This window comes from Curtobacterium sp. L6-1 (assembly GCF_018885305.1).
Taxonomy (GTDB): Bacteria; Actinomycetota; Actinomycetes; order Actinomycetales; family Microbacteriaceae; genus Curtobacterium; species Curtobacterium aetherium.
Genome location: NZ_CP076544.1, coordinates 1,095,761 through 1,326,446, shown reverse-complemented (window position 1 = coordinate 1,326,446; position 230,686 = coordinate 1,095,761). Strand labels below are relative to the sequence as shown.

The following is a 230,686-nucleotide window of genomic DNA, read 5'->3' as shown; positions in this document are numbered from 1 at the left end:
GGGAAGGCGACCGACAGCCGGTAGAGGCGGTGCCCGGTCTCCGGCGTCGGGTCGCGGAGCAGGCGCACCACGAGGACACCGGCGATGAGCAGGTTGACGGCCGCCACGGGCACGCTCACCACGGCGAACAGCGCCGTGGAGACGATCCACCAGGCGCCGCTCCACAGGGCCGTCCCGCGCGCACCGAGCCGGACCGCGGTGGTGGTGATGCCGGCGTCCCGGTCCTCCACGATGTCCTGGACCGCGTCGAACGCGTGCTTGGCCACGCTCCACGCCATCAGACCGAGGGCGGCGGGCCAGACCGGCGGCACCGAGAGGGCCGCGGGGACGATGGCCAGCGGCAGCGCGTAGGCCGCGTTGCTCAGCGAGTCGACGAAGGGCCGTGCCTTGAAGCGCAGCGGCGGGGCGGAGTAGAAGACGAAGACGCCGGCGTAGAGCAGGATCGCGGCGTTCGCGAGCGGCGGCAGCGTCAGCAGGAAGACGACGAGGAACGGGACGTTGACGACCGCGACGGCCCAGGCGATGAGCCGCACCTCCGACTGCCGGATCCGGGCGCCCTCGATGGAGCCCTTGCGGGGGTTGGTCGCGTCCGTGTCCTGGTCGTAGATGTCGTTGACGCCGTAGATGAGCAGGTTGAACGGCAAGGTCAGCCACAGGATGACCGGCAGGGCCCGCAGGTCGAACAGCGCGCCGGTGAGCCACACGGCGACGAGCCCGGAGCCGATGGTGTTGATCCACAGCACCGGGCGCGAGATGTGCACGAGGCGGCGCACGGCCACGCCGATCTCCGACGGTGCTGTGCGCGACACCCGCTCGCTGCCGTCGGTCACGCGCCCGAGCGTACCCGGCACACCTCGACGTCGGTCCACCGCGGCCCGGCCACACTGGGCGGATGCGCATGATGCTCCTCACCGCCGGCACCCGGGGCGACGTGGAGCCCTTCGCCGCCCTCGCGCGACACGCCGCGTCCCGCGGACACGAGGTCCGGCTGGCACTGCCCGACGACGCGCACGCACCCGAGGGGGTGGACACCGTGCCGCTCGGTCTCGACGTGCGGCGGGTGCTCGCCCCGGCCGGTCGCAACCCGTGGGCGCTCGCACACCACCTGCACGCCGAGGTCCGGCCCGGGATGCGGCGGATGCTCGCCAGCGCGGTGCGTGAGACGGTCGCCTTCGAGCCCGACGTGGTGGTGCACCACCCGCTGGTCCTCAGCGCCCCGATGGTGGCGGACGCGCTCGGCGTGCCCCGGGTGCTGGCGGAGTTCGCGCCGGTGGCCACCCCGAGCGAGCGGTTCCCCGCGGCCGGCGGTCCCACGGCCACGCGTGACCTCGGCGGGGGCAACCGGGTCACCTACCGGGTGCCGCGCGCCGTCGCACGCCTCTTCGACGGTGACGTGGCCCGCGCCGCCGCCGAGCTGCCGAGCGGTCGTCGGCCCAGCCGGCGGTCGCCCTCGCGCGCCACGCTCATGGCCGTGAGCCCCGAGCTGCTGCCCCGGCCCGACGACTGGCCGGACCGGGTCCACCAGACGGGCGCCTGGTACGAGGAGGGGCCGACCGCGTCCCCGGGGCCGATCGTCGACGACTTCGTGCGCGCCGGACCGTTCGTCGTCGCCTCGTTCGGCTCGATGGCGACCGGGGACCCGTCGGCACGGGGGAGCGCGATCGTCACCGCCGCCCGCTCCCACGGCCTCCGTGTCCTGCTCGTCACCGGGTGGGGCGGGCTCGTGCTGCCGGCGGAGTGCCGCGGTCCCGACGTGCTGGCGGTGCGGTCGGTGCCGTTCGACGCGGTGCTGCCGGCCGCGACGCTCGCCGTGCACCACGGCGGGGCCGGGACCTCGCACGCGGTCGCCCGAGCCGGCGTGCCCGCGGTCGTCGTGCCGGTCACCGCCGACCAGCCGTTCTGGGCCGCCCAGCTGCACCGACGGGGGATCGCCGCCGCCCCGGTCCCGCTGCGCCACCTGACGGCCGACACCCTCGTGCCCGCGGTGCGCGACGCCCTCGACCGCCGGGAGCGGGCAGCCGAGGTAGGCGGGCGCATGCGGCGGGAGCACGGGGTGCAGCGGGCGCTCGAAGTGCTCGAAGCCCTCTGAGCCGGGGCCCGAGCCGGGTCCTGAGCCGGGGACCCGCGCCTGGGACCCGCGCACGGTGCCCGCGCACTGCGGGGGTCTGTGCCGGTGCCGGTGCCGGTGCCGGGTCGTACTGCGGGTCAGTCCGCCGTGTCGTCGAGGACCGCCGCCACCGCTTCGACCTCGACCAACTGGTCGTCGTACCCGAGCACGGTCACGCCGAGCAGGGTGCTCGGCACGTCGTGCTCGCCGAACGCGTCGCGGACGACCTCCCACGCGCGCACCAGGTCGGCCTGCCGCGACGACGCCACGAGCACGCGGGTACTGACGACGTCCCGCATCCGAGCACCCGCGTCCGGGAGCGCCTGCCGCAGGTTCGCGACGCACTGCGCCGCCTGGGCCGCGTGGTCGCCCGGTGCGACGGTCGCCCCCGAGGCGTCGATCGGACACGAGCCGGCGAGGAACACCAGTCGCGTGCCGGCCGGGACGGTCGCGGCGTACGCGTACTCCGCCGTCGGGCTCAACGAGGGGGAGCGGACGAGCCGCACCGCCGTCGGGCGTCCGTCCGGCACGGTCACTCGAACATCTCCGCGAGCATCGCCGACGCGTCGCCGTCCACCACGTGGGCTGACCGCTGCTCCGGCCAGCGCAGCACCCCGTCGTCCGGCCAGCAGGGCACGACGTGCAGGTGCAGGTGCGGCACGCTCTGCCCCGCGTCCGCCCCGGTCGCGCTGAGCACGACAACACCGGTCGCGCCGAGCGCACCCCGCATCGCCCGGCCGACCCGCTGCGCGAGCAGGGTCGTCGCGCGGAGCGCGTCCGGGGACGCGTCCAGGAGGCCCGTAGCGTGCTCCCGCGGGACGACCAGCGTGTGCCCCGGGGCGAGGACCGACTCCGGCAGCGGCCGGAACGCGACCGCGTCCGGCTCCCGCTCGATCCACGTGACGTCGGGGTCGTCCGTCGCGATGAGCCGGCAGAAGACGCAGTCCTCCGCGGTCCGGTCCGTCACGCGCGCCCGGTCCGTCACGCGCGTCCGGCCCGGTGTGCGCGGAGGGCCTCGACGACGAGCGCGTGGTCGTCGTGCATCTCCAGCCCGCTGACACCGACGGCACCGACGAGCAGCCCGCGGACGAGCAGCGGGAAACCACCGCCCGCCGCCTGGTACTGCCGGGGATCGAGGGCCGCTGCCTCGTCGAAGGTCGACCCGCCCGCCTCGTACTGCGTGCGGACGGCGAGGGTCGAGTGCGCGAAGTGCCGCACCACCCGGAACTTCCGGTCCAGCCAGGCATCGTTCACCGCGCCGGACCCGGGCGTCGCCGCGTGGAAGACCCGCTGCTCACCGAACGACACCGCGAAGCCCACGCCGAGCCCCCGCTCCAGCGCCGTCCGACGGATCCACGACCCGACCGCCCACGCGTCGTCGAGGTCGAACACGTCGTGGTCGAGTTCGCGCTCCTCGGCGAGCAGCACGGCGAGCTTCGCGTCGGTGTCGAGCGCACGGTACCGCCCTCCCGACGCGTCGGACGGTGCGGTGGGACCGGGTGCTCCGGGGTTCTCGGACATGGTGCTCCTCACGGGGACGGCGGTGTCGCTCGTCACGGTAGCGCGATCCTCGTAGGGTGAGCGCGTGGAGTTCCCGGGGGAGGCGGACGGCGCGCGCGACGCGTCGCCCTCCCCGGGGTCACCCCGGGGCACGCAGGACCAGCAGGACCACACGCCCCGAGAGGCTCGGCGCGCTCCGCGCGCGCTCCCTCACGGAGGCACCGACAGGTCCCCCGGGAACCCCACGCCCCTCGACGTGGTCGCCACGGCGCTCGCCGACGCGTTCCTCGCCGCCGAGGGGTGGGACACAGCGCACCTGACGGCCGCGGGCCTCGACGTCGTCGGGCCGGAGCGCGCCTACGTGGGACTCGCGGTCCGGGCCGCCCTCGAGACGTACCCCCGGCCTCCCGTCGGAGCACCGCGGCAACTGGCGGCCGTCGTCGCCCGCGCACCCGCCCTGGCGCGCCTCCACCACCGTCGGGCGGACCGACGTCCCGTCCGGGTGCTGCAGCGGCGCGCGGTGCCGGTCCGCGCGGTCCCCACCGTGTCGAGCCGCCTGCTCGTCGACACCCTGCCCGAGCTGGCACGGGAGCTCGACCTGACCGTCGGGCACCTGCTCTGGCTCGCCGACACCCGCGGGTGGAACCGACGACCGGGAGCGTCGAGCCCGCTGCACCACCACCGGCACGAGTGGGTCCGCCGCCCCGGCAGGACTCCCCGCCTGCTCGAGAAGCCCATGGACCTGCTGCGACGGACCCAGCGGACGCTCCTCGACGAGCTCCTCGTGCACCTGCCCGTCCACGACGCGGCACACGGCTTCGTCGCCGGCCGCAGCGTCGTCACCGGCGCCGCCGCGCACACGGGTCAGGAGGTCGTCGTCACCGCCGACCTCACCACGTTCTTCGCGTCGGTCCGGGCCCCTTCCGTGTACGGCGTCCTCCGGTCCGCCGGGTACGCCGAACCGCTCGCCCACGTCCTCACCGGCCTCTGCACCCACAGCGTCCCCGTCCACGTCCTCCGCGCGATGCCGGACGGCGGCAGCCTGGACGACCGCGCCGCTCTCCGGCGAGCACTCGCCGACGCGCACCTGCCGCAGGGCGCACCGTCGTCCCCGGCGCTCGCGAACACGGTGCTCCGACACCTCGACGCCCGCCTGGCCGGGTGGGCCGCCGCGTCCGGGGCGGTCTACACCCGGTACGCCGACGACCTCACCTTCAGCGGCGGGACGGCACTCGCCGGTCGGGTGGACGCGTTCCTCCGCGGCGTCGACCGCATCGTGACCGACCAGGGCCACCGCCTCAACCCCGCCAAGACGCGGGTGCGCCGACGCGGGGTCCGACAGTCGGTCACCGGCGTGGTGGTGAACGAGCGGACGTCCCCCGGCCGCCGCGAGGTCGACCGCCTGCACGCCGTCCTGCACAACTGCGTGGAGCACGGGCCGGCGTCCCAGGACCGTGCCGGCCACGCGGACTTCCGGGCACACCTGCTCGGACGGATCGGGTGGGTCGAACAGGTGCACCCGGGCCGGGCACGCCGGCTGCACGAGGAGTTCGCGCGCATCAGGTGGTGACGGGCCACCGTCGGTCCGGAACGCCGCTGGCACGCCGACGGGAGGCGCGTGACGGCCGGTGTCCTGCCTCCCGTCCGACGCCACCGCCAGCGGATCACGACCGCGTCACGCCGACCGACCAGCTCCTGGCGGTGGCGGAGCACGGCCTCCAGGAGTTCACGGACGAGGTGATGCGACACGTCGACGAGTCCGAGGAGCGGCGGGTCGGGTGCTCCGCGCGTAGGTGCGGACGCTCTGCGGTGGCAGCGAGCGGGCCATGGCGTTCTTCTCGCCGACCGCGCTGTGGGGGAGCCTGATGGGTCTTCCGGGCATGGAGCGGGTGATCGCCGCCGACGCGGCGCACTGGCGCACCGTGTTCGCGCAGGACGGGCTGCCGGAGGACCGGGCCCTCGTGTTCCGGCACGCGGCGGAGGGCCTGGCGAACGCGGCGTCCGTCGCGCGCTACCTGGACGACCGGGAGCTGGCCGTCGCGCGGACGGCGCTCCTGGCCCTGGCCGGGCCGGCGTGACACATGGAGGTCGTTGGGGGCTCGGGACCGAGCACGGGATGGGGCTCGGGCGCGCAAACGCCCTCGTGGCGTACGTGCGCACCGCGCTCGCCTGGACAGCCCTCCGGCAGGCGAGCGGCCCGTCCCTCGGTCGAGCAGCCCGCTCGTCAGCCGAGCACGGACCGCAGGCGGGGCAGCGTGTCCGCGTCCTCGTGCGCTCCGCCGCCGTCGTGGCCGTTGTACTCCCAGACGGTGATCTCCTTCGGGCCGGCCCAGGCGTTGTGGGCGGCGTAGACCGTCGACGGCGGGCAGATCGGGTCCATCAGCGCCACCGAGAACCACGCCGGCGCCGTCGCACGCGCCGCGTGCAGCACCCCGTCGAAGTACGCCAGCGTGCGGAACACCCGCTCCGTCGCGGTCCGGTGCGTCGCCAGGTAGTCGACGACCTCGTGGTACGGGTACGCGTCCGTGATCGTCGTGGCGTGCCGCTGGTCGCACAGGAACGGCACCCGCGGGAACACCCCGGCCAGGCCCTCGACGAGACCGGCCACCGCGATCGCCATGCCGCCGCCCTGGCTGCCGCCGAGCACCGCCACCCGGGTGCCGTCCACCAGGTCGACGGCCCGCACGGCGTCCACGGCGCGGACCGCGTCGGTGGTCAGTCGCCGGTAGTAGTACGTCTCCGGCGACTCGATGCCGCGCGTCATCACGCCCGGGATCGCCGGGCCGCTGCCGTCCGGGTCCGGGGTGTCACCGGTCGCCCACCCCGACCCCTGGCCGCGCGTGTCCATGAGCAGGTGCGCGTACCCGGCCGATGCCCAGAGCAGCCGCTCGGTCGGCAGGCCGCGTCCGCCGCCGTACCCGAGGTACTCGACGACCGCGGGGACCGGTGCACCCGGTGCGGTGCCGGCCGGGACGGTGAGCCACGCCGCGATGCGCTGCCCATCCCACCCGGCGAAGGTCACGTCGTAGGTGTCGACCGTCGTCAGGCCGGTGTCGACCGGGGTCAGCCGGACGTCGACCTCGTGCTGGCGGGCTGCCTCGAGGGTGCGCCGCCAGAAGTCGTCGAAGTCGTCCGGTTCGGCGACGCTGCCGCGGTACGAGGTGAGTTCGGGGCCGGTGATGTCGGTGTACACGCTTCCGACCCTGGCACGCCACGGTCCGTGCCGGAAGGGCGGACACCGATGCGCGCGGCCCGTAGTCTGTTGAGAACCGATCTCACAACGGAAGGAACGGACCATGACGGACACCGACGGCACCGAGCACGACGAGCACCGCATCGCGGAGCACGGCGTCGAGGAGCACGACCACGCGGTCGAGGGCGACGAGCACGAGACCGTCCAGCACGGCGACCACGTCGACCACGTCCACGACGGCCACCGGCACGCGCGGCACGACGACCACTACGACGAGCACTGACCGACCGTCGAGTGCGGCACCGTCGGCGACGTCCGACGGTGCCGCACCCGGCCACGGGCCTCCCGTCGGTCTCGGTGCGTCCGGTGCACGCCACTGCACAGGAGGCGTCGTCGGCGTCGTCAGTCTGGTCGAACTGGTTGACGCGGTTGACACTCCGGCGTAGCGTCGGGTTGACACGGTTGCAGGAGGAGGCGCGATGACACCGGGACAGCGAGGCGCGGGGACGATGCGCGTCCGATCGGACGGAGACGGCATCGGGACCGCGGGACCGACCGACGGGCCACCGCGCGACGGCCTGGGCCCCGTCGAGACCGCACTCGTCACGGCACTGGCCGACCGGCTGCGCGACGGCAGGCACGGCGCGCTCCCGGTCGACGCCGACGTCGACGCGATGGCCGACCGGATGGTCGCCGCGCTGCCGACGGTGAAGCACGAGGCCGACGCCCTCATCGGCCCCTTCCACGACACGGCCTCCGTCGCCGCGTGGCGGGGGGTCACCCGGCAGGCGATCGCGAAGGCGAGCACCAAGGGCGACCTGCTCGGCCTGAAGATCGGCGACGGCAGCCGGATCTTCCCCTCGTTCCAGTTCGGACCGTCCGGCGCACCGCTCCCGCACCTGCGCGAGGTCCTCGCGCTGCTCGACCCGGACCGCATCGACCCGTGGGGCAGCGCGCTCTGGTTGAACACCGTCGCGGACGTCTTCGGCGGCACGACCGCGGCCGAGGCGCTGCGCGAAGGGCGGACCACGGTCGTGCTCGACGCCGCTCGTCGCGCGGAGCACGCCTGGTTGGCCGACGCGTGACGGGAGCGGTCGACCCGGCCCACCGCACCGACGTCGCGCAGCAGGGGCCGCCGGACGGCCTCGACCTCGCCGGGTTCCCGGCGGTGGAGTCCCGCGGTACGACCTTCTACCGTGCGAAGCGCCACGACCGCGGGGCCTGGTGGTTCGCCTCGACACCGGCCGGTGCGGACGGTGTCGACGGCGGCCGCTTCGACCTGGCCGAACCCCGTGGCACCTGCTACTGGGCGGACTCGGTGGAGGTCGCCGTGCGGGAGCGCCTGGCCCACCACACGCTGCACACGAACACCGTGTTCGCTGGCCGGGCCCGCGAGATGGTCGTCGTGGCCGCCCGGGCCTCCCGCGGTCGCCGCTTCGCCGACGTCACCGACCCGGCCGCGGTCCGCTCCGGCGTCGGAGCCGAGCTGCAGACGATGGGGGACTACCGCGTGCCCCAGGCATGGGCACGGGCCTTCGACGCGGTCGGGTTCGCCGGTGTGCGGTACAGCACGCGGTTCACGAGCGCCTCGGCAGCCAACGCGTGGGCCGTCTTCGGCAGCGCCGGGGTCCCGCGCCGGCCACGGCCGGAGCGCGTGCACCGGGACGGCATCACCGCATGCCGGGAGTCCGGCATCCGGGTGCTCGAGGACGGGTCCTCCGCAGGACCCGAGCGCTTCACGATCGTCGCGCCGCCGCGCTGAGCCGCCCGGCGCCCCGCCAGCGACGCAGCGCCGTCGCTCCGCCGCCGGCAACAGCGCCGCCGCCCCGCCGCCGGCGAGACAGCGCCGCCGCACCCCCGCGGAGGCGTCGGTGGGTGTCGGTGGCTCGTCCTACCGTGCGCTCGTGGCAGAACCAGTCGATGCGTGGTGGCGCCGCCGGCAGTGGTCGCGCGGCGTGCCGGTGCCGTACGCCGTGGGGGAGTTCCGCGCCGAGTGGGCGTCGTGGCCCGTCCTCGTCCGGCAGTACCACCCGGAGTGGAACGCGGGCGTCGTCCTCACCCAGGTCCCCCCGGCCGCCGAGGTCCTGCTGACGTGGGAGTGCGACGTCGGCCACGTGTTCGTCGCCACCCCGGCCGAGCAGCGGTCCCGACCCGGCCGGGAGCGCCGCCGCTCGGTGTGGTGCCCGGAGTGCGCGGTCCTCGCGCAGCCGCAGCGCTGGCCGGTCCTGCCCGAGGACTGGCCGGTCGGCGTCCCGGTGCCGCAGCGCGCCGTCCGGTCCGCCGGTCGGCAGACGCTTCCGGCGGCACTCGCCCGCGGTGCCGGACGCGGGCGCAGCGCCCGGGCCTCGGCACGGAGCGCCACCACAGCGCCGGGCACGGCGACACCGCGGGGCACCGCCGCACCCCGGGGCACCGCCGCACCCCGGGGCACGGTGGCACCCCGCACGAGCGCAGCACGGACCACCGCACCACGGACGATCTGCCCGAAGACGCCGAAGCTCCCGTCGGGGGAGTCCTTCGTCAGCCGGTGTGCGCCCGCGCCGGCCTCCGCGGTCGAGGCCGAGCTCCGCTCCGCCCTCCGCGCACGACTGGACGTCACGTTCGACCACACTGCGATCCGGCTCGACCGGCCCTTCCACGAGCACCTCGAGGTCTGGCCGGACATCGTGCTGCCCGAGCTCCGCGTCGCGATCGAGTACGACTCCACCGGCCGGCACGGACTCGAACACGTCGGCTCCCGCGAGGAGTCCGACCGCCGGAAGGACCGCGCCACCCGGGCCGTCGGGTGGGAGGTCGTCCGCATCCGCACCGGTCGCCTGCCCGCGCTCGGGCCGTGGGACCTGCAGGTGTCCGGGGTGTCCGGCCGGACCGTCGACCGCCTCGTCGACGTCCTGCGCGAGATCCGCGGGCCGCTGTTCGTGGACGCCTACCGCCGCTGACCGCCCACGGCGCCGCACCGTCGGCACAGCAGTGTCTGCGCCACACCGTCACCCCCCTCGGAGCGTCGCCCCCCGGAGCGTCAGCCCGGAGCGTCACCCCCGGAGGGCCAGCGCCTCGCTCATCCACCGGGTGTGCAGCGCCCAGGGATCGGGCACGCCCGCCGCGACGACGGCCACGTGGGCGAGGAGCGCCGGAGTCACACGGAACCACTCGGTGCCCGGGTACCGCGACGCCGCGAACTGCGCGTGCCGCCGCCGTTCGAGCGTCCGGTCGCCCCGCTCGAACCCGAGCACGTCCTGGTGCGCGATCCGCCCGAGCCGCTGCCGCGGGTTCGCCGTCGTGCCGATCTTGACCCGGTCACCCGTCGCGTCGGTCATGCGCAGGTAGTAGACGACGTCGACACGCGGCGCGCCGAGCTCGCCGTCCGGCACGTCCCCGAACCGCCACTCGCACACGGCGCACACCGCGCCGGACGGGAAGCGGACACCGATCCGCCCGCCGCACACGATGCACGGGCCGGGCAGGACGTCCTCGGCCCCGACGTGCTCCGCCGCGAACTCGGCCGCGAGCGTGACGTGGCCCGCGCACAGCGGCACGGGCGCACCGGGAGCGGCGGCGTGCGCGCACCCGGGGGCACAGCACGGTGTGACGACTGCGGACCGGACCATGCGCCGGACGCTACCGGCGCCCACCGACGTGCGGGCGGGCCTCCCGTCCGGTCGTCAGTCCTCGAAGACCGCGCCGACGGGCTCGCGCTTCTCCTCCTGGAACCGGTCCTCGGCCCGGCCGAGCGCCCAGTAGGCCGACAACGACAGGTCCGCCTTCGCCAGCCCCCAGTCGTCCTGGAGGAGTCGGCGGATGGCCTTGACGGCCGCCCGCTCGCCGTGCGCGAAGACCCGTACCGGGGTGGAGGCCCGCGGCAGCTCCCGGGTCGCCGCCAGCAGCAGGGTGCCCGGCTCGGCCCCCGCCGCGTCGCGGTGCAGCCAGCGCAGCACGACGCCCGCCGGGTGCACGAGCGGCTGTTCGTCGGCCGGCCCGGCGACCTCGACGAGGGCGACGCCCGTCGCGTCCGGCCCCATGGCCTCGAGGGCGGCACCGATCGCCGGCAGGGCGCTGTCGTCGCCGAGCAGCACGTGCGTGACGTCCGGGTCGGTCGGGGGCGCGTACCCGCCGCCCGGGCCGGAGAGGGCGATGCGGTCCCCGGGCCGTGCGGCGGCGGCCCAGGGTCCGGCCAGGCCGTCGGTGCCGTGCACGACGAAGTCGATCGCGATCGTGCGGGCGACGGGGTCCACCGCGCGCACGGTGTAGGTGCGGCGCGAGGGCAGCTCAGCCTTCGGCAGCGTCGCACGCAGGGCGTCGAGGTCGTACGGGGGCTCCAGGCCGGACCCGGGCGCGGGGAGCAGGAGCTTGACGTACTTGTCGGTCATCGCGAGCTTCTCGGGGTCGGCGCCGTCGACGAACGCGTCGTAGCCGGGGCCGCCCAGGTGGACGCGGACCATGTGCGGGGTGCGGCGTTCGGTGCGCTCGACGACCAGGACGTGCTGGGTGCGCTTCGGCTTCGGGCTCATCGGGGACGAGCCTCCTTTCACGTGATCTCGCTGTGTCGTGGCGCCGGATGGTGACGGCGGACACCTGGTGAGGTTAGCCTCACCTCATGAGCACCAACGTCGTCCCGTTCTCCGAGGCCCTCCGGGTCCGGACCCGGCGCTCGCACGGTGACTCCGCGGGGAACGGCTTCATGCACGACCTCGTCGAGGGGCGCTGCGACGTCGCGGACTACGCGGCCCTGCTCGGGCAGTACGCCTTCGTGTACGACGCCCTCGAACGAGCCGCCGAGCGGATGGCCGACCACCCGGTCGCCGCTCCGTTCGTGACCAGCCGGTTGACGCGCATGCCCGGCATCCGGGCGGACCTCGAGTACCTCATCGGGCCGGACTGGCAGGAGCTCGTGACCCCGCTGCCCGCGACGACGGCGTACGTCCGCCGGCTGAACGAGGTCGCGGCGACGTGGCCGGGCGGCTTCGTCGCGCACCACTACACGCGCTACCTCGGCGACCTGACCGGCGGGCACGCCCTCGGCCGGTTGCTCGCCGACCAGTTCGGCTTCGAGACGAACGGCGTCCTGCTCTGGATCTTCGACCAGGTCGCGGACCCGGCGGCCTTCACCGACACGTACCGTGCCGAGCTCGACGCGGCACCGTGGACCGAGGACGAGCGTGAGCGCGTCATCTGCGAGGTCGAACTGGCCTACCGGCTCGACGCGGGACTGCTCGCGGCCGTGGACGGCACCCGGATGCCGGACGTCCGCACGTCCCTGGCCGACCCGGCCTGACCCCACCGGGCGTCGGAGGCCGTCCGGACGGTCGTCGTCACGTGCCCGCCGCGCCCGCTACGCTGCTGCACGCCGGGACAGCCCGGACCGACCCGGGAAGGACGAGATGACGGCGATCGACGGTTCGACGCGCTTCGGACGCGCGCGTGACGACGTCAGCGGAGCGGTCGACAGCGACCTCCGCGCTGACGTGCGGTACCTCGGCAACCTGCTCGGGCGGGTGCTCCGCGAGAGCGGTGGCGACGACCTGCTGCGCGACGTGGAGTCGCTGCGCTCGGCCGTCATCGACGCCTACGAGGGCACGCACGCCGACGGGGCAGCCCGTGCCGAGGCCGTCGTCGCCGGGTTCTCCGCCGAGCGTGCGGAAGAGGTCGCCCGGGCCTTCACGTCCTACTTCCACCTCGTCAACCTGGCCGAGGAGCACCACCGCGTGCGGGTCCTCCGGCAGCGCGGCGACGATGGCGGGCAGCCGGGCGACTCGTTCCCCGCGACGTTCGTCGAGCTCGTCGAGCAGGTGGGCGCCGACGAGGCCGCCGCACGGCTCGAGGGGCTGCGGTTCCACCCGGTCCTCACGGCACACCCGACCGAGGCCCGGCGGCGCGCGGTGACCACCGGCGTCCGGCGCATCACCGACCTCATCGACGAGCGCGACCGCACGAAGAACGCGACCGCGCGCGCCGAGAACGAGCGTCGCCTGCTCGAGGAGATCGCGACGCTCCTGCGCACCTCGCCGCTCCGCACCACCCGGCCGACCCCGCTCGACGAGGTCCGGACCGCGATGAGCGTCTTCGACCAGACCCTCTTCGAGATCGTGCCGCAGGTGTACCGCCTGCTCGACGACCGTCTGCAGGGCGACGACGCCGGCCGGGCCCCGGTGCAGGCGCCCGCGTTCGTGCGCTTCGGCACCTGGATCGGCGGCGACCGCGACGGCAACCCGCACGTCACCGCCGACGTCACCCGGCAGGCCGCCGAGATCGCGGCGGAGCACATCCTGCTCGGACTGACCCGCGCGACGACCCGGATCGGCAGCGCCCTGACGCTCGACGCCGACCACACCCCCGCGGACGCCGGCCTCACCGCCCTCGTCGCCGCGCAGGAGTCGCTCGACCCCGACGTGGCCGAGCGCATCGGCATCCGCGCACCGAACGAGACGCACCGTCGCGCACTGCTCTTCATCGCCGCGCGCATCGAGGCCACCCGTCGCGACGACCGCCCGCTCGCGTACCGCGGCCCGGAGGAGCTCCTCGCCGACCTGCGCGTCGTGCAGACCTCGCTCACCGCGGCCGGTGCGGCCCGTGCTGCCAACGGCGAGCTCCAGAACCTCGTCTGGCAGGTCGAGACCTTCGGCTTCCACCTGGCCGAGCTCGAGATCCGGCAGCACTCGCAGGTGCACCGCACCGCCCTCGCCGAGGTCCGGGCGGGTGGTCCGCGCAGCGCGATGACGGACGAGGTGCTCGCCGTCTTCCGCACCATCGCAGACCTGCAGCGCCGCTACGGCGTGCGGTCGGCCAGCCGCTACATCGTCTCGTTCACGCAGTCCGCCGAGGACCTCGCGAACGTCCACGAACTCGCCGTGGCCGCGCTCGGATCGGTCGAGGCCGCACCGGTGCTCGACGTGATCCCGCTGTTCGAGACCTTCGCCGACCTGCACGCGAGCGTCGACATCCTCGACGAGGCCGTCCGCACCGAGGCCTTCCAGCGCCGCCTCGCCGCGACCGGGCGCCGGCTCGAGGTCATGCTCGGCTACTCGGACTCGTCGAAGGACGTCGGCCCGGTGTCCGCGAACCTCGCGCTCTACGACGCCCAGGCCCGGATCGCGGCGTGGGCGACGACCAACGAGGTCGAGTTGACGCTGTTCCACGGCCGCGGGGGCTCCCTCGGCCGGGGCGGTGGCCCGGCCAACGAAGCCGTCCTCGCGCAGCCGCCGGGATCGATCGACGGCCGGCTCAAGCTCACCGAGCAGGGCGAGGTCATCTTCGCGCAGTACGGCGACCAGGACATCGCGGCCCGGCACCTCGAGCAGATGGCGTCGGCCACGCTCTTCGCGTCCTCGCCGTCGAACGAGGCCCGCACGGCCGCCGCTGCGGAGCGGTTCGCCGACCTGGCGCAGCAGCTCGACGACGTGTCCCGCGCAGCCTTCTACGACCTCGTCAAGGCGGACGGCTTCGCCCCGTGGTTCGCCCGGGTCACCCCGATGGAGGAGCTCGGTCTGCTGCCGCTCGGGTCCCGCCCGGCCCGCCGCGGGCTGAGCGTCGAGTCGCTCGAGGACCTCCGCGCGATCCCGTGGGTGTTCTCGTGGACCCAGGCGCGGATCAACCTGGCCGGGTGGTACGGACTCGGCTCCGCGATCGAGGCCGTCGGTGACCTCGAGCTGCTGCGCACCGCCGCCGCCGAGTGGCCGCTGTTCGCCGCGCTGATCAAGAACGTCGAGATGTCGCTCGCCAAGACCGACGGGCAGATCGCGCGCCGGTACCTCGAGCTCGCCGACCGCACCGACCTCGGCCAGAAGGTCCTCGCCGAGATGGACCGGACGCGCGAGTGGGTCCTGCGGATCAGCGGCGCCGAGGACGTGCTCGAGGACCGGCCGGTGCTCGCCCGAGCGGTCCGGCTGCGTTCCCCGTACGTCGACGCCCTGTCCCACCTGCAGCTCCGGGCGCTCCGCTCGATCCGCACCTCGGGCAGCACGGACACCACCGACGCCGACCACCGGTTGCTGCTGCTGACCGTGAACGGCATCGCCGCGGGGCTCCAGAACACCGGGTGACCCCCGGACCGGGGTGCCGGACGTCAGCGCGTCCTGCACCACCGGTCACCAAGGATCGGTAGCCTCTGACGGAGGCACGCGCACGCTCTCGAGGAGGCCCCGCACACCATGGACATCGTCGTACACGAAGCCGGCACCGAAGCGGCGGTGCTCGAGTGCTCGGGCCGCCTCAACATGGTGTCGGCCCCGGCCTTCCGCGAGACGGTCGCGTCGGTCATCGAAGGCGGACGACCCCGTGTCGCCGTCGAGCTCTCCCGGGTCGAGTTCCTCGACTCGTCCGGCCTCGGTGCGCTCGTCGGCGCACTGAAGACCGCTCGGCAGGCCGGCGGTGACCTCCGGATCGCAGCGCCGTCCGAGCAGGTCGCGATGGTGCTGAAGCTGTCGAACATCGACAAGATCCTCCGCAGCTACGCCGACGGCGACGAAGCCGTCCGCGAATGGGTCTGACCGGGGCCGTCGTGGGCGAGCACCGGCTGGACTTCGCGTCGCCGCCCGACGACGTCTCCTCGGTCCACGACTTCCTCAGCGACGTCTGGACGGCGGAACCCGCCGTCACCGTCGAGGACCGCATGGCCCTCGAACTCGCGATCATCGAGCTCGCGTCCAACGTCATCGAGCACGCCACCGCCGGCGTGCCCCTGACCTGCTCGCTGACGCTCGCGGTCGCACCTGACGGCCTGGAGGCACGGATCACCGACGACGGTCGGCCCGCGACGGTCGACGTGGCCGGTGCCACCCTGCCGGACGAACTGGCCGAGAGCGGTCGCGGTCTCGCCCTGGTGCAGATGGTGGTCGACGAACTGCGCTACGACCGGCTCGGCGACGAGAACCGGTGGACGGTCCGGAAGGCCACCCGCGGCGACTGAGCCGGTTCCCGCAGCCGGTCCATCCGGATTCATAGACCCCTCGGACCGCGTGCCACCATTCCCCTGATGACCACCCCGACCGACCCCCGGACCGTCTTCGAGACGTCCGGCTCCGACCTCGACGCCGCCCGCGCGGTGTTCGAGGAAGCGTACGACGGCGACGGGTTCCTGCCCGAGCGGTCGGCGCGGTCGTTCGACTACCGCTTCCGGTCCGTCGGCGACCCGTCGATGTCCTTCCGGTCGACCCGCTTCGATGCCCGGATGACGGGAACGGTCGACACCCCGGACGAGTTCTCGGTGACCTGGGTTTCCGATGGCGGCGGCGTGCTCGACGTCGGTCGTGACGAGGTCGCACTCGTCCCGGGCCGCCCGGTCGTGTTCCCCTCGGGTCGCCCCTTCCGCTTCGACCTGGCCGACGTCCGCCAGAGCCTGGTGCAGCTCGACCGGGTCTTCCTCGAGCGGGTCGCGGCCGAGGCGTACGGCACCGAACCCGGCACCCTCGTGTTCGACCACACCGTGGCCCCGAGCACGCCGGCCCTCCGCGCGTGGAACCACGCGGTGCAGGAGTCGGCGCGGGTGGTGCTCGGGTCCACCCCGGTGTCCACGCTCGCCCTCGCCGAGACCGCCCGGCGCACCGCCCTGGCCGTGCTGAGCACGTTCGCGCACCGCATCGTCGCGCCCGAGGTCCCCGTCCCGGCCGGTGCGACGGGCCGCGTCCGGCAAGCCGTCGAGTACATGCACGCGGCGGCGAACACGCCGATCACCACGACCGACGTCGCCGAGCACGTCGGGCTGAGCATCCGCGGCTTGCAGCAGGCGTTCCAACGGCAGCTCGGGACGGCGCCGAACGCGATGCTGCGGGGGATCCGACTCGACCGTGTCCGGGACGAACTCCGCGCCGGGACGCCGAACGACACCACGGTGGCGAGCGTGGCCGTGCGGTGGGGCTTCGCGCACCTCGGTCGCTTCTCGGCGGCGTACACGCGGCGCTTCGGCGAGTACCCCCGCGACACCCTGCGCAGCTAGCCGGACCCTCGCCCGGGACGGGGTGGGACACTCGACGGCGACGGCGCCGGACCCTCGCCCGGAACGAGTCCGGAACGAGTCCGGAACGAGGCCGGAACGAGGCCGAGCCCAGCCCGCCGGGCTCGGTCAACGACGACCACCGAGCGGCCGACACGCCGCTCACCTCCGGCGCGACATGCCACCGGATCGCGCGACACTCCGCGGATGTCCGACGCGTACGGGCGCGCGATATTCATACTCCTCACATGGAGACGCAGTCCGGTGCACGCACCCCCCTCGTGGACCCCTTCGGTCGGGAACTCGAGGAGTGGCTGCGCGATGCCCCGGCGACGCGCACGCCGTACGTCGCGGACCTCGTCGTGCCCCCGGTCACCGGACCGGTCCGTCGCCCCGTGCTCCCGTCGGTCGAGGCACCCGCCGCAGCGGCGCCCGCCGACGCGACGCCCATCGACACGCCCGCCGACGCATCGCCCGTCGTGCCCGGTCCCGCCGCGGACGCAGAGACGGACACTTCCGCAACGGCGACCGCGACGGCACCCGAGTCGACGCCCGGCGACGAGCGCGCCTTCCGCCGTGACCGCGCGCGCCACGTCGCCGTCTGCGCCCCGTCCTTCCCCGAGCCGCCCGAGCGCATCGCCCTCCGGTTCGACGACCTCGCCGTCGCGCTCGACCCGGCCAGCGGTCGCACCACGATCGAGCGCATCGACCTGCTCGAGGACGAGGTCCGCGTCCGGGACGAGGACCTCGCCCGCCTGGCCGCCTGGGAAGCCGTGGTCGCCGACGTCTCGAGCGCCGAGGTCGAGGGTGCCCGCGCCTTCGCCCGCGAGGTGTTCGCCGACCTGCTCGCCGACGCCGCCCGCGAGGCCGACCGCCGCGAGCGTGCCGCCGTCCGCCGTGCAGCCACCTCGCCGATGTCGCTCGGCGCGGTCTGCCCGGCCGTCCCCGAGCCGCACCGCGCGGTCGCCGAACCGGTCGCCCTCGAGCTGCCGCACGATTTCCTCCCGTCGGACACCGACCGCTCCGGCGCCGACCGTCCCAGTGACGGCGGCACGCGGTCCCGGCGGACCGTCGCCGCCGCGGCGACCACCGTCCGCGACGCGACCACGGACGCACCGGACGTGCCCGCGCGCCCGGTGTCGGGCCTCCTGTCCGTCGCGCCCGTCTCGCCGCCGCTCGCGGCGTCCGGCCGACCGACGCCGCTGGTGCAGCCGGCCACCGGCCCCACGGTCATCGACCGCGAGGCCTTTGCCGCGGTCCTCCGCGCCCACACCGGGGAGTCGCCGGTGGTCTCGGTGAGCGTCCCTGCGGCCGCGCCGCTGCCGGTCGTCACCGTCGACGAGACCCCGACGTCGGCCGACGAGCCGACGCGCGCCGACGCCGGCCAGGAGGCCCGTGCGGACGCCACCGACGCCGCACGGCCCGGCTGGTGGTCGCGTCTCGTCGCCCGGCTCCTGCACCTCGTCGGCCGTCGCTGACCGCCGGTCGGGGCCGCGCCGCTCGGTACACTGACGGGATGCCGACGCTCCGAGAACTGCAGTCCGTCGTCGAGTCCCTGTGGCCGGCGGCCGGGGCGGAGTCCTGGGACGCCGTCGGGCTCGTCTCCGGTGACCCGGACGCCGTCGTCGAGCACGTGCACCTCGCGGTCGACGCCGTCCCGGACACCGCGCGCGAAGCCGTCGCCCTCGGTGCCGACCTGCTCGTCACGCACCACCCGCTGCTCCTGCGGGGGGTGACGACCATCGACGAGTCCACCTACAAGGGCAGCGTGCTGGCCACCCTCGTCCGCGGTGGGTGCGCGCTCCTCGCCGCGCACACGAACGCCGACGTCGTGACGACCGGCACCTCCGCCGTGCTCGCCGACCGCATCGGGCTCGTCGACCAGCGGCCGCTCGAACCCGCGGCCGACGGTGCGACCGGCATCGGTCGTGTCGGGGTGCTCACCGAGCCGACGTCCCTCGGTGCCCTCGCGCGGCGCATCGTGGACGTCCTGCCCGCGACGGCGACCGGGGTCCGGGTGTCGGGGGAGTACGACCGGCCCGTTCGCACCGTCGCCCTGTGCGCCGGTGCCGGGGACGCGTACCTGGGCAACGCCGCCGTGCGGGGAGCCGACGTGTACGTCACGAGCGACCTCCGCCACCACCCGGCCTCCGAGTTCCGGGAGCAGGCGATGGTGTCCGACGGCCCGGCGCTCGTCGACACGTCGCACTGGGCCACCGAGTGGCTCTGGCTCGACGTCGCCGCCGACCAGCTCCGCACCGCCGCCGGGGTCCGCGTGACCGTCAGCGACCTCCGAACCGACCCGTGGGACTTCGCCGTCCTGCCATCCGCACCCAACGAAGGAGCCTGACCATGAAGGCATCACCCGAGGACCAGGCCACCCTGCTCGACCTCCAGCGGCTCGACAACGACATCACGCGCCTGGCGCACCGGATCAGCTCGCTGCAGAAGGGCGAGCACCTGACCGAGCTCGGCACGCGTGCCGTGGCGCTCCGGGCGCAGCTCGTCGCGGCCACGGGTGAGGTCGAGGATGCCGAGCGCGACCTCGCCCGTCTCGAGTCCGACACCGCGACCGCGCAGGCCCGGGTCGACCGCGACACCACGCTGCTGCAGAACGTCGGCAACGCGAAGGACGCCGCCGGGCTGCAGAACGAACTCGACTCGCTGAACCGCCGCATCGGTGACCTCGAGACGCAGGAGCTCGAGGTGATGGAGTCGCTCGACCGCTTCCGCGCCCGGGTCGGCGACATCGAGTCGCAGCTCGCCGAACTCGACGGGGAGCGCGGACGGCTCATGGGGGTCCGCGACGACGGCATCGCCCGCTTCGAGAAGGACCGCGTCGCCGCGGAGCAGGCGCGTGCCGACGTCGCCGCTGCGGTGCCGGCCGACCTGCTCGCGCTCTACGAACGGCAGCGCGCCCGCTACGGCTTCGGTGCGTCGCTCCTGCAGGGTGGCGTGTCCACGGCGTCGGGCGTCACGCTGACGAACTCCGACCTCGCGGCGATCCGCGCTGCGGCGCCGGACGACGTCGTGCTCTGCCCGGACAGCGACGCCATCCTGGTCCGCACGGCGGAGTCCGGCCTCTAGCGCGGACCCCACCACGCACGCACGACAGCCCGGCACCTCGCGGTGCCGGGCTGTCGTGCGTGCACGGTCCTGAGGCGAACGGGCCGGCCGTACGCCGGGTTCTGTCCCGCGGCTCGCGCCGCGGTGACGGCCATCTCTCTCGGACCGACGTTGCCGTCGGCCTCCAGCGGTCTACCCGAGGACTCAGCGAGCAGCTTCGACATCCTCTGTCTGACCTTGCTCCGGGCGAGGTTTACCGAGCGGATCCGGTCACCCGGACCCCTGGTGGTCTCTTACACCACCGTTTCACCCTTACCGACGTCGCCGCCGGCGGTCTGTTCTCTGTGGCACTGTCTCGCGGATTGCTCCGGGTGGGTGTTACCCACCGCCCTGCTCTGTGGAGCCCGGACGTTCCTCGGCACTCCCGGGGGAGTGACGCGACCGTCTCACCGACCCGTTCGCTCCGACGAGTGTAGCGGGCCGCCGAGCGGCGGTCGCCCGGCTAGCGGGTGCTGCGCGCGGCGAGGGTCGCGGCACCGATGATGCCCGCGTTGTTCCGGAGCGTCGCCGGGATGATCTCCGCCTGCAGGTCGAGCAGCGGCAGGAACTCCTCGTGCTGCTTCGACACGCCGCCACCGACGACGATGAGCTCGGGGGAGAGCAGGGCCTCGAGGCGCGAGTAGTACTTCTGCAGGCGCTTCGCCCAGTGCTTCCAGGTCAGGTCGTCCCGCTCCTTGGCGGCGAACGACGCCTTCGTCTCGTAGTCGACGCCCTCGATCTCGAGGTGGCCGAGCTCGGCGTTGACGATGAGCACGCCGTCGTTGATGAGCGCGGTGCCGATGCCGGTGCCGAGCGTCGTCATGATGACCAGGCCGTCGCGGCCCTTCGCCGCGCCGAACTGCTGCTCGGCGAAACCGGCGGCGTCGGCGTCGTTCACGAAGTGGATGGAGCGGCCGAGTTCCTTCTCGAAGAGCGACTCGGCCTCGAACCCGATCCACTTCTTCGACACGTTCGCCGCCGACATGGTCTTGCCGTCGCGGACGATCGCCGGGAAGCAGACCCCGACCGCGACGTCGGACGCGGGCGAGAGGTCGTCGAGGATCGACTTCGCCACGTCGACGATGTCGTGCGGCTTGCCGCCCTCGGGGGTCGCCTTCTTGATGCGGTCGGTGGTGAGCTGCCCGGACTCGGTGTCCACGATCGCGCCCTTGATGCCTGTTCCGCCGATGTCGACGCCGACTGCGAGTGAGGTCATGGGGAGCGGTGCCTTCCGTTGGTCGTGCTGCGGGGGTGGTGTGGTCAGGAGACGGTGAGGAGTTCGGTGCCGCGTTCGGTCACCAGGAGGGTGTGCTCGAACTGCGCGGTCCACGACTTGTCGCGCGTGGTGACGGTCCAGTCGTCGGCCCAGATGTCGGCCTCGACGCGGCCGAGGGTGAGCATCGGCTCGATCGTGAAGACCATGCCGGGCTCGATGACGGTGTCGTGGCGGACGTCGTCGACGTGCGGGATGATGAGCCCGGAGTGGAATGCCCGACCGACGCCGTGTCCGGTGTAGTCGCGCACGACGCCGTAGCCGAAACGCTTGGCGTAGGACTCGATGGCCCGTCCGATCACGTTCACCTGACGGCCGGGGGCGACGGCGCGGATGCCGCGGTGCATGGCCTCCTCCGTCCGGGTGACGAGGTCCTGGACCTCCTGCGAGGCCGAGCCGACCACGAAGGTGCGGTTCGTGTCGCCGTGCATCCCGTCCTTGTACGCGGTGATGTCGATGTTGACGATGTCGCCGTCCTGCAGCACGGTGTCGTCCGGGATGCCGTGGCAGATGACCTCGTTGAGCGAGGAGCACAGCGATTTCGGGTAGCCGCGGTAGCCGAGCGTGGACGGGTAGGCACCGTGGGCGACGACGTACTCGTGGCCGATCCGGTCGAGTTCGTCGGTCGTGACGCCGGGACGGATGGCCTCCCCGACGGCGTCGATGGCGCGGGAGGCGATGCGGCCCGCGGCACGGATGCGCTCGACCTCGTCCGGGGTGTAGGTGTCCCCGAGGCCGTGCTCGTGCGGTTCGACCTTGCCGACGTACTCGGGACGCTCGATGTCCCTGGGCACGGCCCGCTGCGGTGCGATCCGGCCGGCGGTCAGGTGTCCGTGTTCGTCCCGGGGCATGCCGACCACTCTAGCGGCGTGTCGGAGCGGGCCGTCCGCCCTGCATGCCCGCGGGTACCGCTGCCCGCTCGTCCGGACCGCCGTCCGCCCGGTGCGCCCCGCGGGTACCGTCGAGCCCATGAGCGACGAACGCATCGAATCCCAGTGGTGGTACAACGACAAGACCGGTGTGGTCGAGCAGGGGCTCAAGTCCCCGAACCGGCACCACATCGGCCCGTTCGCGAACCGTGACGAGGCCGCGCACGCCCTCGACCGCATCCGGGCCAACAACGAGCGTGCGGACGCGGCCGACGGCGACGCCTGACCCTCAGCCCGTCGCGGTGCCGGTGGTGTCAGCCGGCGGTTCGGGCTCGGTGCGGAACCCGATTAGCTTGTGCGTGCCGTCGCAGTAGGGCTTGAGCACGGACTTCCCGCACCGGCACAGCGCCACCGTGCGCCGTCGGCGGGGGAGTTCCTGCCCGTCCGGACCGAGCACGGCGACGTCGCCGCGGAGCAGGAACGGGCCGTCCGGGTAGGCGACGATGGACGGCTCGTCGTCCCGCTCACGCGACATCGCCGACACCGCCCGTCGTGGCGGGGACGGGCACCGCACCGGCAGCAGCGCCGTCGCCGTCGATCGGTCGGCGGAGCGAGCTGCGCCCGGCCTCCCAGCTCGACAGCAGCTGCGCCCCGGCCATCCCCTCGACGGTCAGGCAGGCGGCCGCGCCGAACATGACGTCGTCGAGCAGCGTCGGGTCCGCCTCGACCAGGCCGCCGGCGAGGTCCCGGCCGGCGATCTGCTCGTGCACCGCGTCGGCCTCGACGTGCTCGTCGAAGTACCAGGTGGCGTCCTCGTCGAAGCCGTGCCGGCGGAAGCCGTCGCCGTACAGCTTGCTCGGGATCGACGACGTCATCTCGAACGCGGCGAGGTGCCCGACGATCGCGCCGCGGAGCCGACGGTGCAGCCCGAACATGCTCATCATGTTGAGCGCGCCGAGGGTGATCGCGGGCAGGTGGTCGACGTAGGCGCCGTACGCGTCGTCGAGCCCCGCTGCCCGGAGGGTGCGCGCGAAGATCGCCGAGTGCATGCGCTTCGGGCGTCCGCCGCCGTACTCGTCTGACTGGATCTCCACGAGCGCTGCCTTCGCGCGGCCGGACAGCCGGGGGATCGCCCAGCTGTGCGGGTCGGCCTCCTTCAGCGTGTATGCAGTCTTCTGCACGAGGAACTCGCGGATCTGCTCACGGTCGGCCTTCCGTGCCACCCAGCGCGAGACGCTCGGCCCGCTGTCCGCCGCGGTCAGCGCGAAGAGGGCTGCCGAGACCGCCTCCGCCGTGGGCTCCGGCCGTTCCGGCACCGGCACCACGGTGCGCACTGCGGCCTCGAGGGCCGTCTCGAGCACGGCGCGCGTCGCGAGCAGTGTCGTGTCCCACTCGAGGCGGTCGTCGACGCCGATGACCCCGCCGTAGTGGAGCTCGTACAGGACGAAGAGCGCGAGCTGGAGGTCGTCGTCGTGCAGGACGTCGGACGACGCGGCGACGGCAGCGGCCGCGGTGGTCGGCAACGACTCCCCGGGTGCGCCACCGAGCAGCGCGTCGAGGACGGCAGCGCTCAGCGGGCCGCGGGCCTCCGGAGTCGGCATGGGGGTCTGGGTGAGGACTTCGGCGGCGTCGAGGACGGCCATGACGGGGCTCCTTCGCGGATCGGTACCGGTCGATACTCCCCGGTACCCCTGACAACCGGCCGCGCAGCGCTCCGACCGCGCGCGTCCCGCCCACGACCGGCGACTCGGGCACTAGCCTGTGTGCACGGTCGCGATGCGGCCTCCGGCGAGCCGCGACGCGGCCCGGCGAACACGGAAAGGTCGTGCATGGACAAGCAGACGGACTTCGTGCTCCGCACCATCGAGGAGCGCGGGATCAAGTTCATCCGGCTCTGGTTCACCGACGTGATCGGGACGCTCAAGTCGGTCGCCATCGCACCGGCCGAGGTCGAGGGCGCGTTCGCCGAGGGCATCGGCTTCGACGGTTCGGCGATCGAGGGGCTCTCCCGGTCGTACGAGGCCGACGTGCTCGCGCACCCGGACCCCTCCACGTTCCAGATCCTGCCGTGGCGCGGCGAGGTGGACCCGACCGCGCGGATGTTCTGCGACATCACGACCCCGGACGGGCAGCCCGCCGTGGCCGACCCGCGCAACGTCCTCAAGCGGACGCTGGCGAAGGCGAGCGACCGCGGCTTCACGTTCTACACACACCCCGAGATCGAGTTCTACCTCCTGAAGAGCCGCGAGTGGAAGGACGGCGGCCCGCAGCCCGTCGACCAGGCCGGCTACTTCGACAACGTCCCCGGCGGCAGCGCACACGACTTCCGTCGGCGCTCGGTCCGCATGCTCGAGGACCTCGGCATCTCGGTGGAGTTCAGCCACCACGAGGCCGGCCCCGGCCAGAACGAGATCGACCTCCGCTACGCCGACGCCCTCACCATGGCGGACAACATCATGACCTTCCGCACGGTCGTGAAGGAGGTGGCGATCGAGCAGGGTGTCTACGCGACCTTCATGCCGAAGCCGCTCTCCGGCCAGCCGGGCTCGGGCATGCACACGCACGTCTCGCTCTTCGAGGGCGACCAGAACGCGTTCTACGAGCCCGGCGGCGAGTACCAGCTCTCGCCGACCGCCAAGCAGTTCATCGCCGGCGTGCTCAAGCACGCGCCGGAGATCACTGCGGTGACGAACCAGTTCGTCAACTCGTACAAGCGCCTGTGGGGCGGTGACGAGGCTCCGTCCTTCGTGACGTGGGGCCACAACAACCGGTCCGCGCTCGTCCGCGTGCCGCTCTACAAGCCGAACAAGGGCCAGTCGGCACGCATCGAGTACCGCGGGATCGACTCCGCCGCGAACCCGTACCTGGCGTACTCGCTGCTCCTCGCGGCCGGCCTCAAGGGCATCGAGGAGGGCTACGAGCTCCCCGCCGAGGCCGAGGACAACGTCTGGAGCCTGTCCGACTCCGAGCGGAAGGCCCTGGGCTACAGCCAGCTCCCCGCGAGCCTCGACCACGCGCTGTCGCTCATGGAGGACTCCGAGCTCGTCGCGGAGACCCTCGGTGAACAGGTCTTCAACTTCGTCCTGCTCAACAAGCGCCAGGAGTGGAAGCGGTACCGCGACCAGGTGACGCCGTTCGAGCTGGACACGAACCTCGGCATGCTCTGACGCGTCGTCGGGACACCACGGGAGCGGACGCGAGATGACCAGCAGGACAGCGACGTCCCGTTCCCAACTGGCGCGGCTCGGCTTCGCCGACCTGTCCGGCACACTCGAGCGCATCGCCGGCCTGGAGGCGCGCCCCGCGTCCGACCCGCGGGTCCCGATCGCGGACGCCGAGTCGGTCTGGGCCGCCACCGCGGACCCGGACGGTGCGTTGCTCGCCCTCGAACGGCTCGTCGAGTCCGCGCCCGACCAGCTGCGTCCGGTCCTGGCCGACCCCGCGGCGACCGAGCGCCTGGTCCGGTTGCTCGGCGCCTCGATCGGCCTGGGCGAGTTCCTGCAGCGCCGGCCGGAGGAACTCGCGCTCCTGCTCGACCCGGTCGCACCACCGTGGTCGCAGGAGCGGTACACGGCGTCGCTGACCGAGGCCGTCGACGACACCACGGGGGAGACCGCCCGCCGTCGCCTCCGCGTCCGCTACCGACGCCACCTCGCGCAGATCGCGCTGTTCGACGTCCTGCACACGACCCCGACCGAGGCGTTCCCCGCCGTCGCCGCGGGTCTGGCCGACCTGGCCGGTGCTGCGCTCGACGTCGCGGTCCTGGTGGCCCGGCGCGAGGTGCCGTTCCCCGCGGCCGACGTCGCGGCGACCCCGCTCGCGGTGATCGCGATGGGCAAGGCCGGTGCCCGCGAGCTGAACTACGTGAGCGACGTCGACGTCATCTTCGTGACCGAACCGACGGAGCCGCCGGCCGGTGAGGACGGTCCGTCGATCAGCACCGACCGGGCCGTGCTCATCGCGACCCGCCTGGCCATCGCGGCGACCCACGTCATCACCGACCTCGCCGCCGAACCCGCCCTGTGGGAGGTCGACGCGAACCTCCGACCCGAGGGCAAGGACGGCGCCCTCGTCCGCACGCTCGAGTCCCACGTGGCGTACTACGAGCGCTGGGCGAAGGGGTGGGAGTTCCAGGCGCTGCTCAAGGCGCGGGCGATCGCGGGGTCCGTCGACCTCGGGGAGCGCTACGTCGCCGCCGTGGCTCCGTTCGTCTGGGAGTCGTCGAAGCGCCCCGGGTTCGTCGAGTCGGTGCAGCGCATGCGGGAGCGCGTGACGGCACACATCCCGGACGCGCAGGTCGACCGGCAGCTCAAGCTCGGGCCGGGCGGACTGCGCGACGTCGAGTTCACGGTCCAGCTCCTGCAGCTCGTGCACGGCCGCGACGACGCCTCGGTGCGGGTGCGGTCGACGCTCGAGGCCATGGACGCCCTCGCCGCCGCCGGGTACGTCGGCCGCCCCGAGGCCGCGCGCTTCGGGCCCGACTACGCCCTGCTGCGGGTGCTCGAGCACCACATCCAGCTCCGGCGGTTGCAGCGGACCCACCTGATGCCGTCCGACGAGGACGAACTGCGGGTCCTGGCACGCTCGACCCGCCTGGCGTCCTCGGCCTCCGGACTGCAGGACCGCTGGCGCTCCGTGAAGCTCGAGGTGCGCGGCCTGCACGAGCGGCTGTTCTACCGGCCGATGCTCTCGGCCGTCGCGGCGACCGACGGCGAGATCGTCCTGACGAGCGGACAGGTGCGCGACCGGCTCACCGCGATCGGGTTCCTCGACCCGGACGGCGCGGTGACCCACATCCGCGCGCTCACCCAGGGCACGTCCCGGCGTGCGGCGATCCAGCGCAACCTGCTGCCGGTGCTGCTCCGCTGGATGGCCGAGGGGCCGGCGCCGGACCGTGCGCTGCTCGCCTTCCGCCGCCTGAGCGACACGCTGGGGGAGTCGAGCTGGTTCCTCCGGATGCTGCGCGACTCGTCCGGTGCCGCGCACAGCCTGACCACCGTCCTCTCCGAGTCCGCGTTCCTCTCCGGGCTGCTCGAGCGGTTCCCGGAGGCGGTCGCCTGGCTCGACGAACCCGAGACCCTGCTGCGGCCCCGCCCCCTGCCGGCCCTGCTCGCCGAGACCGGTGCGACGACCGCGCGGCACGGGGACGCGGTGGACACGGCGGCCGCCCTGCTCCGGGGCGTCCGACGCCGCGAGACACTCCGCCTCGGCATGGCCGCCGTGCTCGGGTACCTCGACGTCGACGGGCTCGGCCCGGCGCTCACGGACGTCACCGAGGCGACGCTGAGCGGCGCCCTCGACCTGGCACGCCGGGACGCCCCCTCGGGCCTGGAGTTCGGCGTCGTCGCGATGGGACGGTACGGCGGCCGCGAGCTCGGCTTCGGCTCGGACGCCGACGTGCTCTTCGTCTACCGGTCGACCACCGTGCCGAACGAGGTCGCCTCGCGCGCCGCGCAGGTCGTCGTGCGCGAGCTGAACCGCCTGACCGAGGACGCCCTGCACCCGTTCGACCTGGACATCGACCTGCGTCCGGAAGGCAAGAACGGCCCGGTGGTGCGGTCCCTCGACTCGTACGCGGCCTACTACGCCCGCTGGTCGCTCACGTGGGAGGCGCAGGCGCTCCTCCGTGCCCGCGGCGCCGTGGGGGACCAGCAGCTGCTCCGCGACTTCGAGCACCTGGCCGACCGGACCCGCTACCCCGAGGCGATCGAGGAGCGCGAGGTCCGCGAGGTCCGGCGCATCAAGGCCCGGGTCGAGTCGGAGCGCCTGCCGCGGGGCGCCGACCCCGCCCGGCACCTCAAGCTCGGCCGCGGGTCGTTGAGCGACGTCGAGTGGTTCGTGCAGCTCCTGCAGCTGCAGCACGGACGCGCGCAGCCGACCCTGCGGACGACCTCCACGCTCGAGGCGCTGCAGGCCGCGACCGACGCCGGCTGGGTCGGTGCCGAGGACGCCGAGCGGCTCGCCGCGGCGTGGCGGTTCGCCTCGCGGACGCGGAGCGCCCTCGTGCTCTGGTCGGGCCGGACGACCGACGTGCTGCCCGTCGAGCGCACGCAGCTCGAGGGCATCGCCCGGTTGCTCGAGTACCCGCCGGGCTCCGCGTCGCAGCTCGAGGAGGACTACCTCGCGGTCACCCGACGCGCACGGCAGGTCTTCGAGCGCGAGTTCTACGGCGCCTGAGCCGAGCGCGACACGCCCGGACGGCGCCGTTCGCGTGCCGTCGACGGAGCATGTCGACGATGATCTCCGACGGGTGTCGAACGTCCCCCGTTCACATCGCTCGCGTACCCCGGTCGGTTCCGTAGCGGTACGAGTCTCCGGCGCCGTCCCGAGTTCCCGACCGACGGTCGCTGTTCGGCGCGCCGAATCCGGTCGTCCCGCCCCGAAGGCCTGCTGACCGGGGGTTCCCTGCGGAGCGGTGACGCGCCTCCCGGCCGTCCCCGTGGTCGTCGGTCGTCGTCCCGGCCGTCGGACCGGTCCACCCAACTGCTGACAGCACCAGGGAGGACAGGGCGCTGTCCGACGCCGCGCGGACCACGGTGTACCCCGTCGACGGTGCTGGTCACCCCCGCCCGGGGGCCACGTTGCGCGGCGAGTCTGCGATCTGTCTGAATGAGCACACCCGAACCGACCCCGATTTCCCGATGGCGTGGAATCTCCCCTCGAACGTTGAAGCAGGGATCGATGTTCACCTTCATCCTCCAAGTCCGGCAGATGGTCGACGGGCACCCCGAGTTCTACCTGTTCACCGTGTACTCACTGGTGATCTGGCTGCTCTGGTTGCTCAAGGTCGTGCTGTCCGCGCGCTACCGCCCCTTCACCGGCACGTACACCGGGACGACGAGCGTCGTCGTCCCCGTCGTGGACGAGCCGCTCGACCTGTTCCGGGACGTCATCGGCCGCATGGTCGACCAGCAGCCCGGCGAGATCATCGTCGTCATCAACGGCGCCCGGAACACGGCACTCGAAGCGGTCTGCGAGGAGTTCGCACCCCTCGTCCGCTGGGCCCACACGCCGATCCCCGGCAAGCGGAACGCCGTGAAGGTGGGCACCGAGATGTCCACCGGCGACATCACGGTCCTCGTCGACTCTGACACCGTGTGGACGCCCGGGACGCTCGTCGAGCTGCTCAAGCCGTTTGCCGACGAGTCCGTCGGCGGCGTCACCACCCGGCAGCGCATCCTCGAGCCGAACCGCTCGTGGATCACCCGCTGGGCGGACTGGCTGGAGAACTCGCGCGCGCTGTACTCGATGCCCGCGCAGAGCGTCCTCGGTCAGATCGGCTGCCTGCCCGGGCGGACCATCGCGTTCCGGCGGAGCATCCTCGTCCGCGTCATGGACCGCTTCATGCACGAGGAGTTCATGGGCGTCTTCCTCGAGGTGTCCGACGACCGGACGCTGACGAACCTGACGCTCAAGGAGGGCTACCGGACCGTCTACCAGTACACGTCGCTCGTGTACACGGACGCACCGCTGCAGGTGAAGAAGCTGTTCAAGCAGCAGCTCCGCTGGGCCCGCGGCTCGCAGTACAACACGCTGCGGATGCTCCCGTGGATGTTCGGCCACGCGCCGGTCCTCGCGCTGTTCTTCCTGACCGACATCATCCTGCCGTTCATGCTGTTCGGCGTGATCGCGGGCTGGGTCTACCGGGCGCTCACCGGCCAGGGGCAGAACCTGTACGAGGGGATCCTGCACCAGTACGGCTTCTCGACGGGCTTCGTGTACGTCGCGGCCCTCATGGTGGTCTCCAGCGTGCTGAGCATGGCGATCCGGCAGATGCGGCACCTCGCCGAGAAGCCGTCCGACTTCTTCCGACTGCCGATGTTCATCATCGTCTCGACGTTCTTCCTCATGCCGATCCGCCTCATCGGGTTCTTCCGGTTGGCGCACGCCAGTGGGTGGGGCACCCGTGCCGGTGCCTACGCCGGCGGTCCGGTCGAGGAGGACCCGGCGCACCCCGTCACCGTCGCGGCCGTCCCGGTCAGCCCGGTCGACCACGGCGCGCAGCCCGCTCCCGTCGGCAGCACCGACGACCAGGCGGCCGTCGACCGCGCGTTCGACGAGATCTTCGGGACGGAGGCGACCACCGCCTCCACGGCGACCGCCGTCGCCACCCGGCGTGACGTCGTCACCGCGACCGGGACGGACCCGACCCGGTCGGCCCTGACCCCGACGGCCCTGACCCGGTCGACCCCGTCGGCGAAGCCGACCCGCGCCCGCCGACTCAACCCCTACGCATCGATCCCGTACGTCATCGGGATCGCGGTCTTCGCACTGGAGGCGTTCCTCATTGTCTGATCCTTCCCGCCCCACGAGCACCTGGTGGGCTCCCTCCACCCGGCACGCCAAGCGCACCGCCGCGGGGATGGCCGCGATCGTCGCGGTCCTCGCCCTCATCACCTGGTCGGTCTGGATCTCGCCCTCCGGCCCGGTCTCCACCGCGGTCAGTCGCGCCCTCGGCGTCCCCACCAAGCAGGAGCCGACGGCCGACGCGAAGGCCCTGCAGGCGAAGCTCGCCGACGCACAGCAGCGGATCTGGACGCTCGAGGGGAAGCTGCAGAGCACCTCCGCGCAGTCCGGCTCCCGCAGCGACCAGGTCACGCAGCTCAAGGCGCAGATCGCCGACCTGCGCTCGCAGCTCGGCTCGGCGCGGTCCGGGTCCGGCACCACCACGGCCTCCGGGCACGGCAGCGGGCAGGGCGGTGTCGGCTCGGGAGGCGCGTCCGGCTCCGGCGGGTCCGGTCGCGCTGGCGGCTCCGACGGTCACGGCGGACCGGGCGGGTCCGGCGGATCCGGCGGATCGGGCGGATCGGGCGGCAGTGGCGGAACCGGCGCGACGCCGGGCCACGGCGGCGGGCCGACCGTCGTCCCCGGCACCGGCGGTCCGTCCACCGACCCGGACCCGGCAGCCCCCGTCGACGTCCCGACCAAGTCCGAGGTCCTCGCGCAGCAGTCCCGCTGGTACGGCCTGTACACGGCGCAGTCGCCCTTCAACTGGGCCGAGTACGACGACGTGTCTCAGCAGGTCGGGCGGGCCACGAACATGGTCGGCTTCTTCCAGGGCTTCGACCAGGACTTCAACGCCAACGCCGTCCAGCGCGCCTGGACGAACGGTCGCGTCCCCCTCATGACGTGGGAGACCCGACCCGCCAAGACCGGCAACGACCAGAAGTACGTCGCCGGCTACACCAACAGCGACATCACCGGCGGGGCGTTCGACGCCTACCTGACGAAGTACGCCGAGGACCTCGTGGCGAACGGTCAACCGCTCGTCATCCGCCTCGACCACGAGATGAACGGGTCCTGGTACAACTGGTCCGACGGTTCCGCGCAGCAGAACAACCCGGGGTCCTTCGTCGCCATGTGGCAGCACGTGCACGACGTCTTCGACCAGGCCGGCGCGAGCGACTACGTCATCTGGGACTGGGCCCCGACGCGCATCGACGCCCTGGGCAACCCGAAGTACCAGACCGTCGACTACATGCGGGCGTACTACCCGGGCGACGACTACGTCGACTGGGTCGGCATGAGCGGCTACTACCGCAAGGCCGAGGAAGCGCCGACGTTCGACACCACGTTCGGCCGGACGCTCGAGCAGATCCGGCAGATCGCCCCGGACAAGCGGATCCTGCTCAGCGAGATCGGCGCGACCGAGACCGGCGGCGCCGTCACCGACGGGCAGAAGGCGCAGTGGATCACCTCGCTCTTCGACGCCCTCGCCGACCCGGCCAACGCCGACGTCATCGGGTTCGCGTACTTCAGCGAGACCGCCACCACCATCGTCGACGGGGTCCGCACCACGAACGACTGGCGACTCAACTCCCGCGCCGACAGCATGGCGGCGTTCGTCGCCGGCATCGGCCGCACCGACACCGACTACGACCTGCAGGAGGTCAAGCAGTGACCGCACCGACGACGCCGACCGATTCGGCAGACACCCGCCCCGCACCCGTCATCAGCGTCATCGGCACCGGGTACCTCGGCGCCACCCACGCTGCCGCCATGGCCGAGATGGGCTTCGAGACCATCGGCGTGGACGTCGACCCCGCCAAGCTCGCCGCCCTGTCCGCCGGTGAGGTGCCGTTCTACGAGCCCGGCCTGCCCGAGCTCATCACGAAGCACGTCGCCAGCGGGAAGCTCCGGTTCACCGCGGACATCGCATCAGCCGTGGCCGCCGCGGACGTCCACTTCGTCTGCGTCGGCACCCCGCAGCGGGCCGGGTCGCACGCGGCGAACCTGTCCTACGTCGAGAGCGCCACCCGCGGCGTCGCCGAGCACCTCACCCACCCGGGCCTCATCGTCGGCAAGTCGACGGTCCCGGTCGGGACGGCCGCTCGACTCCGCGGCATCGTCGCCGAGTTCACCCCGGCCGGCATCGACGCGGAACTCGTCTGGAACCCGGAGTTCCTCCGCGAGGGCAAGGCCGTCGAGGACACCCTGCACCCGGACCGCCTGGTCTGGGGTGGGGCATCGCCCGCCGCGGACGCCGTCATCCGCGAGGTCTACGCCGCCCCGATCGCCGAGGGCACCCCGGTCATCACGACCGACCTGGCCACCGCCGAACTCGTGAAGGTCAGCGCCAACGCGTTCCTCGCGACGAAGATCTCGTTCATCAACGCGATCTCCGAGATGTGCACCATCGCCGGGGCCGACGTGTCGACGCTCGCCGATGCACTCGGGCACGACGTCCGGATCGGGCGGAAGTTCCTCAACGCCGGGCTCGGGTTCGGCGGCGGCTGCCTGCCGAAGGACATCCGCGCCCTCATGCACCGCGCGAACGAGCTCGGCGCCGGCCGCGTGGTGGGCCTCATGCAGCAGGTGGACGAGATCAACATGGGCCAGCGGCAGCGGGTCATCGACATGGCGATCGAGTCGGCCGGGGGATCGGTCCTCAACCGCCGGATCGCCGTCGTCGGAGCCGCGTTCAAGCCGCTCACCGACGACGTGCGTGACTCGCCCGCGCTGAACGTCGCCGCGGCGCTGCACCTCCGCGGTGCCCAGGTGACCCTCTGGGACCCCGAGGCGATGGAGACCGCCCGCCGCTCGTTCCCCACCCTTACGTACGCCGAGTCCATGACGGGGGCGATCGAGGGCGCGGACCTCGTGCTCGTGCTCACCGAGTGGGACGAGGTCGTCGCGGCGGACCCCGCTGCCCTCGCGGCCGTCGTCGGGCAGCGGGTCGTCATCGACGCCCGCAACTGCCTGCCGGTCGACCGGTGGGTCGCGGCGGGGTGGACGGTGCGGTCGCTCGGGCGGCCGAGTCCGGCCGTGGTGCCGGCAGCGAGCGTCGCCGCGGGTGCGACCGACGCGTTGGCTGCAGCGCGGTAGGCGGCGGCGTCGCTTGTGGGGCCCGTGCCGTGCCGGCGCGGGCCCCGTTCGTGTGCGCGTGTTGCGCTTCCGTCGTGTGCGCGTGCTGCGCTTCCCCGTCGGTGTCCCCGCCAGCCCCGCCCGCCGGTTCGGTGCGGGCTCGCCCACGCGGCGCGGGCCCGCGGCTCGGCGCGGACGCCGGTGTGGGGCGCGAAAGCGACGGATCGCCGTGCCGCCCCCGCCTCGATCTGTCGCTTTCGCGTCGGGGACCGGGGGCGACCGCCTGGAGGAGCGGCGCCGGTCTGGCGGACCGGTGCCGGGCCTCCAGGCTGGTGCGCCGTGCGCGGCGGGTACGAGGAAGGGCCCCGCACCTGACGGTGCGGGGCCCTTCCGGGTGAGCGGACTCAGACGCCGAAGTACAGCTCGTACTCGAACGGGTGGGGACGCTGGGCGAGGGGGAGGATCTCCTTCTCGCGCTTGTAGTCGATCCAGGTCTGGATGAGGTCCTCGGTGAAGACGTTGCCCTTCGTGAGGAACTCGTGGTCCGCCTCGAGCGCGTCGAGCGCCTGCGACAGGCCGGCCGGCACCTGGGGGATGTTCTTGGCCTCCTCCGGCGGGAGCTCGTAGAGGTCCTTGTCGACCGGCTCGTGCGGCTCGATGCGGTTCTGGATACCGTCGAGGCCGGCCATCAGCTGCGCGGCGAACGCGAGGTACGGGTTGCCGGAGGCGTCGGGCGCGCGGAACTCGATGCGCTTGGCCTTCGGGTTCGTGCCCGTGATCGGGATGCGGATCGCTGCCGAACGGTTGCCCGCCGAGTAGACGAGGTTGACGGGGGCCTCGAAGCCCGGGACCAGGCGGTGGTACGAGTTCACCGTCGGGTTGGTGAAGGCGAGGAGGGCCGGCGCGTGGCGGAGGATGCCGCCGATGTACCAGCGGGCCAGGTCGGAAAGGCCGCCGTAGCCGTTCTCGTCGTAGAACAGCGGGCTGCCGTCGGACCAGAGCGACTGGTGGGTGTGCATGCCCGAGCCGTTGTCACCGAAGAGCGGCTTCGGCATGAAGGTGGCGACCTTGCCCCACTGCTCGGCCGTGTTCTTGACGATGTACTTGAACTTGAGGATGTCGTCGGCAGCGTGGACCAGCGTGTCGAACTTGTAGTTGATCTCCTGCTGGCCGCCGGTGCCCACCTCGTGGTGTGCGCGCTCGAGCTCGAGGCCGGCGTCGATCAGCTTGAGCGAGATGTCGTCGCGGAGGTCGGCCGTCTTGTCGACCGGCGACACCGGGAAGTAGCCGCCCTTGTACGGGGTCTTGTTGGCGAGGTTGCCGCCCTCTTCTTCGCGGCCGGTGTTCCAGGCGCCCTCTTCGGAGTCCACCGAGAAGAACGACTCGTTCTGCGTGACCGAGTAGCGGACGTCGTCGAAGATGTAGAACTCGGCCTCGGGCGCGAAGAACGCGGTGTCGGCGATGCCGGTCGAGGCCAGGTACTTCTCGGCCTTCTTCGCCACCTGGCGCGGGTCACGGCCGTAGATCTCGCCGTTGCGGGGGTTGTAAATGTCGAACACCATGATCAGCGTGCGCTCCGCGCGGAACGGGTCCACGTACGCCGTCGTCACGTCGGGGATGAGCTGCATGTCCGACTCGTGGATCGACGCGAAGCCGCGGATCGAGGAGCCGTCGAAGAGCTGACCGACGGCGAAGAAGTCCTCGTCGACCGTTGATGCGGGGATGTTGAAGTGCTGCTGGACCCCGGGGAGGTCCGTGAACCGGATGTCGAGGAACTTGACGTCCGTGTCCTTGATGAAGGCGAGCACCTCGGAGGAATCACTGAACATGCGAGTCGGTCTCCTGTGGGGTTGGGTGGTGTCGAGGGAACCAGGAGGCACCCTCCGACGAGGCTAGAGACACCGAGTTTCCCGGACGTGACTGCGTTGTTTCCAGCGTGTTACGTGGCGGGGGAGCGCCTACGCTGGGGACATGGCCCGCTCCACTCCGCCCTCCTCGTCCGCGCCCGGTTCCGGACGGACCGAGTGGCCCGGCAAGATCCTGGGCCTGCCGGAGTCCGGGCCGCGCAGCATGGGCAGTTTCGGGCGGCGGCTGCTTGGGCTGCTCATCGACTGGGCGTTGGCCTCGCTCGTCTCGCTGGTCATCGGCACGTACGGGGCCGCGGGCAACTTCGTGACGCTCGGCATCTTCGCCGCGCTGCAGGTCGTGTTCATCGCGCTGCTGTCCGGGTCGTTCGGGCACGTCTGCGTCGGGCTCCGGGTCGTGCCGATCCGAGGCGGGTACGTGGGTGTGTGGCGTCCGGCGGTGCGGACGGTCCTGCTGTGCCTCGTGATCCCGGCGCTGATCCACGCGAAGGACGGTCGCCCGCTTCACGACGCTGCGGCGGAGACGGTGCTCGTCCGCCGCTGAGCGCGGGCGCGGCGGCTGGCGAGGGCGACGCGGCGGCGCGGTCCGGCGGCTGCGAGGTCGCACGACGCGCTGTCGGTGCTGCGCCGAGGTCGCACTACGCGCCGTCGGTGCCGCGCCGAGGTTGCACGGACTGTCACTCCTGTGCGCCCGCGGCGGCACCTCGTGCGACTTCGACCAGGTAGGCCCGCAGGAACCCCGGCGGCCCGTACTCGCTGCTCTGCGCTCCTGGGCCGGGAGGCGGCGCCGAGGTCGCACGAACTGCCGCAAGGGCTGCGCCTGGATCGCACGAACTGGCGCTACCGGACGGGTACGGCGGCACTTCGTGCGACGTCGGCGGAGCGACACCCACCCAGAGCCGCCTGCGGTTAAGTGCCCGAGGCTGGCCGCCGCCGGGGCCCCGAGGACGCGCCGTCCGCACTCCCTGAGGTCGCACGACATGCCGCCGGCCCTTCGTCGAGGTCGCACGAACTGCCGCCGCCGAGCGCCCCGGACGGCACTTCGTGCGACCTCGACCCGCGCGGGCGCCCGACGCCCGACCGCGGCCGCCCGACGCCAGACGCCCGACCGCGGCCGCCCGACGCCCGACCCCGGCCGCCCGAGACCGGACACCGCACCCGACTGCCCGGACCCGGCGGCACCCGGACCAGCACGACGCCCCCGACCCGGCAGGGTCGAGGGCGTCGGCACGCGCCACACCGGCGCGGAACGAGATCAGGTCAGCGCGGTCGTCCAGCGCGGACACGCGTCGGGTCGATGCCCTTCGGGATGGCCGCGGCCGGGCCGTGCGTGAGCGAGTCGAGACGGTTGGACACCGCGAGCACCTCGTTGCGGTTCAGCGCCTTCTTGTGCTTGTTCATCGCCTTCGGCAGCTTGTGCAGCGTGACCTGACCGTCGCCGTCACCCACGTTCACGACGTGGATCGGGACGTTCGGGACGATGCGTGCGACCTTGCGGCGCTCCTCTTCAACCTGACGGGTCAGGTTGGTGACCTGCCCCTCGGTGATGAGGATGACACCCGGCGTCCCGACGGCCCGGTAGACCGCCGACTGCGAGCGGCCGTGCACCGCGACGGGCATCTCGCTCGACCGCCACTGTCGACGCAGCGAGTTGGACAGCACGGCGCCGACGGCACCCGGCTGGCCTTCGATCTGCGAGTAGGCGGCACGCTCGGCGAGACGGCCGAGGACGATGAGGAACAGCAGCACACCGAGCAGCACGCCGGCGATGATCCACAGCGTGATCCCGAGCCAGTTCTGCCCCGGCAGGAGCAGCGCCAACAGGACGCCCACCACGACGGGGCCGAGGAACGCGAGGGCGAACCACCAGACGGATCCGGGGTCGGCCCGACGGGTCATCGTGAACACCTGGTACATCTGCTTGAGACGACCGGGCTCCTTCGCCGGGGTGCTGGAGGAACTGCTGCGTGCCATGCCGTCAAGGATACGGCCTGGCACGCAGATCGCAGACCGCGCCTCCCAGGCTGTGGGCGAACACCGGTTGTCCACAGTGCTGGTCGTCCAGCCGGTAGGTCCGCCTCGCCTCCGCCACGCTGGTCGCCATGGAACCGTGGGAGCAACTCGACCTCTGCTGGCGCAGCACCGTGGACGCGCGTGACTTCGCAGCGTGGCTGGCCGACCGGTGCGCGGTGACGCACGACCACCTCGTCGGTGTCGCCGAGGTCGGGCGCGACGAGACCGGGGCAGTCGTCGCACGGGCTGCAGGGTCGGTGGGCCTGCCGCTGCCCGATGCACTCGACCGGATCGGCACCCCGACGGTGGGCGTCGCGGTCACGCTGACGTTGCCCCTGCTCGAGGTGGCGCTCCTCGCCGATGCCGGCGCGCTGCTGCTCGGGACCGCCCGTGTCGAGGACGTCCTGGTCGACGACGCGGGCGCCGTGGTGCTCGTCGACCGCCCACCGGGCACGATCGGCGCCGCTCCGACAGGCTCGGTCGCCGGGGTCCAGGCGCTGGTGTCGGCGGTGCGCGCCGTCTGGGACCGCGTGGACCCGCGGGAGCACGCGTGCGCCGACGTCGACGCGCTGTGCTCCGCCGCGCGGTCGGAGGGCGGGGCGGCGCTCGTCGACCTCGAGCGTGCCGTCCGGGTCGCCGCGCCGCCACGTCCCGTGCGGTGGGATCCGGTGCCGTTCGACCACGCGTTCGTGCTCTCGGCGGGTCCTGTCGGTGCTGCGCCCGGTGCCCGGACCGGTGCCGGGGCTCCGGTAGGCCAGGACGACCTGCTCACGCGGGTGACCGCGATCTGCCGCGACGTCCTGACCTCGGGCATCCCGATCGGCGGTCGACGGTTCGGTGTCCGACCGGTCGTCACGGCGGTCGTCCTCGCCTCGGGACTCGTCGTCGCAGGCGTGACGGCGCTCGGAGCGCGGCCACCGCCCAGAGCCCGGCCACCATCCGGAGTGCGGCTGCCACCCGGAGTGCGGCCGCCAGCCGGAGCGCGACCACGCCGGATCATCAGGACGAGCCGAGGGGGCCGCCGGGACGCGCCGTCAGGCCGCCTGGCTCGTCCGCCCGGGTACGACGACGGCCCCGCCTCCAACCGGGGGAGACGGGGCCGTCGAGGTGATCAGTCATGCCTGACCCGCAGCGGGACCGGTCAGCGACCGTGTCGCGGGTGTGAGCGATCAGTACCCGAGGTTCGGGCCGAAGTTGCCCTCTTCGAGGCGGTTCTTCACGGCCACCAGGTACCGGGACGCGTCCGCGCCGTCGATGATCCGGTGGTCGTACGAGAGTGCCAGGTAGACGAACGAACGGATCGCGATCGCCTCCTGCCCGTCGACCTTCACGACCGCCGGACGCTTCGTCACGATGCCCGTGCCGAGGATCGCCGACTGCGGCAGGAAGACCACCGGGGTGTCGAACAGCGCGCCGCGCGAACCGGTGTTCGTCAGCGTGAAGGTGCCACCGGCCAGCTCGTCGGGCTTGAGCTGGTTGTTGCGGGTGCGCTCCGCCAGGTCGGCGATGGCCTTCGAGAACTGGGCGAGGTCGAGCGACGCTGCGTCCTTGATGACCGGGGTGAGCAGGCCGCGCTCGGTGTCCACCGCGATGGAGACGTTCTCGGTCTCCGGGTAGACGATCTCCTCGCCGTCGACGGTCGAGTTGATCTTCGGGTGGGCCTTGAGCGCCTCGGACGCCGCGAGGGCGAAGAACGGCATGAAGGAGAGCTTCGAGCCGGTCTTCTCGAGGAACTCGGCCTTGTGCGCGTCGCGGAACTGCGCGACCTTCGTCACGTCGACCTCGACCACGCTGGTGAGCTGCGCGGTCGACGTCATCGACTGCACGGCACGCTCGGCGACGACCTTGCGCAGGCGGGTCATCTTCTCGCGGGTACCGCGCAGCGGCGAGACCTCGGCGACGAAGGGACCGGTCTGTGCCGGAGCCGACGACCCGGACGCCGCCGGGGTGGCTGCCGCTGCGGAGGCCGCGGCGAGCACGTCCTCCTTGCGGATGCGACCGCCGACACCGGTGCCGGTGATGGTCGACAGGTCGACGCCCTGCTCGTTCGCCAGCTTGCGGACGAGCGGCGTGACGTAGCCCGAGGCGGCACCATTGGTGCTGGGGTTCGGGACCTCGGCCGACGGGGTCGATGCCGGGGCGGCAGCAGCCGGAGCCGCGGCAGCGGGGGCCGGAGCGGCCTTCGCCGGGGCCGGGACCGCTGCCGGCGGGGCGGCGGCGGGCGGCGGGACCGGCGCGGCCTGCGGAACGGGCGAGACCGCCGGCGGAGCCGACGGGGCCTGCGGGGCCGCGGGCTGAGTCTGACCGGACGGGGTCGGCTCGGGCTCGGTGGGCTCCGGGGCCTTGGCCTCGGTGTCCTGCTCGGTGCTCGGCGCGGTCTCCGGCTCGGTGTCCTCGGCGGCGGCCTCGGTCGAGCTGTCGGTCGACTCGGAACCGCCCTGGTCGGAGGAGTCGCCCCCGCCCGAGCCGTCACCGATCTTGACCAGCGGGGTGCCGACCTCGACGGTCTCGTCCTCCTGGACGAGGATCTCCTCGATGACGCCGGCGACCGGCGACGGGATCTCGGTGTCGACCTTGTCGGTGGAGACCTCGAGCAGCGGCTCGTCGACCTCGATCCGGTCACCGACGTTCTTCAGCCATCGGGTGACCGTACCCTCGGTGACGCTCTCCCCGAGCGCCGGGAGGTTGACGGATTCGCTCATCGGGTGGACTCCTCTTCGCAGGCGTGGTTCTTGGTGGTGGTGTTCGTGGGGTGCACGGCCGTGGTGCTCACAGCGCGTGCAGGGGCTTGCCCGCGAGGTGCAGGAACGCTTCGCCGAGGGCTTCGTTCTGCGTGGGGTGTGCGTGCACGAGCGGCGCGACGTCCTCCGGGTGTGCTTCCCAGTTCACGGCGAGCTGGGCTTCACCGATGAGCTCGCCGACGCGGGCGCCGATCATGCTGATGCCGACGACGGGGCCGTCGACGACCCGGACGACCTTGACCGCACCGGACGTGCCGATGATGTGGCTCTTGCCGTTGCCGGCGAGGTTGTACTCGTAGAAGTCGACCTTGTCGGCGCCGTACTGCTCCTCGGCCTTCGCCTGGGAGAGACCGACGGAGGCGACCTCGGGGTCGGAGTACGTGACCTTCGGGATGTTCGTGTCCGAGATGACGACGGGGTTCAGGCCCGCGATCTCCTCGGCGACGAAGATGCCCTGCTGGAAGCCGCGGTGTGCGAGCTGCAGGCCCGGGACGATGTCGCCGACGGCGTACACGTTCGGGAGGTTCGTGGCGAGGCGCTCGTTCGTGGTGACGAACCCGCGGTCCATCGCGACGCCGACCTCGTCGTAGCCGACGTTCTGGGTGACCGGACCACGGCCGACGGCGACCAGGAGGACGTCGCCCTCGTAGGTCTTGCCGTCCTCGAGGGTCACGACCACGCCGTTCTCGTGCTGCTCGACGCCCTGGAAGCGCACACCGAGCGAGAACTCGATGCCGCGCTTTCGGAAGGCACGCTCGAGCTGCTTCGACATCGACTCGTCCTCGGCGGGGATGAGGTGGGGGAGGCCCTCGACGATGGTGACCTCGGCGCCGAAGGACTTCCAGACGCTCGCGAACTCGACGCCGATCACGCCGCCACCGAGGACGACGACCTTGTTCGGGACGTAGTCCATGCGGAGCGCGGTCTCGGACGTGATGACCCGGCCGCCGATCTCGAGACCCGGAAGGGACTTCGAGTAGGAACCGGTGGCGAGCACGACGTTGCGCCCGGTCACGGTCTGGTCGCCGACCTGGACGGTGTTCTGCGAGGTCAACCGACCCCAGCCCTCGACGACGGTGACGCCGCGGGCCTTGATCAGGCCCTGCAGGCCCTTGTACTTCGAGTTGATGACGCCCTGCTGGTACTCGATGACCTTCGGGACGTCGACACCGGCGAACTCGGCGATGACGCCGTACTTCTCGGCGTCACGGGCTCCGTCGGCGATCTCGGCCGAGTGCAGGAGCGCCTTCGTCGGGATGCAGCCGCGGTGCAGACACGTCCCTCCGAGCTTGTCTCCCTCGATGAGCGCGACGCTCATGCCGAGCTCAGCGGCTCGGAGCGCGGCGGCGTAGCCACCGCTGCCGCCACCGAGGACCACGACGTCGTAAGTCTGTTCCGTCACCTGGTGCAACTCCCTCGTGCGTGTCGGGGGCGGCTTCGTGTCTCTTGGACGCCGTCCCGGTGGACACCGCGCGGCGGCGTCCGGCGGTCGGACCGTCTGTACCGGTCCCGTCCCGTCAGTTCCGGCGGGGGAGCGCGCGGACGCGGCGGCCCCGCCGGAACCAAACCTACTACTTGGACTGCAGGTCTTCTGCGAGTGCGACCAGGGTCCGGACCATCACGCCCGTCGCACCCTTGCCGAGCCATCCGTATCCCGCGCCGCGGTTCTCGGACGGGCCGGCGATGTCGAGGTGCGCCCACGGGATCGTCGTGCCCTCGGCGTTCTGTCCGACGAACCGCTCGAGGAACTTCGCGGCGAGCAGCATGCCGCCCGCGGTCTGGCCGACGGTGGCGTTGACCATGTCGGCCACGTCGCTCGCCAGGCGCCCGTCGAGCTCCTCGGGCATCGGCATCGGCCAGATCGGCTCGGCCACGGCGTCGGCGAGGGAACGGACCGTCGCGACGAGGTCGTCGCTGCCCATCAGGCCGGTCGTGCGGTCCCCGAGCGCGACCATCTGCGCACCGGTGAGGGTGGCGATGTCGACGATGGCGTCCGGGTGCTCGAGCGAGGCCGCGGCCATGCCGTCGCCCAGGACGAGTCGGCCCTCGGCGTCGGTGTTCGTGACCTCGACGGTCTTGCCGTTCTTCAGGGTGAGGACGTCGCCGGGGCGGATGGCCGACCCGGACGGCATGTTCTCGGCGAGGCAGAGCCAGGCCGTGACCTTGGTGTCGAGGCCGAGGCGGGCGGCGGCGACCGTCGTGGCGAGCACCGTCGCGGCGCCGGTCATGTCGGTCTTCATGCCGAGCATCGACGCGGCGGGCTTCAGCGAGAGGCCGCCGGAGTCGAACGTGATGCCCTTGCCGACGAGGGCGAGGTGCTTGGTCGCACCGGCCGGGTCGTACCGGACGACGACGAGCCGCGGCGGACGCTCGGACCCGCGGCCGACACCGGCGATGCCACCGAAGCCCTGGGCCTCCAGTTCGGTCTCGTCGAGGACCTCGACGGTCAGGGGGAGGCCCTCGGCCAGGGAGGTCGCGACGTCCGCGACGTCCGCTGGGCCGAGGTCGCCGGCGGCGGTGTTGACGAGGTCGCGCACGAGCGCGGCGGCCTCGGCGACGACGGCCGGTCGGACGGCGGCGTCGGCCGGGACCGAGGCGGGCGCAACGACCGTGACGTGCTGGTCGCCCCGCGCGGGGCCGGTCGTCCCGACGCCCTTGTGGCGGGTGAAGGCGTAGGAGCCGAGCGCGGCGCCCTCGAGGGCGGCCGCGACGGTGTCGTCGTCCTCGGTCGGCAGGGCGAGGGCGACGGAAGCGACGTTCGGCAGCTGGCGGAGAGCGCTGCCCGCCGCGGAACGCACGGCGGCGGCGCCGGTCGCACCGCCGAGCCCGACGAGCGCGATGCCGGCGGCGGCGACGCCGACGGCGGACCCGCCGGGGATGCGGACCAGCTGGTCCTTGGCGCCGGTCGCGCCGATCGCGGTCAGGTCGAGGTCCGCGAGCCCGGCGACGGGCCCTGCTGCGCTGGGGGCGATGGTGGCGGCGCGGCCGTCGGTGCCCGGGCGCACGCCCAGGACGAGGACGTCGGCGTCGACGGAGTCGGGTGAGGAGGAAGTGGTGGAGAGCGTCGGTCGGACCATGAGCCGAGCCTACCGACGGGTTGTTCGCTGTCGGCGTGGCCAGGGGTCCCGGTGGGCGTCGGCGCCCCCGCCTAGCATTGGTTGGGTGAACCACCCCGAGGACCTCTACACGCTCGACGGCTCGGCCCCGACGGTCCCGGCTGGGTTGCACCTGGTCGCCGCCCTGACCGGCTTCGCCGACGCGGGCTCCGCCGTGGCGCAGATCACGTCGTCGATCACCGGTGCGCTCGAGACCCGGCTCGTCGCCGAGTTCGACCCGGACGTGCTGCTCGACTGGCGTGCCCGCCGCCCGGTGATCACGTTCGAGCACGACCACATCACCGCGGTCGAACCGCCGCGCCTGACCCTGCACCTGGTGCGCGACGAGCTCGGCCAGCAGTTCCTGTTCCTGTCCGGCTACGAGCCCGACTTCCAGTGGAACCGGTTCGTGCGCGCCGTCGTCGACCTCGCCGAGGACCTGCAGGTCATCGACACGACGTGGGTGCAGGCGATCCCGATGCCCGTGCCGCACACGCGAGCGATCGGCGTCACGGTCTCCGGAACCCGCGCCGACCTGGTCGAGTCGATGAGCGTCTGGAAGCCCGAGACGCAGGCGCCGGCGAACGTCCTGCACCTGGTGGAACACCGCCTCGCCGAACTGGGCGAGCAGGTGACCGGGCTCGTGCTCCTCGTCCCGCACTACCTCGCCGACACCGAGTACCCGGACGCCGCGGTCGCCGCGCTGTCCGGCATCTCGGCCGCGACCGGCCTCATCTTCCCCACCGACGCGCTGCGCGAGGACGGCCGGGAGTTCCTGTCCCGGGTCGACGAGCAGGTCGCCGGGAACCCCGAGCTCCAGCGCCTGGTCGGCACGCTCGAGCAGCGGCACGACACGTACATGGAGGGCAACCCGGTGGCCTCGCCGCTGACGGGTGCCGACGGCCAGGTGCCCACCGCGGACGCGATCGCCGCGGAGCTCGAGCGGTTCCTCGCCGACCGCCGCTCCGCCACCGACGAGGACTGAGCACTCCCGCCACCGGCCGGGAGGCACGCCCACCGGCCGCCACGTCGCCTCCCGGCCGCGGGCCCGGTCTCCACACCCCGCCCTGCCGACGTGCCCCGTCCACAGCGGCGGTCGTCCGGGACGGAGGGCCCCGGCCCGCTCGCTAGCCTGGACGGGTGAACTCCCGCCGCGCCTTCGTCGTCTGGGGCGTCGCCGTGCTGGCGTACGTCCTGGCGGTCATGCAGCGCTCGTCCCTCGGTGTCTCCGGGGTCGACGCCCAGGACCGCTTCGCCGTGACCGCCGCCGTCCTGTCCACGCTGGCCGTGGTGCAGATCGCGGTCTACGCCGGACTGCAGATCCCCGTCGGAATCGCCCTCGACCGGGTCGGCCCACGCAAGCTCGTGCTCCTCGGGGCGCTGCTGCTGACGGTCGGGCAGGCGGTGGTCGCCCTGTCCCCGACGATCGGACCGGCGATCGTCGGCCGGGTGCTGGTCGGGGCCGGCGACGCGATGACCTTCATCTCGGTGATGCGGCTGCTGCCGATGTGGTTCAGCGGCTCCCTCCTGCCGCAGATCTCGCAGTGGACGGGCAACCTCGGGCAGATCGGGCAGATCGCGTCGGCCTTCCCGTTCGCGCTGCTGCTGCACACCGTCGGCTGGGACGCGGCGTTCGGCGTCGCGGCGATCGCCAGCGCAGTCGGGCTCGTCCTGGCGGTGGTGTTCGTCCGCGCGGGTCCCGTGGCGGTGCGGACCGACACGATCCCCGTCCCGCACTCGTGGCGCGCGGCCTTCGGCACCTTCGGTCACGCGCTCCGCCGCCCCGGCACGCAGCTCGGGTTCTGGTCGCACTACGTCACGCAGTCCTCGGGCACGGTGTTCAGCCTGCTGTGGGGCGTCCCGATGCTCCGCGGGCTCGGGTACTCCGCGACCGAGGCGGCGTCCTTCCTGACCGTCATCGTGGTCGTCGGCTTCGTCGCGGGTCCGGTGCTCGGACTGCTCTGCGCCCGGTTCCCGATGCGGCGGTCGAACCTGGTGCTCGGCATCGTCACCGCGCTGGGTGTGGTCTGGACCGCGGTGCTGCTCTGGCCCGGCCAGCCGCCGACGTGGCTGCTCGTCCTGCTCGTCGTGGCGATGGGTGTCGGCGGACCCGGCTCGCTGATCGGCTTCGACTTCGCGCGGTCCTTCAACCCGGTGGGCTCGCTCGGCTCGGCGAACGGCGTGGTCAACGTCGGCGGGTTCCTCGCGGCCTTCGTCATGATGTTCGCGATCGGGTCCCTGCTCGACGTGCTCGCCTCGGCCTCGGGCACGTCGACCTTCGCGTGGCAGAACTTCCGCGTCGCCATGACGGTGCAGTACGTCGTGGTCGGGTTCGGTGTGGTGATGCTGTTGCTCGCCCGCCGTCGGACACGTGCCCGGCTGCACGCCGAGGACGGAATACGGGTGGGTCCGCTCTGGGTTGCACTCGTTGCACGCTTGCGGAACGGTCGCGTGCAATAATGACCACGGACCCTTTCTGGTTCCCCGCGTCCGACGTCGGGGGACTTGACATGGGTCCTAGTGCTGCCCGGAACGGTAGGACCAGACGACGTGGGGGACTGCGGCGGTGGCCCTGGGCGGCGAGGGAAGGCCACGACCCCAGGAACGTGGCACGACGAGGAAGGTGATCGCATGGCTGCCCGGAGCACGACGGTCGATCCCACGAAGGACACCACGCCCGACGTCGTGGCGGAAGACGCCACGGAGACGGAGGGCACGGTCGCGCCGAAGAAGCGCGCCACCAGGACCACCACCGCCGCCAAGAAGGCCGCCCCGAAGAAGGCGGCCCCCAAGAAGGCCGCCGGCAAGAAGGCGACCGCCGCTGCCGACGACGAGGACGGCGACGCCGACGACGAGACGCCGGTCGAGGTCACCGACGACGCCGCCGAGTCGACCGACGACGCCAGCGACGACACCGAGGACGACTCGGCCGCGAAGCCCGCGACCGAGGCGGCCGCGGTGGCCGCCGGCGCGCTGGTCATCTCGCAGACCGACGACGACGAAGCGCCGGTCTACTCGACGACCATCACGGGCGCCACGGCCGACCCGGTGAAGGACTACCTCAAGCAGATCGGCAAGGTCGCGCTGCTCAACGCCGAGCAGGAGGTCGAGCTCGCGATGCGCATCGAGGCCGGCCTGTTCGCCGAGGACAAGCTGCAGCACTCGACCGGTCTCACGAAGCCCGCCGAGCGCGAGCTGCGCTGGGTCGCACGTGACGGTCAGCGTGCGAAGTCGCACCTGCTCGGCGCGAACCTCCGTCTGGTCGTCTCGCTCGCCAAGCGCTACACCGGTCGCGGCATGCAGTTCCTCGACCTCATCCAGGAGGGCAACCTGGGCCTGATCCGTGCGGTCGAGAAGTTCGACTACACGAAGGGCTTCAAGTTCTCGACCTACGCGACGTGGTGGATCCGCCAGGCCATCACCCGCGCCATGGCCGACCAGGCCCGCACCATCCGCATCCCGGTGCACATGGTCGAGGTCATCAACAAGCTCGCTCGTGTCCAGCGGCAGATGCTGCAGGACCTCGGCCGCGAACCCACCCCGGAAGAGCTCGCCCGCGAGCTCGACATGACGCCCGAGAAGGTCGTCGAGGTGCAGAAGTACGGCCGCGAGCCGATCTCGCTGCACACCCCGCTCGGCGAGGACGGCGACTCCGAGTTCGGTGACCTCATCGAGGACACCGAGGCGGTCGTCCCGGCCGACGCGGTGGGCTTCACGATGCTGCAGAAGCAGCTCGAGAGCCTGCTCGACTCCCTGTCCGAGCGCGAGGCCGGGGTCATCCGGATGCGTTTCGGCCTGGGCGACGGCCAGCCGAAGACCCTCGACCAGATCGGCGACACGTTCGGCGTCACGCGCGAGCGCATCCGTCAGATCGAGTCCAAGACGATGGCGAAGCTCCGCCACCCGTCCCGGTCGCAGTCGCTCCGCGACTACCTCGAGTAGGCCGGACGTGCGTTTCGCGATCCCGATCCTGGTCGGGCGGATCCTCCGCGCCCTCGCCCGTGCGAGGGGCGGCGGCTCCGCCTACCCGGGCTACGTCGTCCTCAAGCTCGTCCCGGACTTCCTGCAGCACGTCACGCGCCAGTTCCCGAACGGCGTCGTGTTCGTGCTCGGCTCGAACGGCAAGTCAACGACGACGCACATGATCTCGGAGATCGTGCGGGCGCACGGTCTGCGGGTGTTCACGAACCCGTCGGGCGCGAACCTGCCGCAGGGCATCGCCTCGGCGCTGCTGTCCGAGGTCTCGCTGACCGGCAAGCTGAAGGCCGACATCGGCATCCTCGAGGTCGACGAGGCGTTCGCGGTCGAGCTCGCCGGCATCCTGTCGCCGTCCACGGTGACGATGCTCAACGTGCAGGTCGACCAGCTCTACCGCTTCTTCGAGACCGAGCGCGTCGCGACCATGATGCTCGACACGGCGGCGCTGTCGTCGGCGAACGTCGTCACCAACCACGACGACCAGTTCCTCGACGCCTACGCGGCCGTCGACGGACAGCGGGTCCTGCGCTTCGGCGCGAGCACCGAGGTCGTGGCGGCGGCGCCGAACGGGCTGCAGAACGCCGACGACTTCGTGGCCGGGGCCGACCGGGCCGAGACGTCCGCCGACGCCGAGGTGACTGCGTTCTCCGGTGACGGCGCGACGATCGCCTTCGCCGGCACCGAGATCCCCGTCCGTCTGCCGGCCCGGGGGCTGCACTACGCGGTCGACGCTGCTGCCGCGGCCGCGACGGCCAGCGCTGCGCTGGGCGACCAGTTCCGGGCGTCCGCCGTGACGAAGGCGTTCGAGCGCATGAAGCCGGCCTACGGGCGAGGCGAGCGCCTCCCGATCGCGGGGGAGTCCGCCGAGTTCACGATGTTCAAGAACGCCGCGAGCCTGCAGCTCAACCTCGACGCCCTGCCGGCGCACCCGGAGCAGGTCCTCATGGCGATCGACGAGGGCACGCCGGACATCTCGTGGATCTACGACATCGACTTCTCGAAGCTCGACCACGTGGACGTCGTCTCCGGTGACAAGGCCTGGCAGATCGCGATCGCGCTCGAGCACGCCGGTGTCCGCATCGGCCGGGTCGAACCGGACGTCGAGTCGGCGATCCGGCACATGCAGGGCCTCGGCGCGACGACGACCGGCACGAAGAACTTCATCGTCAACTACGAGATCATGATGATCGCCCGGAAGGCCCTGGGGCACCCGGACATGGAGAAGACCGCATGACGGCCGATCGCCTGACCATCCTGCACGTCTACCCGCGCCAGATGGGCGTCTCGGGGGACCGCGGCAACGTCGCAGCCCTCGTCCGGCGTGCCGAGGCCGCGGACATCGCGACCGAGGTCGTCGAGTACGCGCCGGGCGACGTCCTGCCCACGACCGCCGACGTCGTCCTGGTCGGCAACGGTCCGCTCAGCGCGATGCGCTCGCTCGGCCCGGACGTCGCCCGCATCGGCGCTCCGCTGCGCGAGTTCGCGGTCGCCGGGATCCCGGTCGTCGCGGTCGGCGGCGGCTTCGACCTCGCCACGAAGCAGGTCGTCCCCACCGAGGGTGCTCCCATCGACGGCTTCGGCGTGTTCGACGCCCGAGCCGTCCGTGGCGCCGAGCGACGGGTCAACTACTTCGTCCTCGAGACCCGGTACCCGCTGCTCCCCGGAGCGTCGACCCGTCTCGCGGGCTTCGAGGACCACGCGGCCCGCATCGAGCTCGGCGAGGGCGTGCAGCCCTTCGCGGACGTCGTCTCCGGCGGCGGGAACCAGGCTGGTGCGCCGGTCGAGGGTGCGGTCTCCGGGACGTCCTTCGGGACGCACACCCAGGGGCCGATCCTGCCGCTCAACCCGCAGCTGACCGATGCCGTCCTCGCCGCGGCGACCGGACGCGTCGGCCGCGACTACACGCCGGATGCCGAGCGCACGGCGACCATCGACCGCTACGCCCGCGAGGCGCGCGCGACGATCGACCGCTACGTCGACAAGGCGTTCAAGCGCATCGCCTGAGCACCACCACCGCGGTCCAGCCCGCGACAGACCGGAGGCCCGGTGTCGGTTCCGAGAACCGACACCGGGCCTCCGGTGTGTCTGCTGCTGTGTCGTCCTACTTGGACTCGTGGAGTCGCGACGACTCGTCGTGCCACTCGAGCGCGGTGGCGGCGAGCTTGTCCTTGAACTCAGCGCCGTGGTGGGCGCAGAACAGGAGTTCACCACTGGCCATGGTGGCGCGGATGTAGGCCTGCGCACCGCAGCTGTCGCAGCGGTCGGCTGCGGTGAGCTGGTGGTCGTTGAGTTCGTCGACGGAGAGGTCCTGCACGGTCTGGGTCATTGCTGTGCTCCTCACGGATCGCAGTACGGTGCGGTGAATGCACCCATTCCAACACGTCTTGCCTGGATGCCCCGCATCCTGACCGGCTCGTTCGCTCAGCGCGGAGCGGTTGTCCCCTGGCCGAGGCGCACCGCGCGATCGGCCCGGTCCTGTCGGTGCGGATCGGTACGCTCATCAGGTGAGCTCCGACTACTCCGCACGGCATCTCTCCGTCCTCGAAGGACTCGAGGCGGTCCGGAAGCGTCCCGGCATGTACATCGGCTCGACGGACTCCCGTGGCCTCATGCACTGCCTGTGGGAGGTCATCGACAACTCCGTCGACGAAGCCCTCGCCGGGCACGGTGACGAGATCGGTGTGACGCTGCACGCCGACGGATCGGTCGAGGTCTCCGACGTCGCCCGTGGCATCCCGGTCGACGTCGAGCCGAAGACCGGACTCACCGGTGTCGAGGTCGTGTTCACCAAGCTCCACGCTGGCGGCAAGTTCGGGTCGGGGTCGTACGCGGCCTCCGGTGGTCTGCACGGTGTCGGGGCCTCGGTCGTGAACGCCCTGTCGGAGCGCCTCGACGTGCAGGTCGACCGGGGCGGCAAGACGTACGTGATGTCCTTCCACCGCGGGGAGCCCGGCGTCTTCGACGACAGCCAGGGGATCGGCCCCGACGCCCCCTTCGCACCGTTCACCTCGGGCAGCGAGCTCCGCGTGGCAGGCAAGGTGAAGAAGGGCGTGACCGGCACCCGGGTGCGCTACTGGGCTGACCGACAGATCTTCACGAAGGACGCCGCGTTCAGCACCGGCGACCTCGTCAACCGCGCCCGCCAGACCGCCTTCCTGGTGCCGGGACTCGGCCTCACCATCACCGACGCCCGTCCCGCGTCCATCGCCGCCGCGGCCGAGCGTGCGGCGCTGGCCGCCCCGGCACCCGGAGCCGCCGACGACGCGGGCGAGGACGGCGCCGCGGTGGTCCGGCACGTCGAGCAGGGCCCGGTGGTCGAGCGTTTCCGGTACGAGGGCGGCATCGGCGAGTTCGTCGAGCACCTCTCGGTCGACGGCGCCGTCACCGACGTGTGGCGCATCCAGGGTTCCGGCACGTTCAAGGAGACCGTGCCGATGCTCGACGACAAGGGGCACATGGTGTCCACCGAGGTCGAGCGCTCCTGCGAGGTCGACGTGGCCCTGCGCTGGGGTGACGGCTACGAGACGGCGTTCCGCAGCTTCGTGAACATCATCGCGACGCCCAAGGGCGGGACGCACCAGGCGGGCTTCGAGTCCGGCCTGGTGAAGGCGGTCCGGGCGCAGGTCGAGGCCAACGCCCGCAAGTTGAAGGTCGGGCAGGACAAGCTCGAGAAGGACGACGTGCTCGCCGGTCTGACGGCGGTGCTCACGGTCCGCCTGCCGGAGCCGCAGTTCGAGGGGCAGACGAAGGAGATCCTCGGCACGCCCGCGGTCCGCCGGATCGTCGACTCGGTCGTCGCGAAGCGGATGACGGAGATCCTGACCTCCACGCAGCGGACCGAGAAGGCGCAGGCGGCCCTGCTGCTCGAGAAGGTCGTCTCCGAGATGAAGACCCGCATCTCCGCCCGGGCCCACAAGGAGACGCAGCGCCGGAAGAACGCGCTCGAGAACTCCTCGCTGCCGACCAAGCTCGCCGACTGCCGGTCGAACGACGTCGAGGGCACCGAGCTCTTCATCGTCGAGGGCGACTCGGCCCTGGGCACCGCGAAGCTCGCCCGCAACAGCGAGTACCAGGCGCTGCTGCCCATCCGCGGCAAGATCCTCAACGTGCAGAAGGCGTCCGTGTCGGACATGCTCTCGAACGCCGAGTGCGCCTCGATCATCCAGGTCATCGGCGCCGGCTCCGGCCGCACGTTCGAGCTCGACCAGGCCCGCTACGGCAAGGTCATCATCATGTCGGACGCCGACGTCGACGGTGCCCACATCCGCACGCTGCTGCTGACGCTGTTCTTCCGGTACATGCGGCCGATGATCGAGCAGGGCCGGGTGTTCGCCGCCGTGCCGCCGCTGCACCGGGTCGTCGTGGTGAACCGCGGGAAGCCGAACGACACGCTCTACACGTACTCCGAGCAGGAACTCACGACCCTGCTGAAGAAGCTCGAGCGCTCGAACAAGAAGTACCTCGAGCCGATCCAGCGCTACAAGGGCCTGGGGGAGATGGATGCCGACCAGCTCGCCGAGACGACGATGGACCGTGCGCACCGGACCCTCCGCCGCGTCAACGTGTCCGACGCGGAGTCCGCGGCGAAGGTGTTCGAGCTCCTCATGGGCAACGACGTCGCTCCGCGCAAGGAGTTCATCCTGGCCGGCGAGGGTCTGGACCGCGAGCGCATCGACGCCTGAGCCGCCGGGGCGTCCGACCTGACGGACGGGAGGCGCGGTGCGGACCCGCACCGCGCCTCCCGTCCGTCGCCGGCGTGCGCTCGCGACGACGACGGCGTCCCCGCAGGGCGGCCCAGGCGGACCGGGGCGCGGGGCGACCCGCGGCTCAGACCTCGCCGCGCGTCCCGTCGACCGCCGCCGCGCTGCCGCCGATCGTGACGACCTCGGCGTCGAGCGGGCTGCCCGAGCCGTCGCGTTTCGACAACCAGTCGGGCAACGTGCGCGCCGCTCCGTCCGCGCCGACCGCGTGCGGTGGTGCCACACCGGCCCACGCCACGGTCAGCCCGTCCTCGCCCTTCAGGAACGCGTGCGCCCGGACCCCCTGGGTGCCGCGGCCCTTCGCCGGGAACTCGGTGAGCGCGGACACCTTGGCCCGGCCCGCGTCGGTCCCGGGGAGCGCCGTCGAGGTCGTCGACACGGTCGCGACGACGGAGTCCTCGGTCAGGGCGACCGAGCCGAACCAGACCACGGAGGCGCCCGCGCCGAGGGAGACCCCGGCGACACCGCCGGCCGGCAGCCCCTGCGGGCGCACGGCGGCGGCCGGGAAACGGAGCAGCTGCGCGTTCGAGGTGATGAACACGAGGTCGTCCGACTCGGGTGCCTGGGTGGCACCGACGACACGGTCGCCGGGCTTCAGGCCGATGGCGGGGAAGTCGGGCTTCTCGGGCCAGGCGGCCGGGACGACGCGCTTCACGACGCCCTGCGCGGTGCCGATGGCGACGGAGTCCGCCACCGAGCCGTCCAGCGACACCAGGGCCACGACGACCTCGTTCTTCGGGACGCCGAGGTAGTCGGTGACGCGGACCCCGGCGTCGAGCCGGACCGATGCCGGTGGGACGGCCGGCACGTCGACGGGGGAGAACCGGACGATCCGCCCCGTGGAGGTGAGCGCCCCGACCTGCCCGCGGACCGTGCTCACGACGGTGGAGCGGACGGCGTCGTGCTTCGAGCGCTTCGGCACGTGCACGATCCCGGACTCGGCGGCGGGGATGTCGACGCGGACCAGTCGCCCGGTGGTGGACAGCAGCACACGGCACGGCGCATCCGCGACCTGCAGCGACTCGGGGTCGACCGCGGCCTTGCGACCACCGCGGACCGGGGCGTCGGCCTCGGTGAGGAGCGTGCGGCGGGGCGTGGCGAAGCGGTCGGACACCTCGCTGAGTTCGGTCGCGACCTGGGCACGGAGCCGGTCGTCGGACGCCAGCAGTTCCTCGAGCGAGGCGATGTCGGCGAGCAGCTGGTCGCGTTCGCCCTCGAGCTCCATGCGCGAGAACTTCGTCAGGCGACGCAGGCGCAGCTCGAGGATGTACTCGGCCTGCACCTCGGACAGGTCGAAGACGTCACGCAGACGGGAGCGCGCGGCCTCGGAGTCGTCCGACGTGCGGATGACCTGGATGACCTCGTCGATGTCGAGGATCGCGATGAGCAGCCCCTCGACCAGGTGCAGCCGTTCGCGGCGCCGGGCCAGCCGGTACTCCGAGCGCCGCGTGACGACCGACAGGCGGTGCCGCACGTACACGTCGAGCAGGTCGCGCAGGCCGAGGGTCCGCGGTGAGCCGTCGACGAGCGCGACGTTGTTGATGCCGAAGTTCTCCTCGAGCGGAGTGTGCTTGTACAGCTGCTCGAGCACGGCGGTCGGGTTGAAGCCGGACTTGATGCCGATCACCAGGCGCAGGCCGTGGTTGCGGTCGGTGAGGTCGTTGACGTCCGAGATGCCGACGAGCTTCTTCGCCTGCACCCCGTCCTTGATCTTCTCGATGACCCGCTCGGGGCCGACGAGGTACGGCAGCTCGGTGACGACCAGGCCGGTCTTGCGGGGCGAGATGTTCTCGACCGAGACCTTGGCCCGCGTGCGGAAGGTTCCGCGCCCCGTGGCGTAGGCGTCGCGCACGCCGGAGAGCCCGACGATGGTGCCACCGGAGGGCAGGTCCGGTCCGGGGACGAACTCCATGAGCTCGTCGAGGGTCGCCCGGGGGTGCATCAGCAGGTGCTTGGCGGCCTCGACCACCTCGCCCAGGTTGTGCGGCGCCATGTTCGTCGCCATGCCGACAGCGATGCCCGAGGCGCCGTTCACCAGGAGGTTCGGGAACGCCGCCGGCAGGACGCTCGGCTGCATGATCTGGTTGTCGTAGTTCGGGACGAAGTCGACGACGTCCTCGCCCAGACCCTCGGTCATCGCCATCGAGGGCTCGGCCAGCCGGGCCTCGGTGTACCGGGCCGCTGCGGGTCCGTCGTCGAGCGAGCCGAAGTTGCCGTGGCCGTCGACGAGCGGGACGCGCATCGTGAACGGCTGCGCGAGCCGCACCAGGGCGTCGTAGATCGCGCCGTCGCCGTGCGGGTGCAGCTTGCCCATCACCTCGCCGGTGACGCGCGCGCTCTTCACGTGCCCACGGTCCGGGCGCAGGCCCATCTCCGCCATCTGGTACAGGATCCGTCGCTGGACCGGCTTGAGTCCGTCGCGGGCGTCCGGGAGGGCGCGGGAGTAGATCACCGAGTACGCGTACTCGAGGAAGGAGCCCTGCATCTCCTCGGAGACGTCGACGTCCTCGATCCGCTCACCGTCGGGGAGTCCGACGACGTCCGTGCGTGCCATGGCACCTTCCTGCCGACCCAGTTCGATCTGGAAGACTCTGGGGGTGGGAACAAGCGTACCGACGGCCCCCGACGGCGCCGTGAACCTCGCCGACGTGCTGCCGAGTTGCCTCGTCGCGCTGGGCGCCGCCGACGATGCCTGGCTGCGCGACCGCGGCCTGGAGGCCCGGATCACCCTCCGCCCCGCCCGTTCCGCGGTCGTGGTGCTGGTCGACGGCCTCGGGGCCAACGCCCTCGCCGCACGGGCCGGGCACGCCCGCTTCCTGACGGCCACGAAGAAGCGGCTGCGGAGCGGCTTCCCGACCACGACCGCGGCGGCCCTCAGCACCCTGACGACGGGTCGCTCACCGGGCACCCACGGCGTCGTCGGCTACAGCGCGTGGGTCCCGGACGAGTCGCGCGTGGTGAACCTGCTCAGCGGCTGGGACACCGAGGTGCCAACGGGCTGGCTCCGGTCGGGCACGGTGTTCACCACAGCCCGGGAGCTCGGCGTCGACCCGGTCGTGGTCGCACCGGGGCGGTACCGGTCCTCGGGCATGACGGCGAACGTCCTCGGTGGCGCGCGCTTCGTCGCCGGCGACGACGTCCGCGCACGGGTCGACGCCGCCGTCGACGCGACGGCCTCGGGGCAGCAGCTCGTGTACCTGTACATCCCGGAGCTCGACTCGATCGCGCACAAGCACGGGTGGCAGTCGGACCGGTGGACGGCCGCGCTCGAGCTGGTCGACGGCGAACTCGCCCGTCTCGCGGCCCGGCTCGCCCCCGATGTCGGCGTGCTCGTGACAGCCGACCACGGGATCCTCGACGTCCCGCCGGAGTCGAACGTGGCGATGGACCCGGACCTGCTCGTCGACGTGGTCGGGATCGCGGGTGACCCGCGCTGCTGCCAGCTGACCGTGGCGCCGGGCACCGACGTCCCCGCCCTGGTCGAGGCGTTCCGCAGCTCGCTGGGCAAGCGTGCCGTCGTGGCGAGCCGGGCCGAGGCGGTCGCCGCCGGGTGGTTCGGCACCGTGACCGACGAGGTGCTGCCGCGGATCGGCGACGTGCTCGTCGTCGCCCGCGGCTCGTGGGCGTTCAACGACGACCGGGGCGTTGCCGCGGGCTCGCAGCCGGGCCGGATGGTCGGTCAGCACGGCGCCATGAGCGACGACGAGCTCCTCGTGCCGCTGCGCCTGGCCGGGGCGTTCTCCTAGGACCCGAGGGCACCGGCCGTCGCCCACCGGACGACGGGAGGCCCGCCCCACGGACGTGGGACGGGCCTCCCGTCAGGCGGACGGAGCGGACTCAGACGGTGTCGTCGTCAGGACGGGTGCCGAAGACGATCTCGTCCCAGCTGGGCATCGCGCGGCGGTTGCGCTTGCGGCGGTCCTGGCGGCCGTCGGCCTCCGGGGCGGAGGCGGGACGCGCCTCCGGCTGCGGTGCGGTGTCCGAGTCGTCCTGGCCGTGCAGCGGGATGTCGACGACGCTCACGGACGAGCCGCGCGGTGCGTCCTGCTGCTCGGGGAACGACGCGGCCTCCCGCTCTCCGCGGCGACGGCGGAGGGCCTCGAGCAGGTCGGCGGTCTCGTTGCCGGGGGCGCGCTCCTCGACGTAGGCGGTGCCGATGCGGGGGAGCGGCGGACGGAGCGGGGCGCGGTCGGTGCTCTCCGGGGCGGCGGGCTCGTCCTCGGCCACGGGCTCCGCGACCTGGAACGCACCCGAGTCGAAGCGGGTGCCGTCGTCGTCCTGGCGCTCGTACTCGACGGCGCGGAGGCGCGGGGCGATGCCCTCGTCCTCGGTGTGCGACAGGCGGTGCGCGTCACCGTTGTCCGGCACGAGGGTCGCGGTCTTCGGGTCGAAGCGCCACTGGGCGTCGTGCTCGACCTCGGCCGCGGTGTAGCGGACCTGCACCTGCCAGCCGTTCTCGACGTGCTTCCAGCTCGACCACGTGATGTCGGTCGCGTCGCCGGCCTCGAGACGTGCGGTGATCGCCTCGCCGAAGGTGTCGGGCGAGGCGTCGTCGACCGGCGTCACGCTGACGCGACGGGCGGCGTCGAGGATGAACGAGCGCTCGGCGAGGACCGGGCCCTCGAAGCGTCGGACGTAGTCGACCTCGACCCCGAGCGCCGAAGCGACGTCTGCCGCGTCCGCACCGCTGCGGATGCGCGCCTGGACGTCCTTGGGGGAGACCCGCTTCTGCGGTCCCGAGTCGGGGTTCGCCTGCCGGACCTGACCCGGGAGCGACGCCGTCACCGGCAACCGGAACTCGGTCCCGCCGTCGGTCGCCAGGAGGAGTGACCCGGATTCGACTCCGATGACTCTCACGTCTTGCATGGTTCCGCCTTCCGCTGCCTGCGTACGGTCGTGCGTCGTACCCGAGGAGTATGCAGGCCGTCCGGGCACTTTCCGGGGAGGCGCACGGCGTGCCGCGCGCAGGTCGTCGACTCCGGGAATGCGCACGGTGCACGGCGGGTTGCAGGGCCAGAACGCGCCACTCGACCGCCCGGTTTGCACTCGGACCGGCCGTGGTGCAAACTGTCGCCGCCGATTCCGGCGACGACCCTCTCGATACGAGAAATGGATGGGCATGGCCACCGATTACGACGCCCCTCGGAAGACCGACGACAACTCTGACTCGGAGTCGATCGAGGCCCTCAAGGAGCGCGTTCCCGACAAGATGTCGGGGGTCGTCGACGACGATTCCGACAACCCTGGCAGTTTCGAGCTCGCGGGTCAGGACCTCAGCGACGTCGACCTCGACGTCGTCGTGCTGCCCCCGCAGGTCGACGAGTTCACTTGTGTGGAGTGCTTCCTCGTGAAGCACCGCTCGCAGCTCGACCACGAGACGAAGCTCGGCCCCGTGTGCATGGAGTGCGCCGCACTCTGAGCGCACGCTGCCGAGCGTGAGGACGGCCCGCATCCTGTCGGATGCGGGCCGTCCTGCGTGTGCGGGGCTGCCCGCCAGCGCACCGGTGTCGTTGCCGGGGCTCGCCCGGCCGTCAGCGCTCGGCGGCGGTCGCCGTCCCGGCGCTCGTGGCGCCGGTGGTCAGGGCCCGCGTGACCGCCTCCGGGTCGCGCACGCTGACCAGCCAGTACGGCGTCGGGTCGGCGGCGTCGCGCACCTCGACCTTCACCACGCCGTGCACGTACCCGCGGAAGAGCGTCCACGCGCGGGCGTCGAGCTCCGGGCCGCGCTGGCTCGTCGCCGCCGTGCCCGTGTAGCCCGCGACCTCGCCGACCGCCGTCCGGGGCAGGTGCGCACGGCCGGCGCGGAACTCGGTGTCGGTCACCTCGACCACGGGTGCGAGGACCCACAGGAGGACGAGCACGGCCAGTTCCATGCCGATCGCGACGACGACGCCGGCCGTCACGCTGATCGGGAGGAACACGAGCAGGCTCGCGGGGATGACGAGCGCCGTCGCCAGGTACAGGGCCGGCGGCGCCCACAGTCGTTCGCGGTACACGGTCACCCCTCCATTCGACCATGCATCGCTGCGTGCTCCGGTCCAGGTCACGGATCGGTCACGGTCTGCACTACCCTCGTCTCGTGACCGATGCAGTCGAGGTGCTCTGGACCGGGGATGCCGCTCCCGTCTTCGCGAAACCCGGGGACGCCGGGGCCGACCTGACCTCCGCCGAGGCCGTCGTCCTCGCGCCCGGGCAGCGCCGCCTGGTCGGGACCGGGCTCGCCGTCGCCCTCCCCGCGGGCCACGTCGGGTTCGTCGTGCCTCGGAGCGGCCTCGCCGCGAAGCACGGCATCACCATCGTGAACGCCCCCGGCACCATCGACTCCGGCTACCGCGGCGAGCTCAAGGTCGCGCTCCTCAACACGGACACCACCGAGCCGTACGCGGTGCAGGTCGGCGACCGCATCGCACAGCTCGTCGTCCTGCCGGTGCCGCCGGTGACCTTCACGCGTGTCACCGAGTTGCCGGACAGCGTCCGCGGCCAGGACGGCTTCGGCTCGTCGGGCTACCGTGACGACGAGGGCGGGCACCCGGCCACCTACGGGGCGGGCGACGCGCGTCGCGACGAGCACACGCCCGCCGACGGACACACCACCGGACAGGACGGCGCGGCGACGCCCGTCTACGTGCACGAGCAGGGTCGAGAAGGGACGCGGTCATGAGGATCGGACGACGCAAGCGCGACGAGGTCGAGGTCGCCGAGGCCGTGGTGGACGACGTCGAGGTCGGCGGTCCCACGCCGGAGATCGAACTCGCCGACGACGCCGACGCGGGTCTCGACGAGGTGCTCGCGACGGAGTCGACCGACAAGTCGGCCCCGGCGGACCGCAGCGACAACGGCCCCCTCGACGAAACCGAGGCGAACCTGGTCCGTCCGTACGTCGACCTCGGCGGCGTGAAGATCCTGCCGCGCGAGGGCCTGCACCTCCGCCTCGAGGTCGAGGAGGACTCCAAGCGGGTCGTCGCCGTCGGCCTGGACTTCGACGAGTCCACCCTGCAGGTGCAGCCGTTCGCCGCGCCGCGGTCGACCGGCCTGTGGCACGAGATCCGCGCGCAGATCGCCGAGCAGATCGAGCAGCAGGGCGGCGTCGTGACCGAGGTCGACGGACCGTTCGGCCCCGAGCTCCGCGCGCAGGTCCCCGTCGTGGGCGGCGCCGGTGTCACCGACGGCGTGCGTGCCGCCCGCTTCGTGGGCGTCGACGGGCCGCGCTGGTTCCTCCGCGGTGTGATCGCCGGCAAGGCCGCCGACCAACCGGACGACTCCGCCGACATCGAGGAGCTGTTCCGCAGCGTCGTCGTGGTGCGCGGCACGACGCCGATGCCGCCGCGCGACCTCATCCCGCTGCACATGCCGAAGACGACCCCGTCGGCCGTCTGACCCGGCCGTCGGCCGCACGACCCTGCCTGGAGGCCCGGTGACCGACCACGACGACCGCGCACGACCCGACCGGGTCGCGCCCGACGGCGACCCGTACGCCGAGGAGCGGGCCGAGCCGCTGTCGCTGCAGGCGCAGCTCCGCGACGCTGTGCGGAACGCCGGCATCGGGCAGGTCGCGCCCGGCGAGGCCCCGTCCGGCAAGGCCCTGCTGACCGCGGTCGGCGGCGTCCGCGGGCTCGCCGAGTCCGTGCTGCCGGGGTTCGCGTTCCTCATCGTGTACGCCGTCACGAAGGAGGTCGTGCCGAGCGTCGTCGTCCCGGTGGCGATCGGCCTCGTCTTCGTGGTGCTGCGCCTGGTGCAGCGGCAGTCGATCATGATGTCCTTCGCGGGCATCTTCGGCGTCGCGATCTCGGCGGGCCTGGCGCTGCTGACCGGTCGTGCGGAGAGCAACTTCATCCCCGGCATCGTCATCAACGCGGTGTTCCTGGCCGTCATCCTGGTGACGCTGGCGATCCGCCGTCCGCTCATCGGCCTGGTCGTGGGCCTGCTGGTGCCCGGCGACGAGGACGGGCGCGACTGGCGTGACGACGCGGCGAAGCGCCGGGTCCTGACGGTCGCGACCTGGATGTGGGCCGGGCTCTTCGCCTTCCGGCTCGCCTTCGAGATCCCGCTCTGGTTGACGGCGCAGGTCGAACTGCTCGCCGGCATCAAGCTCATCACCGGGGTGCCGCTCTACGCCGCGCTGCTCTGGGTCACGTGGCTGCTCGTCCGGACCGTCTTCGTCCGGGACGAGCCAGCCGCGGTGTAGAGTTGTCTCGACGTCAAGACACTTTCCTGCGGGCACGACGGAGTCCCCGGGTTTAGGTTCACCTTGCTGGTGGGACGTCCCGCGGCCCGCGAGGATGAGGGCACACCGATCAACAGGGAGGCGGCACAGTGGCTGCAGTCAACAGCTTCGGCTCGAAGGACACGCTCTCGGTTGGGGGTGTCGACTACGCGATCCACCGGATCGACCGGGTGCCCGGTCACGAGAAGCTGCCCTACAGCCTCAAGGTGCTGCTCGAGAACCTCCTCCGCACCGAGGACGGCGCAAACGTCACCGAGGGCCAGATCCGCGCCCTCGGCTCCTGGCGCCCCGAGGCCGACCCGGACACCGAGATCCAGTTCTCCCCGGCCCGGGTGGTCATGCAGGACTTCACCGGTGTCCCGTGCATCGTCGACCTCGCCACCATGCGCGAGGCCATGGCGGAGATCGGCGGCGACCCGAACAAGATCAACCCGCTGTCGCCCGCCGAGATGGTCATCGACCACTCGGTCATCGCGGACCTGTTCGGCAGCACCGACGCCCTGCAGCGCAACACCGACCTCGAGTACGAGCGGAACGGGGAGCGCTACCAGTTCCTCCGCTGGGGCCAGACCGCGTTCGAGGACTTCAAGGTCGTCCCGCCGGGCACCGGCATCGTCCACCAGGTCAACATCGAGTACCTGGCGAAGGTCACGTACACGCGCGAGTTCGACGGCGAGCTGTACGCGTACCCGGACACCCTCGTCGGCACCGACTCGCACACCACGATGGTGAACGGTCTCGGCGTGCTCGGCTGGGGCGTCGGCGGCATCGAGGCCGAGGCCGCGATGCTCGGCCAGCCCGTGTCGATGCTCATCCCGAAGGTCGTCGGCTTCAAGCTCTCGGGGGAGATCCCCGCCGGCGTGACCGCGACCGACGTGGTGCTCACGATCACCGAGCAGCTCCGGAAGCACGGCGTCGTCGGCAAGTTCGTCGAGTTCTACGGCGAGGGCGTCGGCGCGGTGCCGCTCGCGAACCGCGCGACCATCGGCAACATGAGCCCGGAGTTCGGTTCGACGGCGGCGATCTTCCCGGTCGACGACGTCACGCTCGACTACCTGCGCCTGACCGGCCGCGACGAGGCGCAGATCGCCCTGGTCGAGGCCTACTCGAAGACGCAGGGCCTCTGGCACGATGCGTCCGTCGAGCCCGCGTACTCGGAGTACCTCGAGCTCGACCTGTCGACGGTCGTCCCCTCGATCTCCGGCCCGAAGCGCCCGCAGGACCGCATCGTCCTGTCCGAGGCGAAGGACCAGTTCGAGGTCGACCTCGCCAACTACGCGAGCATCGACCACACCGAGGAGGACAAGGCCGTCGCGGACACCTTCCCGGCCTCCGACCCGGTGGCCGCGGCCCCGGGCGACGAGCACGCGGTCGACGACCTGCAGGACGCTCCGGCGTCCGAGGTCCCGGCCCACGCCTCCAGTGCGCCCGGCACGGTCTCGAAGCCGACATCGGTGGCGATCGCCGACGGCGACCCCTTCACCATCGACCACGGTGCCGTCGCCATCGCCGCGATCACCTCGTGCACGAACACGTCGAACCCGTCCGTGATGATGGCCGCTGGCATCCTCGCCCGCAACGCGGCGAAGAAGGGCCTCAAGGCCAAGCCGTGGGTCAAGACCACGCTCGCGCCGGGCTCGAAGGTCGTCACCGACTACTACGAGAAGGCCGGTCTGACGACCTACCTCGAGGACCTCGGCTTCTACACGGTCGGCTACGGCTGCACCACGTGCATCGGCAACTCGGGCCCGCTGCCCGAGGAGATCTCGCAGGCCGTGCAGGACAACGACCTCGCCGTCACCGCGGTGCTCTCGGGCAACCGCAACTTCGAGGGCCGCATCAACCCCGACGTGAAGATGAACTACCTGGCCTCGCCGCCGCTGGTCATCGCCTACGCCCTCGCCGGCTCGATGCACTTCGACTTCGACACCGACGCCCTGGGCAAGGACCAGGACGGCAACGACGTCTTCCTGCAGGACATCTGGCCCGACACGGCCGAGGTCCAGCAGGTCATCGACTCGTCGATCGACACCGACATGTTCACCCACGAGTACGGCTCCGTGTTCGAGGGCGACGACCGCTGGAAGAACCTGCCGACGCCGACCGGCGACACGTTCGAGTGGGACAGCGAGTCCACCTACGTGCGGAAGCCCCCGTACTTCGAGGGCATGACGATGCAGCCGGACGCGGTCTCGGACATCTCCGGCGCCCGGGTGCTCGCGAAGCTCGGTGACTCGGTCACGACCGACCACATCTCGCCGGCCGGGTCCATCAAGGCCGACAGCCCCGCGGGCAAGTACCTCGCCGACCACGGCATCGACCGCAAGGACTTCAACTCCTACGGCTCGCGTCGCGGCAACCACGAGGTCATGATCCGCGGCACGTTCGCGAACATCCGACTCCGCAACCAGCTGCTCGACGGCGTGGAGGGCGGCTACACCCGCGACTTCACGACGCCGGACGGCGCCCAGTCCTTCATCTACGACGCGTCCGAGCACTACCAGGCGCAGGGCACGCCGCTCGTCGTCCTGGGCGGCAAGGAGTACGGCTCCGGCTCGTCGCGTGACTGGGCGGCGAAGGGCACGAGCCTGCTCGGCGTCCGCGCGGTGATCACCGAGAGCTTCGAGCGCATCCACCGGTCGAACCTCATCGGCATGGGTGTCGTGCCGCTGCAGTTCCCCGAGGGTGAGTCGATCGAGTCCCTGGGTCTCGACGGCACCGAGGTCGTCTCGATCTCGGGCCTGACCGCGCTGAACGCCGGCGTCACGCCCAAGACCGTGCACGTCACGGCCGAGCCGAGCGAGCACTCGCCCGCCGGCAAGCAGACGGTGGAGTTCGACGCGGTCGTCCGCATCGACACACCGGGCGAGGCCGACTACTACCGCAACGGCGGCATCCTGCAGTACGTGCTGCGCTCGCTCGTCTGACCCGACCCGACGTACGAACAGAGCGGCTCCCCGCAGCGGTCCTCCGCTGCGGGGAGCCGCTCTGCGTGCGCCTCGCGGACGGTCGGGAGGCCCGTTGCGGGCCCGCACCGCGCCTCCCGTCCGCTGTCGGGTCGCGCGCATAGAGTGAGCCGACAGCAGCACGAAAGGAGCGCTCGTGAGCCTGCTCGCCAGCATCACGTCGCCGCGCGACCTGAAGCGTCTCTCCGACGCGCAGATGACCGACCTCGCCGCGGAGATCCGCGCGTTCCTGGTCGCCGAGGTCGCCAAGACCGGGGGGCACCTCGGGCCGAACCTCGGCGTCGTCGAGCTGACGCTCGCGATGCACCGGGTGTTCGAGTCGCCGCACGACCCGTTCGTCTTCGACACCGGCCACCAGTCCTACGTGCACAAGCTCGTCACTGGTCGGCAGGACTTCTCGCGGCTGCGGGAGCGCGGTGGCATCGCGGGCTACCCGCAGCGCAGTGAGTCCGAGCACGACATCGTCGAGTCGTCTCACGCCTCCTCGTCGTTGTCCTGGGCGGACGGCATCTCCCGCGCGTTCCAGCAGACCGGGCAGTCGGACCGCACGGTCGTGGCAGTCGTCGGCGACGGTGCCCTCACGGGCGGGATGACGTGGGAGGCACTCAACAACATCTCGGACCAGAACGACCGCCGGCTCGTCATCGTCGTGAACGACAACGGTCGCTCGTACGCCCCGACCATCGGCGGCATGGCGCGCTTCCTCAGCTCGGTGCGGACCCGCCGCGAGTACCGCACCCTGTACGAGAAGAGCCGCGCCGCCGCCGACGTGTTCGGCGCGCCCGGGCGTGCGGTCTACCGAGGACTGCGCGGCGGCCTGCACGGATTCCTCTCGCGGTTCACGAACAACGAGGCGCTCTACTCGAACCTCGACATCAAGTACGTGGGCCCCGTCGACGGGCACGACCAGCAGGCGATGGAGGCGGCGCTCCGGCAGGCGAAGGGCTACGGCTCGCCCGTCATCGTGCACGCGATCACCGAGAAGGGCCACGGGTTCGAGCCGGCCCTGCGTGACCAGGCCGACCAGTTCCACGCCGTCGGGCACATCGACCCCGAGACGGGCGAGTCGCTCGACGTGTCGTCCGGGCCGTCGTGGACCTCCGTCTTCGCCGCGACGCTGGCCGAGGTCGGGCACGAGGACCCCCGCATCGTCGCCATCACGGCCGCCATGCTCCGTCCCACCGGGCTGCACCTGTTCCAGCAGGCGCACCCCGACCGGGTGATCGACGTCGGCATCGCCGAGCAGCACGCCGTGACGACCGCGGCGGGGCTGGCGTACGGCGGACTGCACCCCGTGGTCGCGCTCTACGCCACGTTCCTCAACCGGGCGTTCGACCAGGTGCTCATGGACGTGGCCCTGCACCGCGCCGGCGTGACGTTCGTGCTCGACCGTGCGGGCATCACCGGCCCGGACGGCCCGTCGCACCACGGAATGTGGGACCTGGCGTTGCTGCAGGTGGTCCCCGGCATCCGCATCGCCGCACCGCGTGACGCCGTCACGCTGCGCGAGGAGTTCCGGGAGGCCGTGGCCGTCGACGACGCCCCGACCGTCCTCCGGTGGTCCAAGGGGCAGATCGGCCAGGACATCCCGGCGCTGCGGCGGCTCGACGACGGCGTGGACGTGCTGCACGACCCGGCGTCCGGCGACCAGGACGTGCTCGTCGTCGCGGTCGGGTCGATGGTGCCGACCGCGCTCGAGGCCGCGGCACTGCTCGAGGCGCAGGGCATCGGCGTCACCGTCGTCGACCCGCGTTGGGTGGTGCCGATCCCGGCGTCGCTCATCGACCTGTCCCGCGACCACCGGCTCGTCATCACGATCGAGGACGGCGTGCGCGTGGGTGGCGTCGGGACCCGGCTGCGGCAGGACCTCCGCGCTGCCGGGGTCGACACCGGGGTCAACGAGCTCGGGCTGCCGGACGCGTTCATCGACCATGCAAGCCGGGGTCAGATCCTCGCCGATGCCGGGCTCACGGCGCAGGCCATCGCCCGCGACGTCATCGACCAGGTCGTCGGCACGAAGGTGCCCCAGGCGAAGCCGGCGCGGTCCCGCGAGTCTGCGGAGCGCTGAAGCGCGCGGCGGCGGGGCGGGGCCCGCTGCCGCGGGGTTGCGCCCGCTGACGGACAATGCGCCCCGTCCGAACGGGGCGCGTTGTCCGTCGCGGGGCGCGGCGCGCGACCGCACCATCGCGTGAGCGGGGCGGCGGCACGCGGCCTCGCGTCAGCGCGCCTCGGGGCGCCGCTGCCGAGGGGTCGCGCCCGCTGACGGACAATGCGCCCCGTTAGAGCGGGGCGCGTTGTTCGTTGCGGGGCGCGTTGTTCGTTGCGGGGCGCGGCGCGCCCGCGGCGCGCGAGCGCACCGCCGCGCGAGCGGCGCGCGGCGCCAGGGGGCGGGGCGGAGCAGTGCCGCCGCCGAGGGGTTGCGCCCGCTGACGAGCAACGCGCCCCGTCGGAACGGGGCGCGTTGCTCGTTGCGGGGCGCGGCGCGCGAGCGGACCGGCGCGCGGGCCGCGTCAGCGGGTGGCGGGGCCGACGATCGGCGGGACGTGGAACGTGCCGCCGAAGACGCGCTCGGAAGCTCCGCTGCGGTCGAGGTACGGGCTGATGCCGCCGGCCTGGAACGGGTAGCCCGCGCCGAGGATGAGGCCGAGGTCGATCTCCTCGACGTGCTGCACGACCCCGTCCTCGAGCATGCGGTGCACCTCGTCGGCCAGGGCGTCCTCGAACCGGCGCTGCATCTCGGCAGCGTCGACCGGTTTCGCGTCCTTCTTCGACGGCGCGACGAGCTTCACGGCGGCGGGGTCGTACCCCGTGGCGTTGCCCTTCTTGTCGCGGGTCAGGATCGTGCCGTGCTCAGCGATCCGCTTCAGCCCGTCGCCGGGGTAGAAGCGCTCCGGCCAGGCGGCGTGGTGCGAGTCGAGCACGTGCGCGCCGACCGGGAGGCCGACGAGTTCGAGCAGTTCGAACGGCGACATCGGCAGCCCCAGGGGTGCGGCTCCGTGGGCGACGGTCTCGAACGAGGTGCCCTCCTCGACGCCGCGCATCGCCTCGCCGAGCACCCGCGCGAGCACCCGGTTGACGACGAAGCCCGGCTGGTCCGCGGTGACGATCGCGGTCTTCTTCAGGGTCTTCGCGACCGCGAGGGCCGTGGCGAGTGCCTCGTCCGAGGTCTTCGCCGCCCGCACCACCTCGAGCAGCGGCATGACCGCGACCGGGTTGAAGAAGTGGAAGCCGACCAGGCGCTCCGGGTGCTCGAGCACCGACGCCATCTCGTCGACGGACAGCGACGAGGTGTTCGTCGCCAGGATCGCGTCGGGAGCGATGACCTGCTCGATCTTCCGGAAGACGTCCTGCTTGACGCCCATCTCCTCGAAGACGGCCTCGATCACCCAGTCGGCGTCGGCGAACGCGTCGTAGGACACCGAGCCGGAGACGAGCGCGGTGATGCGGTTCGCGTCGTCGGGCGAGATGCGCCCCTTCTCGAGGAGCTTCGCGACCTCGCCGGCGATCCGAGCGACACCCGCGTCGACACGCTCCTGCGACACGTCGGTGATGACGACCGGGACGCCGAGGCGACGGGCGAAGAGCAGCGCGAACTGCGACGCCATGAGTCCGGCCCCGAGGACGCCGACCTTGGTGATCTTCTTCGAGTCGACCCCCTCGGGGGCACCGACCGGTCGCTTCGCCCGCTTCTGCACGAGGTCGAACGCGTACATCGACGCCGCGAACTGGTCACCGGCGAGCAGGTCGGCGAGGGCGTCGTCCTCCCCGGCGAACCGCTCGTCGAGCGAGCCCGACTTCGCGGTCGCGACGAGGTCCAGCGCCCGGAACGGCGACTTCGGGACGGTGCCGATCTTCGACGCGACCTGGCCGCGGGCGACCTTGACGACCGTGCCCCAGGCCGCCTTCTCGAGCATGCCGGGCTCGTTCTGCCGCGTGACCTTGGTCTTGCCGGACACGACGCCGTCGGCCCAGGCGACCGCGGACGGCAGGAACGTCACCGACGGGATGAGCGCGTCGCCGATGCCGAGATCGACGGCGGCCTTGCCGTCCATCAGACGGTTGTTCTTCAGCGGGTTCTCGACGATGACCCGCAGGGCCTTCTCCGGACCGATCAGGCGGGGGAGCAGCGTCGCCCCACCCCAGCCGGGGATGATGCCGAGGAAGACCTCGGGCAGGCCGATACCCTGTGCTGCCGACGAGAACACGCGGTAGGTGCAGTGCAGCGCCACCTCGAGCCCGCCGCCGAGCGCGATGCCGTTGACGAACGCGAACGACGGGACACCGAGCTCGCTGAACTTCCGGAGCGTGGCGTGGCCGAGGACACCGAGTTCGTGGGCGACGTCGCGCGAGGGCAGCGCTGCCGCCTGCGAGAGGTCGGCGCCCGCCGCGAAGCAGTACTCCTTGCCGGTGATCGCGACGGCCTGGACTGTGCCGGCGGTGGCCTCGGCACGCAGCCCGTCGAGCACGTCCGACAGCTCACGCATCGTACGCGGGCCGAGCGTCGACGGGCGCTTGTAGTCCTTGCCGTTGTCGAGCGTGATGAGCGCGAGCGTGCCGCCGGAGGGCAGCGCCACGTGCTTGACGTAGGAGTGGGTGACGACCTCGTCCTCGCTCAGGGCGGTCAGCTGGTCGATCAGGGTGGTGGTCATGGTCAGGCCGCCTTCCGTGCCGCGCTCTTGCTGAAGTTCGGGTTCTCCCAGATGACGGTGCCGCCCTGGCCGAGTCCGATGCACATCGTCGTGATGCCGTACTTGACGTCCGGACGCTCGGCGAACTGCGCCGCGAGCTGGGTCATCAGGCGGACGCCACTCGAGGCGAGCGGGTGCCCGACGGCGATCGCTCCGCCCCAGGCGTTGACGTTCGGGGAGTCCTGCGCGATGCCGTAGTTGTCGAGGAAGGCAAGCACCTGCACGGCGAACGCCTCGTTGATCTCGAACAGGCCGATGTCGTCGATGGACAGCCCGGCCTTCCGCAGTGCCTTGTCGGTGGCCGGGACCGGGCCGACGCCCATGACCTCGGGCTCGACCCCGGCGAACGCGAAGGAGACCATGCGCATCTTCGTCGGCAGCCCGTGCTCCGCCGCTCCGGCGGAGGAGGCGAGCAGGCTCATCGTCGCGCCGTCGTTCAGGCCCGCCGCGTTGCCGGCGGTGACCCGCCCGTGGGGCCGGAACGGCGTCTTGAGCGCGGCCAGGGCCTCCAGGGTGGTACCGGGGCGGGGGGGCTCGTCCGTCGAGACGATGTCCCAGCCCTGCCCGGTGTTGACCTCGACCGGGATGACGTCGGGCTGCAGCTTGCCGGCGCCCCAGGCGGCGGCGTAGCGCTGCTGGGACTGCACGGCGAAGGCGTCGGTGCGGTCCTTCGTGATGGCGGGGAAGCGGTCGTGCAGGCGCTCGGCGGTGTTGCCCATCACGAGCGCGTCGGGGGCGACCATGCGCTCCGCGACGAAGCGGGGGTTCGGGTCGGCGTTGAAGCCCATCGGGTGGCGGCCCATGTGCTCGACCCCGCCGGCGATGGCGACGTCGGCGGCGCCGAACGCGATTGCTCCCGCGAGGGTCGTCACGCTCGTCATCGCACCCGCGCACATGCGGTCGATCGCGTAGCCGGGGACGGACTTCGGCAGACCGGCGAGCATCCCGACCGTGCGGCCGAGGGTCAGGCCCTGGTCGCCCTGCTGGGTGGTCGCGGCGACCGCGACGTCGTCGACGGCGGCACCGTCGAGGGAGCTGTTCCGGTCGAGCAGCCCGCGCATCGCGTGGACCGCGAGGTCGTCGGCGCGGGTCTTCCAGAACACCCCCTTCTCACCGGCGCGGCCGAACGGTGTACGGACACCGTCCACGAACACGACGTCTGATGTCTTCGGCAATGCGAGCCTCCAGATCCACATCGATCGGGCCGGGGACTCCTGTCGCCCCGACCTGGCCGGGCTGCGCCCGGCGACGGTCCGACGCTAGTACCCGTGGCTGAGCGCAGGCACGTCGGTTGGGCGGTTCCTACGAGCGGGCGGTGTCCGGCGTCGCGTCGACCTGTCCGGGTGCGACAACACCGTCGGCACCGGCACCGGCACCGGCACCGGCACCGGCACCGGCAGGATCAGCGCCGGAGGCAGGGGCAGGGGCAGGGGCAGCGGCGGGGGCCGTTGCCGCGACGACCGCGGCCGCCGGGTCCTCGACCGACCGGTCGGCGGCGACCTCGAACGCGTGCGCGATGATCGACGCCGTCTCCTCCACCTGCCAGGGGCGGGCGTCGTGCGACGCGAGCGTCGCGCCCACGGTCTCCGTGGCCACCGTCCTCGGCGGGTTCCACGACACCAGCCGGAGGGTCTCCGGCGTGAGCAGGTTCTCGAGGGGCAGGTCGAGCTCGGCGGCGCGCGCGGTCACGGCGGCTCGGGCGGCCCGGTACCGGCGGTCCGCGGCTGGGTTGCGGTCGGCCCACGCGCGGGGCGGCGGGAGGCTCGGCTCACCCCCGCCACGCAGGCGCGGCAGGTCCTCGGTGGAGCGGCCCTCCTCGACGGCGGCCCACCAGCGGTCGAGCTCCGAGCGACTGGCCCGGCCCGTGAACGTCTTCAGCGCACCGAGCTCGGCACGCGAGGTCGGGGCGGCAGCGGCGGCGGCGACGATCGCGGCGTCCGGGATGGTCCGGCCCGGGGCGATGTCGGTCTCCTGCGCGTAGGCGTCCCGCGCCTGCCAGAGCGACCGTGCGATCGCGAGGGCGCGGGCACCGCGGAGGGCGTTCATGCCGGACAGACGGCGCCACGGCTCGGCACGCGGCGGCTTCGGGGCGCGGGCGAGGACGGCGGCGAACTCCTCCTCGGCGATGCGTCCCTTGCCGGCGTTCTCGAGGACGTCGGCAAGGGAGTCGCGGAGGTCGGGGAGCAGTTCGACGTCGAGGGCGGCGTAGACGAGCCAGGCCTGGGGGAGCGGACGGGTCGACCAGTCGGCGGCGGAGTGCGCCTTCGCGAGCGTGATGCCGAGCAGCTGCTCGACGACCGCGCCGAGCCCCACGCGGGGGAAGCCGGCGATCCGTGCGCCGAGTTCGGTGTCGAAGATGCGGGTCGGCACGAGTCCGACCTCGCGGAGGCACGGCAGGTCCTGCGACGCGGCGTGGAACACCCACTCCTCGTCGAGGATCGCGGCCTGCAGGTCGCTGAAGTCTCCGATCGCGATCGGGTCGAACAGGAACGAGCCCGAGCCGCGGCGGAACACCTGGATCAGGTACGCCCGCTGGGAGTAGCGGTAACCGCTCGCGCGTTCGGCGTCGACGGCGACCGGACCGGTGCCGCCGGCGATGCGTGCCACGGCGTCGAGGTACTCCTCGCGGCTCTCGATGACGTGGACGGCGGCGTGCGCATCCTCGTAGGCGGGATCGGCGTCAGTCACGGGCGAGCCTCCGGGGGGCCAGGAGCGAGACACCGTCCGAGGTCGGGGGGAGTCCGGCGAGCATCGCCACGATCTCCTCCCACGCCTGCACGTGCGGCGTCAGGTCGTCGTCGAGGGGCGTCCACGACGCCCGCAGTTCCAGTTGGGCACCGTCGCCCTGTGCCGCGAGTTCGCCGTACCCGCGCGAGATGATCTTCGTCGCCGTGCCGGAGGCGTTGTGGTACCCGGCCCCGTGCGCGTCGAGGGCGTCGACGAGCCAGCTCCAGGTGACGTCGGCGACGAACTCGTCGACGCCGATCTCCGGCTCGAGCGGGGCCTGCGCGAAGGTGACGATGCGGTACGCGCCACCCCACCCCTCCGGCTCCGCGGGGTCGTGCAGGGCGATGAAGCGTCCGGTGCCGAGGTCCGAGTCCACGCCGTGCACGACGCCGGACACGTCCGCCGCGAGGGCGATCGAGTACGGGGCGATGCGGCTCGGCGAGGGGATCTCGGTGACCGTCGTCTCGGTGCGGGTCCTGCCCGTCGACACGAACGAGCGGAGACGCGCGAACGCCTCCGGTTCGGCGTCGGGGACTCGGGATTCGGGCACGGATGCAGACTAGGCTCCGGACCGAGCACCGGTGCGGGCGGCACGCCGTCCGTCGCGCAGTCGTGCTGCCCGCAGTCGTCCTCTGCCTGGAGGCCCGCATGCCCCGCCGTCCCGCCGCCGTCCGTCCCGCACGTCGGTCACGGCCGGGGCCCGCTGGACGGACGGCGCGCTCGGCCGGCTTCCTGGCCCTGGGCGCCGGCGTCACCGCCGCCGCCTTCGGCGTCGCGGTCGTCGCCGGCTCCGTCGTGGCCGTCGCCCGCGCCGTCGTCACCCCGGACCGCAAGCGCACCGAGCGGGTCCCGATCACCGCGGTCGACCTGGAGTCCCGGACCGTCACCCTGGGCCGCAGTCCCGACACGGAGCTCCAGGGCCGGTACAGCCTGTGGTTCGGCGGAGCGACCGGGCACGTGCGAGTCGGCGAGGTGCTTGCCGTGACCGACACCACGGTCACCCGGCGGATCATCGCGGTGGACGCCGGCGACCCGACCGTCGCACGGCGCGGACGCTGGGGCGGCTGGTTCTACCTGACCCCGGGGGAGCTCGGCGTCCCGGTCGAGGACGTCGACGTGCAGACCCCGAACGGCCCCGCGCCCGCCTGGGTCGTCCGTGCCGAGGACCCGGCCGCGCCCTGGGCCGTCCTGGTGCACGGTCGCGGCGTCACCCGCGCCGAGACGATCCGCGCCGTGCCGGTGTTCCGGGCTGCCGGGTACTCCGTCCTGCTGGTGTCGTGGCGGAACGACGGTGTCGCGCCCGCGAGCGCCGACGGCCGGTACGGCCTCGGGTCGACCGAGTGGGAGGACGTCGACGCCGGCCTGGACTGGGTCGCCCAGCAGGGTGCCACGAGTGTCGTGCTCATGGGCTGGTCGATGGGCGGCGCCGTCGTCCTGCAGACCCTGGTGCGCTCGACGCTGGCACACCTGGTCTCCGGGATCGTGCTGGACTCGGCCGTCGTCGACTGGAACGCCGTCCTCAAGTCGCAGAGCCGTGCGCTCCGGCTGCCCAGGCCGGTCCGCAAGGTGGCGCAGTGGGTCCTCCGCACCCCGGTCCTCCACCGGATCGCCGGACTCGACCAACCGATCGACCTCCGCGAACTCGACATGGTCGCCCGCGCCGACGAACTCCACGTCCCGATCCTGCTGCTGCACAGCGACGACGACGGGTTCGTCCCCTCGTCAGCGGCGCAGGCCCTCGCCGCGGCACGACCGGACCTGGTGCAGCTCGAGGTCGCCCACGTCGCCCGGCACACGAAGCTCTGGAACCACGATGCGGACTGGTTCGACGCGCGGATCCTGGCGTGGCTCACCGAGGTGGTGGCGGCCGACGCGCGGTGACGTGCGTGCGGTGACCGACGTCGGACGGGAGGCGCGGTGCCAGCGGTGACGCGCCTCCCGTCTGACGGGTGGTCACGACCCGCCGTCGGTGGCGGCCTGTCCGGCTTCAGCGCGTGCCCGGATCAGCGCGCGGGGAAGAGGTCGACGGAGCGCGGGGTCGAGCGGTAGCGGAGGTGCTCGAAGTCCGGGTGCCAGTCGACGAGGCCGACCACTGCGCGGACGGCGATGTCGATGAAGTACGGCGACACGACGACACGGCGGGGGATCGTCGTCGCCTCGATCTCGGTCGCGGGCCGGGAACGCGACCCGGAGAAGTCGGTGACGTGCACGCCGTCGAGGTCGGTGCCCCAGGTGTACGCGGGCAGCAGCCGGGCGGTGTCCGGGGCGACGGTGCCGACGACCTCCCACATGCCCGGCTGGAACCGTGCCGGCAGGGTCAGCCCGGCCACCACCGGCTGCGTGGCGAGCACGACGAGCGGGTCGGCCGGGCGGGGGAGGTCCTCGGGGCGCTGGAAGACCGCGACGTACACCGCGTCGTGCAGCGTCGCGAGGACGTGCCCGAGCAGCACGCGGCCGCCGCCGTCCGGGATGAAGAAGACGTCACCGGGCTCGGCGGTGAACGGCTGGCGGCTGAGTGGAACCAGCTCGTCGGCGGGCGTCCCGGCGGTTCCGGACTCGGAGTGCGACGACGACCGAGGCGGGACACCCTCGGCGGGGGACGGCCGCGTCATCGTCACGCCCGCGTGGCGGAGTCGGTCCAGACGGTCGTCGAGGTCGCGACCTGGGTTGCCACGATCGATCATCTCGATCGTGAACACCTTCTCCGGGTCGGCCCGGGTCTCGGCCAGCAGCTGCGCGAAGAGCTGCTGCTCACTGTTGGTCTGGTGGAACTCGGAGCCCGATGGCTGGTCCTTCTTGCGCTTGCCGAACACGTCGTCCGTTCCCCTCGTCCGATGACGTCCTTCATCGTGGCACGACTCGTCAGTCGGACGTCGGTGGTGGCCCGAAGACCGCCAGGCCGCCGCCGGGCAGGGCGATGAGCGTCCGGCGCTCCGGTCCGCCGCCGTGGTGGTGCCAGGACTCGTACGAGTCGTCGGACCAGGCCTCGAGGACGGTCCCGGATGCGAAGTGGAGCCGGAGGTCGGCGCCGTCGAGTGTCGCGTTCGTGACCGTGTCGCCGTGCAGGGCCAGGACGGGTGCGAGCGACGTCGGGTCCATCGGGTCAACGAGCCGGCGTACCCCGTCCGGACCGGTGATCGCGAACTCGGCCTCGAACTGCATCGTCGTGCCGTTCGAGAAACCGATGGTGGTCTGGAAGGTGACGGTCAGGACGTCCACGCGGGCGGCGGCGAACTCGAGAACGGGATCGTCGGTCATGGTGCCTCCTCCGTCGGTCGGATGGGCGATCTGGTGCTCACCGAACGGTCGTACGCCGTCGCGGAGAGGAAACCCCGGTCGGCAGCACGGAGGAGGACGGTGACGATCTCCGGCCCGGACTCGACCTGGCACACGAGCACGAGTGCGTCCCCGAGCGGCCAGAGCGGTTCGACCAGTGGCAGCAGGTTGGGTTCGTCCTGCGCGTAGCTCCGCCGGACGGCCTCGGCGAAGGATCGTGCCGACACGTCGTAGGTGAGGACCTCGGCAGCGTCGGCGACAGCGGACAACACCTCGTGCACTCGGCCCGGGATGACCGGATCGGACGACGGGATGAGTCGGCGCAGATCGTTGACCGACATGACGTCCGTCATGACGGCGTCCCTCCGGGAAGTGTGCGGGCGACGACCTCGCCACCGGTCAGGACATCGATGTCCAGGCGCGCTCGTCCTGGTTCGGACCAGTGCCACGACGGCCGGTCGCGGTGCGACCACCCCTCCAGCAACGCACCCGATGCGAAGCGGACGGCGATCCGGGCGCCGGTGACGGTGCCGCGTTCCACCACCTTCGTGTGGAGGGCGAGGAGCGGCAGGAGCGAGGGCGGGTCGCCGGGCTCCATGAAGGTGTGCGTGCCGTCCGTCTCGGTCAGCGAGAAGGCGGTCTCGAACCGGAGGGTCGCTCCGCTGGAGAAGCGGACGGTGACGGCGGTGTCGATCGTGACGGCGTCGACCGTGTCGCCGGCGACGTGCAGGCGGACGGGGCCGATCGCGGTATTCCTCATGGTGTCTCTCCCGTCGGCCGCTCCCGGCCGTCGCGGTGCTCCTGTGCGCGGCGCTGCTCGTCGGCGATCTCCTCGTCGCGGCTCCCGATGCTGGACACGGGAACGCCGGGTCCGAGGAACAGGTCGAACTCCCAGGAGCTCCCGATCACCGAACGATCCAGGGTGACGGTGACCGTCGTGCTGTCGAAGAAGTCGATGCGGATCACTGCCTGCGAGGCGTCGGTCGTGGTGCTGTTGATCGGAGAGCCGAAGAACTCGCCATCGATCATCTGGTGGTTGTACCGGACGAAGCGCCGCATGTCGTCGTCGGTGATCCACAGTCCGGCGCCGCTGCTGTCGCGAACCTTCTGCTCCCACTCGAGGACGTTGATGTCCGAGTCCGGCAGCACCACCATGTTCAGATCGGTGACGAGCCAGCGCAGCGGAGGGATGGTCATCCCGTTGACGATGTTGCGGAACGTCAGAACGCCCATTGGTTGCGAGCCGATCAGACAGTGGTAGGTGACGAATTCCGGCTCCGACCGCCGGGTGGCCGGGCGGCCTGATCTCCTGCGGAACGACATGATCCTCACTCACTCACTCACTCACTCACTCGCACGGATCGCTCCTTACTGCCTCGTAGAGCGGTTCGCGAGTCTGCGGGAGCTTGCCAGACAACTCGATCACTTCGTCGAGGAGCGCGGGCGAGCGTTCGTCTCGTGGGCGTGCGCGTCGGCCTCGGTCTTGTAGATCTCGCCCCATGCGATGCTCGGAGGCATGGCATGGACAGGCAGATCGACGTCAGGGAGACAGATCTGCACGAAGTGCGGGAAGGTGGGGAAGGTCCAGAGGTCTTCGTCTCCGAACCGACTCCAGAGCAACAGCTCTCCGATGCCGAGTGGGTGGCCGAGTTCCTGTCCGTTCAGCGGCGGATCGCAACTGACCATCAGTGCATGGTGACCGTTCGGGAGCTCGATCGGTCGTTCCACTTCGCACCGGAAGACAGACGAGAACAGCTTGCTGTCCATGGACGAGAGAAAGAAGACTTCTTGCATGTCAGAACTCCGGGTTGATGCCGCTGACGCGATCGAGCTCGATCGCGCCCTTCTTGATGCCGTTCAAGTGATGTACTCGTCAAGTCCGCCTCGGTTGCCGTCCAGGGAAAGCGCTGCCCTCGTCTCGCCACCGCGCTGGGGTGTTCTCGATCCAGTCGAAGACGACCACGGGTCTTCCTCCAGGCGTCGTGTGGCCGGCGGGACATGGCCGTCGTCGGTGTTCCTTCCCCGAAGATCGAAGTGAACCGGTCTTGCACTCCGACTCGATCCAGGTCGAGAATGACCGTCCACCATGCTCCGTCCACCACATCGATGACGATGACGGCTTTGTCGAGCTGACCCACATCTGCTTCCTCGAAGCCGATGAACTCGCCCTCGATGAACTGCACCGTGGCCGCAACGAGACGAGTGAACGTGGCGGGGTCGAGGACCGGATTCGGAAGACTTCGCCTGCCGGAAACTCGTTCGAGTTCGCGAATCTCCAATCCAGAACCAGGGGAGACGTTGACGAACATATCCTCTGCTGTCCAGTGAAGCTCGGGCAGGTACAGAGACTCCAGAATGTCGTCGAGTTCGACATACACGTCTTCATTCCGAACCAAGTCAAGAGTGAAAAGGCGCAGCATACGGGACCCTCGATCAGGTGCTCGGCCCTTCGGGTGACACATCGCCGCGGAGGAGATCAGAGCCGTGCGTCTCGAAGTGTTCGGGAAGCTCAGCGAGTTCCTCTGGCCACTCTTGCAAGAGACGTTTGATGTCCTCGACGATCCACATGGGAACAGTGAGGTTGCGCTCCGCGATGATCCCTGCTGCGATACTCAGGCCGATAGGGGCTTCGTTGCATTCAACGAGATCGCGCACATCTTCCAGCGCTTGAACTCCGAGCCGATCCTCGAGTTCGCTGATGATGCGGAGTGCCTGACTTCGGTAATCGCCACGGTCGTTCATCGTGAGTTCTTCGATGTGTTGGTAGGGAATCCGGACACCGGCCGGGATGGTCCGGCCGCTCACCGTCACGGCGTCGGCCTGGCGGTGCGGCTCGGGCTCCGGCTCCGGTGGCTTCGGGTCGTCGTCGGCGCCGAACCACGTCCCGACCTCGTGGGTCGCGGCGACGAAGAGGTTGGCCGATGATCGCGCTCGCGAGCCCCGTCGCAGCGGACTTCAGTCCGTCGGCATCTCCGTAGGAGTACCCCGTCGGGTCGTTGCCGTGGATCTTCCCCATGTCGTCCCGTTCCCCTCGTCGGTTGACGGGCCCATCCTGCCACCTGCACCGGTCGTTCCACCGGGATGTCGTGTCCACACGGCGGGAAGACGACGGACGGGAGGCACGGTGCCAGCTGGCACCGTGCCTCCCGTCCGTCGGCAGGTCGCGATCAGGCGACCCGGATCAGGCGGACGCGACCGCCGCCTGCACCTGCCGCTGCACCCGCCCGAGCATCCCGACCATGCCGCGGATCCGCAGCGGGCTGACGGCCTCGTTCAGCCCGAGCGTCAGCGGGTAGTCCGCCGGCACGGCGAGCACCTGCTCGACGCTGAGGCCCGAGAGCCCCTGCGCCAGGATCGACGCGAAGCCGCGCGTGGTCGGTGCCTCGCGCGGAGCGGTGGCGTGCATGCGGACGACGTCCGGGGCATCGCCGTCCTCGCCCACCGTGACCGTGATGAAGACCGGGGACTGGCACTCCTCGACCCGCTCGAGCTCGTCCTCGTGGCCCTGCAGTCGCCCGGGCAGCGCGGGGAGTTCGTCGGAGAACTCGAGGAGCAGCTGCAGGCGGTCCTGCTGGGACAGCTCGAGGAAGTCGTCGCGGATCTCGGCGAGGGGTTGGGGGAGTACGTCGTTCATCGGGAGGGAACGGTACCCGGTTCGGTGCCGGTGACGATCGGGACGCGCACCGCGCTGCCCCACTCGGTCCAGGAGCCGTCGTAGTTCTTGACGTCCTCGACGCCGAGCAGGTGCTGCAGGACGAACCACGTGTGGCTCGACCGCTCGCCGATGCGGCAGTAGGCGATGACCTCGTCCGCGTCGCCGATGCCCGCGCCCTCGCGGTACACGGCGTCGAGCTCCTCGCGCGACCGGAACGTGCCGTCGGCCGCGGCCGCGGACTTCCAGGGGATGTTGACGGCGGTCGGGATGTGTCCGGCGCGGAGCGCACCTTCCTCCGGGTAGTCCGGCGCGGTGGTGCGGTCACCGGAGTACTCGGGGGCGCTGCGGACGTCGACGAGCGGCTTGCCCAGGTGCGCGAGGACGTCCTCCTTGAAGGCGCGGACGGTGGTGTCGTCGCGCTCGACCACGGGGTACTCGACGGGCGTGATCACGGTCCGGTCGGTGGTCATCGCACGGCCCTCGGCGATCCACTTCGCCCGGCCGCCGTCGAGCAGGCGGACGTCCTCGTGCCCGAAGAGCGTGAAGACCCAGAGGGCGTAGGCGGCCCACCAGTTGTCCTTGTCGCCGTGGATGACGACGGTGGTGTCGCGGCCGATGCCCTTGCCACCGACGAGCCGGGCGAAGGCCTCACCGTCGATGTAGTCGCGCTGCACCGGGTCGTTGAGGTCGGTGTGCCAGTCGATCTTCACCGACCCCGGGACGTGCCCGGTCTCGTAGAGCAGGACGTCCTCGTCCGACTCGACCACGACGAGCTCCGGCGACCCCACCCCGGCGTCGAGTTGCTCCTGCAGCCACTCGGTGGAGACCAGGCGCTCGGGGTGCGCGTAGGAACGGAACTTCTCGGACGGGTCGACCGGTGCGGTCATCGGGGGTGCCTCCTGGGGATCGGTGGCGCGCGGACTAGGATCGGTCCTTGCGCGTCACCCCCAACGGTACGCGGAAGCACCGTGTCGCAGCCGTGACGTGACATCAGACGACAGGCCGACGGAAGGTCCCGCACCGTGCCAGAACCGCGCCCCGCGCCGGACCACCTCGTCGACCGCGACCCCCAGGTCACCCCGCAGCAGATGGCCGCCGCACTCGTGCCGCCGCCCCAGTTCAGCGCGGCGTCGTTCGCGTCCTACCGCCCGGACCCCGAGTACCCGTCGCAGGCCGCGGTGCGGGACGCCGTCGAGGCGTTCGTGACGACGACTCCCGAGCCGGCGAAGCGCGGGCTGTTCGGCCGGAAGCGCAAGGAGCCCGAGGTCCCGGCGAAGTCCGGTGTGTACCTGGACGGCGGGTTCGGCGTCGGCAAGACCCACCTGCTCGCCGCGGCGTACCACGCGGCCACCGGACGCAAGACGTTCGGCACCTTCATCGAGTACACCGCGCTCGTCGGCGCACTCGGCTTCCAGGGCACCGTCGACCTGCTCCGCGGGACCGCGCTCGTCTGCATCGACGAGTTCGAACTCGACGACCCGGGCGACACGATGGTGATGACCCGGCTCATCAAGGAGCTGTCCGAGACCGGCACCCGCTTCGCCGCCACGTCGAACACGCCGCCCGGCGCGCTCGGCGAGGGGCGCTTCGCCGCGCAGGACTTCCTCCGCGAGATCCAGGCCATGTCCGACCGGTTCGACACCATGCGCATCGACGGCCTCGACTTCCGCCGTCGCGCCGTCGACGAGTCCGCCTCGGTCGTCGACGACGTCCCGGGCGCGCTGGCGGCCCTGGCCGCGTCGACCCCGTCCGGGACGGGAGGCCCGGCCCGCGTCACGCAGGACGACTTCCGGTCCGTCGTCGCCCACCTGGCGTCGGTGCACCCCTCGAGGTACGTCGCGCTCGTCGACGGCCTCGACGCCGTGGGACTCACCGACGTGCAGGCGTTCACCGACCAGACCGACGCCCTCCGCTGGGTGGCGCTCGTCGACCGGCTCTACGACGCTCAGGTGCGGATCGTCGCCTCCGGCATCCCGCTCGACACGGTCTACCCCGACGTGATGCTCGGGGGCGGGTACCGCAAGAAGTACCTGCGTGCGGCCAGCCGTGTCGTGGCGCTGACCCGCGTCGACGACGCCCCACGCGCCTCCTGACCGGGTCCGCACGCCGCTGATGGACGCTGTCCGGGGCGGCGAAACACAGCGTTCACAGAACGCCGCGTGACGTTACCTCCCTGAAACAGTCGGTGCCCTCCGGCGAAACACGCCGTCGCCAGACTCGGTCGCACCCGAGGCGGACGGAGAGCCGCACAGCTCACGAGAGGTGCACACATGCTTGATCAGGGCAACACGACGTTCGTGTTGGTCATGGCGGCGCTGGTGTTGTTCATGACACCCGGCCTGGCCTTCTTCTACGGCGGTCTGGTGAAGGCGAAGTCCGTCATCAGCATGATGATGATGTCGTTCGGGGCGATCGCCCTCGTGAGCGTCCTCTGGGTGCTGTACGGCTACGCCATCGCCTTCGCGAACCACGGCGACCACACGGCCGTGTCCGGCGTCGTCGGGTTCTTCAGCATCGACTGGAACCTGCTCGGCCTCGGCCAGGCGTTCGAGGAGGCCAAGGCGTCCACGATCGACGCGGCCTACCCGTCGATGGCCTTCGTCGGCTTCCAGGCCACCTTCGCGATCATCACGGTCGCCCTCATCTCCGGTGCCATCGCCGACCGCGCCAAGTTCGGCGCGTGGATGGTCTTCGCCGGGGTCTGGGTCACCGTCGTCTACTTCCCGGTCGCCTCCTGGGTATTCAACCTGACCTCCGGCTGGGCCGCCACGTGGGGCGTCATCGACTTCGCCGGTGGCACCGCGGTGCACATCAACGCCGGTGCCGCGGGCCTCGCCCTGGCGCTCGTGCTCGGCAAGCGCGTCGGGTTCGCCAAGGGTGCGCACAAGCCGCACAACCCGCCCTTCGTCCTCCTCGGTGCCGCGATCCTCTGGTTCGGTTGGTTCGGGTTCAACGCCGGGTCCGAGGGTGCTGCGGACGGCATCGCCGCGATCGCCTGGGTGAACACGCTCGCCGCGCCGGCCGCCGCGATCCTCGGGTGGCTGCTCATCGAGAAGCTCAAGGACGGCAAGGCCACCTCCGTCGGTGCCGCCTCGGGTGCCGTCACCGGGCTCGTCGCGATCACCCCGGCCTGCGCCGCGCTGACGCCCGGATGGGGCATCGTGCTCGGCTTCCTCGCCGGCATCGTCTGCTGCTTCGCCATCGACTGGAAGTACCGCCTGGGCTTCGACGACTCGCTCGACGTGGTCGGCGTCCACCTGGTCGGCGGTGTCTTCGGCACGCTGTTCCTCGGCTTCTTCGCCAACGACACCGGCCTGATCTACTCCGGCTCGTTCGAGCAGCTCGGCAAGCAGGCCGCCGCAGCACTGGCCGTCGGCGCGTACTCGTTCGTGCTCGCCTTCGTGATCGGCTTCATCATCGAGAAGACGATCGGCTTTCGCGTCAAGACCGAGGACGAGGTCGCCGGCATCGACACCGCGGTCCACGGCGAGGAGGGCTACGTCCTCTACGACGAGGAGGACAAGAGCCCGGTCGGCGCGCGCTGACCCGCTCCCTCTCCACGACGACGGCCCCCGCTCATCCGAGCGGGGGCCGTCGTCGTGCACGTCTGCGGGGGTCAGGTCACCAGGCGTAGTCCTCCGGTGACGTGCGGTGCCCGGGGAACAGCTCGTCGAGCCGGTCGAGCGACGCCTGGTCGAGGCGGACGTCGACGGCACGGACCGCGGACTCCCACTGCTCCATCGTGCGCGGGCCGGTGATCGGCGCGGTGACGCCCGGCTGGTGCAGGAGCCACGCCAACGCGAGCTCGCCCGGCGTGTGCCCGAGCTCCTTCGCGAAGGCCTCGTAGGCGGTCAGCTGGTCACGGTGGGCGTCGACGTACTCGGCGCTCCGCCCGGACAGCCGGCGCGACCCGTTCTCCGTCTTCTCGATGACGCCGCCGAGCAGACCACCCTGCAGCGGTGACCAGGGGATGACCCCGAGGCCGTAGTGCTGCGCAGCCGGCAGGACCTCGCGCTCCACGTCCCGCACGACCAGGTTGTAGATCGACTGCTCGCTGACGAGCCCGAGGAAGTTGCGGTGCCGTGCCGCCTCCTGCGCCTGGGCGATGTGCCACCCGGCGAAGTTCGACGACCCGACGTAGAGCACCTTGCCCTGGCCGACCGCTATCTCCATCGCTTGCCAGATCTCGTCCCACGGCGTCGCACGGTCGACGTGGTGCATCTGGTAGAGGTCGACGTGGTCGGTCTGCAGTCGACGGAGGCTCTCGTCGAGCGAGCGTCGGATGTTCAGGGCGCTGAGCTTCTCGCCGTTCGGCCAGCCGGTCATGTCGCCGTAGACCTTGGTGGCGAGCACCGTCTTGTCGCGCCGGCCGCCGCCCTTCGCGAACCAGCGCCCGATGATCTCCTCGGTGGCGCCCTTGCCCACCGAGCCGCCGTACGCGTTGGCGGTGTCGAAGAAGTTCACGCCGAGCTCGTGCGCCCGGTCCATGATCGCGTGCGAGTCGTCCTCGCTGGTCTCCGGTCCGAAGTTCATGGTGCCGAGCACTGCCCGTGACACCGACAGCCCTGTCCGTCCGAGATGTGTGTAATCCATTGCCCAGGTCTACGCCCCGCGCCCGTCGCACTGCCAGGCCCCGGGAGTACCGGTGGAGGTCGGACGACCACGCGCGCACCACGACCACGCGCCACATCACGAAGGAGCAGCCATGCCCGCCGACGACGACCTCCCCAGCACCCTGCAGCGGTCCCCGGAGCACGCCCAGGACGTCTACCGTGCCGCGAAGCGGTCCGCCGAGGCCGAGTACGGCGACGGACAGCGCGCCGGCCGCACCGCGTGGGCCGCCGTGAAGCACGAGTACGAGAAGGTCGGCGACCACTGGGAGGAGAAGGCCTCCTCCGGTCCGTCCGACTCCGGCGCCGCCGGCACACGCGGCTCCGGCACGACCGAGGAGGGCGTCGACGCGAACGCCTCGAAGGCACACCTGCTCGACCTCGCGAAGCGCCTGGACGTCAGCGGCCGCTCCCGGATGACGAAGGACGAGCTCGTCGAGGCGATCAAGAAGGCGAACCGACGGGCGACGGCAGCTGCGCGCGACTGATGTCGTCCACCCGAGCGGGCCGCATGCCGACCCGGGTATGCGGCGACGGACGACAGGCGTAGCGTTCCGGATGTGAACATCCCAGCACTCCGCGGCAGCCGGATCACCGGGTTCGGCCACCACCAGCCCGACCGGATCCTCACCAACGACGAACTGTCGACGATGGTCGACACGAACGACGAGTGGATCACGACCCGCACCGGCATCAGGACCCGCCACATCGCCGGCCCCGACGACAGCGTCACGTCGATGGCGACCGAGGCGGCGCGCAACGCCCTCGCCGACGCCGGCGTCGCCCCGACCGACGTGGACCTCGTCGTCGTGGCCTCGACCACGCACCGCGACCGCTCCCCGTACACGGCCGGTCGGGTCGCGGCCGCGCTCGGCATGACGAACGGTCCGGCGCCCGTCGACATCAACACCGCCTGCAGTGGCTTCGAGTACGCGATGGCGATCGCGGACCAGGCGATCCGCACCGCGGCGGCCGACACGGCCGTCGTCATCGGCTCCGAGACGCTCTCACGCATCGCCGACTGGACCGACCGCTCGACGTGCGTCCTGGTCGGCGACGGAGCGGGAGCCGCCGTCCTCCAGGCCACCGACGAGCCGCAGATCGGCCCGGTCTCGTGGGGGAGCGTCCCGCACCTGCAGGACGCCGTCCGCGTCACGCACGACCCCGAGATCTTCCAGCAGGAGGGGCGGTCGATCTACCGGTGGGCGATCACCGAGGCCGAGGGACACGCCCGCGCGGTCGTCGAACGGGCCGGCCTGGCCCTCGACGACATCGGCGTGTTCGCGTTCCACCAGGCGAACCTGCGCATCATCGAACCCCTCGTCACGGCCCTCGGCGGCGAGGGCAAGTACGTCGTCCGCGACGTCGTCGAGTCCGGCAACACCTCGGCGGCGAGCGTCCCGCTCGGGCTGTCGAAGGCCTGGCACCGGGGGGAACTGCCCGAGGGCGTCCCGGCACTGCTCTTCGGCTTCGGCGGCGGCTTCGCCCACGCGGGCCAGGTCGTCACCACGCCGGTCCGCAGGCACTGACTGACGGCACGGACGGCACTGGCGGCGCTGACGGCACGGTGGCCGCGGCCGCTGCTGCCGCCGCATCCGCCGGTCACCGGACCGGTCCACGGACGGACGGGAGGCCCGCCACCAGCTGGTGGCGGGCCTCCCGTCCGTCGGCGGCGCAGTCCGCGTCAGTGGCCGCGACCGCGGTCCAGGGCGCGCTGCTGCCGCTTGCTCAGCGGCTTCGCGTCCGTCGCCCCGACACCGTCCCGGGGCGGGAGCACGACGGTGAAGTGCACGGGTGGCGGCCCGAACGCACTGCGGGAGGACTGGACGACCTTCCGGCCGAGCGCGTGGTTGCCGAGACCGCCGACCACCGCGCCGATGCCGAACGGGATCGCACGACCGAGCACCGACGTGCCCTGCCGGGTGAGGAAGCGCTTGATGAACGCGCTCCGGAGCTTGCCGCCGATCCCGCTGACGGCCTGCTTCGGCAGCGACGACGTGACGAGCTCGCCCCAGAACGCCGTGCGTCCCGGACCGCCCTTGGCCTGCCCGGCGAGCTGCTTGACGAGCTGCGTGCCCGGCGCCCCGAGCATCATCGCCATGACCAGGGCGCGGGCGCGCTCCGGGTCCTCGACGGTGATGCCGTGCACCTCGGTGACGGACTGGGCGAAGAGCGCGCTGGCCTCGAGGAAGCCGACGGTCTCGGCGCCGCTCAGACCGAGGCTCGCGATCATGCCGACGCCCGGGATCACGGCGCTGGCACCGACCGCGGCGCCACCGGAGGTCACGGCGGTCAGGTACTGCCGCTCGAGGATCTCGATGACCTGGGCGGGGGAGGCGTCGGGGTGCCGACGACGGACACGGGCTACGTGGGCGACGACGACCGGACGCTGCACCGAGATCGCGCGGTCGAGCCAGCCGTTCCACGCCGGAGCGTCGGGCTGCACGTGCTGCCCGTGTTCGGTCGGGGTGGCCTGGACGGGTGCGGGGGGCATCGGCACGAGCGGGTCGTGGTCCTTGGGGGTGCGGGACATACCGCCGACGCTACGCGTGCGGCGCCCGGCACGGCTGGGACCGGCCGTTCTGCGGAGGGTCGGTCGCGTCCGGCGGTCAGCCCCGCGCGCGGTCGGTCAGCTCCGCGCGAGCTCGGCGCGGAGGGGCAGGTCCTGGTCCTCGAGGATGAACTGCGCCCCGACGCCGGTGCGGGCGTTCACGACGACCGGGGCGAGCAGGTTCACGGTCGTGCCGCCGGCGTCCGGGTTCGCGACGACGAGCAGCATGGCCTCCTCGGCGCGCACCAGCCCGATGCGCTCGGCCTGCTCGTCGGAGAGCTCCGGCGCGTAGTCGGGCAGGTGCACGGCAGCGTCGAGCAGGTACAGCCGCGGGTCCTCGACCCCGGAGTCCGTGGTGCCCGCGCCGAGCAGGGCGAACAGGCCGTCGGCACCGTCCACGGGCTCGAGCGTGAACGACCGCAGCGGCTCGAGGCCGAACGGGGCGACGGTGAAGGCGAGGTCGATGCTCATCGGAGGTAGTCCATCAGGGTCGGCTGCAGGACCTTCGCGGTGACGGCGAGGGCTGCCTGGTAGTTGGTGCTCTGGAGTTGCAGGTCGAGGACGGCCTGGGCGAGCGCCTTGTCCTCGACGCCGGACCGTCGGCCCTCGAGCGTGGTGGACAGCGTCTTCAGCGAGTCCTGCGCCGCGAGTGCCGCCGAGTGCCGGACGCCGACGTCGGCCTGGGCGCTGCGGACGGCTGCCTGGGCGGCGTCGACCTGGTTCAGTCGTGCGTTCACGTTGGTGCCTGCCTGCAGGTCGGAGACGATGCCGTCGAGGAGCGCGAAGACCGAGGTGCCGCCCGTGCCGAACACGGCGCTGCCGTCGGTGTCGACGCGGACCTGGTCGCCGTCGCCGATCGTGCGGGTGACGCTCGGGGCCGAGGAGCCCGCCCAGGTGGTGTCGGGCGCGTACGCGGCGGCTGCCGGGGAGGACCCGGCGAACACCGACCGGGTGCCGTACTTCGTGTTGGCGGTGCTGAGCAGGTCGGCCTTGAGCCCCTGCAGCTCCTTGACGATCGCGTCGCGGGCGGTGTCGTTCATGGTGCCGTCGTTCGCGGCCTGCACGGTGAGGTCACGGACCTTCCCGAGCACCTTCCCGACGTCGGCGAGGGCGCTGTCGGTCGTGGCGAGCCAGCCCGCGGCGTCGTCGGCGTTGCGGGCGTGCTGTGCGGCCTGCGCCTGCTCCTTGCGGACCTGCATGGCGGTCGCGGTGCCCGCCGGGTCGTCCGAGGGCTTCCGGATCGCCTTGAGCGTCGTCGCCTGGTCGGTGAGGTCCGCGAGCTTCGCGGCGCCGGCCTGCAGGCGGGCCTGCGCGGTGGCCATGGTCATCTGGGTGGTCACACGGCTGATCACGGTCAGCTCCTCCCGACGAGGCCGAGGCGGTTGATGATGGTGTCGAGCATCTCGTCGACGGCGGTCAGGACGCGCGCGGCACCCTGGTAGGCGTGCTGGTAGGCGAGCAGCGAGACGTTCTCCTCGTCCATCGACACCCCGGCGCTCGACTGCTGCTGGGAGCGCGCGTTGGTCAGGGCGAGACCGGTGAGCGTCGCCTCCGACGTGGCTGTCCGGGAGGCGCTGCCCACGCCCGTCACGAAGGTCGCCCAGGTCGCGTCCGGGCCCCCGGCACGGCTGCCGACCGCGGCGATCGCCGAGAGGGCGGAGGCGTCGAACTGGCCGGCCGCGTTCCGGGTCGCGAGCCCGCTCGCGTCGGTCGGGACGACGGACAGGCCCTGGGCGGCGGGGACACCGGCGGCGAGGGCGAAGAACGGCGTGCCGGTCGCACCACTCGGCGTCGTGCCGGCGGCGTGCAGGGTGTTCACGGCGGTCGCCAGGTCGGTCGCGACCCGGTCGTGGGCCGCGGCCGCCTCGGCGAGGGCGCCGCCGGTGCGGGAGGCGTTCGCCGGGGCGAGCAGGGACAGTCCGCCGGCGATCGATCCGCCGTCGAGGCCGACCGCACCGGCCGAGCCGTCGGTCCAGCGGAGCATCGGGGCGTCGGTCGTGCTGCCGGCGAGCATGGGGGCCCCGCCGAGGGCGACCGTGCGCGCCGTGGTGCCCTGCACGAGCGGGTTGCCGCCGAGGACCACGTCGACCGTGCCGTCGCCGTTGTCGCGGACGTTCGCACCGGTGAGCGTCGCGATCCGTTCGGTGAGCTGGTCGCGCTGGTCGAGGAGTTCGTTCGCGGTGCCCCCCGAGGCCACCGCGGTGCGGATCTGGCCGTTGAGGTCGGCGACCTGCTTCGCCGCGTCGTTCAGCTGGTCGACCTGGGTGCCGAGGGTCGTGCGGGTCGCGGACCACTGCGCCTCGATCGACCGCGACCCGGCGGACAGCGCCGTCGCGACGGTCTTCGCCGCACCGAGGAGGGCACTCGCGGCGCCCGGGTCGTCGATGTGCGTGGCCGCGTCGGCGGCGGCTGACCAGAAGGCATCGAGCTTCGCGGCGAGGCCGTCGGCGCCGGGCTCGTGCAGCCCGGTCTCGAGCTGGTCGAGACCGGTCGCACGGGTGTCGGCGTACGCGGCGGCCCCGGCGGAGAACCGGACGCGGGTGTCGAGCGTCGCCGAGGCCAGGCGGGCGATGGCGTCGACCGAGACGCCCTGCCCGGCGAGCGCTGCGGTGCCCCGGACGAAGCCGGTCTGTGCGGGGGCGCCGACCTCGGTCTGGACGATGCGCTGCCGGGTGTAGCCGGTCGTGCCGGCGTTCGCGATGTTCTGGCCGGTGACGTCCAGGCCGGCGCGGGCGGCGGCGAGTCCGGAGTAGGCGGTCTGCAGGGACCCGAAGGTGCTCACCACGGTCAGAGGTTCCCGTCGAACAGGCGTGCGCCGTCCGGGTTCGAGCCCGATGAGCCGGTGGCGTCGTAGGTGTCGGCGTCGGTGACGGTCCCGGCGAGGGTCTCCTGCGTGGCGGAGGCGGCGATGCGGAGGAAGCGGTCGTTCTCGTCGCGCAGCGAGCCGATGCGGGTGGTCAGCTCGAGCATCGCGGCGAGGTGGGACGCCAGGATCTCGCCCCACGGACCGGACGGTGCGGCGGCGACGACGTCGCGCAGGGGAGCGTCGGAGGGCACGCCCCACTCCTCGGCGACGGCGGCGCTCTGGGCGCTGCGCTCGAGGCCGGTGGAGCGGAGCCGGTCGAGGACCTGCTCGACCTCGCGGCTGGCGTGCGAGATCCAGCGGGAGCGTCCGGCGGCGAGGAGGAGCTGCTCCTCCTCGAGCTTGAACGTGAGCAGTTCGAGCAGTTCTCGTTCGCGCCACAGGACGGCGGACAGGTCGTTCACGCTCATCAGCTCCCTCCGGGTCCGGGTGACCGCCGACTGCGGTCTCCAGGAGTTATCGGCGGCAGCGGTCCCGGCGTAAGCACGGCTCCGGGTGTCCTCCCATCGGGGGACAATCGCTCCCCTGGTCCTCCGAAGAGCGGACGGGCCGGAGCCGTACCCACCCCCGCACTGGGTACGGACAGAGGGTCGTCCGGCACCCAGGCAGCCGATAGGTTCGAGAACAGCACCGGGGGACAACCCCCGGCTCGCGTCCTCGGGCGCGGGTGCACCGCCGGGACGGACCCCGGCGGTTCTTCGACGTACTCCGGCGGTCCCGACGCCGGTGATCGTCATGCCCACGGACGGGTCAGTCGAACCAGGACGACCAGGGGAACCACATGGACCGGACCGCACGCAACGCGATGATCGTCGAGCACCTGCCGCTCGTCGGCTACATCGTCGCCGAGACCTGCGCACGCGCCACCCACCTCAGCCGCGACGACCTCGCCCAGGTGGGCTCGGTCGCCCTCGTGCAGGCTGCCGACGCGTTCGACCCGACCCTCGGTGTGCCGTTCGGTGCCTACGCCCGCACCCGGATCACCGGTGCGATCGCCGACGACCTGCGCGCCGGCGACTGGGCCAGCCGCGGCACCCGGAAGCGCATCCGCGAGACCCTCGCCACGCAGGAGGCCCTGTCCGCCGGGCTCGGCCGCACCGTGACCCCGCAGGAGATCGCCGACGCGATGGGTGTCGACCGCCAGACCGCGGTCGACGCCCTCACCGACGCCGCGCGCACCGTCACCCCGATCGACGAGACCGTGCACGACATCGTCGCCGCGGACCTGCCACTGCCGGGCGAGGACCTGCTCGAGATCGAGAAGCGCCGCTACCTGCGCGCCGCCGTGCTCGCCCTGCCGGACCGGATGCGCCTGATCGTCGAGGCCGTGTACTTCGGCGACCGCACCGTCACGGACGTCGCCGCCGAGCTCGGCATCACGCACTCCGCCGTCTCGCAGCAGCGCTCCGAGGCGATGCGCCTGCTCCGCGACGGGCTCGCCGCGCACTACGGCGACGGCGGTGTCACCCCGGAGCCCGCGTCCCGCACCACCGCGGCCCGCCGCAGTGCGTACCTCGCCCGCGTCGCGACGAACGCCACCGCCGGGGTCGCCCGCGCGGTGTTCGACGCGTCCGCTCCGACCGCCGTGGCGGCCGGCTAGACCTCGGCGCGGATGAATTCCGCGCCGACACCTAACGACCTCGGCGGACCTGCCGAGAGTCACGGATGTCAGCCCATGGACGGGCAGACACCACCACCCAAGGATTCACGGAGGAAACCACCATGGGTATGTCCATCAACACCAACCTCTCGGCACTCAACACGTACCGGAACCTCAACGCGACGCAGAACGACCTGTCGAAGTCCCTCGAGAAGCTCTCGAGCGGCCTCCGCATCAACCGTGCTGCCGACGACGCTGCCGGTCTGTCGATCTCCGAGGGACTGAAGTCCCAGGTCGGTGGCCTCACGGTCGCCGCCCGCAACGCGCAGGACGGCATCTCCGTCGTGCAGACCGCTGAAGGTGGCCTCACCGAGACCCACTCGATCCTCCAGCGCATGCGCGACCTCGCTGTCCAGGCGGGCAACGACTCGAACAACGCCACGTCGCGCCAGGCGATCACGACCGAGGTCGGGCAGCTCCAGAAGGAGCTCGGCCGCATCGCCACGTCGACCAACTTCAACGGCACCTCGCTGCTCAACAGCAACGACACCCTGAAGTTCCAGGTCGGCGCGAACGCCGGTCAGGACAGCCAGATCGCGGTCGACCTGTCTGGTGCGAACGTCTCGAAGATCGCGACCGCGCTCACGACGGCCTCGAACACCGGCGGAGCGCAGTTCACGGTCTCCGACGTCGCCGACCTGTCGAACCAGTCGCTGACGTTCAAGTCCTCGAAGGGTGACGCGGGCGAGACGGTCGACACGGCCGTCACCACCGCGCAGCTCCACGGTTCGGCGAAGACGGCACCGGCCACCGGTTACAACGACTTCGCGACCATCGATGAGTTCGTGTCGGCGCTCAACAGCGACACGAACTTCTCGGGCAGCTACACGGCGTCGACTGTACGCGATGCGAACGGAGCCGCCACCGGCTTCGTTGTGAACGCGAACAACGGCGGCACGGTGGACTTCGCCACGAGCCCGCTCGCTTCGGACAACGCCGCGACCACGCCGACTTCGGTGCTCGCCGGGACGTCGGCATCGGGCGGTGCCAGCATCGGCATCAAGTTCGACACGGCCGACCACGCCCAGCAGGCGATCAAGACGATCGACGAGCAGATCGCCAAGGTCTCCTCGGCCCGCTCCAACCTCGGTGCGATCCAGAACCGCTTCGACCACGCCATCAACGTGACGAACGTGGCCAAGGAGAACCTCACCGCGGCGAAGTCCCGCATCACCGACGTCGACATGGCGGAGGAGATGGTCAAGTACACGCGCGACAACATCCTCAGCCAGGCCGGCACGTCGATGCTCGCGCAGGCGAACCAGAGCACGCAGGGTGTCCTGTCGCTGCTCCGCTAGTCGCATCGGTCGCCACCGCCGAGGAGCCGTTCGGGTGCTCCTCGGTGGTGGCGCCCACCCCTCCGGACTGACCGCGGTCGGTCCGCCCTCATCTCGATCCGTCGACCGCCGGGGAGCCCGCGATGTCCGCCACGTCCGCCACGAGCACCTCGCTCGCGATCGACGGTCTGGTCTCCGGGCTCAAGACCTCGGACCTCATCAACTCGCTGATGAGCATCGAGCAGGTCCCGCAGACCCTGCTCAAGTCGAAGGTCACCACCACCAACTCGTTCATCTCGTCGCTGCAGACGATCAACGGGCTGGTGCAGTCCCTCGCGACGAAGGCCTCGGCTGCCGCGAAGACGAACTCGCTCGACGTGTACTCCGCGTCGTCGAGCGCCACGAACGCCACGGTCTCGACGAGCGCCTCGGCCACGCCGGGTTCCGTCTCGTTCACCGTCGGGCAGACCGCCGCCGCACAGGTGGGCGTCACCGCCGCGATGTCGTCCTGGGGGGACACCGCGTCGCCGCTGACGTTCACCAAGCCCGACGGCACGAGCACGACGGTGACGCCGAAGTCGGGGTCGCTCGACGACACGGTCACGGCGATCAACGGCTCCGCCGCCGGTGTCACGGCGACGAAGGTCGCCGCCGGCACCGACGCGTCCGGCACGAAGCTGTACCGGTTGCAGCTGACGAGCACCGCGACGGGAGCCGCGAACGGCTTCACCCTGCACCGGGGGACCGCCGCGGACGTCGCCGCGGGCACCGCCACCGACGTGCTCGCCGAGCCCGGTGCCGCCGTGGTGACCAGGGCAGCGGACGCCTCGGTCACGCTCTGGGCGGGCACCGCCGCCGCACAGACCGTCACGAGCGCGACGAACGCCTTCAGCGACCTGCTGCCGGGGGTGAACGTCACCGTCTCGAAGGCGTCGACGGACCCGGTCACGATCACGGTGGCGAGGGACACCTCGAAGGCGCAGGCCGTCGCCTCCGGGCTGGTCGACGCCCTCAACGCCGTCACGTCCTACTACGCGTCGAACACCGGCGTCACGAGCACGACGAGCCCGACGAGCGGTACGACGAGCACCACGGCCGGGGTCCTGCTCGGCGACGGCACCACCCGTGACGCCGTCCAGCGCCTGACGAGCGCGATGTCGACCCCGGTGAACGGGAAGTCGCCGTCGTCGATCGGCATCGTCATCTCGAAGGACGGGGACTTCGACTTCGACGCGGCAGCGTTCCAGAAGGCCCTCGCCGCCGACCCCGCGGGGACGCAGGCGATCCTGTCCGGCGTCGCCACGACCGTGTCCGCCGCGGCGACCGCTGCGAGCGACAAGTACACCGGCTCCATCACCACCGCGATCACGGGCAAGCAGTCCGTGGTCAAGGACCTCAACACGCAGATCGACTCGTGGACCGACCGACTGACGATGCGCCGCGCGACGCTGCAGACGCAGTACGCCGCGCTCGAGACCAGCCTCAGCAAGCTGCAGTCGCAGTCGAGCTGGCTGGCCGGGCAGCTCTCGTCGATGTCCGGCAACTGAGCCGCAGGAGAACCGACATGAACGCCTACGACCTCAGCGGTGCCGCCGCCTTCCGCCAGGCTGCGCAGCCCCGGTCGATGACCGAGCAGCGTCGCGCCCAGTACACGAACGAGGCCGTCCTGTCGGCCACGCCCGCGCAGCTCGTCACGATGCTCTACGACCGGCTGCTGCTCGACCTGCACCGCGCCGAGACCGCCCAGGTCGCCGCCGACTGGGACGCCGCCCGCGACCAGCTCCTGCACGCGCAGGCCATCGTCGGCGAGCTGTCCTCGACGCTGAAGATCGACGTGTGGGACGGCGGCGAGGGCCTGCTCGCCGTCTACAACTACGCGTCCACGTCGCTCATCACCGCGAACGTGCACCGGGACGTGCAGGCCACGCGCGACTGCATCCGCATCCTCGACCCGCTGCGCCAGGCCTGGCACGACGCCGCTGCCTCGCTCCCGGCGACCCCGGCCGCGCCCCAGCACACCGTCGGCGGAGCCCTCGGTGTCGCCTGACGCCGAGGCGACCTCGGAGCGCACCGACACGCTCGACGCCGCAGCCAGCGCCGGCGCCGACACCACCTCCGATACGGAGGCCCGGGCACGCTGGGAGGCCGTGCTCGCCACCCTCGAGGCGACCCTCGACCAGGACGCCACACCCACCCCCACCGCCGAGGACGCGGCCCCCTGGACCGGACCGGCCGGGCTGGGACCGATCCCGCGCGACCTGGTGGGCCGCGCCTCCCGGCTGCTCGCCGCGCAGCGCGACCGCATCGCGGTCGTCGAGGAGGCCCGCCGCAGCACCCTCGACCACCTCGGCGCGCTCCGCGCGGTCGACGCCACGCGCGTCCCGTCCGGCTCCGTGTACCTCGACGCCAGCGCCTGACGCACCTCTCGGCCCCCCGTTCGGGGCGACGGCTTACACCCCGCTGCGGCACCGCCGATAGGCCCAGCTGAGCACGGATCGCTCGACACCCGGCCACGGATCGGCCACCACCGCTTCGGCGACGTCACCCCGACGACGCCTGACGAGGGGACCCCTCCGTGTTCGATTCCGTGACGTCGGCTGCGTTGCAGAGCGCGCTCGACGGCCTGTCGATGCGCCAGCGCGTCATCGCGGATAACATCGCCAACATCAACACCACGAACTTCCGGGCCGGCAAGGTTCAGTTCGAGGACGCGCTCGCGAAGAGCATCGTCGACGGGAACGGCCGCACCACGCCGACCGTCGCCCGCAGCCTCGAGCCGACGAACACGAACGGCAACAACGTCAACCTCGACGAGGAGACGCTGTCCAACGTCGACACGGTGCTCCGCTACCAGTTCGCGACGCAGGCGATGAACTCCGAGCTCACCAGCGTCCGTGCGGCGATGCGGACCAACTCGTGACGACCTTCGACGCGATCGGCATCGCGAGCACCGGCATGACCGTGCACCGGAAGTGGCTCGACGCGATCTCCGACAACATCGCCAACGTCAACACCGTCCGCTCGATGGACGACTCCGCCTTCCAGGCCCGCTACGTCGAGGTCCAGGAGGGCAACGGCGTCTCCGGCGCCTACGTGAAGGGCGCCGCGTTCGGCAGCGCCGCCGGCCGCGTGACGTACGACCCGGACAACCCGCTCGCGAACGACGAGGGCTACGTCCGCATGCCGGACATCGACCTCGGCACGCAGATGGCGGACCTCATCATGGCCCAGCGCGGCTACCAGGCGAACGCCGCCGTGGTCGACCGCGCCAAGACCGCCTACGAGGCGGCACTGCAGATCGGGAAGAACTGATGCCCATCGACGGCGTGAACGGTGTCACCACCAACGCGATGACCAACGCCCTGACCAGCGTCTCCGGCACGAGCAGCGACCGCGGGGCCTCCGCGGTGTCCGGCTCGGGCGGTGACGGGTTCGCCGCGAGCCTCGGCAACGCGGTCGACGGCCTCCAGCAGCTGCAGAGCGACTCGAAGACGCTCGCGCTCAAGGCGGTCACCGGCAACCTCGACGACATCCACGACGCCACCATCGCGTCCACCCGTGCGCAGGTCACCCTCGAGCTCGTCGCCGCCGTCCGCAACAAGGGCGTCGACGCGTTCAACGAGATCATGCGGATGCAGGCCTGATGCCCGCCGGGATGCAGAGCGTGCTCGGCCGTCTGGGCGGGTACGTCAAGGGCTTCACCGCGGCGCAGCGGACCATCGCGATCATCGGTGTCGCCGCGCTCGTCCTCGGCGGGATCGCCCTCGCCTCGTGGCTGGGCAAGCCGTCCTACGCGCCGCTGTTCACCGGCCTGGCCGCGGCGGACGCCAGCTCGATCACCGACCAGCTCACCACCGACGGCGTCCCGTACCAGCTGACCGACGGCGGTGCGACGATCCTCGTCCCGCAGGCGAAGGTGTACGGCGAACGGCTCAAGGCCGCGTCGAACGGTCTGCCGTCCTCGAACGAAGGCGGCTACTCGCTGCTCGACACGATGGGCGTGACGAGCTCGGAGTTCCAGCAGGACGTGACGTACAAGCGGGCGATCGAGGGCGAGCTCGCCAAGACGATCTCGGCGATGGACGGCGTGCAGACCGCGAGCGTGCAGCTGGCGATCCCGAAGAAGTCCGTGTTCGTGTCCGAGGAGAAGGACCCGACCGCGTCGGTGTTCATCGCCACGAAGAACGGCGCCCAGCTCGGCACCGACCAGGTCCAGGCGATCGTGCACCTCACCAGCGCCGCGGTCGAGGGCATGCAGCCGACCGACGTCTCCGTCGTCGACCAGAAGGGGCAGACGCTCTCCGCCGTCGGCACCGGCGCGACCGGCTCGGGCACCGACCAGGCCGCCGACTACGACGCCGCGACGAGCAAGAAGATCCAGGACCTGCTCGACACGACCCTCGGCGCCGGCAACGCGAGCGTCGTCGTCGCGGCCACGATGAGCGACAACTCGGGCACCCGCACGACCGAGTCGTACACGACGCCGACGACCGGGCCGGTGGCGCTCAACGAGTCCTCGACGAAGGAGCAGTACGGCGCCGGCGGCAAGGGCGCGGGCACGAACGCGACCGGTGTCCTCGGGCCGGACAACATCGCCGTCCCGAACGGCACCGCGGCGAACGGGGCGAACGGCACCGACGGCGGCTACGAGAACGAGTCCGCGACGAAGAACAACGCCGTCGACAAGACCACCGAGACCACCCAGATCCCGGCCGGCGCGATGGACCGCCAGACCATCTCGGTCGCGCTGAACTCAAAGGCCACGTCGGTGCAGAGCGCGAACCTGCAGAGCATCAACGACCTCGTCGCGAACGCCGCCGGTGTCGACACCGCCCGCGGCGACCAGGTGAAGGTCGCGATGATGGACTTCGACACGAGCGCCGCCGACGACGCGGCGAAGGCCCTCGAGGCGCAGCAGCAGGCGGACCAGCAGGAGGCGCTCTGGTCGGCCGTCCGCACGGCGGGCATCGTCGTCGGGATCGTCCTGGCCCTCGTCGCCCTGATGGTGTTCCTCGCCCGCCGCAGCCGTCGACAGCAGCGCGAGCAGGTCGACATCGGCGAGCTCGACGCGTTCGGCGACGCCTTCCAGCTGCCGCTCGCCGTCGAACCGGCCGACCACCGCTCCGGTATCGAGCCCGGGGACGCCCCGACGGTGGCGCTGCAGGCCCTGCCGGTAGAGGACTCCCCGACGGAGGTCCTCACCACCGACGAGATCACGGCCGAGCGTCGTCGGCAGGACATCGCCGCCCTCGCCGAGCGCGACCCGAAGCGCACGGCCGAGCTCCTCCGCGGGCTGCTCGACGACCGGGCGTCGGTGTGAGCGCCCTCGTCCCCGCGCCCGGCACCGACCGTCCCCTGACCGGCGCGCAGAAGGTCGCGCTCATCCTCATGCAGATGGAGACCGAGCGCGCCGCCGAGGTGATGAAGCAGTTCTCCGAGCTCGAGGCCGAGGAGATCTCCGCCGAGATCGTCCGGATGCGCCGCGTCGACGACGAGACCGTCGACCGCACGCTCGGCGAGTTCCACCGGCTCACCCGCACCGGCCGCACCTCGCGGCGGGGTGGCAAGGAGACCGCGCTCGGCCTGCTCGAGGCGTCCTTCGGCGCCGAACGGGCCGCGGGCGTCATGGACCGTCTGGCGTCGAACCTGGCCGGCCAGTCCTTCGAGTTCCTCGACGACGCCGAGCCCGGGCAGGTGATCGCCCTGCTCGAGGGCGAGCTGCCCCAGACCATCGCGCTCGTGCTCGCGCACCTCAAGCCCGCCCAGGCCAGTGCCGTGCTCGCCGGCGTCGACGAGCGCGTCCGCACCGACGTCGCGCAGGCGTTCGCCACGATGGGCACCGCGACCCCCGAGGCCGTCGGCATCGTCGCCGGCGTGCTGCGCTCGCGCGCCGGCGCCGTCGTCTCGCCCCGCGAGAGCGTCGAGGTCGTCGGCGGCATCGCGCCGCTGGTCGAGATCATCAACCGCTCGGACGTCGCGACCGAGAAGGCCGTGCTCGACGGCCTGGAGGCGCGTGACCCGGAACTCGCCGAGGACATCCGTTCGCGGATGCTCACCTTCGAGGACATCGTGAAGCTGGAGTCGCGCGACATCCAGCAGGTGCTCCGCGGCATCGACTCGAAGATCCTCGCCACCGCCATGAAGGGCGCCTCGGTCGCGGTCGTCGAGACGATCCGCGCGAACGTGTCCGAGCGCAACCGCGAACTCCTGGACGACGAGCTCCAGTCGATGGGGCCGGTCCGGGTGTCGCAGGTCGAGGAGGCCCGCGCCGAGGTCGTCCGCTCGGTCCGCGAACTCGAGGCCCAGGGCGTCATCACCGTCCACCGCGCCGAGGAGGACGAGCTCGTTGACTGACCGCTTCGCCCCGGTCGCGTTCCCGGTCATCACGGACGCCGCCCTCACCCGTCGTGCCGCCAGCGCCGACGTCCGCGGGCACGCCGCCGGGTACGCCGCCGGACTCCGGGCCGCGCAGGTGGAGACCGACGCGCTCCGGGTCCGGATGGACGCCGAGCACGCGGCCCGGCTCGCCGCGCTCGACGCCGTCGTCGCCGACCGCGTCGCCGTCCTCGACCGCGCCGCCGCGGCGCTGCAGGCCCGCGTCGCGCCGGTGCTCGCCGCCGCTGAGGAGTCGCTCGCCAGCGCGGCCGTCGACCTGGCGGAGGCCGTCGTCGGTGCCGCGGTGCGGGCCTCCCGTCCGACCGGCGACGACGTGGACGCGACCGGTCGTCGTGCCGCGTCCGCCGAGGAGACCCTGCGTCGTGCGCTGGAGGTGGCCGCGGCTCCCGTCGTGACTGCGGTCCGCCTCAGCCCCGCCGACGCGGCCGCGCTCGACGGACTGTCGCTGCCTGTCCCGGTCGTCGCCGACCCGTCGCTCCGCGACGGGGATGCCGTCGTCGACCTGCCCGACGGCCTGCTCGACGCCCGCGTCGATGCGGCCCTCGACCGTGCGCGGACCGCCCTGGGCGGCGTCCGGTGAGCGGGTCCGGCGTGCTCGAACTGCTCCGCCCGCGCGGCCTCGACGAGGCGCTGCGTGCCGCCCGGCCGCAGCGGGTCGGCACCGTGACGAGTGCCGTCGGCCTGGGCCTGACCGTCGCCGGGCTGGACGCCAGCGTCGGCGAGGTCCTGACCGTCGGTGCCGAGGGCGCCGGGCAGACCGCCGTCGAGGTCGTCGCGACCGACGCCTCCGGGGTCCGCTGCATGCCGCTCGGACGGCTCACCGGCGTCACCGCGGGCACCCCCGTCCGGTCCACCGGCGGGCCGGTGCTCGTCCCGACGGGCACCGGGCTGTTCGGCCGCGTGCTCGACGGGCTCGGTCGCCCGATCGACGACCGGGGTCCGCTCGCCGCCGACGACTGGGTGCCGCTCGACCACGACACCCCGAACGCGATGGCGCGGACTCGCATCGACACCCCGCTGCAGCTCGGCGTGCGCGTGCTCGACACCCTGACGACCGTCGGCCGTGGCCAGCGCATGGGGCTCTTCGCGGGCTCCGGCGTCGGCAAGTCCTCGCTGCTGTCGATGATCGCGCGGGGGAGCGACGCGGCCGTGACCGTGATCGCCCTCGTCGGGGAGCGCGGCCGCGAGGTGCGCGAGTTCCTCGAGGACGACCTGGGACCGGAGGGCCTGGCCCGGTCGATCGTCGTCGTGTCGACGTCGGACGAACCGGCGCTGATGCGGATGCGCGCGGCGTTCGTCGCGACCCGCATCGCCGAGTCCTTCCGCGACGCCGGCCAGGACGTCGTGCTCATGATGGACTCGCTCACCCGCGTGGCCATGGCGCAGCGCGAGATCGGCCTGTCCGTCGGCGAACCCCCGGCCACCCGGGGCTACCCGCCGTCGACGTTCTCGGTGCTCGCCGGGCTGCTCGAGCGCGCCGGCACCGACCGGGTCGGCAGCGTCACCGGGCTCTACACCGTGCTCGTCGACGGCGACGACCACAACGAGCCGATCGCGGACGCCGCCCGGAGCATCCTGGACGGGCACGTCGTGCTCGACCGGAAGCTCGCGGTCACCGGACACTTCCCGTCCGTCGACGCCCTCGGCTCGATCTCGCGCGTCGCCTCGAAGGTCACCACGACCGAGCAGCGGTCCGTCGCGACCGCGCTCCGGAAGGTGATGGCGGCCCGCCGCAGCGCGCAGGACCTGCTCGACGTCGGCGCCTACCAGCGCGGCACGAACCCGCTCGTCGACGCCGCCGTGGACCACCAGGACGCGATCGACGCCTTCCTGCGCCAGGGCATGGACGACCAGGTCACCGCCGCGGGCTCGTGGGAGCGGCTGGCGGGTCTCGTCCGCACCCTCGGTCTGCCGGGAGGTGCGTGATGCAGCGCCGCTTCCCGCTCGCCGGACTCCTGCGCCTCCGGCACGCCGAACAGGACCGGGCCGCAGCGACCCTCGCGGACGCGAACGGCCGCGTGCGCGACGCCGCCGACGCCCGGATGGCCGCCCGCCGCACGCTCGCGGACGAGGCGCAGACGATCTCCGACGCGGCCACGCTCAGTGCGGTCGCCTCGGCCCGGGCCGCGACGCGCGGGATGCTCGAGGAGCTCGACGCCGTCGTCCGCTCCCGGCGCGCCGACGCCGACCGGGCGCAGGACACCTACAACGCCGCACGCCGGTCGGCACTCGGGCTCGAGAAGCTCGAGGGGCAGCACACCACCCGTGTCGCCGCCGAGGACCTGCGCGCCGAACAGAACGCACTCGACGAGATCGCCACTCGTCGCCGCACCGAGGGGGGACACCGATGAGCATCGACGCCGTGCTCTCGCGGATCAGCGAGATCCGCAGCCAGATCGAGACGCTGCAGGGCGGCACCTCGCGTCCGGCCGGTGGATCGGCCTCCGCTGCGGCCGCGTCGTCCTCGGCCTTCGCGGACGCCCTCGCGACGGCGAACGGCACCGCGGGCGGTGCCACGTCCGGCGGCGCCGCCCCGAGCGCCGCGGCGTCCGGCAGCCCCGCCGTGGCCGCCACCGCAGCCCCGGCAACCTCCGTCGACGCCGGCCGCGGCACCGTCGCGACCGGCAGCGGTGCCACCGGGGACGACGTCGTCGCGGCCGCGAAGCAGTACCTCGGCGTGCCGTACGTGTTCGGCGGCGAGACCCGCGCCGGCATGGACTGCTCCGGCCTGGTGCAGACCGTCTTCAAGGACCTCGGCGTCAGCATGCCGCGCGTCGTGCCCGACCAGGCCGACATGGGCGTCGCCGTGCCGTCCCTGGCGCAGGCGCAGCCCGGCGACCTCATCATCCCGAAGGGCGAGGGCCACGTCGTCATCTACGTCGGCGACGGCAAGGTGCTGCACGCACCCCGCCCCGGCAAGGACGTCCGGATCGTCGACAACTGGTACTCGGACGCCGACATCGCCACCATCCGCCGCATCGTGCCCTCCGCTCAGGAGGCTGCAGCCGCCTCCGCGACGTCGGCCACCCGGTCCGTCGGTGCAGCCGGCAGCACGGCCGCGACGGACCTGCAGACCGCCGCGCTCAAGTCGCTGCTCGCCGCCGGGAGCGCCGCGTGACCGCCGTGACGGCGTCGCCGTCCCGGACCGCCGGGACCGAGGCGGCGCGGAACGCACCGTCGGGCACCGGGTCGTTGGCCGACCTGGCCGCGCGTCGGTCGGGTGCGGCGTTCGACGTCACCCTGTCTGCGGTCGGAGCCCGTGCCGAGCGCGATCGGGGACCGGCGGCGGAGGACCGGGCCGGCCTCGGGGCCGCTCGTGCCCTCGAGACCCGTCGCGAGGCCGCGCGCCACGCCGATGCCCGACGTGACGCCGACCGTGCCGCGACGGCGGGTCGACAGCACGCCGGGTCGACGGGCGAGCGCACGGAGGACCGCGCGTCCGGTGCGCCGTCGACCGCGGCACTGCTCGCCGGCATGCCGACCGAGCGGAGCAGCCGCGCCGCCGGGCACGTCCGGTCCGCCCGCGCTGGCGACGGGACGGGGAGCGCCGACGCCGTCCGGTCCGGCGACGCCGCCCGCCCTGCCGACACCGCCCGGTCGAGCGACGCCGCTCGGTCGAGCGACGCCGCCCGGTCGGCGGACCCCTCCGGACGCCCAGGCGACGTCGCGGGCGCGGTCCGTCCGACGTCGCCGGACGCCGCCGCGGGGTCGCCCGCCGCCGCGGGGTCGCCGGACGCCGCCGATCAGCCGACGCCGACCGCCCCCGCGGACACCGCGGGCTCGGGTGCGCTCTCCGCCGCCGCCGCCGTCGCGCCGGCAACCGCGCCGACGGTCGCGTCGACGCCGGTCGGCGCCGCCACGGTCCCGACCGGTGCGACCACCGGGGGAGTCCTCGGCGCGCCGGAGACCGCACCGACCCTCGCGGGCACCACCGCGGTCCCCGACCCGTCCGTGACGACCGGCGACGCCGGGACGACGACCGCCGGCACGACGGACGTCGGCACCACGTCCCTCGGGTCGGACACCGACGGCAGCGCCGCAGCGACCCCGACGACTTCGACCGACGCCGTCGGCGCGACCGCTCCGGCGAACACGCTGCCGGCGTCCGGCGTTCCGGTCCCGGGCACCGTCGCGACGGACGCCGCCGCGACCGCGGAGACGCCCGCCGCCGCGACCGCCGCCGCAGCGACCACGGCCGCCACCTCGACGAACCCCGTCGCCTCGGCCGGCTCCACGGCCCCGGGCACCCCCACCGTCCCGGTCTCCGCGTCGGCGGACACGACCGCGGCCGCCCAGGCGACGGCCGCGGCACCCCGCGGCTCCGCAGAGAGCCCCGCGGTCCGCACGACGTCCGCCGGTGCCCCGGGCACGGCGCCCGCCCCGACCGGCCCCGCGTCGGCGGCGACCGTCGTCGACCAGGGCGGGACGAGCCTCCAGACCGGACCCGGCGGGACGCCCGTCGTCCTGACGGTCCCCGCGACCACCGGCCCGGCCCAGGCCCCGACGGCGACCGCCACCACGCCCGGTGCGACCGCACCCGCTGCGGCCCCGCAGCCGCTGACCCAGCAACTCGCGCGGCCCCTGTTCACGCTCGCGCACGCCGGACCCGGCGAGCACGTCGTGACGGTGCAGCTCGCCCCCGAGGCCCTCGGCCCCGTCACCGTCCGTGCGCACGTCACCGGCCACGGTATGCACGTCGAGCTGTTCGCCGCCTCGGACGCCGGACGGGACGCCGTGCGCCAGATCCTGCCGGACCTTCGACGCGACTCGGGCGCCACCCTCGACCTGTCCAACCAGAACCAGCCGGACACGGACCATCGTGACAGCCGGTCCGACACGTCCCGCCGCGGCGACCGTGCCGACGGCACCACGACCGCCGGCCGGGAGGCGCGCCCCGCCTCCGCCGCCTCCCTCCCGTCCGCCCCGACCACCGTCCGCACCGCGGGACTCGACGTCCTCGCCTGACCGGCCACCACGACAAGGAACGCAACCATGCCACTCGACGGGATCTCCGGCTCCCTGGACGCTGCCGCACAGGCCGCCGCCCTCGCCGCCAACCCGACGTCCTCGCGGTCCCAGACGATGGACTCCGAGGTCTTCATGAAGCTCCTCGTGACGCAGCTCCGCAACCAGGACCCGTCGTCGCCGATGGACACGAACCAGATGATCGGCCAGCAGACGCAGCTCGCGATGATGGAGCAGATCACCAACCAGACCACGACGGCCAACGAGGGGTTCTCCCTGCAGATGCGGATGGCCGCCGCGAACCTCGTCGGGAAGCAGGTCAGCTACACCGACGCCGCCTCGGGCAAGGCGGTCACCGGAGCCGCGACCGCGGTGTCCTACGCCGAGAGCGTGCCGACCGTGACCGTCAACGGGAAGGAGGTCGATCTCGACGTGATCTCCGGTATCTCCACGACCTCCGGTTCCTGACCTCCTCCCACCCACTGCTTCCTCCTCCACCTCGTCCACGAAGGGACGCACCATGCTCCGCTCGCTCTACTCCGGGATCTCCGGCCTCCGCTCCCACCAGGAGATGCTCGACGTCACGGGCAACAACATCGCCAACGTGAACACCGCTGGCTTCAAGTCGTCGACCACGGTGTTCCAGGACACGCTGTCGCAGATGACGCAGGGCGCCGGCGGCCCGCAGACCGGCATCGGCGGCACGAACCCGGCACAGATCGGCCTCGGCGTGCAGGTCGCCGGCGTCTCGACGAACTTCGCCCAGGGCTCGGCGCAGGCCACGGGCAAGGCCACCGACCTGATGATCTCCGGCGACGGCTTCTTCGTCACCCGCCTGGGCAACGACACGGTCTACAGCCGCGCGGGCGCGTTCGACTTCGACGCCGACGGGCGCCTGGTCAGCGCCGACGGCAAAATCGTCCAGGGCTACTCGGCCACGAACGGCGTCGTCAACGACGGCGGCCGGATGACCGACATCACCCTGCCGCTGCAGGCCGCCGCACCGGCCACCGCGACGAGCACCGCGGGCGTCACCGGCAACCTGCCGTCGGACACCGCCGTCGGTGAGACCCTGAATCGCGACGCCACCGTCTTCGACCAGTACGGCACGAAGCACACGCTGTCGCTCGCGTACACGAAGACCGCCGCCGGCTGGTCCGTGGCCGCCTCGAACGGGCAGGGCCAGTCCGCCACCGGCACGATCGCCTTCGGTACCGACGGCAAGATCACCCGCGGCGCCACGCTGCAGGTCGGCGGCATCGCGGTCGACATGACGCAGCTGACCGGCTTCGCGGCGCTGAACACCGCCGCGATCTCGTCGCAGAACGGGCACGAGGCCGGGTCGCTGAAGAGCTACTCGATCTCGAAGGACGGCACCGTCATGGGCACGTTCTCGAACGGCTCCTCGCTGGCCGTCGGACGCATCGCCCTCGCGACCTTCGCCAACCCGGCCGGTCTCGAGAAGACCGGGGCGTCCGGCTACCGCGCGACCGCGAACTCCGGTGCGGCGATGGTAGGCGTCCCGGGGTCCGCGGGTGTCGGGTCGCTCGCGGCCGGCGCGCTCGAGATGTCGAACGTCGACCTGTCGCAGGAGTTCACGAACCTGATCGTCGCGCAGCGTGGCTTCCAGGCGAACGCCCGCATCATCACCACGTCGGACGAGGTGCTGCAGGAGCTCACGAACCTCAAGCGCTGATCCCGGCGCACCGCACGAACGACGGACCCCCGGCTCTCCGTGAGGAGAGCCGGGGGTCCGTCGTGTGCTGCGGGGATCAGGAGCGGTCGTCGTCCTGACGGTCGTCGCGGTGCACGCCGGCCTTCGCGAGGCCGCGGCTGACGATGTAGGCCGCCGTCACGATCGCGACGTAGAGCCAGGCGTGGTCGGCGCCGAAACGCTGTCCGTCGTCGCCGTCGTCGGTGACCGCTGCCGCCACGAGGATGGCGATCGAGACGACCAGCCAGACGTAGAACTCGGTGGTCTTCAGCGCCGACTTGGTCTCGGACCAGACGGTGCGGTGCGTGTCGTTCGGGCGGTTGGTGCGGGGTGCGTTGCTCAAGGAGACTGCTTTCGTTGTCACGAGGACGTCTGCCCTCGTGACGACCACGTTCCTCGGCCGCACATGTCGGTCCGCACGCATCCGCGTCGAGGGGACAAGTGGGCCGTGGTGGCGGTGCCGGTGCGTCAGGTGATCCGGAGGTCCGACCGCAGCGGGCAGCTGCACGTCCGACGCCTGGTTCGGTAGCTCCTGCGCCGGTACGCCCGGACGACGCAGCAGCGCCTCAGCGACGTGGCCGCCGCGGTCGCCCGGATCGAACTGCCCCTCGAGCAGCTGCGTCCCGAGACATCCCGCTGACCCGCGCGGCCGGGCGGAGGTCAGACCGCTGCCGGGAGCTCCAGCCCCTGTAGTTCGCGGAGCACCGAGTTGAGGTGCCACTGGTCGCGGAACAGTCCGTACCGGTCGCGGTCGGTCGTGACGATCTCCATGTCCCGCCGCTTCTCGAGGATCGCGAAGTCGGAGTCGGTGACCGTCCGCACCATGGTCCACGGCAGCGGTTCCACCCGGACGGCGGTCCCGAACTCGGCGAGCAGACGCGTGGTGAGCACCTCGAGCTGCAGGGACCCGACGACGCCGACCATCGGAGCCTGCGCGGTCCGACGCTCGGAGTGCAGCAGCTGGACGACGCCCTCGCCGGCGAGCTGCTGCATGCCCTTCCGGAACTTCTTCGCCGTGCTCGGGTCGGTCGGCGACACCGTCGCGAACATCTCGGGCGCGAAGCGGGGGAGCGGCTCGAACTCCACGGCTTCCTCGCTGAACAGCGTGTCCCCGGGGTGCAGCATCGTCGCGTTGACGAGGCCGACGACGTCCCCGGGCCAGGCGACGTCCACGGTGTCGCGCTCGCGACCGAAGACACTGAGCGCGTGCTTGGTGTTGAAGCGCCGACCGGACTGGGCGTGCGTGAGCATCATGCCGCGGTCGAAACGTCCGGAGCAGATGCGGACGAAGGCGACCTGGTCGTGGTGCGACGGGTCCATGTTCGCCTGCACCTTGAAGACCTGCGCCGCGAACGGCTCGGTCACCGGGCGGGCGGCACCGTCCTCGGTCCGGCGGGGCAGGGCAGCCGGTGCGGCGTCACGGAGGAACCGCAGCAGATCGACCGTGCCGAGGTGCTTCGTCGCGACGCCGAAGAAGACCGGCATGCTGGTGCGCTCGTGGAAGTCGTCCTGGTCGGGCAGCCCGCGCACCTCGCGGGTGAGCTCGACCTCCTCGAGGGCGGTCTGCCAGTCGGCGCCGAACAGCTCGGCGGCCTCGCTCGCCGACCGCTCCGTGGCGACCGGCAGGTGGCCGCCACCGGTCGAGGCGTACGTGGTGAGTGTGCCGGTCGCGGTGTCGACGAGGCCCTGCAGGTTGCCGGCCTCGCCCACCGGCCAGGTCACCGGTGTCGGCGCGCGGCCGGTGCGCTCCTCGAGTTCGTCGAGCAGGTCGAGCGCCTCGCGACCGGGGCGGTCCCACTTGTTGACGACGGCGATGACCGGGATGTCGCGGGTGCGGCACACCTCGAACAGGCGGATGGTCTGCGCCTCCATGCCCTTCGCGGCGTCGATGAGCATGACGGCGCAGTCGACGGCGGCCAGGGCACGGTAGGTGTCCTCGGAGAAGTCGGCGTGACCGGGCGTGTCCACCACGTTGATCAGGGTCCCGCCGGCGTCGAGCTGGACGACCGCCGAGCTGATCGAGATGCCGCGACTGCGTTCGATCTCCATCCAGTCGGAGACGGTCGCACGACGGGTCGCCTTGCCCTTGACGGCTCCGGCTTCGTCGATCGCGTCGGCCGCGAGCGTCAGCGACTCCGTCAGGGTCGACTTGCCGGCGTCGGGGTGCGCGATGACGGCGACGGTGCGGCGGCGGTGGGCTTCGTGCTCGATGACGCCGGCGGCAGCCGCGTCGGTCACGGACGCGCCGGTCACGCGGCGCTCCGCCCACGGCGTCGACCGGCGGCGTGATCTGGGCGTTCCGACATCTGCACCCCACGACGATACCGACTGCCCCGGACAGACGACGAACCGGTGCGCCGGTCCCCGCGCCGGTCCGCGCGTCGGCGCCGGCGGACCGAGCCGAGGACGGCCGGGGCGACCGAGGGGCGCCCGGGGTGACCGGGGGACGGACGGGAGGCGCGGTGCGGGCTGCTGACGCGCCTCCCGTCCGACGTCGGCCGGCCCCGGTGCGCCTCGGCGCAGCGGTGCGGTCCGGTGCGCAGCGGTGCGGTCCGGTGCGCAGGCGGGCGTCGACCCCGGCGCCGTGCCGAGTGCGGAGCGCGCCGGAGACCCCTAGTCGTCCCGCTTCGCGCAGGTGACCGTGTCCGCGCTCTGCCCGGAGACCGACGGGGGCAGCTGCGCAGCCGACGCCGACCGACCCGGCGTCGCCGACGGTGTGCCCGGTGTGCTCGGGACCGCACCGCTCGGCGTCGGGCTGCTCGGCGCCGCCGACGGCGTGGAGCCACCCGGTGTCGGGGCCGTGGAGGCGTCAGGGTCACGGACCGCCGACCGTCCGAGGCTGTCCGGCGCGAGCTGCACCGGTTCGTCCGCCTGCAGTGCCGCGGTGAGGGTCTCGGCGGGGCCCTCGTCGACCAGGACCCTGCCCGCGTCCGCCGGGTCGTCCACGACCGGGAACTGCAGGAACACCATGTTGGACAGGCCCACGGTGTTCACCGCCAGGGCGAGGCGCGCCAGCGTGGCCGCGTCGGTGAGCGAGTCCGACAGGGTCATGTTGCGGAACGCGGTGTTCGCCAGGCGCAGCACCTTCGCCGGGTTGGTGAGCGTGCCGGCCGAGACGGTCTGGCGTGCGAGTGCCGACATGAAGGTCTGCTGGTTGCTGATGCGACCGAGGTCGCTGCGGTCGCCCACCCCGTGGCGCGACCGGAGGAACGCGGCGGCCTCGGCGCCCTCGAGCTCGCGGTTGCCCGCCTCGAGGTCGAGTGCCGGCGTGACGTCGTGGTCGTGGATCGGCGTGGCGAGGCACACCGTGACACCGCCGACCGCGGTCGCCATCGCCACGACGCCGTCGAACGTGATCGTGCCCGCGTAGTCGATCTGCAGCCCGGTGAGCTTCCCGATCGTCGCGGCGACGCACGCGAGGCCGTGCTTCTCGCCGCCGCGGGCGAGTGCGGTGTTGAGCATCGCAGCCGACGACGCCGGCGTGACCGTCCCGGCGTCGTTCGTGCACGCCGGGATCGGCAGGACCAGGTCGCGGGGGAAGCTGATGACCGACATGTTCGTGTGGTCGGCGGAGATGTGCACGAGGATGTTCGTGTCGTTGTTGCCGGCGCCCGAGCTCGCCCGGCGGTTCGCCGCGTCGTCGAACCCGGCCCCCTGCCCGTCGCGGGTGTCGGTCGCGACGAGCAGCATGTTCACCTCGCCGGACTGGGCCGTCAGCTGGGGGACCGCGCGAGCCGTGCTGCCGGGCATCGCGAGGGAGACCGACGGCTGCGCGTTGCCCAGGACCTGCCACGTCGCGATCGCGGCGACCGAGCTCGTGCCGACCAGCACGACCGCGGCGGCGATGGCCGTCACGGCGAGCAGCGGGCGGACCGGCCCTCGTCGTCGCAGGCGTCCGTGGCGGACGCCCGGGGTGGTCGTCCGGCGAGCGGTGTCGTCCGCGGCGGGCGGCCGGATCGGCTGCCCCGGTGCGTCCGTCGCGTCGGTGCCGCTCGTCGTGCCGGTGCCGCTCGTCGTGCCGGTGCCGCTCGTCGTGTCGGGCCCGTCCGTCGTGTCGGGCCCGTCCGTCGTGTCCGGGCGCTCGTGCTCGTCCGGGCCGTGCGTGGTGTCCGGCACTCGTCCCCCTCGTGTGGTGCGGGGCGGTTCCCCGGTCCGGTCATCCTGCCCGACGTCACGGCCTCCGAGGTGCAGCCGCTCCTGAGAATCCGTCAGTGCGAGCCTGTGGACTCACGCCGCCGTGGCCGCGTGCCCGGGCTCGCGGAGCGCCGGGCAGTGCTCCGGCGTGGGGTGTTCGGAGATGTCGATGACCTCGTCCAGGCGGTCCCGCGCGGCGGTGAGCTCGGCGAGCTGCGCCGTGATCCGGTCGCGCTCCTGCACGAGCAGCGCGAAGGACTCCGGCGTCGCCCGACCCGCGTCGACGCAGGGCAGCAGCTGCACGATCGTCCGGCTCGGCAGTCCCGCGGCGAACAGCTGCTGCACCAGGCGCACCCGGTCGACGGCGGCCTCGTCGTACACGCGCTGCCCGCTCGCAGTGCGGGTCGCGGCGAGCATGCCCTGCTCCTCGTAGTAGCGGAGCGAGCGGACGCTCACCCCGGTCCTCGCAGCGAGGTCGCCGATGCGCATGTCGTCTCCGTCCCGGGCTTGCCCCTGACACTGATGTGAGGTCGTAGCGTACCCGAGCCGCAGCGGGACGGACCCGCGCGGCGGGAGGACACCATGGACATCACCGGATCGATCGCCCTCGTCACCGGGTCGAACCGCGGCATCGGACGCGGCTTCGTCGAACAGCTCCTGGAACGCGGCGCGGCGAAGGTCTACGCCACCGCACGCCGTCCCGAGCTCGTCGACGTGCCCGGGGTCGAGGTGCTGCCCCTCGACATCACCGACGCGGCGTCGGTCGCGGCTGCGGCGGCCGCGGCACCCGACGTCACGCTGCTCGTCAACAACGCCGGCATCTCGACCTCGGGCTCGCTCCTGACCGACGACCTGACGAGTGCCCGCCGCGCGGTCGACACGCACCTGTGGGGCACGCTCGAGATGGTGCGTGCCTTCGCCCCGGCCATCGAGCGGAACGGCGGCGGCACGATCGTCAACGTGCTGTCCGCCCTGTCCTGGTTCGCCGCACCCGGTGCCGGTGGGTACGCGGCGGCGAAGGCGGCCGAGTGGAACATGACCAATGCGGTGCGCCTCGAACTCGCGGACCGGGGCGTGGTGGTGCAGGGCCTGCACCTGGGCGCGGCCGACACCGACATGATGGCGGACTACGACGGACCGATGACGGCGCCGTCCGAGGTCGCCCGGATCGCCCTGGACGGGGTCGAGCGGGGTGCCGCCGAGGTCCTGGTCGACGACTGGAGCCGCATGGTCAAGGCGTCGCTCGCGGGCGAGCCGGAGGCGCTGTACCGCCAGTTCGCCTGACCCGCCGCCCGCCCGCACTCGCGCCGAGGCCCGTCGCACGGCCCCGGCGCCGTCCCGGACTCGCGCTGGGCGACACCGCGCGGCCCTGCCGCCGCGAGTGGTGTCGCTCAGCGCGAGCCTCGCGGGGCGCAGGCCCCCCCCGTGCGGGAGGATGGACCCGTGGACGGACGAGGACAGCAGCCCCGATGGCGGACGACGTGGTCGATGGTGCAGGTCGGCGTGCTGACCGCGGCCGTCGTCGGGTGCATCGTGCTCCTGCTCACGGGGGACGGCACGCTCGACCGGGTGTACGCCGTCGCGCTCGTGTTCTTCGGACTGGCGCTCCTGGGCCACGTGACCTTCCTCGTCATCACGAAGCGGGCCGAACGCGGCCGTTGACCGCGCTGGACGGCGCCGCCGAACGCGCCGATCGCGTCCGCTGACCGCGCTGCACGGAACCTCCGAACCCGCCGACCGCGTTCGCTGACCGCGCTGGACGGAACCGCCGAACCCGCCGGACGGAACCGCCGAACCCGCCGGACGCCCACGCTGAGCGGATCAGACGAACGCATGCACATCGGCATGCTGGGAGGCTGAGCACCTCATGGAACTCATCGCGCCCGAACTCGTCGTCGTGCTCGTGGTCGCGATCGCGGTCGCCACGGCCGTCTCGAACCGCCTGCGCGTCGCGCCCCCGGTCCTCCTGCTCGCCTTCGGGGTGGCGATCGCCTTCATCCCCGTGTTCGGCAGGCTCGAGCTGCCCGCCGACGCGGTGCTGCTGCTGTTCCTGCCGGCGCTGCTGTACTGGGAGAGCCTGACGATCTCGCTCCGGGAGATCCGCGCAAACCTCCGCGGGATCGTCCTGATGGGCACGCTCCTCGTCGTGATCACCGCCGGCGGGGTGGCGACGGTGCTGCACCTGCTCGGCATGCCGTGGGGTCCCGCGTGGATCCTGGGCGCCGCGGTCGCCCCCACCGACGCCACCGCGGTCGGGGCGCTGACCCGGTCGCTCCCGCGGCGGAACACGACGGTGCTCCGGGCGGAGTCGCTCGTGAACGACGGCACCACGCTCGTCATCTACGGCATCGCGGTCGCGGTGACGGCAGGGGAGCAGGAGCTCACGTTCGGCAACGTCACCGGCATGCTCCTGCTGTCGTACGTCGGCGGGATCGCCGCCGGACTCCTGGCCTCGTGGCTCGGCATGCTCGTGCTCCGCCGGATCGACGCGGTCGTCCTCGAGAACCTGTTGACGCTGCTCGTGCCGTTCGCGGCCTTCCTGCTGGCCGAGGCGGTGGGTGCGTCCGGTGTGCTCGCGGTCGTCGTCGCCGGCCTCGTCGTCAGCCAGGTCGCCCCGAAGCTCGACCGCGCCGAGACCCGGCAGCAGGTGCGCTCGTTCTGGTCCTTCGCGACGTTCCTGCTCAACGGCGCGCTGTTCGTCCTGGTCGGCATCGAGGCGACGATCGCCGTCCGCGAGCTGGCCGGCCGCGAGATCGCGCTCGGCCTCGGGTTGATCGGCGTCGTCTCGGTCGTCGTCGTCGTCCTGCGGTTCGCGTTCCTCAACCTCACCTGGGGTGCGGTGCGGCTCGTCACCCTCCGGACGGGAGGCTCGCCCCGCGAAGGACACCGCGACCGGTTGGTCAGTGGGCTGACCGGGTTCCGCGGCGCCGTCTCGCTCGCCGCCGCCGTGGCCGTCCCGCGGGTGGTCGAGAGCGGCGGCGCGTTCCCGGACCGCGACCTCATCGTGTTCGTCACGGCGGGCGTCGTCGTGGTGACCATCGTCGGCCAGTCGCTCGTGCTCCCCGCGGTCGTCCGCTGGGCGGCGTTCGACGGCAGCAACGAGGTCCTCGAGGAGCGCCGGTCCGCCGAGCGCGCCGCCATCGAGGAGGCACTGGACGCCCTGCCCCGCCTGGCCCGCAGGACCGGGGCCGACCGTGAGGTCGTGGACCGGATCCGGCAGGACTACGAGGGACACCTCGCGCTCGTCGAGGCCGAGGAGAGCGACGACGACGACCACCCGCTCCTGCAGCAGCGTGGTGCGGCGGTCGAGCTCGAACTCGCCCTCGTGCGCCTCAAGGCGGCGACGGTCCTGCGGCTGCGCGACCAGGGGGAGATCGACGACCTCGTGCTCCGGCAGGTCCGCGCCGAGTACGACGCCGAGGAGACCCGGCTGCTCCGCCTCGACCAGCGCGAGTGACCGAGCTGGCCCGACCAGCCCGGCCGGCCCGACCAGCCCGGCCGGCCCGACCAGCCCGCCCGGCCCGACCGGTCCGACGAGCCCGACGGCCGGACCAGCCCGACCGGCCGGACCAGCCCGTCCGGCCCGACGTCCGACCGCCCGACCCCGGTCAGGCCGACCGCACCCGCAGCCGCGCCCGCCGCACCCACGCCCGCCACGGCAGCGAGGACCCGAGGGCCAGGCCGATCACGACCGTGCCGAACCACCCGACCAACGCGCCCGGGATCGGCACGAGCAGGCTCGTCCAGAGCAGCACCGACAGCACGCCGAGCACGTACGCCGCCCCGGCCTTGAGGTAGCGGAGCCGCTTCAGCCCCGCGGCCTCGTCGAGGTGCGAGGTCAGCCGTGCGAGGAACAGCGCCCCGACACCGATCGCCGCCGCACCCACCGCGGCCTGTCCGAGCGCGCCGAGGCCGTCCGCGCCGAACACACCGGCCCCGGAGAGCGAGTACACGCCGTCGAGGATCTCGAACAGCATGAAGACGACGAGCCCACGCTCGAACACCACCGTCGACGCGTACACGTGGACCCGCCACGCGCCCGGTCCGGTCCCGATCGAGGCGGTGTCCGTGCCCGTCGCACCACCGCCGTGCAGCGCCCACGCGGCCAGGCGCTTCGACCCGAGGTAGGCGCCGACACCGGCCGCGCCCCCGACCAGCACCGGCAGCACGGCGGCCCCGGACCAGCGGTCCGCGGCCCCGACGAGGACCGTGGTGAGCACGACGCCGGCGGTGGCGGTGGCCAGCGACCAGACGCGCGGCCGCGCGACGGCGGCGAGTCGGGCCTCCAGGCGGCCGAGCCAGGACCGACGGGACGCACGGTCGGTGTTGAACAGGTACTCCGCGAACACCAGCCAGATGAACGCGGCGCCGAAGGCGGCGAGTCCGGGACGGACCTCCTGCAGGTGCGCGGCGAACGCGCCGGGCGCGGAGACCGCCTCGCCGACGGTCGCCGTCGGGTCCTCGGCGGAGCCCAAGACGACGGCGACCGGCGGGAGCACGAGGCGCATCGCGAGCACACCGGCGACGATCCCGAGCGACAGGAACAGTCGCCGGGCGGGGGAGTGCAGCCGCCCGGCGATGCCCGCCATCGGGACGGACGAGTCGGCCGCCATCGCGATCTCGAGCAGGGCGAGCGCCACGAAGGCGAGCGCTGCGGCGGGGCCGAGCACCAGCCACGCGAGCGCGGCGGCGGTGACGGTGAGGAGCAGGGGGACGGTCAGCAGTGATCTGGCCATCGCCCCATGGAGCGCTCCCGACCTCCGTGGCGGCTGCGCTGGGCCTGGGCGGCGGCCGGGAGGACCGGGGCGGCTCCCTGGGTCGGGTGACGGCCCGTCCCCCCTTGCGTGGACCGGCCCGGCACGCCCGGTTCAGTGCAGCGCGCCGTCGCGGAGCGTCAGGACCCGGTCGGCGGACGCCAGCGCGGCGGGGTCGTGGGCGGCGTGCACGACGACCGCGCCACGCCCGGCCTCGGCGGCGAGCGCGTCGAGGACCAACCCGAGCGACCGCGCGTCCACGCCGGCGGTGGGCTCGTCGACGAGCAGCACGGGAGCGCGCTGGGCGAGGCCGGTGGCGACGAGGGCGCGCTGGCGTTGGCCGCCGGACAGTTCGGCGAGGGGGCGGTCGGCCAGGTCCTCGAGGTCGAGGCGCGCGAGCTGCTCGGCCACGAGCCTCCGGTCCGCGGGGCGCAGGGGACGCCACCACGGCAGCGATCCCCAGCGGCCCATCGCGACGGCGGCGCGCACGGTGAGCGGCGGCCCCGGGCTCGCGACCGTCTGGGCGACGTGCGCGACCGAGCGCGGTGCCACGCCGCTGACGGTGCCCTCGGCGGCGAGCAACACGCCGGCGACGGTCTCGAGCAGCGTCGACTTGCCGGAGCCGTTCGCGCCCGCGACGACCGTCACCGACCCGGGTTCGAAGGCGGCGTCGGCACGGTGCAGGACGGTGCGCTGCCCGCGCCGGACGGTCACGGCACGGAGGCGGACGGGCTGCTGCTGGACCGGGGACGACACCTGTGGAGGCTATCAGTAACAAGAATCGTTTTCATGTAGCGTTCGGGACCGTGACCTGGCTGACCGACCCCTTCTCCGTCGACTTCATGCTCCGAGCGCTGGCCGCCGGAGCGACGGCCGCCGTGCTGTGCGCCGTCGTCGGCACCTGGGTGCTCGTGCGCGGGATGGCCTTCCTCGGCGAGGCGCTCGCGCACGGCATGCTGCCCGGGGTCGCGGTCGCCACGCTCACCGGCGTGCCCGCGGTCCTCGGCGCCGCGGTGAGCGCCGGCGTCATGGTGTTCGGCGTGCAGGCGCTGCGGCGGCGCGGCGGATTGTCGTACGACACCGCGATCGGACTGCTCTTCGTCGGGATGCTCGCGCTCGGTGTGATCATCGTCTCCGGGTCGCGGTCGTTCGCCACCGACGTGACCGCGATCCTGTTCGGCGACGTCCTCGCGGTGACCCCGGTGGACCTCGGCACGCTCGCCGTCGCGGCCGGGGTGGCCCTGGTCGTCGCCTGGCTCTTCCACCGTCCGTTCACCGCCGCGGCCCTCGACCCCCGCAAGGCGACGACGCTCGGGCTGCGACCGCGCCTGGCCGAGGTCGTCCTGGTCGCCCTCGTGACGCTCGCCGTCGTCGCGTCCTACCGCGCGGTGGGCACGCTGCTCGTCGTCGGTCTGCTGCTCGCACCGGCCGCCGCCGCCCGCGCCTGGACCCGCGGGACGTTCCCGACGATGGTCCTCGGCGCGGGCCTCGGCGTCGCCGCGGTGACGACCGGCCTCCTCGTCTCCTGGCACGCCGGAACGGCCGCCGGGGCGAGCATCGCGCTCGTCGCGATCCTCGCCGTCGCCCTCTCGCACGGTCTGCGCCGTGCCGTCCTGCTCCTCGCCCACCACCCCCGGAAGGAACCATGCACCACCTCCGCACCCGACCAGTCCCGATCGTCGTCCCGGCGGCCCTCGGAGTCGCTGCCGCACTCGTCCTGACCGCCTGCTCGCCGGACGGCGCGGGCTCCTCGACGCCCTCGGGCGCCGCGTCCTCCGCGGCCGCGAAGCCGCACGGGTACGTCGAGGGCGCGTCCGAGGCGTCCGAACCGCAGCTGCGCCTGCTCCTCGCCGACACCGACGGCGGGGTCGCGCTGCACGACCTGCTCGCGGGGTCGACCGAGCGCCTGGACGACGTCCCCGCACCCGAGCACAGCGCCACCGACGGACGCTTCCTCGCCACGAGCGACGGGGAGCGGACCACGATCGTCGACGGCGGCTCGTGGACCGTCGACCACGGCGACCACACCCACTACTACGACGCCGCCGCCCGCGTGGTCGGCGCGCTGGACGGCGGCGGACCGGTGTCCATCGCCTCGTCCGAGAAGACGACGACGCTCGCCTGGTCCGGGTCCTCGACGGCCGTCGCGCTCGACCGCGACGCCCTCGGGCAGGGCGAGGTCCGCGAGACCGCACGCGTGACGGACGCCGGCGTGCTGCTGCCGCTCGGCTCGCTGCTCGTGGCCGGCGACACCCGTGCCGACCGCGTCGTGGTCCTCGACGCCGCGGGGGAGCCGACGGGCGTGACGGCCGCGTGTGCCGACCCCGCCGGCGGCATCGTCACCCGGGTGGGAGCCGTGGTCGGGTGTGCCGACGGCGCGGTCCTCGTCACCGAGCCCTCCGACGGCGGCGACCCGGTCGCCGAGACGATCGACGCGCCCGCGGGCCACCCCCGTGCCACCGCGTTCGCGAACCGGTCGGGCAGGCCGACCGTGGCGGCCCTGTCCGGCGACACCGGCTACTGGCTGCTCGACACCCGGAAGCGAACCTGGGAGCACGTGCCGACCGAGCGGCCGCTCCAGCAGGTCGTCGCGGTCGACGACGACGACGAGCACGTCGTCGCGCTCGACGCCGACGGCCGGGTGCTCGTCCGGTCGGGCGACGACGCTCCGGTGACGACCGAGCCGCTCGTGGCGGGGGCGGACCGCGCGACGCTGCAGCTCGACGCACAGCGGGCCTACCTGTCCGACCCGGACGACTCCGTGGTGCACGAGGTCGACTTCGCCGACGACGCCCGCGTGGCGCGCTCGATCGACGTCCCGGTCCGCCCCGACGTGCTCGCCGAGGTCGGCCGGTGACCCGCGGACAGCACGCGAGCAGCGGGTGGCGCTCGACCCGCGGGCAGCACGCGAGCAGCGGGCGGCGCGCGACCCGGGCCCGGCGCCTCGTCGCCGTCACGGCCGTCGTGGCCGCGGCCGTGGGGCTCACCGGCTGCAGTGCCGCCGGCGCCGACGACCGCCCGCTCGTCGCCGTGACGACGAACATCCTCGGGGACGTGGTCGAGCAGGTGGTGGGGGACAGCGCGGACGTCATGGTCCTCATGCCGCCGGGGGCCGACCCGCACTCGTTCGAGGTCTCCGCGCAGGAGGCGGCGCGACTGCGGTCCGCCGACCTCGTCGTCGAGAACGGCCTCGGGCTCGAGGAGGGCGTCGCCCGGCACGTCGAGGCAGCGGCCGCCGACGGTGTCCGGGTGTTCACCGCCGGTGACGCCGTCGACGTCCTGGAGTGGACGAGCGAGGACGCCAGCGGTGCGGACCCGCACTTCTGGACGGACCCGACCCGGATGACCGCGGTCGTCGACGCCCTCGGTGTGGAGCTGCACGAGGTCCCCGGGCTCGACGACGACGCGCTCGACACCGCACTCGGCGACTACCGGGACGAACTCGCCGCCCTCGACGTGGACATGACCGAGGCGTTCGCCGCGCTGCCCGAGGACCGCCGCGCCCTCGTGACGAACCACCACGTGTTCGGGTACCTGGCCGACCGGTTCGACTTCCGCGTCGTCGGCGCGGTGATCCCGAGCGGGACGACCCTGGCGTCGCCGAGTGCGGCGGACCTCCGTGACCTCGCCTCGGCGATCGAGGAGGCCGACGTGCCGACCATCTTCGTCGACGCCTCCCAGCCCGCCCGGTTGGCCGAGGTGCTCGCGGACGAGGTCGACGTGCACGTGAAGATCCGCTCCCTGGCCACCGAATCGCTCACGCCCGAGGGCGAGGGTGCCGCCACCTACCTCGAGATGATGCGGTCGAACACCGACGCGATCGTCGACGGCCTGTCGATTGGTAATTGAGAATGAGAATCAATACAGTCTCACCCATGACGAAGAAGACACTCCTCGCCCCGGCCGTGCTGCTCGGCACGTCCGCCCTCCTCCTCACCGGCTGCGCGAGCTCCGGGTCACCCGCCGCGAGCAGCGACGGCCCCTCGGCGTCGAGCGCCGCCGCGGCCGACACCGGCCACCGCATCACGCTGACGCACGACGGCGGCCTGCTCGTCCTCGACCAGGACCTCCAGGTCGTCGGGGAGCACCGCATCGACGGCTTCACCCGAGTCAACCCGGCCGGTGACGACCGCCACGTGATGGTCACCGTCCCCGAGGGCTTCCGCGTCCTCGACACCGCGGCCGGCACCTCCGGGAAGTCGGCGCTCACCGACGTGACCTTCCCTGCCGACACCGGCGGCCACGTCGTCGTGCACGGCGACCGCACCGCGCTCTTCGCGGACGGCTCGGGCGACGTCACGACGTTCGACACCGCCGCGCTGACGAGCGCCGTCGGCTCGGGCGAGCTGCCCGAGGTCGACACGACCGAGTCCGAGGAGGCGCACCACGGCGTCGCGATCGAGCTCGAGGACGGCACCCTCCTCACCACCATCGGTACCGAGGAGTCGCGCTCCGGCGTCCGGGCGCTCGACGCCTCCGGCGAGGAGACCGCCCGCTCCGAGGAGTGCCCCGACGTGCACGGCGAGGGAGCGGTGGCCGACGAGGTCGCCGTCTTCGGCTGCACCGACGGCGCGCTCGTGTACCGCGACGGTGCCTTCGAGAAGATCGACGCGCCGACCGACTACGGCCGCACCGGCAACCTCTTCACCACCGAGTCCTCGAGCATCGCGGTCGGCGACTACAACGACGACCCGGACTCCGAGGGCTACCTGCTCGACCAGATCGCCCTGATCGACGCCGCGTCCGGCGAGTACCGCGTCGCCGACATGCCGGACGGGGCCGGCTTCACGTTCCGTGACCTCGCGCGCGGCCCCGGCGACTCGGCCGTCGCCCTCGGCAGCGACGGCGCCCTGCACGTCTTCGACGAGGAGACCGGCGAGCCGCTCGAGACCTTCCCGGTCATCGACGAATGGGAGGGCCCGGCCGAGTGGCAGGACGCCCACCCGGCACTCAAGGTCGTCGACGACGTCGCGTACGTGACGGACCCGTCGGAGCGCACGGTCACCGCCGTCGACCTCACCACCGGTGACGTCGTCGCGACCAGCGACCGCCTGCCCGGCGTCCCGAACGAGATCGCGGTCGTCTGACCAGCGCGTCCCGACGACGGACGGGAGGCCCGTGACCAGCCGGTCACGGGCCTCCCGTCCGTCGGTCGCACCGGCCCGTCGGCCACGGCGCCGCACGACGGCTGCTTACGGACCGGCGCGACGCGCCGATAGTGCGCACTGACCACCCACGGACGGGCGGTCGAACACCTGCCCCACGGACGGCGGCGGGTCGATCGAGAACCAGGACGGGCCATGATCGTCGTCACACGACTGAACGGCAGCGGATTCGCTGTCAACCCCGATCTCGTGGAGCGCATCCAGGAGACGCCGGACACGACGCTCATCATGGTCGACGGGGCGAAGTACATCGTCCGCGAGTCCCTGGCCGAGGTCATCGAGCGGATCGCCGCGTACCGCGCCCGCATCGTCAGCATGGCCTACGGCACCGACCTGCCGTCGGCGCGCGACCTCGGTGCGACCGGCCCCCAGCCGACACTCGCCCCCGTCGCACCCCTCCGCACGCAGGACGGGGGTCGCTGACGTGGACATCGCGACCATCATCGGGATCCTCCTGGCCTTCGGCGCCCTCTTCGGCATGGTGCAGATGGAGCACGTCGAGCTCGGCGGCCTGTTCCTGCCCGCGCCGATGCTCCTCGTGTTCGGCGCCACCATCGGCTGCGGCATCGCGAGCACGACGCTGAAGGACGCCCTCGCCGCGTTCAAGGCCGTCCCGACCGCGTTCACCGGCAAGGTCACCCCGCCGCAGGCCGTCATCGACGACGTCGTCGGCCTCGCCGAGACCGCCCGCGCCAACGGCCTGCTCGCCCTCGAGCAGGAGGCCGACAAGCACGACGACCCCTTCATGAAGAAGGCGCTGCAGAACATCGCCGACGGCACCGACGGGGACGAGCTGCGGATCCTGCTCGAGGACGAGATCGAGTCGAACGCGGCACCGATGCGGAGCGCCAGCGCGTTCTTCATGGGCCTCGGCGGGTTCGCGCCCACCGTCGGCATCATCGGCACCGTCGTGTCGCTCACCCACGTGCTCGCGAACCTCGGCAAGCCCGACGAGCTCGGACCGCTCATCGCCAGTGCGTTCGTCGCGACGCTCTGGGGTCTGCTCACCGCCAACTTCATGTGGCTGCCGATCGGCGGCAAGCTCCGCAAGCTCGCACAGCTCGAGTCGGACCGGCAGACGCTGCTCATGGAGGGCCTCCTCGCCGTGCAGGCCGGCAGCCAGCCGCGGCTGCTCGGCGAGCGCCTCACCGCGATGGTGCCGCCGAGCGCCCGCGGCGCCTCGGGCAAGGCCGGCAAGGCGACGGCCGGAGCCGACGACCAGCAGCTGGCGGCCTGACCGTGAGCGCCAACCCCCGCGGTCGCGGTCGCGGCCGGAAGAAGGGCGGCCACGACGAGGCCGAGCACCCCGACGAGCGCTGGATGGCCTCGTACATGGACATGATCACGGTGCTCATGTGCATGTTCCTCGTGCTGTTCGCCATGTCGACGGTGGACCAGGAGAAGTACATCGCGCTGAAGAACTCGCTCGCCACCGGGTTCGGCGAGGTGAAGTCGCAGAAGGTCGACACCGCCTCGGGCACGGTCGTGACGAAGGACCAGGTCGAGGACGGCTCCGGCTACTCCACCGACAAGGCGCAGGCCGACCACTCCACCGCGGCCTCGGGCACGGCCGACACGAACGTCGACCCCGCGTCCACCGTCGTGCCGAAGACCGCCACGAAGGACGACCTCGCGGCCGCGAAGGCGGAGCTCGAGGACCTGCGGGCGATCGAGCAGGCGATCTCGGGCAACCTCCGCAAGGCCGGGCAGAGCGCGAACGTCCAGTTCCGCGTCGACGCCCGCGGGCTCACCGTGCGGCTCGTCGGCAGCGACACGTACTTCGGCACGAACAGCGCCGACCTGTCCGACCAGGCCGAACGGATCATGGACGCGATCGCCCCGGTCCTCCGCGGCGCGCACCACGACGTCAGCATCGAGGGGCACGCGGACAGCCGGCACTCGACCGCCCCGTACGCCACGAACTGGGAGCTCAGCGCCGCCCGCGCGACCGGGGTCCTCCGCGACCTGGTCGAACGCGGCGGGATGCCGGCCGACCACGTGCAGTCGGTCGGCTTCGGGTCGAGCCGGCCGCTCGCGAAGGGCAGCACCGACGCGGACCTCGCCCTCAACCGACGCGTCGACATCGTGGTCCTGTCGAACGCCGACCAGGACGTCAGCGCCCTCATGCCGGCCCTCGCGGCGGCGCAGGACGGGGCCCGCTCCGGGTAGCGGGACGCCGCCCCAGAAGAGGGGCCAGAGCTGACGGTCGCCCGACGGCGGCCGAGAGTGCGCTTCGTGACCGAGACCCTGACCGCGCCCGAGGTGTACGACTTCGCGCGCCCGTCGACGCTCGCACGCGAGCACGCCCGGGTCCTCGAACTCGCCTTCGAGACGTTCGCGCGCCAGTGGGGCACGCAGCTGACCGCCAAGGTCCGCGTGCTCAGCCAGGTCACGTGCGAGCAGGTCGCGATGATGACGTACGACGAGTACGCCGCCTCGCTGCCCGCCCTGACCGGCATGGTGCTCCTGCCGATCGAGGACGTCCCGGCGAAGGGCGTCCTGCAGGTGCCGCTCGACGCCGCCCTGACCTGGGTCTCGCACTCCCTCGGTGCCTCGAAGCCGCTGCCGACGCCCGAGCGCACCTTCACCCCGATCGAGCAGGCCCTCGTGCGCCGCCTGGTCGAGGACGCGCTCGACGACCTCCGCTACTCCCTCGGCGGGCTCCTCGACCGGACCGTCGCCACGGGAGCGTTCCAGTTCAACAGCCAGTTCGCCCAGGCCGCGCAGAAGTCCGACCTGATGATCGTCGCCTCGTTCGAGATCCGGGTGGGGGACCGCGTCGCCGACAGCACGCTCGCGCTCCCCGCCGAGGCCGTCCTGCCGCAGCTCGTCGACCGCCCCGCCGACGTCTCGACCGCCGACGCGAAGGCGCTCCTCGACGCGCAGCTCGCGTCCGTGCCGGTCGGCGTCTCCCTGCGCTTCGCCCCGGCGACCGTGCTGCCCGCGCAGGTCCTCGGCCTCGCCGTCGGCGACGTCCTGCCGCTGCCGCACCCCCAGCACCGCCCGCTCACCATCTCCGTCGACGGTGAACCCGTCGGCACCGCCGCCGTCGGCGCGAACGGCTCGCGGCTCGCGGGCGTCGTCGTCACCACCACCGCATCGGAGCCGTCCGCATGACCGCCGTCACCTCCGCGCTGCACACGACCGCCGCCGAGGCGCTCGCCAGCGCACTGCCCACTCCCGTGCCGCTCGTCGCGTCGGTGCAGCCGGGAGGCCCGACCCCCGACCTGCAAGCGCGCGCGGCCGACGCCGTGGTCGCCTCGTTCGTCGGTGGCGTGTCCGCGGACGTCGCGGTGGTGCTCGTCGACCTGGCCGGCATCACCGCCGCGGGCGGCGTCGACTCCGGGCTCGTGTCGGTCGCCGACGTGCTCCGGCCGTCGCTCGAGGCCGCCGTCGCGCCCTTCGGCGCGGGCGTGCTCGGCGAGGGCCGTCGCGAGTCCGCCGTCGCCCTGGTCGCCGACCCCGAGACCGTCGTCTTCGCCCTCACCGGTGCCGGCCAGCCCGCCGGGTGGGTGGCCGTCCGCATCCGCGAGAACGGCACGGTCGCCGAGCCGGTCGCCAGCGCACCCGTCCTGTCCGCGGGCAACCTCGGTCGCATCAACAGCGTCGAGATGACCCTGACCGTCGAGATCGGCCGCACCCGGATGTCGGTGAGGGACGTGCTCGGCATGGAGCCCGGCGCCGTCGTCGAGCTCGACCGCTCCGCCGGCGCCCCCGCCGACGTGCTCCTCAACGGCCGCCTCATCGCGCACGGCGAGGTCGTCGTCGTCGACCAGGACTACGCCGTCCGCATCACGAAGATCCTCGACGTCGCCGAGACGGTCTGACCCGTGGACACGCTCGTCATCGCGCTCCGCGTCGCGCTCTCCCTCGGCGTGGTGCTCGCCCTCATGTGGGTGCTGCACCGTCGCATGCAGAAGGGGCAGTTCGGCGCGGGTCGTGCGCGCGGGCGCCGTGCCGCGTCGGTCGAGGTCGTCGCCCGACAGGGGATCGGGGGCAAGGCGAGCGTCGTCGTGGTCGACGTCGACGGGGAACGACTCGTCCTCGGCGTCGCCGAACAGGGCGTCACCCTGCTCACCAGTCGCGAGGCACCCGCGCCGGACCTCGCGATCGTCACCGCGCCGGTGGCGCTGCCGACGGCGGACGCGTTCCGTGCGGAACTGGACCGACAGGACCAGGCCGCCCCGGGCCTCCCGACCGTCGCCGCGACCCCGCAGGACACCGGCTCCGCCGCGGCGCCGCTGTCCCTGCGGCCGCGCGGCCGTCGTGCGCAGCGCGACGAGACGAAGCGCACCGTCGTGCCGACCGCCCAGCAGCTGCAGGGTTCCGTCCTGTCGGCGGACACCTGGCGGCAGGCCGCCTCGGCGCTCCGCTCGCGGCGGACCGGGTGAGCGCGGCCCGCACCGGCCGGATCCTGTTGCTCCTCCTGCTGGGGGTGACGGTGGTCGCCGGGTTCCTCATGCTCACGACGACCGGCGCCCACGCGGCCGGCGTCGTCCAGCCGACCGCACCCGCCGCCCCGACCGCCCCGACCGCCCCGGCGACCTCCGGCACCGGTGGCTTCAGCGTCGACGTGAACGGGCCCGACGGCACGCCCTCGTCGGCCGTCGTCACACTCATCGGTATCACGCTGCTCAGTGTCGCGCCGGCCCTGCTGCTCATGATGACGTCGTTCACGAAGATCTTCGTCGTCCTCGCCATGACCCGGAACGCGCTCGGGCTGCAGTCGATCCCGCCGAACCAGGTGATCGCCGGGCTCGCGCTGTTCCTGTCGCTGTTCGTGATGGCACCGGTGATCGGCCACGTCAACGACGACGCCCTGCAGCCGTACCTGGCCGGACACCTCGACTTCACCCAGGCCGTCGAGGTCGCGACGAAGCCGATCCGGACGTTCATGCTGCACCAGACCCGGGACGAGGACGTCGCCCTCATCACGCGGGCCGCCGGTCAGGACAACCCGCGGTCGATGGCCGACGTGCCGATGACCACCGTCATCCCGGCGTTCATCATCTCGGAACTGCGCAGCGCGTTCATCATCGGGTTCGTCATCTTCATCCCGTTCCTCGTCATCGACCTCGTCGTGTCCGCGGCCCTCATGTCGATGGGCATGATGATGCTCCCGCCGGTGATGATCTCGCTGCCGTTCAAGATCCTGCTGTTCGTCCTGGTCGACGGGTGGGGCCTCATCATCACGTCGCTCATCGAGAGCTACCACGTTGTCTAGCGTCGCCGCCGAGCGGTCCGGGAGGTCCTCGTGAACCAGCAGGCCGTCATCGACCTCACGCTCCAGGCGCTCCTCGTCGCGGGGAAGCTCGCCGCGCCCGTCCTCGTCACCTCGCTCGTCGTCGGGTTCGCGATCTCGCTGTTCCAGTCCGTGACGCAGATCCAGGAGGTCACGCTCTCGTTCGTCCCGAAGGCCCTCGCGGTCGCCGTCGCCCTGGTGGTCTGCGGCAACTGGATGATCTCCGAGATGGTCGCGTTCACGCACGTGGCGTTCGACATGATCCCGAAGCTGCTCGGGAGCGGGTGATGGAGCTCGTCCTCGACGCGGCCCGGCTCGAGGGCACGATGCTCGCCGGCGTCCGACTCGTCGCGTTCCTCGTCGTCGCCCCGCCGTTCTCGTACAAGGCGTTCCCCGGCGTCGTGAAGGTCATCCTCGGCCTGGGGCTCGCGATCGGCATCGCCCCGCGGGTCACGGTCGGCTACGAGCAGCTCGACACGGCCGCGTTCCTCGTCGCCCTCGTCACCCAGCTGCTCGTCGGGCTCGTCCTGGGCTTCATGGTCTTCCTGGTCTTCGCCGCCGTGCAGTCCGCCGGAGCGCTCGTCGACCTGTTCGGCGGGTTCACGCTCGCGCAGGCGTACGACCCGCAGTCGCAGGTGAACGGCGCCCAGTTCACCCGGCTGTTCCAGATGGCCTCGCTCGCGCTGCTGTTCGCCTCGGGCGGGTACCAGCTCATCATCGGCGGGCTCGTCCGCTCGTTCGACGGCGTGCCGCTCGTGGACGGCCGCTTCCCGATCGACGGGGTCGCTCCGATGCTCGTCGCCGCGTTCGGCCAGATGTTCCTCGCCGCGCTGCAGATCGCCGGCCCGCTCGTCGTCGTGCTGTTCCTCGCCGACGTCGGCCTCGGGCTGCTCACCCGCGTCGCACCGGCGTTGAACGCCTTCCAGATGGGCTTCCCGATCAAGATCGGTCTCACCGTCCTGTTCGCCGGCGCGCTGTTCATGGCGCTGCCGAGCGTCGTGTCGTCCCTCACCGGCGACGCCGTCCAGGCCATCACGGGCAGGGGGTGACGACGTGTCGGACAGCGGAGAACGCTCCGAACAGGCGTCCCAGAAGCGGATGCGCGAGGTCCACCGCAAGGGCCAGCTCGGTCGCTCGCAGGACCTCAGCGCGTGGATCGGCATCGCGGTCGCGGCGCTGATGATCCCGTCGACGATCGGGCACGCCTCGGCGGCCGGGCAGCAGCAGCTGCACGCGGTCACCCTCGTGATCGCGGACCCGAGCATCGGCACCATGCGACACGTGCTCGACGACGCCCTCGCCTCGGTCGGCACCACGGTCGGTCCGATGCTCGGCGTCGTCGCGGTCGCGGTCCTCGCCGTGTCGGTGGCGCAGGGCGGTGTGCACATCAAGAAGCTGACGCCCGAGCCGGAGCACTTCGACCCGATCGCCGGCGTCAAGCGGGTGTTCGGCACGCAGGCGCTCTGGAATGGTGTGAAGGCGCTGCTCAAGACCGCGGTCGTGGGCCTCGTGCTCTGGTTCGCGGTCCAGGGACTCGTCCCCGTCCTCATGTCGAGCGGGTCGCTCCCGCTGACGAGCGTCCTCGAGGCGGCGGGCGAGGGCGCGGGCACGCTCCTCCGGGCCGCGGTCGCCGCGGGTCTCGTGCTCGCCGCCCTCGACGTGTTCGTCGTGATCCGGCGGAACCGGAAGCGCACCATGATGACCAAGCGCGAGGTCAAGGACGAGAACAAGCAGGCCGAGGGCGACCCGCTCGTGAAGTCGCAGCGCCGCTCCCGCCAGCTCGCCGCCAGCCGCAACCGCATGATCGCCGCGATCGGGACCGCCGACGTCGTGATGACGAACCCGACGCACTACGCCGTCGCCGTCCGCTACGAAGCCGGCAAGAGCGCGCCCCGGGTCGTCGCGAAGGGCGCCGGCCCCGTCGCCGACGCGATCCGGCAGAAGGCGACCGAGGAACGCGTCCCGATGGTGCAGGACGTCCCGCTCACCCGCGCCCTGCACGCCGCGTGCGAGCTCGGCCAGGAGATCCCGGTCGACCTCTACACGCCGGTCGCCCGCGTCCTGTCCTTCGTCATGACGCTCGCCGCCCACGGCGCCACGTCCGGCACCCACACGCCGCCCCGTCCCACCACCCCGGAGGAGGTCGCCACCGTGCTCGACCCGACCACGCTCAGCGGCGACGTCCGCCCCCGGAAGCTCCGGACCCCGCGCACCGTCACCGACCACACTCCCGGAGAGGCCCTCCCCGCATGAAGCGCGCCGACCTGCCGAAGTTCGCCGTCCCGGTGCTCATCGTCGGCATCATCCTGCTGTTGATCCTGCCGGTGCCGCCGTTCCTGCTGGACGTCCTCATCATCTGCAACATCCTGCTGGCGCTGGTGATCCTGCTCACGACGCTGTTCGTCAAGAAGCCGCTCGACTTCTCGGTGTTCCCGTCGCTGCTGCTCGTCGCGACGCTGTTCCGCCTCGGCCTCAACGTCGCTTCGACCCGGCTCGTGCTCGCGCAGGGCTTCGCCGGTGACGTCATCCAGGCGTTCGGCCACGTCGCCGTCGCCGGCTCGGTGATCATCGGCGCGGTGATCTTCCTCATCCTCGTGGTGATCCAGTTCGTGGTCGTCACGAAGGGCGCCGAGCGCGTCGCCGAGGTGGGCGCGCGCTTCACCCTCGACGCGATGCCCGGCAAGCAGATGGCGATCGACGCCGACCTCAACGCCGGTCTCATCACGGACGTGCAGGCGAAGGAGCGGCGTGCTGCGGTGTCCGCCGAGGCCGACTTCTACGGCGCGATGGACGGTGCGTCGAAGTTCGTCAAGGGCGACGCGATCGCCGGCATCCTGATCCTCGTCATCAACCTGGTGGGCGGCATCGCGATCGGCATGCTGCAGAACGGGATGACGATCACGGACGCGCTGTCCCACTACGGCATCCTCACCATCGGCGACGGCCTGGTGTCGCAGATCCCCGCGCTCCTGATGGCCGTGTCGACCGGCATGATCGTCACCCGCTCCGGCGCCGAGTCCGACATCGGCACCTCGGCCTCCGACCAGCTGTCGCAGTCCCGTGTCGCCCTGATGATCGCCGGCGCCGCGGCCATCGCGATGGGGTTCATCCCCGGCATGCCGATCCTGCCGTTCCTGCTCATCGGAACGACGCTGCTCGTGACCGGGTGGCGGATCGGCCAGAACGCCAAGCGTGCCGCCGCCACGGCTGCGGAGCAGCAGGCACTGGAGGCCGCCGCACCGCCGAGCGACACCCCGGAGGACCTCCTCGAGCAGATGCGCGTGCACGCGCTCGAGATCCTGCTCGCACCGGACCTGGTCGACATGGTCTCCGGCTCGTCCGACGACCTGCTCGGCCGCGTCCGGGCGCTCCGCCGCAAGATCGCGATCGACATGGGCATCGTCGTGCCGCCGGTCCGCACCCGGGACAGCATCGACCTGCCGCCCTCGACCTACGCCATCCGCATCGCCGGGGTCGAGGCCGGCCGCGGCACCGCCCCCGCCCGGAGCGTCCTGGCCCTCGGTGAGCAGCTCGACGGCCTGCCGGGCGACCCGACCGTCGAGCCGGTGTTCGGTCTCGCCGGCAAGTGGGTGCCCGCCGAGCTCCGGCACGCGGCCGAGATGACCGGCGCGACCGTCATCGACCGTGTCTCCGTGCTCGTCACGCACCTGCAGGCCGTGATCGGCGACAACGCCGCCCGCCTGCTCACCCGCGAGGACGTCAAGGTCCTGGCTGAGGGCGTCAAGCAGGTCAACCCCGCCGCCGTCGAGGAGCTCGTGCCGGGCATGCTCTCGATGGCCGAACTGCAGCGCGTCCTGCAGGGCCTGCTCGCCGAGCGCGTCCCGATCAACGACCTCGGCCGGATCTGCGAGGCGCTCACCCTGCGCGCGAAGGTATCGACCGACCCCGAGGGGCTCGTCGAGGCGGCCCGTGCGGCACTCGGTCCGGCGCTGGCCGCACGCCACCTGGACGGCACGGTGCTCCGGGTCATCATGATCGACCCCGTGCTCGAGCAGGCCATGCTCGAGGGGCTCCGCCCGTCGGAGCAGGGCACCCAGATCCTGCTCGACGCGCACCGCATCGAACAGGTCCTCGGCTCCGTGCGGGACTCGGTCCGTGCCGTCGAGGAGCAGGGGCTGTCCGCCGTGCTCGTCTGCGCCCCGCAGCTCCGACCGGCCGTGCACCGGATGGTGTCGGCGCAGGCGAACGGTCTGCCGGTGCTGTCGTACCAGGAGGCCACGGCCGCGGGCTCCACCATCGAGACCGTGGGAGTGGTCCGTGCCGCCGATCCGATCGCAGCGTAGCGGCGCGACGCTCGACGAGGTCCGCGCCGCCGTCCTCGCCGAGTTCGGCCCCGGCGCACGCATCGTCTCCGCCGAACGCGTCACCAGCGGTGGGGTCGCCGGGCTGTTCCGGAAGGCCCACGTCGAGGCCGTCGTCGAGGTCCCCGACCCGCTCGACCCGCCGACCGCCCGGGTCGCCATCGCCTCGTCCCCGGCCAAGCGGGTCGGGATCGCGGCGCTCCTCGCCGACGCCGAGGCCGCGGAGGCCCGCATCGCCGAATCGGACGGCACCGCGACCACCCGCGCGGACGCCTTCGCCTCGGTGCTGGACGGGTTCGCCGCCGACGGGCTGGCCCCGCCGCGCCGGGCCGGCGGTCCTCCTGCGGCGGCCGAGCCGGGCCTCCCGGACGGTGTCGTCGTGACGGGTCCCGTCGACGTGCCCGCTGCGGCGGGGCCGGGAGGCCCGACCAGCGACCCGTGGGCGGACCTGCGGGCCGAGCTGGTCGCCCCCGGCACCACGCCCGCCCTGCCCGCCGCTGCCGCACGCCCGTCGCGACCCACGCCCCCCGCCGTCCGCTCGGCCGACGGGGACCTCGTGCTGCTCGTCGGCCGGCCCACCGACGTCGACGCCGCCGCCGGGGTCTTCGCGAACCGGCACGGGCTACGGGCGACGTCCGCCTCCGACCGACGCAGCGGCATCCTCGCCCGCGCGGACGCGGTGCGGGACGGGGTCGCGCTCCTCGCCGTCGCGGCCTGGACGGACGCGGCGACCACGACCTCCCTCGCACCCGACCAGGTCTGGGTCGTCCTCGACGTCGGGCGCAAGCACGACGACGCCGTCGCGATGACCGCCGCGGTGGCCGAGGCCGGGGTGCCGATCGCCGGTGTCCTGGCGATCGGGGCCGAGGAGACCGCCTCGCCCGACACGGTGCACCTGCTCGGGTTGCCGGTGCGGACGCTCTGACCGCCCGTCGCTCCCGGTGCGGCCGCACGGAGTCGGTAGGCTGGCCCGGTGCTGGTACTCACGCGGAAGGTCGGCGAGCGGATCCTCATCGGTGACGACATCGTCATCACGGTGCTCGACTCCCGCGGCGACGGCGTGCGGATCGGCATCGACGCGCCCCGCGGCGTGAAGATCCAGCGCGAAGAGGTCGTCCGTGCCGTGGCCGAGGCGAACGTCGCCGCTGCCGCGGGTGCCGACGAGGACGCCGAGGCGCGCCTGCGTGCGGCGCTCGGCGCGCCGCGACCGCCCGCGAACTGACACACGGGCGGCCACGGACACGCCGGGAGCGCGCCACCCCTACGGCCGGGGCTTCTTCTCCTGCTCGGGGAGCCGGCCGGCGGCACGCTCGGCCGCGTACCACGCGCGGGCCTCGTCCTGCCGGGCCAGCTCGTCGCCGGCGGCGATGGGGGAGCGGACGTGCGCGGGCTCGTAGCCGAACGACTCGATCAGCTGCGGCACGACCGGACGCAGCCGCGCCACGAGCCGGTCGACGTAGGCCGAGACCGCCCGCGCACGCTGGGCCGAGAGCCGCCCGTGCAGCAGGTGCCAGTCGAGGTGCTGCTCGACCAGCCCGAGGGCGAACAGGTCACGCAGCCACACCAGCACCGTGCGGGTGTCGCCCGGCGGCACGTCCGCGATCGCGTCGGTGAACGCCTCCCACTGCATGAGCTCGGCGTGCGCCTTGGACGCCTCGATGAGCTCGTGCTGCGACCGGTTCAGCAGGACCGCGGCGCGTGCCCGGTCCTTCCCCGCGGTGCGCAGCCGCATCCCGATCTCGGTGACCATCGTCTCGACACGCCCGGTGAGCAGTGCCCGCTGCGTCTCGGTGTCGCGCAGGTCGGCGACCGATGCCGCGAGCGACCCGCGGTCGGACACGGCCTGACCCAGCCGTCGGAGACCGGCGGCGTCGGCGAGCTTCGACCCGACCTGCGCCGCGACGAACTTCGCCGTCGAGGCCGCGTCGCGCGGCGCCGCCCTGCGGAAGTCGGTGAGCAGGCGCTTGCCCACGAGCTGGAGGAGCACCGTGTTGTCGCCCTCGAAGGTCACGTAGACGTCGAGGTCGGCACGGAGGCCCGTGATCCGGTTCTCCGCGAGGAACCCCGCGCCGCCGGTCGCCTCCCGGCACTCCTGCAGCGTGTCGAGGGCGGACCACGTCGACATGGCCTTGAACGCCGCCGCCTGGGTCTCGAGGTCCTCGCGGCGCTCCGGGGTGTCGCGACGGCCGCTGAACACGTCGTCGAACGTCTGCAGCAGCTTCTCGTGCGCGAACGACTGCGCGAACACGGTCGCCAGGCGGGGGATGAGCCGGCGCTGGTGGCGGCCGTAGTCGAGCAGCACGCCCTCCTGGCCGTCCCCGGTCGGGAACTGGCGGCGCTGCATCGCGTAGGTGAGGGCGATCTGCAGGCCGATCTTCTGCGCGACGACCGCGGCGCCGTCGAGGGACACCCGGCCCTGCACGAGCGTGCCGAGCATGGTGAAGAACCGACGTCCGGGGGAGTCGATGGGCGAGGAGTACGTGCCGTCCTCAGCGACGTCGCCGTAGCGGTTGAGCAGGTTCGTACGGGGGACCCGGACGTGGTCGAACCAGAGTCGTCCGTTGTCGATGCCGTTCAGGCCGCCCTTGACGCCGTCGTCCTCGCCGCCGACCCCGGGCAGGAACGCGCCCTCGTCGTCGCGGAGCGGGACGTAGAAGGCGTGCACGCCGTGGTCGACGCCCGGGTGACGAGCTTGGCGAACACGACGGCCGCCTTGCCGTGCAGTGCGGCGTTGCCGATGTAGTCCTTCCACGCGCCGCGGAACGGCGTGTGCACGACGAACTCCTGCGTCTCCGGGTCGTAGGTCGCGCTCGTGGCGATGTTCTGCACGTCGGACCCGTGACCGGTCTCGGTCATCGCGAAGCAGCCCGGGACGTCGAAGGCGATGATGCCGGGCAGGAACTCGCGGTGGTTCCGCTCGGTGCCCAGGTGGTGCACGGCGGAGCCGAACAGGCCCCACTGCACCCCGGCCTTGATCTGCAGCGACGGGTCGGCGACGGTGAGCTCCTCGAACGCCGCGAGGTTGCCGCCGTGGTTGTCCTGGCCGCCGAACTCGGGCGGGTACGGGCGCTGGATCGCGCCGGCGTCGACGAGCACCTGGAGCTGCTCGAGCGCGCGGGCCCGGTGCTCGGCGATCGGCTGTCCCTCGATCTTGTGCAGCGCGGGGTCCCGGACCAGACGGCGCGAGATGCGGCGGTCCTCGGCCCAGCGGCCGAGCAGGTGCTCGGCGAGCATCTCGACGTCGATCCGGACGTCGGTGTCGGTGCTGCCGACGGGCGTCCCGACGGCGGGGTCGCCGGTCGCGTCGGCCTTCGGCGCGCTGACGCCGCCGGTGCTCGTGCGCGTGCTGCTGCCTCCGGGACGGGTGCTGCTGTCGCTGCTGGTGCGGGCTGGTGCGGTGTCGACCATCGGGTGCCTCCTGGACTGCACTGTCGCGGACCTGCCGCGGTTCCGGCGGTCCGACCACCCCAGCGTAGGCACGTGTGTTGCGTACGGCACGACAGCCGTGCATGACCACAAGCGGGGCTCGCACGGTCGCCGGGGTGTTCGTGGGAACCCTCCAAGATCCGACCGGGTCCTTCGGCGAGACCCTCGCGACGATTGTGTGCCACCCCGCACACGCGGGCACACTGGCCGGCATGTCGAGTACCACCGGACCAGAGAAGCGCGCGACCGGACGGACGTTCTTCGGGCAACCGTTCGAGCTGTCCACACCCTTCGCCGTGGAGCTCTGGGAGCGCTTCTCGTTCTACGGCATGCAGGGCATCGTCCTCATCTACATGTACTACTCGCTGACGCGCGGTGGGCTCGGCATCGACGAGGGGGTCGCGACCGGCATCATGGGCGCCTACGGCGGGTCGGTGTACCTCTTCACCATCCTCGGCGCCTGGACGGCCGACCGGCTGATCGGTGCCGACCGCACCCTGTTCGGCAGCGCGATCGTCGTCATGCTCGGCCACATCGCGCTCGCCCTCATCCCGGGCGTCGCGGGCGTCGGGGTCGGCCTCGTCCTCATCGCGCTCGGCTCCGGCGGGCTCAAGGCCACCGCGACGACGATCGTCGGGTCCCTGTACGAGCGTGACGACCCCCGCCGGGACGCCGGATTCTCGCTCTACTACCTCGGCGTGAACCTCGGCGCCTTCGCGGGTCCGATCCTCACCGGGCTGCTGCAGTCGCGGCTCGGCTTCCACTTCGGGTTCGGGCTCGCCGCCGTCGGCATGGCCGCCGGTCTCGTGCAGTACGCGATCCGGCGTCGGAACCTGCCCGACGCCGTCCAGCACGTCGCCAACCCGCTGCCGCGACGCCGGTACCCCCTCGTGGCCGTCCTCGCGGTCGTCGCCCTCGTCGTCGTCGTGGTCGCGGTGCTCACCGGTCTCCTCACCGTCACCACGCTGCCGCTCGTGGTCGTCGTCGTGGTGGTCGTCGCGACGGTCGCGTACTTCGTCGTGATCCTCGGCAGCGGTCTGACGGCGGACGAGCGGTCGCGGGTGTTCGCCTTCATCCCGCTGTTCGTCGGCAGCGCGGTGTTCTGGTCGCTGTACCAGCAGCAGTTCACCGTCGTGACGATCTACGCCGACCAGCGCCTGGACCGCGACCTGTTCGGGTTCGAGATGCCCGTGTCGTGGGTGCAGTCGATCAACCCGATCATGATCATCGTGCTGTCGGGTGTGTTCGCCGCCGTCTGGACCCGCCTGGGCGACCGGCAGCCGAGCACCCCGACGAAGTTCGCGCTCGGCACCGGGATCATGGGCGTCGCGTTCCTGCTCTTCCTGCCCTTCACCGGCACCGGGGAGAACGGCACGCCGGTCATCGCGCTCGTGGGCATCCTGTTCGTCTTCACGATCGCGGAGCTCCTGCTCTCTCCGACCGGTCAGTCCGTCGCGACGAAGCTCGCACCGCCGAAGTTCCAGACGCAGATGGTCGCGCTGTTCTTCCTGTCGGTGTCGCTCGGCACCGCGATGACGGGCGTGCTGTCCGCCTTCTACGATCCGCGTGCCGAGGCGCCCTACTTCACCGTGCTCGGACTCGTGGCCGTGGTGGTCGGCGTCGTGCTGCTGGTGCTCGCGAAGCCGGTGCTGCGCCTGATGCGCGGCATCCGGTAGGACGGGCGCGGCCTGCGGGAGGACGGTCCTGCGCCCCGGCCCGACCGGTCCGGCATCCGGCAGGACGAGCGCGGCCTCCGTCGGGGCGCACGCGCGATCCGGTAGCCTGGACGCAGCCACACCGGCCCCGGACCACGAGGAGTCACCCCCATGCTCGAGCTCATCGCAGGCATCATCATCGGCATCGGCGTCCTCGGCGGCGTGGGCACCTGCATGGCGGCCGCCGCCATGATGAAGGCCGGCTCGGAAGAGTACTGAGCGGTCAGGACGCCCCGGCGTCCACCGTGACGGTCTCCGGGTCCACCGGCACCGGCACCAACTGACGACTCTGGACGGTCGCGCGCTCGAACGGGCCGCGGCCGTCCGTCGTGTACGCGGGCTCGTCGAACTCGACGACCCAGGCCACGCGCACACCGGCGCCGGCGTACCCAGCCAGCTGCGCGCCTCCTGGAGCGACGATGAGCCCGATCGGCTCGTCCGCCCACTGGTCGCCCCGGTCCGACGCGACCACCCGGACGACGGCACCGATGCCGAGGACGGGGAGGTCGGCGGCGGCCACATCGTCGGGGCCGGTGGGGCGGGGCTCTCGTCGTCCGAACACGCGTCGACCCTACCGCGCTGCTCAGCCGGACAGCCTGACGGGCGAACCGCCGGGCCGAGCAGCCGCCCGGCCGTCCAGCCGGACGGGCGGACCGCCCGGCCCGACAGCCGGACGGCGGCCCGCCTCAGGCGCTCCGGCGGATCTCCGTCACCGAGGAGTACCCCGTGTCCGGGTGCTTGCGCATCGACAGCAGCCGCTCCATCGACGGTTCGAGCGCCGTCACCTTGTCGAGCGGCGCACTCACCACGAGCTGGAACCCGAGCCGCAGCCACGCCGTCACCGCACGTCCCGCGAACTCCGAGTCGGCCTTGATGAACGCCTCGTCGAGGAACACCGGGGCGAAGCGCGGCCGGGGCCGGGTCTCGTCACCGAGCTGGTAGCGCAGGGCGGCGCCGACGATGAACGCCACGAGTTCCTGCGTCTCACCGCCGGACTTGTCGCCGAGGGACGAGTACACGCCGAGGTCGTTGCCCTCGACGTCGTACCGCACGGCCGTGATCTCCATGTGCCGGCGGACGTCGAGCACGGCGTCGCGCTGGGTGGTGCGGCCGCGGGGCGCCTCCGGGTCGGGACGGATGACGGCCATGAACCGCCGCAGCCGGCGGAAGCGCGTCTCGAGCACGTCGTCGGTCAGCTCGGCGTCGACCGAGGCGGACAGCGCACGGAGCTCCTTGCGGAACTGCGTGACGTCCTCGCGGGTGACCCGACGGATGACGATCTTGAGGCGGTCCCGGTTCGCGCCGAAGGGCAGGTCGCGCAGGATCTCGTTGACCGGTTCGAGCCGCTCCTCGATCTCGACGACGGCTCGGTCGAACGCACCGGACAGCGGGACGAGGTCCTCGCCGCTCCACTGCGACAGCCGACGACGCCACTCGCTGCGTCGGGCGTGGAGGCCCGTGGCGACGATCTGGTCGAGGATCGCCCGGTAGTCGGGGTACGACGCCACCCCGGTGCCGAGGTTCGGGTCCGGCCACGCGTCCTGGTACCGCTCGAACGTGGTGGTGAGAGCGGTCGAGGCGGTCGCGGCACCGTCGAGCGCCTGCGACAGTCGCTCCTCGAGCCGGCGACGGAGGCGCTTGGTCGCGTCGTCGAAGCCGTCCACCCCGTCGGGGGCGCCGACCTCGTCGAAGGCCTCGGCGAGCAGGCGCTCCTGCTGTTCGTCCGGTAGGCGTTCCGGGGCGTCGGCGAAGCGCTCGAGGATCTCGGCGGCGGCGTCCTGCCCGTCGACCAGGACCGCGTGCCGCTCCTCGAGCCGCGTGACGCCGAGGCGTGCGGCGGATCGCCGGTCGGCGGCTTCGTCCAGCGCGGCGCGCAGCCGGGCGACCGACTCGCGCAGCGTGCGCAGCCCGTCGTCGGCGGCGAGCAGGGCGTGCCGCTCCTCCTCCAGGCGGGCGAGGGCGGCGTCGGCGCCGGACACGTCGACCGCGTCCCACGTGACGTCCACGCGGTGCTGGTGCGCTGCCCGGAGCACGTCGAGCGCGGCCAGGTCCTGCGCGACGTCGGTGCGCCGCGCCTCCAGGGCGGTGAGGTCCGCCGCGATCTCGGCGAGCTCGGTCTCGACCGACCGCACGCGCGACTCGTTCGTGAAGCCGATGACGTTCGCCTGCCGGCGGTCGCCGTGTGCGCCGCGGCGGCCGTCGCGGAGCTGGCCGGAGACGGTGACGCGCCGGCCGCCGCCGCCCAGGTCGGCGGCGTCCGTGACGCACCGCGCGTCGATCCGGTCGGACTCGATGCGTTCGCGCACCCACGTGCTGAACGGCGACGCCTTGATGGCGAGCTTGCCGGAGACCATCGCGTGGTCGCCGGGCAGGTCCAGGTGCGGACCGAGCGGGACGCCCTCGAACTGCACGCGCACGGGCAGCCGGAGGCCGTCGATCGCGGCGCTGAAGTCGTCGAGGCGGTCCTCGTCGACGAGCAGGGTGCGCGCCACGGGGGCGAGCACCGACTCGATCGCGGTCCGCCACTGCTCCTCGGCCGGTAGCACGTCGAGCAACTCGGCGACGAACGGGACGTCGGCGGGGTCCAGGCCGGCGGCACGGGCCATCGCGACCCGGGCCTCGTGCATGGGCAGGGGCATCGCGCCCTGCCGGTGCTCGAGCGAGCGTCGCTCCTGCCGCAGGGTGCGCTCCCGGTCGAGGAGCGGGAACTCCTCGCGGGTCAGCGCGTCGCGGCGGGCGTCGAGCTCGTCACGCTTCGTGGCGTAGGTGCCGAGGAACTCGTGGCTCGCCCGCTGCGCCTCGGTGAACGCGGTCTCGGTGGTGACGGGGTCGCCGAGCGGTGCGGTGCGCTCGTCGAAGACCTCGCGGGTGCGGGCGACGGCGGCGCGCTCCCGTGTCCCTCGGTCGATGCGGTCCTCGAGTTGCGCCAGGGCGTTGCCGCCGGAGTCGCGCAACCGGGCCTCGGCCTCGCGGAGCTCGACCTCCACCGCGGCGTGGCGCGCCGACGCGGCCTCCACCTCGGCGCGGGTGGCGGTGCGCTCCCGGGTGTTCCGTTCGACCTCGAGGTCGAGCAGCTCCCGCTTGCGGCTCGCGGTCCAGTGCGCGAACGGCGACACGTCGGCCCCGGTCGCGATGCCGTCGAGCGCTGCCGCGGCTGCGCGCGACCGTTCGATCTCGTCGTGCAGGGCGGCGATGGGGGAGAGGATGCGGACCTTGCGCTCCTCGGTGTCCATCGCCTCGTACGCCTCGTCGAGGGCCGCGAAGTGCGCGAGGGCACGGTCGGCGGCTTCGTACGTGCCGGGGGTCTCGAGCACGAGCGACTTGTAGAGCGCGTCGACGGTCGGCATGTGCTGCCCGGCCTGGATGCGCGCGAGCAGGCGCATCGCCCGGTTGCCGCCACCGGAGTCGCCGATGCCCAGCCGGGTCTGCAGCGTGTACGCGAGCTCCTGGTAGGTGTCGCGGATGACGAGCCCGGGCACGCGACCGGTCAGCTCGAGGTGCGCGAACCGTCCCGGCACGAAGTCCTCGAGGCGACGGAGGTCGAACACGTCGTCGACGGTCGCCATGGTCATCTGGATGTCGGCGACACCGCGGGCACGACGCGGCACGATGTACGCACGCAGCACGGTGAAGCGCCGCTCGTCGTCGTTGCGGAAGGTCACCGCGACGGCACCCCAGGTGGTCTGCTCGTCGCCGCGGAGCGTCACGTCGCGCAGCGCGCCGGTCTCCGGGTCGCGTCGGGTGTCGACCTTGCCGCGCAGGTACGTCAGCAGGTTGCGCTGGTCGGCGCTGCGGGCCCGTCCGGTGGTCGCGTCGTTCGAGGCGCCGTTGAACGGCACGTCCGACGGCATCATCACGGCCAGGTAGGCGTCCATCAGGGTCGACTTGCCGGTGCCGGACGCGCCCGAGATGAGGGTCGCCGTGCCCGACAGCTCCACCTGGCGGTGGCCCTGGAAGCCGCCCCAGTTCACGACCTGCATCGACTCGGCACGCCACTGCGCGACGGTGTCGAACAGGGCCGGGATGCCGGTGGTGTCGACGTCGACGGTGCTCACGCGCGGTCCTCCTCGTTGTCGTCCGCCTCGGCGTCCGCGTCGGTCTCCGGGTCGCCGGCATCGGCCGGGAGGCCCGTCCCGGCCCCGTCGGTCGGCTCGCCGCCGCCGCTGGTCGCGTTCCGCAGCCAGGTGTCGAGCTCCACGAGGCGCTCCAGGGGGAGCAGGACCTCGACGACGCTCGCGACCCGGAAGCGGTCGGGGTCGGTGGTCTTCAGCAGGACCCTGGCCGTGACGAGTCGCTCGACGGCCTTGGCGACGCGGGCCTCGTCGCGGGTGCGGTCGGTCGCCGTCGCCGGGCGGAAGCCGGACACGTGCCCGAGGATCTCGGACCGGTCGACGACGACCTGGTCGGGCCCTGGTCGGGCGTCGGCGCGCAACCGCATCCGCAGGTAGACGAGGATGATCGTCTCCTCACGCGTGTACGGGGCGTCGCGGAGCAGCGTCGGGAACCCGCGGCGGGTGCTCTCCGACCGGGCCTGGCGCTTGAAGGCGACCTCGCGGTCCCGGTCCACGTGCAGCTCGAGGAACAGGTCGTTCAGCCGCGACCGCAGCTGGTGCTCGGCGTCGAGGACGGCTCGCCACTCGTCGGTGTGGGTCCGCGCGCTGACGTAGGGGTGCCGGAGGAGCGCCACGAGGGCGCGGCGCTGGGGCTCGTCGAGGCGGCCCTCGTCGCCCTCGAACAGGGCGAAGGTGCTCTCGTCGCGTTCGTCGAGCTCGTCGTGGGGCGCCGGGTCGGGCACGCCGGAGGCGTCCGGGAAGGCGACCTCGTCGTCGACGGGTGCGGGCGTCGTGTCGCTCACCGTGCCTCCTGGCCGGGGTCGTCGTCGTTGGGGGTCCGGGCGTCGACCGAGTCCGGCAGGGCGGCGGTCGGCATGTGGAAGGTGACGGGTTCGCCGTCCGGTCGCACGGTGTGGTGCGGTGCTTCGGTGGTCGCGAGCTCGAAGTCCTCGTGCCCGGTGAGCAGGTGTGCAAGACCGAAGAGCTCGACGGGTCGGCGTTGCTCGGCGGGCAACTCGTGGAAGGCGTCGACGCTCGACCCGGCGGCCGACCCGTGGAGCACGGAGCGGAGCTCGGCGAGGAGCGGACCGCCGTGCCGCCGGAGCGAGTCGACGTCGATCTCCTCGAAGACGTCGTCGTCCGGCTCCTCGATGGGCGGCGGGACGGACTCGGCGTCCGGGTCGTAGAACTTCTCGCGCAGCGTGCCGATCGTCGCGGACGGCGGCAGGAGGCCGAGCGGCACCCGGTCCCGCGCGGAACCGGTGTCCATCCACGCCGCGAGCCCCCGGTTGACCGAGCGGAGCACGGCGTCGAGCTCGCGGTCGCGGACGACGTCGTGGGCGACGATCTGGTCGCGGAGGGTGGCGGTGAGCATCCGCCGCTGGGCGAGGACGTCCTCGATGCCCTGGCGCAGGATGCCGACCGTTCCGCGGAAGGTCCGGCGTTCGGTCGGGCTGAGGGAGTCCGCGAACGGGTGCTCGAGGATCGTCGTGATGTCGTCACGCAGCCGGAGCAGCAGGGCGTCGTCGCGCAGGAGCTCGAACGCACCCTGGAACGCGCGGCCCTCGGGCGTGGACTCCATGAGGTTGTCGGTGCGTGCCAGGTAGTCGTCGAGGATCTCGCCGATCGGACGGACCTCGTCGCGGAAGTCCTCGACGATCTCGCGGTGCATCGTGGCGACGGCCTCCTCCACGCGCTTGAAGTCGCTCGGCAGCTGGCGGATGAGGTCGGTGATGTTCGCGTAACCGTCGCGCATCCGGTCGGCGTCGACCGTGACGACCTCGTCGCCGCTGGCCAGACGCTCGCGTTCGGCCTGCAGTTCGGCGATCTGGGCGTCGAGGCGACGGACCTGGGTGTCGCGGTCGGGTTCGGCGCGGGCGGCCCACCGGTGGACCGCGTCGACGATCATCGCGAGCCGGCTCTCACTGATCAGGGCGCGCTCGGAGGAGAGCGCGTCGATGAGGCTCAGCGCCTCCAACGCGTGGCTCGTCAGGCTGTACTGCTCGTCGCCGTCGGGGGAGTTCGAGCGGACGAGCCACTGTGCGGCCACCCACTCGCGGCACAGCGAGCGACCGTTCGGACGGGCGGCTTCCCCGGACGACGGCTCGACGGCGGGGGAGTCGCTCGCCGGGACGCGGGCACCGGTCGCCTGCAGCCGTGCGACGTGCTCCTCGACCTGCAGGTGCATCCGGTCCGCGGGCACGTACTGCACGTCGCGGTCGAACACCGTGCGGAACACCGAGACGACCGCCGCGCTCGTCGGCCGGGACATGAGACGGAGCGTCGGACGGTCGAGCACCTGGCGGACCCTGGCGAACTCGAGGTCGACGTCGGTCATGCTGCCCTTGCTACGGTCGTACGGAGGGTGGTGATGGGGCGGGGCCCGGGACACGAAGAGCCCGACGCGTGCTGCGCCGGGCTCTCGTTGATGGGGTGGGCGATACCAGACTCGAACTGATGACCTCTTCGGTGTGAACGAAGCGCGCTACCAACTGCGCCAATCGCCCCCTGCACTTGCGTGCGGATCGATAGTAGCGGATGTCAGGCGATGGTCCGAACCCGAGCGCCGGTCGCGCGCGTCGCAGGGGCCCCCGGAGACCGGGGGCGCGCTCGAGACGGGCCGGAGGCGGGCACGGACGGCCGGTCCCGACCCCCGCCGATCCGCATGAACACGGGGGACACGCCCGGTGAACGAAGACGGTTTTGGAGAAACAGTGGGGACTGGGTACAGTTTACGAGTCGCCGCGAGAGCGGGTCGGACGAAAACGATGTGACTCCGGTCAGATCATGCGGATGTGGCGCAGTGGTAGCGCATCACCTTGCCAAGGTGAGGGTCGCGAGTTCGAATCTCGTCATCCGCTCGAGGTGCCTGTCTTCTCCGGAAGGCAGCAACTCTCCAGAAGAGGTATCCCACCGATCGGGTACTACGCCAGACGTGGACCTTGATGGTGGGGTGGCCGAGAGGCGAGGCAGCGGCCTGCAAAGCCGTCCACGCGGGTTCGAATCCCGTCCCCACCTCCAGTCCGCTCCGGCGGATGCATCTGGGCGATTGGCGCAGCGGTAGCGCGCTTCCCTGACACGGAAGAGGTCACTGGTTCGATCCCAGTATCGCCCACCGAACGAAAACCCCCGGGGATCCCGGGGGTTTTTCGCGTCTATGCGGCCACGTCCTCTGTGGGGTCGCGCGGTGGTCGCCGCGCACGGCATGATCGTTCCGTGCATCACTCCCGCCGCCGTTCAGTTGCCGCGCTCGTCGCCGTCGTCGCAGGCACGGTTGCCCTCACCGGTTGCAGCAGCCACGAGGACGCCGTGCCAGAGGACCACGGACAGCAGTGGATGTCGCAGATGTCGGCGGATCTCGCCGGCGACTTCGGCGGAGGAGGGGGCCGGCTCACCTTGGGTGACGACACCCCCGGGAAGGCAACTGCCAGCATCGCGTTGGAGCAGGACCTCGAAGGCCCGTACGACGTCCTCGCGGTGTGCCGGTCCACGAAGACCGTCCACCTCTCCGTCCGCGCGTTCACCACCTCACCAGACGGGAGCGGCGCATCACTCGACGCTGAGGAGGGCCTCGGTGCAGCGGACATCCACTGCGGCGCGACCACCCGTGTCCCCATCGACGTGCCGAAGGGCCGAGACGGCATCGCCATCGACGCTTCGACCAGCGACCGCTCCGGAAGAGCCCTGTTCGACTCGTTCATCGTCGCCCGAGGGGACAAGGCGTAGCGCGCAGGATCTCCAGCGGGCGGCGGACAGCGGCTACCGGACGGTCAAGAGGCAAGCGAGAGGGAAGCGGTGCGGAAGGTGTGGCCAGCGGCCGTGGTGCTCGCCGCGGCGACACTGCTGACGGCGACGGGCTGCTCGTCGTCGTTCTTCGAACCGATGGCGGATCCAGTCGGAGCGTGGACGCTCTCACCGGATGGCGGCAGCACCATCGTGATGCGGGATGACCACACCTTCACCGCTGAGGGCGTCCCGCAGGGCCTCGCTTGCGCGCGGGTTCCCGTCATGGTCATCCCAGCCGGGTGCAGCACCGGCAGCCTGCCGGTGGACTTCTCCGGCTCGTGGGATCTCGAGGAGGGGAACACCCTCGTGGTCGTCTTCGAGACCGACGACAGACGGGTGATGAGCGGCGTCCGCAGCGGGAAGACCCTCGGCTTCTGGGTCGGCGACCGAGAACGACCCGACCCGACGTACGAGTACATCCACGACCGAGCCGCGAGCAGCCCGACCACATCGAGCAGTGACCGCGGCGGCCGACACCACGGCGGGTCACGGACTGCTGTGGGGAGTGGGTCGGTGGAGGCAGTGGTGGCACCGGCACGGACCACCGCGACCGTCGCAGTGGCGGTGGCCGCGACGAGCAGGACGCCGGCGACGAGGGTGGCACCGTCGGGCTGCACGACGGACTGGCCCCGGAGCGCCTGCCAGAGGGTGATCCCGCCGACACCGCCGCACGCTGCCGCACCGTCCAGGACCATGCGCGCGCGGACGTGATCGGAACGGAGTGCGGCCACCCGCCGGGCCAGGAGTTCCGTCGTGAGGGCGAGCAGCGGGAGGAGCTGCAGTGCGTGCATCCCGAGGAAGTGCGGCACGCGCAGGTCACCGGCCACGGTGCTCCACCCGGGGCCGGGCAGGCCAGGGCCGCCGTCCGGCGCCCCGACCGTGTGGGCGCCGACGATGCCCCGGTAGTCGGCAAGCTGCGCCCCCGTCGGCCCGACCATGAGGAAGCCCGTCGACATCCCGACGAGGGCGAGCACGACCCCCGCCCGAACGGCGGCGCGCCTCGCCCGGTCGCCGAGCGGTGCCCGGAAGAGGAACACCGCCACCACCGGGGTGGCTGTCCACACCACGCCGATCGACGCCGCCATCACGACGTAGACCGTCGAACTCGTCGTGTCGGTGAAGTTGCAGTGGCTCGAGGTGTCGCGCGCGAGGCCGACACCGTTGCGGCGCACAGCTGCCCGGGACCGCGTTCCTCGCCCACGTCCCGGTCCTGACGCAGTACCGTGCCCGACGAGGAGGAACCATGCAGCAGACTCCGGCACCTGCGTCCTCTCCGCGCTCCGCCAGGCAGCCCGATGCGGACGGGCTCGACCACACCAGGGACGCACAGGAGGCGGTGGTCGCCGAGCGGGTCGACGCACCCTGGTTGCCGCCCGGCGGGCGGGCGCTGGTGGTCCGCGGCGGCCGAGCGCCCGCTCCGATGTGCCTGGTGCGGCTCCTGCTCCGCCGCGACGACCGGGTCTTCTGCGTCCCGCGCGACGGAGCGGGCAAGCTCGACCTCCCGACCCGAGCGGTCGCGGTCGGCGATCCCGGCGGCGCGTCGACGCTGGCCGAGCTGGTCGCCGTCGTGACGGGGGCACCCCGGGAGGCGCACTACGTCGGCGCGGTCCGCAACGTCGTGGACGTGGGAGCCAGCGACTACCCCTGGCCGGCACCGCTCGCCAACTTCGGCGTGTGGTCGGTGGGCGGAGCGCCGGTGGTCCGGGGTGACTGGGTCGGCGTCGACGCGGCGACGAGCCTGCTGCGGGACCGGCACTGGTTCCCGCTCCTGCACGGGTCCGCGTCGGCGACCCCCTGACCGGACCGACGGGACCGACCGGACCGACGGTCCGAACCACACCGACGGGCGGGCGTCGGTGGTCGATAGGGGAGAGCAGAGCTCGTGACGTCCGGTACGACAGGGCGTCGGAGTGGTCCCCGAACCGAGGAGCACCGTCTTGTCGCGATCATCGCTGTCCCGCCGCTTCCTCCCGGTCGCCGTCGTGCTCGCGCTCGTCGCGACGGGCACCACGTCGGCGCCGGCCGAGGCCGCTCCCGCTCCGCGGGTCAGCGTGACCTGGAAGAACACGAACTCCTGGAAGACCGGGTTCCGGTCGTCGATCAGCGTGAAGAACGGCTCGGCGACGACGTGGCGGGGCTGGCGGATCACGTTCGCCTACGCCTCCCGACCGCGCGTGTACCGGGACGTCCGCAAGGTCTCGAGCACGACGGGGTCCTTCACCGTCGCGGGTGTGACCGGCCGGACCGACGTGCGGGCCGGTGCGACCACGTCCTTCCGGATCGACTCGCGGAAGGTCGCGGGAGCCCGGATGGTCCCGACCTCGTGCACGGTCGTCGGGTCCTCGCTGCCGTGTTCCCTGAACGGCGGGCGCGCGACCCCGGGCACCCCGTCGACGACGACGCCCAGGCCCAGCCCCACCGCGAAGCCGACGCCCACGCCGACGCCGAGCCCCACAGCGAAGCCGACGCCGACCCCGACCCCGTCCGCCCCCTCCGCCCCGACGACCGGCCGCGACGGCACGGTCTCGGTCGGCTGGTTGAACAACGCGTCGTGGTCGACCGGCACCCAGTCCTCCGTCAGCGTCACGAACGGCACGACGCTCCGGCTCGACCCCTGGCGCATCCGCTTCACCTACGCCGGCACCGTCGACGCGATGTGGGACGCGGTGGTCGCTCCCGCCGCCGACGGCTTCACCGCGTCCGCGCCGAGCTACGGCACCGCCCTCGACGCCGGGGCCGCGACCGCGTTCGGGTTGACCTCGCGCACGCCTGGAGGCGCGGGGCTCGTCCCGACTGCCTGCACCGTCCTCGACGTGCCGGCCGGGCACGACGTCGGCTGCCGGGTGACCGGTGGCCCCACCGGGGGACCGGCACCGTCGGACCCCGCGCCGACCCCGATCGCCGTGCCGGCGCCGCTCACCGGCCCGCGCGTCGCCGACACCCTGGTCGCGCCGTACGTCGACCTCGGGCTCTGGCCGACCGCCGACCTGACCACCTTCGCCCAGCGCACCGGGATGCGGGCGTTCACCCTGGCGTTCGTCGTGTCCGACAACGGCGGCAGCGCGTGCACACCGGCGTGGGCGGGCTTCGACGCGTACCGGATCGGCGGACCGCAGGACTTCCACGCGAACATCAGCGCGTTCCAGGCGACGGGCGGACAGGTCGTCGTGTCCTTCGGCGGCGCCGTGAACAGCGAGCTCGCCCTGAAGTGCACCGACCCCGTGCGGCTGCAGGCGGCCTACCAGCAGGTCGTCGACCGGTTCGGCGTCGACCGCATCGACCTGGACATCGAGGGCTCATCGCTCGGCAACACGGCGGCGAACCAGCGGCGGGCGACGGCGATCGCCGCGGTCGTCCGGGCGCAGGCGGCGAAGGGTCGCCACCTCGACGTGTCGCTCACCCTGCCGGTCATGCCCACGGGGCTGCTGCCCGAGGGCGTCGCCGCGGTGCGTGGGCTCGCACAGGCCGGCGTGCGACCGGTCGCGGTGAACGTGATGGCGATGGACTACGGACAGGGTGCGCAGCCGATGGGGGAGGCAGCGCAGGCCGCCGCCCTCGCGACCGCCGAGCAGCTGGCGACGATCCCGGCCTACGCGGGGCTCTCGGCGCGGGAGCGCCTGGGCCGCGTCGGCATCACCCCGATGGTCGGGCTCAACGACACCGGCGAGGTGTTCACCCGGGCCGACGCCGAGCACCTGGCCGCCTGGTCGGTGGCGAACGGCGTCGAGGTCCTCTCCTACTGGGAGGCCACGCGCGACCAGCCCTGCAACCCGTCGATCGGCGCCTACATGTGCTCCGGCGTGGCCGAGGCGCCCTGGTCCTTCGCGCACGCCGTCGTCACCGGCGCGACCCGCTGACCGCCGGCCGGCAGGCGCCCGGGCCGCCGCTCAGCCCTGGCGGCGGAGCGTCGCCACCCCGTCGTGCAGCGGCTGGGTCTCCCACGCGGCAGTGACGGCGCCCGTGGCCAGGTCAGCCCGCACGTGCAGCAGGTGCGGGGTGTCGACGAAGCGGACGTCGACCGCCACCGCGTCACCCGTGCGCGCACCGCTCGCGGCGGTCGCACCTGCGACGAGCCACACGCCCTCACCGACCGGCGCGGTCACCTCGCCGGACGCGTCGACCAGGGTGACCACCCACCGACGGTCCGCGTCCTGGGACAGGTGCACCGCCTCCAGGCCGGAGTCGCCGCCGACCGGGACCGGCGAGGACGGCGCGACCGCGGGGAGGCTGCCGAGCGGCCCGCCGGTGAGCGGCGGCAGGGCGAGGGCGGCCAGCCGGTCGCGGAGTGCGTCGTCGGCGTCCGCCGAGCCGTCGCGGCCGACCGCGGGCAGGAGGTGCGCCCACACGGCGTCGAGGACGGCCTGCATGTCGAGGCTCTGGCCGGTGACGGCCACGACGACGTCGTGCTCGGGGAGCACCACGCAGAACTGCCCGTACGCACCGTCGCCCCGGAAACCGCGGCGGGCCATCCAGAACTGGAAGCCGTATCCCTGTGACCAGTCGGGGTTCGTCTCGTCCGGGTTGGCGACCTGGACGCTGGTTGCCTGCTCGACCCAGTCCTCGTCGAGGATCCGCTCGCCGTCCCACACCCCGCGCTGCAGGTACAGCTGGCCGAGCGCGGCGATCGCGTCCGTCGTCGTGTACCCGCCGCTGTAGCCGAGCTCGGCGCCGGATTCGTCCCGACGCCAGGTGAAGTCGTCGATGCCCAGTGGCGCGAAGAGCCGCGGGCGCAGGAACTCCAGCAGCGAGCCGCCGCTGACCCGCCGGACGATCTCGCCGAGCGTGTAGGTGCACGGCTGGTTGTAGGCGAACACGCTGCCGGGCTCCTCGTCGGGCGGGAGGAGCAGGAACCCGCGCACGGTGTTCGTCGGGTCGATCGCCTCGGCACGGTCGATCGTCTCGGTGCGGTGTCCGCTCGCCATCGCGAGGAGGTGTCGCACCCGCATCCGCCGCGTTCGGGCGTCGGTGACCTCGGAGTCGAGTTCGGGGAAGTGGCTGATCACCGTCGCGTCGAGGTCGACCAGGCCGGCGCGGACCGCGATGCCCACGGCCGCCGCGGTGAAGCTCTTGCTGAGCGAGTACAGCAGGTGCGGACGGTCCGGGGTGAACGGCGCCCACCACCCCTCGGCGGCGACCGCGCCGTGCCGCAGGACGACCAGGCTGTGCGGCTCCACGAGCGGTGTCTGCTCGAGGGCGGTCGCGAGCCGGTCGACACCGGCCGCGTCGATGCCGAGGGCGGACGGGGAACTGCGTCGGAACGTCGTCGTCACGCGTCCGACCCTAGCCCGGCGGCCGGTCCCGGCGCGCGGCGCGCCCGACACGCGGACGGGAGGCCCGGTTCCGGCGACAGGTCGGGTACAGTGGACGACGTTGGTCACCCCGGTGGTCAGCGTGCGGATGTGGCGCAGTGGTAGCGCATCACCTTGCCAAGGTGAGGGTCGCGAGTTCGAATCTCGTCATCCGCTCGGAACACACGGAACCCCTCGGCCTCATGGTCGGGGGGTTCTGTCGTTCCGGGCGGGGTTCTGTCGTTCCGGGCGGGTGCTCGGACCGGACGCACCGGCAGGCGCAGGGTTCGGGTCCCCGCGCCCACCGGCGCGGAGGCGTCGTCGCCTCCGGTGTGGCCCCCGGATGGGTGGTCCGGTCGCGGGCCCGGGGACGTCTTCGGAGCAGGAGCGCCGCGGGGTGGGTCCGGAGTCGGACGATGCGGTTTCCCGCACGCTTCCGTCCGTCAGGGCGTGTCGACTCGCACCGCGACCGCCGACACGGTGGCTCGGTCGCTGACGACCGCCCTGGTGCCCGGCAGACCGACCCGGTGACCGTCGCAGGCGTCGACGACCGTCGTCACGCGCCGCCGAACCGCTCCGCACGCACCTCGGTGGTGTCGTGTCCGAGCTCGCCGAGCCAGCGCAGGACCTGCTCGACGAAGGGGGTGGACCCGCAGACGTACAGGCGCGCACCGGCCTCCGGCGGCAGGACCGCCGCAGCGAGGCGGTCGCGGGTCAGGCGGCCGGCCGGGGTCGCGGCGCCCTCGGGAGCGCGGCGGCTGTGCACGACCTCGAGGTCGAACGGAGCCCGGTCGGCCGTCGCCAGGGCCGCGTCGAGCTCCCGACGGAAGAAGACGTCCTCCGGGGTCCGGACGGCGTAGAGCAGGCGGAAGGGCGTGGGGTCCTCGGCCTCGGCGTGCGCGGTCACCATCGGCAGGAGCGGCACGATGCCCGATCCCCCCGCGATGAGCTGCACCGGACGGGTGTCGGTGTAGGGATGCCAGACGAACCAGCCGCCGAGCGGGCCGTGCACCTCGAGCGCGTCCCCGACCTCGACGGCGTCGACGAGGAACGGGGACACCTCGCCGTCCTCCACCCGGTCGACGGCGAGCGTGACGCGCGTGCCGTCGCCGGACGAGGCGATCGAGTACGAGCGGGTCGCCTGGTAGCCGTCCTCCGCGGTCAGCCGCAGGTCGAGGTGCTGCCCGGGGTCGTTGCCGGGCCACGTCGGCACGTCGAGCACGAGCCGACGGGCGTTCGGGGTCTCCGGGGCGAGCGCAGCGACCGTGGCGGGGTGCCAGGCCGGGCGGCGGAGCGGCCGGGCCGGCGCGGCGGACGCGGGGCGGGCCTCCGGGCCGGACCGGTCGGTGGTCGGCAGGGTCACCAGTACCGCTCTTCCTTCCACGGGTCGCCGTGCATGTTGTAGCCGGCGTTCTCCCAGAAGCCCGGCTCGTCCTCGGCGTGCATGACGATGCCGCGGACCCACTTCGCGCTCTTCCAGAAGTACAGGTGCGGCACGAGCAGCCGGGCCGGACCACCGTGCTCGGGGGTGAGGGGCTCGCCGTCGGCCTCGAAGGCGATCCACGCCTGGCCCTCGAGCAGCTCGTCGAGCGGCACGTTCGTCGTGTAGCCGCCGAAGCTGTGCACCATGCAGAAGTCGAGCGAGGTCTCGACCTCGGCGAACAGCTTGTCGAGCGGCACGCCGCGCCAGCCCATGCCGAGCTTCGTCCAGTGCGTCACGCAGTGGATGTCGACCGTGACGTCCTCGAGCCCGAGCGCACGGACCTCGTCCCACGTCCACGAGTGCAGGCCGGACTCGGTCTGGATCGAGAAGCTCCACTCGGACGGCTCGATCTCCGGGGTCGCCCCGGCGGAGAGCACCGGCCAGTCCTGCACGAGGGTCTGGCCCGGCGGGATCCGGCTGTCGTCGGCGTCGCGGCGGCGTCCGCCGAACCCGCGCGTGAAGGTGGCCATCGCGTCCTCGTTCCCTCGTCGTGGCAGGCGTCGTCCCGGCCCGCTCGTTCCGATCCTGCACCACGGCAGGGGTCTTGTCAGCCATCGCGCGGGACGGGTCCGGCGTCGGAGCGCGCGCGCCGCCCCGCCGTGGTCGGTACCGCTACGGGTGCTGCTGCACGCGGCCGTCGTGCTGCTCGCGCTCGTGCGCGAACACGACGTCCGGGGCGTCCACCGAGCGGTCCGTCACCGTGGTCGGCGCCTCGAGGTGCACGGCGCCGGACGGGACGATGCCCGCCCCGCCGAAGCGCTCCATGACCCGCCACTGGGCGACGACGTCCTCGCCCGCATGACCGTTCGGCAGCGATGCCCAGAACCCGAAGCCGCCGACGGTCTCCAGCGCGGCACGGTCGTACATGGCGCACGCGCCGATCCACGCCACGCGGTAGGGCAGCCAGCCGCCGGGCTCGACCTCGAGGTCGGCGGCGACGTGCGCCAGGTTCGCAGCGTTGTGCAGGGACCACCGGTCGAAGCCCGGGGAGCCGCGACGGACGACCTCGGGGACGACGGGGCCGTCCCACAGCTCGAACGGGGCGGTCTCGTGCGGCCGGCGGTCCTGCAGGTACGACAGGCCCTGGACGGCGCTGCCGACGAAGCCGGTGTCGAGCGACCGCAGCGCGTCGAGCATCCGGTGCAGCGACCCGTTCTCGAGCCACACGTCGTCGTCCAGGAAGAGCACGGCGTCGGCGGTGGCGTGGTCGAGCAGGAACTGCCGGTGCTCGGCCAGGCCGCGCCGTTCCGGGTGGGTGAGCAGCGTGACGGGACGGCCCTGCGCCTCCAGGACGCGCACCATGGCGGCGACCGCCGGCCGCAGGGCGACGTCGCCGGTCTCCGACTGGTCGCTGAGGACCAGGCGGAACGCGACCTCGGTCTGCGCAGCCAGGCCCGCCAGCGTCGCGGCGAGCTCGGCCGTCCGGCCGACGGTCGGGATGAGGACGTCGACGTCGACCGGGGCGTCCGCGACCACGGTCGACCCGGAGGCGCGGCCCCACTCGCCGGACCAGCGTGCGCCCGCGGTCATGCGTCCCCGGGCACGACGGCCGGGCCCGCGGGTGCGGTGCCGGCCGGGCCGGTGTCGGCGGGCGCGCGGCCGGTCGTGCCGGCGCCGGCGGCGGTCTCACGGATGCGTCGGACGACGGCGCTCGTGGAGTGCTCGGCGACGTAGTCGACCATGACGACCTCGCCGCCGTGGGCGCGGACGACCTCGGTCTCGCTGAGCATCTCGGGGGAGTAGTCCCCGCCCTTGACGTAGACGTCCGGCCGGATCCGCTCGATGAGGGGGATGGGGGTGTCCGTCGCGAACACCGTCACCAGGTCGACGCACGCCAGGGCAGCGAGGACGCCGGCCCGGTCCTCCGCGGTGTTGATCGGTCGCTCCGGGCCCTTGAGCCGGCGGACCGAGTCGTCGTCGTTCAACGCGACGACGAGCAGGTCACCCAGTTCGCTCGCCTGCCGCAGGTACGTCGTGTGGCCACGGTGCACCACGTCGAAGCAGCCGTTCGTGAACACGATGCGGCGTCCGGCGCGACGGGCCTCGTCGACCGCGTCGGCCAGCTCGTCGTGGTCGACCACGGTCTCGGCCGGCGCGGACACCGACGCCACGAGCGCGTCGGCGGTGCACACCGACGTGCCGGCCTCGCGCACCACGACGTCGGCTGCTGCCTGGGCGAACGAGACGGCCTCGCGGACCGGGGTGCCGACCGCCAGGGCGACCGAGGCCGCCGCGCAGAACGTGTCGCCGGCACCGGACGCCTGCTGCTCGGACGCCGGGGTGGCCCGGGTGCGGTGCACGTCGACCGCGGACGACGACGACTCGAGGAGCACGGTGCCGTTGCGGTCCAGGGTCACGACGGCGTTCCGGGCACCGGTGACGGCGAGGACCTCGTCACGTGCGGCGACGACGGTCGCGGCCCGGTCGGCGCCCTGCCCCAGGTCGCGGCCGAGCAACCCGGCCGTCTCGCCCGCGTTCGGGGTGACGAGGTCGGGGTGCAGTGCGCTCCATCGGCCGAGGTCGTGCGCGTCCACGACGACCGTCGTCGGTCGGTCACGTTCGAGGACGGGCACGATCGCGGTGGCGTCGACGCCGAGGTCGTAGTCGCACACCACGACGGTGTCGGCGCGCTCGGCGGTGTCGCCGGGCGCAGCGGCCCGCGCGTCGGCGGGGACGGTGCCGGCGACGGCCGCTGCCGTCGCCTCGGCGAGCAGGGCGGTGTCGTCGGCGCTCGGGGCGGCGGCGAGGTCGTCGACGCGCACGACGACGCGGTCACCGCCGACGATGCGGTCCTTGCACGTGGTCGTCGCGCCGGGCACGGCGACGAGCCAGCGGGTGTCGACGCCCGCCGCGTCGAGGCGGTCGCGGAGGACGCGACCGGTCTCGTCGTCGCCGACGAGCGCGACCATCCGGACGCGCGCACCCAGGGCCCGGGCGTTCACGGCGGTGTTGGCCGCGCCTCCCGGGACGGCGATCGTCTCGGTGACCCGCACGACGGGGGCGGGCGCCTCGCGCGAGACGCGCTCTGCAGCGCCGACCGTCCAGCGGTCGAGGATGACGTCGCCGACCACGACGACGACGGGCTGCCCGGCGGCGACCTCGTCGACGACCCGGCGGACGGAGCGGACGTCGGCGCTCATCGGACGTCCTGGGCCGTCGCGGTGTCGGTGTCGTGGCTCCCGGCGGTCGCGGGGTCGACCGTCGTCGCGCCGGCCGGGGCCGTGGTGGTCGTCCGGCGCGGGGCGGCCTCGAGGTGGACGACGGTGGTGGTCGTCATCTCGTCGAGCAGGTGCGGGCCGTACCCGAAGCCGGAGCCGGAGGCGCCGCGGGGCTCGGCGCTGCCACCCGGGGCCCCACCGAAGACGGCGTTGATCTTCACGGTGCCGACGGGGAGCTCCGCGGCGGCACGGAGCGCGGTCGCGGTGTCGCCGGTCAGGACGGTGGCGGCCAGGCCGTAGCGGTCCTCGGCGGCCAGGCGGAGCCCCTCCTCGAGGTCCTCGACGATGCGCAGCGGCGCGATCGGCCCGAACGTCTCCTCGGTGAGGACGAGCATGTCGTCCGTGCAGTCGGCCAGGACGGTCGCCGGGTAGAACGTGCCGGCGCCCTCGGGGACGCTGCCGCCGGTGAGCACTCGGGCACCCGACGCGACGGCCTGGTCGACGTGCTGCTGCACGGTCGCGCGGAGCCGCTCGTCGACGAGCGGTCCGAAGTCGGCGGCGGCCGAGGCGGTCTTCCGCTCGGCGGCACTGACCAGGGCCGCGGTGAACTCGTCGGCGATGTCGCGGTGCACGTACACCCGCTCGACGCTCGTGCAGATCTGGCCGGTGTTCGCGAAGGACCCGAGCGCGACCTGGTCGGCGGCCCACACCGGGTCCACGTCGGCGTCGACCACCGCGGCGTCGTTGCCGCCGTTCTCACGGATCACGTGGGCTCGGGTGCGCAGGGCGGCCTCGGCGAGGCGGTCGCCCGTGGCCGTGGAGCCGACGTGCGCGTACACGGCGATGCCGTCCTCGGCCAGGAGTTGCTCGCCCGTGGTCGCGTCGCCGTCGACGCCGACCAGCACGCCCTCGGGCAGCTCGGCGGCGAGCAGGCGGTTGAGCAGGGCGATCGTGCCGGGGCTGCGCTCACTGCCCTTGTGCACGACCGTGTTGCCGGCGACGATCGCCGCCCCGAGGATGCCGCAGGCGACCGCGACCGGGTCGTTCCAGGGGGTCAGTGCGAGCACGACGCCGCGGGGGTGCGGGACGGCGAAGTCGGCGGCGCCGTGGTTGCCTCGCAGCGCCTCGCCGCGGTGCAGCGGGCCGAGTTCGGCGTACTGGACGAGGGTGTTGATGCCCGCCTCGACACCGCCGAGCGCGTCGCCCGGGACCTTGCCCGTCTCGCGGGTGTTCATCGCCGCGAGGTCCTCGGCGTGGTCGCGCAGCCGCTCGGCCGCCGCACGGAGGATCGCGCCGCGCTCGCCCGGGGCGGTGCGGGCCCACCCGGTCGCTGCCGCCCGTGCACGCGCGACGGCGTCACGCACCTCGTCCGCCGTGCTGCGACGGGTCTCCGAGGCCACCGCACCGGTCACGGGGTCGAGCACCGTGATCGTGTCCGCGGACGACTCGTCCGACGACGGAGCGGAGGTGGTGGGGGCGTCGAGCGTCATGTGCGTCCTCTCGTGGTGGACCGGTCCCGTGGGGACCGGGCCTCCTACGCTGCACTGCTCCTGCTGTGTGTGCCCACGGATCGGTCCAGCGTGTCCACGGGACGCAGCTGCGGGCCGTCCCGGGCGTGGATCGGTAGGAACGAAGGGACGAGGACGGACTGTCCGACCACGTCGGAGACCAGGAGGACGACGGGCGTGGTGCAGATCGGACGTGGCGGCGAGCGGTTCGAGGGGGTCCGCGAGATCGCGGTGCTCCGCGGCGGAGGGCTCGGCGACCTGATGTTCGCGATGCCGGCGATCGAGGCCCTGGCCGCCGCCTACCCGGAGGCGCGGCTCACCCTGCTCGGCACGCCCATGGCCGCCGCACTGCTCGACGGACGCTCCGACGCGGTGCACGCCGTCGAGGAGCTCCCGGTGTCGCCGGGCGTCCGCGACGGTGGCGAGGGTGCCCCGGACGTGGACGACTTCTTCGCGCGGCTGCACGGGCGGTTCGACCTCGCGGTCCAGCTGCACGGTGGAGGCCGCAACTCGAACCCGTTCCTGCTGCGCCTCGGTGCCGCGCACTCGGTCGGCACCGCCACCGAGGACGCCACCACCACCGAGCGCTGGGTCCGCTACGTGTACTACCAGCACGAGGTCCTGCGGGCGCTCGAGGTCGTCGGACTCGCCGGCGCCGAACCCGTCACGCTCGACCCCCGCCTCACCGTCAGCGACGAGGAACGTGCCGCCGTCCGGGCCCGGCTCGGGGTCCGCGGGCGCCTCGTCGCCATGCACCCAGGTGCGACCGACCCCCGCCGTCGCTGGAGCCCGGAGCGCTTCGCCGCCGTCGCGATCGCGCGGCTCGAGGCCGGCGACGACGTCGTGCTCGTCGGCGACGACTCGGACCGGCCGGCCGCCACGAGCATCCGGGCGTCGGTCGCCGAGGCCGTCGGTCCCTCGGTCGCCGGACGCCTCCACGACCTCACCGGGACCCTGCCGCTGCGCGAACTGCCCGCCGTGCTCGGGGCCGCGGACGTCATGGTCGGCGACGACTCCGGCCCGCGCCACCTCGCCGTCGCCGTCGGCACGCCCACCGTCGGCGTGTTCTGGTTCGGCAACGTCATCAACGCGGGCCCGCTCGACCGAGGACGGCACCGGGTCCTGATGAGCTTCGTCACGCGCTGCCCGGTGTGCGGTGTCGACGTCACCCAGGTGGGATGGACGGCCGAGCGGTGCGAGCACGACCCGTCCTTCGTCGACGAGATCACGCCGGACCGGGTGCTCGCGGACGTCGAGGACCTGCTCGCGACCAACTGACGGGGGTGCCCGGGGTGGCCGGGCGGGCTGCGCCTCCTGGCTGGTGCGCGGCTGGCTGGTGCGCGGCTGGCTGGTGCGCGGCTGGCGGGCGCGCGGCTTCGGCGGGCGGCCGAGGTCGCAGGACATGCCACCCGCCACCCGTCGAGGTTGCACAACAGGCCGTCGCAAAGCGTCCGGGCCAGCGCTTCGTGCGCCCGCGCCGGCCGTACCCGCGCGCGTGTCGCTGCCCGCGTCCGCGGCCAGACTCCTCGGCGGGGGCTCAGCGCAGGCGGCCGATGCCGCAGGACACGCCGCGCGCATGCCGCCCAGTTCGCACGACCGGCCGGTGCCCGGCGTCTCGGCGAGCAGTTCGTGCGACCTCGCCGAGAAGGCACGGCGGTTCGTGCGACGTCGGCGGTGGCGGCCGGGCGCGTCGGCGGGTCGGGCCGGCGGCAGCGCAGCCGGTCGAGGTCGCACGACCTGCCGCAAGCTGGCCGCCGATGTCGCGCGTTCGGTCGTTGAGCGACGGACGGGTCGGCGGTTCGAGCGACCTCGGCGGGAGGGACCGGGCGAGTCTGCCGGACGGGCTTCGGCGGCGGGCCCAGCCGGTCGGGGTCGCAGGACCTGCCGCGCGTCGGCCGGCGAGGTCGCACGAAGGGCCGCCGAGTGGCGGGGCGGGCGGCGGTTCGTGCGACCTCGGCGGGGGCGGCCGGGCGCGTCCCGGCCGACCCGGCCCGTCCGGCCGACCCGACCCGTCCGGCCGACCCAACCCGTCCGGCCGGCGCAGCCCCCGGCCGCCGCAGCCCGCGGCCGGCGCAGCCCGCGGCCGGCGCAGCCGGCACCCGCCCACAGGGCGGACGGGAGGCCCGGTACCAGCTGGTACCGGGCCTCCCGTCCGTCAGGCGCGCGCGCCGGTCACGGCCAGCTGGGCTCAGTCGCCGGCATGATCGACAGCTCGCGGATCTCGCAGCCCGCGGGCTGCGAGAGCGCGAAGATGATCGAGTTCGCGACGTACTCCGGCTCGATGAGCTGCGCGTCCGGCCCCGGCTTGTACTGCTCGGTGCGGTCGGCGAAGAAGTTCGTGCGCATGCCCGCCGGGATCACGTTCGTGACGCCGATGCGGCCGGCGGTCTCGGCGGCGAGGGCCTGCGAGAACCCGCGGACGCCGAACTTCGACGCGGAGTACGCGGTGCCGTGGCCGACGCCGCGCAGGGCGAGGGACGATGAGATGGTGACGACGCGGCCGTGGGTTGCCTCGAGCGCGGGCAGGGCAGCACGGAGGGTCGACGCGGTCCCGATCAGGTTGACGCCGACGATCTTCTCCCAGTCGCCGGACGAGATCGCGTCGATGGGTGCCGGGGTGTCGATGCCCGCGGCGGTCACGACGGCGTCCAGGCCCCCGTGGCGCTCGACGGCCTCGCGGACCGCCTGCTCGACGGCGTCGGTGTCCGAGACGTCCACGGCGACGGCGTCGACGCCCTCGGGGACCGCGTCGATGCGCAGGTCGAGGACGATCGGGGTGCCGCCGGCCTCGGTGACGGCTGCGACGACGGCAGCGCCGAGTCCGGAGGCGCCGCCGGTGACGAGGACGCGGCCGATGGGAGTGGTGGGGACGGGCATGGATGTCCTTCGTGTCGTGGTGCTGTGGTCGTGAGGAGGAGTGCTGGGGCTCAGCCGACGCGTTCGATCGCCGCGGCCAGGCGGGTGGTCGATCGTCCCGGGTGGAAGGGGACGGTGACGACGCGTCCGCCCCACTCGGCGAGCGTGACCGACTCGGGGAGCTCGTCGGCGGTGTAGTCGCCGCCCTTCGCCCAGACGTCGGGCTTGAAGCGGCGGAGGGCCTCGTCGGGCGTGGACTCGTCGAACACCACGACGGCATCGACGCAGTCCAGCGCGAGCAGGAGTTCGACCCGGTCGTCCTGGCCCATGATCGGCCGGTCGGGGCCCTTGAGCCCACGGACGGAGTCGTCGGAGTTGAGGCAGACGACCAGGCAGTCGCCGAGGGCCCGGGCCGCCGAGAGCGTCCGGGCGTGTCCGGCGTGCAGGAGGTCGAAGCAGCCACCGGTCGCGACGACGACCCCGCCGGCGGCGCGGACGTCGTGGGCGATGCGGAGGGCGTCACGGGCGGTCCCGGGCACCGCGATGGGGGCCGGGGGAGCGCCCGCGACGAGCGAGGCCACCCCGCCGGCGGCGAGGTACGCGGAGGCGTCTGCCACCCCGGCGGTGACGGCGTCGGCGATCTCCGCACCTGACGCGAGGGCGACGGCCACGCCGGCGGCCAGGCGGTCGCCCGCGCCGCAGGGGTCCCCGGCGGTGACGGACGGCGCGGGGACGAAGCGGGAGTCGAGACCACGGTCGGTGCGTCGACCGACGAGTGCGCCGCGGTCGCCCATCGTGACGGCGACGGCGTGTGCCTCCCACCGGGTGACGAGTTCCGCGGCGGCGTCGGTGGCGAAGGCGACACCCGTGCCGCCGAGCCCGGTGAAGCGCTGCGCCTCGCTGGCGTTCGGCGTGACGACGGTCACACCGGCGACGGGGGCCTCGCCCTTCGGGTGCGGGTCCCACACGACCGGCGTGTGCGCGGCGACGGCGGTGAGTGCGGCGCGCATCTCCTCGGCCGCGGTCAGCCCGCGGCCGTAGTCGGCGACGATGACGGCGTCGGCCTCGTCGAGCGCGGTGCGCATGGCCTCGGTCACGGCGGGGACCGGCGGGGTGTCGCAGCCCTCGTCGATGCGGACCAGGGCGTGGTCGCCGACCCGGACGCGGGTCTTCACCGGGGTCGGGGCGCCGGAGGGGCCCTCGACGATGGTGACGCCGGGCAGGAGCGATCGGAGTCGGTCGGCCGGGGCGTCGTCACCGAGCACCGTGACGAGCCGGACGTCGTGTCCGTCCTTCGCGAGCATCGTGGCGACCAGTCCGGCGCCACCGGCCCGTCTGTCCTCGGAGCGGACGTCGAGCACGGGCACCGGGGCATCCGGGCTGAGCCGCTCGCTCGTGCCGCTGACGTCGACGTCGAGCAGGGTGTCGCCGACGACGACGATGCGGAGCTGGCGGTCGGTCATCGGGTGCCTCCTCGGCGGAGCACCGGCTCCATGGCGCGGCACAGGGCGTGCACGAGGACGAGCTGCGCCTCCTGCACGTTGGCGGACGGGCCGTCGATCGCGATGACGTCGTCGACGGCGCTCGCGAGCGGGTTCGGGAGCGCACCGGTCATCGCGATGGAGCGCGCACCGGCGTCCCGCGCAGCGGCCGCGGCGGCGAGGAGGTTCGGGCTCTTGCCGCTCGTGCTCAGCAGGACGACGACGTCACCGGCACGGGCGTGCGCGCGGATCTGCCGGGCGAACACCTGCTCGAAGCCGTAGTCGTTGCCGATGGCGGTGACCGCTGACGTCTCGGCGTGCAGCGAGATCGCGGAGTACGCGGGTCGGTCGCCGTCGAACCGGCCGGTGAGCTCCGAGGTGAGGTGCTGGGCCTCCGCGGCGGACCCGCCGTTGCCGGCTGCGAGCAGGCGGCGACCGGCGACCAGGCGTGCGGCGATGTCGTCGGCCCACGCGGCGATGTGGTCGCCGTGGTCGACGAGCGACGCGATGACGGGCACCGACGCGGCGATGTGGTCGAGCACGACGCGCGTGCTCGTGGCCGCGCTCACGTCGGAGCCGTCGACGGGGGTGGACTCGGTCGTGCCGATCCCGGTCTGCTCGATGGTCATCGGGCGTTCCTCTCGGTGATGGGGAGCGTGGCGTCGGCCATCGCGCCCTCGGCGGGTCGGACGGTGTCCGTGGTGCGGGCGCCCGACGCGGTGGTGGCGACGGGCGCGGTCGTGGTGCGGCCCGGCGCGGGGCGGGGGGTGTGGAAGCGGCCGCCGGCGACGAGTCGCTCGTAGACGCGCTCGGTGTCCGTCGCGACCTTGCGCCAGGTGTACCGCGACTCGGCGCGGCGACGACCGGCGGCGCCGTACGCGGCACGACGCTCCGGGTCGTCGAGGAGCGCACCGAGGGCGACCGCCAGGCCGTCCTCGTCGCGCGGTTCGACGTGCAGGCCGGTCGCGTCCTCGACGACGGTGTCGATGAGGCCGCCGACGCGGGACGCCACGACGGGGACGCCGCACGCCATCGCCTCGAGCGGGACGATCCCGAACGGCTCGTACCAGGGGGCGCAGACGACCACGTCCGCGCTGCGGTACACCTCGCCCATCTGCTCCTGCGCGAGCTGCCCGCGGAAGGACACGTGGTCGCGGATGCCGAGCTCCCGGGCCAGTGCGTCCAGCCGCTGGTACTCGGGGTCGTCGGGCAGGTCCGCGCCCGCGGTGCCCGCGCCGCCGACGACGACGAGTTCGACGTCGCGGCCGGCCTGCACGAGCTGCGCCACGGCGGCGATGGTCGTGCCGACGCCCTTGCGTTGCACGAGTCGGGAGGCGGTGAGGACGCGGAAGGTGCGGCCGCGTTCCTCGACGGCGCCGTCCGGTCGGAACAGCTCGACGTCGACACCGCACGGGACGACGGAGATGGACCGGAGCGGCACGCCGAGGCTCTTCAGTTCGAACGCCTCGTCGGAGCAGGTGGCGACGACCTGGTCGGCACCGCGGCCGACGGCGGGTTCGAGCCACTCGCGCTCGGCCGGGCTCGTGTCGGCGGACCCCTGGTGGCGACGCTTCACGACGCCGAGGGCGTGGAAGGTCTGCACGACGGGGATGCGCGGGCCGCCGATGCGCGCCTGCACCTGGCCGACGGCGTCGATGGTCGCGTGCCCGGACATCCAGAAGTGGCCGTGCACCACGTCGGGCCGGTCGGTGATCCACTCGGACGCCAGCACCTGCGCGAACGTGCCCATGTAGGGGAGCAGGTCGTCCTTCGGGACGTGCTCGGCCGGTCCGGCGTCGACGTGCACGACGTCGACACCCTGCCGGAGCGGGACCCGCGTCGGCAGGGTGGCGTCGTCCCGGCGGGTGTAGACGGTGACGGTGTGGCCGCGGTCGGCCAGCGCCGCGGAGAGGGCCGCGACGTGGACGTTCTGTCCACCGGCGTCGACCCCGCCGAGCGTCGCGAGCGGGCTCGCGTGCTCGGAGACCATGGCGATCTGCATCAGCTGCTCCTCCCACCGTCCGTCGACGCGGCAGCGCCGACGGTCTCCGCCGTCCGCTCGGGACGCGGTGCGCGCCGGGCGGCGCGGTGCCTCGTCAGCACGTCGTCCAGCAGCTCGTCCCAGTCCGCGGTGAACCGCGACAGCGCGTGCCGCGCCAGGACGGCCTCGCGGGCCACGAGACCGCGACGGCGGGCTTCGTCCGGGTCCTCGAGCAGCGTCCGGGAGGCGCGCACCAGCTCCTCGACGTCGGTCCCGATCGCGCCGGCCTCGGCGGGCACGGTGCGCGAGGCGTCGGTCGTGGCGAGCACGAGGACGGGCATCGCCATGTGCATCGACTCGATGAGCGAGAGCCCGAGGGAGGTCCAGCGGTTGGCGTGCACGTAGGCGCGGCGCCGGGCGAGCGCGGCGTGCATGGGGTCCGGCTTGACGTCACCCATGCCGACGAGCAGGTCGCCGTGGCCGAGCTCGGGGAGCTTCTCGGTGCCCATCCCGAAGACGTCCACGGGGGCGACGGCGCCGAAGCGGGGGAGCAGGTCGGTGCCGACGACGCGGTTGCGGCGCACGGGCTCGTTGATGACGGCACCGAACCGCTCGAGCTCGCCGGAGTACAGCGGGCCCGGGTCGACGACGCCGTGCTCGACGACGGTGGTGCGCGTGGAACCGCAGTCCCACATCAGGGCGTTCCAGTGCGTGACGTGCGCGATCGTCACGTCGTCGCGGTCGCGGAACGGGTGCTGGCTGTCCGGCACGTCGACCCGCGGGGCGTTGTGCTCGACGAAGACGACCGGGACGTCGCGGCCACCGAGCAGCCGTCGGGCGACCTCGAGCTCCTCGGGGCGCTGCAGGACGACGAGGTCGACGTCCGCGTCGACGACGTCCTCGGGTGCGATCTCGACGGCGTTCGTGCCCCAGGCCCGACCGCCACGGCCGAGCCCCCAACCGTCACGCTCCGGGGTGGTCGGGATGAGGTACTCGTGCGGGCCGCGGACGAAGGCGTCCATCCAGCCGCCGTGCACGTGCCACACGAGGATCCGCATGCACTGCCTTTCGGTCGCTGTCGATCGGGAGGAGGAGAAGGAGAAGGAGGAGCAGTGCCGCACGCTACGCACGGCTGTCTGGTCCTGCTCGCAGGGAGGCGTCGATCGTCCGGAGAGCGCAGCCGACGAGCCGTTCGTGGGCCGCCAGGACGTCCTCGACGCGGACGCCGGCCAGGCACGGGTGTCCCGGGACCGGGCAGTCGCGGGCCCGGCTGAGGCGGCACGGGGCCTGCTGGTCGCCGAGGAGTTCGACGTGCTCGGCGTACGGAGCCCACTTCACGGCGGGCACGACGGGTGAGAACAGGCTGACGATCCGGGCACCGACCGCGGCGGCGAGGTGCGCCGGCCCGGTGTTGCCGACGACGACCACCTCGGCCCCGGCGAGCACCGCCGCGAGCTCGGCCGGTGAGGTGCGCCCGCCGAGGTCGATGCCGGTCGTCCCGGCGACGTCCGCGGTGAGGCCGCGCTCACCGGGGGAGCCGGTGACGACGACCGGGACGCCGAGGCGGTGGTACTCGGCCACGAGCGCACGGTGGGAGGACGGCGGCCAGGAGCGGGCCTCCACACTGGCACCGGGGTGCACGACGACGTACCGGTCGAGCGCGGCGACCTCCGCGGGCACGGCGACGTCGTCGTCGACGGCCACGTGGAGGAGTCCGTCGTCGTCCGACGGCAGCGGGAAGCCGGCGGCGGCGGCGATCCGCAGCGCCCGCTCGGGTTCGGGGACGTCCTCGGGCAGGTCCTCCCCGGGGCGCAGGCGCACGTCGAGCAGCGAGCCAGGGTGGTCGACCGACGCGCCGGAGACCTTCGGGACGCCGGCCAGGCGCAGGAGCATCGCGAGCGGCAGGGGCGACTGGTGGAAGGAGGTCAGCACGACCGCCTCGTCCGGGCGTTCCTCGGCGACGAGCGCGCGGAACTCGGCGAGGACGGCGTCGTCGAGCGGCCGGACGGTCTCGGTGACCCACGGTGCCGCCCAGACCCGCAGCGAGTCGACGCCGGGCAGCAGCGCTCCGGCCGGGGCGCCCTGGGGACCGCAGAGCAGGGTCACGTGGTCGGCTCCGGCGGCCACCGCGCGGACGGCGGGACCGGTGACCAGGACGTCACCGAACGAGTCGAGGCGGGCGACGAGCACGCGGCGACCGTGCCCGGTGGAGCCCCCGGTGACGGCCGTCCCGACCGCGCCGACGCTCACGCCGACACCGGCGCCGCGTGGGCACGGACCAGGGCGACGGCCTCCTCGATCGTCGCTGCGACGGTGGTGGCCGCGGCGACCTCGGCCGGCAGCGTGCGCGCGGTCGGGACGAGGATGCCCTGCCCACCCGCGGCCTCGGCGGCGCCGACGTCGGCACCGATGTCCCCGACGACGACGAGGTCGGCGGGGTCGAGCCCGAGCCGCTCGGCAGCGCGGAGCACCATGCCGGGCCGGGGCTTCCGGCACGCGCAATCGTCGTCGCGGTCGTGCGGGCACAGCTCCCACACGTCGAACGGCCCGACGAGCTCGTCCACCCGCGCGTTCGTCGCGTCCACCTGTTCGCGGGAGGCCATGCCCTTGGCGATGACGGACTGGTTCGTCACGACGCCCACGGCCAGACCGGCGGCGCGGGCCGCGGCGACCGCGCGGGCGGCTCCGGGCACCGGCACGACGCGGGCCGGGTCGGCGTTGTACGGGACGTCGACCACCAGGGTGTCGTCGCGGTCGAAGAGCACGCCGCGGAGCGGTCGGTCGGAGAGGGCCACACCCCTCTCTACCGGGCCGGAGGGGGACCCGCCCAACCGGACGGCGTCCGGTGGCGCGCTGTGGACAGCCGCCACGGCGTGCCGCTGCCGGGACGCCCGCGCCCGACGCGGTGTGCGGACGGCACGGTCGGCGCCCGGTAGCGTCGGGCCTCGTGACCGCCGTACCCACCCTGCCCCCGTCCGACGGCCGCCCGGAGCTCGTCGTGCTCCGGGCGATCAAGCTCGGCGACCTGCTCGTCGCCGTGCCCGCGCTGCACGCCCTCCGCCGGGCCTTCCCGGGCCACCGGATCTCCCTCGCGACGACGGCGTGGCTCGCCCCCGTCGTCGAGCTGGTGACCGACGTCGACGTGCACCTCGCGCAGCACGGCCTCGACCACCCGATCGCGGTGCCGGCCGGGGTCGTCGACGTCGCAGTCAACCTGCACGGTGCCGGACCGGAGTCCGGTCAGCTCATCGACGCCCTGCAGGCGCGTCGGGTGATCGGCCACGGTGCCCCGGACGGACCCGAGTGGCAGCACGACGTCCACGAACGCGAGCGCTGGGCGGGCCTGATGACCGCACACGGCATGCCCGCCGACCCGGACGACGTCTCGATCGCCGTCCCGGCCGTGCCCCCGGTCGTCGCGGGCGCCGCCGTCGTGCACGTCGGTGCCTTCCACGGCGCGCGGCACTGGCCGGTCGACCGCTTCGCCGAGGTGGTGCGCGGGCTCGTCGCGCGCGGTCACCACGTGGTGCTGACGGGAGGCGCGGACGACGTCGAGCGGGCGCTGGCCGTCGCCGCGTCGGCCGGCCTCGACGACGCAGCCGTCCTGGCCGGACGCCTGGACCTGCAGCCGTTCGCCGCCGTCGTCGCAGCCGCGAGCCTCCTGGTCACCGTCGACACGGGTGCTGCGCACCTCGCCTCGGCCTACGGCATCCCGTCCGTCGTGCTCTTCGGCCCGGCCCCGCCCGAGGCCTGGGGCCCGCCGGCGTCCGGCCCGCACGTGGTGCTCACCGACGCCTCGGTACGCCGCGGTGACGTGTTCGCGGAGGACCCGGACCCAGCCATCCTCGCCGTGTCCGCCGTCGACGTCCTCACCGCGGTGGACGGACTGGGCGTGACGCCGACCGGCACCGCACCCAGCGCCGATCGGTAGCGTCGATCCGACGGCACGGACGGTCCGGTCGTCGGAGGGAGCCGCCGTGTTCGAAGCAGCCAACATCCGGGACTGGATCGGCCTGCCGGTCGTCGACGACCAGGAGGACAAGATCGGCACCCTCGAGAGCATCTACTACGACACCGCGACGCAGGACCCGGCGTTCGGGTCCGTCACGACCGGTGTGGTCGGCAAGAAGCTCGTCTTCGTGCCGCTCGTCGGCGCGACCGTCGCCCCGAAGCACCTGCGGGTCGCGTTCGACAAGAAGACCGTGAAGGACGCGCCCTCGATCGCGACGGACGGCGAGCTCGACGCCGCGACCGAGCCGGAGCTCTTCCAGCACTACGGCATCGCGTACCAGGCGGGCGTCAACGGCGAGCGTCGTCTCGGCCGTCGCTGACCCGTCCGCGGGGTCGAGTCGGACCGGCTAGCCTGGTCCGCTCGACCCCGAACCAGGGGGCGCCCGCCCGACCCGACCACCCGGAGCCCATCCTGCGCCGCTCGACGTCCTCCCGCGTGTCCACCGCGCTCGTGGCGTCCGTGCTGCTCGTCGGCGGGGTCCTGGCCGGCGGTCCGGTCGGCACGCCGGGTGCTCCCGAGGCCGCGGTCGCCGCCCCGCAGTGGCCGGTCCCGCAGCCGTTCCCCGTTCCGGACGACCCGTCCGAGACGCTCGCGGACCTGCCGCCCGGCAGCGAGTACGTCGCGCTCGGCGACTCGTACTCCGCCGGCTACGGTCTCCGCCACCCGACCGGACTGCCCGTCGCCGCGTGCGCCCAGTCCGGTGAGGACTTCCCGCACCGCGTCGCCGCGCGCTTCGGCCTGGACCTGACCGACGTCACGTGCGCCGGGGCGACGAGCGAGGACGTCCGCGACCGCACGCAGTTCCGCGGTGCACCGCCGCAGGTCGAGGCGCTGTCCCGGTCGACCCGGCTCGTCACGCTGACGATCGGCGGCAACGACGCCGACCTCTTCGGCACCGCCGCCTCGTGCCTGGCGCTGTCGGCCTCCGGTCCGGTCTTCTCGGGCCGGAACGCGCCGTCGTGCCGCAGCACCTTGGTCCGGGACGGCCTGGACACCCTCGACGCGAAGATCCAGGGACGCGTGGCGCTCGGGATCGCGGAGACCCTGGCGGACGTCCGCCGGGCGGCCCCGAACGCCGAGGTCGTCCTGCTCGGCTACCCGGCGATCTTCCCGGACGCCGAGCACACGCCGGCGACGGGCTGCTTCCGTGCCGCGGTCGACCTCGGCACCCTGGCCGGGCAGTTCCCGGGCGACACCTACCCGTTCACCGACACCGACGTCCGCTGGCTGCACGGCGTCCAGGAGCAGCTCGACCAGGTCGGGCGGGACGCGGCACGGGCTGCCGGGGTCACCTTCGTCGACGTCTTCGCCGACACCCAGGCGCACTCGGCCTGCGCGCGGCGGGATGCCTACGTCGAGGGCATCTCGCTCGACTCGCTCGGCGGCTTCAGTCAGATCGACCTGCAGCCCGGTGCCCTGCACCCGAACCACACCGGTGTCCGCTACCTGACCGACCGGACGTCGGACGTCCTCCGGCGCGCGTTCGACTGACGCCGCCCCGTCGGGACGGCAGCCGGGGGAGCCGGCCCGGGCTCCGGTCGTCCGCCGACACCCGCGGGTAGTCTCCGAGCGTGCCCCCTCGCGCCGTCGGACTCCTGCTGCACCGCGGGGACGGGCCTGCGCTCGAGGTGTTCATCGCACACATGGGTGGCCCGTTCTGGCGCCGCCGCCCCCGAGCCTGGAGCATCCCGAAGGGGGAGCCGGCAGCCGGGGAGGACGACCTCGCCACGGCGCTCCGCGAGTTCCGCGAGGAGATCGGCGCCGATCCGCCGGCCGGCACCCCCGACCTGCTCGGCACGTTCCGGCAGGCGTCGGGCAAGGTCGTGACCGTCTTCGCCCTGCACGCCCCGGACCCGGCGATCGGTTTCGTGCGGAGCAACACCGTGTCGGTCGAGCTGCCGCGCGGATCCGGACGGTTCGTCGAGGTGCCCGAGGTGGACGACGCCCGCTGGACGCCGGTCGCCGAGGCCCGTGCGCTCGTCGTCGCCGGGCAGGTGGCCGCGCTCGACGCCCTCGTCACCCGGCACTGAACCCCGCCGCGACCGGCGGTCCTCAGTGCTCCTGCGAGGTCCGGATCGATCCCGTCGCCGCGCGGTGCACCGTCGCGACCGAGCCGGTGATCGTCTGGATCGCCCGGCTGACGGTCGGGATCGAGCTCGTGACGACGGCGAGCGACGAGGTGAGGACCTCGACGGACGACGTGCTGAGGTGCTGTTGGGCCGCGCTGTGCACCGGGAAGCCGCGGCGGGCGAGGACGACGACGGACAACCCGCCGACGAGCACGACCGCGCCGGCGAACGGCAGCGACTGCAGGCCGGCGAGCCCGAGGACCTGCCCGCCGAGCGCCGCACCACCGGCGATGCCGATGTTCGAGGCGCCGTTCACCAACGCGCCGGCGATCTCCGGGCTCACGCCGCCGGTGCGGATCGCTGCGGCCATGAAGAGCGTGCCGGTCGTGCCGTTCGCCGCCATCCAGACGCCCGCGACGACCATCGTGCCGACGAGCGACCCGTGGGCGAACGGCAGCGCGACGAAGGCCACGGCCATGGCGGCGATCGCGGCGACGAGGGTCTGCCGGGGTGCGCGGTCGACGAACAAGCCCGCGAGCCAGAGCCCGATCACGCCCGTACCGCCGAGGACGAGCAGCGCGCCCGAGACCATGCCGACGTCGAGCCCGGCGTCGACGACGTACGGGCCGATGTAGGTGTAGACGACGTAGTGCCCGGCGAACAGCAGCAGGTCGGCGACGACGACGGACAGCAGACCGGTGCGCGCCCAGGCCCGCGGCGACCCGATGTGCGGCGACGCGGCACCGCGGACGGACGGCAGGAACACGGCGGCGACCACGGCGAGGACGGCCGCGCACGCAGCGACGGCGCCGACGGCCGGACGCCAGCCGAGCGACTGGCCCACCCCGGTGGCCAGGGGCACGCCGATCACGAACCCGAGGGAGCTGCCGGAGTAGACGAAGGCGATCGCCCGTCCGGCCAGCCGCGGCGGCACGATCCGCGTGGCGTACGCCGAGGCGACGGAGAAGAAGAGGGCGTGCGCGATGCCGCCGACCACCCGACCCGCGCAGACGACGGCGAAGGACGGTGCGAGGGCGACGAGCGCGTTGGACAGCGTGTACCCGACGAGGGTCGCGACGAGCACGGTCTTGCGCGGCAGCTTCGCGGTCAGTGACGTCAACGGCAGCGCGAGCAGGGCGACGGCCGCGGCGTAGACGGTGATGACGATGCCCATGGTCGACTCGGTGACGCCGAGGTCCTGGCTCATGGTGCCGAGCAGGCCCACGGGCATGAGCTCGGTCGTGATGGCGAAGAACGTGGCGAGCCCGAGCACGGCGATGCCGACCACCGAGGACGTCGTCACGGTGATCGGCGTCGTGTACGGGTGGACGGTTCGGTTGCTGGTCGTCGACATGGCGGCTGACCTCCTCGAGGACGTGCGAGGAGCGCGCGCGGACGACTGGTCGACCGGGGGTGGAGCGCGCTCGGGTGGACGGGGTTGTGTGTGGAGATGTGGTTCTGGCCACTCCACGGCGAGTGCGCTCCGTCCAGTGTTGCACGGTGCAGCGTGATCCCGCGAGGGCCCCGGAGCATCTCTCCCCGGGCTCTCAGGAGCGCTCCAATCCGGACTCAGTACATCGAGGCGGGTGCAGCGCTCGTCACCGTGCCGCGCACCGCACCACCGACGAGCCGCACCCACAGCGTCCCGCTCAGCGAGGTCGCGGTCAGCGACACCGTCCCGTGCAGGGCGTCCTCCCGCGGGTAGCAGGCGCTCGAGCCCTCGATGCGGTCGGCCGAGGCCACCAGGCAGATCGACGAGCCGTCCCGCCCGACCCCGGCCCACACGTTCCAGGGCGTCGCCCCGGAGGCCCCCGAGAGCGACCGGTTCGTGAAGACCAGGCGCGTGGTCCGGAGGGCGACCGGCGCCTCGACCGAACCGGGCAGCTCGTCGGCGTACGTCTGCGGCATGTCGAGCATCTGCTCCAGCGTGACGGTCCCGACGGCCGGGGTCACGGCCGCCGTCGCGGCCTGGGTGCTGCGGGTGCCGACCGAGAGGCCGACTCCCACCCCGGCGACGAGCCCAACCACGACGGCCGCCGCGCCGAGTCCCCACAGCACGGTCCGGTCGGTCCGCCGCACACGCCGGCCCAGCCGCCGCACCCCGGCCAGGAGGCCCGGCTCGGCCCGGTCGTCGACGGCCCGGTCCGGCACGGGGTCACCGCCGTCAGCGGCGCGTCCCTCGTCCCGGTCGGCTCGGCCGTCGTCGGAGTCGGCTCGTGCGTGGTCGCGGCCCGCTCGTCCGTCGAGGGTGCTCCCGTCCGTCGCCGGCCCGGCGGCCACGGGCGGGAGCGCCGCCGGTGTCGCGGGAGCTGCGGTCCGGGTCGCAGCGGGCGACGGCGGGAGGACCCGGTCATCGGCCTCGGGAGGGACGACGCGCGGCGGCGCAGTCCGTGGCGCCGCGGGGGCGGCAGCGGGGGCGGGGGAGTCAACCCGGGAGTCTGGGCGTCGCCGGCCCGTCGTCGTCCCCGGAGCCTCGCGACCCCGCCGACCGTGCGGCGGGACCGGCGGGGCGGAGTCCCGGCGCGCCTCCCGGTCGAGGTCCGCGAGCGCGATGCGGGCGCGCGCCGCCTCCGCGGGCGTCGACCCGGCACCCCAGGCGATGCGTTCGAGACGCGTGCGTGCTGCCGCGTCGTCGTCGGTCCGGCTCATGCGCGCTCCTCGTCGTCACGCCTGCGCTCAGCCTGCCACCGGCGCGGTCCCGGCGCGCACCCAGAGCGCACGGAGTACGCCCGAGGGATGACCGATGCGCACCACGACCAGCCGACCAACCCCGCCGACGCCACCGGATCGACGCCGGCGGACGTCGACGAGGAGACCCTCGAACCGCTCAGCCACGACACGCAGTCCGGCGAGGCCGACTACGTCGCGACGAGCCCGGGCGGCAGCGGCACGGAGCGGCACGTTCCCCTCCCGGAGGAGGAGCAGGGTCGCGACGCCGAGTACGACCCGGTGGACCAGGGTCCGCAGCAGGAGGGCCAGGGCGGCTGACGGGCACCCCGCCGAGCGACCGCCCGCACCTCCGACCCGTCGCTCCTGCCACGGGTCCGCGCTAGCGGAGTACCCGCCGGAGGACCGCTCGCTCAGCGAGCGTCCAGAGCGCACTCGTGAGCAGGTAGAGCGCGGCGGCGAGGGGGGCGAGCGCCGCGAACACGACCGACACGAACGGGAGCCAGCGGGCCGCCCCGGTCATCGCCGCCGCGCCGGGCACGGTCGGGTCCGCCTCCGGCGCCGGGTTCCAGTGCAGCTGCGAGCGGCGCGTGCACTCGACGGCCACGGCGAGGACGACGAGCAGCGCGAGCACCAGCCACCCGTGCACCCACAGCGGTGACGTGACGACCGCGACGGCCGACTGCGCCAACGGGATGCCGGCGAGGGTGGCACGGAGCAGCGTGTTCACCGTCCCGTCGATGCTCGCGTGCGTGAAGAGGGTGTAGAGCAGCGAGACGACGGGCGCCTGCGCGAGCACGGGCAGGCAGCCGGCGAGTGGTGAGACGTGCTCGCTGGCGTACAGCTCCTGCAGCGAGCGCTGGAACCGCGCGGAGTCGCGGCCCGCTCGCCGTCGCAGTTCGGCGATCCGCGGTGCGAGCCGGCGGCGGTCCCGCTCGGCCCGGACCTGCAGCACGGCGAGCGGGACGAGGGCGACCCGCACCGCGAGTGTCAGGACGACGACTGCGAGGGCAGCGCCGGCGGGCCCCACGACGGGGGTGAGCAGGTCGGTGAGCGTGGTGACGACGGCGGCGCCGGCGTGCAGCACCGTGGCGAGCACGGGCAGGGTGGTGATGTCCATGAGGGGTCCTCCGGTCGGTGGGGTCGGTCGCGTCCGCGGGCCGACACCGTCCGGTGTCAGACCGCCGGGACGACCCCCGGAGCCCGCGGTCGGGCGTGACCGGGCGCGTCCGGGTCGCTCCACGCGATCCGGGTGACCAGGTCGGGCGACGCCGTGGTCGTCCCGGCGCGAGGCACCCGGGCGGCGCCGGTCAGCAGAGCGACCAGCCGGAGGACGACGAGGGCCGCGGCGAGCGCCGCGGAACCGGCGACCGTGACGCCGAGCACGCCGATCCCGAGTGCGGCGATCGTGAGGCCGGGCAGGCCGCCGATCGCGCCGGGGTCGAGGGCGTGCAGCGCGGCGACGACGCGGAGCAGCACCTCGATGACGGTCATGGTGTGGCTCAGCGTAGCCCCCGCGAGCCTCCGCGGATCGAGGGGTGCGGCGGGGCAGGATCGGCGCATGAGCGCAGCTTCCCCGAGCACCCCGGCGACGGTCGCGCTGGAGCGGGCCGGCGTGCCCTTCACCCCGCACGTGTACGAGCACCACGACAGCGTGACGTCCTTCGGCGAGGAGGCCGCGGCGGCGCTCGGCCTGCGGGAGGACCAGGTGTTCAAGACCCTCGTCGTGTCGGTGGACGGCGACCTGGCCGTCGCGGTCGTCCCGGTCGCGGACCGTCTCGACCTCAAGGCGATCGCGGCTGCGGTGGGCGGCAAGAAGGCGTCCCTCGCGGACCCGGCCCTGGCCGAGCGTCGGACCGGGTACGTCGTCGGCGGGATCAGCCCGGTCGGTCAACGGACGCAGTTGCGGACCGTGCTCGACGCGTCGGCGTCCGACCACCCGACGATCTTCGTCTCCGGCGGTCGTCGTGGGTTCGACATCGAGCTCGCGCCGGCGGACCTCGTGCGGGTGACCGGCGCGAGCACGGCGGCCATCGCCCGGACCTGAGTCGACCCGCCGCAACTTTTCTTCCCCGGCGGGAATGACCGCACACCCCCTGCGTTGCATTGAGTCGAAGGCACTCAAGTTCCCCAGGAGGTCCCTTTGCCACAGACGTTCGGCCCGACCGGCGGCAGCGACTCGTTCGACGAGTTCCTCGCACGACTGCTCGCGGCTTCCCAGGACCCCGGCCGGTCCCAGCGGTCCGTGCCGTTCGGTCGACCGGTGGACATCACGCGACTGCTCAGCCGTCGCACCCACGAGCTCCTGCAGCAGACGGCTGCGTACGCCGTCGAGCAGGGGCAGCGCGAGATCGACGCCCTGCACGTCCTGCACGTGCTCGTCGGCACCGAGCCCTTCGCCGCCGTGCTCCGGTCCGCCGGCGCCGACCCGGAGCACTTCGCCGCCGAGGTCGAGGAGCGCCTGCCGATGCCCTCCGGTGAGCAGGTCGACGGCCGGCCGGCACTGACCCCGTCGGCCCAGCGCATCCTGCTCGAGGCCACCCAGGCCGCGCGCGGCTTCGGCAGCACCTACACCGACCCCGAGCACGTCTTCTTCGCGCTCGTCACGGACCAGGACACGGTCGCGGGCCAGCTGCTCGCGAGCGCCGGCGTCACCCCGCAGGTGATGCAGTCCTTCGCACACGACGCGGCAGCGGCTGCACGAGAGGGGTGCGCCGTGCCGGGTACCGCCGAAGCGCAGCAGGAGCAGCAGTCGGACACCCCGACGCTCGACCAGTTCGGCACCGACCTCACCGCACGCGCCCGTGACGGGCACGTCGACCCGGTGATCGGTCGCGCGGACGAGATCGAGCAGACCGTCGAGATCCTGCTCCGTCGCACCAAGAACAACCCCGTCCTCATCGGCGAGCCCGGTGTCGGCAAGACCGCGATCGTCGAGGGGCTCGCGCAGCGCATCGTCGACGGCGACGTCCCCGCCCTGCTCCAGGGCAAGCGGGTGGTCGCACTCGACCTGCCCGGCATGCTCGCCGGCACCCGGTACCGCGGCGACTTCGAGGAGCGGCTCACGAACGCCATGGACGAGATCGCCGCACACGCCGACGAACTCATCGTGTTCGTCGACGAGCTGCACACCGTCGTCGGCGCCGGTGGCGGCGGCGGCGAGGGCGGCTCGATGGACGCCGGCAACATCCTCAAGCCGCGCCTGGCCCGCGGCGAGCTGCACCTCGTCGGCGCCACGACGCTGAACGAGTACCGCCGCATCGAGAAGGACGCCGCGCTCGAGCGTCGGTTCCAGCCGGTCACGGTCGGGGAGCCGAGCGTCGAGGACGCCGTCGCGATCCTCACCGGCCTGGCGCCCCGCTACGCCGAGCACCACGGTGTGACCTACACCGACGACGCCCTGCGCGCCGCGGTGGAGCTCTCCCACCGGTACGTGACCGACCGGCACCTGCCGGACAAGGCCATCGACCTCGTCGACCAGGCCGGTGCCCGTCGTCGCCTCGCCCGGTCGGGCGAGGTGGACGTCGAGGCGCTGCGCCTGCAGGTCGCGGACCTGGCTGCCCGCAAGGACCGCGCGGTCACCGAGGAGCAGTACGAGGACGCGTCGCACCTACGCGACGAGGTCGCCGTCCTGGAGGCCCGGATCACCGCCGCCACGAGCGGCTCCGTCGAGCACGCCACCGGCACCGAGCACGGGGACGACGTCATCACCGAGGCGGACATCGCCGCCGTGGTGTCCCGCGCCACCGGCATCCCGGTGACCCGACTCGGCTCGGCGGACCGGACCCGTCTGGCCGCCCTCGAGTCCGAGCTCCACGACCGCGTGGTCGGGCAGGACGACGCCGTGCGGGCGATCGCCAAGGCCGTGCGCCGCAGCCGGACCGGCATGGGCGACCCGCGTCGGCCGGTCGGCAGCTTCCTGTTCCTCGGACCGACGGGCGTCGGCAAGACCGAGCTCGCGAAGGCGTTGGCGTCGTCGCTGTTCGGGGACGAGTCGGCGATGCTCCGGTTCGACATGAGCGAGTTCGGTGAACGCCACACGGTCTCCCGCCTGGTCGGTGCCCCTCCGGGGTACGTGGGCTACGACGAGGCCGGGCAGCTGACCGAGCGCGTCCGCCGCAACCCGTACTCGGTGATCCTGCTCGACGAGGTCGAGAAGGCGCACCCGGACGTGTTCAACCTGCTCCTGCAGGTGCTCGACGACGGCCGGCTCACGGACGGGCAGGGCCGCACGGTCGACTTCCGGAACACGGTCGTGATCATGACGTCGAACATCGGTTCCGAGTTCCTCGCGTCGCGCTCCGGCGCGCTCGGGTTCTCGGTCGCCGCCGACGGTGGCTACGCGGAGGAGGACCTGCGCAACCGGGTGATGGGCAAGCTCCGCGAGGCGATGCGTCCCGAGTTCATCAACCGCATCGACGAGATCGTCCTGTTCCGCAAGCTCGAACGGACGCAGCTGCGCTCGATCGTGTCGCTGCTCCTGCAGGACACGGCGTTCCGGCTGGCCGCGCAGGGCATGGTCCTGACGGTGTCCGAGGCGGGGACGGACTGGCTCGCCGAGCACGGGTACGAGCCCGAGTACGGCGCGCGTCCGCTCCGTCGGCTCATCCAGCGCGAGGTCGACGACCGGATCGCCGAACTCGTCGTCGAGGGTGTCGCACACGAGGGCGTGACGGTCCGCATCGACGTCGCGGACGGTGCGCTCACGGCGATGGTCGAGGCCCCGGTCGCGGTCTGACGAGCGGGTCGAGTGCGGAGCCCCCGGTACTTCGGTGCCGGGGGCTCCTCCTGTGTCCGGAATGTCGTCCGGAGAGAAAGCGGGGGAAGAATCTGCGGAACGGGTTGCGCATTTCTTCTCGACGTGGATAGTGTTCTCTCGACGCGAACGGATGACCGAATCGCTCGCACCGACAGAATCACCATCCCGCACGAACGAACCGTGCCGAAAGGAGGCCGTTGATGACCACCATGCAGACGCCGTTCCGAGCAGTCCGTGGAACCACCGGCCTCCGTTCCGGGTCCTGCTGACCGGACGGACTCCGTCCCCGGGGTGCTCGGCACTCCGGCTCGTGCACGATCGCTGCTGCGACCGGCCGACACCGGCGCCCCGGCGTCCGTGACCCGGTCGTCCGACACGCTCCGACAAGGGCGGTCGGACGCTGCCGTCCCGGATGTCCAGGCAGGACCGGCCGATCCCGCAGCGTGCACGTGACGAGGCGGTCTCGGCCGGTCTGACCGGGGCGTCCCGCCGCGGACAGGCGCATCCAACCGGCTCGGCCAGACCGTGCCGGCAGCGCTCGGGCACGGCCACGCCGCGCCGGCCAGCCCGCTCCGGTGGGCTCGCGCCTCCTGCTGCGGCAGGCGGGATCGGGTCGTGCCGGGCGCAGCCGACCGGGCCGCATCGACCGGGCCGACCACGAGTGGTGGCCCCGGCAGCGGTGCGGCCGTGCACCGTCGGTCGCTCCTGGCACCGCGGCCGCCGTCCAGTCGTTCCGCAGCCCCTCGAAGAATGCGTCGCACCGCCGTCGTGCGCATTCCGCGAGGTGTTCCGTCGCGCCTGACGAACAATGCGGTCGGCGCTCTCCGGTCGATTCGTCGACCCCTCCTCCACCGTTCTCGAACACATTCTCGAACGCATTCCCGACAGGAAGAACCATGGCATCGAAGACCCTCCTCCGACCCGTCCGCCCACCAACCGGGCGACCCGACCGTGTGTCGTTCCCCGACCGCGTGGCGCTCCGGATCGGACTCGCCCTCATCGTGTGGAGCCGCCGCACCCGTCGGCAGCCGCACGAGACCGACCCGGCCGCGGAGCTCCGTCGACACCGCGCCGACCAGGAACGACGCGCCCGTGACGCCGAGTGGCTGCTCCTGCTCTCCGGCGCGCCGCCGTGGCGGTGACACCCGCGGCAGTCCGTCACCGCGCCCGCGGTCCCCGGACCCAGGCGCCACCCGCTCCCGGTGCCGGTGGCGTCGGCCGCTGCCGGGTCCCGTGCCCGCGCTGCCCCGTCGTCGACGTGCGCCGGCGGCCCGTACCGTTGACGGCATGACCGACACCGCCGCTGCCCTCGTCGAGCGCCTCACCCAGATCGTCCCCGACTTCCCGAAGCCGGGCGTGCTGTTCCGCGACGTGACCCCGGTGTTCGCCGACCCGATCGCGTTCGGCCGCGTGTGCGAGGCCCTCGCGGCCCCCTTCGCCGTGGGCGGGGGCTTCGCAGCCGTCGCCGGCATCGAGGCGCGCGGGTTCGCCCTGGCCGGGGGGATCGCCGCGCAGCACCAGGTCGGAGTGCTCACCGTGCGCAAGGCGGGCAAGCTCCCCGGCGAGGTCCTCAGCGAGCAGTACGCGCTGGAGTACGGCGAGGCCGAGCTCGAGCTCCGCCCGGGGCAGCTCGAACCGGGCACGCGTGTGCTCGTCGTCGACGACGTCCTCGCGACCGGTGGCACCGCCGCCGCCACCGTGACGCTGCTCGAGCGCGCCGGGTACGAGGCCATCGGGTTCGCCGCGCTCCTCGAACTGGACGGGCTGTCCGGCCGCGAGCGGCTCGAACCGCGCCTGCCGGTCGCGACCCTCGGCGCTGTCCCCGCCTGAGCTGTCCACGGGCGCCGCGCACGGTCCCGGCGGGGGCCACGGACGCCACTACCATTGACGCACCACCGTACCGAGGGAGCCCCACCATCGTGACCGAGTCAGTCGCCGCCGAGTCCGCCGAGCCCGCCGACGTGCCCCAGGCACCCGAGCCCCGCACCGCGACGACCACCACGACGGGCACCGAGCTCTTCGACGGCGTCCGCGGTGTCGTGGCGATCCGGGTGGCCGGCGTCCTCAAGGACCTCGCCGCCGACGTCCAGGCCGGCGAGACCGCCGAGCCCGTCACCCTCGACGAGCAGGACGGCCTCGACATCCTCCGGCACTCGGCCGCGCACGTGCTCGCGCAGGCGGTGCAGCAGATCAACCCGGACGCCAAGCTCGGCATCGGGCCGCCCGTGACCGACGGCTTCTACTACGACTTCGACGTCGCCGAGCCCTTCACCCCGGAGGACCTCAAGGCGATCGAGAAGGGCATGGACCGCATCGTCAAGCAGGCCCAGCGCTTCCGCCGCAAGGTCGTCACCGACGACGAGGCCCGCGAGCTGATGGCGGGGGAGCCCTACAAGCAGGAGCTCATCGGCCTGAAGGGTGCCGCGTCCGAGGGTGACTCCGGCGAGAGCGTCGAGGTCGGCGCGGGCGAGCTCACCGTCTACGAGAACGTCGACCCGAAGTCGGGCGAGGTCGTCTGGCAGGACCTCTGCCGCGGGCCGCACGTGCCGCACACCCGCTGGATCGGCAACGCCGCGAAGCTCATGCGCGTCGCCGCCGCCTACTGGCGCGGCTCCGAGAAAAACCCGCAGCTGCAGAGGGTCTACGGCACCGCGTGGCCGGACAAGGACCAGCTCAAGGCGTACCTCGTGCGCCTCGAGGAGGCCGCGAAGCGCGACCACCGCAAGCTCGGCGCCGAGCTCGACCTGTTCTCGTTCCCCGACGAGATCGGCTCGGGCCTGGCGATCTTCCACCCCAAGGGCGGCATCATCCGTCGTGAGATGGAGGACTACTCGCGTCGTCGGCACGAGCAGGAGGGCTACTCCTTCGTCTACACGCCGCACATCACGAAGGGCGACCTGTTCGAGCAGTCCGGTCACCTCGGCTGGTACAAGGACGGCATGTTCCCGCCCATGCACATGGACGAGGCGCGCGACGAGGACGGCAACGTCACCCGACAGGGTGCGGACTACTACCTCAAGCCGATGAACTGCCCGATGCACATCCTGGCGTACCGGTCGCAGGCCCGCTCGTACCGCGACCTGCCGCTGCGCATGTTCGAGTTCGGCACGGTCTACCGCAACGAGAAGTCCGGCGTCATCCACGGCCTCACCCGGGTCCGCGGCCTGACGCAGGACGACGCGCACATCTTCACCACGCAGGAGAAGATGAAGGAGGAGCTCACCACGACCCTCCAGTTCGTGCTCTCGCTGCTCCGCGACTACGGTCTCGACGACTTCTACCTGGAGCTCTCCACGAAGGACCCGGAGAAGTACGTCGGCGACGACGAGGTCTGGGAGGTCGCGACGAACACCCTGCGCGAGGTCGCCGAGGAGTCCGGGCTCGAGCTCGTCGCCGACCCCGCAGGTGCCGCGTTCTACGGCCCGAAGATCTCCGTGCAGGCGCGCGACGCGATCGGTCGTACCTGGCAGATGTCCACCGTGCAGCTCGACTTCAACCTGCCCGAGCGCTTCGGCATCGAGTACGCCGCCGCCGACGGCACCCGCCAGCGCCCCGTGATGATCCACCGCGCGCTGTTCGGCTCCATCGAGCGGTTCTTCGGCGTCCTCACCGAGCACTACGCCGGCGCGTTCCCGGTCTGGCTGTCCCCGGTGCAGGTCGTCGCGATCCCCGTCGCCGAGGAGTACGGCGACTACCTCGACGAGGTCGTCGCGAAGCTCCGCGCGCACGGCGTCCGTGCCGAGGTGGACCACTCGGACGACCGCATGCAGAAGAAGATCCGCACGCACACCAAGGCGAAGGTGCCGTTCCAGCTCATCGCGGGTGGCGACGACCGGGACGCCGGTGCCGTGAGCTTCCGCTTCCGGGACGGCCGCCAGGACAACGGCGTGCCCGTCGACGAGGCGGTCGAGCGCATCCTCACCGCGATCCGCGACCGCGTGCAGGTCTGATGTCCGGTCCGCTCGACGACGAGGGCGACCCGCTGGAGATCCGGGACGCCGCCACCCAGGCGGCGGTCCCGGACGCCTTCCAGCGGCTGTGGAACCCGCACCGCATGGCGTACATCGACGCCGGTCGTGCGGGGGAGGGTCGCGGACACCGGGACGACTGCCCGTTCTGCGAGGCACCGCGCAAGTCCGATCGTGAAGCCCTCATCGTCGCGCGGGGCGAGCACGCGTACGTCCTGCTCAACCTGTACCCGTACAACAACGGCCACCTGCTCGTCTGCCCGTACCGCCACGTCCCGCTCTACGACGAGGCGACACCGGACGAGCTGCGCGAGATCGGCGAGCTGACCCAGACCGCGATGCGGGTCCTCCGGCAGGTCTCGCACTGCGACGGCTTCAACATCGGGATGAACCAGGGCGAGGTCGCCGGTGCCGGCGTGGCCGCGCACCTGCACCAGCACATCGTGCCGCGGTGGCAGTCGGACGCGAACTTCTTCCCCATCATCGCCCGGACGAAGTCGCTCTCACAGATGCTCGGTGAGACCCGTCGTCTCGTCGCCGAGGGGTGGCCGGAGCACTAGACTGGGGGGATCATGAGCGACAGCACCCCCAGCACCGTCACCGCCACCTCGACCACCGGGTCCTCGCGCGTCAAGCGCGGTCTCGCGGAGATGCTCAAGGGCGGCGTCATCATGGACGTGATCGACGCCGACCAGGCCCGCATCGCCGAGGAAGCCGGCGCGACCGCCGTCATGGCACTCGAGCGTGTGCCCGCCGACATCCGTGCACAGGGCGGCGTCGCCCGCATGTCGGACCCGTCGATGATCGAGGAGATCATCGCCGCGGTGTCGATCCCGGTCATGGCGAAGGCCCGCATCGGCCACTTCGTCGAGGCGCAGGTGCTGCAGGAGCTCGGCGTCGACTACATCGACGAGTCCGAGGTCCTCTCGCCGGCCGACTACGTCAACCACATCGACAAGTGGGGCTTCACGACGCCCTTCGTCTGCGGTGCGACGAACCTCGGCGAAGCCCTCCGTCGCATCACCGAGGGCGCGGCCATGATCCGCTCCAAGGGCGAGGCCGGCACGGGTGACGTGTCCGAGGCGACGCGCCACATCCGCACGATCTCGAAGGAGATCGCCGCGTTGCGCAACCTCAAGGAAGACGAGCTCTACGTCGCCGCCAAGGAACTGCAGGCCCCGTACGACGTCGTCAAGGAGGTCGCGCAGACCGGCAAGCTCCCGGTGGTGCTCTTCACCGCCGGTGGTGTCGCCACCCCGGCCGATGCCGCGATGATGATGCAGCTCGGCGCCGACGGCGTCTTCGTCGGCTCCGGCATCTTCAAGTCGGGTGACCCGGCGAAGCGCGCCGCCGCCATCGTCAAGGCCGTCACCTTCCACGACGACCCCAAGGTCATCGCCGAGGTCTCGCGTGGCCTGGGCGAAGCGATGGTCGGCATCAACGTCGCCGACGTCCCGGCGCCGCACCGCCTCGCCGAGCGTGGCTGGTAGGGCCGCACCGCGGATCGGCGTCCTCGCGCTGCAGGGTGACTTCCGCGAGCACATCGCCTCGCTGACGGAACTCGGCGCCGACGTGGTGCCGCTCCGTCGCCCGGAGGAGATCGACACCCTCGACGGTGTCGTGATCCCCGGGGGCGAGTCGAGCGTGATGGACAAGCTGTCCCGGGCGTTCGGGGTCGCGGACCCGCTGACCGCCGCCATCCGTGCTGGGCTGCCGACGTACGGCACCTGCGCCGGCATGATCATGCTCAGCGCGCGGATCACCGACGGCATCGCCGGGCAGCACACGCTCGACGTGCTCGACACGACGGTCCGCCGCAACGCGTTCGGCAACCAGAACGACTCGTTCGAGATCGACATCCCGATGCCCGACCTCGGTGGGGACCCCGTGCACGCGGTCTTCATCCGGGCACCGGTCGTCGAGCAGCACGGCGACGACGTGCACGTCCTCGGTGCCCTGCCGGACGGACAGGTCGTCGCGGTGCAGCAGGGCAACGTGATCGCGAGCGCCTTCCACCCGGAGGTCGCCGGAGAGGACCGGTTCCACCGGCGCTTCCTCGACGTCGTCCGGTCCGCCTGACGCTCCCGTGGGCCCCACGCGCCGGTGCAGCGCGCCGGGGCCGCACCGCGCCTCCCGGGCCGGTAAGCTGCTGGAGATCTTCCGCACGACGCAAGGAGAACCGTGTCCGGGCATTCCAAGTGGGCAACGACCAAGCACAAGAAGGCGGTCATCGACCAGCGCCGTGCGAAGTCGTTCGCCAAGCTCATCAAGAACATCGAGGTCGCGGCGAAGATGGGCGGCGCCGACATGTCGGGCAACCCGACGCTCGTCGACGCGGTCCAGAAGGCCAAGAAGACCTCGGTGCCGAACGACAACATCGACCGCGCCGTCAAGCGCGGTGCCGGCCTGACCGGTGAGTCGATCGAGTACACGACGATCATGTACGAGGGCTACGGCCCGAACGGCGTCGCGCTGCTCATCGAGTGCCTCACGGACAACAAGAACCGTGCGGCGGCCGAGGTCCGGACGGCGATGTCCCGCAACGGCGGCACCATGGCCGACCCGGGCAGCGTCGCCTACAACTTCAACCGCAAGGGCGTCATCTCGGTCACGAAGACCGACGGCCTCAGCGAGGACGACGTCATGACGGCCGTGCTCGACGCCGGCGTCGAGGACGTCATCGACCAGGGCGGCGGCTTCGAGGTCATCACCGAGGCCTCCGACCTCGTCGGCGCACGCACCGCGCTGCAGGACGCCGGGATCGACTACGACTCGGCCGACGCCGAGTTCGTGCCGAACCTCAAGGTGGAGGTCGACGCCGACACCGCCCGCAAGGTGTTCAAGCTCATCGACGCGCTCGAGGACAGCGACGACGTGCAGAACGTCTACGCCAACTTCGACGTGCCGGCGGACGTGCAGGCCGAGCTCGACGAGGACGACGAGGAGTAGACGTGCTCCGCGTGCTCGGGGTGGACCCCGGGCTCACCCGGTGCGGCGTCGGCGTGGTCGAGGTCACGCCCGACCGCCGCGCCCGCCTCGTGCACGTGACGGTCGTCCGCACCCCGGCCGACATGGCGCTCGAGCTGCGCCTGCTGGCGATCGCCGAGGGCATCGCCGAGCAGATCGACGCGCACCGTCCCGACGCCGTCGCGGTCGAGCGGGTGTTCGCGCAGGCGAACGTCCGCACCGTGATGGGCACCGCCCAGGCGTCCGGGCTGGCGCTGCACGCCGCCGCGGCGCGCGGGCTGCCGGTCGGACTGCACACCCCGTCCGAGGTCAAGGCCGCCATCACCGGGTACGGCAACGCGGACAAGCGGCAGGTCCAGGCGATGGTGGCGCGGGTCCTCGGCCTGGCCGAGGCCCCGAAGCCGGCCGACGCCGCGGACGCGCTCGCCCTGGCCGTCTGCCACGCCTGGAGGCTCGGCTCGCCCGACGCCGTCAGCACCGGCCCGCAGACCCTCACCCCGGCACAGCGTGCCTGGCGTGACGCGCAGGCCGGAGCGGCGGGCCGGACCGCGTCCTCCCCGCTCGCGCGGAGCGGCGGAGCGAGGACGTCCGCGGTCCGCCCTAGGCTCGGGGCATGATCGCGAGTCTCCGGGGCACCTGCATCGACGTCGCCGGGTCGACCGCCGTGGTGGAGGTCGGGGGAGTCGGCTACGCCGTCACCGTGACCCCGGCCCACGCCCTGACGATGCGGCACGGGTCCGAGGTGTTCGTCCGCACGGCGCTGATCGTCCGTGACGACGCGTTCGAGCTGTTCGGCTTCGAGTCCACGGACGCGTTGCGCGTCTTCGACCTGCTGCGGAGCGTCTCCGGCGTCGGGCCGAAGTCCGCGCTCGGCGTCCTCGGGCAGATGTCGGCGGCGCAGGTCGCGAATGCCGTGGCGAACGACGACGACGCCGCCTTCCGCAAGGTCTCCGGCATCGGCCCGAAGACCGCGAAGCTCATCATCGTCGCCCTCGCCGGCAAGCTCGCCGCGTTCGAGGCGCCCGCTGCCGGCGGCGCGGCACCGTCCGGCGTCGCGCACCCGGCGTCCGAAGACGTCGTCATCGCACTCGTCGGCCTCGGCTGGCGCGAGGACGCCGCCCGGTCGGCCGTCGACGACGCCGTCGCGAACGAGCCGGGTGTCGAGCAGATGGGCACGCAGGCGCTCCTCCGCGCCGCCCTCGGCACGCTCCGACCCGCCGGGGCCGGCCGATGAGCGGCGGGATCACCGCCGCCGACGCCCAGTCGCCCGAGGAGCTCGCCTTCGAGGGCGCGCTCCGACCGAAGTCGCTCGACGAGTTCGTCGGACAGCGCAAGGTCCGCGGGCAGCTCGACCTGCTCCTCAAGGCCGCGGCCATGCAGGACCGCACACCCGACCACATCCTGATGGCCGGTCCGCCCGGGCTCGGCAAGACCACGCTCGCGATGATCGTCGCGCACGAGTCGAACCGGCCCCTGCGCATGTCGAGCGGGCCGGCGATCCAGCACGCGGGCGACCTGGCCGCCGTGCTCTCGTCGCTCATGCCCGGCGAGGTCCTCTTCATCGACGAGATCCACCGCATGGCGCGCTCGGCCGAGGAGATGCTCTACCTGGCGATGGAGGACTTCCGGATCGACGTCATGGTCGGCAAGGGCGCCGGCGCGACGAGCATCCCGCTCGACCTCGCGCCGTTCACCCTCGTCGGTGCCACCACGCGCGCCGGGCTCCTGCCGAACCCGCTCCGCGACCGCTTCGGGTTCACCGCCCACCTCGAGTTCTACGAGCGGGACGAACTCGAGCAGGTCCTCATCCGCGCCGCGCACCTGCTCGAGCTCGACTTCGACCGGTACGCGCTGCGGGAGATCGCGGGCCGGTCCCGTGGCACGCCCCGCATCGCGAACCGTCTGCTCCGCCGGGTGCGGGACTACGCCCTGGTCCACGGCACGACGGACGGCATGGCCGCGGTGCAGGGCGCGCTCGAGCTCTACGAGGTCGACGAGTACGGCCTCGACCGACTCGACCGCGCCGTGCTCGAGACGATGCTGACCCGTTTCGACGGCGGCCCGGTGGGGCTGAACACCCTCGCGGTGTCGGTCGGCGAGGAGTCCGAGACGATCGAGTCGGTCGTGGAACCGTTCCTCGTCCGCATCGGGCTGGTGACGCGGACCCCGCGGGGCCGGATCGCGACGCCGCGTGCCTGGCACCACTTCGGGCTCACGCCCGGACAGGCCGCCGCGCAGCCGGGGTTGTTCGACGCCGACGGAGCGTGAAGTACCGCACATCTGCGTGCTCTAGACTGCTCGCGCCCGAAACCGCTCGACCGACCGGAGGGTCCCCATGGACCAGTACTTCCTCATCATCATCATCGTGGCGTTCGCGGCCTTCATGTTCTACAGCAGCCGCAAGCGCAAGAAGCAGCAGTCGGAGACCGCCAGCCAGATGGTGCCCGGTGCCCGCGTCATGCTCTCCTTCGGCCTCTACGGCACGCTCGTGTCGGTCGACGACGAGAAGGTCACCGCAGACGTCGAGGTCGCACCCGGCACCGTGATCACGGTGCACCGCCAGACCCTGTCCCGCGTCGTCCCGGAGGAGACCCCGGACGCCGTCGACACCACGACCGAGCCCGAGACGGAGCACGTCACGGAGCTCAACGGCGAGCCGATCTACGGCGAGCGGGTCGAGGACGTCGACACGACGAAGCGCAAGACCGAAGACTGACCGACGACGCCGCCGGGACCGCCCGGAGGCGCGACACCATGGGCCCCGTGCGTTACGACGCGCGGGGCTCACGACAGAAAGACGAGACGACCGGTGGCACGATCGACACCCGTCAAGAAGGCGCTTCGCTCGCTCACCTGGTTGGTGATCATCATGGCGATCCTCGCGGGGCTGAACACCGCCGCGTCGATCCTCGCGAGCACGTCGAAGGACGCCTCCGACAAGTGGTACGACGGGGCGAGTTGGGTGCCGGAGCTGGCACTCGACCTGCAGGGCGGGACGCAGATCACGCTCGCGGCGCAGAGCACCGAGGGCTCCGCCGTCACCTCGCAGCAGCTGCAGCAGGCGGTGAACATCATCCGCCAGCGCATCGACGCCACCGGTGTCTCGGAGTCCGAGATCAACACCCAGGGCGCCAACAACATCGTCGTCTCGATCCCCGGCAAGCCCGACCAGCAGACGATCCAGCGCATCGAGGCAGCCGCGAAGCTGACCTTCCGCCCGGTGCTCTACACCGAGGCCGCCTCGGACAGCGCCGTCGGCGACTCCGGTTCGCCGTCCGCGTCGCCGACGCCGTACTCGCCGCCCGCCTCGCTGCAGGCGACCCCGAGCGCGAAGCCGACGAACGGCAGCGACCTCGCCTGGGCGACGCCCAAGCTGCAGGACCTCTACACGAACTACAAGTGCTCGGCCCCGGACGACGTCACGTCGGCACCGGACAACGAGCCGCTCGTCACGTGTGACTCCGACGGCACGGCCAAGTACATCCTCGGCCCCGTCGAGGTGTCCGGTGCGGACATCAGCAACGCCACGTCGGGCCTCGCCGCCACGTCCCAGGGCACGACCACCGGCGAGTGGGCCGTCAACCTGACCTTCAACGGCGCCGGCACGAAGGACTTCGCGACCGTCACGAACCGCCTGGTCAAGCTGGCCCAGCCGCAGAACCAGTTCGCGATCGTCCTCGACGGCACGGTCATCACCGCCCCGACGACGAACTCGGCCATCACCAACGGCAAGGCGCAGATCACCGGTGCCTTCACCGCGGACTCGTCCAAGACGCTCGCCGACCAGCTCAAGTACGGCGCCCTGCCGATCAACTTCCAGGTGCAGTCGAACGAGGTCATCTCGTCGACGCTCGGCACCGCGCAGCTCGTCGGCGGTCTCGTCGCCGGTCTGATCGGTCTGATCCTGGTCGTCATCTACTCGGTCATCCAGTACCGCTCGCTGGCCTTCGTCACGGTCCTGTCCCTCGGGGTGGCCGCGGCGCTGACGTACCTGGTCATCGCGATCATGTCCTGGCGCGTCGACTACCGCCTGTCCCTCGCGGGTGTGGCGGGTCTGATCGTGGCGATCGGCATCACGGCGGACTCGTTCATCGTGTACTTCGAACGCATCCGAGACGAGCTCCGCGACGGTCGTGCCCTCGAGAGCGCGGTCGAGACCGGATGGAAGCGAGCCCTCCGCACGATCCTCGCGTCGGACTCGGTGAACTTCCTCGCGGCGGTCACGCTCTACGTCCTCGCGGTCAGCGACGTCAAGGGCTTCGCGTTCACGCTGCTCCTGACCACCCTGATCGACGTCATCGTGGTGGCGCTCTTCACCCACCCGATGATGCAGCTCATCGCCCGCACCCGGTTCTTCGGCGAGGGCCACAAGTTCAGCGGGCTCGACCCGGCCGCCCTCGGCGCGGTGTACCGCGGTCGCGCGCAGTTCCGTGCGCCGATCGTGGACGGCAAGCGCCAGCGCAGCGCTCGTGAGGCCGCGCGTCGCCAGACCATCGCCGAGCGCAAGGCCGCCGGCTCCGACAACGGCACGGGCAACGGCACCGGCAACGGGAAGGACAGCTGATGGCGAGCTTCAGCCAGTTCGGCAGTGACCTCTACACGGGCAAGCGGTCGTACGACATCGTCGGGCGTCGGAAGACCTGGTACATCATCGCGATCGTGTGCATCGTGCTCTCGCTGGCGATCCCGTGGCTCCGCGGCGGGTACCAGCTCGGCATCGAGTTCACCGGTGGTTCGGAGTTCACGATCTCCGACGCGAAGTCGACGGACCAGAACCTCGCGACCGAGACGGTCGAGCGCGTCGTCCCCGACGTCATCCCGCGCGTCTCGCAGCTCGGCCAGCACGGCATCCGCGTGCAGACCGGGCAGCTGACGAACGCCCAGACCGACGAGATCGCCTCGGAACTCGCCGACGCCTACCAGGTGCCGGACGAGAAGGTCGCCGCGACGTTCATCGGAGCGACCTGGGGTGCCGACGTGCTCGCGCAGGCCATCCGCGGTCTCGTGATCTTCCTGGCCCTGGCGGCCGTCTTCATGGCGCTGTACTTCCGGACGTGGAAGATGTCGCTCGCCGCCATGACCGCCCTCATCCACGACCTCCTCATCACCGCGGGTGTGTACGGCATCGTCGGCCTCGAGGTCACGCCGGCAGCGGTCATCGGGTTCCTGACGATCCTCGGCTACTCGCTGTACGACACCGTCGTGGTGTTCGACAAGGTGCGCGAGAACACGAGCATCGAGTCGATCCGCACGTTCAAGCAGTCGGTGAACCTCGCGGTGAACCAGACCCTCGTGCGCTCGATCAACACGTCCATCGTGGCGCTGCTCCCGGTCGCCGCGATCCTCTTCATCGGGTCGTACGTGCTCGGCGCCGGCACGCTGCGCGACATCTCGCTCGCGCTGTTCATCGGCATCATCGTCGGCACCTACTCGACGATCTTCCTGGCATCGCCGATGTACGCGCACCTCCGCGAGAAGGAGCCCAAGATCGTGGCGTCCGACGCCAAGAAGACGCAGTCCGCGGCGAAGCGTCCGGTCGAGGCCGGGGCGGACGTCTGATGGGCGCCGTCGAGGTCGACCTCGCCGAGGTCCTCCGTCGCGTCGCCGACGGTGCACCGCTCATCGACGTGCGCGAGCAGGCGGAGTGGGACGACGTCCACGCCCCGCAGGCCACGCTCCTGCCGATGTCGGAGCTGCAGGAACGTTGGTCGGAGGTGCCGTCCGACGACGAGCACCCCGCCGTCGTCGTCTGCCACAGCGGCTACCGCTCCGCGCAGGTCGTCGCGGCGCTCGAGCGTGCGGGCGTCCCCGCCGTCAGCCTCGCGGGCGGCATGGTCGCCTGGGAGCAGGGCGGCGAGCCCGTCGTCCGCGGGGGAGCCGCCTCCGCCGCTGACGGCGAACGTGGTCACGAGCACTGACGCGACGCGCGTAGTGTTGTCGGATCGAGTCCCGGGAGGCGCAGCATGACCGACACGCGTGAGTCCTCGCAGCCGGACGCCGGCGCTGCCTCCCGTCCCGGAGAGGGATCGCTGCCCGGGTCGTCACCGCGGCCGTCGAGTCCGCCGCTGGGCTCCACCACCACCGGCAACCTGGGGTCCCTCCGGTCGTTGCTGCCGCGGCTGTTCTCCCGCGCTCAGCCCGCCGGCGCCGTCGACACCCTGATCCGCACGGTGCGCTCGCACCACCCGAAGGCGGACACGACGCTCATCGAGCGCGCCTACTCGGTCGCCGAGCGCGCGCACGACGGGCAGAAGCGCAAGTCCGGCGAGCCGTACATCACGCACCCGGTCGCGGTCGCGCAGATCCTCGCCGACCTGGGCATCGGGACGATCACCATCGCCGCTGCGCTGCTGCACGACACGGTCGAGGACACCGACTACCAGCTCGACCAGCTGCGCGAGGACTTCGGTGACGAGATCGCGATGCTCGTCGACGGCGTCACGAAGCTCGACAAGGTCAAGTACGGCGACAGCGCCCAGGCCGAGACCGTCCGCAAGATGGTCATCGCGATGTCGAAGGACATCCGCGTCCTGGTGATCAAGCTTGCCGACCGCCTGCACAACGCCCGCACGTGGGGCTTCGTCGAGTCCGCCTCTGCCACGCGCAAGGCGAAGGAGACGCTCGAGATCTACGCGCCGCTCGCGCACCGGCTCGGCATCCAGATGATCAAGCTGGAGCTCGAGGACCTCTCGTTCGCGGTGTTGCACCCGAAGCTCTACGTCGAGATCGACAGTCTGGTCAAGGAACGGCAGCCGAAGCGCGAGCAGTTCGTGCAGAACGTGACCGGCACGCTGAAGAAGGACCTCAAGGCGGCGAAGATCCGCGGCGACGTGATGGGGCGTCCGAAGCAGTACTACTCGATCTACCAGAAGATGATCGTCCGCGGGCGTGAGTTCGACGAGATCTACGACCTGGTCGGCATCCGTGTCCTCGTGCCGACCGTCCGCGACTGCTACGCCATGCTCGGCGCCGTGCACGCCCGGTGGACGCCGCTGCCCGGTCGCTTCAAGGACTACATCGCGACGCCGAAGTTCAACCTGTACCAGTCGCTGCACACCTCGGTCCTCGGTCCCCAGGGCCGTGCGGTCGAGATCCAGATCCGCACGCACGAGATGCACCAGCGTGCCGAGTTCGGTGTCGCCGCGCACTGGAAGTACAAGCAGCGCGTCACCGGTCGTGACGCCGAGACCTCCACGCAGTCCGACCAGGACATGGCGTGGCTGGCGCACATCACCGACTGGCAGGCGGAGACGAGCGACCCGGCCGAGTTCCTCGACTCGCTGCGGTACGAGATCGGTGCCAAGGAGACGTACGTCTTCACCCCGCAGGGCAAGGTCATCGGGCTGCCCGCCGGCGCGACCCCGGTCGACTTCGCCTACGCGGTGCACACCGAGATCGGCCACCGCACCATGGGGGCGAAGGTCAACGGTCGGCTGGTGCCCCTCGAGAGCCAGCTGTCGAGCGGTGACGTCGTGGAGATCTTCACGTCGAAGAACCCCGACTCCGGGCCGAGCCAGGACTGGCTGACCTTCGTCCGCAGCCCCCGTGCGCGGAACAAGATCAAGCAGTGGTTCACCAAGGAACGCCGCGAAGAAGCGATCGAGCAGGGCCGCGACGCGATCGCGCGGGCGATGCGGAAGCAGAACCTCCCGCTGCAGCGCATCATGAGCCAGGACACCATCTCCGAGGTCGCGTCGGCGATGCGGTACGACGACGTGTCGGCGCTCTACGCGGCCGTCGGCGAGGGCCACGTGTCCAGTCAGTCGGTCATCGAGAAGGCACTCGGCAGCATCCAGACGGAGACCGAGACCGACGAGCCGGAGCTCTCGTTCCCGCGGCACGTCACGAGTCGGCAGCTCCGGAACAGCGACAGCGGCGTGCTCGTGCGCGGTGCACCGGACATCCTGGTCAAGCTCGCGAAGTGCTGCACACCGGTCCCCGGTGACCAGATCGTGGGGTTCATCACGCGCGGTCAGGGCGTCTCGGTGCACCAGGCGTCGTGCACGAACGTCAAGTCGCTCATGAACGAGCCCGACCGGATGATCGAGGTCGAGTGGGCCCCGTCGTCAAAGTCGGTGTTCCTCGTGCAGATCCAGATCGAGGCACTCGACCGGTCCGGGCTGCTGAGCGACGTGACCCGCGTGCTGACCGACCACCACGTGAACATCCTGTCCGCCACGGTGTCCACGTCGTCCGACCGTCTGGCGCTGTCACGGTTCGTGTTCGAGATGGGCGACACGACCCACCTCGACCGCGTGCTCAACGCCGTCCGCCGGATCGACGCCGTCTACGACGTGTACCGGGTCAGCGCGGGCTGACCTCGACGCGGGTGTCAGGTCGGTCCGACCGGGTCTCTCGCGAACGCCCCGCCCAGGCCGGGTCCGGTCACGACCGGGCTGCTGCCACCGGGTCCGTTCACGACCGAGCCGCTGCCACCGGGCCCGCGCGCGCCCGCAGCGTGCCCGTTCGCTCCCGACGCACGCCCACCGAGCCCGCTCGCGCGGAACCGCCGCTGCGCCTGCCGTCCCATCGGGAGGCGCTCGGACCGCGCGAGCAGTGCCTCCAGGCGGCCGGCGTCGACCCCGGCGACGGCGACCAGGCCCCGGACGGCCTCCGCGTCCGCGTCGCCGAACCGGCGTCGCGTGCGGAGCAGGTCGAGCGCGGTGGCCTCCGGCGTGAGCACGCGCACCCCGGCGGGTCCGACGACCTCGTCGGCACGCAGCGCGATCTCCCGGACGGCCGTCCAGGCACCGCGACGGCGGAAACGTTCGACGGCGGGGACGCAGCAGTCGTGGGGGAGCGGAGGACGCGAGCACGCACCCCAGATCCAGGCGGCGCTCAGTCCGGCCGCGACGAGCCGGGGGTCGCTGACCGACCACCCGTACGATGCCGCGCGGAGGGCCGGGTCCTGCGGCTCGGCGACGGAGGCCCAGCAGGCCCCGACCGCGACGAGGTCTCCGGCGAGCACGGCGGCGCGGAGCTCGGCCTCCGGCCAGCCGTCCGTCGTGACGAGGCGGTCGGAGGGCACATGGAGATGATGCCGCACGCGAGCCCACCGACGACGGGTGTGTGGAGAAGCCGCTCAGCCGGTGCTCGTCGCCGACGCACCTCGCCGGCACCGGACCGCGGCACGCGTGCGCACGAGCACCCCCACGAGCAGTCGCGCGAGCTCCCGGGCCAGCGGACGTGCGAGCATCCGCACGAGCGCGAGCCCGGCTCGGGCGTCAGCGCAGGACGTCCGCCCGGTGGACGAGCGCCGCGGCACCGATGAGCGGCCCGTCCTGCGACAACCCCGTCGGCACGATCCGCACCTTGGTCACGAAGGGGAACTCGACCCGCTCCGCGACGGCCTGCCGCGCGTACTCGAACAGGTCGGGGGAGACGTGGGAGAAGCCGCCGCCGATCGCCACGACCTCCAGGTCGACCAGGCTCGTCGCCGCCGCGATCGCCTGCCCGAGGGCCCGACCGCTCCGCGCGACCGCCGCGACCGCGATCTCGTCCCCGGCGGCGTACGCGGCCGCGAGCTCCTCGCCGGTGCTGCCGGCGAATCCCTGGCGGCGCGCCCACGCGACGGTCTTCGGGCCGCTGGCCACCGCCTCCAGGCAGCCGGTGCCGCCGCAGGCGCACGGGTCGTCGTACCCGCCGCACTCGACGTGTCCGATGTGCCCGGCGTTGCCGGTCGGGCCGCTGACGGTGCGGCCGTGCAAGATGAGGCCGCCGCCGACGCCGGTCGACACGATCATCCCCATGACGTGGTTGGAGCCCTGCGCTGCGCCGACCCAGTGCTCGGCGAGCGTGATCGCCAGGCCGTCCATGCGGAGGGTCACGGGCACGCCGTCCGGCACGTGGGCGGCGATCCGGTCGCGCAGCGGGTAGCCCCGCCAGACCGGCATGTTGAGCGGGGAGACGAGACCGTGCTCCTCGTCGACCGGCCCGGCCGAGCCGATGCCGACGCCCACCAACGTCGCGTCCGCGGGCAGGGTGGCGAGGGTGGCGACGACGACCTCGTCCACCGCGGCCTGCAACTCCTCGGAGGTGCGGCCGGCGCCGGTGGGGCTGCGGTGCCGGGTGGCCGGCAGGACGACGCCCTGGTCGGTGACCAGGGCCGCCTCGACCTTGGTCCCCCCGAGGTCGACGGCGAGGGCGAGGGACGAGGAGGTGGTGCTGGACATGCGCACTCCGGTGTGGCGGTCTGGAGGCCCGGCTGCGGTTGCGGACGCTCCGTCGCGTCCGGCGCGGCCGGCCCGGTGGGGTCGGTCGGGGAGGTGGTCAGGGGGACGACGGCGCCGGTCGGCAGAGCCGACCGGCGCGGGGCGTCAGTACGACGAGGTGTCGTCGCCGCGGTCGGACGCCGCGCCGGTCTGCGCGCGGTGCGCGACCTCGTCGAGGATGCGGGCGGACGCGCTCGTGCCGATGCGGTCGGCACCCGCGGCGACCATCTCGACGAGTGTGTCGAGCCCGCGGACCCCGCCGGAGGCCTTCACGCCGGTGTCGGCGCCGACGGTCTGGCGCATGAGGCGGATGTGCTCGGCGGTCGCCCCGCCGCCGGCGAACCCGGTGGAGGTCTTCACGAAGGCAGCACCGCCGGCGACCGCGGCACGGCTGGCGGCGACGATCTCGTCGTCGGTGAGGTACGCGGTCTCGAGGATGACCTTGACGACGGTGTCACCGGCTGCGTCGACCACGGCGCGGACGTCACGCTCGACGCGCTCCCAGTCGCCGGACTTCGCGGCGCCGATGTCCTGCACCATGTCGAGCTCGAACGCCCCGTCGGCGAGGGCCTGCAGCGACTCGGCGACCTTGGCGGCCGTCGACGTCGTGCCGTGCGGGAAGCCGATGACGGTCCCGACGCCGACGCCGGTGCCCTGCAGGCGCTCGACGGCGTGCAGCACGTCGCCCGGTCGGACACACACGCTGAAGACACGGTGCGCGGCGGCCTCGTCGAGCTGGGCGTCGACGTCGGACCGGCTCAGCTCGGGCTTGAGGATCGCGTGGTCGATGAGTCGACGGACGGCGTCCGCACTGATGGCTTCGGGGTCGGCGGGGAGCGCTGCGTTGTCCACCCGGCAAGCCTACAAGGAGGCGTGGGGCGTACCGTGCGGTGCATGCGCGTCCTCGTCACCGGGGCCACCGGGTACATCGGTGGCCGACTGGTCCCCAGACTCCTCGAAGCCGGACACGACGTCCGGGTCCTCGTCCGCAACCCCCGCAAGCTGCAGGACGTCCCCTGGAGCGACCGCGTGGAGGTGTCCGAGGGCGACCTGCAGGACGCCGACGCCGTGGCCGCGGCGGTGGACGGCATCGAGGCGGTCTACTACCTCGCCCACGCGATGGGAGCGGACGGCGACTTCGAGCAGGCCGAGCGTGACGCCGCGCAGACGATGGCCCGCGTCGCCGCCGAGGCCGGCGTGCAGCGGTTCGTGTACCTCGGCGGCCTGCACCCCGACGGCGACCTCAGCAAGCACCTCCGCAGCAGGAAGGAGGTCGGTGAGATCCTGCTCGGTTCCGGCGTCCCGACCGTCGCGCTGCAGGCCGGTGTCGTCATCGGGTCGGGCAGCACCTCGTTCGAGATGATCCGGCACCTGACCGACGTGCTGCCGTGGATGCCCGCGCCGCGCTGGGTCCGGAACCGCATCCAGCCGATCGCCGTGCGCGACGTCCTGTACTACCTGGTGCAGGCGCTCACGGTCCCGGCGGACGTGAACCGCACCTTCGACATCGGCGGGCCGGACGTGCTGCGCTACGGGCAGATGATCAACGGCTACGCGGTCGAGGCCAAGCTCCCGCAGCGCCCGATCTCCGTCCTCCCGGTGCTGACCCCGCGGCTCGCGGCGCACTGGTTCAACGTCGTCACCCCGATCCCGCGCAAGCTCGCCACACCGATCATCGAGTCGCTCCAGTTCGAGTGCGTGCAGGGCGAACACGACATCGACGACGTCATCCCGGCGCCCGAGGGCGGACTCACCTCGTACCGTCGCGCGGTCCGCCTCGCGCTGGCGAAGATGCGCTCCGGGGAGGTCGAGACGAGCTGGCGGAACGCGACCCTGTCGAGCGGGTCCGCCGACCCGCTGCCGAGCGACCCCGAGTGGGCCGGGCACACGGTGTACGTGGACGACCGCAAGCGGCACTCGTCCGCACCGCCGGAAGCGGTCTGGAGCGTCGTCGAGTCCATCGGCGGCGAGAACGGCTGGTACTCGTTCCCGCTGGCCTGGGTCGCCCGAGGCTGGCTGGACAAGATCGCCGGCGGCGTCGGTCTCAACCGCGGACGCCGCGACCCGAAGCGCCTCGAGCAGGGCGACGCGCTCGACTGGTGGCGTGTGGAACGGCTCGTCCGCGGCCGCTACCTGCGCCTCCGCGCCGAGTTCAAGTCGCCGGGACGTGCGTGGCTCGAGATGACCGTGACCCCGTCCGACGACGGCGGCAGCGACTACCACCAACGCGCGATCTACTTCCCGCAGGGCCTGGCTGGCCGCCTTTACTGGTACGGCATCCTGCCGTTCCACGGCGTCATCTTCCCCGGCATGGTGGAGCGCATCACCGCCAGGGCCGAACGGGAGGCGCACCGCACCGATTCGACGCAGCGCAACGCCACGTACCAGGATGACCAGGCGCAGCCGGCGCACGAGGAGGCCAGATGAGCGACGACACCAGCACCGACCGCCCGTCGGCTCCCGCCGACGCGGTCCGGGCCTGATGGCGGCACGCAGGGGGCGCCCGCCGATCGGGTCCTCTCAGCAGCGGGTGACCACACGTCCGGCGGCGGGCGGCTCACCGGTCCGACGGCCGGCCACGACCCCGACCGGGAAGGACGGCCGCGCGCTGCCCGACTTCACCCGGCCGGCGCTCGCCCCGTCGCTCCTCGCCGCGGTCGTCCTGCTCGCCTGCGTCGCGTTCATCGACTCGTCGGCGTTCGTCTTCGCACGGTGGGGCGTCACCGTCCTGGCGCTGATCGTCCTCGTCTTCGCGATCCGGGGCCGTGTCTGGTGGGCGGCGGTGCTCACCGCGGCCGTCGCCGTGTGCTGGAACCCGGTCGTCACCGTCCCGATCCCGGGCCAGGTGTGGGCGGGCCTCCAGCTCGTCGCCGCCGCGCTGTTCATCGTCGTCGGCATCGCCGTCAAGGTGCCGCGCGCGGCGGACTGAGGACGCGCCTCCCGTCCGTCGGGTCGTGCCTGTCGTCCGTCGGGTCGTGCCGACCGGCGTCCCACGGGGCCGTCGCGGCCGACCGGCCACACGGACGGTAGGATCGCACGTGCTGTGCACCGCGCACGGCAGAGCGAGCTGGAAGGCGTGGATGAGCGACGAGACCGAGCCGGTGACCGAGAGTCCTCTGCTGACCCCTCGACCGTCCTCCGGCGGTCTCGACCGGCCCGACGTCGTGGTGCGCAAGGGTCGTCTGACGCTCGTCAACGGACACCTGACGCCGCAGCAGTCGATGATCGAGGACCTGCTGTTCCTCGACGACGCCCTCACCGCCGGTGACGTCGACCACCTGCTCATCCGCGGCAACGACCAGCGTCCGGTCGTCGCCGTCGACGAGCGTGACCGCCAGCGGGCCGAGAGCGCCGTCATGGCAGCCACGGCCGGTGAGCCGTTCTACGCGAAGCCGCCGGGGAAGCCCGCCGTGCTCGTGCTCGACGACGGCTTCGGATCCGTCGACGAGCCGGTGCTCCGACTGTTCCGGCCGCGCCTCGAGCCGATCGGGCGGCTTCGCTACGGCGCCGAGACGAGCGTGCAGCTCGAGTTCTGGCGGGTCACCGAGACCGAGGTGCTCGCACCCGTCGAGAACGCCCTGATGCGCCGCAGCCTGCCGATCGAGGAGTTCGTCCTCGTCGACATCGACCGCTACGGCCGGTCCTGGAGCACCGTCGAGCACATGTTCGACGACCACGTCTCGGACATCCGCTTCCCGATCGACATCGTCTTCTCGTGGGTGGACGGCAACGCGATCGAGTACCAGCGCGCCCGACAGGCCGCGCAGGCGAACGCCGTGCTGGGGGAGGGCGACGACGCCCCCGCCCGCTTCCGGCAGATCAACGAGCTCAAGTACGCCCTCCGCTCGGTGCACATCTTCGCGCCCTGGATCCGTCGCATCTACATCGCGACCGACTCCCCGGCGCCGGAGTGGCTCGCCGACCACCCGAAGGTCCGGATCGTGCGGAGCGAGGAGTTCTTCGCCGACCCGTCGGTCCTGCCGACGCACAACTCGCAGGCCGTCGAGTCGCAGCTGCACCACATCCCGGGGCTCAGCGAGCACTTCATCTACTCGAACGACGACATGTTCTTCGGCCGACTGGTGGACCCGTCGGTGTTCTTCAGCCCGGGCTCGGTGACGAAGTTCATCCTCGCGGACACCCGGATCGGCCTCGGTGTGAACAACGCCGCTCGGAGCGGGTTCGAGAACTCGGCCCGGGTGAACCGCCGGCTCCTGCAGCAGCGGTTCGGTGCGGTCACGACCCGGCACCTCGAGCACGCGGCGACGCCGTTGCGCAAGAGCATCATGTCCGAGATGGAGCACGAGTTCGCGGACGAGTTCCGCAGCACGGCCGGCTCACGGTTCCGGGCCGCCGACAACATCTCGGTGACGAACTCGCTGTACCACTACTACGCACTGCTCACCGGGCGCGCGATCATCCAGGAGAACGCCTCGGTCGGGTACATCGACACGACGATGCAGGCCGGTCTCCGTGCGCTCGACGAACTGCTCAAGAAGCGGAACGTCGACTTCTTCTGCCTGAACGACGGAAGCTTCCCGGAGGTCAGTGACGAGGAGCGCACCGAGCGCGTGACGGACTTCCTGGAGCGGTACTTCCCGTTCCCGGCACCGTGGGAGCGGGGCGTCGGCAGCGACGGCGGTTGGGCCGACGACGGCGCGGCCGACGGCGCCTCGGCCGAGGCAGCGACGGGGTCCGCGGCCGACTGATCGCGCTGGTGAAGCGGCCGCACTGACCGACCGTCCTCGCCGGCCGATCCACCGCGCCAGTCGACTGACCGCACTGGTCGGGCGCCCGCACTGGCGGGTGGCCGTGACACGCTCGACGACGAACGCATTCCCCTCAGACCAGAGGGTCGGCGGGGGACGCGTTCGTCTGTCCGGGCTCAGCGGTGGATCGGGGACACCGGCACGGAGTCGAGCGTGAACACCGGGATGGAGGACGTCACCGGGGCGGGCTCGACCGCCGGAGGGATGACGACGCCGGCCGCTGCGAGACGCGCTTCGGTCTCCACCGAGGAGACCGGCTCGCCGACCGTCGCGTAGGTCCCGATCGGAACCACCGAGTGCACGACCTGGTGACCGTAGACGTGCATGAGGTTGAACGACTGCGCGCCGTCGCGGCCCCGCGTGCCGCCCTGGAACTCGTTGAGGTCCTGCGTGTAGCAGGTCGCACTGGCCACGGACACCGGGATGCCCGCGAACACCGCGCTCGTCGAGTAGTGCAGGTGACCGGCGATGATCGTGATGATGTCGCTGCCCTCCACGACCTCGGCGAGGGCCGGCTGGTCGCGCAGCTCGACGAGCACGGTCAGGTCCTGCACGCTCGGCACCGGCGGGTGGTGCATCGCCAGGATCGTGCCGTGCGGGGCCGCCTCGGACAGGACCTCGGCGAGCCAGTCGAGCTGCTCGGGGGAGACCTCGCCGTGGTGGTGACCGGGCACGCTCGTGTCGAGGGTGATCACCCGGAGGCCGTTCACGTCGTAGACGAAGTCGACGGGGCGGTCGGTGGGCTGGAGTCCGAACAGCTCCTGCCGGAACGCCCCGCGCTCGTCGTGGTTGCCCATGGCCCAGATGACCTGGGCACCGATGCGCTCGGCGGCGGGTTCGACGATCGCGCGGACGCGGGTGTAGGCGCCGGGTTCGCCCTTGTCGGCGACGTCACCCGTGACGACGATCGCTTCGGGTCGGGCACCGGAAGCCTCGATCTCGGCGATGATCTGGCCGAGACGTTCCGCCGAGTCGACGGCCCCGTACAGGGGACCGTCACCGGCGAGGAGGTGGGTGTCGCTGAGGTGGAGCAGGAAGTGGTTCGGCCTGGGGTGTTCAGCCGTCCGGGCGTCCATCGGGTCTCTTCTTCCGTTGGCAGCGGAGTGCGTGGTGCAACACGATGCCACACCGTCCTGCACGATTCCAACACCGTCGTGTGAACCCCCCGTGAACTGGGGCGGCGTGTCAGATGTCCTGGGGCGGAACGGCAACGCCCCCGACCACGAAGTGGACGGGGGCGTTGCCGGTGGTGCCGAGGTGTCTTACTTGGTGCCTGCTCCGACCTGCGGGGCCTGGTGCGTGCCCTCGAGGTCCGGGCCGTGGTGCGCGGCGTGCGCGGCCTCGAGCTCGCTCTTCGACACCGGCTCGATGCGGTCCTCGAAGAAGAAGCGCGACACACGGGCGCGGGCCTTCTGCACCGAGGTGATGCGGCCACGGGCGTCGGGACGGATCATCAGCGGCTTGTAGTCGTTGAACTCCAGCAGACGCCAGCGCTCGTACTCGTCGAGCTGCTCGTGCACCTCGATGTACTCACCGTGCGGCAGTCGGACGATGCGGCCCGACTCGTAGCCGTGCAGCACGATCTCGCGGTCCTTCTTCTGCAGGGCGAGGCACACGCGCTTGGTGATCCAGAACGCCACGAACGGACCGAGGACCGTCGCTGCCTGGAGCACGTGGATCACGTGGTTGATCGACACCATGAAGTGGGTCGCGATGAGGTCCGACGACGCCGCGGTGAAGAGCGCACCGTAGAGCGTGATGCCGGCCACACCGATCGCGGTGCGCGTCGGGGCGTTGCGCGGACGGTCGGCGAGGTGGTGCTCGCGCTTGTCACCGGTGACCCAGGCCTCGATGAACGGGTACACGAGGATGGCGATGATGAGCCCGGAGAGGACGGCGATCGGCACCAGGATGTTGAACGAGACCGTGTAGCCGAACCAGTTGACCTCCCAGTGCGGCGGCACGAGACGGAGTGCACCGTCCGCGAAGCCGATGTACCAGTCGGGCTGGGTACCGGCGGACACGGGGGAGGGGTCGTACGGGCCGTAGTTCCAGATCGGGTTGATCGTGAACAGCGACGCGATGGCGGCCAGGATGCCGGCGACGATGAAGAAGAAGCCACCGGCCTTCGCGGCGAATGCCGGGAGGATCGGGACACCCACGACGTTGTCGTTGGTCTTGCCCGGGCCCGCGTACTGCGTGTGCTTGTTGATGACGACGAGCACGAGGTGCACACCGAGGACCGCGACCAGGATCGCCGGCAGCAGCAGGATGTGCAGCGTGTAGAGGCGGCCGACGATGTCGGTGCCCGGGAACTCGCCACCGAAGAGCAGGTAGGCGATCCACACGCCGACGACGGGGACGCCCTCGATCATGCCGACGATGATGCGGAGACCGTTCCCCGAGAGCAGGTCGTCGGGGAGCGAGTAGCCGGTGAAGCCCTCGGCCATCGCGAGGATCCAGAGCACGAAGCCGAAGACCCAGTTGAGCTCACGCGGCTTGCGGAACGCACCGGTGAAGAAGACGCGGGCCATGTGCAGCATGACCGAGGCCACGAACAGCAGTGCTGCCCAGTGGTGGATCTGCCGGACGAAGAGCCCACCGCGGATCTCGAACGAGATGTTCAGCGTCGACTGCAGCGCAACGGACATCTCGACGCCCTTGAGCGGGACGTACGGGCCGTTGTAGACGACCTCGGTCATCGACGCCTGGTAGAAGAACGTCAGGAACGTGCCCGAGAGCAGGACGACGACGAAGCTGTACAGCGCGACCTCGCCGAGCATGAAGCTCCAGTGGTCGGGGAAGATCTTGCGCCCGACCTCCTTCACCAGCCCGGAGATGCTCGTGCGCTCGTCGATGTAGTTCGCGGTGTAGTTGATCAGGCGCGAACCACGGTCAGGAGCCGGCTTGTTGGCCGACTCGGTGGTGGGGGTGGTTGTCGTTGTGCTGCTCATGAGCGGGCACGCTCCCAGAAGGACGGGCCGACCGGCTCGTGGAAGTCGCTCTGTGCGACCAGGTAGCCGTCGTCATCGACCGAGATCGGAAGTTGGGGAAGGGCGCGAGCCGCCGGTCCGAAGATGACCTCGCAGTTGTTCGAGACATCGAAGGTGGACTGGTGGCACGGGCACAGCAGGTGGTGCGTCTGCTGCTCGTAGAGCGCGACCGGGCAACCGACGTGGGTGCAGATCTTGGAGTACGCGACGATGCCGTCGTAGCCCCAGTTCTCGTGGCCCTTGGCGGGGTTGAGGTCCTTCGGGTCGAGACGCATCAGGAGGACGGCGGCCTTGGCCTTCTCCTCGAGCATGTGCTCGGAGTCGAGCATCCCCTCGGGGATGACGTGGAACACCGAACCGATCGTGACGTCGGACGCCTTGATCGGCAGGCCCGTCGGGTCCTTCGTCAGGCGCAGCCCCGACTTCCAGAACGTGTGACGGAGGAGTTCGTTCGGGTCTTCCTTCGGCGCGAGGTCGCGCACCAGGACGATGCCGGGAAGCGGGAAGGCCACCAGGGCGCCGATGAGCGAGTTACGGATCAGCTTGCGACGGCTGAAGCCCGACTCCTTGTCGGCGAGCTGGAACGCCTCGACCGCCTTGGCACGGGTCTCGTCGGTGCCACGGGTGGTGTGGCGCATCTCGGTGATCTCACGGTCCGAGACGAGGGTCTTGGACCAGTACACGGCGCCGATGCCCAGGGCGAGCAGCGCGAGCGTGATGGAGAGCCCGAGGAAGAGGTTCGCGTAACGGACCGAGCCGAAGTCGTCCGAGTCGATCGGGAAGGCGATGTAGGCCGCGATCGACAGGACGCTGCCGATGATCGACAGGTAGAAGAACGTGGCGACCTGGCGCTCGGCCAGGCGCTGCTTCTTCGGGTCGACGTCGGTGCGGCGCGCGCGGTGCGGCGGCTCACCCGGGTTGTCGAACCGCTCGGAGGGCAGGACGGCGGTCCCGGCCTGCTGCGTCGCGCCGTGCTTCTCGACAGCCGAGGACGAGTTCAGTGCCTCGTCGTCGTGCTCTGCCATGGTGTTCCCTTCAGTGTCGTGCGACACGGACGATCAGTTCTGCTTCGCGGTCAGCCAGACCGTCATCGCGACGACTGCGCCGAGTCCGAAGATCCAGATGAACAGACCCTCGGCGACCGGGCCGAGGTCACCCAGGCCGAACCCACCGGGCGACTTGTTGTCCTGCACGTACTTGAGGTACGTGATGATGTCGGCCTTCTGGTCCGGGGTGAGGTTCAGGTCGTTGAAGACCGGCATGTTCTGCGGGCCGGTCAGCATGGCCTCGTAGATGTGCTTGCCCGAGACGTCGCGCAGGTTCGGGGCGTACTTGCCCTCGGTCAGCGCGCCACCGGCACCCGCGACGTTGTGGCACATCGCGCAGTTGATGCGGAAGAGCTCGGCACCCTCGGCCGCGTCGCCCTCGGCGCCGTCGGTGAGCTCCTTGCCCGGGACGGCCGGGCCGGGGCCGAGCGACGCGACGTAGGCCGCGAGGGCGTCGACCTGCTGGTCCGTGAACTGCTCGGGCTTCTCTTCGGCCTGCGGACCCTGTGCGGCCATCGGCATGCGGCCGGTGCCGACCTGGAAGTCGACCGACGCGGCGCCGACACCGATGAGCGACGGGCCCTCGCTGGTGCCCTGCGCGGACAGGCCGTGGCAGGTGGCGCAGTTCGAGGCGAAGAGCTTCTGGCCCTCGTTGACCTGCGACTGGCTGGACGCGGCGACGGTGCTGGTGCTGTCGTCGGCGTTGGCCGAGGTGCTGAACAGCGCGTAGGCGCCACCCGTCGTCATGAGGGCGACGGCGAGGAGGGACACGGTCGCCAGGGGGGAGCGACGGCCCTTCTTGTTCTTCTTCGTGGTGTTGAACATGCTGTGGGGCTGCCTGATTCTCACTTGAGGAGGTAGATGACGGCGAAGAGACCGATCCACACGACGTCGACGAAGTGCCAGTAGTAGGACACGACGATCGCGGTGGTGGCTTCCTTGTGCCCGAAGTTCTTCGCGGCGAACCCACGCCCGAGCGTGAGGAGGAAGGCGATGAGACCGCCGGTCACGTGCAGGCCGTGGAAGCCGGTGGTCATGTAGAACGCGGAGCCGTAGGCGCTCGAGGAGAGCGTCATGCCCTCGTGCCAGAGGTTGGCGTACTCGAAGATCTGCCCACAGACGAAGATCGCGCCCATGCAGTAGGTGACGAAGAACCACTCCGTCATGCCCCAGTCCTTGGGGTTCCAGCTGGTGCGGTGCACCTGGAACCGCTCGGCGGCGAAGACGGCGAACTGGCAGGCGAAGCTCGACAGCACCAGGATGATGGTGTTCACCGACGCGAACGGCACCTCGAGCTTGGCGGTCTCGGTCGCCCAGAGCTCGGGAGAGGTGCTGCGCAGCGTGAAGTAGATCGCGAACAGGCCGGCGAAGAACATGACCTCGCTGCCCAGCCACACGATCGTCCCCACGGCAACGGGGTTCGGCCTGTTCAGGACCGGACCGCTGACGGATCTGGAGAGAGGGGTGCTTGTCACGTCCTCCATTATGGCGGAATCCACCGACAGTGTTTTCGCAGGCAACTGGCGGGTCCTCCAGAATCAGTACGATCGAGCCATGTCTGACGCTCTCTCCTGGCCCGCGGTGATCAGCGCGCTCATGGCGCGCGAGGACCTCTCGATCAGGCAGTCCACATGGGCCATGGAGCGGATCGTGCAGGGCGAGGCCACCTCGGCGCAGATCGCGGCCTTCGCCGTGGCCCTCCGCGCCAAGGGCGAGACGGTGGACGAGGTCGTCGGTTTCCGCGACGCGATCCTCGACGCGGCGGTCCCGCTCGACGTGGACCCGATGGCGCTCGACATCGTCGGCACGGGCGGCGACGTGGTCGGCACCGTGAACGTCTCGACCATGGCGGCGATCGTCATCGCGGCGGCGGGCGTCCCGGTCGTCAAGCACGGCAACCGCGCCAGCTCGTCGAAGTCCGGCTCGAGCGACGTGCTCGCGGCGCTGGGCCTCGACCTCACGATGGACGCCGCGCGTGTCGCCGAGACCTTCCGGCGTGTCGGGCTCACCTTCGCGTTCGCGAGCGCCTTCCACCCCGGGTTCGCCCACGCTGCGCCGGTCCGGCGGGAGATCGGCGTGCCCACGGTGTTCAACTTCCTCGGCCCGCTGGTCAACCCCGCACGCTGCGAGGCGAACGCAGTGGGCGTGGCGCAGCTCGAGCTCGTGCCGATCATCACGGGCGTGTTCCAGACCCGCGGGGCGACGGCGCTCGTGTTCCGTGGGGACGACGGCCTCGACGAACTGACCACCACCGGCCACAGCCACATCTGGCAGGTGTCGGCCGGGCGCGTCACGGAGCACGACCTCGACCCGCGCGACCTCGGCATCGCCCGGGCCCGCACCGAGGACCTCCTCGGCGGCGAGCCGGCCGAGAACGCGGCCATCGTCCGCCGGGTGCTCGCGGGGGAGACCGGACCGGTGCGCGACATCGTCCTGCTCAACGCCGCCGCCGGTCTCGTCGCGTTCCGACTCGCGCAGGACCCGGAGCAGGTCGACCGGCCGATCCTGCACCGCTTCCGCGAGCAGCTCGTCGTCGCGGCGGAGTCGATCGACTCCGGTGCAGCGATGCGCAAACTGGACGAGTGGGTCGGCGCGACCCCCGCCTGAGGGCACGTCCGACAGCGGCGCACGCCGTCCGGACCGGCGCATCGTCGACAGCCGCGCACGCCGTCGGGGTCGGCACACACCGGACTCGGGCAGTCGCTGTCCACCCGGCGCCGGTCGCCGGACGCACGGACGGGAGGCCCGCACCGGTTCCGTGGAACCGGCGCGGGCCTCCCGTCTGGCAGCGTCCGTCAGGGGACGGACGTCAGCGCACGTCCTCGTCGACCCAGTCGAAGGTCTTCGTGACGGCCTTCTTCCAGAGGCGCAGCGTGCGCTCGCGCTCCTCGGCGTCCATGGACGGCGTCCACCGACGGTCCTCCTGCCAGTTGGCGCGGAGCTCGTCGAGGTTCGCCCAGAACCCGACTGCGAGACCGGCGGCGTAGGCGGCACCGAGCGCGGTCGTCTCGGCGACGACGGGGCGCACGACGGGCACGTCGAGGATGTCGGCCTGGAACTGCATGAGCGCGTCGTTGGCGGTCATGCCGCCGTCGACCTTGAGCTCGGTCAGGTCGACGCCCGAGTCGGCGTTGACGGCGTCGAGCACCTCGCGGGTCTGCAGCGCGGTCGCCTCGAGGGCGGCACGGGCGATGTGGCCCTTGTTGACGTAGCGCGTGAGGCCGACGAGCGCACCACGGGCGTCCGGTCGCCAGTACGGCGCGAACAGGCCCGAGAACGCCGGGACGAAGTACACGCCGCCGTTGTCCTCGACGGTCGTGGCGAGCGTCTCGACCTCGGGGGCGCTGCCGATGATGCCGAGGTTGTCGCGGAGCCACTGGATGAGCGATCCGGTGACGGCGATCGAGCCCTCGAGCGCGTAGTGCGTCTCCTGGTCGCCGAGCTTGTAGCCGACCGTGGTGAGCAGGCCGTTCTCGGAGCGGACGATGTCGGTACCGGTGTTGAAGATGAGGAAGTTACCGGTGCCGTACGTGTTCTTCGACTCGCCCTGGTCGAACGCGGCCTGGCCGAAGGTCGCTGCCTGCTGGTCGCCGAGGATGCCGGCGATCGGGACCTCGCGCAGCAGGCTCGAGGACTCGACGTGGCCGTAGACCTCGGAGGAGCTGACGATCTCGGGGAGCATCGACTTCGGCACACCGAAGTCGGCCAGGATGTCGTCGCGCCACTGCAGCGTCTCGAGGTCCATGAACAGCGTGCGGGACGCGTTCGTGACGTCGGTCTTATGCACGCCGCCGTCGGTGCCACCGGTCAGGTTCCAGAGGACCCAGGTGTCGGTGGTGCCGAAGAGCAGGTCGCCGGCCTCGGCCTTCTCACGGGCGCCCTCGACGTTCTCGAGGATCCACATGATCTTGGTGCCGGCGAAGTAGGTCGCGAGCGGCAGGCCGACGATCGACTTGTAGCGGTCGGTGTCGCCGTCCGCGAGCTTGTCGACGAGTGCCTGGGTGCGGGTGTCCTGCCAGACGATCGCGTTGTAGACGGCCTTGCCGGTGGTCTTGTCCCACACGACGGCGGTCTCGCGCTGGTTCGTGATGCCGACCGCCGCGACGTCGTGGCGGGTGATGTCGGCCCGGGACAGGGCCTGCCCGATGACCTCACGGGTGTTGTCCCAGATCTCGGCCGGGTCGTGCTCGACCCATCCGGCGCGCGGGAAGATCTGCTCGTGTTCCTTCTGCCCGACGGAGACGATCGAACCGGCGTGGTCGAAGACGATCGCTCGCGTGCTGGTGGTTCCCTGGTCGATGGCGACGATGTAGTCGGCCATTGGTGCTCCTTACGACGGTGTCCGGTGCTGCGGCCGGGCCGGGGCGACCCGGCCGCGAGGGGTGTTCTGGTGGTGCAGGGTGTGCGCTCAGCGCGGGTGGTGCTGGTCGTGCGGGTTCTGCTGGTCGTGCGGGTTCTGCTGGTGGGCGTCAGGCCATCGGGAGCAGGGCGCCCGAGAGGACCGCGGCGAGCGCGCCACCGACGAGCGGGCCGACGACGGGGACCCAGGCGTAGGACCAGTCGCTGGTGCCCTTGCCCTTGATCGGCAGGATGGCGTGGGCGATGCGCGGGCCGAGGTCACGTGCCGGGTTGATCGCGTAGCCGGTGGGGCCACCGAGCGAGACACCGATCGCGATCACGAGGAAGGCGACGGGGATGGCGCCGAGCTCCGACGGGGTCTTGCCGTTCGTGAAGGCGATGACGACGAAGACGAGGACGAACGTGCCGATGATCTCGGTGACGAGGTTCCAGCCGTAGCTGCGGATCGCCGGGCCGGTCGAGAAGACGCCGAGCTTGGCGGCGGCGTCGGGCTCCTGGTCGAAGTGCTGCTTGTAGGCGAGCCAGACGATGACCGCACCGATGATCGCGCCGATGAGCTGGGCGAGCCAGTACAGGAACATCTCACCGACGGTGATGTTGTTCAGGATCGCCTGGGCGAGCGTGACGGCGGGGTTGAGCTGGCCGCCCGACTTGTACGAGACGGTGACGCCGGCGAAGACCGCGAAGCCCCAACCGATCGTGACCATGAGGAAGCCGGCGCCGAATCCCTTGGACTTCGTGAGCGAGACGGCGGCGACGACGCCGCCACCCAGGATGATGAGCATCGCCGTGCCGACGAGCTCAGACATGAAATTGACGCCGATGCCGTCCATCGGTACCTCCGATTTGCTGTGGTCGGGGGCCCGGCCTGAGCACCGGCACTCCCCGTCGAGTGATTGAGCCCGAGCATAGTGCTGGGCTTTTCCCCTCTGTGGGGGACACGAGAGCCATCTGCGGGAAAGTGAACGGACGTGCACTGCTGCTAGATGCGCGGGGCTCCGCGGGAGTGACCGGCAGCGCTCCCCGCTGCACGAACGTGCACCAGGAAGGCACAGGCACCCGGTGGCAGCGGTGGTGTCGGGGACCGGCGGCGGTACAGTGAGCCCACTCCGGACGACGTCGGCGGTGTGCAGGCTGCGGACCGGTGTCCCGTCCGTGTCACACCGTGGAGGCGCAGCATGAAGAAGCTCATCAACGACCCGCAGGCGGTCGTCACCGAGTCGGTCCGGGGCTTCGCCCTCGCACACGCGGAGCACGTCGTGCTCGTCGAGGACCCGCTCCACCTGCACCGCCGTGACGCCCCGGTCGCCGGCAAGGTCGGCATCGTCAGTGGTGGCGGCAGCGGCCACGAGCCCCTGCACGTCGGCTTCGTCGGCCACGGCATGCTCGACGCCGCGGTGCCCGGGCCGGTGTTCACGAGTCCGACCCCGGACCCGATCGTCGCCGCCACGAAGGCCGTCGACGGGGGAGCGGGTGTCCTGCACATCGTGAAGAACTACACCGGGGACGTGCTGAACTTCGAGACGGCCGCCGAGCTCGCCGCGATGGACGACGTCCGGGTCGAGGCCGTGGTCGTGGACGACGACGTGGCCGTGCAGGACTCCCTGTTCACCGCCGGGCGCCGCGGTGTCGCGGGCACGGTCGTGGTCGAGAAGTGCGCCGGGGCCGCCGCCGAGCGCGGGGACGACCTGGACGCCGTCGCCGCCGTGGCCCGGCACGTCAACGCGGTCACCCGGTCGATGGGCCTCGCGCTGTCCTCGGGCACGGTCCCGCACGCCGGTGAACCGTCCTTCACCCTGGCCGACGACGAGGTCGAGCTCGGCATCGGCATCCACGGCGAGCCGGGTCGGGAGCGCATCCCGATGGCCCGCGCCGACGAGCTGGTCGACCGGGTGCTCGAGCCGATCCTCACCGACCTGGAGGCGCCGACCGGTTCGCAGCTGCTGCTGCTCGTGAACGGCATGGGCGGCACACCGCAGTCGGAGCTCTACATCGCGTACCGCCGCGCGGCCGAGGTGCTGTCGGATCGCGGTCACACCGTCGCGCGTAGCCTGGTCGGCAACTACGTCACGTCCCTCGAGATGCAGGGGTTCTCGATCACCGTCACGGTGCTCGACGAGGACCTCACCGCCCTCTGGGACGCTCCGGTGGAGACGCCGGCCCTCCGCTGGGGACGCTGACACCGCTCACGACGCCGACGCCGTTCGGCCGTACGAAGGGACACATCTTGTCGCTCGACACCGCCTGGGCCACCGACTGGGTCCGCCGCACCGCCGCCACGATCGACGAGCACCGGGCGGAGCTCGTCACCCTCGACCGCGAGATCGGTGACGGCGACCACGGCGAGAACCTCGACCGCGGCTTCCGGGCGGTCGTCGAGGCCCTCGACGACGCCTCCCCGGAGACGCCGGGCGCCGTGTTCAAGCTCGTCGCGACGAAGCTCATCTCAACGGTCGGCGGCGCCGCCGGACCGCTGTTCGGCACCGCCTACCTCAAGGCCGCGCAGGCCGCCGGGGACGCCGCCGAGCTCGACGCCGACACCCTGGTCGCCGTGCTCGCCGCGGCTCGCGACGGCGTGGTGTCCCGTGGCAAGGCCGAGGTCGGTGACAAGACCATGGTCGACGCGTGGAGCCCGGCGGTCGACGCCGCGACCGCGGCCGCCGCCGCGGGGGAGACGCCGGAGCGTGTCCTCGCCGCCGCGGCCGACGCCGCCGCCACGGGAGCCGAGTCGACGGACGCCCTCGTCGCGCGGAAGGGGCGGGCGAGCTACCTCGGCGACCGTGCCGTCGGACACCGCGACCCCGGGGCCCAGTCCAGCGCCTACGTCCTGCGCGCAGCCGTCGACGCGGCGGGTGCGGCATGAGCGTCGGCATCCTCGTCGTCTCGCACAGCGCCGCCGTCGCCCAGGGCACGGTCGACATCGCGGCACAGATGGCGGGCGACGTGCGCCTCGTCGCCGCGGGCGGGACGGAGGACGGCGGCATCGGTACCTCCTTCGAGGCGATCACCGCCGGCATCGAGGACCTCGCCACCACCGACGCGGTCGTGGTGCTCTGCGACCTCGGCTCGGCCTACCTGACGACGGACACCGCGCTCGACTTCCTCGACGAGGACCTCCGCGACCGGGTGCACGTCTCCGACGCACCCCTCGTCGAGGGCACCGTCGCGGCGGCGGTCGCCGCGCAGACCGGCGGTGACGTGGCAGCGGTCCTCGCCGCCGCGGCGACCGCGGGTGGCTCCGCAACCGGTGGTGCGACCGACGGGACCGACGTGGCGGAGGGCGGGGGAGCCTCCCGTCCGGAGCAGCCGGGAGGCCCGGCACCGCTCGCCGACACGGGTGCGGCCGACGGGACGGTCGCGTCCGGCACCGCGGAGCTCGTCAACGCCTCCGGCCTGCACGCCCGGCCCGCTGCCGAGTTCGTCAAGGCGGCGGCCCGTCACGACGCTGTCGTGCGCGTGAACGGTGTCGACGCGAAGAGCCTGCTCGCGATCATGGCACTCGCGCTGCCGCAGGGTGCGACGGTCACGATCGAGGCGTCGGGGACGGACGCGCAGGACGCGGTCGACGAGCTCGTCGGGCTGGTCCGTTCCGGCTTCGGCGAGTAGGCGGTCGGACCCGCGGGCCGTCGGCTCGGCGTCCGGCGGTGTGCCGCCGGGTCAGCCGGCGGCGTCGACCCGCTGCAGTCCGGTGACCCGGAGCAGGTCGAGGCGGGACGCGTCCTCGCTGCCCGGCACGACCGTGTAGACCACGATCCGCAGGTCGCTGCCCGGCACGGACAAGGTGTCGCAGTCGACCTCGATCGGGCCGACCGGAGTGCGCAGCGTCTTGCGGCTCGTCCGGTGCTCGGCGATCCGCGCCTCGCCCCAGCGGCGTTCGAACTCCGGGCTCGTCGCCCGCAGGTCGCGGACGAGCTCGGCGAGCTGCCGGTCCGCCGGGTACCGGCCGGACGCGCTCCGCAGGTCCGCGGCGAGGTCGGACGCGAACGCCTCGGCGTGCTCGTCGTCGAAGTCGACGCCCTCGTGGCCGTCCGTGAAGAACTGCCAGACGAGGTTCGCCGAGCGTCCGTGCCAGCGGTCGGCGTCCCCGGTCACGGCCGCCCACAGGTCGTTGCGGTGCAGCAGGTCGTGGCTCGCGGTGAACACGGCCAACGGCACGTCCGACAGCCGGTCGACGATCCGTTGCACTCCCGGGGTGATGTGCCGGGGGACGAGTCCGCGGGCCGGGGGAGCGGCGCCGGCGACCCGGAACAGGTGGTCGCGCTCCAGCTCGGTGAGGCGGAGGGCGGTCGCGAGGGCGCCGAGCAGCTGCGGCGACGGGTTCGTGGCCCGGCCCTGCTCGAGTCGCACCACGTAGTCGACGCTCACGCCGGCGAGGGCCGCCAGCTCCTCGCGCCGGAGGCCAGCGGTGCGCCGCCCGGGGCCGGCCGGCAGCCCGACCTCGGCCGGGGTGACCCGGTCACGCCAGGACCGCAGGACGTCCGCGAACTCGCTCATGCGTCCATCCTCGCGCGGAACGGCGTCGCGACCCTGGTACTGGCGGTCCCACCGTCGCCCACTCCCCACGTCCGAGGGGGCCTGGGCGGCCGGGTCGACGCGGAGCACGCTGGACCCATGACCACCACACTGATCACCGGGGCGAACCGCAGCCTCGGCCTCGAGACCGCCCGCCGCCTCCTCGAGGCCGGCCACACCGTCTACGCCGGCGTCCGCGACCCGTCCACCGCCGACGAGGTCCGCGCGCTCGGCGCCACCGTCGTCCGCATCGACGTCACCGACCAGACGAGCGTCGACGAGGCGTTCGCCTCGCTGCCGGCCCTCGACGTCCTCGTCAACAACGCCGGGGTGCTCGGCACCTCGTACGGGGTCGACGACCTGTCCGCCGAGGCCGTGGCCGCGGTCCTCGACGCCAACGTCACCGGCATCGTCCGGGTGACCCAGGCCGCGCTGCCGCTGCTCCGCGCCTCCGACGATCCCGTCATCGTGAACGTGGCCTCGGGCGTCGGCTGGCCCCGGTTCCTCAGCACGCCCGGGCACGACGAGTACCCCGTCGCGGCGGTGCCGTACGCGGCCTCGAAGGCGGCCGTCATCGCGCTGACCGTCCAGTACGCCAAGAACCTGCCCGGCTTCCGGGTGAACGTGAGCGACCCCGGCTACACGGCGACGGACTTCAACGGTCACTCCGGGCACCAGACCGTGACCGAGGGCACCGACGCGACGGTCGCGCTCGCGCTGCTCGGGCAGGACGGGCCGACGGGGGAGTTCCACGACCGGCGCGGGCGCATCGACTACTGACGGCGAGGGGACTCGGGACGGACGGGAGGCCCGTGGCGACACCGCCACGGGCCTCCCGTCGGTCCCGGCGTCACCCGGTCCAGTGCGACGGGCGCTGGAAGCCCTCGTCGAGCCGGGTGCGGCGGTCGCCCCGGGCTGCGTTCACCTGCATCTGGGTGAGGAAGACGGCGCCGCGGAGGTCGGCGCCGGACAGGTCGGCGCCGCGGAGGTCGGCGCCGATGCACTCGCACGACCGCAGGTCCGCTCCGCGGAGGTCGGCGCCGATGAGCAGGGCGCCGCGCAGGCTCGCACCGCGGAGGTCGGCACGGCGGAGGTCGGCGCCGAGCAGGTCGGCTCCGGGCCCGACGCGGACGCGGCCGATCCGGCGTTCGTCAGGGTCGGGGCTCCGCCCGCCGGCGTCCGGGTCCCGGGCTCCGGCACGGGCGCGCCGACTCGCCTCGAGCAGCAGGGGGCGAGCGACGTCGTACTCCGCGTCGACGTCGACGGACAGGATCGTGTCGGGGTCGGCGTCGCTCAGGGCCCGGACGTGCTCGAACCGCTCGGTGAGCGCGGCGTCGGGGGATGCGCTGGCGGCCTCGTCGAGGTACCGGAGCAGCTCGTGCAGCCGTCGGACGACCGGGAACGTGGCGAACATCGCCTGCCGGGTGGCGTCGTCGTCACGCCAGGACCGGCCGGCGAAGGTGTGCCGGGAGACCTTCTGACCGGCACCCGAGCAGTCGAAGACCGTGCACCCGCGGAAGCCGCGGGAGCGGAGCTCGGGGTGGATGGTGCACGCGTCGGCACCGTCGAGGTTGTCGCAGGGGTCGCCGGCGGGCTTGTCCACCGGGAAGTCCACCGACCGCGTGAAGGCCAGCGCGACGCAGCACAGGCCGAAGCAGTTCGCGCGGTCGGCGCCGAGGTCCTCGCGGCGTCCGAGGGCGACGCGGGTCCGTGTCGTCATCGGGGTCGAGGGTACACAGGCGGTGCCCCGGTGCCCCGGTGCCCCGGTGACGCGGCGTCCGGCGCCCGGTGGCGCGGCGTCCCGCGTCCCGGTGGCGCGGCGTCCCGCGTCGCGGTGTCGGGGCGGCTGGTGACCGGCCCCGACACCGCTGCGGTCAGCGCCGCGAGCGGAGGGCGTTCGTCGCCCAGAGCGCCACCGCGATGAGGACCGGCTGGAACAGGAGCCGGACGAAGCGCTTCGTGTCCGTGTCGAGCCCGAAGCCGTCGCGGTGGTGCATCCACTGCGCGATGTTGCCGGGGAAGATCGCGGTGAAGAACACGGCGGCGACCCACCCGACCGTGGCCTGGCGGCGGACCAGCAGCACGAGTGCGGCGCCGAGCGAGATCTCCGCGACGCCGGACGCCAGCACGGTGACGTCGGGGTCCAGTGGGACGAACTCGGGCACCTGGGCGCGGAACTCCTCGCGGGCGACGGTGAGGTGGCTGATGCCCGCCCAGGTCATCGCGGCGCCGAGCAGGACGCGGACGGCGGTACGGGGGACGGAGGAGCGGGTGGTGTGGCGACGGGTCATCAACGGTTCGGATGCCTTCCGGTGGTCGGGGGAGCGGGACGGGGAGGGGCGTCAGCGAGCGCGGAGCACGCGGCGCCGACGGACGAGTTCGAACACGACGACGGCGCCGACGGCGGTGAGCAGGCCGGCACGTGCGCGGCCGCGGGTCTGTGCGACGGTGGCCGAGGCACCGGCCCACGTGACGGCAGCGGCGGCGACCGTCCCGGCGGTGACGGATCGGTCGTCGAGCTCGGCACCCACGCGGACGGCAGCGAGGGCGGTCGTGGCGGCTGCCGCTGCTGCTGCTGCGCGGCGGATGCCACGGGCGGTGGACGAGCTCCGGGTCGCTCGTCGGCGCTGTGTGCTACGGCTCTGCTGGCCACCGCGGGCGGGCGTCGGGGCGGTGGTCCCGAGGACGCTACCGGCGACGATCTCGAGGGCCGGCACCAGGACCGCATGCGGGAGCCCGGGGGTGAACCCGCGGTCTGCCATCCCTCGGGCGCGGTCGCCGACCGGTCGGGTGAGGATCGCTGCGGCGCCGTGCACCGCGAGGGCGATGCCGGTCGTCCGGCTGGTCGTGACGGGTGCAATCATGTTGCGCACAACCTAACACGCGTCGGACTGGACGGACCAGGAGGCGCGTGGAACGACGCCGCGGGTCGTGCGGCCCACGAGTTGACGCGTCCGCGGGTTGACGCGTCCGCGCCGTCGAACAGTGATGGTCACAAGCTGTGCGACGACGGGGCAGTGCGCACAGCAGCAGGAACGGCGGGCAGGAGAGGCCTCGAAGCGTTCGAGCTGACATAATATGCATTATCGGCGCACTCGGCCGGAGAGCGGGAAGGCGTCCTGCTGCGGATCCTGGCACTGTCGTGCGGCAGGATGAGAGCCATGAGCGAGTCGCGCCCCGCCGTCCTCTTCGTCTGCGTCCACAACGCCGGTCGGTCGCAGATGGCCGCCGGGTTCCTCCGGGCAATCGCGGGCGACCGCGTCGACGTCTACTCCGCGGGCTCCGAGCCGGCCGACCAGGTGAACCAGGTCGCCGTGGGCGCCATGCACGAGGTCGGCATCGACATCGTCGGGCAGACGCCGGCGATCCTCACCACGGACGCCGTGCGCACCGCCGACGTCGTCGTCACGATGGGCTGTGGGGACGCCTGCCCCGTGTTCCCGGGCAAGCGCTACGAGGACTGGGAGCTCCAGGACCCCGCCGGTCTCCCCCTCGAGGACGTCCGGCCGATCCGCGACGACGTGCGCGCACGGGTCGAGCGACTGGTGACGAGCCTCTCCGTCTGACCGCGAACCGTCCTGCAGGCGCCCGTCCTGCAGGCGCCCGTCCGACGCCGCGAGCGATGCAGGCCGGGTGCACGACGAGACCGCGGCCCGGACACCGCGTGCCGCCGAGACGGGTCGGGTGTCCGGACCGCGGTCCGGTGTCGTGCTGGTCGCAGGCGACCTGCTGGTCGCGGGCGACCTGCTGCTCTCAGGCGTCCGAGGTCGGGACGTCCGCGCTGTCGATCTCGAGGGCGGCCTGCTCGCCGCCGTTCTCCTCGACACTGGCGTCCGTGTCCGGCTGCTCCGGCTCCTCGGCGTGGGTGGTCTCTTCTGCTGGGTCCGGCTGGCTGTAGCTCATGGCCGGGACGCTACGCCCGCCGCCCTGAGGGTGGTCCGGAGTGCGCGCAACGGTCAGCCTTGCGCGGCCGACCGACGCACCAGCTCGGGGAGTCCGGCCGGTTCGAACGGCTCGTCGGTCGTCTCGAGCTCGTCGGCCGTCCACCAGCGCGACGCCAGGATGTCGACGCGCTCGTCGTCTGTCCACTCCGCGTCCGACAGCGTGAAGCCGGACGTCCGGACGACGTAGAACTCGGCGTGCCCACGGTCGTGGTCGGCCTGGTCCCACTCGACCGCGAAGTCCCACGACCACACGGGCTCGCCGGGATCGGTGATGACGATGCCGGTCTCCTCGCGGAGCTCGCGGATCGCGGCGTCGCGGTGCGACTCCCCCGGGTCGACGCCGCCGCCGGGCGTGATCCAGCGGTGCGCGCCGTCCGAGGACGGCGCCTTGGTGTCCATGAGGAACACGCGTCCGTCCGGGTCGAGCAGGAGGATCCGGGAGGTGCGGCGCAGGCCGGGTGCAGCAGTCACGTCGTCGACGCTAGCGGCCACCGCCGACCTGCGTCGACCGGGACACCGACCGTGCTCTCCGATCGGCGCCCGTCCGGTCGTCAGGCCGTGAAGGAGCTGACGTCGCCGACGAGCTTCGTGTGGTCGGCCGGGATCGGCTCCACGGCGGCGAGGGCGATCTCGGCCGCGAACTCGGACACGCTGTAGAGCTTGCCGACGGCCTCGCGACGGCCCTCGATCGCGCCCGGGTTGATGCGGTTGAGCAGCGTGGCCGTGATCGTGCCCTCGATCATGTCGCCCGAGACGGTCACGAACTCGATGCCGGCGGCCTCGAGCTGCGGGAGGAGCTCGCGCAGGGCGAGTTCGCCGGCGCGCTTGCTCTTCGCGACGGGGACGTACTCGGGCAGCGTCTCGGCGGTCTCGACGAAGTGGGCCTGGTGGCTGGTGACGAAGACCACCCGGGAACCGGCCGGCATGTGCGGCACGGCGGTCTGGAGCATGTCGACCTGCGCGTCGCGGTTCAGGCGCAGCGCGTAGTCGTCGCCCATGCCGGACTCCATGCCGCCCGAGGCGTTGAGCACGAGCAGGTCGATCCCGCCCCACTCCGCGACGACCGCGTCGACCATGGCCTGCACGGAGTCGTGGTCGGTGAGGTCGGCGCCGAGCGCGAGGGCCGCTCCCCCGGCGGCGACGACCTTCTCGGCGATCTGCTCGGCACGTCGCGCCTTGTTCCGGTAGTTGACGACGACCTTGGCGCCGGCCTCGGCGAGGTACCCGACCGTGTCGGCTCCGATGCCGCGGGAGGACCCGGTCACGAGGGCGCGAACGCCGTCGAGGGCTCCGGGGGCGAGGGGGCTGCTCACAGTGGTGTCTCCTGTCGTGGGGCGGTGCCGGGCCGGGTCGTGCCGGGCGGCACCGAGCCTACCAATGCGGCTGCGCGCCTCCGGGCCGGACACCTCTCGTGCGCGCCGAGCCGGCCGTCCCCTGCGAGGCGGACGCGCGCTTCCGGGCCGTCAGGGCCCACTGGTACGTTCGACGGACAACACCGGACGTCGCGACGCAGCGGAGGCCGTGCGCGATGCAAGGGGAGGGAGATCGCGTGAACGTCACGGAGTGGACCCAGGTGATCGTCTGGATCGCACTGGTGCTCGTCCTGGGGGTGGTCGAGGTGTTCACCCTCGACTTCATCTTCCTGATGCTGGCAGCGGGTGCGGCCGGCGGGCTCGTCGCCGCACTGCTCGGCGCACCCTGGTGGCTCTCGGCCGTCATCGCCGCGGTGCTCGCCCTGCTGCTGCTCGCCGTCGTCCGGCCCCGCGTGCTCCAGGCACTGAACCGCGGTGCCGACCCGCACCGCACCGGGATCGACGGCCTGGTCGGCATGCCCGGCACGGTCGCCCTCGCGTTCACGCCGTCCGCCCCCGGTCAGGTCCGCCTGGCCAACGGGGAGACCTGGAGCGCGCGGTTCGCCGCCGGGGCCGCCGACCGCACCCCGCCGCTCGGCACCCGCGTCGTCGTCGAGTCCATCGAGGGCTCCACCGCCGTCGTCCGCATCGAAGAGAAGGCAGCCCAATGACCCTGTCCACCGGGACCGTCGTCCTGATCGTCCTCATCGCCATCGTGGTGGTCTTCGTGATCGTCGTGCTCGCGAAGGCCATCCGGATCGTGCCCCAGGCGACGGCCGGAGTCGTCGAGCGCCTCGGGAAGTACCACAAGACCCTCAACCCCGGGTTGAACCTGCTGGTGCCGTTCATCGACCGGCTCCGCCCCCTCATCGACATGCGCGAACAGGTCGTCTCGTTCCCGCCGCAGCCGGTGATCACCGAGGACAACCTGGTCGTCTCGATCGACACGGTCGTCTACTTCCAGGTCACCGACGCACGTGCGGCGACGTACGAGATCGCCAACTACCTGGGTGCCGTCGAGCAGCTCACGACCACCACGCTCCGCAACGTCGTCGGTGGCCTGAACCTCGAAGAGGCACTGACCAGCCGCGACAACATCAACGGCCAGCTCCGCGTCGTCCTCGACGAGGCCACCGGCAAGTGGGGCATCCGCGTCGGTCGTGTCGAACTCAAGGCCATCGAGCCGCCCGTGTCGATCGTCGACGCCATGGAGCAGCAGCTCCGCGCCGAGCGGAACCGTCGTGCGGCGATCCTGCAGGCCGAGGGCACCAAGCAGTCCCAGATCCTCGAGGCCGAGGGCCAGCGGCAGGCCGCGATCCTCGGTGCCGAGGGTGACGCGAAGGCCCAGGTCCTCCGGGCCGAGGGCGAGGCGCAGGCCATCGCGACGGTCTTCGATGCCATCCACACCGGCGACCCGGACGAGAAGCTGCTGTCGTACCAGTACCTGCAGATGCTCCCGAAGATCGCCGAGGGCACGTCGAACAAGCTCTGGATGATCCCGAGCGAGTTCACCGAGGCGCTCTCCGGCATCGCGAAGGGCTTCAGCGCCACCCGCACCGGCGGCGCCCCCGCCGCGGGACCCGCGGGCAGCAGCGACTTCCTCGAGAAGATCTCGAAGCTCGCGGGCGAGAGCCTCGCCACCACCACCGCCGGCACGAGCGGCAGCAGCTCGGCCGCCCGCAGCGCCGACGCCAGCGCGTCGGACATCGTCCCCGACTCCGAGCTCGGCGACCGGCTCAGCGCCTCGAACCGCAGCGTCGACGAGAAGCTCGCGGCCGCGGCCGACGCGACCCGGGCACAGCTCCGGGCCGACGAGCAGGCCCGGTTGACGGACGGCCAGCCGCAGACGGGTGAGCAGACCCCAGGGGTCTGACGCTCCCCCGCCGGACACGACGACGGCCCGCCCCCATCCGGGAGCGGGCCGTCGTCGTGTGTGCCGCGCGGTGCCTAGGCGCCGCGGCGGGCACGGAGGAACTGCAGACGTTCCTGCAGCAACTCCTCGAGTTCTTCACGGGAGCGCCGCTCGAGCAGCATGTCCCAGTGGGTCCTCGGCGCCTTGACGTCCTCGGCGGCGATCTCGACGGGTGCGCCGTCCTCGCCGAGCAGTCGCCCCTCCATCCCGGTGCGGGGGTCCGACCAGATCGGCGGGACCTCTGCATCGGCGGAGAAGACCACGTCGAAGGTCTCGCCCGATTCCGCCCGGTAGACGGCCCGCTTCCGCTCGGAGAGCTCGACACCGTCCTCGCTCTGGAGGCTCTGGCTCCCGAGCCGCATGCCTCGGAGACTCCGATCAGCCATGTCCGACTCCTCTCGCTCGTTCCTCCGGTGGAACCCACACCACCCGGGTTTCGTTCCGAGCGGGTGGCATTCACAGTCGGTTCCCAGTGCGTCGGCGTGGGATCCGCGGTCCGGCGGGGTCAGCGGCGTCGGCGGCTCCAGGGAGCGCAGGCGAGCAGGACCAGGAGGCCGCCCAGTGCGAGCACGAGGGTGATGCTGCCGGACGCGACGGTCGCCGGGGTCGTCGACGTCCCGAGGGGCACGTCGGCCACCATGGACGTCGCCGTGTACGCCGGCACCCGGTCGATCGTGCGGCCGCTCGGGTCGATCATCTGCGAGGCGCCCACGGTCGAGATGTTGACCAGGGAGCGCCCGGTCTCGACGGCGCGCATCCGGGCGATCTCGAGCTGCTGCAGGTTCTCGTCGGTGCCGTCGAAGTCGGCGTTGTTCGTCTGCGCGAGGATGACGTCCGCTCCCCCGCGGGCGAGGTCCGCGGTCAGGCCGTCGTCGACGACGTCGAAGCAGATCATCACGCCCGCGCGGATGCCCGCCACCGGCAGCACGTTCGGCTTCGTCCCCGGCGTGTAGTCACGCTGCAGGAGCCCGATGAGCGAGGGGGCGAGCTTCGAGTAGAACCAGCGGTCGGGGACGTACTCGCCGAACGGCACCGGACGCTTCTTGTCGTACGACGCCTGCCACCCGTCGGCGTCCCACACGAACGAGGTGTTGTGCAGCACGCCCGTGGACGTCTGCGTGACCGCGCCGGCGATGAGGGGCGCTCCGACGCTCCGCACGACGGCGTCGAGCGCCGACGCGATGACGGGCTCCCGTCGCGGGTCGTACTCGGCAGCGGCCTCCGGCCACACCACCAGGTCGACGTCCCGCGCGCCGACGTCGGTGGCGGCGACCTGCGACCGCAGCACGTCCCCGGGCTGGGCGCGGTCGAAGTACCCGGCCGGTCCGTTGCCCTGCACGGCCTCGATCCGCACCGACCCGCGGACGGCGGTCGGCCACGCCGGCACCGCGAGCACCGCCGCGACGAGCAGCCCGGCGGTCGCCACGCGCACCGGCAGCCGGACCCCGCGCACGAGGCCGAGGGAGACGACGACGGCGACGCAGTACACGACGACGAAGCTCAGGCCGAGGACGCCGACGTACGCCGCGAGGTGCGTGAACGGCCCCTGGGACTGCGAGAGCCCGACCCGTCCCCACGAGAACCCGCCGTACGGCCAGCTGCCCGAGAACCACTCGCGGCCGGTCCACAGTGCCGCGACCACCGCCGGGAGGCCCCACACGCGTCCGGCGCGAGCGCGCACCACCCGCGGCACCCAGCGGTAGGCGAGCGCGATCGCCACGCTGCCCAGGGCGAAGAGCGCCGCCTCGAGCAGGGCGAGCGCGAACCACGGCACCGGGCCGAGGTACCGACCGGCCCACGAGATGGCGGGGACCCAGAACGCGACGCCGGCGACGAAGCCGAGCCAGCTCGCCCGCCGCGCACGCTGTCCCGCAGCCGCGACCAGGAGGCACGCCACGGCCGGGTAGGCCAGGAACCACCACCCGGGCGCCGGGAACGACAGCGCAAAGAGGAGCCCACCGATGACCGACAGCGGGAACGCCTGCCGGAGCGGCAGCGCACGGAACGGCGACCGTTCGTCCGCGGGCAGCCGCACGGGGTGGACCGCACCACGCACCGGGCGCACCGATCGCTCGAGGACCGTCACCGGGCCTCCCGTCAAACCGTCGCGTAGGCGACGATGCCGCGGCGGACCGCGTCCGTCGCCCGACGGGCGGTCTGGGCCAGGTCGTCGTCCCCGGCGTTCCGGATCTGGTCGAGGAGGTCGATGACCTGCTTCGACCAGCGCACGAAGTCGCCGGCGGCGAGGTCCAGCGACCTGAGCACGTCGTCGAGCGGCGAGCCGGACGCCCAGCGGAACATGCCGAGTGCGATCGCCGGGGTCGGCGGCTCGGAGCCGGCGAGTCGGGCGTCACGCTCGACGTCGTCCAGGCGCGACCAGATCGTCAGCGTCTCGTCGAGGGCCGGTCGGAACGCACCGCGCGGGACGGCGTGCTCGGTGCCCGGGGCGTCCTCGCGGCGCGGCTGGTACACGATCGTGGCGGCCATCCCGGCGAGCTGCGCGGGGGTGAGTTCCTTCCAGACCCCGGCCTCCAGGCACTCCGCGACGAGCAGGTCCCGGTCGCCGTAGATCCGCTGCAGACGACGCCCGCCGGCGGCGACCGTGACGTCGCCGTGCTCGTCCTGCACGAGGTAGCCCAGCGTGAGGAGCACGTCGGTGACGCGGTCGAACGTGGTCGCCACGGCGCCCGTGCGCGACCGGATCTGCTGCACGAGCTTGTCGTGGGTCCGCTTGAGCTTGTACCAGCGCTCGGCCCAGCGTGCGTGCGCCTCCCGGTCGGGGCAGGCGTGGCACGGGTGGCGCTGGAGCTGCCGTCGGACCTCGCTGATCGAGGCCTGCCGCTCCTGGCGGGCACCGTGCGACGCCTCGCGGCCGCCGGGCACGTTCGTGCGCTCGAGGTCCGACAGGCGGCGGCGGAGCGCGGCGTACTCCGTGAAGTCGCCGAGGTGGCACTGCATGGCCTTCTGGTAGCCGTCGAGCGACTCCTGCTGCGACCGGACCTTCCGGGCCAGGTCCACGACCGAGCGGTCCGCCTGGAACTGCGCGAACGACGTCTCGAGGACCTCGCGCGTCCGGTCGCGGCCGAACTGCTCGATGAGGTTCACGGCCATGTTGTACGTCGGCTTGAACGACGAGTTGAGCGGGTACGTCCGGCGGCTCGCGAGGGAGGCGACGGCCTGCGGCTCGAGACCGTCGGTCCACTGCACGACCGAGTGCCCCTCGACGTCGATGCCGCGGCGGCCGGCACGACCGGTGAGCTGCGTGTACTCCCCCGGCGTGATCGGGACGCGGGCCTCGCCGTTGAACTTCTCGAGCTTCTCGAGGACGACGGTGCGCGCGGGCATGTTCACCCCGAGGGCCAGGGTCTCCGTCGCGAACACGACCTTGAGGAGCTTGCGGCGGAACAGGTCCTCGACGACCTCCTTGAAGGCGGGGAGCAGGCCGGCGTGGTGTGCGGCGACCCCGCGCTCGAGGCCCTCCAGCCACTCCCAGTACCCGAGCACCGCCAGGTCCTCGTCGAGCAGCGTGCGGCAGTGGTACTCCGCCGTCTCGCGGATCTCCCGACGCTCGTCGGACGTCGTCAGGGAGAGCCCCGACCGGACCACGTGCCGGACGCCCTGGTCGCAGCCGTTCCGGCTGAACACGAAGAAGATCGCGGGCAGGAGCATCCGCTCGTCGAGCATCTTCGCGATCTGCTCGCGGTGCGCCTTCTCGGTGCGTGGTCCGCGTCGGTCCGGGGAGCCGCCGCGACCGCGTCGGCCGCGGGGACCGCCGGATCCCCGGGAGGCGCTGCCCACCAGACGGAGCAGCTCAGGGTTGACCCGGTTGGTCGCCGCGGCACCCGACGAGTCGAAGAGGTCGACCATCTTCGAGCCGACCAGGACGTGCTGCTCGAGCGGCACGGGCCGGTCCTCGGACACGATGACGTCGGTGTCGCCGCGCACGGTCTGCAGCCAGTCGCCGAACTCCTCGGCGTTCGACACCGTCGCGCTCAACGAGACCAGGCGCACCTCGGTCGGCAGGTGCAGGATGACCTCTTCCCACACGGCCCCGCGGAAGCGGTCGGCGAGGTAGTGCACCTCGTCGAGGACCACCCACGCCAGGTCGTCGAGCAGGTCCGAGTCGGCGTAGATCATGTTCCGCAGGACCTCGGTCGTCATGACGACGACGCGGGCCCGCGGGTTGACGTTCGTGTCACCGGTGAGCAGTCCGACCTCGGTCTCGCCGTAGGCCTGCACGAGCTCGGTGTACTTCTGGTTGCTCAGGGCCTTCATCGGCGTCGTGTAGAAGACCTTCGCCGTCGGCTGGCGCATCGCGAGCCAGATGGCGAACTCGGCGACGATCGTCTTGCCGGCGCCGGTCGGGGCCGCCACGAGCACGCTCCGGCCCTGGTCGACGGCGTCGCACGCGGCGAACTGGAACGGGTCGAGGTCGAACCGGAGGTCGGTGCGGAACAGCTCGAGGTTGCGCGACCGGCTCCGGACCTTCGCCGCCGCGAACCGTTCGGCCGGGCTGAGGCTGGTCTCGGTCACAGGTCGTACTCCTCGTCGAGCTTCGCCTGGCGCTTCGCCACGCGGCGGTCGTGCACCCATGTGACCAGGCAGGCCGCGAAGTAGAGCACGACCATCGGGATCGCCAGGATGAACATCGACAGGACGTCCGCCGACGGGGTCACCAACGCCGTGAAGACGAGGATGAGGACGATCGCGATGCGCCAGGAGCGTACGATCGCCGCCGCCGACAGGACGCCGACGAAGTTGAGCAGGACCAGGAACACCGGCAGCACGAACGCGATGCCGACCGCGACGATGAGCTTGATGACGAAGTCGTAGTACGCCTTCGCGTCGACGATCGACGTGTCCTGGGCGGAGACGAAGCTGCCGAGGATGCCGACGACGTGCGGCAGGACGTACCAGCCGAACGCGCACCCGGCGAAGAACAGCGGGATCGCGGTGCCGAGGAAGCCCCAGACGTACTGCTTCTCACGCCGGACGAGTGCCGGGACGATGAAGGCCCAGATCTGGTACAGCCAGACCGGGCTGGCGATGACGACGCCGATCGTGACGGCGATCTGCAGCCGCAGGTCGAAGGCGCCCGTGATCATCGGGAAGTTCAGCTCGGCCGTGTGTCCACCGACCCGGGCCAGCTGCGTCACCGGGGCGCGCAGCGAGTCGAGCACGAACGGAGTGAGGAACCAGCCCCCGACCGCGCCGACGAGCACCGCGACGACGGCCCGGAACAGGCGGTTGCGCAGCTCGATCAGGTGCTGACCGAGGGACATGCGGCCTTCGGGCTCCTTCGGTCGGCGCCCTTGCCGCTTCTCTCGCCCGCCAGCGGTCGTCGAAGCCATGCAGCGATCCTACGACAGCGCTCTCTCAGTGGATGTCGAGAGCGGCGGCCGCGAAGGCGCGGACGGCCTCGCGCGCGGCCGGCGGGTCGAGCACGACCGCGCGGCCGGGGAGCCCGGCGACGAGGCGGACGACGCCGTCGAAGCCCGCCGAGGCGGCGAGCCGGATCCGCACCCGGCCGCCGTCGTCCGGCGCGTCGGCGGTGTCGGCGAGGAAGTCGGCCACGAGTGGCAGGGACGACCCGTCGAGCTCCACCGTGACGATGACGTCCTGCGCGCTCTGCTGGAACAGCGTGTCCGGCAGCACGACGTCCTCGATCGTCCGCTCGGCTGGGCGGTCGTCGACGCGCACGGCGGACATCCGGTCGAGGCGGAAGGTCCGGATGGCGGCACGGTCGAGGTCCCAGGCGCGGAGGTACCAGTCGGCGTCGATCGACTCCACCCGCAACGGGTCGACCCGACGGGTGCTGCCCTGGGTGCGCGGTCCGGCGTAGTCGAACAGGAGGCCCCGATGACCCGACATCGCGGCACGGATCTCGGTGAGTGCGGCGTCGTGCATGTCCTGGCCGACGGCGACGTTGCCCGCCGCTCCCCCGGCACCGCGCGAGAGCTTCGCCATCAGGGCGCGGATGGCGTCCTTGTCGGCGGCCTCGGGCAGCGCGGACAGGTACTGCAGGCCGGCGATGAGCGCGGAGGCCTCGCGGGCGGACAGCCGCGGGGCGTCGTCGATCGCCACGAGGTTCGTCAGGACGATCATGTCGTTCTGGTCGAAGTCGTCCCAGGCGATGTCGAACAGGTCGCCGTGCTGGTACTGCATGGTCTCGCCGGGGATGCCCGACACCGCGATGAGCTCGACCGCACGCCGGATGCGGGTCTCGGGCACGCCGAAGTGCCGTGCCGCCTCGGCCACCGACACGCGTTCCCGGTCGATCAGGTACGGCACCAGTGCCAGCAGGAAGGCGAGCTTGTCCTGCGCCTGCAGCGGTTGTCCGTCAGCCACGGGACGCCTCCTCGCGCTCGGCGGAGGCCGCGGCGGACGTGCCGCGGTCGGGGCCGCCGGTGTGGTCCTCGACGAGGACGCGCAGCCGGTCGACGACCCGCTGGCGGAGTTCCTCGGGTTCGACGACACGGACCTCGGGACCGAAGGCGGCGAGCTCCTCCGCGAGGATCTGCGGGTCGACGTGGTGGATGACGAGTTCGCCGTCCGTGGTCGACGACGTGTCGCGGCGCCGGGTGAGACGGCGCTCGGCGTCCGAGCCGGGCGCGACGTGCACGGTCGCGGTGCGCTCGGCCCAGACCCCGTCGAGCCCGGCCAGCGCACGCTCACCGGCGTCGGCCGGCGCCGGGTGCTGTCCGACCGCGGACTGGGTCACGGGCCCGACGATCCGGGACAGCAGGTAGTTCTTCTCGGAGCGGGTCGCGAACTCGTGCGCCGCGAGCATCCAGCGCCCGCCGTGCTGGACGAGGGCCAGGGGTGCGAGCTCGCGGACGCGGGCCTCGTGGTGGCCGGGGGTGATGTAGGCGAACCGCACCGCGGCCGCACGGTCGAGTGCCGACCGCAGCGGTTCGAACGCGGCGTCCCGGGTGCGGAGGCGCGGGGCGTAGGCACCGATCGCTGACGGTCCCTCGGCGTCGTGCTCGGCGCCGTCGTCCTCGGACCCGGCGGAGCGGACCTTGAGCAGCCCGCGGCGGGAGTCCGCCGACAGGGCACCCTCGCGCCACGCCATCGCCGCGAGGGAGAGCAGGGCCGACTCGTCCGGCGTGAACCGCACGTCGAGCGGCAGGTCGTACTCGCCCTTCGGGATCCGGTAGCGCAGGGTCTGGTTGTTGCCCGAGGCCCCCGGCGTCTCGATGGTCTCGAGCGGGATGCCGAGCTCGCGGACGTCGTCCTTGTCGCGCTCGAACTGGCGCTCGAGCGAGGCGTTGTCACCGCCGGGGGTGTACCGCTGCCGGTAGCCCTGGACGTTCGCGAGGATCTCGGACTTCGTCAGCCCGGACTCCGTCGAGAGCAGCGCGAGCACCAGGCTGAACAGCCGTTCCTCGGCAGGCACACGGGGAGCACGGGAGGTTGGCACGTGCCGATCCTACGCAGCCGCGGATCAGCGCGGCATCACGCCGAGCACGTCGATGACGTACACGTACGCTGCGCCCTGCTGGTGGACGATCGCCAGGACCTGGTCCCCGACGTGCCGTCCGAGCAGCGCGTTCCGGATGCCGTCGACGACCTGGCCCTCGGCGAGCGGGAGCGTCTGCGCGCCCGAGCCGTCGGTCCAGCTCGAGCCGGCGACGGTGGAGTCGGCCGTGCTGGCGCCCCAGGTGACGGCGGTGTACTTGACGACCGCGGTGTCCTCCGCGGTGAGGGTCGCGCCGTCGCCCTTGCGGAGCAGGTGCTCGGCGTCCTTCTTCGGGGCGGACCACGACGGGATGGTGATGCCGGGCGCGCCGTCGGGGGCGAGGACCACGGCGGGCATGCCGTCACCGGCGAGCTGGGGCGTTCCCGCCGCGCGGGCGTCGAAGGCACGCTGGACGTCGATGACGAACACGGCGGCGTCCTCGGCCCCGGACGACGCGGGGGCGCCGGCGCTGCCGGAGAGCGCGGACTTCGGCATGGCGACGGCGAGGCGGTCGCCGACCCGGGCGCACTCGAGCGCGGTGCCGAGGGCGCCGGCGTTCGTCGAGCCGGCGGTGATCGGGGCCGCGGTGCCGGAGTACCCGCTGGTCTGCGCGACCTTGCCGGTCGCGCCGTCGACGAGGGTGTACTCGAGGAGGACGGGGGTGCCGTCCCCGATCGTGCGCCCGTCGCCCTGTCGGAGGGTCGAGACCTGGGTGCCCGTGGCGGTGAGGCCCGCCGGGACGCGCACCGTCGGCTCGGAGCCGAACGCACCCGACGCCGACACGGCCTCGGACGCCTTGCCGGCGGGAGCGCACGTGCTGGCAGTGCCCGCACCGGGGGTGGCGCACGCCGTCAGCGACGCGACGAGTCCGATGGTGACCACGAGAGCGGGGATGGTGCGCACGGACCCTCTTTCCGTTCGATGCAGGACGGGCACGGTCGTCAGCCTAGCGTTCGTCGTCGCCGGCTTCGGCCGCGGCGACCTTCCGCGCCTGGGCGGCGGCCTGCCGCGCGACCTTGCGGAGCTTCTTGTCGCTCGCACCGCGTTCGCCGACCGCGCCGGGCGTCCACGCCTCGACGTCCTCGTCCGAGAACTCGGCCTTGCCGGCACGGCGCTTCAGGTTCGGCAGGACGACCCCGTCGGCCAGGCGGCGGGCGGTGACGAGGAACCCGGTGTGCGCGACCATGCGGTGGTCCGGCCGCACGGCGAGCCCCTCCACGTGCCAGGTCCGCACGAGGGTCTCGCTCGACTGCGGGTCCGTGAAGCGGCCGGTGTCGCGCAGCGCCTCGGCGGTGCGGGACAGCTGCGTCACCGTCGCGACGTAGCAGACGATGAGCCCACCGGGCACGAGGGCGTCGGCGGCGTCGTCCACGCACTCCCACGGCGCGAGCATGTCGAGGACGACCCGGTCGATGCTCTGCGGCTCGACGGCCTGCGGCAGCTCCTCGACCAGGTCGCCGACGGTCACCGACCAGTTGTCCGGGACGGCCCCGAGGAAGGTGCCGACGTTGCCGCGGGCGATCGCCGCGAACTCCTCGCGCCGCTCGAAGGACTGCAGGCTGCCGGTCGGGCCGATCGCGCGGAGCAGCCAGAGCGAGAGCGCTCCGGACCCCACGCCGGCCTCGACCACACGCGCGCCGGGGAACACGTCGGCGAACGCGACGATCTGCGCGGCGTCCTTCGGGTAGACGATCGCGGCGCCGCGGGGCATCGACATCACGTAGTCGTTGAGCAGCGGCCGGAGCGCCAGGTACTCGTCCCCGGAGCTCGCCCGGATGACCGACCCGTCCGGCTGGCCGATGACGTCGTCGTGCGCGAGCATGCCGCGGTGCGTGTGGTAGACGACACCGTGCTCGAGGGAGAGCGTCGTCAGCTTGCCCTTCGGACCGGTGAGCTGGACGCGGTCGCCGGCACGGAAGGGACCGCGCGGCGGCGTGTGCGGCGCTCCCCCGGCGGTGTGCGGCAGCTGGGCCTCGACGGCGACGTCGTGGGCGGTGGTGGTGTCGTCGCTCACAGCGCGTCCCCTTCGGTGACGGGAGCCGACGCCGGGTCGGAGGCCGGGCCTCCCTGGCGTTCGGTGGCCCGGGCCGACAGGGCCGGGCCGGTGAGTTCGAGCAGGCGGTCGACGGTGACGCCGTCGAGCGTGGTGAGGTGCACGTCGCCCGCGCCCTCGGGGACCGGCACGATGTGCTCGACGGCCACCGTGACGGCGCCGGAGGCGACGGCCGAGGCGACGCCGGTGACGGAGTCCTCGACGGCGATGCACGCCGTCGGCTCCACCCCGAGCTGCGCGGCGGCGGACAGGTACGCGTCCGGGTGCGGCTTCGGCCGGTCGACGTCGTCACCGGCCACGACGACCCGGAAGCCCCGGGCGCCCAGGGCCTCGGCGGTGACCATGGCCATCGTCCGCCGGGACATCGTCACGAGCGCGGTCGGGATGCCGCGGTCGTGCAGCTCCTCGACGAGCTCACGGGCACCGGGACGCCAGGGCAGGTCGTCGCCCTGCAGCCGCTCGACGACGAAGTCGGTCATCCACTGGACGATCTCCTCGACCTCCATGTCGACGCCCTTGTCGCGGAGGATCTCGCCCGAGCGCTCGAGGCCGCTGCCCACCAGGGACAGCCCGTCCGCGTGCGTCCACTCGGCGCCGTGGCGGGAGGTCAGCACCACCTGGGACTCCTGCCAGATCGGCTCGGTGTCGATGATGGTGCCGTCCATGTCCCACAGCACGGCTGCGGGGCGCACGGCCGCGGGCGGGACGGGGGCAGGGGGTTGCTCGGTCACGGGCGACGAGTCTACCGGCGGTGCCGCGGCGTCGGTCCGTGGGCGGTCGGACTATCGTGGATGGCTGATCGTGCTCCGGACGACGCGCGCGCGGACGTGCGCGTGACGCCCATCACAACGACCAGGAGGCCCCTGCCGTGCCACAGCACTCCCCCTTCAGCGACGGACGACTCCTCGTCGTCGCGTTCGAGGGCTGGAACGACGCCGGTGAGGCCGCGAGCGGTCTCGCCCGGCGCATCGTCGACGCGCTCGAGCTCGACGAACTCCGCGAGATCGACGGGGAGCGGTACGTCGACTACCAGTTCAACCGCCCCGAGGTCGGCTTCGACGACGACGGTGAACGCGGTGTGCAGTGGCCGCGGATCGTCCTGCACGGGCCGAGCGCCGAGGGCCGTCCGGTCATCGGCGCGACCGGTGCGCCGAGCGACCGCGACGTGTTCGTCCTGGTCGGCCCCGAGCCCTCCCGCACCTGGCGCGGCTTCTGTGCCGAGGTCATCGACCTGGCGGACGTCTACTCCGTCGACGCCGTCGTCTTCGTCGGCGCCATGCTCGCCGACGTGCCGCACACGCGGCCGATCTCGGTGTTCGTCTCGAGCGAGAACGCGGGCGTCCGCGCGGCGTTCGACGTCGACAAGTCCACCTACGAGGGACCGACGGGCATCCTCGGCGTCCTCGCCGACGCGATGGACAAGGCGGGCCTGACCACGCTGTCGCTCTGGGCCTCGGTGCCGCACTACGTGCACAACGCCCCCTCGCCCAAGGCCACCCTGTCGCTCCTCGACAAGATGGAGGAGCTCACCGACGTCACCGTCCCCCGTGGCACGCTCCTCGACGACGCCGCCCAGTGGGAGGAGGGCATCGACGCCCTCGCCGCCGACGACGAGGACATGGCCTCGTACATCGGCCAGCTCGAGCAGGCGCGCGACACCGTGGACTCCCCCGAGGCCTCGGGCGACGCGATCGCGCAGGAGTTCGAGCAGTACCTCCGGCGCCGCGAGCACAAGGACGGCAAGGACGGCGGGAGCGCCGCCGGCGAGGGTCCGTGGCGGCCCCCGCAGCCGCCGCAGTAAGGCGCAGACCCCTGACGGACGGGAGGCCCGGTACCAGCTGGTACCGGGCCTCCCGTCCGTCAGGGGCGCACGCTGGTGCGTCCGCCGTCAGCCGATGCGGATGCCGAGCAGCGCGTCGACCAGGTCGACGAGCTCGGGTGTGGCGGCCGTGCCGCCAGCGATCGCGGTGTCGACCACCGCGACGGCACCGGGGGTGTCGAGGTCGTCGGCGACCCGCGCGCGGAGCCGGGCGACGACGTCGGCCGCGTCCTGCTCGTGGCCGCGGGCGTCACGCACCCAGGCGTCCCACGACGCGAGGCGCCGGACGGCGTCGTCGAGCGAGCCGTCGAACCACTCCCAGTCGTCCGAGTAGCGGTGGGACAGCAGCGCGAGCCGGATCGCCCGGGGGTCCGCCCCGTCGTCGAGCAGACCGCGCACCGTCACCAGGTTGCCGAGGGACTTCGAGATCTTCGCGCCCTGGTAGGCGACCATGCCGGTGTGCACGAAGGCGTTCGCGAGGGGCTGGTGTGCCAGGGCCGCCGCGTGTCCGGCGCTCATCTCGTGGTGCGGGAACACCAGGTCGCTGCCGCCGCCCTGCACGCTGATCGGCAGGCCGAGGCGGTCGCCGGCGATGACGCTGCACTCGATGTGCCAGCCGGGCCGGCCGGGGCCGATCTCGGTGTCCCAGCTCGGCTCGCCCGCACGTTCGGCACGCCAGAGCAGCGGGTCGAGCGGGTCGCGCTTGCCGGGTCGGTCCGGGTCCCCGCCGCGCTCGGCCGACAGGGCCAGCATCGTCTCGCGGTCCAGTCGGCTCTCGTCACCGAGCGCCCACGTCTCGGTCGGCCGGTTCACGTCGAAGTAGAGGTCCTCGCCGTCGGAGTCCGGCGTGGGGACCGTGTACGCGTAGCCGGTCTCCTCGAGGAACGCGACGGCCTCGGCGACCCGGTCGACCTCGTCCGTGACGGCCACGTAGTCGTCGGGCGGCAGGACGCGCAGGGCCTCCATGTCGCGGCGGAACAGGTCGATCTGCGACGCTGCGAGCTCCTGCCAGTCGACACCGTCACGGGCGGCGCGTTCGAGCAGCGGGTCGTCGACGTCGGTCGTGTTCTGGGCGTAGCGGACGGTGAGACCGGCGTCACGCCAGACCCGGCCGAGGGTGTCGAAGGCCAGGTACGTGGCCGCGTGGCCGAGGTGCGTGGCGTCGTACGGGGTGATGCCGCAGACGTACAGGGCCGCGTCGTCGGCGCCGCGCGTCGGGTCGACGGGCTTGCCGGTGGCGGTGTCGTGCACGACCGGGCGGGGACCGGAACCGGGGACCTCCGGGACGGACGGCGCCTCCCAGGCCCTCACGGCTCGACCACCCCGAGGGAGAGCAGCACGATGAGCACGACACCGAGGAGGATGCGGTACACGACGAAGGGCATGAAGCTCCGCTTGCTGATGTAGTTCATGAACGCGGCGATGACGACGAAGCCCACGACGAAGGCCACCACGGTCGCGATGAGGGTGTCGGCGAGGCCGAACGGTGCACCGGTGTCGCCGAGGCTCGTGGCGGCCTCGTACAGCCCGGAGAGGAAGACCGCGGGGATCGCGAGCAGGAACGCGAAGCGCGCCGCCGCCGGACGGGTGTAGCCGAGCGCGAGCCCCATCGACACGGTGGCGCCGGAGCGGGAGACGCCCGGCACGAGGGCGAGGACCTGCGCGAGCCCGATGAGGATGCCGCCCTTGAACGTCATGTGCTCGATGCGCCGGACCTTGCGGCCGACCCGGTCGAGCACGCCGAGGACGACGCCGAACACGATGAGCACGATCGCGACGATCCAGAGCGACCGGAACGTCGTCTCGATGCTGTCCTGCAGCAGGAGCCCGACGACACCGATCGGGATCGTGCCGAGGATCACGAGCCACCCGAGCCGCACGTCCGGGTCGTTCCGCGGGACCTTGCCGCCGAGCGCTCCGAACCACCGCCCGATGATCCGGGTGATGTCCTTCCAGAAGTAGATGAGCACGGCCGTCTCGGTGCCGAGCTGCGTCACCGCGGTGAACGCGGCTCCCGGGTCCTTCGCATCGGGCAGGAATAGCCCCACGATCCGCAGGTGCGCGCTGGAGGACACCGGGAGGAACTCGGTCAGACCCTGGACGAAGCCGAGGAAGATCGCCTCGAAGATGTGCACTGGCGCGGCCTTTCGGGGTACTGGACTCGGTCGCCGTCAGCGACGGCGACCATGCACGGTATCAGTAGGTCGCGAGGAGGTCCGCGAGGACGCGGCGACCGAACGCCAACGACGCGAGCGGGACGCGCTCGTCGACCCCGTGGAACATGGCCGGGAAGTCCACGCCGGCCGGCAGCTGCAGCGGCACGAAGCCGTAGCCGGCGATGCCGAGCCGTGAGAGCGCCTTGTTGTCCGTGCCGCCGGACAGCAGGTAGGGCAGGACCGGGGCGCCGGGGTCGTGCCGCTCGAGGACGTCGCGGACGGCGTCGACGAGGGGGCCGCCGAAGTCCTGCTCGAGGCCGACGTCCTGGTGGGTCATCGACACCTCGACGTCGTCACCGGCGAGTTCGCGGACGCGGGCCAGCACGGCGTCCTCGTCTCCGGGCAGGCAGCGGATGTCGACGAGCGCGGTCGCCTGGTCCGGGATGACGTTGTGCTTGTAGCCGGCGGTCAGGACGGTCGGGTTCGTGGTGGTGTGCAGTGCGGCGTGGATGAAGCGCGACGCGGAGCCGGTGGCGAGGGCGACCTCGTCCGGCCCGGTGGCGACCGGGTCGACGCCGAGGAACCGTGCGACCTCGGCCACCATCGCCTCGGTGGTGTCCGACAGGCGGACGGGCCACTCCTCGCCACCGATCCGGGCCACGGCGGCCGCGAGCTTCGTGACGGCGTTGTCGCGGATGACGTGCGACCCGTGGGCCGCGGTCCCGCGTGCGGTGAGCTGCACCCACATGAGCGCCTTCTCGCCGGTCTGCAGGAGGTAGGCGCGCCGGTCGCCGAGCGTGATCGAGTACCCGCCGACCTCGCTGATCGCGGCCGTCGCGCCGGCGAAGACCTCGGGGTGGGTGTCGACGACGTGGTGGGCGCCGAGGACTCCCCCGGCCTCCTCGTCCGCGAAGTAGGCGATGACGAGGTCGCGTTCGGGCGCACCTTGGCGCTCGACGACGTCCGCGAGGGCCGTGAGCATCATCGCGTCCATGTTCTTCATGTCCACGGCGCCACGACCCCAGAGCGAGCCGTCTCGGACCTCGCCGCCGAACGGGTCGACGGACCAGTTCTCCGGGTCCGCGGGGACGACGTCGAGGTGCCCGTGCACGACGAGGGCGGGCTTGCTGCGGTCGCGGCCGGGCACACGGGCGACGACGCTGACCCGGTCGGGTTCGGACTCGAACAGCTGCGGCTCGAACCCGAGGTCCTGCAGGGCGGCCTCGACGTAGTGCGCCGCCTCGGTCTCGCCGCGGGACCTGCCCCCACCCCAGTTCGTGGTGTCGATCCGGATGAGGTCCCGCGCGATCGCCGCGGTGCGTTCGAGCTCGGACGTCATGCCGCAACGCTACCGGCGACACCCCTCCGACACCGTGCCGGCACCGCGCCGCGCCCGGGATGCACGACCGTGTTCAGCGTGCGTTCACAGCCGTGCTAGTGTCTTCTCTCGGCAGGAACGCCGGGGAAACCCGGCCGGAAAGCCCGGTGCGAGAGCACCACACCCAGTCCGGGTGGCGGAATTGGTAGACGCGCTAGCTTGAGGTGCTAGTGCCCGTATTAGGGCGTGGGGGTTCAAGTCCCCCCTCGGACACTCGACATCACGATGTCGGACACCTTGTGTTGAGACAAGCGGCGAACGGCCCTCCTTCGGGAGGGCCGTTCGTTTTCGTGCGCCCGGGAGTCGCGACGCCGCTCCGGCTCCGGACGGGAGGCGCGGCACCCGCTGGCAGTGCGCCTTGCGTCCGAGTCGGCTCCGGATCGCGCCCCGTCTCGCACATCGCGCCCTGTCGGGACGGGGCGCGATGTGCGGAACGGGGCGCGGCGCGCACGCGGCGCGCGTCAGCGACGCGCTCGGCGCACCACCCACACGGCGACCCCGCCGATGAGCAGGTAGGGCCAGAACGCGATCACCGGGTCGAGCACCCCGTGCCGCCAGTCCCGTCGCGATGATCCGAGCCGCGCGCCCACGGGGTCGTCCGCCCGCTCGGCCGCGATACCGGTCTCCTCGACGAGCCGATCGGGGCGGCCCCGCAGTGCGTCCGTCACTCGGTGCGTGGCGACGTCGAGCCGGTCGCCGAGGACGAGCAGCATCCAGTGCGCCAGGCGCCCCTCGCTGAACCGTCGGTAGGCGTACCGCTTCACGACCCCGGCGAGGCCGGACAGCGGCTGCGCGGTGCCGAACACGGGCGTGACGTGGGCGTGCTCGATCGACCGCTCGCGGCCGTCGGCGCCGGGCTGCTGCTCCGGGACGACCCAGTGCGCGCCCGTGGCCGATCCGGCCTCCTTCGACAGCTTCGGCACGCTCGGCCGGTCGGCGAGGTCGAGGTCGCTCCCCCACCCCGGGATCCGCGCGCGCAGTTCGTCCGCCGTCGGCAGGTCCCGCGGCTTGTCCGCCACGTAGGCGATGTGGTCGGTCATCTCGTCGTCCTTCCCGCTCACGGCACGATCACCGTCTTGATGCAGCCGTCGAGCTTCGCCGAGAACAGGTGGTACGCCTCGTCGATGTGCTCGAGCGGGATCCGGTGCGTGATGATCTCGCTGGGCTTCAGGTGGCCGGCCTGGATGTGCTCGAGCAACCGCGGCCACTGTCGCTTCACCGGTGCCTGGTTCATGTGGATGGTGACGCCCTTGTTCAGCGCGTCGCCGAACTTCACGGCGCTCGGGATCGGGCCGTACGCACCCATCACCGACACCGTGCCGCCCTTGCGGACACCGTCGATCGCCCAGTTCAGCGCGATCGGCGAGCCGCCCTGCAGCTTGAGCTTCGCGCTCGTCACGTGCTGCAGGTAGTTGCCGTCCGCCTCGGCGCCGACGGCGTCGATGACGCTGTCCGCACCGAGGAAGTCGGTCTGCTTCTTCATCTCGACGACGATGTCGTCCACCTCGGCGAAGTTGATCGTCTCGGCGTGCGCGAACTCGCGGGCCTTGGCCAACCGGTACTCGAGCTGGTCGACGACGATGACCCGACCGGCACCCATGAACCACGCCGACTTCGCCGCGTACAGCCCGACGGGTCCGGCGCCGAGCACGACGACGGTGTCCCCTTCGCGGATCGACGCCAGCTGGGCCCCGAAGTAGCCGGTGCCGAGCGCGTCGGTCATCATGAGGGCGTCCTCGGCGTCGAGCCAGTCCGGGATGACCTGCGGACCGACGTCGGCGAACGGCACCCGGACGCGCTCCGCCTGGCCGCCGTCGTAGCCGCCGGTGGTGTGCGAGTACCCGAAGATGCCGCCGACCGCGGTGGCGTTCGGGTTCACGTTGTGGCAGTTCGTGAACAGGCCGCGGGCGCAGAACCAGCAGGTGCCGCACGAGATGTGGAACGGCACCATCACGCGGTCACCGACCGACAGGGTCTCGACGGACGAGCCGACCTGCTCGACGACGCCGATGAACTCGTGGCCGAAGGTGTGGCCGACACGGGTGTCCGGCATCATGCCGTGGTAGAGGTGCAGGTCCGACCCGCAGATCGCGGCTCGTTCGACGCGGATCACCGCGTCGTTGGGGTGCTCGATCCGGGGGTCGGGCTTGTCCTCGACACGGACCCGGTAGGGGCCGCGGTAGGTCATGGCGCGCATGGCGCTCCTCTCGCTCGTGCCGTCGATGCTGACGGTCGGCGGGTGGGAGGCGATCCAGGGTCGCGTTCGCCGCACAGGGCGACCGCACGGACGACGGGAGGCCCGGTACCAGCTGGTACCGGGCCTCCCGTCGTGCAGGCAGCCGCGTCGGGACGCGGGGGCGCTGCGCGCGCCTAGCTCTTCGCCGCGTCGACGAAGGTGCGGCGCGGGTCGGTCTCCTTGATGAGGGAGGTGGCGTCGCGGCCGGAGACGGCCCCGGTGACCCAGCCGATGACGATGCGCGCCTTGCGGTTCAGCGTCGGCATCGCGTAGACGTGGTACGCGCGGTGCGCCATCCACGCGAGCAGGTTCGTCATCTTGATGCCCTTGATGTTCGCCGCGCCCTTGGCGACACCGTACGAGGCGACCGTGCCGATGGACGGGTGGCGGT

At 72.4% G+C, this 230,686-nt stretch carries 215 protein-coding genes, 6 tRNA genes, 1 other RNA gene and 2 pseudogenes (2 of these 224 cut by a window edge); 122 read left to right on the top strand and 102 right to left on the bottom strand.

Annotation, left to right across the window (positions count from 1 at the left end):
* Positions 1-830 carry the 5' portion of a UbiA family prenyltransferase gene (locus KM842_RS06160; RefSeq protein WP_216261590.1) on the bottom strand. The gene continues 67 nt to the left of window position 1, outside the view, so only the first 830 of its 897 coding nucleotides appear in the window; the start codon lies at positions 828-830; its stop codon lies beyond the left edge, outside the window.
* A gap of 62 nt (positions 831-892) precedes the next feature.
* On the opposite strand from KM842_RS06160, the gene KM842_RS06155 reads away from it, so the two are divergent.
* The gene (locus KM842_RS06155; protein ID WP_216261589.1) at positions 893-2,089 is read left to right on the top strand and encodes a glycosyltransferase; all 1,197 of its coding nucleotides are present in this window, start codon (positions 893-895) and stop codon (positions 2,087-2,089) included.
* A gap of 116 nt (positions 2,090-2,205) precedes the next feature.
* On the opposite strand, the gene KM842_RS06150 is transcribed toward KM842_RS06155, so the two are convergent.
* Genes KM842_RS06150 through KM842_RS06140 form a run of 3 tightly spaced genes read right to left on the bottom strand, consistent with a single transcriptional unit; the run spans position 2,206 to position 3,628 of the window.
* Positions 2,206-2,637, bottom strand: coding sequence for a RidA family protein (locus tag KM842_RS06150; RefSeq protein ID WP_216261588.1), 432 nt, complete (start codon positions 2,635-2,637; stop codon positions 2,206-2,208).
* Positions 2,638-2,639: 2 nt separating this feature from the next.
* Entirely contained in the window at positions 2,640-3,074 is a 435-nt protein-coding gene (locus KM842_RS06145) for an HIT family protein (protein ID WP_216261587.1), read from the bottom strand.
* A 14-nt stretch (positions 3,075-3,088) separates the two neighbouring features.
* A complete protein-coding gene (locus tag KM842_RS06140; protein WP_216261586.1) occupies positions 3,089-3,628 on the bottom strand; it encodes a heme-degrading domain-containing protein in 540 nt (179 codons plus the stop codon).
* Between the two features lie 235 nt (positions 3,629-3,863).
* Between KM842_RS06140 and KM842_RS06135 the strand changes: the two genes are divergently transcribed.
* A complete protein-coding gene (locus tag KM842_RS06135; RefSeq protein WP_216261585.1) occupies positions 3,864-5,177 on the top strand; it encodes a reverse transcriptase family protein in 1,314 nt (437 codons plus the stop codon).
* A 256-nt stretch (positions 5,178-5,433) separates the two neighbouring features.
* The gene (locus KM842_RS06130; protein WP_216261584.1) at positions 5,434-5,685 is read left to right on the top strand and encodes a hypothetical protein; all 252 of its coding nucleotides are present in this window, start codon (positions 5,434-5,436) and stop codon (positions 5,683-5,685) included.
* 146 nt (positions 5,686-5,831) lie between these two features.
* On the opposite strand, the gene KM842_RS06125 is transcribed toward KM842_RS06130, so the two are convergent.
* The gene (locus tag KM842_RS06125) at positions 5,832-6,800 is read right to left on the bottom strand and encodes an acetylxylan esterase (RefSeq protein ID WP_253206273.1); all 969 of its coding nucleotides are present in this window, start codon (positions 6,798-6,800) and stop codon (positions 5,832-5,834) included.
* A gap of 103 nt (positions 6,801-6,903) precedes the next feature.
* Between KM842_RS06125 and KM842_RS06120 the strand changes: the two genes are divergently transcribed.
* The 4 genes from KM842_RS06120 (at position 6,904) to KM842_RS06105 (ending at position 9,739) form a co-directional block, all read left to right on the top strand.
* Positions 6,904-7,083 carry a zinc transporter permease gene (locus KM842_RS06120; RefSeq protein WP_216261582.1) on the top strand — a complete coding sequence of 60 codons (180 nt, stop codon included), beginning with the start codon at positions 6,904-6,906 and terminating at the stop codon, positions 7,081-7,083.
* Between the two features lie 226 nt (positions 7,084-7,309).
* Positions 7,310-7,885, top strand: a complete 576-nt coding sequence (locus KM842_RS06115) for a hypothetical protein (RefSeq protein WP_216261581.1) — start codon at positions 7,310-7,312, stop codon at positions 7,883-7,885.
* Positions 7,882-8,562, top strand: coding sequence for an RES family NAD+ phosphorylase (locus tag KM842_RS06110; RefSeq protein WP_216261580.1), 681 nt, complete (start codon positions 7,882-7,884; stop codon positions 8,560-8,562). The genes KM842_RS06115 and KM842_RS06110 overlap by 4 nt, the downstream gene beginning before the upstream one ends.
* A gap of 142 nt (positions 8,563-8,704) precedes the next feature.
* Positions 8,705-9,739: a putative endonuclease domain-containing protein gene (locus tag KM842_RS06105; protein ID WP_216261579.1), complete on the top strand. Its 1,035-nt coding sequence runs from the start codon at positions 8,705-8,707 to the stop codon at positions 9,737-9,739.
* A 93-nt stretch (positions 9,740-9,832) separates the two neighbouring features.
* Here the strand turns inward: KM842_RS06105 and KM842_RS06100 are convergent, their stop codons facing one another.
* Both KM842_RS06100 and KM842_RS06095 read right to left on the bottom strand, forming a co-directional pair.
* Positions 9,833-10,408, bottom strand: coding sequence for a GIY-YIG nuclease family protein (locus KM842_RS06100; protein ID WP_216261578.1), 576 nt, complete (start codon positions 10,406-10,408; stop codon positions 9,833-9,835).
* A 54-nt stretch (positions 10,409-10,462) separates the two neighbouring features.
* A complete protein-coding gene (locus KM842_RS06095) occupies positions 10,463-11,308 on the bottom strand; it encodes a siderophore-interacting protein (RefSeq protein ID WP_216261577.1) in 846 nt (281 codons plus the stop codon).
* 86 nt (positions 11,309-11,394) lie between these two features.
* Here KM842_RS06095 and KM842_RS06090 point away from each other — a divergent pair, with 86 nt between their 5' ends.
* The 8 genes from KM842_RS06090 to KM842_RS06055 all read left to right on the top strand — a co-directional run bounded on the left by KM842_RS06090 (position 11,395) and on the right by KM842_RS06055 (position 19,812).
* Positions 11,395-12,072 carry a biliverdin-producing heme oxygenase gene (locus tag KM842_RS06090; protein ID WP_216261576.1) on the top strand — a complete coding sequence of 226 codons (678 nt, stop codon included), beginning with the start codon at positions 11,395-11,397 and terminating at the stop codon, positions 12,070-12,072.
* Positions 12,073-12,178: 106 nt separating this feature from the next.
* Complete coding sequence (locus KM842_RS06085) at positions 12,179-14,836, top strand: phosphoenolpyruvate carboxylase (RefSeq protein WP_216261575.1); 2,658 nt, start codon at positions 12,179-12,181, stop codon at positions 14,834-14,836.
* Positions 14,837-14,944: 108 nt separating this feature from the next.
* Positions 14,945-15,283, top strand: coding sequence for an STAS domain-containing protein (locus KM842_RS06080; RefSeq protein WP_216261574.1), 339 nt, complete (start codon positions 14,945-14,947; stop codon positions 15,281-15,283).
* Entirely contained in the window at positions 15,274-15,702 is a 429-nt protein-coding gene (locus tag KM842_RS06075) for an ATP-binding protein (RefSeq protein WP_216261573.1), read from the top strand. Before KM842_RS06080 ends, KM842_RS06075 begins: the two co-directional genes overlap by 10 nt.
* Before the next feature lie 66 nt (positions 15,703-15,768).
* On the top strand, positions 15,769-16,728 hold the full coding sequence (locus tag KM842_RS06070; protein ID WP_216261572.1) for a helix-turn-helix transcriptional regulator: 960 nt from the start codon (positions 15,769-15,771) through the stop codon (positions 16,726-16,728).
* 245 nt (positions 16,729-16,973) lie between these two features.
* Positions 16,974-18,203, top strand: coding sequence for a hypothetical protein (locus tag KM842_RS06065; RefSeq protein WP_216261571.1), 1,230 nt, complete (start codon positions 16,974-16,976; stop codon positions 18,201-18,203).
* Between the two features lie 38 nt (positions 18,204-18,241).
* A complete protein-coding gene (locus KM842_RS06060) occupies positions 18,242-19,075 on the top strand; it encodes a Nif3-like dinuclear metal center hexameric protein (RefSeq protein ID WP_216261570.1) in 834 nt (277 codons plus the stop codon).
* A gap of 2 nt (positions 19,076-19,077) precedes the next feature.
* Positions 19,078-19,812, top strand: a complete 735-nt coding sequence (locus tag KM842_RS06055; protein WP_216261569.1) for a zinc ribbon domain-containing protein — start codon at positions 19,078-19,080, stop codon at positions 19,810-19,812.
* A gap of 75 nt (positions 19,813-19,887) precedes the next feature.
* On the opposite strand, the gene rnpB is transcribed toward KM842_RS06055, so the two are convergent.
* The 3 genes from rnpB to map all read right to left on the bottom strand — a co-directional run bounded on the left by rnpB (position 19,888) and on the right by map (position 21,954).
* Positions 19,888-20,248: RNase P RNA component class A (rnpB, locus tag KM842_RS06050), an RNA gene on the bottom strand.
* A gap of 45 nt (positions 20,249-20,293) precedes the next feature.
* On the bottom strand, positions 20,294-21,046 hold the full coding sequence (gene ppgK, locus KM842_RS06045) for a polyphosphate--glucose phosphotransferase (RefSeq protein ID WP_216261568.1): 753 nt from the start codon (positions 21,044-21,046) through the stop codon (positions 20,294-20,296).
* A gap of 44 nt (positions 21,047-21,090) precedes the next feature.
* Positions 21,091-21,954, bottom strand: coding sequence for a type I methionyl aminopeptidase (map, locus tag KM842_RS06040; RefSeq protein ID WP_216261567.1), 864 nt, complete (start codon positions 21,952-21,954; stop codon positions 21,091-21,093).
* Positions 21,955-22,072: 118 nt separating this feature from the next.
* Between map and KM842_RS06035 the strand changes: the two genes are divergently transcribed.
* Entirely contained in the window at positions 22,073-22,258 is a 186-nt protein-coding gene (locus KM842_RS06035; RefSeq protein WP_216261566.1) for an SPOR domain-containing protein, read from the top strand.
* 3 nt (positions 22,259-22,261) lie between these two features.
* Here KM842_RS06035 and KM842_RS06030 read toward each other — a convergent pair whose 3' ends face one another.
* Together KM842_RS06030 and KM842_RS06025 are read right to left on the bottom strand one after the other, a co-directional pair.
* Entirely contained in the window at positions 22,262-22,507 is a 246-nt protein-coding gene (locus KM842_RS06030) for a CDGSH iron-sulfur domain-containing protein (RefSeq protein WP_216261565.1), read from the bottom strand.
* Entirely contained in the window at positions 22,497-23,615 is a 1,119-nt protein-coding gene (locus KM842_RS06025; protein WP_253206272.1) for an iron-containing redox enzyme family protein, read from the bottom strand. The genes KM842_RS06030 and KM842_RS06025 overlap by 11 nt, the downstream gene beginning before the upstream one ends.
* A 186-nt stretch (positions 23,616-23,801) precedes the next feature.
* Between KM842_RS06025 and glnA (KM842_RS06020) the strand changes: the two genes are divergently transcribed.
* The 5 genes from glnA (KM842_RS06020) (at position 23,802) to KM842_RS06000 (ending at position 33,297) form a co-directional block, all read left to right on the top strand.
* Positions 23,802-25,139 carry a type I glutamate--ammonia ligase gene (glnA, locus tag KM842_RS06020; RefSeq protein WP_216261564.1) on the top strand — a complete coding sequence of 446 codons (1,338 nt, stop codon included), beginning with the start codon at positions 23,802-23,804 and terminating at the stop codon, positions 25,137-25,139.
* Between the two features lie 34 nt (positions 25,140-25,173).
* Entirely contained in the window at positions 25,174-28,149 is a 2,976-nt protein-coding gene (locus KM842_RS06015; RefSeq protein ID WP_216261563.1) for a bifunctional [glutamine synthetase] adenylyltransferase/[glutamine synthetase]-adenylyl-L-tyrosine phosphorylase, read from the top strand.
* Positions 28,150-28,653: 504 nt separating this feature from the next.
* Positions 28,654-30,267, top strand: a complete 1,614-nt coding sequence (locus KM842_RS06010) for a glycosyltransferase family 2 protein (RefSeq protein ID WP_216261562.1) — start codon at positions 28,654-28,656, stop codon at positions 30,265-30,267.
* A complete protein-coding gene (locus tag KM842_RS06005) occupies positions 30,260-31,873 on the top strand; it encodes a glycoside hydrolase family 26 protein (RefSeq protein ID WP_216261561.1) in 1,614 nt (537 codons plus the stop codon). The genes KM842_RS06010 and KM842_RS06005 overlap by 8 nt, the downstream gene beginning before the upstream one ends.
* Entirely contained in the window at positions 31,870-33,297 is a 1,428-nt protein-coding gene (locus KM842_RS06000; RefSeq protein ID WP_216261560.1) for a UDP-glucose dehydrogenase family protein, read from the top strand. Before KM842_RS06005 ends, KM842_RS06000 begins: the two co-directional genes overlap by 4 nt.
* A 383-nt stretch (positions 33,298-33,680) precedes the next feature.
* On the opposite strand, the gene glnA (KM842_RS05995) is transcribed toward KM842_RS06000, so the two are convergent.
* Positions 33,681-35,105, bottom strand: a complete 1,425-nt coding sequence (glnA, locus tag KM842_RS05995; protein WP_216261559.1) for a type I glutamate--ammonia ligase — start codon at positions 35,103-35,105, stop codon at positions 33,681-33,683.
* 142 nt (positions 35,106-35,247) lie between these two features.
* Between glnA (KM842_RS05995) and KM842_RS05990 the strand changes: the two genes are divergently transcribed.
* Positions 35,248-35,685 (top strand): RDD family protein, encoded by a 438-nt coding sequence (locus tag KM842_RS05990; protein ID WP_216261558.1) that lies wholly within the window; start codon positions 35,248-35,250, stop codon positions 35,683-35,685.
* A 716-nt stretch (positions 35,686-36,401) separates the two neighbouring features.
* Here KM842_RS05990 and KM842_RS05985 read toward each other — a convergent pair.
* The 4 genes from KM842_RS05985 to KM842_RS05970 all read right to left on the bottom strand — a co-directional run bounded on the left by KM842_RS05985 (position 36,402) and on the right by KM842_RS05970 (position 42,972).
* A complete protein-coding gene (locus tag KM842_RS05985) occupies positions 36,402-37,115 on the bottom strand; it encodes a DUF4191 domain-containing protein (RefSeq protein WP_216261557.1) in 714 nt (237 codons plus the stop codon).
* A gap of 1,208 nt (positions 37,116-38,323) precedes the next feature.
* On the bottom strand, positions 38,324-39,856 hold the full coding sequence (sucB, locus tag KM842_RS05980) for a 2-oxoglutarate dehydrogenase, E2 component, dihydrolipoamide succinyltransferase (protein ID WP_216261556.1): 1,533 nt from the start codon (positions 39,854-39,856) through the stop codon (positions 38,324-38,326).
* A gap of 67 nt (positions 39,857-39,923) precedes the next feature.
* A complete protein-coding gene (gene lpdA / locus KM842_RS05975; protein ID WP_216261555.1) occupies positions 39,924-41,297 on the bottom strand; it encodes a dihydrolipoyl dehydrogenase in 1,374 nt (457 codons plus the stop codon).
* A 169-nt stretch (positions 41,298-41,466) separates the two neighbouring features.
* Positions 41,467-42,972 carry a leucyl aminopeptidase gene (locus tag KM842_RS05970; RefSeq protein WP_216261554.1) on the bottom strand — a complete coding sequence of 502 codons (1,506 nt, stop codon included), beginning with the start codon at positions 42,970-42,972 and terminating at the stop codon, positions 41,467-41,469.
* A gap of 85 nt (positions 42,973-43,057) precedes the next feature.
* Here KM842_RS05970 and KM842_RS05965 point away from each other — a divergent pair, with 85 nt between their 5' ends.
* The 5 genes from KM842_RS05965 (at position 43,058) to KM842_RS05945 (ending at position 48,972) form a co-directional block, all read left to right on the top strand.
* Entirely contained in the window at positions 43,058-43,975 is a 918-nt protein-coding gene (locus tag KM842_RS05965) for a proteasome assembly chaperone family protein (RefSeq protein WP_253206271.1), read from the top strand.
* 155 nt (positions 43,976-44,130) lie between these two features.
* Positions 44,131-45,450: an MFS transporter gene (locus KM842_RS05960; protein WP_216261552.1), complete on the top strand. Its 1,320-nt coding sequence runs from the start codon at positions 44,131-44,133 to the stop codon at positions 45,448-45,450.
* Positions 45,451-45,621: 171 nt separating this feature from the next.
* Positions 45,622-46,932: an RNA polymerase sigma factor gene (locus KM842_RS05955; protein ID WP_216261551.1), complete on the top strand. Its 1,311-nt coding sequence runs from the start codon at positions 45,622-45,624 to the stop codon at positions 46,930-46,932.
* Positions 46,933-46,939: 7 nt separating this feature from the next.
* Positions 46,940-48,202, top strand: a complete 1,263-nt coding sequence (locus KM842_RS05950) for a MurT ligase domain-containing protein (protein WP_216261550.1) — start codon at positions 46,940-46,942, stop codon at positions 48,200-48,202.
* The gene (locus KM842_RS05945; RefSeq protein WP_216261549.1) at positions 48,199-48,972 is read left to right on the top strand and encodes a type 1 glutamine amidotransferase; all 774 of its coding nucleotides are present in this window, start codon (positions 48,199-48,201) and stop codon (positions 48,970-48,972) included. The genes KM842_RS05950 and KM842_RS05945 overlap by 4 nt, the downstream gene beginning before the upstream one ends.
* A 97-nt stretch (positions 48,973-49,069) precedes the next feature.
* Here the strand turns inward: KM842_RS05945 and KM842_RS05940 are convergent, their stop codons facing one another.
* A complete protein-coding gene (locus KM842_RS05940) occupies positions 49,070-49,294 on the bottom strand; it encodes a DUF7455 domain-containing protein (RefSeq protein WP_216261548.1) in 225 nt (74 codons plus the stop codon).
* Positions 49,295-49,472: 178 nt separating this feature from the next.
* Here KM842_RS05940 and KM842_RS05935 point away from each other — a divergent pair, with 178 nt between their 5' ends.
* Positions 49,473-51,650, top strand: coding sequence for a DNA gyrase/topoisomerase IV subunit B (locus KM842_RS05935; protein WP_216261547.1), 2,178 nt, complete (start codon positions 49,473-49,475; stop codon positions 51,648-51,650).
* Positions 51,651-51,795: 145 nt separating this feature from the next.
* On the opposite strand, the gene KM842_RS05930 is transcribed toward KM842_RS05935, so the two are convergent.
* Complete coding sequence (locus KM842_RS05930; protein ID WP_216261546.1) at positions 51,796-54,282, bottom strand: DNA gyrase/topoisomerase IV subunit A; 2,487 nt, start codon at positions 54,280-54,282, stop codon at positions 51,796-51,798.
* 43 nt (positions 54,283-54,325) lie between these two features.
* Between KM842_RS05930 and KM842_RS05925 the strand changes: the two genes are divergently transcribed.
* Positions 54,326-55,474: an alkaline phosphatase family protein gene (locus KM842_RS05925; protein ID WP_216261545.1), complete on the top strand. Its 1,149-nt coding sequence runs from the start codon at positions 54,326-54,328 to the stop codon at positions 55,472-55,474.
* A 91-nt stretch (positions 55,475-55,565) separates the two neighbouring features.
* Here the strand turns inward: KM842_RS05925 and sepH are convergent, their stop codons facing one another.
* Positions 55,566-56,585, bottom strand: coding sequence for a septation protein SepH (gene sepH, locus KM842_RS05920; protein ID WP_216261544.1), 1,020 nt, complete (start codon positions 56,583-56,585; stop codon positions 55,566-55,568).
* Between the two features lie 262 nt (positions 56,586-56,847).
* Between sepH and KM842_RS05915 the strand changes: the two genes are divergently transcribed.
* The gene (locus tag KM842_RS05915; protein ID WP_110825450.1) at positions 56,848-57,147 is read left to right on the top strand and encodes a DUF4193 domain-containing protein; all 300 of its coding nucleotides are present in this window, start codon (positions 56,848-56,850) and stop codon (positions 57,145-57,147) included.
* A gap of 112 nt (positions 57,148-57,259) precedes the next feature.
* Here the strand turns inward: KM842_RS05915 and KM842_RS05910 are convergent, their stop codons facing one another.
* Positions 57,260-57,730 (bottom strand): DUF3093 domain-containing protein, encoded by a 471-nt coding sequence (locus KM842_RS05910; RefSeq protein WP_216261543.1) that lies wholly within the window; start codon positions 57,728-57,730, stop codon positions 57,260-57,262.
* A 77-nt stretch (positions 57,731-57,807) separates the two neighbouring features.
* On the opposite strand from KM842_RS05910, the pseudogene dut reads away from it, so the two are divergent.
* The 5 genes and pseudogenes from dut to dxs form a co-directional block, all read left to right on the top strand.
* A pseudogene (dut, locus tag KM842_RS05905) lies at positions 57,808-58,263 on the top strand (dUTP diphosphatase); the annotation flags it as partial.
* Positions 58,264-58,385: 122 nt separating this feature from the next.
* Positions 58,386-59,105 (top strand): DUF3710 domain-containing protein, encoded by a 720-nt coding sequence (locus tag KM842_RS05900; RefSeq protein WP_216261541.1) that lies wholly within the window; start codon positions 58,386-58,388, stop codon positions 59,103-59,105.
* 37 nt (positions 59,106-59,142) lie between these two features.
* Positions 59,143-59,913: a DUF3159 domain-containing protein gene (locus KM842_RS05895; RefSeq protein WP_216261540.1), complete on the top strand. Its 771-nt coding sequence runs from the start codon at positions 59,143-59,145 to the stop codon at positions 59,911-59,913.
* A 128-nt stretch (positions 59,914-60,041) separates the two neighbouring features.
* Positions 60,042-62,879: an aconitate hydratase gene (locus KM842_RS05890; protein ID WP_216261539.1), complete on the top strand. Its 2,838-nt coding sequence runs from the start codon at positions 60,042-60,044 to the stop codon at positions 62,877-62,879.
* A gap of 175 nt (positions 62,880-63,054) precedes the next feature.
* Positions 63,055-64,986, top strand: coding sequence for a 1-deoxy-D-xylulose-5-phosphate synthase (dxs, locus tag KM842_RS05885; RefSeq protein WP_216261538.1), 1,932 nt, complete (start codon positions 63,055-63,057; stop codon positions 64,984-64,986).
* 442 nt (positions 64,987-65,428) lie between these two features.
* Here dxs and KM842_RS05880 read toward each other — a convergent pair whose 3' ends face one another.
* The 4 genes from KM842_RS05880 to KM842_RS05865 all read right to left on the bottom strand — a co-directional run bounded on the left by KM842_RS05880 (position 65,429) and on the right by KM842_RS05865 (position 70,883).
* Positions 65,429-67,567 carry a 3-hydroxyacyl-CoA dehydrogenase NAD-binding domain-containing protein gene (locus KM842_RS05880; protein ID WP_216261537.1) on the bottom strand — a complete coding sequence of 713 codons (2,139 nt, stop codon included), beginning with the start codon at positions 67,565-67,567 and terminating at the stop codon, positions 65,429-65,431.
* Positions 67,568-67,569: 2 nt separating this feature from the next.
* Complete coding sequence (locus KM842_RS05875) at positions 67,570-68,781, bottom strand: thiolase family protein (protein ID WP_253206270.1); 1,212 nt, start codon at positions 68,779-68,781, stop codon at positions 67,570-67,572.
* A gap of 127 nt (positions 68,782-68,908) precedes the next feature.
* On the bottom strand, positions 68,909-70,294 hold the full coding sequence (locus tag KM842_RS05870; protein ID WP_216261535.1) for an HRDC domain-containing protein: 1,386 nt from the start codon (positions 70,292-70,294) through the stop codon (positions 68,909-68,911).
* Positions 70,287-70,883, bottom strand: a complete 597-nt coding sequence (locus tag KM842_RS05865) for a DUF3000 domain-containing protein (RefSeq protein WP_216261534.1) — start codon at positions 70,881-70,883, stop codon at positions 70,287-70,289. Before KM842_RS05865 ends, KM842_RS05870 begins: the two co-directional genes overlap by 8 nt.
* 98 nt (positions 70,884-70,981) lie before the next feature.
* On the opposite strand from KM842_RS05865, the gene KM842_RS05860 reads away from it, so the two are divergent.
* On the top strand, positions 70,982-72,214 hold the full coding sequence (locus KM842_RS05860; RefSeq protein ID WP_216261533.1) for an alpha/beta hydrolase family protein: 1,233 nt from the start codon (positions 70,982-70,984) through the stop codon (positions 72,212-72,214).
* A gap of 122 nt (positions 72,215-72,336) precedes the next feature.
* On the opposite strand, the gene KM842_RS05855 is transcribed toward KM842_RS05860, so the two are convergent.
* The 7 genes from KM842_RS05855 to KM842_RS05825 form a co-directional block, all read right to left on the bottom strand.
* Positions 72,337-73,146 carry a hypothetical protein gene (locus KM842_RS05855; protein ID WP_216261532.1) on the bottom strand — a complete coding sequence of 270 codons (810 nt, stop codon included), beginning with the start codon at positions 73,144-73,146 and terminating at the stop codon, positions 72,337-72,339.
* 49 nt (positions 73,147-73,195) lie between these two features.
* Positions 73,196-73,591 carry a DUF6188 family protein gene (locus tag KM842_RS05850; protein WP_216261531.1) on the bottom strand — a complete coding sequence of 132 codons (396 nt, stop codon included), beginning with the start codon at positions 73,589-73,591 and terminating at the stop codon, positions 73,196-73,198.
* Complete coding sequence (locus tag KM842_RS05845; RefSeq protein WP_216261530.1) at positions 73,588-73,962, bottom strand: hypothetical protein; 375 nt, start codon at positions 73,960-73,962, stop codon at positions 73,588-73,590. Before KM842_RS05845 ends, KM842_RS05850 begins: the two co-directional genes overlap by 4 nt.
* On the bottom strand, positions 73,959-74,369 hold the full coding sequence (locus tag KM842_RS05840) for a DUF6188 family protein (protein WP_216261529.1): 411 nt from the start codon (positions 74,367-74,369) through the stop codon (positions 73,959-73,961). The genes KM842_RS05845 and KM842_RS05840 overlap by 4 nt, the downstream gene beginning before the upstream one ends.
* The gene (locus KM842_RS05835; RefSeq protein ID WP_216261528.1) at positions 74,366-74,932 is read right to left on the bottom strand and encodes a hypothetical protein; all 567 of its coding nucleotides are present in this window, start codon (positions 74,930-74,932) and stop codon (positions 74,366-74,368) included. The genes KM842_RS05840 and KM842_RS05835 overlap by 4 nt, the downstream gene beginning before the upstream one ends.
* Before the next feature lie 99 nt (positions 74,933-75,031).
* Positions 75,032-75,295 carry a hypothetical protein gene (locus KM842_RS05830; protein ID WP_216261527.1) on the bottom strand — a complete coding sequence of 88 codons (264 nt, stop codon included), beginning with the start codon at positions 75,293-75,295 and terminating at the stop codon, positions 75,032-75,034.
* The gene (locus KM842_RS05825) at positions 75,295-76,029 is read right to left on the bottom strand and encodes a hypothetical protein (RefSeq protein ID WP_216261526.1); all 735 of its coding nucleotides are present in this window, start codon (positions 76,027-76,029) and stop codon (positions 75,295-75,297) included. Before KM842_RS05825 ends, KM842_RS05830 begins: the two co-directional genes overlap by 1 nt.
* 64 nt (positions 76,030-76,093) lie before the next feature.
* Here KM842_RS05825 and KM842_RS05820 point away from each other — a divergent pair, with 64 nt between their 5' ends.
* Entirely contained in the window at positions 76,094-76,534 is a 441-nt protein-coding gene (locus KM842_RS05820) for a hypothetical protein (protein ID WP_216261525.1), read from the top strand.
* Positions 76,535-76,790: 256 nt separating this feature from the next.
* Here the strand turns inward: KM842_RS05820 and KM842_RS05815 are convergent, their stop codons facing one another.
* Both KM842_RS05815 and KM842_RS05810 read right to left on the bottom strand, forming a co-directional pair.
* Entirely contained in the window at positions 76,791-77,243 is a 453-nt protein-coding gene (locus tag KM842_RS05815) for a SufE family protein (RefSeq protein WP_216261524.1), read from the bottom strand.
* On the bottom strand, positions 77,240-78,151 hold the full coding sequence (locus KM842_RS05810; RefSeq protein WP_216261523.1) for a sulfurtransferase: 912 nt from the start codon (positions 78,149-78,151) through the stop codon (positions 77,240-77,242). Before KM842_RS05810 ends, KM842_RS05815 begins: the two co-directional genes overlap by 4 nt.
* 135 nt (positions 78,152-78,286) lie before the next feature.
* Between KM842_RS05810 and zapE the strand changes: the two genes are divergently transcribed.
* Positions 78,287-79,357 carry a cell division protein ZapE gene (gene zapE, locus KM842_RS05805; RefSeq protein WP_253206269.1) on the top strand — a complete coding sequence of 357 codons (1,071 nt, stop codon included), beginning with the start codon at positions 78,287-78,289 and terminating at the stop codon, positions 79,355-79,357.
* 177 nt (positions 79,358-79,534) lie between these two features.
* A complete protein-coding gene (locus KM842_RS05800) occupies positions 79,535-80,809 on the top strand; it encodes an ammonium transporter (protein ID WP_216261522.1) in 1,275 nt (424 codons plus the stop codon).
* Between the two features lie 76 nt (positions 80,810-80,885).
* On the opposite strand, the gene KM842_RS05795 is transcribed toward KM842_RS05800, so the two are convergent.
* On the bottom strand, positions 80,886-81,857 hold the full coding sequence (locus KM842_RS05795; RefSeq protein WP_216261521.1) for an aldo/keto reductase: 972 nt from the start codon (positions 81,855-81,857) through the stop codon (positions 80,886-80,888).
* Positions 81,858-81,969: 112 nt separating this feature from the next.
* Here KM842_RS05795 and KM842_RS05790 point away from each other — a divergent pair, with 112 nt between their 5' ends.
* Together KM842_RS05790 and KM842_RS05785 are read left to right on the top strand one after the other, a co-directional pair.
* A complete protein-coding gene (locus KM842_RS05790) occupies positions 81,970-82,362 on the top strand; it encodes a ChaB family protein (protein WP_216261520.1) in 393 nt (130 codons plus the stop codon).
* 72 nt (positions 82,363-82,434) lie between these two features.
* Positions 82,435-83,403 carry a beta-ketoacyl-ACP synthase III gene (locus KM842_RS05785; protein WP_216261519.1) on the top strand — a complete coding sequence of 323 codons (969 nt, stop codon included), beginning with the start codon at positions 82,435-82,437 and terminating at the stop codon, positions 83,401-83,403.
* A 155-nt stretch (positions 83,404-83,558) separates the two neighbouring features.
* Here KM842_RS05785 and KM842_RS05780 read toward each other — a convergent pair whose 3' ends face one another.
* The 5 genes from KM842_RS05780 to KM842_RS05760 form a co-directional block, all read right to left on the bottom strand.
* Positions 83,559-84,407 (bottom strand): hypothetical protein, encoded by an 849-nt coding sequence (locus KM842_RS05780; RefSeq protein WP_216261518.1) that lies wholly within the window; start codon positions 84,405-84,407, stop codon positions 83,559-83,561.
* Positions 84,408-84,503: 96 nt separating this feature from the next.
* Complete coding sequence (locus KM842_RS05775; protein WP_216261517.1) at positions 84,504-84,896, bottom strand: flagellar assembly protein FliW; 393 nt, start codon at positions 84,894-84,896, stop codon at positions 84,504-84,506.
* Positions 84,893-85,777 carry a flagellar hook-associated protein FlgL gene (gene flgL / locus KM842_RS05770; RefSeq protein WP_216261516.1) on the bottom strand — a complete coding sequence of 295 codons (885 nt, stop codon included), beginning with the start codon at positions 85,775-85,777 and terminating at the stop codon, positions 84,893-84,895. The genes KM842_RS05775 and flgL overlap by 4 nt, the downstream gene beginning before the upstream one ends.
* A gap of 2 nt (positions 85,778-85,779) precedes the next feature.
* Positions 85,780-87,210 carry a flagellar hook-associated protein FlgK gene (flgK, locus tag KM842_RS05765; protein ID WP_216261515.1) on the bottom strand — a complete coding sequence of 477 codons (1,431 nt, stop codon included), beginning with the start codon at positions 87,208-87,210 and terminating at the stop codon, positions 85,780-85,782.
* A gap of 2 nt (positions 87,211-87,212) precedes the next feature.
* Positions 87,213-87,698 carry a flagellar protein FlgN gene (locus tag KM842_RS05760; RefSeq protein WP_216261514.1) on the bottom strand — a complete coding sequence of 162 codons (486 nt, stop codon included), beginning with the start codon at positions 87,696-87,698 and terminating at the stop codon, positions 87,213-87,215.
* A 371-nt stretch (positions 87,699-88,069) separates the two neighbouring features.
* Between KM842_RS05760 and KM842_RS05755 the strand changes: the two genes are divergently transcribed.
* From KM842_RS05755 to KM842_RS05675, 17 genes are all read left to right on the top strand, one after another.
* The gene (locus KM842_RS05755; protein WP_216261513.1) at positions 88,070-88,888 is read left to right on the top strand and encodes a sigma-70 family RNA polymerase sigma factor; all 819 of its coding nucleotides are present in this window, start codon (positions 88,070-88,072) and stop codon (positions 88,886-88,888) included.
* A 122-nt stretch (positions 88,889-89,010) separates the two neighbouring features.
* On the top strand, positions 89,011-90,246 hold the full coding sequence (locus tag KM842_RS05750) for a flagellin N-terminal helical domain-containing protein (RefSeq protein WP_216261512.1): 1,236 nt from the start codon (positions 89,011-89,013) through the stop codon (positions 90,244-90,246).
* A gap of 122 nt (positions 90,247-90,368) precedes the next feature.
* Positions 90,369-91,772: a flagellar filament capping protein FliD gene (gene fliD / locus KM842_RS05745; RefSeq protein ID WP_216261511.1), complete on the top strand. Its 1,404-nt coding sequence runs from the start codon at positions 90,369-90,371 to the stop codon at positions 91,770-91,772.
* A 17-nt stretch (positions 91,773-91,789) separates the two neighbouring features.
* Positions 91,790-92,272 (top strand): flagellar export chaperone FliS, encoded by a 483-nt coding sequence (gene fliS / locus KM842_RS05740; protein ID WP_253206268.1) that lies wholly within the window; start codon positions 91,790-91,792, stop codon positions 92,270-92,272.
* Complete coding sequence (locus tag KM842_RS05735) at positions 92,262-92,642, top strand: hypothetical protein (RefSeq protein ID WP_216261510.1); 381 nt, start codon at positions 92,262-92,264, stop codon at positions 92,640-92,642. The genes fliS and KM842_RS05735 overlap by 11 nt, the downstream gene beginning before the upstream one ends.
* A gap of 158 nt (positions 92,643-92,800) precedes the next feature.
* Entirely contained in the window at positions 92,801-93,145 is a 345-nt protein-coding gene (locus KM842_RS05730) for a flagellar basal body rod protein FlgB (RefSeq protein WP_216261509.1), read from the top strand.
* A complete protein-coding gene (locus KM842_RS05725) occupies positions 93,142-93,537 on the top strand; it encodes a flagellar basal body rod protein FlgC (protein ID WP_253206267.1) in 396 nt (131 codons plus the stop codon). The genes KM842_RS05730 and KM842_RS05725 overlap by 4 nt, the downstream gene beginning before the upstream one ends.
* Complete coding sequence (fliE, locus tag KM842_RS05720; protein ID WP_216261508.1) at positions 93,537-93,869, top strand: flagellar hook-basal body complex protein FliE; 333 nt, start codon at positions 93,537-93,539, stop codon at positions 93,867-93,869. The genes KM842_RS05725 and fliE overlap by 1 nt, the downstream gene beginning before the upstream one ends.
* Positions 93,869-95,545 carry a flagellar basal-body MS-ring/collar protein FliF gene (gene fliF, locus KM842_RS05715; protein ID WP_216261507.1) on the top strand — a complete coding sequence of 559 codons (1,677 nt, stop codon included), beginning with the start codon at positions 93,869-93,871 and terminating at the stop codon, positions 95,543-95,545. Before fliE ends, fliF begins: the two co-directional genes overlap by 1 nt.
* Entirely contained in the window at positions 95,542-96,579 is a 1,038-nt protein-coding gene (gene fliG, locus KM842_RS05710) for a flagellar motor switch protein FliG (RefSeq protein WP_216261506.1), read from the top strand. The genes fliF and fliG overlap by 4 nt, the downstream gene beginning before the upstream one ends.
* On the top strand, positions 96,572-97,201 hold the full coding sequence (locus KM842_RS05705) for a FliH/SctL family protein (RefSeq protein ID WP_216261505.1): 630 nt from the start codon (positions 96,572-96,574) through the stop codon (positions 97,199-97,201). The genes fliG and KM842_RS05705 overlap by 8 nt, the downstream gene beginning before the upstream one ends.
* 11 nt (positions 97,202-97,212) lie before the next feature.
* Positions 97,213-98,547, top strand: a complete 1,335-nt coding sequence (locus KM842_RS05700) for a FliI/YscN family ATPase (protein WP_216261504.1) — start codon at positions 97,213-97,215, stop codon at positions 98,545-98,547.
* On the top strand, positions 98,547-98,972 hold the full coding sequence (locus KM842_RS05695) for a flagellar FliJ family protein (protein WP_216261503.1): 426 nt from the start codon (positions 98,547-98,549) through the stop codon (positions 98,970-98,972). The genes KM842_RS05700 and KM842_RS05695 overlap by 1 nt, the downstream gene beginning before the upstream one ends.
* Positions 98,969-99,739 (top strand): C40 family peptidase, encoded by a 771-nt coding sequence (locus KM842_RS15940; RefSeq protein ID WP_216261502.1) that lies wholly within the window; start codon positions 98,969-98,971, stop codon positions 99,737-99,739. The genes KM842_RS05695 and KM842_RS15940 overlap by 4 nt, the downstream gene beginning before the upstream one ends.
* Positions 99,736-101,586 (top strand): flagellar hook-length control protein FliK, encoded by a 1,851-nt coding sequence (locus KM842_RS05685; RefSeq protein WP_216261501.1) that lies wholly within the window; start codon positions 99,736-99,738, stop codon positions 101,584-101,586. The genes KM842_RS15940 and KM842_RS05685 overlap by 4 nt, the downstream gene beginning before the upstream one ends.
* A gap of 27 nt (positions 101,587-101,613) precedes the next feature.
* Positions 101,614-102,054, top strand: coding sequence for a flagellar hook assembly protein FlgD (locus tag KM842_RS05680; protein ID WP_216261500.1), 441 nt, complete (start codon positions 101,614-101,616; stop codon positions 102,052-102,054).
* A 52-nt stretch (positions 102,055-102,106) separates the two neighbouring features.
* The gene (locus KM842_RS05675; protein WP_216261499.1) at positions 102,107-103,282 is read left to right on the top strand and encodes a flagellar hook protein FlgE; all 1,176 of its coding nucleotides are present in this window, start codon (positions 102,107-102,109) and stop codon (positions 103,280-103,282) included.
* Positions 103,283-103,358: 76 nt separating this feature from the next.
* Here KM842_RS05675 and KM842_RS05670 read toward each other — a convergent pair whose 3' ends face one another.
* The 4 genes from KM842_RS05670 to KM842_RS05655 all read right to left on the bottom strand — a co-directional run bounded on the left by KM842_RS05670 (position 103,359) and on the right by KM842_RS05655 (position 107,923).
* Positions 103,359-103,643: a hypothetical protein gene (locus KM842_RS05670; RefSeq protein WP_216261498.1), complete on the bottom strand. Its 285-nt coding sequence runs from the start codon at positions 103,641-103,643 to the stop codon at positions 103,359-103,361.
* A 317-nt stretch (positions 103,644-103,960) separates the two neighbouring features.
* A complete protein-coding gene (locus KM842_RS05665; RefSeq protein WP_253206266.1) occupies positions 103,961-105,553 on the bottom strand; it encodes a peptide chain release factor 3 in 1,593 nt (530 codons plus the stop codon).
* Positions 105,554-105,913: 360 nt separating this feature from the next.
* Positions 105,914-107,416 carry an LCP family protein gene (locus KM842_RS05660; protein WP_216261497.1) on the bottom strand — a complete coding sequence of 501 codons (1,503 nt, stop codon included), beginning with the start codon at positions 107,414-107,416 and terminating at the stop codon, positions 105,914-105,916.
* 111 nt (positions 107,417-107,527) lie between these two features.
* Positions 107,528-107,923 carry a MerR family transcriptional regulator gene (locus tag KM842_RS05655; protein WP_216261496.1) on the bottom strand — a complete coding sequence of 132 codons (396 nt, stop codon included), beginning with the start codon at positions 107,921-107,923 and terminating at the stop codon, positions 107,528-107,530.
* 93 nt (positions 107,924-108,016) lie between these two features.
* Here KM842_RS05655 and KM842_RS05650 point away from each other — a divergent pair, with 93 nt between their 5' ends.
* The 3 genes from KM842_RS05650 to KM842_RS05640 all read left to right on the top strand — a co-directional run bounded on the left by KM842_RS05650 (position 108,017) and on the right by KM842_RS05640 (position 110,891).
* Positions 108,017-108,718, top strand: coding sequence for an SDR family oxidoreductase (locus KM842_RS05650; RefSeq protein WP_216261495.1), 702 nt, complete (start codon positions 108,017-108,019; stop codon positions 108,716-108,718).
* A 159-nt stretch (positions 108,719-108,877) separates the two neighbouring features.
* Complete coding sequence (locus KM842_RS05645) at positions 108,878-109,096, top strand: hypothetical protein (protein WP_216261494.1); 219 nt, start codon at positions 108,878-108,880, stop codon at positions 109,094-109,096.
* Positions 109,097-109,301: 205 nt separating this feature from the next.
* Positions 109,302-110,891 carry a Na+/H+ antiporter gene (locus KM842_RS05640; RefSeq protein ID WP_216261493.1) on the top strand — a complete coding sequence of 530 codons (1,590 nt, stop codon included), beginning with the start codon at positions 109,302-109,304 and terminating at the stop codon, positions 110,889-110,891.
* 151 nt (positions 110,892-111,042) lie between these two features.
* On the opposite strand, the gene KM842_RS05635 is transcribed toward KM842_RS05640, so the two are convergent.
* On the bottom strand, positions 111,043-112,170 hold the full coding sequence (locus tag KM842_RS05635) for a DUF475 domain-containing protein (RefSeq protein WP_216261492.1): 1,128 nt from the start codon (positions 112,168-112,170) through the stop codon (positions 111,043-111,045).
* A gap of 132 nt (positions 112,171-112,302) precedes the next feature.
* Complete coding sequence (locus tag KM842_RS05630; RefSeq protein WP_253206265.1) at positions 112,303-112,944, bottom strand: metal ABC transporter ATP-binding protein; 642 nt, start codon at positions 112,942-112,944, stop codon at positions 112,303-112,305.
* Between the two features lie 50 nt (positions 112,945-112,994).
* Between KM842_RS05630 and aztB the strand changes: the two genes are divergently transcribed.
* From aztB to csrA, 17 genes are all read left to right on the top strand, one after another.
* On the top strand, positions 112,995-113,909 hold the full coding sequence (gene aztB / locus KM842_RS05625) for a zinc ABC transporter permease AztB (RefSeq protein WP_216261491.1): 915 nt from the start codon (positions 112,995-112,997) through the stop codon (positions 113,907-113,909).
* Positions 113,834-115,045 carry an ABC transporter gene (locus KM842_RS05620; protein WP_216261490.1) on the top strand — a complete coding sequence of 404 codons (1,212 nt, stop codon included), beginning with the start codon at positions 113,834-113,836 and terminating at the stop codon, positions 115,043-115,045. Before aztB ends, KM842_RS05620 begins: the two co-directional genes overlap by 76 nt.
* Positions 115,046-115,152: 107 nt before the next feature.
* Positions 115,153-116,037 (top strand): zinc ABC transporter substrate-binding protein AztC, encoded by an 885-nt coding sequence (aztC, locus tag KM842_RS05615; RefSeq protein WP_216262135.1) that lies wholly within the window; start codon positions 115,153-115,155, stop codon positions 116,035-116,037.
* Positions 116,038-116,063: 26 nt separating this feature from the next.
* Positions 116,064-117,275 carry a hypothetical protein gene (locus KM842_RS05610; RefSeq protein WP_216261489.1) on the top strand — a complete coding sequence of 404 codons (1,212 nt, stop codon included), beginning with the start codon at positions 116,064-116,066 and terminating at the stop codon, positions 117,273-117,275.
* A 213-nt stretch (positions 117,276-117,488) separates the two neighbouring features.
* Positions 117,489-117,776, top strand: a complete 288-nt coding sequence (locus KM842_RS05605) for a flagellar FlbD family protein (RefSeq protein WP_216261488.1) — start codon at positions 117,489-117,491, stop codon at positions 117,774-117,776.
* 1 nt (position 117,777) lies between these two features.
* On the top strand, positions 117,778-118,590 hold the full coding sequence (locus KM842_RS05600) for a motility protein A (protein ID WP_216261487.1): 813 nt from the start codon (positions 117,778-117,780) through the stop codon (positions 118,588-118,590).
* Positions 118,591-118,592: 2 nt separating this feature from the next.
* Entirely contained in the window at positions 118,593-119,522 is a 930-nt protein-coding gene (locus tag KM842_RS05595) for an OmpA/MotB family protein (RefSeq protein ID WP_216261486.1), read from the top strand.
* Between the two features lie 66 nt (positions 119,523-119,588).
* Positions 119,589-120,470: a flagellar motor switch protein FliM gene (locus KM842_RS05590; protein ID WP_216261485.1), complete on the top strand. Its 882-nt coding sequence runs from the start codon at positions 119,589-119,591 to the stop codon at positions 120,468-120,470.
* Positions 120,467-121,180, top strand: coding sequence for a flagellar motor switch protein FliN (gene fliN, locus KM842_RS05585; RefSeq protein WP_216261484.1), 714 nt, complete (start codon positions 120,467-120,469; stop codon positions 121,178-121,180). The genes KM842_RS05590 and fliN overlap by 4 nt, the downstream gene beginning before the upstream one ends.
* Positions 121,181-121,183: 3 nt before the next feature.
* Positions 121,184-121,744 (top strand): FliO/MopB family protein, encoded by a 561-nt coding sequence (locus tag KM842_RS05580; RefSeq protein WP_216261483.1) that lies wholly within the window; start codon positions 121,184-121,186, stop codon positions 121,742-121,744.
* Entirely contained in the window at positions 121,741-122,577 is an 837-nt protein-coding gene (fliP, locus tag KM842_RS05575) for a flagellar type III secretion system pore protein FliP (protein WP_420362087.1), read from the top strand. The genes KM842_RS05580 and fliP overlap by 4 nt, the downstream gene beginning before the upstream one ends.
* A gap of 30 nt (positions 122,578-122,607) precedes the next feature.
* Positions 122,608-122,883: a flagellar biosynthetic protein FliQ gene (locus KM842_RS05570; RefSeq protein WP_110824888.1), complete on the top strand. Its 276-nt coding sequence runs from the start codon at positions 122,608-122,610 to the stop codon at positions 122,881-122,883.
* Positions 122,883-123,644 (top strand): flagellar biosynthetic protein FliR, encoded by a 762-nt coding sequence (locus KM842_RS05565; RefSeq protein WP_216261482.1) that lies wholly within the window; start codon positions 122,883-122,885, stop codon positions 123,642-123,644. The genes KM842_RS05570 and KM842_RS05565 overlap by 1 nt, the downstream gene beginning before the upstream one ends.
* Positions 123,645-123,648: 4 nt before the next feature.
* Positions 123,649-124,848, top strand: coding sequence for an EscU/YscU/HrcU family type III secretion system export apparatus switch protein (locus KM842_RS05560; RefSeq protein ID WP_216261481.1), 1,200 nt, complete (start codon positions 123,649-123,651; stop codon positions 124,846-124,848).
* Positions 124,845-126,899 (top strand): flagellar biosynthesis protein FlhA, encoded by a 2,055-nt coding sequence (locus KM842_RS05555; protein WP_216261480.1) that lies wholly within the window; start codon positions 124,845-124,847, stop codon positions 126,897-126,899. The genes KM842_RS05560 and KM842_RS05555 overlap by 4 nt, the downstream gene beginning before the upstream one ends.
* Complete coding sequence (locus KM842_RS05550) at positions 126,874-127,842, top strand: hypothetical protein (RefSeq protein ID WP_216261479.1); 969 nt, start codon at positions 126,874-126,876, stop codon at positions 127,840-127,842. The genes KM842_RS05555 and KM842_RS05550 overlap by 26 nt, the downstream gene beginning before the upstream one ends.
* A gap of 48 nt (positions 127,843-127,890) precedes the next feature.
* Complete coding sequence (gene csrA / locus KM842_RS05545) at positions 127,891-128,139, top strand: carbon storage regulator CsrA (protein WP_216261478.1); 249 nt, start codon at positions 127,891-127,893, stop codon at positions 128,137-128,139.
* A gap of 39 nt (positions 128,140-128,178) precedes the next feature.
* Here the strand turns inward: csrA and KM842_RS05540 are convergent.
* Positions 128,179-130,325, bottom strand: a pseudogene (locus KM842_RS05540) (acyl-CoA dehydrogenase family protein).
* Between the two features lie 230 nt (positions 130,326-130,555).
* Between KM842_RS05540 and KM842_RS05535 the strand changes: the two are divergent.
* Positions 130,556-132,019 carry a peptide MFS transporter gene (locus KM842_RS05535; protein ID WP_216261477.1) on the top strand — a complete coding sequence of 488 codons (1,464 nt, stop codon included), beginning with the start codon at positions 130,556-130,558 and terminating at the stop codon, positions 132,017-132,019.
* 262 nt (positions 132,020-132,281) lie between these two features.
* Here KM842_RS05535 and KM842_RS05530 read toward each other — a convergent pair whose 3' ends face one another.
* From KM842_RS05530 to KM842_RS05510, 5 genes are all read right to left on the bottom strand, one after another.
* Positions 132,282-132,620 carry a hypothetical protein gene (locus KM842_RS05530; RefSeq protein WP_216261476.1) on the bottom strand — a complete coding sequence of 113 codons (339 nt, stop codon included), beginning with the start codon at positions 132,618-132,620 and terminating at the stop codon, positions 132,282-132,284.
* 124 nt (positions 132,621-132,744) lie between these two features.
* Positions 132,745-136,113 carry an ATP-binding protein gene (locus KM842_RS05525; RefSeq protein WP_216261475.1) on the bottom strand — a complete coding sequence of 1,123 codons (3,369 nt, stop codon included), beginning with the start codon at positions 136,111-136,113 and terminating at the stop codon, positions 132,745-132,747.
* The gene (locus tag KM842_RS05520) at positions 136,110-136,913 is read right to left on the bottom strand and encodes a DUF4194 domain-containing protein (protein ID WP_216261474.1); all 804 of its coding nucleotides are present in this window, start codon (positions 136,911-136,913) and stop codon (positions 136,110-136,112) included. Before KM842_RS05520 ends, KM842_RS05525 begins: the two co-directional genes overlap by 4 nt.
* Positions 136,910-138,448, bottom strand: a complete 1,539-nt coding sequence (locus KM842_RS05515) for a DUF3375 family protein (RefSeq protein WP_216261473.1) — start codon at positions 138,446-138,448, stop codon at positions 136,910-136,912. Before KM842_RS05515 ends, KM842_RS05520 begins: the two co-directional genes overlap by 4 nt.
* Before the next feature lie 96 nt (positions 138,449-138,544).
* A tRNA-Val gene (locus KM842_RS05510) sits at positions 138,545-138,617 on the bottom strand.
* 282 nt (positions 138,618-138,899) lie between these two features.
* Between KM842_RS05510 and KM842_RS05505 the strand changes: the two genes are divergently transcribed.
* The 4 genes from KM842_RS05505 to KM842_RS05490 all read left to right on the top strand — a co-directional run bounded on the left by KM842_RS05505 (position 138,900) and on the right by KM842_RS05490 (position 139,836).
* Positions 138,900-138,971: transfer RNA gene (locus KM842_RS05505), tRNA-Gly, on the top strand.
* A gap of 86 nt (positions 138,972-139,057) precedes the next feature.
* Positions 139,058-139,131: transfer RNA gene (locus tag KM842_RS05500), tRNA-Cys, on the top strand.
* Between the two features lie 22 nt (positions 139,132-139,153).
* Positions 139,154-139,225: transfer RNA gene (locus tag KM842_RS05495), tRNA-Val, on the top strand.
* 101 nt (positions 139,226-139,326) lie between these two features.
* Positions 139,327-139,836, top strand: coding sequence for a hypothetical protein (locus KM842_RS05490; RefSeq protein WP_216261472.1), 510 nt, complete (start codon positions 139,327-139,329; stop codon positions 139,834-139,836).
* 44 nt (positions 139,837-139,880) lie between these two features.
* Here the strand turns inward: KM842_RS05490 and KM842_RS05485 are convergent, their stop codons facing one another.
* Positions 139,881-141,068, bottom strand: a complete 1,188-nt coding sequence (locus KM842_RS05485) for a hypothetical protein (protein WP_216261471.1) — start codon at positions 141,066-141,068, stop codon at positions 139,881-139,883.
* Positions 141,069-141,139: 71 nt separating this feature from the next.
* On the opposite strand from KM842_RS05485, the gene KM842_RS05480 reads away from it, so the two are divergent.
* Positions 141,140-141,694 carry an NUDIX hydrolase gene (locus KM842_RS05480; RefSeq protein ID WP_253206264.1) on the top strand — a complete coding sequence of 185 codons (555 nt, stop codon included), beginning with the start codon at positions 141,140-141,142 and terminating at the stop codon, positions 141,692-141,694.
* Positions 141,695-141,833: 139 nt separating this feature from the next.
* Positions 141,834-143,753: a glycoside hydrolase family 18 protein gene (locus KM842_RS05475; RefSeq protein WP_216261470.1), complete on the top strand. Its 1,920-nt coding sequence runs from the start codon at positions 141,834-141,836 to the stop codon at positions 143,751-143,753.
* A 30-nt stretch (positions 143,754-143,783) separates the two neighbouring features.
* Here KM842_RS05475 and KM842_RS05470 read toward each other — a convergent pair whose 3' ends face one another.
* The gene (locus KM842_RS05470; protein WP_216261469.1) at positions 143,784-145,166 is read right to left on the bottom strand and encodes a serine hydrolase domain-containing protein; all 1,383 of its coding nucleotides are present in this window, start codon (positions 145,164-145,166) and stop codon (positions 143,784-143,786) included.
* Between the two features lie 123 nt (positions 145,167-145,289).
* On the opposite strand from KM842_RS05470, the gene KM842_RS05465 reads away from it, so the two are divergent.
* Positions 145,290-145,361, top strand: a tRNA-Gly gene (locus tag KM842_RS05465).
* Between the two features lie 379 nt (positions 145,362-145,740).
* Here the strand turns inward: KM842_RS05465 and KM842_RS05460 are convergent.
* The 5 genes from KM842_RS05460 to KM842_RS05440 form a co-directional block, all read right to left on the bottom strand.
* The gene (locus KM842_RS05460; protein WP_216261468.1) at positions 145,741-146,547 is read right to left on the bottom strand and encodes an FAD-binding oxidoreductase; all 807 of its coding nucleotides are present in this window, start codon (positions 146,545-146,547) and stop codon (positions 145,741-145,743) included.
* Positions 146,544-147,137: a molybdopterin-dependent oxidoreductase gene (locus tag KM842_RS05455; RefSeq protein WP_216261467.1), complete on the bottom strand. Its 594-nt coding sequence runs from the start codon at positions 147,135-147,137 to the stop codon at positions 146,544-146,546. Before KM842_RS05455 ends, KM842_RS05460 begins: the two co-directional genes overlap by 4 nt.
* Positions 147,138-147,279: 142 nt before the next feature.
* A complete protein-coding gene (locus KM842_RS05450) occupies positions 147,280-148,197 on the bottom strand; it encodes a glycosyltransferase family 2 protein (protein WP_216261466.1) in 918 nt (305 codons plus the stop codon).
* Positions 148,194-149,807, bottom strand: coding sequence for a D-glycero-beta-D-manno-heptose 1-phosphate adenylyltransferase (rfaE2, locus tag KM842_RS05445; RefSeq protein ID WP_216261465.1), 1,614 nt, complete (start codon positions 149,805-149,807; stop codon positions 148,194-148,196). Before rfaE2 ends, KM842_RS05450 begins: the two co-directional genes overlap by 4 nt.
* Positions 149,804-151,315, bottom strand: a complete 1,512-nt coding sequence (locus tag KM842_RS05440) for an aldehyde dehydrogenase family protein (RefSeq protein ID WP_216261464.1) — start codon at positions 151,313-151,315, stop codon at positions 149,804-149,806. Before KM842_RS05440 ends, rfaE2 begins: the two co-directional genes overlap by 4 nt.
* Before the next feature lie 195 nt (positions 151,316-151,510).
* Here KM842_RS05440 and KM842_RS05435 point away from each other — a divergent pair, with 195 nt between their 5' ends.
* Positions 151,511-152,611, top strand: coding sequence for a glycosyltransferase family 9 protein (locus tag KM842_RS05435; protein WP_253206263.1), 1,101 nt, complete (start codon positions 151,511-151,513; stop codon positions 152,609-152,611).
* An 894-nt stretch (positions 152,612-153,505) separates the two neighbouring features.
* Here the strand turns inward: KM842_RS05435 and KM842_RS05430 are convergent.
* From KM842_RS05430 to KM842_RS05400, 7 genes are all read right to left on the bottom strand, one after another.
* Complete coding sequence (locus KM842_RS05430) at positions 153,506-154,210, bottom strand: SDR family oxidoreductase (RefSeq protein ID WP_216261463.1); 705 nt, start codon at positions 154,208-154,210, stop codon at positions 153,506-153,508.
* 50 nt (positions 154,211-154,260) lie between these two features.
* Positions 154,261-155,652 carry a PfkB family carbohydrate kinase gene (locus KM842_RS05425; protein WP_216261462.1) on the bottom strand — a complete coding sequence of 464 codons (1,392 nt, stop codon included), beginning with the start codon at positions 155,650-155,652 and terminating at the stop codon, positions 154,261-154,263.
* Complete coding sequence (locus KM842_RS05420) at positions 155,649-156,299, bottom strand: D-sedoheptulose-7-phosphate isomerase (protein WP_216261461.1); 651 nt, start codon at positions 156,297-156,299, stop codon at positions 155,649-155,651. Before KM842_RS05420 ends, KM842_RS05425 begins: the two co-directional genes overlap by 4 nt.
* Positions 156,296-157,672: a glycosyltransferase gene (locus tag KM842_RS05415; protein ID WP_216261460.1), complete on the bottom strand. Its 1,377-nt coding sequence runs from the start codon at positions 157,670-157,672 to the stop codon at positions 156,296-156,298. Before KM842_RS05415 ends, KM842_RS05420 begins: the two co-directional genes overlap by 4 nt.
* A complete protein-coding gene (locus KM842_RS05410) occupies positions 157,672-158,709 on the bottom strand; it encodes a glycosyltransferase (protein WP_216261459.1) in 1,038 nt (345 codons plus the stop codon). The genes KM842_RS05415 and KM842_RS05410 overlap by 1 nt, the downstream gene beginning before the upstream one ends.
* Before the next feature lie 64 nt (positions 158,710-158,773).
* A complete protein-coding gene (locus tag KM842_RS05405) occupies positions 158,774-159,901 on the bottom strand; it encodes a glycosyltransferase family 9 protein (protein ID WP_216261458.1) in 1,128 nt (375 codons plus the stop codon).
* Positions 159,898-160,446, bottom strand: coding sequence for an HAD-IIIA family hydrolase (locus KM842_RS05400; RefSeq protein WP_216261457.1), 549 nt, complete (start codon positions 160,444-160,446; stop codon positions 159,898-159,900). Before KM842_RS05400 ends, KM842_RS05405 begins: the two co-directional genes overlap by 4 nt.
* 152 nt (positions 160,447-160,598) lie before the next feature.
* Between KM842_RS05400 and KM842_RS05395 the strand changes: the two genes are divergently transcribed.
* The 4 genes from KM842_RS05395 to KM842_RS05380 all read left to right on the top strand — a co-directional run bounded on the left by KM842_RS05395 (position 160,599) and on the right by KM842_RS05380 (position 163,693).
* On the top strand, positions 160,599-161,582 hold the full coding sequence (locus KM842_RS05395) for a glycosyltransferase family 9 protein (protein ID WP_216261456.1): 984 nt from the start codon (positions 160,599-160,601) through the stop codon (positions 161,580-161,582).
* Between the two features lie 46 nt (positions 161,583-161,628).
* Positions 161,629-161,982: a PRC-barrel domain-containing protein gene (locus tag KM842_RS05390; protein ID WP_216261455.1), complete on the top strand. Its 354-nt coding sequence runs from the start codon at positions 161,629-161,631 to the stop codon at positions 161,980-161,982.
* Between the two features lie 116 nt (positions 161,983-162,098).
* A complete protein-coding gene (locus KM842_RS05385; protein WP_216261454.1) occupies positions 162,099-163,154 on the top strand; it encodes an SGNH/GDSL hydrolase family protein in 1,056 nt (351 codons plus the stop codon).
* Between the two features lie 80 nt (positions 163,155-163,234).
* On the top strand, positions 163,235-163,693 hold the full coding sequence (locus KM842_RS05380) for an NUDIX hydrolase (protein WP_216261453.1): 459 nt from the start codon (positions 163,235-163,237) through the stop codon (positions 163,691-163,693).
* A 22-nt stretch (positions 163,694-163,715) separates the two neighbouring features.
* On the opposite strand, the gene KM842_RS05375 is transcribed toward KM842_RS05380, so the two are convergent.
* Together KM842_RS05375 and KM842_RS05370 are read right to left on the bottom strand one after the other, a co-directional pair.
* The gene (locus KM842_RS05375) at positions 163,716-165,086 is read right to left on the bottom strand and encodes an MFS transporter (RefSeq protein WP_216261452.1); all 1,371 of its coding nucleotides are present in this window, start codon (positions 165,084-165,086) and stop codon (positions 163,716-163,718) included.
* Between the two features lie 215 nt (positions 165,087-165,301).
* A complete protein-coding gene (locus tag KM842_RS05370) occupies positions 165,302-166,012 on the bottom strand; it encodes a hypothetical protein (RefSeq protein ID WP_216261451.1) in 711 nt (236 codons plus the stop codon).
* Between the two features lie 456 nt (positions 166,013-166,468).
* Here KM842_RS05370 and KM842_RS05365 point away from each other — a divergent pair, with 456 nt between their 5' ends.
* Positions 166,469-166,720 (top strand): hypothetical protein, encoded by a 252-nt coding sequence (locus KM842_RS05365; protein ID WP_216261450.1) that lies wholly within the window; start codon positions 166,469-166,471, stop codon positions 166,718-166,720.
* 61 nt (positions 166,721-166,781) lie between these two features.
* Here KM842_RS05365 and KM842_RS05360 read toward each other — a convergent pair whose 3' ends face one another.
* Positions 166,782-167,519: a YidC/Oxa1 family membrane protein insertase gene (locus tag KM842_RS05360; protein WP_216261449.1), complete on the bottom strand. Its 738-nt coding sequence runs from the start codon at positions 167,517-167,519 to the stop codon at positions 166,782-166,784.
* A 56-nt stretch (positions 167,520-167,575) separates the two neighbouring features.
* Positions 167,576-167,893 (bottom strand): DUF6412 domain-containing protein, encoded by a 318-nt coding sequence (locus tag KM842_RS05355; RefSeq protein WP_216261448.1) that lies wholly within the window; start codon positions 167,891-167,893, stop codon positions 167,576-167,578.
* Positions 167,894-167,960: 67 nt separating this feature from the next.
* Here KM842_RS05355 and ybaK point away from each other — a divergent pair, with 67 nt between their 5' ends.
* From ybaK to KM842_RS05270, 17 genes are all read left to right on the top strand, one after another.
* The gene (gene ybaK, locus KM842_RS05350; RefSeq protein WP_216261447.1) at positions 167,961-168,446 is read left to right on the top strand and encodes a Cys-tRNA(Pro) deacylase; all 486 of its coding nucleotides are present in this window, start codon (positions 167,961-167,963) and stop codon (positions 168,444-168,446) included.
* Positions 168,447-168,542: 96 nt separating this feature from the next.
* Complete coding sequence (locus KM842_RS05345; RefSeq protein ID WP_216261446.1) at positions 168,543-171,137, top strand: ATP-dependent Clp protease ATP-binding subunit; 2,595 nt, start codon at positions 168,543-168,545, stop codon at positions 171,135-171,137.
* 917 nt (positions 171,138-172,054) lie between these two features.
* On the top strand, positions 172,055-172,300 hold the full coding sequence (locus KM842_RS05340; RefSeq protein ID WP_216261445.1) for a hypothetical protein: 246 nt from the start codon (positions 172,055-172,057) through the stop codon (positions 172,298-172,300).
* Positions 172,301-172,445: 145 nt separating this feature from the next.
* Positions 172,446-172,988, top strand: a complete 543-nt coding sequence (locus KM842_RS05335; protein ID WP_216261444.1) for an adenine phosphoribosyltransferase — start codon at positions 172,446-172,448, stop codon at positions 172,986-172,988.
* A 131-nt stretch (positions 172,989-173,119) separates the two neighbouring features.
* The gene (gene thrS, locus KM842_RS05330) at positions 173,120-175,108 is read left to right on the top strand and encodes a threonine--tRNA ligase (RefSeq protein WP_216262128.1); all 1,989 of its coding nucleotides are present in this window, start codon (positions 173,120-173,122) and stop codon (positions 175,106-175,108) included.
* Entirely contained in the window at positions 175,108-175,686 is a 579-nt protein-coding gene (locus KM842_RS05325) for an HIT family protein (RefSeq protein WP_216261443.1), read from the top strand. Before thrS ends, KM842_RS05325 begins: the two co-directional genes overlap by 1 nt.
* A gap of 12 nt (positions 175,687-175,698) precedes the next feature.
* A complete protein-coding gene (pdxS, locus tag KM842_RS05320; protein WP_216261442.1) occupies positions 175,699-176,616 on the top strand; it encodes a pyridoxal 5'-phosphate synthase lyase subunit PdxS in 918 nt (305 codons plus the stop codon).
* Entirely contained in the window at positions 176,606-177,205 is a 600-nt protein-coding gene (pdxT, locus tag KM842_RS05315) for a pyridoxal 5'-phosphate synthase glutaminase subunit PdxT (protein WP_216261441.1), read from the top strand. Before pdxS ends, pdxT begins: the two co-directional genes overlap by 11 nt.
* 102 nt (positions 177,206-177,307) lie before the next feature.
* The gene (locus tag KM842_RS05310; protein WP_216261440.1) at positions 177,308-178,075 is read left to right on the top strand and encodes a YebC/PmpR family DNA-binding transcriptional regulator; all 768 of its coding nucleotides are present in this window, start codon (positions 177,308-177,310) and stop codon (positions 178,073-178,075) included.
* A gap of 2 nt (positions 178,076-178,077) precedes the next feature.
* Positions 178,078-178,710 carry a crossover junction endodeoxyribonuclease RuvC gene (gene ruvC / locus KM842_RS05305; RefSeq protein ID WP_216261439.1) on the top strand — a complete coding sequence of 211 codons (633 nt, stop codon included), beginning with the start codon at positions 178,078-178,080 and terminating at the stop codon, positions 178,708-178,710.
* Positions 178,707-179,327, top strand: a complete 621-nt coding sequence (gene ruvA / locus KM842_RS05300) for a Holliday junction branch migration protein RuvA (protein ID WP_216261438.1) — start codon at positions 178,707-178,709, stop codon at positions 179,325-179,327. Before ruvC ends, ruvA begins: the two co-directional genes overlap by 4 nt.
* The gene (ruvB, locus tag KM842_RS05295) at positions 179,324-180,361 is read left to right on the top strand and encodes a Holliday junction branch migration DNA helicase RuvB (RefSeq protein ID WP_216261437.1); all 1,038 of its coding nucleotides are present in this window, start codon (positions 179,324-179,326) and stop codon (positions 180,359-180,361) included. Before ruvA ends, ruvB begins: the two co-directional genes overlap by 4 nt.
* A gap of 67 nt (positions 180,362-180,428) precedes the next feature.
* Positions 180,429-180,809 (top strand): preprotein translocase subunit YajC, encoded by a 381-nt coding sequence (locus tag KM842_RS05290; RefSeq protein ID WP_216261436.1) that lies wholly within the window; start codon positions 180,429-180,431, stop codon positions 180,807-180,809.
* 93 nt (positions 180,810-180,902) lie between these two features.
* On the top strand, positions 180,903-182,657 hold the full coding sequence (gene secD / locus KM842_RS05285) for a protein translocase subunit SecD (RefSeq protein ID WP_216261435.1): 1,755 nt from the start codon (positions 180,903-180,905) through the stop codon (positions 182,655-182,657).
* Complete coding sequence (gene secF, locus KM842_RS05280; protein WP_216261434.1) at positions 182,657-183,652, top strand: protein translocase subunit SecF; 996 nt, start codon at positions 182,657-182,659, stop codon at positions 183,650-183,652. Before secD ends, secF begins: the two co-directional genes overlap by 1 nt.
* Complete coding sequence (locus KM842_RS05275) at positions 183,652-184,011, top strand: rhodanese-like domain-containing protein (RefSeq protein ID WP_216261433.1); 360 nt, start codon at positions 183,652-183,654, stop codon at positions 184,009-184,011. The genes secF and KM842_RS05275 overlap by 1 nt, the downstream gene beginning before the upstream one ends.
* Before the next feature lie 45 nt (positions 184,012-184,056).
* Positions 184,057-186,411, top strand: coding sequence for a RelA/SpoT family protein (locus tag KM842_RS05270; RefSeq protein ID WP_253206262.1), 2,355 nt, complete (start codon positions 184,057-184,059; stop codon positions 186,409-186,411).
* A gap of 14 nt (positions 186,412-186,425) precedes the next feature.
* On the opposite strand, the gene KM842_RS05265 is transcribed toward KM842_RS05270, so the two are convergent.
* From KM842_RS05265 to deoC, 3 genes are all read right to left on the bottom strand, one after another.
* Positions 186,426-187,121: a type IV toxin-antitoxin system AbiEi family antitoxin gene (locus KM842_RS05265; RefSeq protein WP_216261432.1), complete on the bottom strand. Its 696-nt coding sequence runs from the start codon at positions 187,119-187,121 to the stop codon at positions 186,426-186,428.
* Between the two features lie 196 nt (positions 187,122-187,317).
* On the bottom strand, positions 187,318-188,265 hold the full coding sequence (locus KM842_RS05260) for an ROK family protein (RefSeq protein WP_216261431.1): 948 nt from the start codon (positions 188,263-188,265) through the stop codon (positions 187,318-187,320).
* 144 nt (positions 188,266-188,409) lie between these two features.
* Positions 188,410-189,156: a deoxyribose-phosphate aldolase gene (deoC, locus tag KM842_RS05255; protein ID WP_216261430.1), complete on the bottom strand. Its 747-nt coding sequence runs from the start codon at positions 189,154-189,156 to the stop codon at positions 188,410-188,412.
* A 42-nt stretch (positions 189,157-189,198) separates the two neighbouring features.
* Here deoC and KM842_RS05250 point away from each other — a divergent pair, with 42 nt between their 5' ends.
* The 3 genes from KM842_RS05250 to KM842_RS05240 all read left to right on the top strand — a co-directional run bounded on the left by KM842_RS05250 (position 189,199) and on the right by KM842_RS05240 (position 193,013).
* Entirely contained in the window at positions 189,199-190,731 is a 1,533-nt protein-coding gene (locus tag KM842_RS05250; protein WP_216261429.1) for an SDR family oxidoreductase, read from the top strand.
* Between the two features lie 103 nt (positions 190,732-190,834).
* Positions 190,835-191,233, top strand: coding sequence for a DUF6804 family protein (locus tag KM842_RS05245; protein WP_253206261.1), 399 nt, complete (start codon positions 190,835-190,837; stop codon positions 191,231-191,233).
* Positions 191,234-191,384: 151 nt separating this feature from the next.
* Entirely contained in the window at positions 191,385-193,013 is a 1,629-nt protein-coding gene (locus KM842_RS05240) for a stealth conserved region 3 domain-containing protein (RefSeq protein ID WP_253206260.1), read from the top strand.
* 176 nt (positions 193,014-193,189) lie between these two features.
* Here KM842_RS05240 and KM842_RS05235 read toward each other — a convergent pair whose 3' ends face one another.
* The 5 genes from KM842_RS05235 to ctaE all read right to left on the bottom strand — a co-directional run bounded on the left by KM842_RS05235 (position 193,190) and on the right by ctaE (position 198,596).
* A complete protein-coding gene (locus tag KM842_RS05235; RefSeq protein WP_216261427.1) occupies positions 193,190-194,149 on the bottom strand; it encodes a phosphodiesterase in 960 nt (319 codons plus the stop codon).
* A 186-nt stretch (positions 194,150-194,335) separates the two neighbouring features.
* On the bottom strand, positions 194,336-196,027 hold the full coding sequence (gene qcrB / locus KM842_RS05230; protein WP_216261426.1) for a cytochrome bc1 complex cytochrome b subunit: 1,692 nt from the start codon (positions 196,025-196,027) through the stop codon (positions 194,336-194,338).
* Entirely contained in the window at positions 196,024-197,091 is a 1,068-nt protein-coding gene (gene qcrA / locus KM842_RS05225) for a cytochrome bc1 complex Rieske iron-sulfur subunit (RefSeq protein ID WP_216261425.1), read from the bottom strand. Before qcrA ends, qcrB begins: the two co-directional genes overlap by 4 nt.
* 33 nt (positions 197,092-197,124) lie before the next feature.
* Positions 197,125-197,937, bottom strand: a complete 813-nt coding sequence (qcrC, locus tag KM842_RS05220; protein ID WP_216261424.1) for a cytochrome bc1 complex diheme cytochrome c subunit — start codon at positions 197,935-197,937, stop codon at positions 197,125-197,127.
* A 20-nt stretch (positions 197,938-197,957) separates the two neighbouring features.
* Entirely contained in the window at positions 197,958-198,596 is a 639-nt protein-coding gene (gene ctaE, locus KM842_RS05215) for an aa3-type cytochrome oxidase subunit III (protein ID WP_110824950.1), read from the bottom strand.
* Positions 198,597-198,666: 70 nt separating this feature from the next.
* Here ctaE and trpD point away from each other — a divergent pair, with 70 nt between their 5' ends.
* Positions 198,667-199,719, top strand: a complete 1,053-nt coding sequence (gene trpD, locus KM842_RS05210; RefSeq protein WP_216261423.1) for an anthranilate phosphoribosyltransferase — start codon at positions 198,667-198,669, stop codon at positions 199,717-199,719.
* Positions 199,720-199,921: 202 nt separating this feature from the next.
* Here the strand turns inward: trpD and glpK are convergent, their stop codons facing one another.
* Positions 199,922-201,433 (bottom strand): glycerol kinase GlpK, encoded by a 1,512-nt coding sequence (glpK, locus tag KM842_RS05205; RefSeq protein WP_216261422.1) that lies wholly within the window; start codon positions 201,431-201,433, stop codon positions 199,922-199,924.
* Positions 201,434-201,581: 148 nt separating this feature from the next.
* On the bottom strand, positions 201,582-202,304 hold the full coding sequence (locus tag KM842_RS05200) for an MIP/aquaporin family protein (protein WP_216261421.1): 723 nt from the start codon (positions 202,302-202,304) through the stop codon (positions 201,582-201,584).
* A gap of 345 nt (positions 202,305-202,649) precedes the next feature.
* Here KM842_RS05200 and dhaK point away from each other — a divergent pair, with 345 nt between their 5' ends.
* Genes dhaK through dhaM form a run of 3 tightly spaced genes read left to right on the top strand, consistent with a single transcriptional unit; the run spans position 202,650 to position 205,077 of the window.
* Complete coding sequence (dhaK, locus tag KM842_RS05195) at positions 202,650-203,651, top strand: dihydroxyacetone kinase subunit DhaK (RefSeq protein WP_216261420.1); 1,002 nt, start codon at positions 202,650-202,652, stop codon at positions 203,649-203,651.
* Positions 203,652-203,698: 47 nt separating this feature from the next.
* The gene (gene dhaL, locus KM842_RS05190) at positions 203,699-204,334 is read left to right on the top strand and encodes a dihydroxyacetone kinase subunit DhaL (protein WP_216261419.1); all 636 of its coding nucleotides are present in this window, start codon (positions 203,699-203,701) and stop codon (positions 204,332-204,334) included.
* Positions 204,331-205,077: a dihydroxyacetone kinase phosphoryl donor subunit DhaM gene (dhaM, locus tag KM842_RS05185; RefSeq protein WP_216261418.1), complete on the top strand. Its 747-nt coding sequence runs from the start codon at positions 204,331-204,333 to the stop codon at positions 205,075-205,077. Before dhaL ends, dhaM begins: the two co-directional genes overlap by 4 nt.
* A 51-nt stretch (positions 205,078-205,128) precedes the next feature.
* Here dhaM and KM842_RS05180 read toward each other — a convergent pair whose 3' ends face one another.
* Positions 205,129-205,965, bottom strand: a complete 837-nt coding sequence (locus KM842_RS05180) for a helix-turn-helix domain-containing protein (RefSeq protein WP_216261417.1) — start codon at positions 205,963-205,965, stop codon at positions 205,129-205,131.
* A 117-nt stretch (positions 205,966-206,082) separates the two neighbouring features.
* Between KM842_RS05180 and KM842_RS05175 the strand changes: the two genes are divergently transcribed.
* Positions 206,083-206,763, top strand: a complete 681-nt coding sequence (locus KM842_RS05175) for an SDR family NAD(P)-dependent oxidoreductase (RefSeq protein WP_216261416.1) — start codon at positions 206,083-206,085, stop codon at positions 206,761-206,763.
* Between the two features lie 70 nt (positions 206,764-206,833).
* Here the strand turns inward: KM842_RS05175 and KM842_RS05170 are convergent, their stop codons facing one another.
* The 3 genes from KM842_RS05170 to KM842_RS05160 form a co-directional block, all read right to left on the bottom strand.
* Entirely contained in the window at positions 206,834-207,703 is an 870-nt protein-coding gene (locus tag KM842_RS05170) for a pentapeptide repeat-containing protein (protein ID WP_216261415.1), read from the bottom strand.
* Between the two features lie 154 nt (positions 207,704-207,857).
* Positions 207,858-208,274 (bottom strand): DoxX family protein, encoded by a 417-nt coding sequence (locus KM842_RS05165; protein ID WP_216261414.1) that lies wholly within the window; start codon positions 208,272-208,274, stop codon positions 207,858-207,860.
* Positions 208,275-208,325: 51 nt separating this feature from the next.
* Complete coding sequence (locus KM842_RS05160) at positions 208,326-208,847, bottom strand: hypothetical protein (RefSeq protein ID WP_216261413.1); 522 nt, start codon at positions 208,845-208,847, stop codon at positions 208,326-208,328.
* 297 nt (positions 208,848-209,144) lie between these two features.
* On the opposite strand from KM842_RS05160, the gene KM842_RS05155 reads away from it, so the two are divergent.
* The gene (locus KM842_RS05155) at positions 209,145-209,549 is read left to right on the top strand and encodes an arsenate reductase ArsC (RefSeq protein WP_216261412.1); all 405 of its coding nucleotides are present in this window, start codon (positions 209,145-209,147) and stop codon (positions 209,547-209,549) included.
* 187 nt (positions 209,550-209,736) lie between these two features.
* Here KM842_RS05155 and KM842_RS05150 read toward each other — a convergent pair whose 3' ends face one another.
* The 3 genes from KM842_RS05150 to KM842_RS05140 form a co-directional block, all read right to left on the bottom strand.
* Positions 209,737-209,886 carry a hypothetical protein gene (locus tag KM842_RS05150; RefSeq protein WP_216261411.1) on the bottom strand — a complete coding sequence of 50 codons (150 nt, stop codon included), beginning with the start codon at positions 209,884-209,886 and terminating at the stop codon, positions 209,737-209,739.
* 53 nt (positions 209,887-209,939) lie between these two features.
* Complete coding sequence (locus tag KM842_RS05145) at positions 209,940-210,398, bottom strand: NUDIX hydrolase (RefSeq protein ID WP_216261410.1); 459 nt, start codon at positions 210,396-210,398, stop codon at positions 209,940-209,942.
* A gap of 80 nt (positions 210,399-210,478) precedes the next feature.
* Positions 210,479-211,240, bottom strand: coding sequence for an SDR family oxidoreductase (locus KM842_RS05140; RefSeq protein WP_216261409.1), 762 nt, complete (start codon positions 211,238-211,240; stop codon positions 210,479-210,481).
* Between the two features lie 236 nt (positions 211,241-211,476).
* Here KM842_RS05140 and KM842_RS05135 point away from each other — a divergent pair, with 236 nt between their 5' ends.
* Complete coding sequence (locus KM842_RS05135) at positions 211,477-211,950, top strand: NfeD family protein (RefSeq protein ID WP_253206259.1); 474 nt, start codon at positions 211,477-211,479, stop codon at positions 211,948-211,950.
* The gene (locus tag KM842_RS05130) at positions 211,947-213,152 is read left to right on the top strand and encodes an SPFH domain-containing protein (protein WP_216261407.1); all 1,206 of its coding nucleotides are present in this window, start codon (positions 211,947-211,949) and stop codon (positions 213,150-213,152) included. The genes KM842_RS05135 and KM842_RS05130 overlap by 4 nt, the downstream gene beginning before the upstream one ends.
* Before the next feature lie 74 nt (positions 213,153-213,226).
* Here KM842_RS05130 and KM842_RS05125 read toward each other — a convergent pair whose 3' ends face one another.
* The 9 genes from KM842_RS05125 to KM842_RS05085 form a co-directional block, all read right to left on the bottom strand.
* Positions 213,227-213,577 carry an RNA polymerase-binding protein RbpA gene (locus tag KM842_RS05125; protein WP_216261406.1) on the bottom strand — a complete coding sequence of 117 codons (351 nt, stop codon included), beginning with the start codon at positions 213,575-213,577 and terminating at the stop codon, positions 213,227-213,229.
* A 119-nt stretch (positions 213,578-213,696) separates the two neighbouring features.
* On the bottom strand, positions 213,697-215,277 hold the full coding sequence (gene lnt / locus KM842_RS05120) for an apolipoprotein N-acyltransferase (protein WP_253206258.1): 1,581 nt from the start codon (positions 215,275-215,277) through the stop codon (positions 213,697-213,699).
* A gap of 11 nt (positions 215,278-215,288) precedes the next feature.
* Positions 215,289-217,724, bottom strand: a complete 2,436-nt coding sequence (locus tag KM842_RS05115; protein ID WP_216261405.1) for a DEAD/DEAH box helicase — start codon at positions 217,722-217,724, stop codon at positions 215,289-215,291.
* Positions 217,721-218,473 (bottom strand): twin-arginine translocase subunit TatC, encoded by a 753-nt coding sequence (gene tatC / locus KM842_RS05110; protein ID WP_216262117.1) that lies wholly within the window; start codon positions 218,471-218,473, stop codon positions 217,721-217,723. The genes KM842_RS05115 and tatC overlap by 4 nt, the downstream gene beginning before the upstream one ends.
* Before the next feature lie 94 nt (positions 218,474-218,567).
* On the bottom strand, positions 218,568-219,539 hold the full coding sequence (locus KM842_RS05105) for a helix-turn-helix transcriptional regulator (RefSeq protein WP_216261404.1): 972 nt from the start codon (positions 219,537-219,539) through the stop codon (positions 218,568-218,570).
* A complete protein-coding gene (locus tag KM842_RS05100) occupies positions 219,532-220,614 on the bottom strand; it encodes a helix-turn-helix transcriptional regulator (RefSeq protein WP_253206257.1) in 1,083 nt (360 codons plus the stop codon). Before KM842_RS05100 ends, KM842_RS05105 begins: the two co-directional genes overlap by 8 nt.
* A gap of 24 nt (positions 220,615-220,638) precedes the next feature.
* Positions 220,639-221,556, bottom strand: a complete 918-nt coding sequence (locus KM842_RS05095) for an FKBP-type peptidyl-prolyl cis-trans isomerase (protein WP_216261403.1) — start codon at positions 221,554-221,556, stop codon at positions 220,639-220,641.
* Between the two features lie 43 nt (positions 221,557-221,599).
* Positions 221,600-222,619 carry a tRNA (adenine-N1)-methyltransferase gene (locus KM842_RS05090; RefSeq protein ID WP_216262113.1) on the bottom strand — a complete coding sequence of 340 codons (1,020 nt, stop codon included), beginning with the start codon at positions 222,617-222,619 and terminating at the stop codon, positions 221,600-221,602.
* Positions 222,620-222,663: 44 nt separating this feature from the next.
* A complete protein-coding gene (locus tag KM842_RS05085) occupies positions 222,664-223,437 on the bottom strand; it encodes an HAD family hydrolase (protein ID WP_253206256.1) in 774 nt (257 codons plus the stop codon).
* A 137-nt stretch (positions 223,438-223,574) separates the two neighbouring features.
* Between KM842_RS05085 and KM842_RS05080 the strand changes: the two genes are divergently transcribed.
* Positions 223,575-224,507 (top strand): proteasome assembly chaperone family protein, encoded by a 933-nt coding sequence (locus tag KM842_RS05080; RefSeq protein ID WP_216261402.1) that lies wholly within the window; start codon positions 223,575-223,577, stop codon positions 224,505-224,507.
* Between the two features lie 87 nt (positions 224,508-224,594).
* Here the strand turns inward: KM842_RS05080 and mshC are convergent, their stop codons facing one another.
* The 3 genes from mshC to KM842_RS05065 all read right to left on the bottom strand — a co-directional run bounded on the left by mshC (position 224,595) and on the right by KM842_RS05065 (position 228,020).
* Entirely contained in the window at positions 224,595-225,836 is a 1,242-nt protein-coding gene (gene mshC, locus KM842_RS05075) for a cysteine--1-D-myo-inosityl 2-amino-2-deoxy-alpha-D-glucopyranoside ligase (RefSeq protein ID WP_216261401.1), read from the bottom strand.
* Positions 225,833-226,660: an undecaprenyl-diphosphate phosphatase gene (locus tag KM842_RS05070; protein WP_216261400.1), complete on the bottom strand. Its 828-nt coding sequence runs from the start codon at positions 226,658-226,660 to the stop codon at positions 225,833-225,835. Before KM842_RS05070 ends, mshC begins: the two co-directional genes overlap by 4 nt.
* Positions 226,661-226,721: 61 nt before the next feature.
* Complete coding sequence (locus KM842_RS05065; protein WP_216261399.1) at positions 226,722-228,020, bottom strand: M20/M25/M40 family metallo-hydrolase; 1,299 nt, start codon at positions 228,018-228,020, stop codon at positions 226,722-226,724.
* A 166-nt stretch (positions 228,021-228,186) separates the two neighbouring features.
* Here KM842_RS05065 and KM842_RS05060 point away from each other — a divergent pair.
* Positions 228,187-228,272: transfer RNA gene (locus KM842_RS05060), tRNA-Leu, on the top strand.
* A gap of 248 nt (positions 228,273-228,520) precedes the next feature.
* Here the strand turns inward: KM842_RS05060 and KM842_RS05055 are convergent.
* The 3 genes from KM842_RS05055 to KM842_RS05045 all read right to left on the bottom strand — a co-directional run.
* Positions 228,521-229,099: a hypothetical protein gene (locus tag KM842_RS05055; protein ID WP_216261398.1), complete on the bottom strand. Its 579-nt coding sequence runs from the start codon at positions 229,097-229,099 to the stop codon at positions 228,521-228,523.
* Between the two features lie 17 nt (positions 229,100-229,116).
* Complete coding sequence (locus tag KM842_RS05050; RefSeq protein ID WP_216261397.1) at positions 229,117-230,256, bottom strand: zinc-dependent alcohol dehydrogenase; 1,140 nt, start codon at positions 230,254-230,256, stop codon at positions 229,117-229,119.
* Between the two features lie 173 nt (positions 230,257-230,429).
* Positions 230,430-230,686, bottom strand: the final stretch of a protein-coding gene (locus KM842_RS05045) for an NAD(P)/FAD-dependent oxidoreductase (protein WP_216261396.1). The gene runs 1,072 nt beyond the window's last position; 257 of the gene's 1,329 nt are visible here — the last part of the coding sequence; the start codon falls outside the window, past its right edge — the gene reads right to left on this strand; the stop codon is at positions 230,430-230,432.

Coding starts and splice junctions, on each gene's coding strand:
- KM842_RS05340 (WP_216261445.1), top strand. CDS start 172,055: ATGGCATCGAAGACCCTCCTCCGACCCGTCCGCCCACCAACCGGGCGA.
- KM842_RS06120 (WP_216261582.1), top strand. CDS start 6,904: ATGACGGACACCGACGGCACCGAGCACGACGAGCACCGCATCGCGGAG.
- KM842_RS05155 (WP_216261412.1), top strand. CDS start 209,145: ATGAGCGAGTCGCGCCCCGCCGTCCTCTTCGTCTGCGTCCACAACGCC.
- pdxS (WP_216261442.1), top strand. CDS start 175,699: ATGAGCGACAGCACCCCCAGCACCGTCACCGCCACCTCGACCACCGGG.
- KM842_RS06155 (WP_216261589.1), top strand. CDS start 893: ATGCGCATGATGCTCCTCACCGCCGGCACCCGGGGCGACGTGGAGCCC.
- ruvB (WP_216261437.1), top strand. CDS start 179,324: ATGAGCGGCGGGATCACCGCCGCCGACGCCCAGTCGCCCGAGGAGCTC.
- qcrA (WP_216261425.1), bottom strand. CDS start 197,091: ATGGCAGAGCACGACGACGAGGCACTGAACTCGTCCTCGGCTGTCGAG.
- KM842_RS05325 (WP_216261443.1), top strand. CDS start 175,108: ATGTCCGGTCCGCTCGACGACGAGGGCGACCCGCTGGAGATCCGGGAC.
- KM842_RS05680 (WP_216261500.1), top strand. CDS start 101,614: ATGCCACTCGACGGGATCTCCGGCTCCCTGGACGCTGCCGCACAGGCC.
- KM842_RS05200 (WP_216261421.1), bottom strand. CDS start 202,304: ATGGACGGCATCGGCGTCAATTTCATGTCTGAGCTCGTCGGCACGGCG.
- KM842_RS05620 (WP_216261490.1), top strand. CDS start 113,834: ATGCACCACCTCCGCACCCGACCAGTCCCGATCGTCGTCCCGGCGGCC.
- KM842_RS05535 (WP_216261477.1), top strand. CDS start 130,556: ATGTCGAGTACCACCGGACCAGAGAAGCGCGCGACCGGACGGACGTTC.
- map (WP_216261567.1), bottom strand. CDS start 21,954: ATGCCCCGGGACGAACACGGACACCTGACCGCCGGCCGGATCGCACCG.
- KM842_RS05150 (WP_216261411.1), bottom strand. CDS start 209,886: ATGAGCTACAGCCAGCCGGACCCAGCAGAAGAGACCACCCACGCCGAG.
- KM842_RS06055 (WP_216261569.1), top strand. CDS start 19,078: ATGAAGGCATCACCCGAGGACCAGGCCACCCTGCTCGACCTCCAGCGG.
- KM842_RS05170 (WP_216261415.1), bottom strand. CDS start 207,703: ATGACGACACGGACCCGCGTCGCCCTCGGACGCCGCGAGGACCTCGGC.
- KM842_RS06035 (WP_216261566.1), top strand. CDS start 22,073: ATGAGCGACGAACGCATCGAATCCCAGTGGTGGTACAACGACAAGACC.
- KM842_RS05250 (WP_216261429.1), top strand. CDS start 189,199: ATGCGCGTCCTCGTCACCGGGGCCACCGGGTACATCGGTGGCCGACTG.
- KM842_RS05240 (WP_253206260.1), top strand. CDS start 191,385: ATGAGCGACGAGACCGAGCCGGTGACCGAGAGTCCTCTGCTGACCCCT.
- KM842_RS05050 (WP_216261397.1), bottom strand. CDS start 230,256: ATGCGCGCCATGACCTACCGCGGCCCCTACCGGGTCCGTGTCGAGGAC.
- KM842_RS05450 (WP_216261466.1), bottom strand. CDS start 148,197: ATGACCGCGGGCGCACGCTGGTCCGGCGAGTGGGGCCGCGCCTCCGGG.
- KM842_RS05695 (WP_216261503.1), top strand. CDS start 98,547: ATGCAGCGCCGCTTCCCGCTCGCCGGACTCCTGCGCCTCCGGCACGCC.
- ybaK (WP_216261447.1), top strand. CDS start 167,961: ATGAGCGCAGCTTCCCCGAGCACCCCGGCGACGGTCGCGCTGGAGCGG.
- KM842_RS05970 (WP_216261554.1), bottom strand. CDS start 42,972: ATGGTCCGACCGACGCTCTCCACCACTTCCTCCTCACCCGACTCCGTC.
- KM842_RS05515 (WP_216261473.1), bottom strand. CDS start 138,448: ATGACCGACGTCGACCTCGAGTTCGCCAGGGTCCGCCAGGTGCTCGAC.
- fliE (WP_216261508.1), top strand. CDS start 93,537: ATGCCCATCGACGGCGTGAACGGTGTCACCACCAACGCGATGACCAAC.
- KM842_RS05335 (WP_216261444.1), top strand. CDS start 172,446: ATGACCGACACCGCCGCTGCCCTCGTCGAGCGCCTCACCCAGATCGTC.
- KM842_RS05410 (WP_216261459.1), bottom strand. CDS start 158,709: ATGCGGATCCTCGTGTGGCACGTGCACGGCGGCTGGATGGACGCCTTC.
- KM842_RS05985 (WP_216261557.1), bottom strand. CDS start 37,115: ATGGCACGCAGCAGTTCCTCCAGCACCCCGGCGAAGGAGCCCGGTCGT.
- KM842_RS05815 (WP_216261524.1), bottom strand. CDS start 77,243: ATGAACGACGTACTCCCCCAACCCCTCGCCGAGATCCGCGACGACTTC.
- KM842_RS05270 (WP_253206262.1), top strand. CDS start 184,057: ATGACCGACACGCGTGAGTCCTCGCAGCCGGACGCCGGCGCTGCCTCC.
- KM842_RS06065 (WP_216261571.1), top strand. CDS start 16,974: ATGGAGACGCAGTCCGGTGCACGCACCCCCCTCGTGGACCCCTTCGGT.
- KM842_RS05915 (WP_110825450.1), top strand. CDS start 56,848: ATGGCCACCGATTACGACGCCCCTCGGAAGACCGACGACAACTCTGAC.
- KM842_RS05835 (WP_216261528.1), bottom strand. CDS start 74,932: ATGTCGTTCCGCAGGAGATCAGGCCGCCCGGCCACCCGGCGGTCGGAG.
- secF (WP_216261434.1), top strand. CDS start 182,657: ATGGCGAGCTTCAGCCAGTTCGGCAGTGACCTCTACACGGGCAAGCGG.
- KM842_RS05880 (WP_216261537.1), bottom strand. CDS start 67,567: ATGACCACCACCCTGATCGACCAGCTGACCGCCCTGAGCGAGGACGAG.
- KM842_RS05640 (WP_216261493.1), top strand. CDS start 109,302: ATGGAACTCATCGCGCCCGAACTCGTCGTCGTGCTCGTGGTCGCGATC.
- KM842_RS05790 (WP_216261520.1), top strand. CDS start 81,970: ATGCCCGCCGACGACGACCTCCCCAGCACCCTGCAGCGGTCCCCGGAG.
- KM842_RS06025 (WP_253206272.1), bottom strand. CDS start 23,615: ATGGCCGTCCTCGACGCCGCCGAAGTCCTCACCCAGACCCCCATGCCG.
- KM842_RS05555 (WP_216261480.1), top strand. CDS start 124,845: ATGAAGCGCGCCGACCTGCCGAAGTTCGCCGTCCCGGTGCTCATCGTC.
- KM842_RS05780 (WP_216261518.1), bottom strand. CDS start 84,407: ATGTCCCGCACCCCCAAGGACCACGACCCGCTCGTGCCGATGCCCCCC.
- KM842_RS05860 (WP_216261533.1), top strand. CDS start 70,982: ATGCCCCGCCGTCCCGCCGCCGTCCGTCCCGCACGTCGGTCACGGCCG.
- qcrC (WP_216261424.1), bottom strand. CDS start 197,937: ATGTTCAACACCACGAAGAAGAACAAGAAGGGCCGTCGCTCCCCCCTG.
- KM842_RS06115 (WP_216261581.1), top strand. CDS start 7,310: ATGCGCGTCCGATCGGACGGAGACGGCATCGGGACCGCGGGACCGACC.
- KM842_RS05760 (WP_216261514.1), bottom strand. CDS start 87,698: ATGAGCGTGAACGACCTGTCCGCCGTCCTGTGGCGCGAACGAGAACTG.
- KM842_RS05130 (WP_216261407.1), top strand. CDS start 211,947: ATGACCCTGTCCACCGGGACCGTCGTCCTGATCGTCCTCATCGCCATC.
- KM842_RS05260 (WP_216261431.1), bottom strand. CDS start 188,265: ATGTCCAGCACCACCTCCTCGTCCCTCGCCCTCGCCGTCGACCTCGGG.
- KM842_RS05840 (WP_216261529.1), bottom strand. CDS start 74,369: ATGAGGAATACCGCGATCGGCCCCGTCCGCCTGCACGTCGCCGGCGAC.
- KM842_RS05455 (WP_216261467.1), bottom strand. CDS start 147,137: ATGGCCACCTTCACGCGCGGGTTCGGCGGACGCCGCCGCGACGCCGAC.
- KM842_RS05945 (WP_216261549.1), top strand. CDS start 48,199: ATGACGGCCGATCGCCTGACCATCCTGCACGTCTACCCGCGCCAGATG.
- KM842_RS05565 (WP_216261482.1), top strand. CDS start 122,883: ATGGAGCTCGTCCTCGACGCGGCCCGGCTCGAGGGCACGATGCTCGCC.
- KM842_RS05810 (WP_216261523.1), bottom strand. CDS start 78,151: ATGACCGCACCGGTCGACCCGTCCGAGAAGTTCCGTTCCTACGCGCAC.
- KM842_RS05655 (WP_216261496.1), bottom strand. CDS start 107,923: ATGCGCATCGGCGACCTCGCTGCGAGGACCGGGGTGAGCGTCCGCTCG.
- glnA (WP_216261564.1), top strand. CDS start 23,802: ATGGACAAGCAGACGGACTTCGTGCTCCGCACCATCGAGGAGCGCGGG.
- KM842_RS05940 (WP_216261548.1), bottom strand. CDS start 49,294: ATGACCCAGACCGTGCAGGACCTCTCCGTCGACGAACTCAACGACCAC.
- KM842_RS05825 (WP_216261526.1), bottom strand. CDS start 76,029: ATGCTGCGCCTTTTCACTCTTGACTTGGTTCGGAATGAAGACGTGTAT.
- KM842_RS05425 (WP_216261462.1), bottom strand. CDS start 155,652: ATGACCGACCGCCAGCTCCGCATCGTCGTCGTCGGCGACACCCTGCTC.
- KM842_RS15940 (WP_216261502.1), top strand. CDS start 98,969: ATGAGCATCGACGCCGTGCTCTCGCGGATCAGCGAGATCCGCAGCCAG.
- KM842_RS06070 (WP_216261572.1), top strand. CDS start 15,769: ATGACCACCCCGACCGACCCCCGGACCGTCTTCGAGACGTCCGGCTCC.
- KM842_RS05360 (WP_216261449.1), bottom strand. CDS start 167,519: ATGGACATCACCACCCTGCCCGTGCTCGCCACGGTGCTGCACGCCGGC.
- KM842_RS05930 (WP_216261546.1), bottom strand. CDS start 54,282: ATGGCACGCACGGACGTCGTCGGACTCCCCGACGGTGAGCGGATCGAG.
- rfaE2 (WP_216261465.1), bottom strand. CDS start 149,807: ATGAGCGCCGACGTCCGCTCCGTCCGCCGGGTCGTCGACGAGGTCGCC.
- KM842_RS05420 (WP_216261461.1), bottom strand. CDS start 156,299: ATGACCATCGAGCAGACCGGGATCGGCACGACCGAGTCCACCCCCGTC.
- KM842_RS05635 (WP_216261492.1), bottom strand. CDS start 112,170: ATGGCCAGATCACTGCTGACCGTCCCCCTGCTCCTCACCGTCACCGCC.
- KM842_RS06090 (WP_216261576.1), top strand. CDS start 11,395: ATGAGCACCAACGTCGTCCCGTTCTCCGAGGCCCTCCGGGTCCGGACC.
- KM842_RS05430 (WP_216261463.1), bottom strand. CDS start 154,210: ATGCCCGTCCCCACCACTCCCATCGGCCGCGTCCTCGTCACCGGCGGC.
- KM842_RS06060 (WP_216261570.1), top strand. CDS start 18,242: ATGCCGACGCTCCGAGAACTGCAGTCCGTCGTCGAGTCCCTGTGGCCG.
- KM842_RS05355 (WP_216261448.1), bottom strand. CDS start 167,893: ATGACCGTCATCGAGGTGCTGCTCCGCGTCGTCGCCGCGCTGCACGCC.
- KM842_RS05755 (WP_216261513.1), top strand. CDS start 88,070: ATGGACCGGACCGCACGCAACGCGATGATCGTCGAGCACCTGCCGCTC.
- KM842_RS05415 (WP_216261460.1), bottom strand. CDS start 157,672: ATGCAGATCGCCATGGTCTCCGAGCACGCGAGCCCGCTCGCGACGCTC.
- KM842_RS05055 (WP_216261398.1), bottom strand. CDS start 229,099: ATGACCGACCACATCGCCTACGTGGCGGACAAGCCGCGGGACCTGCCG.
- KM842_RS05795 (WP_216261521.1), bottom strand. CDS start 81,857: ATGGATTACACACATCTCGGACGGACAGGGCTGTCGGTGTCACGGGCA.
- KM842_RS05440 (WP_216261464.1), bottom strand. CDS start 151,315: ATGACGCTCGACGCCCCCACCACCTCCGCTCCGTCGTCGGACGAGTCG.
- KM842_RS05480 (WP_253206264.1), top strand. CDS start 141,140: ATGCAGCAGACTCCGGCACCTGCGTCCTCTCCGCGCTCCGCCAGGCAG.
- KM842_RS05830 (WP_216261527.1), bottom strand. CDS start 75,295: ATGGTCAGTTGCGATCCGCCGCTGAACGGACAGGAACTCGGCCACCCA.
- fliF (WP_216261507.1), top strand. CDS start 93,869: ATGCCCGCCGGGATGCAGAGCGTGCTCGGCCGTCTGGGCGGGTACGTC.
- KM842_RS05900 (WP_216261541.1), top strand. CDS start 58,386: ATGAGGATCGGACGACGCAAGCGCGACGAGGTCGAGGTCGCCGAGGCC.
- KM842_RS06075 (WP_216261573.1), top strand. CDS start 15,274: ATGGGTCTGACCGGGGCCGTCGTGGGCGAGCACCGGCTGGACTTCGCG.
- KM842_RS06080 (WP_216261574.1), top strand. CDS start 14,945: ATGGACATCGTCGTACACGAAGCCGGCACCGAAGCGGCGGTGCTCGAG.
- ctaE (WP_110824950.1), bottom strand. CDS start 198,596: ATGGAGGACGTGACAAGCACCCCTCTCTCCAGATCCGTCAGCGGTCCG.
- fliN (WP_216261484.1), top strand. CDS start 120,467: ATGACCGCCGTCACCTCCGCGCTGCACACGACCGCCGCCGAGGCGCTC.
- fliS (WP_253206268.1), top strand. CDS start 91,790: ATGAACGCCTACGACCTCAGCGGTGCCGCCGCCTTCCGCCAGGCTGCG.
- KM842_RS05275 (WP_216261433.1), top strand. CDS start 183,652: ATGGGCGCCGTCGAGGTCGACCTCGCCGAGGTCCTCCGTCGCGTCGCC.
- KM842_RS05845 (WP_216261530.1), bottom strand. CDS start 73,962: ATGACGGACGTCATGTCGGTCAACGATCTGCGCCGACTCATCCCGTCG.
- KM842_RS05375 (WP_216261452.1), bottom strand. CDS start 165,086: ATGTCGACGACCAGCAACCGAACCGTCCACCCGTACACGACGCCGATC.
- dhaK (WP_216261420.1), top strand. CDS start 202,650: ATGAAGAAGCTCATCAACGACCCGCAGGCGGTCGTCACCGAGTCGGTC.
- KM842_RS06095 (WP_216261577.1), bottom strand. CDS start 11,308: ATGAGCCCGAAGCCGAAGCGCACCCAGCACGTCCTGGTCGTCGAGCGC.
- ppgK (WP_216261568.1), bottom strand. CDS start 21,046: ATGACCTCACTCGCAGTCGGCGTCGACATCGGCGGAACAGGCATCAAG.
- KM842_RS05955 (WP_216261551.1), top strand. CDS start 45,622: ATGGCTGCCCGGAGCACGACGGTCGATCCCACGAAGGACACCACGCCC.
- KM842_RS06100 (WP_216261578.1), bottom strand. CDS start 10,408: ATGGTCCGGTCCGCAGTCGTCACACCGTGCTGTGCCCCCGGGTGCGCG.
- KM842_RS05990 (WP_216261558.1), top strand. CDS start 35,248: ATGGCCCGCTCCACTCCGCCCTCCTCGTCCGCGCCCGGTTCCGGACGG.
- KM842_RS05125 (WP_216261406.1), bottom strand. CDS start 213,577: ATGGCTGATCGGAGTCTCCGAGGCATGCGGCTCGGGAGCCAGAGCCTC.
- KM842_RS05675 (WP_216261499.1), top strand. CDS start 102,107: ATGCTCCGCTCGCTCTACTCCGGGATCTCCGGCCTCCGCTCCCACCAG.
- sucB (WP_216261556.1), bottom strand. CDS start 39,856: ATGAGCGAATCCGTCAACCTCCCGGCGCTCGGGGAGAGCGTCACCGAG.
- tatC (WP_216262117.1), bottom strand. CDS start 218,473: ATGTCCCTCGGTCAGCACCTGATCGAGCTGCGCAACCGCCTGTTCCGG.
- KM842_RS05065 (WP_216261399.1), bottom strand. CDS start 228,020: ATGACGTCCGAGCTCGAACGCACCGCGGCGATCGCGCGGGACCTCATC.
- KM842_RS05605 (WP_216261488.1), top strand. CDS start 117,489: ATGATCGTCGTCACACGACTGAACGGCAGCGGATTCGCTGTCAACCCC.
- KM842_RS05180 (WP_216261417.1), bottom strand. CDS start 205,965: ATGAGCGAGTTCGCGGACGTCCTGCGGTCCTGGCGTGACCGGGTCACC.
- qcrB (WP_216261426.1), bottom strand. CDS start 196,027: ATGAGCAGCACAACGACAACCACCCCCACCACCGAGTCGGCCAACAAG.
- KM842_RS06140 (WP_216261586.1), bottom strand. CDS start 3,628: ATGTCCGAGAACCCCGGAGCACCCGGTCCCACCGCACCGTCCGACGCG.
- KM842_RS05650 (WP_216261495.1), top strand. CDS start 108,017: ATGGACATCACCGGATCGATCGCCCTCGTCACCGGGTCGAACCGCGGC.
- KM842_RS05800 (WP_216261522.1), top strand. CDS start 79,535: ATGCTTGATCAGGGCAACACGACGTTCGTGTTGGTCATGGCGGCGCTG.
- dhaM (WP_216261418.1), top strand. CDS start 204,331: ATGAGCGTCGGCATCCTCGTCGTCTCGCACAGCGCCGCCGTCGCCCAG.
- KM842_RS06085 (WP_216261575.1), top strand. CDS start 12,179: ATGACGGCGATCGACGGTTCGACGCGCTTCGGACGCGCGCGTGACGAC.
- KM842_RS06130 (WP_216261584.1), top strand. CDS start 5,434: ATGGCGTTCTTCTCGCCGACCGCGCTGTGGGGGAGCCTGATGGGTCTT.
- KM842_RS05165 (WP_216261414.1), bottom strand. CDS start 208,274: ATGACCCGTCGCCACACCACCCGCTCCTCCGTCCCCCGTACCGCCGTC.
- KM842_RS06015 (WP_216261563.1), top strand. CDS start 25,174: ATGACCAGCAGGACAGCGACGTCCCGTTCCCAACTGGCGCGGCTCGGC.
- KM842_RS05850 (WP_216261531.1), bottom strand. CDS start 73,591: ATGACCGACGATCCCGTTCTCGAGTTCGCCGCCGCCCGCGTGGACGTC.
- glpK (WP_216261422.1), bottom strand. CDS start 201,433: ATGGCCGACTACATCGTCGCCATCGACCAGGGAACCACCAGCACGCGA.
- glnA (WP_216261559.1), bottom strand. CDS start 35,105: ATGTTCAGTGATTCCTCCGAGGTGCTCGCCTTCATCAAGGACACGGAC.
- KM842_RS05610 (WP_216261489.1), top strand. CDS start 116,064: ATGACGAAGAAGACACTCCTCGCCCCGGCCGTGCTGCTCGGCACGTCC.
- KM842_RS06030 (WP_216261565.1), bottom strand. CDS start 22,507: ATGTCGCGTGAGCGGGACGACGAGCCGTCCATCGTCGCCTACCCGGAC.
- KM842_RS05365 (WP_216261450.1), top strand. CDS start 166,469: ATGACCGATGCGCACCACGACCAGCCGACCAACCCCGCCGACGCCACC.
- ruvA (WP_216261438.1), top strand. CDS start 178,707: ATGATCGCGAGTCTCCGGGGCACCTGCATCGACGTCGCCGGGTCGACC.
- KM842_RS05235 (WP_216261427.1), bottom strand. CDS start 194,149: ATGGACGCCCGGACGGCTGAACACCCCAGGCCGAACCACTTCCTGCTC.
- KM842_RS06010 (WP_216261562.1), top strand. CDS start 28,654: ATGTTCACCTTCATCCTCCAAGTCCGGCAGATGGTCGACGGGCACCCC.
- KM842_RS05160 (WP_216261413.1), bottom strand. CDS start 208,847: ATGATTGCACCCGTCACGACCAGCCGGACGACCGGCATCGCCCTCGCG.
- KM842_RS05775 (WP_216261517.1), bottom strand. CDS start 84,896: ATGAGCATCGACCTCGCCTTCACCGTCGCCCCGTTCGGCCTCGAGCCG.
- KM842_RS05750 (WP_216261512.1), top strand. CDS start 89,011: ATGGGTATGTCCATCAACACCAACCTCTCGGCACTCAACACGTACCGG.
- fliD (WP_216261511.1), top strand. CDS start 90,369: ATGTCCGCCACGTCCGCCACGAGCACCTCGCTCGCGATCGACGGTCTG.
- KM842_RS05290 (WP_216261436.1), top strand. CDS start 180,429: ATGGACCAGTACTTCCTCATCATCATCATCGTGGCGTTCGCGGCCTTC.
- trpD (WP_216261423.1), top strand. CDS start 198,667: ATGTCTGACGCTCTCTCCTGGCCCGCGGTGATCAGCGCGCTCATGGCG.
- KM842_RS05175 (WP_216261416.1), top strand. CDS start 206,083: ATGACCACCACACTGATCACCGGGGCGAACCGCAGCCTCGGCCTCGAG.